Source organism: Bombilactobacillus apium (assembly GCF_013385145.1).
Taxonomy (GTDB): Bacteria; Bacillota; Bacilli; order Lactobacillales; family Lactobacillaceae; genus Bombilactobacillus; species Bombilactobacillus apium.
In genome coordinates this window covers 56024-286709 of sequence record NZ_JABZEC010000002.1, presented here as the reverse complement: position 1 = coordinate 286709, position 230686 = coordinate 56024, and the positions used below count along the sequence as shown (strand labels likewise).

Sequence of the window (230686 nt, the reverse complement as noted above, 5' to 3'; positions counted from 1 at the left end):
CAAGATGGCTTTCAACCATTTGGTAAAGGGGAATGACCGGCATTGTCTGGTTCAGCCGTTGTTGCATCTGATGGAGATGTTGCCAATAAGCAGTCTTGTCATTTGCACTAGCTGTTAAAGCTGCCTGGTATTCGTGATCGAAAGATTCATCGTGATAATGACCGTAATTTTGCGGATTGTCACTGGTTAAAATACCCATGAAACTCATTGGATCGGCGAAATCAGCCAACCACATCGTTTCTCCGAGAGCAAACTGACCTTTCTTAGTTAATTCACTACTGTTTTTTTCGGGAATGTTTTTGAGTTGGACTTGCGCTTGCGGTAAATTCTTTTGGAAAGTTCCCTGTAAGAATTCGGCGACTTTGCGGGTAATATTATCATCATTGCCGACTACTTGGAGCTGAACTTTTCCGGAAAGATGGGCTTCTTGACAGCCTTCTTGCCAAAGTTTGCGGGCCTCAGTAGGATTGTAAGACTTTTGCGGTTGATTAGCGCTAGCAAAATCTTTGCCGGTTTGGGGATCGGTTACTAAATCGTGTGCCGTATAGGTGGTGGCTGGTTTTGAACCATCGGCAAGAACTTGTTTGGTTAAAGTTTTCCGATTGACGGCTAAACTAAGAGCTTGTCGCATTTTTTGGTTGGTCAAAGGTTGACCGGAAGCCAGATTAACCCGCAAATAGTAATTACCAGCCCGGTGTTCATGCAAAAGATGGGGATCTTTTTGGAGTTCTTTAGCAGTGACTCCGGTAATCAAAGCGTCATCAAGTTTTTGTTGGGAAAAGAGTTCGTGGGCGGTATTCGGATCTTTGATGACCAGATAATTGATCTTTTGGAGTTTGATTTGATGAGCAGCATAATAGTAGGGATTTTTCTTAAGCGTCCAGCGATCACTAGTTCCATCCCACTTCGTTAAGACAAACGGCCCATTGGAATAAAGCCGTTTTGAATTAGTCCCGTAGCGGCTGCCGAATTTAGCTAAAGCCTGCTGACTTTCCGGGAAGAAGGCCGGCATCACTAGCAGTTGGGAGAAGTAAGGGAGGGGATGTTCGAGTTGGACTTGGAGGGTAAAACGATCGACCGCTTTAACGCCCAGAGTATCGGGTTTCTTTTGGCCGGCGCTAATGGCGGTCGCATTTTTGATCCCGGCAAAAATATAATTGTAGCCAGATTTAGCTTGCGGAGCGGCTGACCGGCGCCAAGCTTGAACGAAGTCGTTGGCGGTTACCGGATCCCCGTTACTCCAGCGAGCTTTTTTGCGGAGGGGAATTGTATAAGTGGTCCCGTTGTTGGTTGGTTGCGCTACTTTGGCGGCCGCAGCTGGAACTACTTGATGGTGGCGATCCATTTTGTAAAGACCTTCCATGCTGTTTTCCAAAACATTCCAGGTGGTGAAGTCGGCATGGTTGGAAGTATCCATCGATAACAATTCGGAAGTTTGCATCAAGGTGATACTTTTATGATCAGCTGTCTGCTTTTGCCCTTGGCAACCAGCTAACAAAAGGGCCCAGCTAGTACAGGCAACTAAAAAACAAGGTGTTTTCTTATTCATGGTGAGCCTCCAATTGAACATCTGCTTGAACGTCTGTCAAAAATTCGCGTAAGGTTTGAAAAAAGGCGCTTGGATTATCGACACTGTGACAGTGACCGCCATCGGGTGTTAGAACCAAGCGGGCGTGAGGAAGAGTTGCTTGCATCCGGCGGGCGGAAGCCAGGGGCATCGTGTCGTGATCGCCAAAGGTGAGTAAGGTTGGAACAGTAATTTGAGCTAAATCGCCGCGGCGATCCCAGTCTTTCAAGGTTCCGGTCATCGTAAATTCATTGTCTCCTTGAAAATGGTTGTAAACGGCACTCGCGTGAGTGGCAACCAAATGGCGTGGTCCTTGTTCAGGGTGCCGGGTGACGTAATGGCGATAAAGTTCTTGGACTAGCTGTTGATATTTGGGATCCGTGAAGCGCTGATCTTTTTCGGCGGCTTGCATGTAACTAACTTCGGCGGGAGTAAAAGTTTTTTGACGTAAGGCGTTGATGTGGGTGATATATTCGGGGATGTTATCAATCATGCTCATCAAAACTAGCCCCCGTAAGTACTGGCCGTAGCGCAGGGCGTATTCTTGGGCTAAAAGGCCACCCCAAGAATGGCCAAGTAAGTAGAAATCTTTCAGCCCCAACTGTCGGCGGACCTCTTCTAATTCGGATAAATAATAGTCAAGGGTTAGATATTGTTGATTGGCTTTTTGCCTAAAATCGGGTTGATCGGAGTAAAAGGATCCTAGTTGGTCGTACATTGAAACTTGAACACCTAGTGGCTGCAAACCAGCAGCAAAGTTTTCGAATTCTTCGTGGTTACCCCCGGGTCCACCATGGACGCAGAGTAATTTAATTGCTCCCGTACCCACCGTACGAGTAAAAAGATGAAAACCATTTTTTAAAGAAATTAGACGACTACCATTTTGCATAAAAATTGCCTCCTTCAAAATTTGAACTCCGAAAAAAAGCACCCTTGGTGAAGAAATATTCTTCACCAAGGGTGCTTATAAGAGCACGGTACCACCTTGTTTTCGACGCCAAACGTCGCTTAGCGCAAGCGGCAATCAGGATCTGATTGCGATTTGCGGCCAAGATAACGGAGGCATCCGGGGCGACCTTACTGGAAAGTTTGGGTCGCCAGCTCTAAAGTGATCGTCACTAAGCTCTAGAAATCGTCTCCTCCCACCAAACGAGACTCGCTGTGATCCTAAATTCTAGGACAAACTTTATCTTTGCTTTTAATTTTCTCATTATTCTTTAATGGATTATATCCTACTCCGCTTTCGGGGGTCTTGTCAAGCCGATTAAAAATTAAATTTCAAAAAGCATTGCTTTTTAGTCTTGGTGTGTTAGTATAGTGGTACACGAGAAAGGAGTGCAATGTATGAAATTTAAAGATAATATCCCCATTTACCTGCAAATTAAAGCACTGATTAATCGTAAGATTATTGTCTCTGACTACCCTTTAGGTTCCAAGTTACCTTCAGTCCGTGATTTATCCTTACAATTGGAAGTCAATATTAATACAATTCAAAAAGCAATCAATGAACTAGTCCAAGAAAAGGTGGTCGTCACCAAACGAGGTCGCGGTAATTTTGTGACCGAGAATCTGCAAATGGTTGATGAGCTCAAAGAAAAACTGGTTGGACAGACAATTTCTGAAATGTATGAGTCCTTGATTGCTTTGGGTTTAGACCAAGGAGAAATTTTTTATTATATTAAACTCTACGCGACAGAAAGGATGACTTCAGATGACAACAACGCTACTACAAATTGACAATTTAGATTACAAAAAAAAGAACCACACGATTCTACAAAATGTAAATTTAGAAATCGACCTCGGGCACTTTGTCGGTTTGGCTGGGTTAAACGGAGCCGGAAAAACGACCTTGATGCGCTTAATTGCCGGAACTGCTTATAGTTCTACGGGGACAATCAGTTTGGCGGGAGATAAGAATGTCGCTCAAAGAAAGAGCCATTTGAGTTTTTCGGATGAATTGCGGGGCTTTAATAAGTATACTCGGGTTCATGATATTCAAAGTTTCTATGAAACTGTTTATCCTGATTTTTCCAACGAGCGTTATCATGAATTGGCCCAATTTTTGGAGCTTCAAGATGATGATCGTTTGGGGAGTTTATCCAAGGGGATGCGGGAACGCTTGACGATCGCCTTGACCTTGGCTCGAAAAGTTCCGCTCTATCTTTTGGATGAACCTTTTAGTGGAATTGATGTTTTGAGTCGGAAAAAAATTATTAAGGGACTCTTGAGTTGGGTTGATGACGAATCAACGGTGGTCATCAGTAGTCACCATTTAGAAGAAATTAAAGACATTTTAGATCAAATTGTAATTATCAAAGACCAAACTATTTTCACACACCAAGATACGGAAACTTTGATCGCCAAAGAGCAGTGTTCCTTGGAAGATTACTTTGAGAAAATTTATACTAGGGAGGTTCAAGATGACAAACTTTAAGCAAGTTTTGAAAGTTGGCTGGCGCCAACAATGGCGGATTGTGGCCAGCTCAACCCTCTTTATCTTAGCTGTTGTGGCGCTAACTTGGATTGCAATGTTCTTCATGAGCACCAGGGACGGTTTAATGATTGCGATGGGTGGAGCCTTACTTACTGCCGGGGTCTTGTTGGTCCCGATTATTATAATTCGCTTGGGAAACAATACGCGGCGGCATCTTCATGCCAATAATTTTCGCTTATTACCAATTGAAAATTGGAAATTCTATGGTGCAGAAATTTTAAATGTTGCTTTCTCCATCTTGGTTGTCTTCTTGATTCAAATAGTTCTCCTAGGGATTGTGGGAACTTTCATGTATGCCCACTATGGGTCACCACAATTCAATTGGAGTGCCAACAACTGGAATGTCTTAGTGTTGGTTATTTTAGGCCTCATTTTTATGATTATCGCGGCTTCAATTTCTTTCATCCTCCTTTGGCATACTGCAGATATTGCTAGTGCTTTCTTAATTGATCTGATTCCCGGGGGATTGCGGAAATTAATTACTTTCGTCGTTTATGTTGCTATCTTTTGGAGTGTCAATGTGGTAGCCGATAAGATCTATTCTTTATTTGCGGACATGAATAAAGTTTTCGAATTGTCTTCAGCGACCAATCTTTGGACCTATAATATTTACCAAGTGGCTTTGTGTGCACTTCTTTTTGTCCTCAACGCTTGGTTGTTGAAATTCTTAGAAACCAATCGTTAATAATTGAAAAAATTTTAGCTAACGAGCTTGCAACAGTTAGATCAAGAAGCTAACCGGGGTGAGCTTTTTTATTTAGCAATTTTGGGGGGATGACCAATGGAATCATTATTAAAACTGGTCCAAGTTTCTAAAAGTTACACTTTGGATCGAGATCAAAATCAACTAGATACAGCACAGGCGTTGCGTTATGAATAAAATTACCAAAAGGGTCGAATTTTCGATCTTTTTTTCTGCGTCAAAGAGCGTGGGATATGCTAAAATTATTTGTTAAAATTGTAAGCTAAGTAAGTGGGAGATCAAGATGACGGACGTGGAAGATAAACGCCAAGAACAGGCACATTTGCGGCAAGTTATTGTCCAGATTAAACAAGAACAAGCAAAATTAAAGCAAAATATCCAAACGGCCCAAGCCGATATTCACGAAATTGACCGGACCTTTGGCGATGACGTCCATGTGGGGATGGGCGATGATGGAATTTCAATGGCTGGAGCCCTTTCGATCCAACAACAGCAACAAATGTTGGCGGAAAGAAATAATTCTTGGCAAAGATCACAGCAACAATTAATGGTTCTTAATAAATTAGTCGAAAAACCTTATTTTGCGCGCTTAGATTTTCAGGAATTACCTTCAGGTAAGCCAGAAACCATCTATATTGGTCTGGGATCTTTAACCGACGAAGATAATAATTTTTTGATTTACGATTGGCGGGCCCCGATTTCGGCGATTTACTATGATGGCGATTTGGGTCAAGTTACTTATCAGACGCCCGATGGCGAACAAGCAGTCAAGGTGACTTTGAAGCGGCAATTTATTATTGAAAAGGGTCAAATCCAGACTTTCTTTGATACTGAAGAGACGATCGGCGATCAGATGTTGTTGGCCGTTTTGGACAATAAAGCCAGCACCAAGATGAAAAGTATTGTCACCACGATTCAGCGGGAACAAAACCAGATTATTCGAGATACCGATTCGGATTTGTTGTTTGTCCAAGGAGCTGCTGGATCGGGAAAAACAGCCGCTATTATGCAGCGAGTGGCCTATCTCCTGTACCGTTACCGGCATAAGCTCGACTCAGGACAAGTAGTCTTGTTCTCACCCAATATGTTATTCAACGATTACGTCAGTCAAGTGCTGCCCGAAATGGGTGAACAAAATATGATTCAATTGACTTATAGTCAGTATTTGGGCCATCGTTTACCCAAAGTTCAATTACAAACACTCGCCCAACAATTTGAAGCCACCCAGACTCCAACCCAACAAGCGATAATTCATTTTGTCAGTGACTACCAATTTTTCCAATTGGAAACTCAGTATGCTCAATTGTTAGGTCAAGGTGGTGTCTATTTCCGCGATCTCCGTTTACACGACCGGGTTCTTTTGAGCCGCCAACAGATTGCCCAAATCTACTATCATTTTGGTCCGCAATATCGCTTAGTGAACCGAATTGAAGCGACCAAAGCCAAGCTCTTAAAGAAGTTGCAAGGACAATTACAGCGAGAAATGAAGCAGGAATGGGTCCAAACGGCCATCCAAAATTTGAGTAGCGAACAATTGCGGCAACTTTATGATTATCCGGATCAAGAGTTTGCGACCAGTGAAGCGGAAGAGAAATTTCTCGCCCATAAGTTGGTGGAAAAAGAACTGCAGCCCGTAGCTCGAAAAATTCAACAACTGCAATTCCTCAATCCCACGGCGACCTATCAACAATTTTTGCGCTCTGTCCCGCAGATTGTCGATTTAGCGGCTTGGAAAATTACGCCAGCCGATTGGCAAGAATATCAGCAACAATTTCAAGCTGACTTACAAAAGCGGCAACTTCGCTTGAGTGATCTAACTCCCTACCTTTATTTGTACGATTTAATCACTGGACATCACGGTGATTTAAAAATGAAATTTGTTTTTATTGATGAGATTCAAGACTATACACCTTTTCAATTGGCTTATTTGAAGTATAGTTTTCCGCGAGCCCGGTACACTTTACTAGGCGACTTAAACCAGTCAATCTTTGTCAAAGGGAAAGCCCCGGTTCTCCTCAAAGAAGTTCGAAAGTTATTTGTTCCCGAAAAGACCCGGGTTGTGCAATTGACGCATTCTTATCGGTCAACCCAACAGATTACCGAATTCACCAAACAACTCCTGCAAACAGGGGTTAAGATTCAAGCTTTCCATCGTCCTGGCGACTTACCAAATGTATTGCTAGCTAAGAAGCAAATGCAAATGTTGCAGGCCCTTCAACAACAATTGCGGCAAAATCATGACCGTCACTATGCGACCGCCATTATTACCCGCAATTTAGAACAAGCCCAAGAGCTGCAAGAACAATTGCGGTCAAGTTCAACCGCCACCACTTTGGTGCGTTCGGAAAATCAGCGCTTAGCAAGTGGTGATTTAGTTATTCCAGTTTATTTGGCCAAAGGTTTGGAATTTGATGCCGTAATTATTTGGAATGCGAGCGCAGGTGAATTCACTAGTCAAGATCGGCAAGTTTTATATACAATGGCTTCTCGGGCCATGCATCGACTGACGATTACAGCTTGCGGTCAATTAGAGCCCTTACTAGCGGCAATTCCCGAAAATTATTATCAGAAAACAGTAATTAATTAAAAAACCTATCTCTCAAAGAGATAGGTTTTTTAATCTAAGCTAGTGGGAAATTAAAAAGGGCTTGACTTTTGTGATTAAGATGTTAAAAAAGACCGAGGAAATTATGAAGATTTATGCTATAATACACCCGTATGTCTACGCTGCGGGGGAATGAGCATGAAGAAAACGGTCGGTTATGTCACAGCAATCCTGGTCTTTCTAGTCTTAATGATCGGAATGATCATTGTCGGTAAACAGCGGCAGGATGTCCAATTGACACAACAGATGGCGCATTATTCTCAACAAAGTCAATCGGTAACTAAGACTCAAGCGACTACTGAAAAACAATTACCTAATTTAGGATCGGACAATGCCAAGTGGCACCAAATTGGTGCCGGAAAGCAATTAAAAGTAGCCGTGATGGGTGATGAAATTGCCGCTGGTTATTATGCCGGAACTCCCAAGCAAGCCTTTCAGTATCAAGTTACCAATTTTCTTCATAAAAGTTTGGGCTATCAAGTCAGTCTCAAAGGGCATTGGCGCAAGGGAGCCACGATTGGTGGGGCTGCAATTGATAATTATCAGCGGCTCGTTAATTGGAATCCCGATTTGTTAATTTTGGAATATGGAACTAACGACCAAGATCCAAAAAACAGTGCTTATGCTAGCCCCAAGACTTTTTGGACTAATTTACAAGCACTCCTGACTGATTTACAGGCTAAATTACCGCAGACAAAAGTTATTTTATTAACTTCTTGGCAAGGGAAGAATAATCAAACTTATGATCCCTTGATTAAATCAGCGGGCCGCCAAGCCGGAATTGACGTTCTTGATTTGGCTCCGATTTGGCACGATCAAGTCAATCGGGCTGATTCTAGTTCGCAAACTTGGACTAAAACGGTAACCAAGAAGTGGCCCAATACTGCTGGCCAAGTCGAAATTGCTCGTAGTTTAATTCAAAAAGAGTTGGTTCCCTTCTACGTTCCGCGGCAATTACGTTAGTTCCCAGTACCTTCCAAAGGAGAAGAAAGATCATGGATAAAGATCAACCTAATAAACCACAGTTCGAAGAGCATCATCATCGACATCATTCTAAACGTCGGCATCATCGACGTTTTCATCCTTGGCGTTGGTTAGGGGTCATTGTGCTACTTTTCTTATTCGCTGGGGGGAGTTATGCCTGGTATATTTACCATAATGTTAAGACAACGGCCGATGGAACTTATATTCCCTTGAATAAATCAGAGGAAGAAAAGACCAAAGACCAAAGTAATTTGAAAAATAAAAAGCCCCTCAGTATTTTAATAATGGGGACCGATACGGGAGCCTTGGGGCGGACAGAAGCCCGGGGACGGACGGATACTTTGATTTTGATGACCGTTAATCCTCAAACCAAGAAAACGACCATGACCAGTATTCCTCGGGATACGATGGCGCAGATGATGGGTTCCAAAGGAATCAATATTCAAAAAATCAATGCTGCTTATAGTCTGGGCGGGGCTGATGAATCCGTGAAGTCCGTTTCTACCTTATTAAATGTTCCCATTCAACAATATGCGGTCATCAATATGGGTGGTCTGGAGAAGATCGTTGATGCTGTTGGGGGAGTTGATATTGATGTTCCGTTTTCCTTTAAATCAGAGCAAGATCATTATAAGCACCAATTCACCAAGGGCAAGATGCATCTCGATGGTTCCGCGGCTTTGGCTTACGTGCGGATGCGTTACGAAGATCCGCGAGGAGACTACGGTCGGGCGCAACGGCAACGGCAAGTGATTACCGCAATTTTAGAAGCAGCTCCGTCGATGAACACCCTCTCCCATTTCAAAACTTTAACCGAGCAGGTAAAAGGCAACTTTCGGACTAGTCTCAGTTTTGAAGATATGATTAAGTTGTATCAAAACTATCGTCCAGCGACGGCCAAGATTGAACAAGACTTTGTTCAAGGAGTAGGGGCTTATCTGAACGGTTCTTCTTATCAAATCGCATCTACGCCTGAATTGCAACGAGTTTCAAAAAAGATTCGCCAAAACTTAGGTTTAAAGGAAGCTCCGTTGAAAAATGAAGAGACTAAACAAAATGCCCTAAATCCAGATTTCAACTGGCAAGCAGAAAATAGTTCAGGTTACGAGGTTCAAGGAGCCGATAAGGTTAATTAGCACTAGGAATTTAAATTACTGAAAAAAGATTTTTGGGAGGAAGCAATGAACGACGAAGTAATTAATTTGGGCCAATTAATGGCTACCTTGCGTAAACATCTGTTATTAATTCTTTTGATGACCGGAATTGGGGGTGTCTTAGCGGTAGCCGTGACCTATTTTGTAATGACGCCGCAATACCAATCTAGTTCCTTAATCTTAGTCAATCAAAAACGCTCTGAAGATGGGAATGCTCAATATAATCAGATTCAATCCGACTTGCAGATGATTAATACCTACAAGGATATCATCACTAAAGATGTCGTGATGAAGCAGGTTAAGAAAAATTTAAATGCCCGTAATTTTGCGGTTAGTGGAAATACTGATAATTTAGCTAAAAAAATTAAAATTTCCAACAACCAAAATTCCCAAGTTCTTAGTGTTACCGCTAAAGCTGATGATCCTTACTTAGCCCGAGCCTTAGCTGATGAGACGGTGTCAGTCTTTCAAGAAAAAGTTACCAAGATTATGACCAATGCCAAAAATGTTTCGGTTATTTCCAAGGGATCTCTAAAAAGAAAGCCAGTTAGTCCGCGACCAACAATTAATATTGTTTTAGGATTACTGGTAGGACTGATTGTCGGTTGTCTAGTAGCTCTAATCCGCGATTTAACAGATAAAACAATCAAGAGTACTGAATTTATTGAACAAAAGTTGCGCCTACCGATGTTAGGTTCAATTTCAGAAATTGATGCTGCGGATATGAAACTAGGTTTAGCAAGATCACGGAAGATGCGTAATCATAAGTTGCCGACCCGGCGCTAGGAGGAAAGAAAATGTCATTTTGGAAACAGAAAAAAAGTAGACTCTCCAATGAAAGTGGGCGTAGTGGAGTCGCCTTAATTGCCGACTATGATCCTTCGGCCCGGGTCAGTGAAGAATATCGGACCCTAAGAACCAATATTTTGTACGCTAAGGCCGACGATCCGATTAAGACCTTAGTCTTTACTTCAGATAGCCCTAGTGAAGGAAAGTCGACAGTCAGTGCTAATACGGCGGCGACTTTTGCCCAACAAGGGATTCGTACCCTCTTGTTAGATGCTGATATGCGCCGGCCAACGATTCAAGCGACCTTTGGCTTGCAGAATAAGTTTGGTTTAGTGGATTTATTAACCGGTGAAGAAGATGAAGCAAAGTTAGTTAAAGCTTGCCAAAAGACGGCAATTGAGAATCTCTTCGTTTTACCGGCCGGACCCATTCCACCTAATCCTTCCGAACTCTTGTCCAGTAAAAGAATGCAACATATTTTAAAGTTGGTTTCCCAAGCCTTTGATTTAGTGATTTTGGATGCCCCACCAGTAATGTCGGTGACGGATGCCCAGATTATCGCTTCGCGCACCGATGCGACTATAATTGTTGCTCCTTATGGAATTGCCCAAAAGAATATGTTACTGGAAACTAGAAATTTATTGGAGAAGGTTCATGCCAATATCATTGGAGTGGTGATGAATCGGGTTCCAGAAGCGGCTCGGCGGAGTCAGTATGGTTATTACTATGGTAGCTACTATACTTCTAAATAAATTTGACTTATAACCAAAGTCAAGAATATTATTTTGTTTATAATGTCTTTAAAATTCAGCCTTTTTCTGGCTAGCAGAAAGTGTTCGCTAATCGGGAAAGAGGCATTCCTGTTTTTTAGACCAAAAAACAAAAATTACAGAGACGACTTTTTTAAAAAGGAGGGAAGGACGAGTGCCAGCAGAGCAATTTTTGGCGATCCCAGGAGCTTTAAATCTACGAGATTTAGGTGGTTATTCAACCACTACGGGACAAAGGATTAAAGCTCAAAAATTATTACGTTCGGGTTCACTCGTTGATTTGAAACAAACGGCGGCAGAACAATTGGCCGATAAATATGGAGTTCAGACGATCATCGATTTTCGAAGTGCTAGCGAAATTGAGCGTTATCCGGATACGATTCCCACAGAGGCTCGTTATTATAATTTGTCAGTACTACCGTTTAGTGACCATGCCTCTTGGCTAGAGAAAGTAAAGCGGCGTTTTCAGGCGCCAGAGGATCCAATGTTGATTATGTATCGGAGAATGTTGTTGGATAGTCATGCCAATGATACCTACCGGCGTTTTCTCGAGTTCTTATTGATGAATGAAGATCCTGAGCAAGCCCTTTTGTTCCACTGTACTGCCGGAAAAGATCGAACCGGAATTGCGGCGATGATTGTTGAAGGCTTATTGGGAGTTCCTGAAGAAACGATTTATGCTGATTACCTTTTAACCAACAAGGCAATGGAGTGGATTTCCCAGACTAGTTCGGGAAGTCAATTAGTAAATCAAATGAATGGCCAAAAGGCCGAACCAGCCTATTACCAAGCGGCACATAATGTGATCCAAAAAGAATTTGGAACTTGGGCAAATTATGCCCAAAAGCAACTAGATTTTACTAGTGGAGATCTAAGCGATTTAAAGAAAATATATTTAACTGATAAATAATAATCAGTTATTAATTAATTTTGTCATTAATGTTGAACTTGTGGGGGACCATTCAAGGCCAAAAATGAATGGGGTTTTAGTGGGGAGAGAAATTTAATGCATAATCAACAGCAAATTTCACCTTCGAAATTGTTGGCAAAAGATAAATTCCCAGGCAAAGTGGGAGAACACATCCAGATAAAGTCTAAAGAGTTGGATCGGCAATGGGGTTATCGTCTTGTGAAACGATTATCAGATATAGTTCTGAGTGGAGCAGGGCTGGTTGTTTTGTTACCTGTTTTTTTAATCTTAGCGGGAATGATTAAATTAGATGACCCACAGGGTCCTATATTCTTTAGGCAAACGCGGATTGGGAAAAAAGAAAAGCGCTTTCAAATATATAAACTTCGCTCAATGTGCGTCGATGCAGAAGCTAAGTTAGATAAATTGTTAGAACAAAACGAGGTTGAGGGGGCCATGTTTAAAATCAAGGATGACCCACGAGTGACTAAGGTGGGTCATTTTTTGCGTAGAACGAGTCTCGATGAATTACCGCAACTTTGGAATGTCCTCAAAGGAGATATGAGCTTGGTTGGACCTCGGCCGCCACTGCCACACGAAGTCGCTGATTACACCGATTATGATAAGCAGCGATTGTTGGTGATACCCGGCTGTACTGGCTTATGGCAAGTTTCCGAGCGAAATGAGGTTGGCTTTTACGAAATGGTCGAACTAGATTTAGCTTATATTCGTAATCGAAGTATTTGGAATGATTTAAAAATCATATTTAGAACATTATCAATTATGGTAAAACCAAATGGGTATTAAAAAAGAATTATGAAGTATTTGTTCAAAGTTAGTATTAATTAAGGGGGAAAATCAGTACGATGGCACATGAATATCGAATTGCGGTGGCCGGAGCGGGATATGTTGGGTTAAGTATTGCAACTCTATTATCTCAACATCATCATGTAGAGATTATTGATATTATTTCTGAAAAAGTAGAGTTAATTAATTCAGGTCACTCGCCAATTAAAGATCAAGAAATTGAAGATTATTTGGGTAATCACCAACTTGATTTACACGCAACTACAGAAGCGAAAGAGGCTTATCAACAGGCAGATTATGTTGTTATTGCCACACCGACTAATTATGATACACAAAAGAATTTTTTTGATACAGCAGCGGTTGAAAAGGTTATTGAATTAGTATTAAAAATTAATCCAGAAGCTATTATGGTGGTTAAGTCGACCATTCCAGTTGGTTATACAGATAAGATTCGCCGTTCTTTTAATACAAATAATATTATTTTTAGTCCTGAATTTTTAAGAGAAGGAAAGGCTTTATATGACAACTTGTATCCTTCGCGAATTGTGGTTGGTACGGATCTAAAAGATTGCCGATTGGTTAAAGCCGCGCAGACTTTTGCGACTTTATTACAAGAAGGAGCAATTAAAAAAGATATTGAAACCCTATTTATGGGTTTCACAGAAGCAGAAGCCGTAAAGTTGTTTGCAAATACGTATTTGGCACTGCGAGTGTCCTTCTTTAACGAACTTGATACCTATGCAGAAGTTAAAAGTTTAGATCCAAAACAAATTATTAAGGGAGTATCGCTGGATCCTAGAATCGGGGATCACTATAATAATCCTTCTTTTGGCTATGGGGGCTACTGTTTACCGAAAGATACGAAACAGTTACTTGCCAATTACCAGGATGTTCCAGAGAATTTAATTCAGGCCATTGTGGATTCAAATAGTACTAGAAAAGATTTTATTGCCAATCAAGTTCTCCAATTAGCGGGATATGCTGATTCTAAATCTGATAAAAAAGTTACTATTGGTGTTTATCGATTAACAATGAAAAGTAATTCAGATAATTTTAGACAAAGTAGTATTCAAGGAGTGATTAAGCAAATAAAAGCTAGGGGAGCAAGAGTCATCATTTACGAACCTACGTTAAATGATGGTGAAGAATTTTGTGATAGTCTGGTTGTTAATAATTTAAAATCCTTTAAGCAACAGGCTCGTTCAATTATTGCTAATCGTTATAATAGTGATTTGGATGATGTTCAAGGCAAGGTTTACACAAGAGATATTTTTAAATGTAATTAATATTGGACCTAGGAGTTGGTAATATTTTAAAGTTATGTTTAATTTCTTCATCTGGAGGTCATTTTGAACAGTTGTATCGACTAAAGGTTCTGAAAGAAAACTATTCTATATTTTTTGTAACTGAAAAAACTAAATACGTTGCAGATTCACATGCAAAATATTTGATTAAGCAAGTAAATCGTGAAGATAAATTTGTACTATTTTATTTACTGAATATTCTTTTTAAGTCAATTTATATTTTTTTTAAAGAGAAACCAGATGCTATAATATCCACAGGAGCATTGTGTACAATTCCTATGCTATTATTAGCTCGTATATTTAGAAAAAAAATTATTTATATTGAATCATTTGCAAAAATTAAATCACCCACACTTACGGGGAAGTTTGTTTATAAATTTGCTGATGTATTTATTATTCAATGGAAAGAAATGAAGAAGTTCTACCCCAATGCAGTTTATTTAGGATCAATTTATTAAGGTGGATGAAATATGATATTTGTAACGGTTGGGTCACAAAAATTTGAATTTAGCAGACTTCTTAGGTATATTAACAACTTAATTATTGCTAATATAATTAATGAACCGGTATTTGCTCAGATAGGTAATAATATTGATGATGGGTATTTATTTGAAACAAGTCAGTTTATTGATAGATCTAAATTTAGAGAAAAGATGGCACAGTCTGATATTGTAATTACACACGCTGGTACTGGAGCAATAGTAGGAGCTTTGGAAATGGATAAATGTGTAATTGCTGTTCCGAGACAAAAAGATTTTAATGAACATGTTGATAACCATCAATTTGAAATCGCAAATGCATTTCAATCTGCTGGTTATATTGAGATGGCCACTTCAGAAGTTGAATTGGCAACAGCATTAGATAAGTTAAAAAGTGGTGTATATAAAAAATTTAAGTCTAATACATCAACTTATATTTTATATTTAGAGTCATACTTAAATAAAATAGTGAAGCCAAGGTGAGATTTTGAAGCTTGAAATAAGATCATTAAAAATATTTCTTTCATTAACAGTAATTATGGATGCTTTTAATGGGTTTGCAACTAATTATCTTCCAGAAGTATTAGGACAAATAGTTCCTAGTATTCGTACATTAGCATTATTCTATTTATTAATTATGTTACTACAAGTTTCAAAGGTACGTTTCACCTTGCTCATCAGCATCTTGTCTTTTGATATAGGTAGTATATTTTTACTTCTTAATAATGAAGGCCAGCTTGATATATCTCACATTATGAATGAATTAACTTTTTTTTCTAAAATATATTTTTATGTGATTTTATTGATACTTATTAGGTCACTTCAAGGTATAAATCTTATTGACTCTAATTGGATTAATGAAATTTTACGATTTAATTTCCGGGTAATGCCATTTCTTTTCATTCTCCCAACGATTGTTGGACTATCTAGAAAAACCTATGTGAATTCATCATTAGGAAACTCGGGTTTTTTTATTGCAAATAATAGCTCCAATATTGTTTTAATTGTTGCATCAATTTATTTTTTGGTGAATATTATAAAGATATTCGATAGTACTAGAGTAGTGAATTCATGTTATCTCTTAGTAACGTGGTTGGCGTTATGGATGCAGGGCTCTAAGACGAGTGTTGCATCCATAACGTTTGAACTTGGAATTCTTATAGTATTTGTTCTTACATTTCCTGTAATCAAAAAGACGGTTAGAGCATGGCAAGTAGTAGGTTACTTAATTATAGTTTTGATTTTGTTCATTGCCATAGTAGTATCGCTATTTAATCTAGACGCAATCTATCAACATCTAAGATCCGCCTTGCAAGGACTATTAATTAGACAGCAGTATTTGTATAGAGCTTCTAATAGTATTATTGACACTTTACTGAGTGGAAGATTTAGTCGTCTGCAGCAAATGCTGTCGATTGTAAAATCTAATGGAATTCCATTTAGTGTAGTTTTTGGTGCAGGAGTATCAATGCTTCCGGTCGGATTTATTGCTGAAATGGATATGGTAGACCTGTTTATAGATGGGGGAGTATTTTTAGTTATCCTTGTATATGGAGTTACGATTGGATATATGTGGAAACGTAATTCTGGTGATAGGGCTCATATATTTTCTAAGTGGGGACTATTGGTACTTATATTATACAGTTTAGTAGCTGGACATGTTTTTAAAGAAATATTGGCATCAACATTTGTAGCATTGCTAGTATCTTTTGATCGAAAGGATAAAAAAAGTGAAGATTCTTATACTGACCCAACAGTATCCAAAAGAGGGTAATTTGTACAGAAATATGTTTGTACATACTCGTCTATTAGCTTATAAACGTCTTGATCCGGATATTAGCTTTGAAGTGTTTGTTATTTCCAATCACAAAAGTGAATATGAATTTGAGGGGATTGGGGTGCTAGAGGGGACAGCTGATAATTTAAGAGCAAGACTAGATTTGGGACAGTTTGATAAAATAGTGATTCATTTTCTTACGTATAAAATGGTACAGGTTCTTCTTGAATATAAAAATATTCCGCAAATAGTATGGGTGCACGGTTTTGAAGCCCTATCATGGAAGAGAAGATTATTTAATGCTAGGTCACCAAAGTTTTTGGGATATATATTTAAAAATAGTATTCAACTACATGCTTTTCACCATTATGTAGAAGAAAATATAAACGCACATTTTGTTTTTGTTTCTAAGTGGATGAAAAAGATTGCTAGCGATGATACTGACAGTATATTTCATTACAGTTCTATAATTCCTAATGGTATTGATAGTCATATCTTTTCTTTTCAAAAAAAAGATGAGAAACAACGCTATAAGGTTTTACTAATTAGACCGTTTACAAGTAGAAAGTACGCGACCGATATTGCTATGAAAGCCATTGAAAAATTTTCGATGGAAAAAGATTTCTTAAAGTATACATTTACTATTGCTGGAGAAGGTAAGTATCTTAAAAAAGATACTGCACATATTTCCAAGCTTTCAAATGTAACAATAATACCAAGTTTTCAGTCACAGGAACAGATAGAACAATTGCATAATAGTAATGGTGTTTTTCTTTGTCCATCACGTCAAGATGCCCAAGGAGTCTCAATGTGTGAAGCAATGATGAGTGGATTGATACCAATTACATCTAGGAGTACTGCTATTCCTGAATTCGTAGATAATCAAAAAGATGGATATTTAACAAACAGTGTGGAAGATATTGTCGATGCATTAAGAGATATTGGGAATTCTCCTATCAAATTTGGAAATATGTCGGTAAATTCACACCAGCATGTGTTGGATAAATGTGAACAAGATAATGTTATACAAAAAGAACTTTCACTTATTGTTCGAGTATAGTAGAGGTGAATTAATTGACGCATAAGGCTATACTGACACAAAAACAATCTGGTGTATTGTTATCGTATTTAAATTTAATTGCCAAGAATATTGTTACATTAGCGTATACTCCAATTTTATTGAGGCTACTTGGTCAGTCACAATATGGACTTTACCAGATGGTAAATTCTGTAATTATTAGTTTAACTTTGCTTGATTTAGGATTTGGTAGTGCTTATATAAGGTTTTATGCTAAAGCGCAAGTATCCGATGATCCTGATGCCGAAAGAAAGTTAAATGGATTATACTTATTGATTTTTTCTTTCCTTGCATTGTTATCGTTAATTATCGGATATTTACTTGTAGTTAATGAGAGTCGTTTATTTGGTACTACATTATCTGTGTCTGAATTACGTACCACTAAAATTTTAATGATTATGATGATTTTAAATGTAGCATTGACATTTATATCTTCTGTTTTTGATTCAAATATTATTGCTCATAGTCAATTTAAGTTTCAACGTTCACGACAACTATTTCAAACTATAATTACACCTATACTAACCATACCTCTGCTTCTCATAGGATTTAAAGCAATTTCGATTGTGTTAGTTCAAACCGTAGTAACTGTCTTTTTTCTTTTTTTAAATGTTAGATTTTCTATGCGCAAATTACACATGAGATTTTACTTTAAAAAATTAGATTTTTCGTTATTACGTGAAGTTTTTGTTTTTTCCTTTTTTATTTTTTTAAATCAAATTATCGATCAAGTCAATTGGAATTTGCCTAGCTTTTTATTAGGTATGCTTTCAGGAGCACGTGATGTTGCAATTTTTGCGGTTGCCAATCAAATTAAAAACATATTCATAAGTCTTTCTACAACACTTTCGGGAGTTTTTGCTCCTGAGATAAATGAAATTGTTACGACTTCTGATGATAATATAAGATTAACAAAGATTATGACTAAAGTAGGCATGATGCAATCGACTGTTCTAACATTTATATTGGGTGGGTTCATTGTACTTGGAAAGTTTTTTATTTGTGTATGGGCCGGAAAAGAATATAAAGATGCATATTGGCTTTCTATCATTTTGGTGGTACCTTTTTATGTTACTCTTGTGCAGAATACAGGTTATGAAATTATTCGAGCAAAGAATATCCATCAGTTTCGAGCCGTAGTTGAATTTATATTTTCGCTTGCTAATATAGGTATTACCGTTTTTGCCATTAAAAAGTGGGGCCTTTATGGATCTGTGGTTGGAACTGTACTCACATTTGTAGTAGTTAGTTGGTTAATAATGAACTGGTTCTACCAAGTACGTGCAAAACTCAATATGTTTTACTTTTGGAGAAAAGTTGGTGTGACCCTTATTCCTGGTGCGGTATCTACAACATACTTACTCATTATATCTAAACTTTATCCAATTAAATCAATAGTTTCATTTATCGGATTAGGGTGTATATATACGGTTATTTTTGTAATTGTTTTATGCATAATTATGCTAACAAATAATTGGTTTGATGATATAAAAAAATATACTAATAGGAGAGGTAATAATTAGATGGATGCTCCGTTTTTTACAGTTTTTATACCGACGTATAATCGTGAAAGCTTTGTTTTAAAAGCTATAAAAAGTGTTTTAAATCAGAAATTTGATGATTTTGAAATTATTATAATTGATGATGGATCAACAGATAATACTAATGGTGCCATTAATAGTTTGATAGTTAAGAGTCAGGATTCTCGTATTAGGTATTATGAAAAAGAAAATGGTGGTAAATATACTGCACTTAATTTAGGAATTTCTTTAGCTCAAGGTGACTTTTTTATTATATTAGATTCGGAAGATATACTTTGTCCAGACACTTTGTTGACCATGAATAGATTACTAAAAGATAATCCAAATATGGATGGAGTGATTGGGCAATATGTTAAGGATGATGGTACAGTAATTGGTAGTCTTTTTCCTCCTGATATGAAGACTATTGATTATATAGATTTCCATTTTGGTTCTGGATTTAGTTTTCATGGAAATCGTTATGAGGACTGTTTAGAATGTAACAGAACTTCCTCATTAAAGAATTTATTTATTCCAGAGGATTCAAATATAAAATTTGTACCCGAATCTTATATTTTTAATCAATTAGGAACGGAACATAAATTACTTGTTTCTAATTCTATTTTTAGTAAAACTGCCTATCTAGAAGATGGAATAACTGCAAATTATGGTTCTGAATTTGATTCAAAAAATTATCTTGGTTTTCTTTTAAAATATAAAAGTGATATTGATTTCATTTTTAAACATTCCCAAATTAAATTTTTGCCTAAAATTTGGACATGGCTGAATTATTGGCGTTTCCATAAATATGATAGTCTAAATAAGGTTGCGGTCACAAGGGTATCATTGTTGGGTATGATAACTCGTCCGTTACTGCCACTTGCAATGGCTGTACGAAAAATAATTAAATAGTAAGGGGGGATATGAAAGTAATGCGTAAAATTAAAGTGATGACAATTTTTGGGACTCGTCCTGAAGCTATTAAGATGGCGCCAGTAGTTTGTAAGCTAAAAGAATATAACGATGATTTTGATGAGGTAACGGTTGTTACCGCACAGCATCGTGAAATGTTAGACCAAGTTTTAAAGATTTTTAAAATTAATCCAGACTATGATTTGAATATTATGAAACAACGTCAAACGCTTGATGAACTTACCAGCAATGTCTTGCTTCATCTTGGCAATATTTTAAATAAAGAAAGTCCTGATATTGTCCTAGTACATGGTGATACAACTACAACTTTTGCTGCAAGTGTAGCTGCTTTTTATCATAAGATTACTATTGGCCACGTTGAAGCAGGTCTACGAACTTGGGATAAGTATAGCCCCTTTCCGGAAGAAATGAATCGGCAGATGACGGATACGCTATCCGATTTATACTTTGCCCCAACGGAAGAATCTGAAATGAACTTATTAAAAGAAAATCATGCTCAGAATAAAATCTTTGTAACGGGAAATACTGCAATTGATGCGTTAAAAGAAACTGTTAATGAGAATTATCATCATAAGATTATGGATTTGATAGCCCCTAATAAAAGAATGATTTTGGTAACAATGCATCGCCGTGAAAATCAAGGTAAGCCTATGTGTCAAGTCTTTCAAGTTGTTAGAGATGTTGTTGACCGGTATGATGATATCGAAGTTATTTATCCGGTTCATCTAAATCCAGCTGTTCAGAAAGTAGCTAATGAAATTTTAGGTAACCATCCTAGGATTCATCTTATTGAACCTCTAGATGTTGTTGACTTCCATAATTTAGCTGCTCGGAGTTACTTCATTATGACTGATTCTGGCGGTATCCAAGAAGAAGCACCATCTCTTGGAAAACCAGTGCTGGTTTTAAGAAATACAACTGAGCGACCTGAGGGAGTTAAGGCAGGGACGTTACGATTAATTGGTACAGAACCAAGTAGTGTTAGAAAATGGATGATTAACCTACTTACTGATTCCAATGAGTATCAACGAATGGCTGAAGCCAGAAATCCGTATGGTGATGGTGAAGCTTCTAGACGCATTCTTGATGCGATCGCATTTAAATTTGGTAAAAAAGGGGTTGCACAAAATCGTTTTGAATAATTACTCTTTTGTTGGGATGTATTTACTTTATCCATTTAGGGGATGGGGCTACTTTTCTATCTTTAATTAGATATTAATATTGATTTTGACGCTTACCCCCAGAGTTGGAAACGACTCTGGGGGTATTTCTATGACTAATCCTAAAATCTTGATGACTACAAAGATCAAAGCCATTGAAGAATATTTAACTGAAACATAATCGAAACAAGCTACTGGTCGACGTTATGGAATTGGAGATAAAACGTTTCAATTTCTAGTTGCCGTTTATGAGCATTTTGGGTGCCAAGGCCTCTTAAATCTACCGATTATCACTGGTCAGCTCCAGATTTTTTATACTGTGTAAACAACATCAACGAGCCTCAATAGTAGAAACCTGTGCCTATTTTAGTTTGCTTTCAGGGGCAACAATTATTCGCTGGAAACGGGTTTATAACCTTTATGGTCCACAGCCCTTACTAGAGGACGCACCAAGGAGTGAAAGCACGCTTTGATTTGGTTTGGACGCTTAAAGCATAGCGGATGGGGACGGTAATGTCTTCTTTGCGTGCCAAAAAACAAAAAAATTGCATTTCTAACTCATGAAATATGGGGTGAAAACACTATCCTGTTTTTTCAAAATAGTCGTCTATAAGATAGCTAAATGTCAAAAAGTGGATCATTACCGGTTCGCCGCTGAAATTTTTAAAACCCGATCAAATTAAGCTTGTAATCTAACTGTATAAAAATATAATCTAGACCTTGAAGATAATAGATAAAGACGTCAAATGCTGGGGATAAGTTATTAATCGGATAGACAAGGTTGAATTGAACGATATGTTAGTTCAATTTGATTTTGCACCATGATCAGGGCATTCAAAGATTGGGGTTGAATATTGGTATACATTATGTTGTGATTGATTTTGTGGTTCAGAAAGGTTCCGGTGGTGTATTATCGATCTTGCAGGATGTAAACCAATATGCCATGACTAATCCAGGGTATTTATTTACGTTTATTGTTGCTTCCAAAGACCTGATTGTTAAATCTTCCAATATCAGAGTTATAGTTTGAAAAGATTTACAAAGAAGCTATATTAAGAAGATCCTTTTTGACTTTATCTGGGACTCAAAATTTATTAATGCTATCCATCCAAATTTTGTAATATCATTACAAAATACTGCGGTTTTAGGATTAAAAGTCCCAGAAATGGTGTATGTTCATCATCCATTATCTTTTGAAAGAAATTATAGATTCAGCTTTTTGAAACCTACGGAACGAAAAATGGCGTTTTATCAATATCTAGTGGATAGTGTCATTGAACGTAATTTAAGATGCTTTGGTAACGAATCAATTAAGGTTCAAACACATTGGATGAAAAAAGAATTACAAAGGTATAATCACCAATCAATTTTGCCGATCGGCCTATCAAATATCAAACAAAATATTTTTTCTTTCCTAGTACAGCGCTGGTCTACAAGAATCATCAAAATCTAGTTGAAGCGTGTTCAAAATTACCTCAAAATATAAAATCAGAGTATCAATTAATATTAACCATTCTTAGTCATTCAATTTTAGTTTTTCCCTCGAAAATTGAAAGCTTAGGCTTGCCGCTGCTAGAAGCTATGATGTTAAAAAGGTCGATTGCGGCTTCAAATATTAGTCCGGTTATTGAGGTTACTGAAGATTACGATTCAATTACTTATTTTGATTCTGATAACGTAGAGGCAATTTCGCGGGCCTTATTAAGCTCTCTTGAGCTACCGTCTTCTAAAGTAGGATTTAAAGAAGATAAAGCTACTGGATGGCAAGTATTCTTTGATAATCTAGAAGCAATAAAAAAGGCAGAATAGGGATGGAGTAATCTGGATAGTATTTAATCCAAAGATTACAGAATTTAGACCTCGTTTTTTGACCAATTAGTTGTCATTGATAATTAGCAATCACAAGTTTAAGCTACTTTTTCAAGATTGATCAATCTTTGCCGCATTCAATTCTAGCGCCACGGTTAAATGGAACATTCAGTAAACTTATGATAATAAGTAGTATTTTTTATATTTAGTAAATAAAATTATCCAATAAATATATATTGCTTTAAAAGGATTATTTATCTATAAATATCTGGAAAATAATAGCTAAATTACATTCAAAGTGGTAAGTTAAAACTACTGCAAGCGCTTGTAGAATATAATCGAAAGAAGATTTTTTCTATGAAGAGATTGCACACTTTGACCCACGGTTTTGAATTGGCACAAGCTGATCAACGTTTGATTGGCGGGGCCTTAAAAAAGGCTGGCTTATCCGCCCAAAGTCCAGATTACGAAGATTTATTCCAAGAAGCCCAAATTTTATATGCGCAAACTTGGGCTCAAGTAGAAGTAGAATTAGCAACTTTCCGTCCGTATATCTTTCAGAAAATTGTTTGGCGGACTTGGGATTATTTCCGGCGCCAAACGCGCCAACAAGAGCACGAACAATTGTTAACCGCTACGCAGACTTGGGATCAGTTGACCACTGGTCAGACGCCACAGTTTGTACTGGAACAACTCCAGCAAGTTTGGCCGCAACTAGATTCTTGGGCCCAGATTGTTTTGCAAGAAAATCTCTTGCAGGGACGGGCCCTCAAGCAGATTGCCGCGGAGCATCAGGTGAGTGATCGTTACTTGCGTAAAGTTCGGCAACAATTACGGGAACGTTTACGACGAGAATTAAATGTTAAATTTTAGAAATTAAATATCGCAGACCCCTTCAGCAAGTTAACTCTTGATGAAGGAGTTTTTAAAAAGTGGCTTCCGTAAGAGCAAGTTTGAAGAATTTAAGGAACCGTCAAGACGAGCTTAAAAGGCGGTTGCCCAATTAAAAGCTTTCCATTATAATGAAATCGATGTCAAAGAAAGAGAAAAAATTCACGACCATGGCTGAATTTATGAGGGCTAGTGAGAAAAAATGACGGAAATTTCAAAGAAGAGCAGAAATAAATACATAATTACCAGACTTATCTTCCAGTAATAATATAGGAGATAAGTCGAAATTTGGCAGAGTAATTAAAATTCATGATGACGAGCTGGGACCTTTTTTGTGCCAAAATAGCGTTAATGAACTATCATTATTTTGAAGTGTGTCCAAAAAAGACGCCAACTTAGTTGTCTCTCAAGGATTAGTGATTTGACTTATAATTAATAATTTTTATGGAGAATACCTAGTTAGAGCAGATGGTGGGCAGTTGTAGTGACCCTAAAAAGTTAGACCAAATATCTAACTTTTTAGAGGCGGTACAAGTCGCCCCAATAAACTGGGTCTATTTTTTAAGAAATATCAAAACTGTCTTTAAAATTACAATGGCGCTGATAAGTGGCTCCTTCCCACTTGGTAAAGCCAGTTTGGCCCAGCATAATAACCTCCTTTGAAGGCGTCTTAGTCCTGCCTTCTGCTCACATCTTCGCCCGTTTTGATAATAATAGATAGATTTTAAAAGGCAATGGTTATTAAATAGATGAAAAAAAGATTATTGGTTTATGCTCATTATTATGTTCCTGATCTAGCCTCGACCGGCCAAATTTTAAGAGAACTGGCGGAGGGAATGGGCGCTGTTTTTGATATTACGGTAATTTGTGTCGTTCCTTCCTATTCAGGGACGGTCGCCCCTGAATATCAAAGTCAGAAATATTACCGGGAAAATATTAAAGGGGTTAAAGTTCTCCGAATTCGCGTTCCTGCTTTTAGAAAAGCCAGTAAGTCATCGCGAGTTAAAAATATTCTCACCTATTTTTGGGGAGCTCTGAAAGCGACTTTTAAAACGGGACCCCAAGACTATATCTTAACGATTTCCCAGCCCCCAATTCTCGGAGGACTCTTAGGTGTCTGGGGGAAGTGGGTTAAGCGGGCCAAATTAATTTACAATATTCAAGACTTTAACCCGGAACAAATTAGTGCAATTGCTTACAGTCAGGATAAGTTTATTTTAAAGCTGCTGCTACTACTAGATAAATTTACTTGCCGCCGCAGCGATTTGGTCGTGACTGTCGGGCGCGATTTAGTTCAAACTTTGGAGCACCGTTTTAAAAAGCAATCCCTCCCGCCAGTAGTAATGATTAATAATTGGGTTGATGAAGAGCAGATCTATCCCTTGCCTCCGACGGAACCGCATGTTTTAGCTTTTAAGAAAAAGTACCATTTAGAAAATAAGTTTATTATTATGTATTCTGGAAATCTCGGCTTATACTATGATTTGAAAAATTTAATTAAGGTAATTGAGCAATTTCCCCAAGGAACGACCGCCGCTGATGGGCGAGAAGTCGTCTTTGCTTTTGTCGGTGCCGGAACTTTACAGGCAACTCTCCAAAATTATGTTCGCCAACAAAAAATGACCAATGTTATTTTCATTCCTTATCAGCCCAAAGCAGACTTAATCTATAGTTTAAATGCTGCTGATGTTCAGTGGTGTGTGAACGCCAAGGGGATGAAAGGGGTTAGTTGCCCCAGCAAGTATTATGGTCTGGCGGCAGTTGCCAAACCAATTTTGGGCGTTTTAGAAACTGATTCAGAAATCGCTTGTCTAATTAAAGAAACCCAGGGGGGCTTGTTGGCAGAACCACAAGATTACCAAAATATCCGGAAGAATATTAACTGGTTCTTAGCTCATGCTGCTAGTCAGGAATTGTCAGACATGGGACAACGAAGTCGGTGTAATTTAGAAGCCAAATTAACGAAAAAAAGATCGATCGCGCGCTATCAAGAAGCCATTAGAAAGTTGTAGAAAATGAAGTATCATGATCAAAATTGCTGTATTGCGGCGCGAAGAGCTCCAACTTGCGCAAAATCTAAGAATAATTGCTAAAGGGGGATTAGTCGTGTCAGAAAAAAAGAAAATAACTTTTATTGCCCAATTTCCCCCACCCATTCATGGTCTATCTAAGGCCGTCACTATTTTATATAATTCCCCGCAGCTGCAGTGTTTTGCTTTAAGGGCGATTAATACGACCAATAATCAGAAAATTCTGCGGAGTTTTCTCAGGGTCCTGCGCTCGAAAGATGATCTATATTATTTAAGCTTGAGTCAAAGTGCTCTCGGTAATTTGCGCGATTTGATATTTATGCTGCTTATTCATTTTAAAAGAAAACCGCTCCTGCTTCATTTGCACGGAGGACGTTTTGGCAAGCTGGTGACGCAAGAAATGGGGGGGATCCAAAGGAGACTGAATGTCTGGTTAATTTCCCAAGCTCAGGGAGCCATTGTCCTCAGTCCCTCACTGCAAAAAAATTTTCAGGGACTCCTCCCGGCTTCCCGGATTTTTGAAGTTCCTAATTGTGTGGATCAACAACTGGTCCCTGATCAAAAGACCCTGCAAGAAAAGATCGCGGCTTACGGCCAGAAAAAAATCAAGCAAGTTCTATATTTATCGAACTTCAACCCTGAAAAAGGCTATTTAAAAGTCTTGGAGCTGGCTAGGTTAGAAAAGGAAGCTCCCGTCAAGCACCATTTGCATTTTAATTTTGCCGGAACTTTTTTCTCGAAAAAGGAACAACGTAAATTTTTTGATTATCTTCACAAGTATCAATTACAAGATTATGTTAGCTACCACGGAGTTGTTACTGGCCAAGCGAAAAAAGATTTATTATTGCAAGCTGATTTCTTCATTCTCTTAACCAAATATCCCAAAGAAGGGCAGCCGATTTCTCTGCTTGAGGCGATGGCTAATGCTTGCTACGTGATTACGACTAATCATGCGGGGATCCCGGATCTGATCTCTGAGACGGGAAAAAATGGCTTAGTAGTCGATAAGAATCAAATTGATCCCGAATTTATTTTTAATAAACTGGGCTTGTTAGTTAAGAATGCCCCCGAATGGCGGCAAGTTGTCTTGAATAATCGCCGAATTGCCGCCGCTAACTATACTGAAAGTCAGTATTTAGAAAGGATGAAGGCTTGTTTTCTTCAGAGCTTGAATTCTGAAAAGTAAGCCAGCTCTGAACTGGCTATTCGAACTCCACTTTAAAGGAAAGGAAAGTTATTTTCTTGAAGATCTTGTTTGTTACCAATCTCCCATCGCCGTATCGGGTGGAATTCTTTTCTGAATTAGCTAAAGAATGCGACTTGACGGTTCTTTATGACTATCGGTCTTCCACGGAGAGAAATCCCTTGTGGAAAGCCCAATCTCAGAATAATTTTAAAAGCGTCTTTTTAAAGGGCCTCCATTTTGGCACCCATTGGTGTTTATCTTGGGCGATTATAAAGTATTTAAAGCAAGACTTTGATCTGGTGATTATTAGTTCTTATGAAGGTTTAACCGAACAATTAGCTATTTCGTATCTCCGCCAGCACCGGATTCCCTTCGCTTTGAGTAGCGATGGCGGTTTTATTGGCGATGATTTTTGGTTAAAGAAAAAATTAAAAACCTATCTGATTGGTTCAGCCAGTTATTATTTTTCCCCAGGAAAATTTACGGATAAATATTTGGAGTATTATGGGGCTCAAGCGACGCAAATCTACCATTATCCTTTTACTTCGCTTTATCAGCGGGAGATCTTGCCGCGAACTCTCTCGGTCGCCGAAAAGCAGCAATTGCGGCGTAAGCTTAATTTACCGGGGCTGGATTACAATCTGGTGATTTCCGTGGGGGTGCCTATTCGGCGCAAGGGCTTTGATCTGCTCGTCCAAGCCATCGAGGCTTTAGATGATCCTCGAACTAAGTTGCTTTTGGTAGGAGCTTCCCGGGCTGAATACGAAAAAACTTTGGGCCGTAAGCTTTCTTCCAAGGTTTTGGTAGTTGACTTTTTGACGAAGCCGCAGCTTTGGAAGTATTATCAAGCCGTCGATGTCTTTGTTTTAGCGACTAGGTATGATATCTGGGGCTTGGTCATCAATGAAGCTTTGGCTAATGGCTTGCCGGTGATTACCACGGATCGTTGTGGAGCCGGACTGGAACTGATTGAAAACGGGGTCAATGGTTATCTCGTTAAAAGCGAATCCGTTGCTGCATTGCGGCAGGCGCTGGAGTTGACGCTCGCCCAGCAGCCGTTGCTGGCTGAAAATAGCCGCCACAAGATCCAGGAACACTCCTATGAAGGGATGGTTCAAGCTCATATTTTAGCCATTAAAAAAATTATCAATCATCAAGATTAAAAATCTAAAGGTCGGGGGCTTTAGGATGAAGATTTTGTTTGTGGATACCGGAATTAGTGGTCACCATCAACCCTATTTGAAAACTTTATTACAGGGCTGTGCTTGCCCAGCTGGGGTGGTTCTTCCGGAACGGATCCCAAGTCTAAATGCAGAACAATTTGTTATTGACGCTGATCTCAAGTCCCTGAGGGGTTATCGGCAATGGCTAAAGAAGATTGCCGCGATCCAACGAGAGAAAAACTATGATCGGATTCATTTTTTATATGGTGATATTTTTTATCGTTTTTTTGGACTAGGATTGGGGAGATTTAAACCGGACAAGGTAATTGTCACTTTTCATCATCTACGCTATGGTTTCTGGCATGAAATTAGCCTGAAAGCAATCTTTAAAAGAATCACTCTGGGTATTGTCCACGCTAATTATCTATTACAAAAATTAGCCGCGCTGCAGATTAACAATTGTCAAAAAATTGAATATCCCGTTTTTGAAAAGCAGTCTTCCAAAAGTAAAACTGAACTACTTGCCCTGCGTCAGTCCTTAAAGATTCCGCCAGATGTCCCAGTTTTACTAGCCTTGGGGGGAACTAGAAGTGATAAGGGCCTAGATATTTTGTTGACGGCCCTAACTCAGGTGAAGAAAGATTTTCACTTACTGATTGCCGGTCAAGCCGAAACTTTTGGCCGAGATTATATCGAAGCTAAGTCGGCCAGCTATCAAGACCAGGTCAGTCTGCAGCTTAATTATTTGCCGTCTTCCGAAATGACGGCTTATCTGGCCCTCTCCGATATCGTGGTCTTACCCTATCGCAAAATATTTGATGGTGCTAGTGGCCCTCTAGGTTTAGGCGTGGTGTCTGGAAAATGTATTATTGGCCCCGATCATGGTAGTTTAGGGGAAACGATAACTCAGAATGATTTGGGCCAGACCTTTGTGGCGGAAGATAGCGAAAGTTTAGCTACTGCTATTGAGCGGGCACTCTCAGAAAAATTTGTCTGCGATCGTCAATATCGCAACTATCAAGAACAATTGAATCCCAGCAATTTTGTCGCTGCCTACCAAAAGGTCTATCGGAGAATCTAATTTAAATTAAGATTTCTTTGTGTAATAATTATCTTGAAAGTTTGCTTCCTAGAAGATTCTCGCCAGCAAAAATATGATTTAAGCTCCCATTTCTTTTTATTAAAGTGAGTTAGTTCTGACTTTCTTTCTCGACAATAACTAAAAATTTCTATCAATTCTAAGAGATAATTCATTGACGCCAAGGAGAAGGTCTTACTAAGATTGATTTTAAAAGATCTAAATTTTGAAAAATAAGGTTATTGTTATTTTTCTGAAGGGTAGACGGTTAGAGAATTTATGGTAAAAAATAAATTTAATTTCGGAGTATTGCTGTTATTTAGTGCTGTAGCCATCTCCAATCTTTTAGGATTTATCTTTAACCGTGATTTGTCGATCATTGGCAATTTCTTACTGCTAATTTCACTCTTGCTTTTAGTCAATCTTAGGGGGATTTTATCAGGACGATTATACCTTCGAAAACCGACGCTGGGAACTTTTTGGTTCTATATTGCGTATATTTCGATCTTGTCTTATTTTTCGATCGGCTTTAAAAAAGAAGCCGGCGCTTTGATCTATAATTTATTTGCGCTTTTTCTAATGTTAGTTTTAATTTCGCGGAATCACTGGCCCAATAAAGATCGCTTCGTCCAGATGGGGTTCATTTATTTTGGTATATTGGTGATAATCACCGTTTTTTTCTTGAAGAATGGCTTACAAGCGCAAGCTAGCGACGTGCAGACGATCAATGGAGTTTACGATTCTGGGGGTAAATTGATTGCCGACCGTTTGACTTTGTCTGTAATTCCACTCTACTCTTTCGTCTTCAGCATTATTCATAAATCTAAGAATATCCGCCAGTTTATTTTTAAAGTGCTGTGTATCTTTGCGGCCCTTGCCTGTCTCTTAATTGTCAATCGCCGCTCACAAATTGTGGATATTATTTTAGTCTTAATTTTTAGTACCTTTTATAGTAATGTTGATGCCAGTAGATTTGGAATAAAAAAGAGTTCCGTGATGGCCTTTATCGTTTTTGTGGTCCCCATCGGGATGATCATGGCTATTTTGCTTTACTTTAGTGGGCTACTGGATGGCTTGGGACAAATTGTCGATTCCTTATTTAAAGCAGTTTCGACTTTATTTGGCAGCAATAGTTATGGTTATGATGAATCGGGCAATGTCCGTTATCTGATCAGAAAACAAATTTGGGGCGAGTATGCTACATATAGCAACTACCAGTTACTTTTTGGAAAGGGATATATGTATAAATATCTGGATTTTCCCATCCTGCAAGCCTATGTCGATGGTGGGCTTTTCGGAGGAATAGTATTTACAGTTTTTTCATTGGTTATTCCGATTAGATATATCTTAACTCGGAGTCGCTCGCGAATTGAACGAATCTTCCAGGTCTTATTAGTTATTGAAATCTTCAATCTATTTTATTGCGGAATTCCCTATGGGATTAATAGTTATTTAGTCATCATTCTCAGTATCTTCTTGTTCAAGGGGCATTTTAAACGCTATCGCCGACTTTATCATCGTCGACGTCAGCGACGGCACCAAAGTCATTCGAAATTACCTCATTATCGCTGCCAGCATCACTATCATCGGCACCACCATCACCACTGACATTCCAAGAGAAGCCCGAAAAAATAGGCTCCACGATGTCTAAAGTCAGGCCAAAAACGACAATCTTAGCCAGGCCTACCTAGATATCTCAAGCGATCGCCCGCAAAAGATCTTCGCCGAGATCTCTAAAGGGTTTTTGAAAAAATGGATTTTAAGAAGTTGATGAACTTTAAGCTGCGCTAATCAGGAGCAAATTTCTCTAGAATTTAAACTATCTTAGTTATTGGAAAAGGGCAACTTCATTGGCGGTATTGGCAGCTTTATTTTGCTTATTAGAGGTCACGATAAGAGATGAGTAGAGAACGGACAGCAGTAAAAAGCAGTTTGATCGGGATTCTATCCCAATTTCTAACTCTGATAATTAAATTTATTGTTCGAACCATAATAATCCGCTATTTAGGCAGAGAAATTTTGGGTTTAGACGCGGTGATTATTGATTTGATCAGTATGTTGTCTCTAGCAGATATGGGGATCAATACGGCGATGCTTTATCGGCTCTATCAGCCGGTAGTTAATCAGGAACAAGCTCGAATCGCCCAATTAATGGCCAGCTATCGCTTTATTTTTCGGACCATTGCTGGCGTAATTGCGGCGATTGGCCTAGTTTTAAGTTGTTTTCTACCCTTGTTTATCAAGGGGCTTTCTTATAGTTGGTTTTATATTTATGGAGCTTATTATTTGCAACTCCTGGCGATTGTCGCTTCCTACTTGTTTTCCTATCAGCGGATCCTCTTAGATGCTGATCAGAAAAGTTATCTCAATATGTTGATTGATATGTTAACCTTTCTGGGCTTTGGGATCGTAGAGATTCTTGCTTTATTGGTCTTTAAAGAGTATTTTGCTTACCTAATTTTGGCGGTAATTCAGCCTCTGGGGGCTAATTTAATCATCTCTTGGCGGATAAAGGCTCTCTATGGCCAAGAGATCACTCAAGGCAAAGTAAAAAAAGCCGATTTGCGGCAGCTCTTTTTGGATGCCAAGGAAGTTTTGGTTAATAAAATCGCCGGTTACATCTATAATTCTACCGACAGCTTGGTAATTTCGGTGGCTTTAGGAACCGCTTTTGTCGGGCTCATGTCTAACTATCGCTATCTTTCTCGCGCCATGATTAGTCTGGTGAATTCAATGATGGCCGCGATGCAGTCCTTGATTGGCAATTTTTTAAATTCCAATCATGATCAAAAAAGGACTTTTGCAGTTTTACAATATTATTCCTTCGTAAGGTTTATTGTTGGCGGTGTAGCTTTTGTGGTCATCGTCAGTTGTTCCCAAGACTTTATTTTACTTTGGACGGGAAAAAGAGAATATCTACTTTCACTTTGGGTACCTTTGTTGATGATGGTTGATTTTTATTTTGGGGTAATGTTAGGACCTTTGAGTGAATATCTTTTGGGACTAGGAATGTTTAAAAGAACTCGGCAGATATCAACCGTTGGGGCCGTGGTAAATATTCTTCTTTCGCTGGGATGTGTCTGGACGATTGGCTATCTGGGAGTCTTGATTGGAACAGTTATCAGTCAGGCCATCATGTGGTCTTTAGATGTCTACTCGGTTTTTGGAACGATTTTTAAAGCTAACTCTTCGTGGTTGAAGATCTATTTACAAGACCAGTTTAAGTATTTGGGCATTATCTTCTGCGCCACCGGCTTGGTACTTCTTAGCGCAAATTATCTTTTTAAAATTGATTATTTTTCGACCATCACGAGACTAATCAGCGAGGGTCTGTTAGCAGTTTTATTTTTTGGCCTGTTTACTTTTCTTACTTTTCGAAAAACACCGAATTATGGATATGTCCTGGCGCTGCTTAAAAAAATACTTGCGCGCTAAGTTTTCCTTATGAATTTAGCTAGACTCGGGCGGAAAAATTTCCCGATTTTTATTAGCTAAGATTTTCGGGACCCAAAGCACCAGACAAGCTGTTGGTTGATACACCCGGTCAAGATTACACACAAAAATAAAGATCTTCTAACTCAGATTTTTAATGAGCTAGGAGATCTTTTTTTATTGGAATGGCCAATTGTTAAAGTTCGCTAAGCAATTAAAACGGGGCAGGTAGCTAATTTCTGAAAGTGAAAAATTTCACCTATGACAAGAAAAGGGGGGGCGGGAAGAAACGACATTTTGTAAGTCTTTGAGACTAAATTATTGATTTTTAATCACTATGAATTAAAATGTTATCTAGAAATAATTATCTATAATAATCTTAACTTATAAATTATTAAATAGATATTTAATTTTATATGTTAATTTTAAACAATTTGATAATAAAAATTAAAGTCAGCAAGACAAGGCTTGGTAAAGTGGCTTGGCCGGACCAATAGTTGAGAAGATTAGAGTGAATTTTTTAAAGGGGAGAACAATTCAAGCTGATCTTTAACGATTATTTATGCTAGATCTAATTATTTCAAAATAAGGTAGTGGCTCATTTTTTTTATTGGGGGAGATATTTCATAATGTATAAGTCAAATAATGCCCTTATTTCTTTGATGCTGATCTTTTTATGCGGATTAATTAGCATCTATCTTCAATCTTATCCAGTAATCGCCGCCACTAATTCGCGAATCGCTAATTTAAAAAAAGATTTCGATTTTTTTTCGGAATTTAAACTGTCTCAGCCGCAAAGTTCAACCATTAAAGCTTCGCCGCCATTATTAGATGAAGGCATTACAGATCAGAAAAGGCCGACCAAGATTGTCAGCAATGTCAATCAAGATGTTATTGGATCGGGTGAAATCACGGCGGATAAGCCTAATAATTGGTGGAGTTTTGACTCCAATAGTCATACTTTAACTCTTAAAAAAAATACGAAGATCGATTTGAATTTAACGGCGGCAGATATCAATGAATACGGCAAATTTCCTGATGGAAGTCCGGGAGATATCAATAAAGAAGGGATTGTTGGTCAGTATCCGGGTACGCAGATTGGGGGTACCAATTGTTGGCCTTGGGGAAAATATGACTGGGCGACGCACAAGAAAGCGGCTGATGGCCAGCTGATTGAGGATAATTTTAGCCATAATATCCACCATATTAAGATTGAGCCAAATGTTCAGGTGACAGGAGGAACTTTAAATGGAATTTTTGCTTGGCTCCCAGAACTTGAAGATATTCAAGGCTTAGCTAACCTGAAAACCGAAACTGTGACTAACTTTGGGGGCATTTTTTGTGGCGATCAGAAATTAAAACGGATCGATTTTACGGATGGCCAAAACGACTCGTTGCCAACTTGGCAACTTACTCAGGCAACGACTATTTCTTGGATGTTTTACGGTTGTCAAAATTTAACGCAAATCGTAGGGGTGACTGCTTGGCAAACTGCGAAGATCCAAAAAGCGGCAGGCCTTTTTGGCCAGTGTGAAAAACTGAGTTTTACGGATGAGTTAAATTCTTGGCAACTAGCTAACTTACAAGATAGTTCTTGGATGTTTTACGATTGTCTGTTGATTAATGAGCTGACAGGAGTTAAGGCCTGGGATTTAAGTCAAGATGAAAATTTATATGGGATGTTTGCGCAATGTCAGTCGCTAACAAAAGTGGATACCAGCAATTGGCAGCTGCAGCGAGCGACCAATGTCAGTAAAATGTTTCAAGGTTGCAGTAAATTATTACAAGTAGTTGCCAGTGGAGCCTGGAAATTGTCAGAGGTAACGAATAACGCTAATATGTTTAATGATTGTAGTAGCTTGGAAAGTTTAGATGTTAGTAACTGGAATTTAAGTAATTTGGTGGATAGTAACCGGGCTTTTTTTGGCTGTAGTAAATTAAATGACCTGCAGGGGAGTGGCCAGCTTAAGCTTCTTAAAGTTACCAATACTAGAGAGATGTTTAGTGATTGTCGAGCTTTGCCTAAATTAGATGTCAGTAATTGGCAATTAAGTAACCTTAATGATACCAGCTTTATGTTTTTTGACTGTAAAAATTTAACTGAATTAATCGGAAATGATAAATTACGTTTAGATTCCTTGACGACCGCGGAAGCGATGTTCGTTTATTGTACGAATATTAATAATTTAAGCCTTGATAAGTGGAATTTGACAAAGTTAAAAATTGCGCGGGCGATGTTTCAAGGCTGCGAGAAGCTGACGTCTGTAGATTTGGGCAATACTAGTCTGAGTGCCGATCACACCAGCACTTCAGATATTTTTACAGATACGAAAAGATTATCACGCTTAGTTTTAGGTCCCCATACTAAATTAAATTCTGCTGCCGGCCTTGGTCCGGCGGCTAATGATTTACGGGGCTTTCCTAATGCGGACTCACTTAAAATTACCCGGAGTAAGAATTGGCAGGAAGTTGGCTCCGGCAGCGAAGATGATCCTCAAGGTCCAGTTTTAACGGCTCAGGAAATTATCGCTAAATATAATGATTCCCAGATAGCTCATACTTTTATCTGGCAGCCTTTTAACCGCCGAGGTCCGGTTTTGAAGGCTGTTCCGACCCAATTGGATTACGGAAGTTATAGTATCTATAAGGCTGGTTTGTTAAAAACTAAGGCTGAACAAACTTTTGCGATCGAGGATACCAGATTGGCGAAAGATCGAACTCCTTGGACTTTGCGAGTTTCCGCGAGCCATCTAAAAACTAGTACGGGGATGGAGCTTCCCCAAGATCTCTTACTTTATCAAGGACAAAAGTTGGGTTCTGTGCCAGCGACTATTTATGCCCGCTCTCAGCCGGCAGCAGATAAAGATGATAGTGGTCGAACTAGGATTAACTATGACTGGACTTGGAAACCGGAAGTGGGAATCAAGCTGCAACTCAGCGCTAACTCAGCACAGAGGCTTGGAAAGTATAGTTGTGTCCTTAGTTACAGTTTCTATAGTAGCCCGATAGTTGTCAGCAACGACTATGACTAGGGCTGCTGAGAAAAAGTTGCGTTTTATTAAGTTGAAAAATCTTTTTTAAGAGCTAGCAATTCAAACGAGAATTAAGTTCGAATCAGTCCCCCTGTCGACCGTTCGCGGGGGGGCTTCTTGATGGAGTAAAGAAAATAGGCGTTTGACCGTTAGATGGGGGAAAATAGTTTCCTAAATTACGAGCAATCGTTGCGTATAATTTAGAGATCAAAAGATTTCCGGTCTGAGAAAGTCACTATTCTTCCAAGATTGTTAAAATTCCAGAACTTATTTGAATTAAAGTTTAAACTTGCATTTATAATGAATTATTTTTTGTTAAAATTAAATGGTGTAGAGATGATTATTTGAAAATTAACCAAATAACCTTATCGAATTCTAATACAAAGGCTATAATATTAAGTAACAATGAATTTACAGTTTGGGGGAATTTGGGATGACAAAAAAGGCCTTAATTACGGGAATCACCGGTCAAGATGGCTCGTATTTAGCGGAATTTTTATTAGAAAAGGGTTATGAAGTTCATGGACTCCGTAGGCGTTCTTCAAGCTCCAATACGAGTCGAATTGATCACTTAATTGCCCAGCAGCAGATAATTCTCCATGATTGTGACCTGACTGATTCTTCCGCTCTTATTCGCGTCATCAGCGCCGTTCAACCTGACGAAATTTATAATTTAGCGGCTCAATCAGATGTCCAAGTATCTTTTGATGTTCCCGAATATTCTGGTGACGTCAATGCTTTAGGAGTCTTACGAATATTAGAAGCGGTTCGAATTTTGCGATTGGAGTCGCAAACCCGGATCTACCAAGCTTCAACTTCGGAACTTTACGGAAAAGTTGAAGAAGTGCCCCAAAGTGAAACAACCCCTTTTCACCCTTATAGTCCTTACGCCGTGGCCAAGCAGTATGGTTTTTGGATCACGAAAGAATATCGAGAAGCCTACCAGATGTTTGCCGTCAACGGAATTTTATTTAATCACGAATCTGAACGGCGGGGCAAAAATTTTGTGACCCGCAAGATTACTTTAGCCGCCGGACGAATTGCCGAAGGCCTTCAGGATCACTTGGAGTTGGGAAACTTAGCTTCCTTACGGGACTGGGGTTATGCCCGAGACTATGTGGAATGTATGTGGCTAATCATGCAACAAAAAAAGCCAGAAGACTTCGTAATTGCCACCGGTCAACAACATACAGTGCGTGATTTTACCGAAAAAGCTTTTGCGGCTAACGGCTTCATCTTACGTTGGAAAGGAACGGGAGTTGAAGAAAAAGGTTACGATGTCCACACAGGACGCTTGTTGGTTCAAGTTAACCCACAGTGGTTTCGACCAACTGATGTTAATAATCTCTGGGGAGATCCCACGAAAGCGCGCACGGTTTTGGGGTGGAATCCGCGAAAGACTAGCTACCGCGAATTAGTAACGCTAATGGCGGAACATGATCGAAAAATTGCGCAGCGAGAAGCGGCCTTGAAAAAGACTCAGGCTTGATTGAATTTGGGGAAAGAAAAATTATGAAGATGAAAGAAAATGCCAAGATTTATGTTGCTGGTCATCGAGGGATGGTAGGTTCGGCGATTGTCCGCGAGTTAAAGTGTCAAGGTTATCAAAATATCATTACCCGAAACCATCAGGAGTTGGATTTACAAAGGCAAGCTGATGTTGAGCACTTCTTCGCAGAAGAAAAGCCGGAGTATGTTTTTTTAGCCGCCGCCAAAGTTGGGGGAATTGTGGCTAACCAAGAAGCTTTAGCTGATTTTATGTATGACAACATGATCATGGAAATGAACGTCATTCATGAGGCTTGGAAAAATAAGGTTAAGAAACTAGAATTTCTCGGCTCTTCTTGTATCTATCCGCGACTAGCTCCCCAGCCGATTCGAGAAAGCAGTTTATTAACTAGTTCTTTGGAACAAACCAATGAAGCTTATGCTTTAGCTAAAATCTCGGGCTTAAAGTATTGTGAATATTTAAATCGTCAATATCAAACTAATTATATTTCCGTAATGCCGACTAACTTATATGGTCCTAATGATAATTATCATCCGAGGCATAGTCATGTCTTGCCGGCTTTAATTCGGCGTTTCCATGAAGCTAAGGTTCAAGGACTTAATTCGGTTACTTGCTGGGGAGATGGCAGTGCTTTACGAGAATTTCTGTATGTCGATGATTTAGCTAATTTATGTGTCTTTCTAATGAATAACTATCAAGGAAATGAAACCGTCAATGCGGGAACTGGTCAAGAATTGACAATTAAAGCTTTGACCCACAAGGTGGCGGCCATTGTTGGCTATCAAGGAGAAATTAAGTGGGACCCTTCTAAGCCCAATGGGACCCTTCGTAAATTACTCGATGTTTCTAAAGCTACGCAATTGGGCTGGACCTATCAGACAGAATTAGATGAGGGGATTCGTCTTACTTATGACGATTTTTTAAATAATCCCCGACGCGCAGAACGTTGATAACTTAAAGTGGCGCTGACAAAGGTGTCCTTAGCTTTATTAAATTCAAATAAGTAAAGTAGATAAGGATAATAATTTAAGTCAGAAGTGAGCTTTGACTTTAGCTTGTCTTGACCGTTGGTCTTAGGTCATTGCCCCTTTATTTTCCCAAGGAGATAATATGCAAATCGTATTGCTTTCTGGTGGTTCAGGAAAACGACTCTGGCCGCTATCTAATAATATCCGAGCTAAACAATTTATCAGTTTATTGAAAAATGATTTAGGACAACAAGAAACGATGGTTCAAAGAGTTTTTCGCCAAATTAAAAAGGTCGCTCCTCAGGTGCCAATCACCATTGCGACCGCTAAAAATCAAGTTCCTGTAATTGAGCACCAATTGGGCGAGAAGGTGAATTTATCGATTGAACCTTGCCGACGAGATACCTTTCCGGCAACTGTTTTAGCTGCCGCCTATTTAAGAGATGTTCAAAAGGCTGATTTAGATGAGGTAGTCGTAGTTTGTCCCGTTGATCCCTATGTTGAGGATGGTTATTTTTCTGCGTTGCAAGATTTAGCGGATGAAGCCGCCCGGGGGCAAGCCAATCTAGTTTTGATGGGGATTGAACCGACTTATCCTAGTGAAAAGTACGGCTATATTCTGCCTAAGACAATGGATAATGTGAGTTTTGTCGCTAAATTTAAAGAAAAACCTGATCTTCAGACCGCAACTGAATATTTGCAACAAGGAGCCCTGTGGAATTGTGGGGTCTTTGCCTTTAAGTTGAAGTATCTTTTGAATTGTGCTCGACAAAAATTAGGCTATGCTAGTTATCTTGAACTTTTAAAGCATTATGCTGATTTACCGAAGACTAGTTTTGACTATGCGGTGCTTGAAAGAGAAAGGCAAATTCAAGTTATCCGCTATGCAGGAGAGTGGCAAGACCTAGGAACTTGGAGTACCTTAACTCAAGCGATGGATAAAACAAGCACCGGCAATGTGCTCCTAGATGCAACTTGTGACAATGTCCATGTGGTTAATGATTTGGATGTTCCGGTTTTGGGACTAGGGCTCAAAGATCTAGTCGTGGCTGCTAGTCCTGAAGGAATCCTCGTGGCTGACAAACAACAGTCTAGTTATATCAAACCATTTGTGAATAAAATAACAAAAAAGGAGGGGTCCAAGAGATCTTGGGGAAGTTTTCGAGTCCTCGATATCAGTGAGGGGGGACTAACCACCAAAATTACCCTAAGATCTGGGCATCATCTCCATTATCATAGTCATGATTATCGCGATGAGCTTTGGACTGTTTTGGAGGGAACTGGCTGGACAGTGGTTGATGATGTGGTGCGCTCGATTCATCCAGGAGATGTTATTAAATCACCGGCCGGGAGTCGGCATACGCTAGTTGCCGCTAGCCGTCTGCAGGTAATTGAAATCCAATCGGGGGAAGATATTTTGGTAACCGATAAATACAAGTATGAGTATGACTTTGAGCAATTTAAGCAGAAAGATTAGTCGATGAATATACAAATGGAGTACCAACGCTGGTGTAAATTAGCGAATAGAGATCCGGATCTCCCGCCAGAATTACAAGCGATGGCTAACGATGAGGACTTGCTGAGCGATGCTTTTTACCGTGATTTAGCCTTTGGAACCGGAGGCTTGCGGGGAGAGATTGGCGCGGGTACCAACCGGATGAATGTTTATACGGTGGCCAAGGCTTCGCAGGGAGTCGCCAATTATCTAATTAAAAATTTTGCTCCCAATGAACGTCGAGTGGCAATTTCCCGTGATTCTCGCCATAAATCAGATCTTTTTGCCCAAGTTGTGGCCGAAGTTTTGGTGGCTAATGGGATTAAAGTTTGGCTTTATCGAGAAATTATGCCCACACCCTGTTTATCTTTTGCGGTGCGGCAGTTACACTGTGCCGCGGGCATCATGATTACTGCCTCGCACAATCCTGCGCAATATAACGGCTATAAGGTTTATGGAGTTGATGGTTGTCAGATTACAACTAAAGCGGCTGCCATAATTTTAAAAGAAATTGCCGCCTTAGATATTTTTACAGATCTACACTATTGCGATTTTACAATAGCTGTTCAAGCGGGAAAAATTACTTATATTTCAGAACAAGTAACCAGCGATTTCATCACCGCGGTCTTACAAGAATCTCCCTTGGCTCCCCAGACAAAGATTGATCGACAGCTGAAAATTGTCTATTCACCCTTGAACGGGACCGGATTGCATCCGGTGACGACAGTTTTAAAGCAAGCTGGCTTCACTAATATCTTCACGGTTCCTGAACAACGACAACCAGATGGGGATTTTCCAACTTGCCCGCTGCCCAATCCCGAAATTCCCGCGACCATGGCTTTAGGAATTGCATATGCCCGGCAAGAACAGGCGGACTTTTTCTTTGCCAATGATCCGGATTGCGATCGAGTCGGAATTGCGGTTAAAAATAAACAGGGAGACTATGTTTTATTGTCAGGTAACGAAATTGGCCTCTTGTTGTTGGACTACATTTGTTCCCAACGGGTCCTTAATAGCACGATGCCCCTACATCCAGAAGTGGTTAAAACGATTGTGACTACTGACTTAGCGGTGAAGATTGCTAAACATTATGGAGTTCAAGTCGTCAGTTTGTTAACTGGTTTTAAATTTATTGGCGAAGAAATTGGTCGTCTAGAAAAATTGGGGAGAGTTGACGATTACTTATTTGGTTTTGAAGAATCCTATGGTTATTTAAGTGGAACTTATGTTCGGGATAAAGATGGCGTCAACGCGAGCTTTTTAATCTGTGAAATGTTCGTCTACTACAAAACTCGGGGAATTAGTCTGTTAACGAAATTGGCGCAACTTTATAAACAATATGGTTACTGTCTGAATACTTTGCATTCTTTCGAATTTAAAGGGCAAACCGGACGCGCCCAAATGACAAAGATTATGGCGCGCTTGCGGCAATCAGTTACCGTTTTAGCGGGCCAGCCGGTAGTTAAGCTGTGGGATTATCAAGCTGGAATTAACGGTTTACCCCCAGCTGATGTTCTGAAATTCCAATTGCCTCAAGACAGTTCGGTAGTTGTTAGACCCTCTGGAACGGAACCAAAATTAAAGTTATATATTTCAATTCAAGCCGCCGATCAGGCTGCTGCAAAAAAAATGGAAGAAGATATTAAAGACTATTTTACTAATTTTTTTCAAAAGGAGAGCTAATTTAGCTAGGATTTTGCGGCTCTTTAAATAGCCCTGATTAATCAAGGGTTTAAGACAAATGAGAAAGGGGGCAACTATTAGTTGCTCTTTTTTGTGTTAACCAGAATCTTTAGCAAACTAAAAAAGCCCCCAGTTATGTAACGACCCCCAGAAGTTAGACCAAAATCTAATTTCTAGGAGGCAGGGCACTATCTTGGTGGCTCTTTCTTAGTTACTTAGAAATTGCGCTTTAATTTCATGTTGTTTGGGCCGTTTGGTAACTAGTTCAATGATTCTCTGGGTGGTTAACTTTTCGAGGGTTCTTTGAATCTCTCTTTTTTGTAGTGCAGATACAAGTGCTGGATTAATTGTTGGTCGGTGATTCTTAAGGAACGACTTGAGGTGAAGATTTGAGACTGGACGAAGAGAAAAATAAGATCCTTTAAATAGGAATTAAGCCATCAGTCAGAGAGCTTGGAGTAGCTTTTTTTTAATTTGTGTCGTCCTTGGCTTCGGGGCCAAATTTTTCGGAATAAACTTTGTACCGCTCTAAATAAACCTTGCCGGATTAGATCGACGGCGATCCCGCCGATGAGAATGATAAAAGAAACCGCTAGCGCTTCTAGGAAAATCTGCGGCGTATAGGGGTGGTGCTCACCAGCCTTAATAAAGTCGTTCCAAAGCCAGCTATAGGCCAAAACACTGGTGTGCAATAAGTAGACGCCAAAAGTTCCCCGAGCCAGAAAATTAAGCGGGTGATTATGGTGCGGAGGTAAACGTAAGAAAAGAAGAAAGATGGCGCTAGCCGCTATTAATTGAAAGGGGCTGACACTGGGATAATATTTTTGGGCCCAGCCAAAACCTTGAACTATTTGGGGATGAGTTAAGTGGACGAAATCAATACCTAGACTGGAAAGATACATCCCTCCCAGGCTAATAATAATCGCCAAGAATAAGCAAAAACTGGGAATTTTAGCCCAACGATCTTGGTATTTTCTGATATAGCCGCCTAATAAGTAAAGAAAAATAACTGGGGCCACCGTGTCCTGCAATAAGCCGATGGCATTACTGCCCACCGTACACTCGATTGTCGCGATTAAGGCTAAAAACAATAACAAGCCAGAGTAGCTTTTAAAGCTCAACTGTCTAATCCAAAGATTCAGGTAAGGAGCTAGGACTACGATACAAAAATAGGCGGTCGCAAACCAATAAGTACCCATGGTTAGGGGGAAGAAAGAGCGCATAATTTCGCGCGCACCGAAGTTAATTTTTAAGACGTAACTTCCAATAATAAAAGATAATAAAGAGTAAAAATAAACTTGGGTCCAGAGACGAAGAAGGGTTTTCCCATTCGGGCGTGAGCGGGTTGATTGGCTTAAAAAATAAGCACTAATTAAGACAAATAAATTGACGCCTAATTTACCGCCGAACCACAGCCACTGGATCCCTGCTATTAGTCCGAGGCTGGTCCCCTGAAAATGCCAATTAGTCATGATGGCAAAGTGTCCGAGAACAATCAAAAACATGGCGATGATTCGTAGGGCCTCCAAATTGGAATTTCGGTGACCGTACTTGGAATTTTGGTTCATGAAAGCTACCCCTCAAATTATATAAAGTGATTTTTTCTATCCCACTTAACTAGGGGATATTTATTAGTATAAACTTTTGAACTATTAATTTATAGAGAATAAATCAATGTGAGAGGGCTTAAAAAATGAAACTAGAGCATACTCCGTTAACTAATGGTAGATTTTATAATTAACCCGAATACTAATGTGATCTAAAAAATCAGAATAATTCCTTTGCGATAGTAGTTACCATAATGTAAACAATTAGTAAAACATCGCTTACGACTAACTTGGCCATTAGAACAGGTTGATCATCATCTGGGTTTGGCCATAGCTTCCATCTATAACTGGTTAGTTCAAGGTCAACTAGATTATTCAGTCCAAGAGATCCCAGACTTAGGAGAAAGATAACAGAAAAAGGGGAAATCACCATTGAAGTTTTTAGGGTCTATTCAGATTAAACCTATAATCTGTCCTAATAATAGAGTTTGGAGAACTAATAAATTAGATGATTTTGGTTTTTAAAGTGAGAATTATGTATAAGATTAATGAAGAATGTTATTTTGGAACCGATTATTGACCAATTAGAACTGTTTCATAATATTTTTAAATTAAAATTGTATATTACAAAGGCAGTTATATCTGTAATCTGATGAAATTGATAATTGTTTGGATGGGTGAACTAAAGGGGGAGAAGTATATGAAAACTAATAAAGATAATTCAGTGGTAGAAAGTTATAGTGAGATTGATAGTTTATTTGATAATGTTGAATTAATCGAAGTTGATGAAGCAATTACACTATCTGAGAGTGCAGCTTCAAGCGGTATTTCATCATGTAATAGTTGTTCTTGTTGTGCATCTACATCTTGTTGTAGTGTGCATTTCCATATTTAATTTGTAAAGTATATTGTTATGCTTATCACCCGTCCTGATGATTGATACTGGAAATCCAGTTAGAAAACTTTCATCAGGTTTTTTATAAATCGTGTGGTAATAAGTCAAACCAGATAATTGGCTTATTCATAAGAATAAATTTTTAATCAGAGTAGTATAAGGACTAATTTTAACAATACAAGGAGACGCCAATTATGAAAGTAATAGCAAAAAATATAACAAAAAAGTATGATGATTTTTTTGCTTTAAATAATATATCTTTTGAATTACCGGAAAATAAAATTATTGGATTAATCGGTCATAATGGTTCTGGTAAAACAACTATTTTAGAAATAATGGCTGGATTGAAAAAAAGCGATATGGGATCCCTTAGTTATACTCAAAATAGAAAATTCAAGGCCGATTTGGGAGTAGTATTGCAGGACAATGAATTCTATTCTGATGCTAAAGTAGGAGAGTTATTATCGCTATTTGCATCATTTTATCCACAAAATGTGGATATTTTACAACTAGAAAAAAAAACAAAGATAGATAAATTTAGAAATGAATTCTATAGAAACTTGTCTGGTGGAATGAAACAAAGAGTCAATATTGCGATTGCTCTTGTTAATAATCCATCTTTTCTAATACTTGATGAACCTACTACAGGATTGGATCCGTTAGCAAGAAGAGATTTATGGAAACTAATTAATTCAGTGACTGAAAAAACAACAACGGTGATTTCATCTCATTATATGGATGAAGTCGAAAAAAATTGTGATTATCTTATTATGCTAAAAAATGGCAGTATTGTTCTAAAAGGTTATACGAAAGACATAGTAAATTCTAATAGTATGAGTTTAGATGAATTATATATTCAAATTAATGAGAGCGAGGAAGAGAGTAAATGAATAGTTTTTTAAAACAACTGAATATTGAACTTAGGCTTTATGCAAGACAGCCATTATATTTACTATTTAGCCTAGTGATGCCAGTGGCTAGCTTTTACTTCTTTGGTAGCATGTATTCTAATATGAAGTATGGAGGAATAGACTTCTTTACTGTTTATATTCCCAGTTTCTGTATGCTTATTTTGTTTTCTTCTAGTGTTTTTAGTGTGGGAAACCAAGTTGTGGCTGATAAAGAAAAGGGAATATACAAACGTATCCGTGTTACACCGATAAGTTTGATACGCTTCATATCAGTGATCTTACTTAAAGCTTCTATAGTAGCGATTATTGGATTTTTATTAATTATTCTGGTTGCTAAGTTTGTATTTGGTGTAGCAATAGGAATCGAAAAACTACCTTTTATGGGAATATATATCCTTTTTACGGTATTTTCATTAGGGATAGGTGTCTTGTTGGCATTAATTATAAAAAAAGTAAATACCTATACAATGGTTATGATGACTTTATTTTTCCCAATGTTTTTTTTATCAGATGCTACAATACCTTTATCAACAATGCCAAAATGGATGAGATTCTTGGCAGAATTTAACCCATTATATCATGCTAATAAAATTTTGAGGTTCTTTTGGAATGAAAAGTTCCGAGAGATATATTCAAATAGTTTATGGAAGTCATTTGTCTTTTTGGGGATTATTATTCTAGTGTTATTTCTTGTACTACTGTTTAGATGGAGGAAATCATATGATAAATTTTAAAACCCATCCAATACAAGTGGTTAGAGAAAAAAACAGTACAGAATTTTTTTCCAATAAGTATGACTTTAAATTCAGTAATATGGTCGAAGCTATTAAAAGTAATTGTGTAGAGTTTAATAATTTCTGTAATGATAAGATTTCTGCACTTAAAAGACTAGATTTAAAATCACAAGATGATATTAAATATAAAAGTTATCTTCTCACGAAAATGAGAAAGCATAATATATCATTGAAATTAAGAGAGCCTAATGATTCAAACCATTTTGGATGGAAAATAAAAAAAGAATATGATTATTTTTACCATAAAAATAAAAATATATTGAAAAAATTAAATTATTGGTATAACTATATATTATTCAATAATACTAATGACCTTATTAATAGTTTTCATCATAACCGTGATATTTTTAATTCGTCTTTTCTTACGAATAAAGAAGTTACTGAAAAAATACCTGAAAAAATATATATATTCAACGAACAAAAAAATAAAACGAAAAAGAAACAATATAGTTTTTTAGTTAATATTTTAACAAGAAGTTCAGTTAAGACTTCGCCATTATTGAACTTTAATAGTGTAAAATTTTGTTCTGACAGTATTCCAGCGTTTGATTATAGATTACTAAAAAATAAGTATACGCCAAATTATGTTTTTTTTATTAAATCGTTCTTGAATAAGGCATTAGGCGGTCAAAGTATTGATAATCTATCATTTATAATTAATAAAAGAATATCAAAAGATGGAAAGTATATATTTGTTTTTTCCAATTCTAGTTCAAATTTCAAAGTTTTAAATTCTAAAGATACATTGGTGAGATTTGAATATAATGAAATTATAGATAATCTTTTGAACTCAAATGAACCTTGCTGGTCTGTTTCTAAGTTCAGTATCTTTTTTGGAATTTCTCTGTTAAAAAGTAGAAAAATAATATTAAATTTATATAAATATGGGGTGTTAATCCCCCTGACAAATATTAAGCTAAATTCTTCTTTTGGAGAAAGTCTAATTAATAGTATAAGGAATAATAAAATAGATGATAGTTTTAGAGAAAAGGTTATCGAAATAGATCACTTATTCGAAATTTTGAACACGGGTGGTTTTTCAAAAGATATAGTTGAAAAAATACAACAATTATATAAGGAAGTTGCAATTGATTCAAATACAAATGAGATCCCTAAATCACTATGTATATACGGAGATAATATAGTTAGAACAGATAACGATGTATTTAGTTTAAGTAATGACATAAAGGAGGAATTACTAGAATTACTACAGTCGTTTGCTATATTTGATGTTAATGAATTGATAAAAAATGAATTTATCCTTATGAGTAATATAAAAGATAACAAAATATATACCAGTGATAGTAAGTTTACACAGATAATTACAGAGGCTAGCTTGAAATATTCTGAGTTTTGGACGGATCCTTGGAAAAATTTCTCTTCAAAATCTAATACTAATAAAAAAATATTACATTTGAAAGAGGAGTTTAAACAGTACTTGGAACGTCATAGTATTGATAAAGATATAGATCTTGTTGAAATAATTAGACGCGTATCTTCAAAAATAGATAGGAGTAGTGTATCTTCAGCTGCATGCTTTAGTTTATTTTTTCAGAAATCTAATATTGGACAGATAGTAATTAATAAAGTGTATCCCGGTTATGGATCTTTTTATAAAAGATTTATAAGAAATACTAACATATTGGACTTATATAAATCTGAAATAAATGATTTTTATCAAAATTCAGGATTTGAATATATGGATATAAATGAATCGTTAGGTTTTAACGGAAATGTAACAGATTATGCAATGTTTCCTAATATATATATAAATGCTAATGGAAATGTAAATGAATTTATTGATTCCTATATTGGAAATAAGCATACCGTCAATGGTCTAAATAGAAATCGTATAACTAAGTCAGGTGGAGATCTATTTATAACAGCTGAAAACGAGCAATTAAAGTATAAACCTGTAATTGCTTCTAGCCTTATTAGAGCATTGTATCCCGGAAATCTCGCATTTTTATCTGCAATATTTACCAATATTAATTTTATCCCGGAAATCTCGCCACTTATTTTTAATGGTCAAAAAAAGGATGTTAAATATTGCCCTAATATCGTATTTAAAGATATTTTAATAGAAAGAAAGTCCTGGATGATAGAAAGTATACCATCTTATGTTTTTGATAATGATAATATTAAAACATATTTAAGGATGCTAGAATTATTTAAAACGGAAGGAATTCCTAAGAGATTCTTTTTTAAAGTAAGAAAAAAAGAATTTAAGGGTAAAAGGATAAAATCTATAAGTATTGAATTTGAAAAACCATTATTTTGTGATTTTGATAATATTGTCCTTTGGAAGGAGTTCTGTAGGATACTAAAGCGTCGGGAAGAAATAATTATTAGTATATGTGATCCTAAGAATCTAAATTTACCGGAGTATATGCAGGAGGTACTTATATATGATAGCTAAATACACCATAAATCTTAATGTTCAAACAGAATATAAAAATTTTTTTATAATTAACTATTTAATACCTGTATTACAGATGTATCGCAAAGAGGGCTATGAACTTTTCCTATTTAGAACTGTTGAAAATGGCCCAGTCATCAATATTTTTATCAATAACATAGAAGAAAGAAAGACTAGTGAAATTTTAAAAGAATTACGTAATAAACTAATATTATTTAAAAAAGAACATTTGGGTAAATTACATGAAAACGATATTTATATGCGAGAAATGAAAAATATCAATAAAATGAACAGACTTAAATCAAATAATAAGTTCCATAATTTTTCCGTAAATTTAGAAGAGTTAAATAGAATAAATAGACGCGGTGAGTATCGAAGTGTATCTGATCAAGAAACTATTAATAGATGGCTTTTTAAAAATGGATATTTAATTGAAAAGACTATCTGTATACTGTCTAGATACAATAGATTTGATAAAAGGGTATTCTTGACATCATTATTTATTTTTATTAGTGAACAGTTGGATCATATATCTTTACTCGGATATTTATCTTTTAAATCTCATTATTTAGGTTTTATGAGTTTTAATAAAAAAATGAAGATAATACATCAGCAATTAATAAAAGACTATCCTAAGATATCGAAAAGATTCGAATTGAATTTTGATTCTCAGGATGGATGTTATATTACGTTGGATTCCGATTTAAATAAATTGCAAAAGGAATGGCAGACAGTATTAAAAGATTTTTATAATAAAGCTTCAAAAAGTAAAACTAATAAAGCATCAATTCTTCAAGTATTAGCAATGGTCAGATTTTCAAATCTTTCTGGATTTCACTCCGATGTTTTTCAAGTTAGAAACTTGTCTTTCTATAGATCTGAGCAATTTCAGATCTATAGGAAGCTGGTTAATCTTGCATATATGATTCTTCCATCAATAGGTTTAAATACTGTTGATCGTATTCAATCCGCTTTTTTTACAGTAGAAATAATTGAGGGTGAAATGGAATGTTAGATATAAAATATAAAGGCAATCTTTTTATTGAAAATATAGACGAAAAAATGCTGATAAGAATAAAACAAAAAGAATTTTATTTTCAAAAAGATGCTTTTTCAATGAAGCTGATTAATAGTATTATAGGATTAACGGAGAAAAAAATCTCTTTGAATAAATTAATAGATAGTTTAAGTTCTGATTTTTCTATTTTAGAAATAAAAAAAACTATTTATCTGCTGAAGAAAATATCGGCTCTCGAAGAGGTCGATCCTACGTATCAAGAAAATAAGATTAATGATTATATATTCCGAAATTATACAGACTACATGGATATAATAAATTGTAATTATAAAGATATACATCCAGTAGAGTTAACTAAAATTAGTTTACTAGATGATTTACCTAGAAAATATCCAAACACTTTTTATACTACATTTTTAGAAGATAATATAGTTGCTTTTATTAGTAATGAACAAGAGTTAAATAAACTAAAAGAACATATATCTATCAAGGAAAAAAATAACTTTGTGAACGATGATATAACAAAAATATTAAAGATTTATTCTTTGATATTAGCTATCAATAGTAAGTCTAAGTACAGTAAATATATGAATTGTTTTGTGCTCACTAGTAGATTTGAAATAATAAATTTTAACTTAGGACATATAAACATGAATATTGATTTATATGATTACAGTAATATAAATGAGCTGATTAATATAATGACAACTGATCCTAATTATTTTTTAGAATATAATGTAATGAAAAATAGTAATAAATACAATATAGAATACCATTTCAAAGGATACTCAATGGTAGAAAGAAATGTTTGTGGATTTTCATATAGAGAGGCATTAAGTAAAATGTTAGTAGATATTAAAGAGCAGCTATTTACGGAGGAATAGTACTTGATAAAAGAATACCAAGATCGTTTTTTTATTTCAAATAGAAGAATCGACTTTTGTGAGGATTTTTTATTTGATAATTTATATAGAAATAAAGGAATTTACGTATCTAAAGGAATAGATATGACCAAGCATAATAAACTGGAAGACGATATATTATTATTGATGGAAGGTCAAATATCTAAAACTGATATATTCATTGAGAATATAAAGAATGATGTTGAATTTCATAGGCATAATATCCCGATGTTTTTGGAGAATAACACATTAGACAGTGATGATGAGAAAAGTATCAACACTAATTTTAGGATTAATAATAATCTTGAATTCTTTAATTTGGAGAGTCAACTATTCGATAATAAATTTGGTGTAATTTTTAATATGTACGCTGATATATTTTCGAAAGAGTACATGGTCATGGGAGCGGAAATATCCCCTTTACCTAGGATGAGGATATTGGAAGTTGGATATGGAAGATCTTTGGATGTAAAAAAATCTAAAAATGAAGCAATATTGGAGGCTCTAGAAAGATATTCGCTTTTCTCTATAGAGAATCCTGAAAAGATTGAACGTTTATCAAATACTATTGCGATTAAATACCCTAAAGAGTTTGACAAATTAATATCAAAAAATATTTTTTGTGTGGATGGGACAGATGAGCGTAATGGTAAAAAAGTTATTGTTCCAACACAAATGGTTAATTTTAAACATGTAGAAGATTTTGATTTAGTAAATGAAACTTCGAACGGAGTGGCCGTAGGTGCATCTTTATTTGAGTCGAAATTATTTGGGCTATTAGAATTCATAGAAAGAGATGCGTTTCTAGTTTTTTGGCTAAAAAGGATAATATTGAAGAGAATAAAGATCAGTTCTCTTTCTAAATACCAAATTGATATAATAAATGATTTTGAAAATACTGATAAGAAAGTATATTTGTTTGATTTGAGAATAGATATAAATATGCCTACTATTTTATGCTTGATAATATCAAAAAAGGAACTTCCTGCAACCTATGTTAGTACTGCAGCTAATATTAATTTAAATTCTGCGATAGATGGTGCCTTGAAAGAAGCAATCGTGGCCCATAATATTTATCAAAATGATTCCAACTTAGATAATCCACCCAAGGTGGTAAGTAGATTGGAAGATCATTATAAATATTATGCTACCTTAGAAAGGGTGCATACCTATGATTTTTTGATAAAAAAATCTGAAGAGGTAGATTTAAATTTACTATATAAAAATTATCATTACAACTTTGAAACTATTAATACGGATAAAAAAGCTTACGAATTTGTACTTAAAAGTATACCTAATAAATATGATGTATTTTCGGTTAATTTAAGTAGTCATTGGATGGGGAAATTGGGGTTATATTCTACAAAAACATTAATACCAGGAATGCAAACCATGTATTTTGGGGTCGATAATCAGCGTATTAATATTGAGAGAGTAGAATATTCATCACAAAATTCGATTAACAATTTGATTAGTCTTGAAGAGAAAGGAAGAATAAATGATGCGCCACACCCATTCCCGTGAATTTTTAAATAATTATTTAATAAATAGATATGAGACAATAAAAAACGAGAAAATAGGTGTTTATTCTTATGAAGTTGTGTCTAAAACAGTGATAAAACCTGTACAAACTAACTTTATTCAGAAAATAAATAAATTAATGTATTTATATAATAAAATAGAGCGTATCGAGCCAGAAAATCCCTATATAGTGCACTGGAAGTTTCCAACTGCTAGAAATTTACAAAGTAATAAGATAATACTACGAATAAGTGGTCGGCGTTCTGTAGATTATCTTGAGTATATAAGAAGAGATCAAAATTTTAGACTTATATATTCTACACAAAAAAGTGTATACGACGAAGATAAAGAAATAATGTATTCTTTGTTCCTATGTTATTGTGAAGAAATAATTGGGAAAGTGTACGGAAAGTTTGGCTTTATCTTATCTCTAATTGATTCAGGTCACGAAGTAGATCAATTAAATAGTATTATATACAGAAAGATTGAGAGTCTTAAAAAAACGAGTGTTATTTATTTACCCAATGAATCGTTTTTGCAAAACAAGAGGTTTTTTCCTCTCGTAGAACTTAAATTTAATGGCGATTTTGAAACATCAAACAAAGTAATAAAGAGTGAAGCTAATAATAATATTATTGATGATATTTATATAGAAATGAATAAAACAAAACCGGAAATTAGAAAAATTAATGGATTGCTATCTAGCAGAGTTGAGCGTAAACATTATATTAGAACCAGTGCGCAATTTTTCCAGGGACTAAGCTTCATCTCAAGAAAGCAAGTTGATATATGTTCCATAGTTTTAAAATTAAGTAGTTATTTAGACAGTAGTATGGGAATTATAGTTTTAGATCTTAGTAAGGAAAATATGTTTTTAATAAAAAAAAATAAAGATATCATTAGATGTAATGATAAATACCTTATTAATAATCCACAGAGTATATTACATGATGCTAAAGATTATTTGGATATATCGAGTAGTTCATATATATTTTTATTGGTTTCTAAAGCTGATTTTTGTATTGAATCTTCTAGAATAATATTGCAAAGGTTTATATACTCTGGAGAAATTTTTAATAAATTAGGATTGATTTTAAGCGAGAAGAATTTTGTATGTAGATGTCTAAGAAATATAGATGATAAAAAAGTCATCAAGAAAATAAACAGGGATTTTCCTGAATATAATATTATTAATTATTTAATGATTGCTGGTATTGGGGCTATGGATTCAATATTAAGGATGGATATTTAATGAATTCAATACATTTTTTTATTCACTCTATTGAAAAACAAAATATTTTTATTGAAAATTTACCACATATTTTTGCAGATAGTTCCGTGAATGATTGGTTTTTTATAAGATATTGGTATGGAGGACCACATATACGAGTAAGATTTAAAGATAATAAAGGTTCAGCAGACAGATTGCTGATTGATTTTTTTGAATTAATGATGAAAGATTCGGTTTCTGAATTAACGCCACAAATGTATTATGCTGACCATAAATTTGATGGTGAAGAGCAAGAAATAGAGGAATTACCCTGGTTTCCAAATGGAACGTATAGGTATATAAGATATGTTCCTGAAATTAATAGATATGGAGAGGGAGAATTTTTGCGTGTTTCAGAAATTATATTTAATCAGACCTCAATTATTGTATCTAAAGTTTATTCAAATAGTCATAATATGAATTATATTTCTGCATGTGGAATATTTTTGATGAATTTTTTTATTTCTAAAGTGATAGGTTCTAAATATGAATTTTTAATGGTCTATTATGATTTTTGGAAAAAATTTTTAACCTCTAAAATAGTATTAAATAGAAATAGCTTTTATAAAATATCAGAAATCATTAGTAATATGCACTTGGATAAAGAATTTTCAAAAGAAATTTATATAATAGATGAACAATTATCAATTCTTAAAAAAATATGCGGATTTAAAGAAAGAAGTTTTTATGACTATGTCATTAGTTCTCAGATTCATATGGCAAATAATAGATTTGGAATAACACCATCGGTAGAGGCTAGACTAGCTGGTTTATTATTGGAGGAAATAGATGAGTTGGAAAAAAGAAAATGATCCTTACCTAGATATTAAATCAATGCTGGATTTTCATTTCAGATCTATTCATTCTGAAACAAATATGTCTGCTAATATTATCAGACGAGGCTTAGTTAAAAATAATGAAATAAAAAGTTGTTATTTAAAGATGAATTCCATTTCTTTAAGTGAATTGGGAGACTTTGAGACAATTGATATTAGTTTTGTAGATGTATTAAAAAGAAGGAGAACTTCATGGGATTTTAATGAAGAACCCATACAGTGCTCGACATTGTCATCAATTATTCATTACTCACTAGGTATAACTGATAATTGTAAGTATGGTGATTTTATAGTTAATAAAAGGGCATATCCGTCTGCAGGGGCTGAATATTCTATCATACCATATATATATATTCAGGGAACTGGTAATGATTTGATAGACCATAAAATATTTAAAATGGAAATCCAATCTGAAAAGTTGTATTTAGTGAATAAATTAAATGATAAAGAAATAAATGGTATTTGCTCTACTTCTAAGTTCACGGATCGCAATTTTAATAAATGTAATTTTATTATTTTTTTTGCAACAAATTTCGAAGTGTTATTTTCTAAGTATGGTATGTTGTCGTATCGTCTTTCACTACTAGAAGCGGGACATATGTGTGAAAATATCCAGCTAGTTTCTACAGCATTAAATGTGTCTACGGTCCCTCTTGGTGGATTTTACGATAATTTTGTTAGAAGAATATGTAAGCTAGATGGTAGGAACTTTGTTCTGTATATATTAGGAGGAGGGTAAATTTTTTGAAAGTTATTGATTCTAAATTCCAGTTTATTAGATATAACAAAAAAATAGCGCTATATAATATAAAAAAATTTGAGATTGATAAAGTATTATCTCTTCCTGAGCAAATGACAGACTATTTTTTAATGCTTAATGACGATAATAATTGGGGGCATTATACTAAGGAAAATATAATACTAAATAAAGTAATTAACTTTATAGAAAGTAATATGGCGAACGTTATTGTATCGGTAGACGAGAGAGAGTATAGGCGTAGGATACTACAGCAAAATTTTATTAATAACTTTGTTAATAAAAATAATGATAATTACGAATTAAATAGTGATCAAATTAAAATAAATTTAAAAAGAATGTTATACTTTGAACCGATTTTGGGTATCGGTTCTGATATTAAATTCAATTTGTTTAATAATTTTCGTTCAAGAGTTGATTATAAAAATAATGATATATATAGACATGATCCAATATTTATTATTAATCTAAATATTGGTAGAGAGAGGCTTGTTAGTATGGAGAAGGTTTTTACCAGTCAGCCAAGCAAGCGCATATATTATGGAATTCAAGATGGAGATTTAATTATAGGTCCAGGATTATGTGGCGAAGATTATGGATGCCTTTTTTGTGGACATAATATATTCAATGAAAATCATTTTTTAAATGATAACTATGGGTTTATTGATAATATAATACAAGGCCTCTTACAAGAAGAGGTACTTAAATTTAATTCAAATCTATTATCTTTTATGAAGAAAGATACAACACTTACCAAAGGTAAATATTTTGATTTATCGTTGGTAGATTATTCAGCCTTTGATAAGTATCTATCTCGTAACTCCCATTGTAAGTTATGTGGTATCGATTAATTTAGTATAATACAATGTTGTAGATTGATTGTTTGAAAGACGTCCTTTTTATCGAGCTATATTGATATTTTATTTAAAAAATAATTATTTTTGTGAAAGATATGTACCGACTCCCAAAAGTTAGACCGAAAATCTAACTTCTGGGGGTCGGTATTTTTATGGCTAAATATAGTTTTGGACTTAAGTTAAAGATCGTTCACGAATATTTTGCAGGAGAAGGGGGAATTAAATCAATATCTATCGAGAGTTTGGTGCAGAAGGAATAGCTTGGCTCTCAAGAACGAAAGGATGTCCACCTACTTTGCCTAAGAAAAAAATCAAAAAGCCAAGTCAATAAACACCCGTAGAACGTGATCGGATTAAGAGGTTAGAGAAACGGGTGCAAGATCGAGAATGCCTCGTTAAAAGGATTAAGGAAGCTACAAAAAGAGGAAGATCGACAAAGACGAAGGAATCAATCGCCCGAATCATTGCCAGTCTCCGAGGATCATTCAAACTAGTTGATCTTCTGGAAACCTTGGAATTTCCTAAATCGACCTTTATGTATTGGCAGCAACGCTTTAATTACCAAAGCCCTGATCAGGAAATCGAAGCTGAAATGCTTAGGATCAGAGAACAGCATCAAAATTACGGTTGTTTGCGGATGACAAAGGAATATTGAATCAAGGAATCCATGTAAATAAGAAGAAGGTTTGACGTCAGTATTTGTCACCAAAAGATTACGACAGAACTAAAGTACTTTAAAACAGACACGTCCGGCACCATTCGGGCAAAGAAGCTCTACCTAGATCCTTTTCTAGATATGTATAGTAGCGAGATTACCGCTTATCGCATTTCTGAAAAGCCGAATGCCTTAGCGATTATGGCAGCCTTGGAAGAAGCAATCCAAGTAATAGGTGACCGCATCTATCGTCGAACGTTTCATATTGATCAAAAAATTCAATATCAAAATTCTAAATTTTGGAAATTGCTTCGAAGTAATCAAATTCTCTGGAGTATGAGTCGGAAGGTAACTTGTTTAGATATTGCAAGTGTAGAAAGCTTCTTTCACCAACTTAAAGTAAGTGTCGTCCATAATTATAAAGCCATAAGTTATGTAGAGGTAGAACAGCAAATTAAAACGTATCTTAATTATTATAGTAATTGTCGAATTAAAGAAAAAATGGATGGATTATCACCTGTAGATACTGGCAACAAGCCACCCAGAAAGGCGCTTAATATTTCTCCTAATTTTAGAAGATAGCTCAAATTTACCTTAAATAAATTTTTTTAAGCTATCAGGCTTAGGTATATTGTGCGCAAACCATATACAGTACGTATTGGCAGATAACTTAATACCGATGTAGATTAAATCCGAATATTTGATTACTGGTTTATCTTTTTTCCATTCCGGTAAATATTTACAAATGATATTTGTTAATATATCTAGCAAGTCACAATCTCCTAAGCTTTATACGGTATCACAACCAATACTGTATAGGTATTTTTTAGACGTTTTATTTCAATAATTCCGTTTAGGTCTTTAATTAGGTCTTTAGAAATTGAAAGTCCTACTCCGTAGCCCTTTAATTGTCTATATATATGTGCATAATTGAAACCATTAGTAATACGTAAAATTAATCTATCTTTTTCTATTACAATTTCATTTCTTATAAAACGATTTGTTAAATTGGACTTGGAATATTTTATGGCATTATCATAAATATTTCCAATTATTAATCCTAAGCTATCGGATTGGATCCCTATCAGATGGCTATTCACTCTAATACTCTTTGATAACTGTATCTTATATTTTCTACAGTTATCGACCAAATAGCTATTCATTGAATCTATAGCTAAATTACCTGTGAAACTACTATTTGATTGGTGTACAGTTGGTAATTCCAGTTGTTCATTTATTTTTTTTAGGGCACCGTCCATATTATTTCTTTTAATAAGTTCTTTAAGTAAAACTAGATGTTTATTATAATCATGTATTATTTTTCTATCACTTTTAAATTTATTTATTAATTCTGTATTTTTTTTTGACTTCGATAAAAGTTGCTGATTCTGTACTTTGAGAGAGTAGGTTTCGATAAACATCTTTTCAATTTTATTTGTTTGAAATAATAATAATATGTTTAAAATAATTACAAAACAGATACTACAAAATTTTATTAATAAATTATAGTGACTGTTATTTATAGTCACAGATAGTAATATACAAGAGATAAAGGAGATTGGGAGTAAAATATACCAATAATTAGAAAATAATTTGTTTTTTATTGAGATAGAATCGAAAAATGATTTTATAATAATGAGTTGTAGTATGGAATTTATAATTATGAAGAGCGGTTTATGGTTTAATTGAACATTAAAAAAGTAGTAACAAGAAAACATCGAAATAAGTTCCGTAATGGCTGCAAAGAAAAGAGAAAAGATCGTTACAATCATCCTACTAGTACCATTCATTTTAAAAAGAATGGTGATGATATATATGGAAATACATGTTAATAGTCCAATAAGAATGTTGTTATTAATTTCTGTATTTATTGTCAATATAATACTAGACAGCATACAAAAAAATAGTGGTCTAAATTTGCTGAGGTGGTTATTAAATTCATATAGTAAATTAAAAGAATAAAAAAATACACCTGTTTGAAAAATATTAGCTAATAATGTAATAAAAATATTGTTTGTACTAAAAACTTTCATTTTTAAACTCCTGATTTATTAAATCGATAAAAGCTTTTTTTACTTGCTTTTTTTGAGTTCTCCCAATAGGTAAAATATCACCATTACTTACAATGACTTTATTCGTACTTATGCTTTCTATTTTGTTAATGTTGATAATTATCGATCTATATATTTTTATAAAATTGTATTTTTCTAACTCTTCATACGATCTGTTTAGTCTCCCCGAGGTATAAAAGTGATCTGTTATTGTTTGTACCTTAATGAGTCTTTGTGGAGAATTCACAAGTTCCAAGTATATTATGTCATTAATCAGAGTTAATCTTTTGTTCCCTGTATTTTTATCAAGAATAATTATCATTTGTTTATCGTGGTTACTGATTTTTTTATTTACATCAGTTATTGTTTGTTTGATTTTTTTAAAATCTACCGGTTTTACTAAGTAATTTTGTGGATGAACTCTAAAACTATCAAACACGTATTCAGGGTAATTTGAAATGAAATAGACAATTGGTTCGATGTGTAGAATAGATTTGACTTTACTTATAACTTCAATACCATTGATATCACCAATTTCAATATCCATGTATATGATTAATAAAGATTCTTTTTCATGATTTGCAAAGTCTATAAATGATTTTGCACTTTTAAATTCTTTTATTTTAAAATCAATGTTAAATTGTACAGATGCTCTCAATAACATTTTTCTTGTGTATATAAGTGAACTAGCATCGTCATCGCAAATACATACAGTGAACATTATGACACCTCCCTCATTTTATTTTATCATATTATTTTGGATATTAATGAGTGCTTTTTACTAAATATTACTTAAAACAAATAACTTCATATAAAAAATGACGCTCGCTTTGGAACCAATCCGGGGAGTGTTTCTATGACAATGAGGAACAAAAAAGTTGTGGAAGCAATTATTCGCTGGAATTCGTAGATTTTATGTAGGCTTTATTTGGAGATATATCCTGGCGTAAATATCATTGTAGAAAAATTAAATCAGAAGAAGATTAAATATCAGAGATAAGAAAATTCATTATTGCAGATCTGCATTGATGACTTACAAAAATTACAGATTTACAGTAAAAAATTTGTACAAATCGTTGTTAAACTCAGAGTAAAATATTAATTTGTCGACTTGATTGCGGACTTACCAATTGTAATGCCATTTTTTCAATACTAATGGGGAAACCAAAGGATCCTGATCCTGTCGTTAATTTAAAGGAGATACTTATCGAAATTTTGAAGAATATCGTATTAATTGTGATACTTTTAGGATAATCGCTTATACCCTTTGGAAGAAAGTACCGGATCTATTTTCCAATGACCAATTCTTGCCGTTGATTGACTGTTATTGGACGTCCTTAAATGCCAGTGCCAGTTTGATATTGTCCATGAGTTTCCCGCTTTTTATTTTATCTTCGTCCTCTATCTGGAAGCTCTTGTATTGAATAATTTAGTCGACCTTAGTTTAACCAGTTATAGATAGAAGCTGTGGCAAAACCCAGATGATAAGCAACCTGTTCAGGTGACCAAGTTAGCAGCAAATAATGTTCTACTAATTGTTTACGTTGTGGGGTTAGAATTGATTTGTGCCCACAATGGCGCCACTTTCGGTGAGTATCAGCTTGAGCTAGTTCAGAATCATAAAGTTGAACTCGTTGTAACTCATAAAAAATGTTCGATTTGGCGAGGCCTAAATCTTGGACAATGAAGGTCTGACTTTCTCCTTGACGCAGTAAACTAGTAATTGTGTCGTGCTGAAATTGTAATGGAGCAGAAGTTTTCAAAGTAAATTCCTGCTTTCAAGGTTGTTGTGGTAACTACCATTGTAAAGGAATTACTTTGGTTTTTTTAGATTAAATTATCGTTTGGGGTAATTATAGAATCTGTCATAATAATAAAAAAATTCAATTTTTAAGAATAGAAATTATAAAAATGTAAAAAATGTGATTTATTGATGGAACATCAGTAGAAAATGATCCTGCTCATCAAGAAGCGACTTTAAAATCAGCTGACTATTTCGTTGCCCACAATTAGGGATTAGTCTACGGTGGCGGTGACTTTGGGCCGATGGATTTACAGATTGTTACTAATATGTCGGTACGCAAATGTTTGATGCTTGAAGTAGCATTAAAATCTGCCTGGGATAGAGTTACCAGAAAAGCAATAAAAAATGGAGCAGATTTCTCCACTCTGAAAAGGTCCAACTTTTGGGGGTCACTACATAAAAATTGTCTTTGAAAAACAAAAATTATAAGATTGGCTTAAGTTTAGCTATTGTTTAAATGATTTTTGACTTGTTGAAAAACAGGGTTACAGTGGAAATGATTCGAGGTTAGCAGTAATGAATTGGAAAGTATTTTATCAAATGTCCGGACTCAGCACGCCCCCTTTAGATTTAGCTTGGCTTATTTTGGCAGCTAGTTTTTCCTATTATTATTGGGGGAGATTTAATTGGTTAGCACCGACAATAGCTTTAGTCATTGTCTTTATGTTTCATTTAATCATTAATATTCAAAATGATTTATACGATTTCGAACATGCTTCTACAAAGACCGCCTATAAAGAAAAAACTAATAATATTGGCTTGTATAAGCTAGATCTGCAAGTTGTTAAAAAATGGTTGGCTTGGTTAGCGATTCTCCCGATTGCTTTGGGGCTTCTTCTAGCCTATTTCACCGGCTGGCCCACCTTAGTTATTGGAAGCTTAGCGGCGATTTTTGGTTTAGGTTATTCTGCTGGACCTCGGCCCTGGAATTCAACGCCTTTATGTGAATTCTGCGTTGCTTTCCCGATTGCTTACATGATTCCCTTAACCTATGTTTATCTGGGAAATCTAGGTCATTTGACCCTAGATTGGACCTTAGTTGGGCGCATGTTTTTAGTTGCTTTGTTGCCGCTAGTAATGATTTATATTATGCAGTTGGCCAATAATATTTGTGATCTGCAAGAAGATGTGCCCAATGGGCGTTATACCTTGGTTTATTTTTTGACCGCCGCTCGGGCCATTAAGCTGTTTTATCTTTTGTATTGGCTGTCGGCAGGGGGCTTGATTCTCGTTGTCTGTTGGGGATTAGCTCCCTGGCTGACCTTATTAACCTTACCGCTCTATCTAATCTTCAATCGTCCCTTACAGATTTTGCGCCATAATCAGCATAAGAAAGAAATCTATAACCAAGTCATTGTCAAACACTGTTCGCAAATTACGATGACCTATATTGCTTTGTATCTAGTCGGGACGATTTTCCATTTAATTTTTTAGGTGGCGCGGATAAATTGTAAACTATTTGATTAAACCACTTAATGAGTCTGAAACTAATCCAGTAAAAATAGTGCTGCTAGAATTTGCTTCTACCAACAACAGATTTTGTAGAGCTCTAGGGGGTCGAAGTCAAATCGTATTGATGACTATAAATAAATGTTAAGTATAATAAGATCATGTCTGGTGTCCGGGCTGCAGCTGAACTATCGAGGAATTATACTCCACCTTATTATATTGAAGAGCAATTTACCAAAAAAGTATCAGGACTAAATTAATTTGGCCACAATTAATAATCATGAAGTACTCATTACCGATGGTCGTGAATCTTGGGTTGTGATCAACAATGAATAATTGTTATTAAAGAGGATAAGTAATTAAGATGAACTTCAATGATTTAAAAATTTTTCAAGCAATTTATGAAATTGGCTCCTTAAATAAAGCAGCCGAACAATTGGGCTATGCTCAATCGAATATTACTACGCGTTTAAAAGTAATGGAGACGGAACTGAATACCAAACTTTTTTTACGGACGCAAAAAGGGGTTACACCCACTAAAACCGGTAATATTTTTTATTCTGCGACCCTAAATATTCAGGCCGAACTAGCAAAGGTAACGACGCAAATTGATCAACAAAAGAAGACCTTATTAGGCTCAGAGGTTTTAATCTCAGAGTTATTAAATAATAGTGGTCTGGTTAGTTATAGTCACTTTAGTAAAATTGTTGTCAAGCGGCAGGAAAACATTGTTCAAGAAGCCGCCAATAATCTGTATGATCTGGTGGTAACCTTTGCTGATTTGAATAACAATCATAATTATCATTTACAAAAGACAAGGGCGATTAAGTGTAATTACTTGGCGCGTGAGAGCCACGCTTTTGCCAATAATTTACCAGTTTTAGTTAATAGTGATCCTATCTGTGCTTTTAGAAAAAGAACGTTACAAGATTTGGCGGATAAAAGTCGGATTCTTGAGATTGATTCGTTGCAGGCAATCGAAATGATGGTTGAACAAGGAAGTGGTATCAGCCTGTTACCTTGTTCGTTTGCAGAAACGAAAAATTTGGTAAAACTGAGGACAACTGATATTTCCTTAGAATATAAGATATATCAAAGTAAGTAAAATCGTTATCAGTCTAAAAATATCAATGATTTATCTGGAGATACCAAAAAGCCACGATCCTTGATGGGGATAATGGCTTTTTTGAATACTGGTACTAAGTTTAATGGCTTTAGCCTGGAGCGTTGATCTGATCAACCAATAACATGGTTTTTGGCAAACCAAGGTAAAACATTAAATGGGTACAAAGAGCGGATAATTCCTTTTTGGTTAGCCCATTCTGATAAGCCGTAGCAAGATGATAGGGCATCTGATCACTATTACCAATGGCGGTTAAAAGTGTCAGGGTTACTAGGCTACGAGTTTTAGAACTTAAACTTTCATCTAACAAAACCTCATCAAAGATAATATCTTTGGTATATCTACATAAATTTGGATTAAACTTAAGTAGGTTTTCGCTAAATATTTCTTTGATTGGGTTATTTGCCATAATATTTTCTTCTTAGCTTTTATATTAATCCTTGCGCTAAACCATCGCCAAAAGACCAATTCTCAATGGGGACTTCATTTAATAAAATAAAATATCACTTTTAGTTATATTGTTTTTTTGAGTAATATCAGCAACAATTCTTTGATACAATTTTTTATTGGTTTTTATCCAAAGCTGAAAAAGATCACCCTGGGAAATTTTAAAACATGCTTCTAAAGCTGCATCAATCGTCGTATTTATCTGCTGGATGGTTTTTGTATCGTAATTATTATTATAGAAAACTTTAGCAGGGGCATGATTCTATCCCCCACTTTATTTTTTCTAATTATTTCTGCCAGGAATTCAAGTTCTTACCTGGTGAAATATGCAAAATCTCATATACTTTTTGGCCGCTCAAAGGTTTGTCTTCTAAAAACGTAAATGTAACTAATTGCCACTTATCTGGATTATAAATAAGCACTTTGCCTAATTCATTAGCTTTACGCTGGGCAGTTATTGGGACCTTGGTTAAAGAAAGTTGTGGTTCGATTGGTTGATATTCTTCAACTAAATATTTGCTTCTAAGAAAGTCTGGACTCAAATCAACAGTTGAGGTAATTCCGATCCCGATCTGTTGCCAACCAAAAGATTTTAAGATATTGTCAAAAAATCCAGAAAAAATAAATTTATTCATCCCTTCGGAGTCTTGCCAAACGTAAAAAGGTGCGTAGCTGTTAGATATAGCACCTTCTTTTCTTTCAGTGATCAGGTATGCCTTAAATAATAATCCTGGGAAAAGATCTGTTTTACAACCATTATTAGTGGTTCGATCTCTAATAATTTGCATATCGTAATCTGTCGGTAAAGTTACCTGATATTGCATTGCTTGCATAGTTTTTTCCGTCCTTGCTTGAATAATTGAGTATGCCAATACTATATCCAAAAATAAAAATACTGGATACTACCAGTTAGCGATATGGTTATCACAATTAGTGATAGGCAGGTGAGTCTATGTTGATCCGAGAATATAAAATATACTTTGGAAATGGAAGTTCTAGCTAACTAGAAAAAAGAAATTTGGGCTCGAGCAAAGAATTGTTTAATCTAAGTGGAATCGCCGGCATTTAAATCAGTTGCAGCAGTCTGAGCTTGTTGGCGTGGAGCCAATTTAGTTTCGATTGAAAACGCAATAACCCCGCTCTCATTGGACTATTTCAATGAGAGGGACTCAGTTCAGTAAATTGAGAATGATTTTTTGTTAGGAGATTTGCGGCTTAATTTTCGACTCTATAAAATCTGCGGTTGTTTTTGGAAGATTAATTTCATCCCGCTAGATCCATAAGTGGTCTAACTTTTTTAAACGACAACCTGTAAAATTTCTCGTCCGTGGGGACCAACTCCAGCAGCTAACAAATTCACATCTTCGTAAGCATTAGTGTTCGTTGCGATCACAAAGATTTAAAGTAAGGTAAAGTTAGCTGGCTTTTTAAAGATTTGACAATGATGGAAGAGGCCAACAATCGATTATAAAGCTTGTGCTATTAACAAATAATGAGGGCTTGTAACTAAAAATATTGGTAGTTATAACATGTCAATCTTACAACTAATTAAAATATATTATACTTGGTTTAAAAGATGATGATGAGGATGTAGGAGCTCACGAAACAAGGACAAGATATTAGTCTAAAGACCGGGACTTCGATAGAAATCAAGGAAATTATTGAAAATAAGATCCGAAATTTGACTCGTTCTGACTGAAATAAGATCAGTTTAGCCCCTGGGAAAATACTAGATACATCAGTCTTATTTTTTAACTATGGCAGATTCTATAATTAATCCAAATGATAATTTAATCTAAAAACTCAAAGTAATTCCTTTACAATGGTAGTTATCACAACAAACCCTGAAAACAGGAATTTATTACTTTAGTAAAAAATATCAAGCAGAGGGAGTATAAGGCGAAATTTAGAAAAGTTCCTGGTTTTGATCTTACTCAAGAAGAAATAATTGAGGCCTTAGAATCTTTACTATTTAGGGAATAATTAAGAGGATTGAATACTTATAAGCTTCTACAGCATAGTTTTGTTTTGCGGTTCACTGCTAAAGATTGTTTAGTCCAATTAGGCTTCGGTCTTGCTAGTCAAAGCTGGAGTTAAGTGGGCGATTATTTCCCGGGCAATTGTCAATTTCGCAGCCCGAGGGAGAACCTTCGGTGCTTGTTGGGCTTGAAAAATAGTAACGGCGTTCTCATCACTGCCAAAACCAATTTGTGAATCACTGACATCGTTGGCAATTAAATAATCAAGTTGTTTCCGGGCTAATTTCTTTTGCGCATTTTTGACCAGATTTTCGGTTTCGGCCGCAAAGCCGACGACTATTTGGCCTGAGCACTTAGTTTGAGCCATCTCGGCCACAATATCCGGATTAGTTTCTAATTCCAAAGTATAAGTTTTTTGACCGGGAGTTTTTTTGATTTTTTGGGCTTGACGGGTAGCGGGGCGAAAGTCAGCTACGGCGGCGGCGCTAATGAAAACTTGGGCAGTCGCGAACTCTGCAGTCACTGCGGTCAACATCTCTTGGGCTGAATGGACGATTTGAGTTCGAACTCCATAGATGGGAGAACTAGCAATGCTAGTAATTAAAACAACTTGGGCACCAGCTTCACTAGCGGCTTGGGCGAGAGCCAAGCCCATTTTTCCTGAAGAATAATTTCCCAGATAGCGGACCGGATCGAGGGCTTCTTGAGTTCCGCCCGCAGTGATGACCATCTTTTTCCCTTGCCAGCTCTGGGAAGCTTCTTTTCGCAAAGAGCGCAGGGCAATTTGTTTTAAAAGCGGAATAGCATCAGGTAAGCGGCCTTGAGCCCGATAACCTTCGGCTAAGAAACCTTCTTCGGGTTCGACAATTAGCCAGCCGTCCTCGGTCAGTTGTTGGAGATTACGTTGGGTAGCGGGATTATGCAACATTTGGTCATTCATCGCCGGGGCTAAAACCTTGGCAGCAGGAGTAGCGAGAGCCAGTTGAGTGACGAGATTGTCGGCTTGACCTTGGGCTAATTTGCTGACGGTGTTGGCGCTGGCAGGGATGACCATCAAGAAGTCGGCCCAGCGCGCCCAGTGAATATGCGGAATAGCGGCACTGTTGTCCTGGGAATCATCAATTAAGGGATCTTGCTGGGATAAAACAGCTAAAGTCTTGGCGGTGATAAATTCTTGGGCCGCGGGAGTAAGGGCGACTTTGACTTGGGCACCAGCTTTAACTAATTCGCGGACAATTTTAGCGGCCTTGTAGGCGGCGATACTACCGGTGACGGCGAGGAGAATCTTTTTTTGATAGTAGAAAGATTGGCTTGACATAATGGACTCCTTCAGATTTCACAATAGAAATATAACTTTTCTTATCATAGCATAAAGCCCTTGTTTCCGGGTAATTTAGTGGCGGTGACTGCTCATTTGGCTTTCTATTTTGGGTAAAGATTGTTAAAATACTTAATTGACATTTTTTATGCAGTAAATCCCTAAATTGAAGGAATTGAATATTTTGAAAAAAAGTAACTATTATTGGCTGGCTGCCGGAATTGTTTTAATCGCGGCTAATTTGCGGCTCCCGATTACCATGATTCCGCCACTTTTGCCCTGGTTTAAAACTAATTTAGGCTTTCCGACTAGTTTGTCGGGAGTTTTGACGACGATTCCGCTGTTGATTTTTGCCTTACTGTCACCTTTGGTGGCTCGTTGGGGAGTTCGCCGTGGCAATGTTCCCGTGCTTTTGGCGGCTCTAGCGGTGATGACGATCGGAGGATTCTTACGGATTATTCCTAGCTCGGCAGTTTTAATTGGGGGAACAATCCTCGTGGGAATTGGGATTGCCGGCGGCAATGTCTTGTTGCCCGCAGTGATTCAAGAATATTTCCCCCTAAAAACGGCGGTTTTGACCAGCTTATATACGACCACGATGGGAGTCGTCGCGGCTTTAGGAACTGGAGTTGCGGCACCCTTAGCCCAAGGGACGAACTTAGCTCTTTCGATGGGAACTTTAACTTGCATTACTTTATTGGCTTTTCTAGTTTGGCTAGGCGCTTTTCTAAAAACGCCGCGGAAAAGACCTCAGCCTCCGCTAAAAAGCAGTTCTAAAACAGAAAAAAGTAGTTCCTTGTGGGGCCAACCTTTAACTTGGATGATTGCCTTTTATTTTGGGAGTCAATCATTACTCTACTATTCTCTTTTGACTTGGTTACCGAGTTACTGGCTCCAAGCGGGTTTTTCCGCCGGCTTGACCGGGATTTTAGCGACCGTCTTCCAGTTATCAGGAATGCCCTTATCCTTGATTACTCCCTTAATTGCGCGGACCAAAGCCGGAATGTACGGTATTGTTTTATTTGTCGGGGCAAGTTTTGTTGTGGGCTTAGCTTGCTTAGTGAGTTTCCAACAAAACTTCGCCGTTAATTTGATTTTGGCTTTCTTAATGGGTTCCGCACCAGCAGCGGCCTTTGCCTTAGCGATTGTTTTCTTTCAACGGAAAACCGTGAATATCACCGAAACTGTGCAGATGTCTGGAATTGCTCAGTCTTGTGGCTACTTATTGGCGGCTGTTGGCCCCACTTTGACTGGTCTGGTCAAGGGTTGTACCAATTCTTGGGGACTGATTTTTGGCGCCTATGTTGTCTTGGCCTTCTTGGAAGCCCTGATTGGCTTCTTAATCATTGGCCATCGCCCCTTGAAAATAAGAGCCTAGTTCCTTACTTGAACACCGTTTTGGATGGCTTCTCGAAAAATGATTTCCGTTTTCGCAGAGCTAGTGCAGGACGGTGCTTTTTTAGTTAGGGGCTCATTGTCGGGAGCCGAGAAATTGTTTATAATTAAAAAATCTAATTATTTGAAGGATGAATTTAATTATTTAATCGAAATATTTAATAAAAAGGAATCTGATTGATGGGGAGTTACTTATCTTTTCTAGTCGTAATGTCTTTTACACCGGGTCCCAATACAATTTGCGCTTTGTCTGAAGGACAGAGGAAGGGATTTCAGCGGAGCTTAGCTTTTAATGGTGGAGTTTTCCTAGGACTATGGGGAATGTGTATCTTGGGAGCTTGTTTTGCAACTTTATTTCAGCAACAAAGAGAATTTCAAATTTTCTTGAAAATTTGTGGATCAATTTTTTTGCTTTACCTAGCGTGGCAAATGCTTTCAGCCGGACTTACGAAAACTAAGGCAGCTAGTGAGCATCCACTAGTTAAAGGGCTCTTGATGCAAGTAACCAATGTTAAAGGCTATGTCTATACGATTACTGGTTTGACCGGCTTCACCTTGCCTTCATTTTGGAATGAGATTGCCGTTCGAGCGGGGTTGATTGTTGGAATTGGAGTTCTGGGAACCCTACTGTGGACTTTACTGGGAGTAGTTTTTGTCCGCTTTTATCGGTGTCACCAAAGGCTAGTGAATGGAATTGTCAGCTTATTATTAGTTTATAGTGCAATTGAATTGTGGCTCTAAATGGACAAGGTCACGCTTGTAAAAACCGGAATACTTTGCAATTTATGGTAAGATTAGTTACAATTTGGAATAATTATTAAGAAGGAGATAGAGTTCATGAGAGAAAAAGAAAAACACGAATTGAATAAGTCCCTATCTTCTAATCAAATGCAAATGATTGCACTTGGTGGCACCATTGGTGTGGGACTCTTTATGGGTTCCGCCTCAACTATCAAGTGGACAGGCCCCTCAGTAATGCTGGCGTATGCGCTGGCTGGGTTTGTTCTTTATTTGGTAATGCGGGCCCTAGGTGAAATGCTGTATACTAATCCGATTACTGGTTCTTTTGCCGATTTTGCCTCCGAATATGTTCATCCCTTGGCCGGTTATTTGACGGCCTGGAGTAATATTTTTCAGTTTTTGTTGGTCGGGATCAGTGAAGTGATCGCCGTCGGCACTTACTTGCAATTTTGGTGGCCAGGCTTTCCAACTTGGATTGCCGGAATCGTCGTGGTCATTATGTTGTGCTTAGCGAATTTAGTATCGGTCAAAGCTTATGGTGATTTGGAGACTTGGTTTTCGATGATCAAAGTTTTGACAATTATTTTCATGATTATTGTGGGACTGTTGGTAATTGTTTTCGGTTTGGGAAATCATGGCCGTCCAGTGGGCATCAGCAATTTGTGGAGCCACGGTGGTTTCTTCACGGGTGGTTTTAATGGTTTTATGTTTGCCTTATCGATTGTTATTGGTTCCTATCAGGGAATTGAAGTTGTCGGAATTACCGCCGGCGAAGCCAAAAATCCCCAAGAAAGTATCGTTAAATCAATTCGTTCAATTGTTTGGCGAATTTTGATTTTCTATATTGGGGCTATTTTCGTAATTGTTTCTATTTATCCTTGGGATGAATTAGGAACTCTAGGTTCACCTTTCGTAGAAACTTTTGCCAAGATTGGAATTACTTTTGCGGCAGGAATTATTAACTTTGTCGTCGTGACGGCGGCTCTTTCCGGCTGTAATTCAGGAATCTTTAGCGCTAGCCGGATGTTATACACCTTGGCGCAAAATGGTGATTTACCACCAGTCTTTAAGAAATTATCCAAGCATAAGGTGCCTTACGTGCCAGTTTTGACAATGGGAATTGGGATCTTAGTTGGTTTGATTTTGAATGACCTTTTACCCCTCTTTTTCAAATCGGCGGGGGATGCCTTTGTCCTTGTCTACGGCGCCAGCGTTTTGCCAGGGATGATTCCTTGGTTTGTAATTTTGCTGAGCCACTTGAACTTTCGCAAGCGCCATCAAACTGAATTGGTAGAACATCCCTTCAAGATGCCGGGAGCACCTTGGAGTAATTATTTTGCCTTTATTATGTTGTTGATTATCTTGGGTTATATGTTCGTCAACCCCAGCACCCGGATTTCAATCTTTATCGGAGTGGGATTTGAACTAATCATGGTCATCATTTACTATCTAAGTAATCATGGTAAAAAGACAGCTTCAGTAGCTAAAAAATAAGCTAAGATGTGAAAGTTTGTGACTAAATGGGGGCTAAATAAGAAAAAATCCGAATGAAAAGTTGATATTTTCATTCGGGTTTTTCTTATTGTTGAGCTGGTTGAATCTGGGAAGTCGCAGCGGAAGAGTTCTGTAGGAGTTGGCTGATGACAGGATCCAGTAACTGGCTTAAAAGCTCATAGCCTTGGTCGTTGAAAGTTAGACCATCTTCGCGAAAGTAAAGCTTGGCTTCTTTTTTTTGCATAGCTTGCAGTAAATTGATATAAGGCAAATCATATTTTTGGGCCAGATGTTCCACTGCTAGGGCGAACTGTAATTGCCGCGGCCAAGCGCGTCGGGGCTGGAGTTGGCTATTAAAAGCGGGTGGAGAGACTAAGATGATCTGGGCTGGTTGCAGCTTTTGAACTAACCGATTAAGATTTTGGGCAAAGATGCCTACTTTGATTTGGCGCTTGCGATCTAAGTCCGTGCTCCCAAAAAATAAAATTACGATTGCAGCCTGTAAGCTGACGACATCTCTTTCGACATGGGTTAAGGCTTGAGCAGTCGATTGACCCGGTAAAGCCAGATTTCGTAGTTGTTGGTTGGGAAAAGCCTGCTGTAAGCGGGTGGTGACGGCATCAGTAACTGTTTCTTGCTGAAAACCAGCAAGCAGATCATCACCAAAAAGGGCGATTGTTGGCATGGGCAAAGCTCCATTTCTCAAATTAAAAGCAAAAGTTAAGTTAAATGTAGAAGGGTGAATGATGAAACGATTGATAAATTATCATAAATACGGGCGCCAAGAGTGGGCGCAGTTTCATGGGGAATACCGGCATAATATTGCGGCCGCTGATTTACAACAACTGAAATCTGTTGGTGATCAAATTTCTCTCGAGGATGTCCAGGAAATCTACGCTCCTCTCCGGCACTTACTGCATTTATATTTAAATAATTACCAACAATTGTCAAATGCCAAAGCTCGTTTTCTCGGCCAAAAGCCCCATCAGGTTCCTTTCATTATCGGAATCAGTGGAAGTGTGGCGGTTGGCAAGAGTACAACCGCCCGCTTACTCAAGATGATGTTACAGCGCGCCTATCCTCAGTATAAAATTGAACAGATTACCACTGATGGTTTCTTGTATCCCAACGCTGAATTAGCAGCGCGCCATTTGACAGCCGACAAGGGCTTTCCTTGGAGCTATGATAATGAAAAATTGTTGCGCTTTTTGGAAGATGTCAAAGCGGATCAAGGGCCGGTAACTTATCCGGTTTATTCTCATCAGATTAATGATGTTTTGCCCGATCAACAGGAACAAATTGAGCATCCCGATATTTTAATTATGGAGGGGATCAATGTCTTGCAATTGCCACAAAATCAACAGATCTATGTCAGTGATTACTTTGATTTCGCGATTTATGTGGACGCCGATCCCCAATTGATCGAACAGTGGTACTTGCATCGTTTCCAAGGTTTCTTGGCTTGGCAACGGGCGCATCCCGATCCAACGAATTTTTATTATCAATTTTTAGAGCAGCCAGAAGATCAAGTTTTGGTCTTTGCTCACCGGGTTTGGCAGGAGACGAACTACCGTAATTTGCTGGAATACATTGCGCCAACTATGCAGCGGGCGGACTTGATTTTGCATAAGACGACGAATCACTTTATCGATAAAGTTTATTTACGGAAATACTAGGACCCTAGTAATTTTTTAGGGATGTTCTAATTGGAGAGGGCAATGGACGGCAATAGTTACTTATATTTCTCCTATTTGATATAAAAAAGAGCCAAAGGCGAGTTTTTAATGCTCTCGTTCGGCTCTTTTTTGATTTTTGGCAGCTGCTTAATTTTTGGAACGTTCTTGAAGGGTAATATAAATTAAAGCCAAGAAGGCTAGCGCGGTGGCACTGTATAAAACGGTGTTGCTGGCAATCCAGCCAAAGTGTGCGACTAAGATGCCGATTAAAGCAGTTGCTAAAGTTTCACCGATTAAATATTGGAAGAAGCCCATGAACCCGGTCGAAGAACCCACGGCAAATTTGGGCACCGCCTCGTTGACCATTAAACCAACCAAGGTTAAAGGAGCGTAAATTAAAGTTCCCATAATGAACAAGACGACGACAATCATTGGCTTGCTGCTGCTGAAAAAGTAAATGGTTAGGCAGATGAATAAGCCCACAACGCAGCCGAGGCAAACCCAAGTTCGGTGGCCTTTTAATAAATCAGAAACGGCACCCAGGCCGATAACTCCTGGAACCGCCGCCAATTCAAAGATCCCGACTAACCACTTAGCCCAAGCACTGTCGAAGCCTTTGAATTGAGTTAAGTAACTCGGAATCCAACTCATGATGCCATAACGCACGAGATAAAGACACATAGAAGTAATTGTGATTGCCCAGACCAACTTATTAGTTAGAATATATTTTTGGAAAATTTGCCATAGATTAAGGTCGGTTAATTCCTCATCGGCAGCGGTGTGCGTCTCAGTTTCTTGCGTGTGGTCACTAATGCTGGGAAGACCGACTGAAGTTGGTCGATCATTTCCCGCGACCAGAATGAAAACTACAATTAAAAAAGAAACGACGGAAGCCGTGTAGAAAACCGCGGCAATGGAATTGCTAAAGAGCCAAGTAGCTAGTTGGACGGTAGCCACGCAAGCGAAAGCTCCCAAGTTGTGGGCGGATGACCAGATGGAGTAGACGGTCCCGCGGGTCTTTTTTCCCCACCAAAGCTGGACAATCCGTTGGCAGGCCGCAGCTCCCATTCCCTGGGCGATGGACATGATCAGCATTAAAAGCATCATGACATAGAGATTTTTGGTTGCGCCTAGGCCTAAATTCAAAACTGCTGAAATGAAAAGGCCCGTGGCTAAGTAACGGTTAGGATTACATTTATCACTTAAAGCTCCCATGAAAAGCTTGGAAATTCCGTAACCAATTCCAAAACAAGAAAGAACTAAACCAATTTGGGCGGTGGAAAAGCCGTAGGTTTTCATAATGTCATTTTGCTCGGTGGTGAAGATCAGCCGAATAACATAGTAGCCAACGTAGCCGATGCAAATAGACATTAGAACCCCAATTTGGTGGTGATGATAAGTAGAGTTAACCTTTTCTGGAGCGACCTTTTGCGAGGCTTCCGGAGCCGGTTTGAGAAATGAGAACATAAAAATCATCCTTTCAATTCCAATAAATAGGAACAATTCTTATGATAAGATTAATAAAAAATAATGCAATAGTTTTGTTTACCTGAATTGATTTTTATTTCTAAAATGTTTTGTTAGAGAAAATTTCTGGAGCACACTAATTATTGGGGGACAAGTTAGTTGAAGCTTAATTAAAGTAATTCTGGTGTTATCTATATGAAAAAGTTCGGATAAATTTGTTTAATTAAGGTCGAAGCTATACACTGCGGACTTTTTTTGTACAATGGTAATAATTGAATTAAGGAGTGTGGAGATTGAGCGGTCAAGTGAAAGCTGATAGTATCATTGTGCTAGATTACGGTAGTCAATATAACCAATTGATTACCCGGCGAATTCGGGACTTGGGGATTTACTCCGAGCTATTACCGAACACCACCACAGCGGAACAGATTAAGCAATTGGCGCCCCAAGGAATTATCCTTTCGGGAGGACCCAATAGTGTTTATGCTCCTGATGCTCCGCAAATTGATCCTGCTATTTGGGAACTCGGGATTCCAATTTTGGGAATCTGTTATGGAATGCAGCTGATGATGGCTACCTTGGGTGGTCAGGTTGAAGCTGCCGGTGCCCCAGAATATGGTCGGGCGGGAATTGAAATTGAAAAGACCAGTTCGCTTTTGTTCAAAGACTTACCTGCCAAGCAATATGTTTGGATGAGTCACGGCGATCGAGTGACCCAGATTCCAGAAAGTTTTGAAACAGTAGCAATTAGTTCCAATACCCCCTATGCAGTTGTCGAAGACGCTGCTCGGAAATTATACGGAATTCAATTCCATGCTGAGGTCCGTAATAGTGACTACGGCTTGGATATTTTGAAAAACTTTGCTTTCCAAATTTGTGGAGCGCAAGCTAACTGGAGTATGAGCGACTTCATTGACGCCCAAATTGCTCAGATTCGCGAAACTGTCGGCGACCGGAAGGTTCTCTTAGGTTTGTCTGGCGGCGTGGACTCCTCTGTGGTTGGCGTCCTCTTGCACAAGGCAATTGGCGATCAATTAACCAGTATTTTCGTTGATCACGGCTTGTTGCGCAAAGGCGAAGCTGATCAAGTGATGGCTAGTCTGGAAGGCAAGTTCGGCTTGAACATTGTCAAAGTAGACGCTCAAAAACGCTTCTTAGATAAATTAGCCGGAATTAGTGAACCGGAACAAAAGCGGAAGATTATCGGCAACGAGTTCATTCAAGTCTTTAACGACGAAGCCCAAAAGCTTGATGGAATCGACTTCTTGGCCCAAGGAACCTTGTATACCGATGTAATTGAAAGTGGCACTAGCACCGCGCAAACCATTAAGTCTCACCATAATGTGGGCGGTTTGCCGGAAGACATGCACTTCCAATTGATTGAACCTTTGCGAACGCTATTTAAGGATGAAGTGCGCGAACTCGGTGAGAAATTGGGAATGCCGCATGATCTCGTTTGGCGGCAACCTTTCCCTGGTCCTGGTTTAGGAATTCGGGTCTTAGGTGCAGTCACCGAAGATAAATTACAAATTGTGCGCGATAGTGACTATATTTTGCGTGAAGAAATTAAGAACGCTGGTCTCGAAGAGACCATCTGGCAATACTTTACCGTCTTACCGGGGATGCGTAGCGTGGGTGTGATGGGCGATGGCCGGACTTACGACTACACCGTCGGCATTCGCGCAGTCACCTCAATTGACGGGATGACGGCTGACTTTGCGGAAATTCCATGGAAAATCTTAGCTAAGATTTCCACGCGAATTACCAACGAGGTGGATCACGTCAACCGCGTTGTCTACGATATTACTTCCAAGCCACCAGCAACGATTGAGTGGGAGTAGAAGGTACATGCTAATTGAACCCGGAATGTTGATTTAACGGCGTTTTCGGGAGATACAAAGGATACGATTGGCGGGGAAATTGTTACGTTCCCCGCCAAGATCCCCGCCAAGTTTGGGCCGAATGAGGGCTGAGCTGGCGGGGATTTTTTGTATCGGTTTGTCAAACCTGAACCTATCTTCTTCAATGTTGTTAGGATCAAGAATCTAAGTGGTCTTGAAGGGATGCTTGCTAACAACTTAGTTTTGTACTATGCTCCCAATAATGCGAAATTATATATCTAATTACTAATTTTCTTCTTAAGGAGTTTGCTATGTCTGATCAAACTGAACCCATGCTTCCTGACATAATTTCCAAAGCGCTAGCATTGCCAGTCGTGCGCGTTGATCGTCGAACTTTCCTATCCAAATTATTTCCGCGTGCCACAAAAGTTGAACTGATGTCGATTCTTAGGGATGGCCCACAAACCGTCTATACACTGGAACAGTTGACTAAGACTGCCCACCGTGTCGTCATGCACGACACGAAAAGACCTCAGCAGTTTCTTTTGCTGCAGGCTTACGATCAAATATTGCCGTTGCTGCCGGAACTGGTACAGCTGACCTCGTTCAATATTACGGGTTTGCCTTACGCATGGCCCAAAAGGTTGCTTATATTTATGGTCAAGAAAATCTCTTCACTGAAGAGGGAACCTTGTCTGAAGAAGGCAAGCGTGATGTCATGATCTATCTCGGTGTGGTGCTGGGTGTGGCCCCAGCTAATTCTGCGTTGATGTTTATCTCCAAAGGACTGAGTAATACATTAAGCAAGAAGTTCATGACCACTGCGGTCACTCGCACAACGTGGTACCCGTTATTGAAAAAGATCGCCGGCTATATTGGTGTCTCCATAACGAAAAAATCAACCTCTGCTGTGATTTCAAAGTCACTCCCCGTTATTGGTGGCTTTGTCTCTGGTGGTCTGACTTTGATCACTTTTCGACCGATGGGTAATCGCTTGATTAAAACTTTTGAAACCACACTCTCAGCAACTCCTGACCAAATCAAGCAGGCGCAAGACATCATCCTTGAGGATATCAAAAATTTTTCAAACGAATAGGTGAGATTTAGTAAAACGAATTAGATTATTACGATCTAGCCCGTTTTCGCCCGTTTATATATTAAGTTCCCCGCAATAATTCCAGCCGAATGAGGGCTGAGTTGTCAGGAATTTTGAGGTATAAGTCAAATCGTATTGATACATGGAAATAAATCTTACAGAATAGTCTTCGCTTGCCATATTGGAGATCCCGGTAAAGAATTCGTTTGGTAGTTTGATCAATGAAAATATTTGGGTCTTTAATTTCGAAGAGAGTTAAGATAGACTGATTATTAAGGAACATTATTGAAACCTCGTTTTGATTTTTAGTTTGGTCACTTAAAGTATAGCGGATGGGGAGGGAATGTCCTCTTTATGCGCCAAAAAACAAAAAAACTAGTATTGATTTGATTCATCAATACTAGAGAGTTTAGACTCAAAATAAGAGCCAGTTCGGAGAAATCCGGGCTGGCTTTTTAGTTTGATAAAAGGTACATCCAGAATGAATTTCCTATGCTATAATTAGGCAACTTATAGTACAGATAATATAGTTAATTGAATTTAATTCTTGAGAGAAATTACAAAATTAAAATTTGTTAAAGCTTCGGCTGAGAATTACTGGATGATTGTTTCGAGGAAACAAATGTATGGACGAATAAACCCGTATTTGCTGTACGTTCTGCAAAAGTAGATTGCTAGGCAGAATCGAATTGAGCTATTACCAGACAAAGTAGTTCATAAGAATAGTGATTGTGTGTTTTACAGACTGATGAAAGCCAGTAAGAAAAAGACTCTGTTGAGTATGACTTAGATATATTTGAGTATGCTAATAGAATAATTGTGGAAAAATAGGCAGTATGGTGAAGGAAGGGGAACTATTTATATGCTCAAAGTCGATAAAGCTATTTTAGATACGAATAACGCAATTTGTGAGAATATTTCGCAACTGAGTTTTACTGATAGGGGGCTTTTAAGCCAAAATATCCTTAGCCAACTTCGTAATTTTGTGGAGTATATTGCGACTAAAGCATGTTTCACCGGCCAAGACGTCGACCCTGATAATTATTATTTGAAGGTGCAGTCCTTGAAAAATATGCAGCGACGAGGCAATTTGCGATTCCTTTATAAGTTCCACAAGATGCTACAGAAATCTGTATCGCACTATACTATGGATAAAGATGGCTCAGAGCGTCTCATGCTCAAATATTATGAATATCTACTAAAGATTAAGCAATATTTGAAACAAACTTTCAATTTGGATGTACTGGAAAATATTCATGAATTTCCTATGAATACAGACGCTGAACTTTCAATTTATTATGAGAAAATTGCAAGAAAAATCAAAACTCCGAGTGTGCATAGTCATCCAGTTACTTATAACGACCGATATTATGTGCAGAAAGTCAAACCTTTTTTCATTGATCAAAAAATCTATTACGAAATCACGTTTACTGCCGCTAATTCCAATGTAAGTAAGTTTGATAGGGTGATTGCGTTTACGAAGCAAGAAATTGTCGATAACTATGCTGTGAAATTCTCATTACACAGTGACACAATTCGTATCTTAGATAAGGATATGTCAATTCTTGTAATCGATGGATATGAGGTATCCATTCGACCGTGTGAGTGGGATAATTTATCTGAAATTTTTGGACCAAGAGTGAAGCATAGTACTAACTCCAAAGAATATAGAGAGTTGATGAGGTACCTTTCAAGTGTCGAGATGTCCTTAACCGAACTGGTGAGCAGTGACCAAACTTACTATAATTCTATAAAAGGGCGGATTACAGCGGGCGTTCAATCGGCTAAGATTTATGAAATACTTGATCAGTGTCGGAATATAATTATCGGTAATAAGCCAGGAGCAAATGTGCTAAGATATTTACTCCATAAAATGAATAACCGTGTTATCAAGCGGCAGTATTCGACCAAACGATGTGAATATTTGTCCAACCTGTACTTGAATTATGGCTGTATTCCATTTGATAAGATGCCTTATTGCACTTCTCTCCGACAACATAATCCGAAAATATATGATTTGTTTGAATCTATACCCGCCTCTGGTCACGATCATGAACTGTTTGCTAGATACATCAAGAACAACACTGAGATAGAGGGTCATCTATTTACACCTAAAACTGAAGTCGATAGCTTTAAAGATATTGATGATTTAATAGGAAAATATAATTCTTCTCTGTACTATAAACATTATGGACGCAGAATCGAAGAATACAAAGACTATCTTTATATCAAAACTTACGTCGAAGATAGTACAGAAATAATCAAAACATTACAAAGGTTAGCTTCGTCAGGTGTTTCTCAATATACGGCCTCTGTTGATTCATGGATATCAAGAGAAGCATATACAATTGATGACAATAGTAAGAAAGAGGCCCTCCTACAGATGTTTGCTAACTCTCAAGTTGCACTCATTTATGGCTCTGCTGGTACCGGTAAATCTACGTTAATCAGACATATATCTAATTTCTGGGCTAACAAGGCGAAGATATACCTAGCTAACACCCATCCAGCTGTAGATAATATTCGCAGGAAGGTCACTGCTGGAAATAGTGAGTACCATACGATTGCAAAGTTTCTTTCGAAGAGGAACACCTGTACGGATTGCGATATCCTCTTTATTGACGAGTGTAGTACTGTCAGCAATGAAGATATGCGAAAAGTCCTAGAGAAAGCCAACTTTAAACTTCTCGTACTAGTTGGCGATATTTATCAGATTGAGTCAGTCTATTTCGGAAACTGGTTTAGTATTGCAAAAGAATTTGTACCCAAAACGTCGATATTTGAATTGACTCATCCATATCGTACAACTGACCAGAATTTGCTGACCGTTTGGGATCGAGTCCGCAAAATTGATGATGCAATTCTAGAACCATTAGTAAAAAATGGGTATGTCTCGAGATTGGACAAATCCATCTTTGAGCATAGCGAAGACGATGGGATTATTCTGTGTCTGAATTACGATGGACTTTACGGAATCAACAATATCAACCGATTTCTGCAAAACAGTAATCCCACTAAGAGTATAGTCTGGGGAATAAATACTTATAAAGTAGGCGATCCGATTTTATTTAATGAATCGAACGTTTTTTCCCCGTTGATTCACAATAACTCAAAGGGAAGAATTGTTGGTATCCAGCCATATCAGCAACAAATCTGGTTCCAAATAGAACTCGAAGAGTCATTGAATGAGTTTGACGCCAGTGGATATGATTTTGAACTTGTTGGAGAATCCGAGTCGAGGAAGTCTATTATTTCATTTGTTGTGAATAAATATCGGAGCACCGATGAGGATGATCAAGATAACGATTCTACCATTATTCCATTTCAAATCGCATATGCAGTTTCTATTCATAAAGCACAAGGCTTGGAATACGATTCAGTGAAAATTGTAATTACAAATGAGACAGAGGAGAGAATCACACAAAATATCCTCTATACGGCCATTACCCGTGCCAAGAAAAAATTAAAGATTTACTGGAGCCCTGAAACAGAACAGTCTGTGCTCGAACGACTTGCGGTCAAAAATTTTGCAAAAGATGCGCACTTGTTGTCTCAACTTTCTTCGTTACAAATGATGAAATAAAGGAGTCTAAGTCAAATAGTATTAATGACTAGAGATGAATCTTTTGGAAATGACGTTTACCCCCAAAGTTGTTTACAACTCTGGGGGTAAACGTCATTATATGGAAAATTTCTTTAGTCTGTTAAAGCAGGAAATCTATCGTGGCCGAGAATATTATAACTTTGAAGAATTGGAGCAAGCAATTGATAGCTATATCCATTACTATAATCACGAGCGGATGAAGGGAAAAATAAACTGACAAAGTTCAGTGCAATACAGAAAAACGGCATTAAAAACTGTCTAAAGTAGAATTACCAAAAAACAACAAAAAACGGGGTGGATTTTTCCACTCCGAAAAGGTCCAACTTTTGGGAGGTATTATAATGTCTAACTATTGTGGAGTACCTCAGTTTTGACTTAGACTTAAAATCATAGGTAGAAATGCTATTTTTATCAAAGTGATTAGTTATAGGATACTTATGATCAATTTTTGAAGGTAGGGTGTTCTATACTGATGAATAGTTATAGCTTTTTATAAATTACAATATTTTCCTTTTTCATTGTTGATACGGTTTTACCCGTTTTATTAGTTGGACTATTTTTAGATGGCATTCTTTTATTTGGAATATTCCGTTCAAAACTTCCAACCTGTTTTATGCCTATGGTATCAAATAATTCGCTAATAATGATATCGGTTGGAATTTTAATTTCCTTCACGGTTCTATTGGCAGTTACCCAGAATTGATATGTGTTGGGCTTCATTACACGACTAATTTCTTTTAAGGTTATTTGTAAGTCAGAATAAAATTGTGATACTTCTTTACATCTCTTGTTATCAATAGCGTTAATTTCTTTTAATACATTATTTAGAGCACTAGATTTAAATAATGGTACACTATACGATTTAGAAGTTTTACCCCCTAATAGATTTGAATCGATTTTAGAAATATTATTGTTATCATAGTCTTTCAAATCTAGCCATTGAAGTGATAATCTGGAAAATTGTCCGTAAGCAACGGTCGTTCTTGAATCGCCATAAGGTGGAGAAGTTATTAATAAGTCCATTGAATTATTCTTTAACATATATAGATTCATTGAACTACCTAAAATGGGTACGGCTCTTGCTTTAAATTGTTTTAATTCCTTGTTATGAGAAATATTTCTATCAGAAAAATAATAGAATTTACTTATTACATCAGGATTCCACTTATCTAAAGATTTTTCAGACATCCGGTATAGTTTAAACTCGCTATTACGAGAATTAGAGCTAAATCTGACTGTTTCACTAAAAGATACCCAAAAGAAATCTCTTATTTTATCGTCGTCTATGTTATAAATGGAATTTTTAATTATTTGAAGCCTAATTATTACACTTTCTTTAAACCAAAAATCTATATTTTTGAAAGTTGGAATTGTAATACTAAGATTTCCCATGTTCATTTCTAAATACTTTTCTTCAATTTCACTTTGAAGATTTTTGTAGTACTTTTCGAGTTTTCCCTCATTTATATAAGTTGTTTTTACTTTAGTCATTAAAACAGATAGGGGATTTAGGTCTACACCAGTACTATCGATATTATGAGCTTCTGATTCAACCAGCGTTGTTCCTGACCCCATGAAGGGATCAAAGATTGTATTTATATTTTGATATTTACTAACAGTTTCAATAAACAATTTTGGTAATTGCGGAATCATAGTTGCGGGATAACTATGATATCCATGAGATAAGTTCTTAGTATTTGAATCCTTAAAATCAAAGTAGTGACTTTTTTTCAAAGATGTATTTAAAATATCTTTATAGACATTGTCTACACTAGTTATTTCATTCAAAATAGTAAAATCCTTTCATGGGCACAAGTTTATTCATAAATAAACTTGTGCCTTTTTAAATAATTATATACTTTATTTAATGTAGAAAAAGGGGGCAACGACAATTAATCAGAAAAAGGAATTATACCAATATATTGTGGATTCAATTAGTTTTTTTATACATGAAAAGGGAATGACCTATATTGATTTAGCTGCTTGCCTAGGTGTGTCAGAACAGTTTATTAAAAATGTCCATTCGTCACAAGTGAATTCTCATTATAACGTATTTCATCTTTGGAAAATATCAAATTATTTAGGTATTTCTATTAGTGATTTGTTTCCGAGTTCTTTTAAATTATATAAAAGAATATATCCGCTAAAAGATTACAATTCGTTTATAAAATTGAAAGAGGGCACGAAATGAAATCGAATATAGAGATTCTTAGAGAAAAGTTAATAGACTTATCTAATGATTCTGATTTGGAAATGCCAATGTATAGGGGATGGTACAAAGCCCATCGTAAGGGACCTACCGGGATTGGAAAAACTTTTGAAGATTTATTGGGAAAAAAGGAAGATAATCTGCAGTTACCTGATTATTTGGGGATAGAGTTAAAGGCACATGAGTCTCTAAAGAATGGATTAATAACATTATTTACAAAATCACCTAATACCCCTAAAGGTGCAAATACTATCTTAAGGAAACAATACGGATATGTTGATCCAGAGAGTAAATACGATATTCCTGTGCTACATTCTACTTTGTGCACAAACAAGAGGCAATATAACAAAAAATCTAATCATTATTTTGAAGTAGTAAATGATAGAAATATGCGTGAAATAAAAATAAATGTGTATAATAATCCAGATCAAGTGGATTCTATTTCTCCAAATATAGCATGGACCTATGAATCTATAGAGAATTCTTTAAATAAAAAACTAAAGACACTCGCAATTATATCTTCTGATAAAAAAAGAATTGATGGGAATATTTACTATAAGTATACAGGTTTAACCGTATTTAATAGTATAACCCTACAAACATTTTTAAAAATGGTAGATGATAGTAAACTATTTGTTGATTTAAGAATAGGAGTTAATCATTCGGGTAAAAATATTGGAAAGACTCATGATCATGGCACAGGTTTTAGAGCTAGATTTAAAGATTTATCCAATTATGTTGAAAAAACAGAAATTGAAATTTAGATAAATATATTGTATATACCTCCCGCGTTGTTAGAACTCTATTTATAAATTACACGATGTACGAATCGTGTAGCATTATTTTTTTCTTACAACCTTGAAAACATAACAGTTTAGATTGTACGATAACGGTGCCAAATTTCGAAATAATAGTTCTATAAAGTCTGGTGTTGATAGAAGAAATTCTATCAACACTTTTTTGTTAGATCGGTTTTCTGGGTAACTGCATTTTTTTATTATAACTAAAATAGTTAAAATAGATTGAATTAAAGATCAGGATAACCTTTAGTCATAGTTTTATATGTTTTGTTTTAAGGACTAAAAATTCAAATTTTTTGTCCCCCTCTCGGTGCCAATTAAAAATATAATCGGCTTCATTTAGACCTTAGAATAAAGTTGTTGAATGAAGTGGACTTAATTTTGAGGAGGTAATTATTTTGACAAAGTGAATTCTGTTGATTTGTGGTTCGGGGGCATCATCTGGCTTCATGGCCGCTAATATGCGCAAGTATGTCAAGAAGGCCGGCTACGATTACAAGATTCAAGCCCGGAGTGAATCTGAACTGGGAGATTACGTGGATGATATTGATGCCCTGATGGTCGGTCCGCACTTGAAGGCCGAGTTTGAGGCGCTGGCAGCTCGGGTTCCGGAAAAGGTGAAGGTGATTTTGATGCATCCTGATTACTATGCCATCTTGGATGGTAAGGGTGCGGTGGAACATCTGCGCCAAGAGTTAGAGGCTTAGAGTGGCATCTATTTGGATCGAAAAGAGGATTGAAATTTCATGAATAAGTTTATGGATTTTTTGAACAATAGCTTTGCTCCGCGAGCCCAAAAGATTGCCAATAACCAGTGGATTGTGACTTTAAAGAACTCAGTCCTAGAAGTTTTACCCTTCATTTTAGTGGGGTCAGTTGTCAGCATTTTGAGTATTCCGGGCAACTGGTGGTCTTGGTGACCAAATTTGGCGCCGATCAGTAGTTTCACTTTTGGACTCTTATCGATTTTTGTCGCTTTTCTGGTTCCTTTCAATTTTATGGAATTTAAGAAATTGAAAAAGCAGCGGATCATTGCGGGATTGACGTCGATCGCCTTATTTTTAATGTTGTTGGGACCCAAATTTGGGGTTAAAACTGGCACGGTAACTTTTAAATTCGACGAGTTTGGTGCCGGTGGGATGTTTGTAGCGATTATTGTGGCCATCTTTGTGAGTTTGGTGATGCAAGTCTTCGGGACCTTTTCCTTCTTCAGCGAAGATAGCGTGATCCCGGATTTCGTCACCGCTTGGTTTGATTCCTTACTGCCGATTGGTCTAGTGATTACCGCCGGTTGGCTAGTAGTTGATCTCCTTCATTTCGATGCTTATGCGGCAGTGGAAGCTGTCTTTCGCCCGCTAGCGTCAGGCGCGGATACTTGGTGGGGCTTCACCTTACTTTACTTTTATTTATTGCTTGTTTTATCTACTCGATGGGAATTTCCGGTTGGGTGCTGGCGCCGATTACCCAGCCTTTGATGTTGGCCGGAATTGCGGCCGCCGCGACTGAATTTGCCGCCAACAAGCCAATTAGTCTCCTGTACATGAGCGAAGTGATTTATAACTTTGCTTGGATTGGGGGAGTTGGTTGTACCTTGCCCCTAGTCTTGATGATGCTCTTTTTCGCAAAATCTCAGCGGCTCAAAGCGCTAGGCAAGGCTTGTATTGTCCCATCGCTCTTCAATATTAATGAACCAGTGGTTTTTGGGACTATTGTTTGGAATCCCTACTTAATGATTCCCCTCTGGATTAATGGAATTGTGATTCCATTGATCACTTGGTTTGGCTTCCGGCTGGTGCTGGCGGCGATTCCCCACGCTTTAATGCAAATGTGGTACATCCCGTTTCCTTTCCTGACCTGGGTTATGAGCCCTTCCTTGAGGGCAATGTTGCTGATTGTGATCATTTTCGTGGTGACTTGGCTGATCTGGTATCCGTTCTTCCGCGTTTATGATCAACAGACCACTAGGGAGGAACTGCCCATGCTTCTGAAAATTAGGAAGATCAATTTTGAATGAAAGGGAAGTGAGTTTAGATGTTCGAAAAAGATCAACAAGCAGTTAAAAATACGATGGAGATTATCATCAATGCCAGCGATGTCCGGGCCTTCATTGCCGAGAATTGGGACTAGGTTATTGTCTCGAACTATCCCGCCGCCCATCAAAAAATTACCCAATCCAATGAAAAATTGGTAATTGCTCACCGTTTGCAGACGGCTAAACTGCAAGAGGAAGCTGAAGGTCATTCCCTAGAGTATTCGGTGCTTTTTACCCATGCCCAAGATAGCTTGATGACAATTATGAGTGAGTTCAAATTGACGGAAAAATTAATTGGAGTTTTTGAAAAGCGTGATCAGTTAGCTAAAGGAGATGACTCAACAAAATGAAGAATAAGTATCCCTATTTTCCGAAAGATTTTCTCTGGGGTGGGACCCAGGCAGCTAGTCAGGATGATGGGGCCTACCAAGCTGATGGTAAGGGTTTGAACAGTTCCGATGTTCAACTTTACTTGTGCGGACTTTCCAATCAAGAAATTCAAGCTTTGGAAGAAAAAGGGATGACTCTCTCCCAAGTTAAAAAAGCAATTATCAATCAAACGGGCTACTATCCCAAACGTTTTGGAATCGACTTTTACCGTCGTTATCGGGAAGATCTGAAGTTATTAGCCGAGATGGGCTTCAAAACTTTTCGGACTTCGCTGGACTGGTCGCGAATTTTTCCCAAGGGAGACGAACCAGAGCCTAATGAAGCGGCTTTGAAACATTACGGCGCGATGCTCGACTACATGCATGAGCTGGGAATTGAGCCGATCATCACCATGAATCATTATGAAACTCCGGTTAATCTGGCGCTTAAATATGGTGGCTGGCTGAACCGAGCACTAATTCCGCTGTTTGAGTGTTTTAGCAAGGTCTTGCTGGATTGTTTCGCAGATAAAGTTAAATATTGGATTGTCGTCAACCAGATTAATATGGTTCAAATTGAGCTTTTTCTCTCGGTCGAAGTTTCTTCAGATCAGTACGAAAACGAAGAAGAAGCACTCTATCAAGCTGTTCACAATCAGATGGTTGCCGCGGCGGCAATTCAGCAATACTCCAAATCGCTCAATTTACCGGATCTGTAGATTGGGACTATGGTCGCTGATGGCACGGTTTATCCGGCCTCTTGTAAACCTGATGATGTGATTTTTGCTCTCCAGCAAAATCGGCTGCAATATTTATTTACCGACGTCCAGTTCAGAGGGGCTTATCCGGCCTCCGCACAAAATTATTTCGCGGAGCGCAAGGTACATTTACAAATTGAACCGGAAGATATGTAATTGATTGCTGCTAATCCGCTCGATTTTTTGGGAATTTCTTATTATTATTCAAAAATGGTCGATAGCGCGCAAAATTCCTATCTGCCTAATGATAATTCCCGGAATCCTTATTTGGAAGAAAGTCCTTGGGGTTGGACGATTGATCCCCAAGTTTTGTATAATACTTTGAGTCAATATTGGGACCGTTATCAAAAACCAATCATTATTGCCGAAAATGGTTTGAGGATGTACGACAAGTTAGAAAATGATCAAGTTCATGATTAATATCGCAATGCTTACTTGCGACAACATATTGCCCAAGTCGGTCGAGCGATTCATGATGGAGCCCAGGTGCTGGCTTATTGTGCTTGGGGGTCGATCGATCTGGTTAGTTGTTCTTCCCAACAAATGTCGAAACGCTATGGCTTCATCTATGTGGATTTGGACGATGAAGGTCAAGGCACGGGAAAGCGGATTTTGAAGGATAGTTACTATTGGTATCAAAAAGTGATCGCTTCTAATGGAACGTACCTTTAGCACGCTGAAGTTATTTACTGGAGATGAGTGGTTTGCGAATAGACCCCAGAAAAAATTACGGCATTATCTGCAAATTAATCCCGGCTGGCACACTTCTCGAGAGTTGACCCTTACTCTTGGTGTTTCTCACCGCAGTATCAAACGTTACGCCAAGGACTTAACGAATAAGAAAAAAGTCAATCTCTATGATTTAACTGATAAATATTTTCGGAGTAAAAATTCTCTGATCAAAATTCTCCAAAATGTTGCTAACTATGTTGATCAATTTGATTTGACCCTAACGCATCACGGAGGATTCTATGCCCTTCGAGGAAGTGAAATTGTTGATTTCCGATATTGTCTGTCAAGAATCTAACCAAGCTTTTATGGGCAGTGGGACGATTCAAAATAGTTTTTCAGAAGTCGATATCGAAGCAATTCAAAAGCTGTTCAAATTAGCGGCGGCTAAACATCAGATCTATTTAAATTCCTTTGACTTTAACAATACTTTATTGCATTTGGTGATTGGTAAAATTGTGCATCACTTGGATGACTTTATGGGTGAAAAACTAGCTAGGCCAGTCGATTTTATTATTCAGGTGAATACTGAGTCGATTTGCCGGACCATCATTGGGTTAGTATTTCACAGTTTTTAACTCCATTAGATTATCGGAAAATCCGCCAAAAAGTAGATGAAATTCGCAGCATAACGGCGGCAAAAATTCTTTGGCAAGAAATTGAAGAATTCTTTCCCGCAGAAAATTTTTTGGTTTGTGGAAAAAAACTTGCCCGGGATGAACTATTTGCCAAAGTTTGTGCACAATTGACTACCCAAGGAGTAGTTGGCCCAGATTTTGCGGATCTTTTAGTTCAGCCAGAAAAAATGTCCAGCACCGCCTCTGGCCGCATTGCTATTCCCCATTTCTTTGCGATGACTGCCTACCAAACGCAAGGTTTCGTGGTGATTAGTCCGCGGGGAATTGTCTGGAACGAGAAGAATCGTTGCGTGAATCTAGTATTTGTCCTGGCAGTTAATAAAGATAACAAACTAGCTTATCGCAATGTCTTTGACGGCTTATCTCAAGTTGCAGTTGACAATGAAAATGTCGCCAAGTTAGTTCAATCCCGAACTTATCCCGAGTTTGTGGATACCTTAGTAGCCCTCAAGTAGAGACTAGGGAATTGATAAAAAAGTTGCCTCCTAATGGTCAGATGAATAATCTAATAGTTAGGGGGCATTTTGGGTATTTGTGAATAGAGTGTAACAGGTTAGTTTTTAATATTAGATTTAAAATTACATGGAGGATATTTGACCTTAAGTTCGTTGAGTATAAAACTAGAGTTTAATATTCAGTAGTATTATTCCTAATCTATAAATGATCTTTATAAAATAATCTTAGATTTAATATCAATTTAGCTCACCGATTATCTACGACATTATATATGTGTAAGTAGCACATTTAAGGTATATATTGAAATTATTAGATAGTGTTGTTATAACAAAATTATATATAGGGTACGACTTGAGTGTGCTTCTGATGTAGATATTATTTGGTGTGTTGGTAAGCACTGGATAAAGGAGCCTTAGAAGGGTTGTGTGAACACCTCAAACCAGTGCTGAAAACACTCATACATAGCGATTGATGTCTTGGTTAATTTGTTATAAATAATTAGAGGTAGAACCATGACCTTAGAAAAGTCGACCTTTTGTATCAAGCAGCACTGATGTTTAATCCTTTACTTGATAAGCAAATTATTTTGAGATTGGGACATAAGAGAAAAATTTACGATGTTACAATAACTTTTGATCCATCTGATTTTCGTCACTTAGCGGGTTTACATAAGTTAAAAGATCGTCCTAAAGTATCAAAACAAGGTGCACGGGAAGTATTTAGGGAGATTATCAATATGAAAATTACCTTTAATGATATTTCAAAATCTGATTTTTGCCCGTTTATGGAGGAACGATTAGTAATTCTCAGCGAACTCAAGCAAATTTTTGATGGAAATGACAGTAGTTTTGCATATAAATTTTTAGGTAAATCTAGGAAGCTCAGTTATAGTAGGATTTCTTGGAAATATCTACTGGAATTCAAAGATTTATCTGGTAAAATAGGGTACCTTTTTTAGATGAGCGGCGCAACAAGTCTGGAAAGTATGTTATTGTACCAGATTTTATGCGTTCAGGTAAGAATTGTGGTAAAGGTAATACCGAAATGGCACTCTTGCAGATTATTCAAATCCAAGATGAAAAGCGGAAAGTTTCATTTCAAAGTTCATCGTACAAGCAATAATTGATTAACTAATTTCAGTCGTGAAATCTAGAAGTTATTCTTCATTTACATATAGTTATTGATACTCCCTAGGTGTTCTTAAAATCTAATAAAAGTAAGTGATTTAGATTATATTTTAAAAGGCATTTGTGAGGAGCAGATTTAATTACTACTTACATTGTAACTTTGTTACTTTGATTTTAATAAATAATAAGATATATAAAGTACTATTCCTAATAGGCTTCCAAACCATACATTCTTTTTGAAAACTTGTTGGATTACTATAGATGCTTCACGAAAGGTTTCTTTTTTTAGTGATATTCTTTTAAATATAGAAACCAACCATTCAGTAATATATAGTGATAATATTAAGCACAAGAGGACTCCTAAAGAATTTTTTTGGTCTCCACTTAAAATAGTTTGTTTAGAAAATGGATTGCTTAGGATCACTGATTCTAAAGTTAGACAAAAATAATTATAGACACCAACACGATTAAAATTGAACATAAAAAGTATCATGAATGATCCTAGTAAACCCAGGGTAGGTAAAGACCCAAACCATTTATCCAAATTATCGCTGTATATAATAAAACAGTTACATATAAATAAAAATAAGATCATCGTAGAAAAGATAAAATCCCAACATAAGTTTGTTTTTCCAAACGTAGTTTCTTTGTTCTGGCGTTGGATAATAAAATTGTAGTAATAAGAACATAGATAAAATATTATTCCGAATAAAACAAAGAGAGCCATTTGAGCAAGTATTTTATTAGGAATTTGAATACCCCACAGTAAAATTTTAGTATATACATAATTTATACAGTGGTAAATATCACTGCCTAATAAAAAGTATGTACCAAATCCTAATGTAATAATCCAATTTTGTTGATAATTAAGGTCAGCACAAAAAGCAATATAAACTAAAGTTCCAAGTAAAAATATAATTATACAAATACTAAAAACAACTATTAATCCATGAAGATAATTTTGAATCAATGGATCTTTAAGCGAAGGTGTTTCTAATAGTAGTTTTATTTTTTCTGCTAAAAGTAGCATATAAGATTTGTGAATTTGAACTGGTAAAGAAAAAAATGCAAAACAGAATATGTATATAGCTATACATCCCTCCGAAAATGAACGGTAATGTTCAGGATAACGTTCCAGTAATCTTTTACTATCGTTGAATTTATTCCACTTGTGAAATTGAAGTTTAATTCTATCAAAAATATACATTGCTAGCTCCTGTCAAAATTATTTTTGAAGTTCATCATTAATTTATAAAGTTCCAGTAGTTCTCTTTGGGAGGTAAGTAATATGGCAAAAGATATTCTTTTTGACGATTATCTCACTGAGCAACTTAAAGCCCCAGAGTTTAAAGTGGGCTTTGATGCTGAATATGCCAAAATTGAGAGTGCAGTGGCTTTGGTGAACAAATGTGAATGTTGTACATAAATCATAGCTTTTATTCGTATAGGGGATTGTTGGAGAGATCTTCCCTCGAAAACCAAAAGGGTTACCAGCTATTCGGTATAGAAAAAATTAATTTATCGTAAATAAGTTTATTGACCACTATAATATTGATACAATCAAAATAAAAGGATACAATTATAATTAGTTATTTTTAACACGGGGGGGATTAATTTGTATAATTTAAAGAAAATTGGCTGGTATCTCAGCGATGAGGGAAAGCTCTTTGTTTATAAAGGTAATCCGAGATTAGAAAGGGAGATAAATTCAGACAATAATGAAGCTATTTTTGCCTTCATCAAGGCATTTAAGCGGCCGATGTCGGAAGCTGAATTGCAGCAATCTTTGCCCCAATTGAGTAGGCAGGAATTTGCCGATATCTTTGCCTACTTCAAAGAAAATAAGTGGCTTTATAAATTGCCAGATAATTTTGACCTTTTAGACCAGAGAATCAAGAATTTTGCTGACTGCTATCCGGGGATAACTTATACGGATTATATTGAAAAAGTTGCTGATCTCGGGATTTTGATCTTAGGTTTGGGTACCGGGGGAAGTTATTTATTAGATATCCTCACTAAATTGGGATTTAGGAATTTTACGATCGTTGATGGTGATCAAGTTGAGCGAAAAAATCTCCGGGCTCAAAATTATGAGTTTAGTGATCTGGGAAAGTTTAAAGCTACTGTTCAGTCCCAAAAGTATCAAGACAAATTTCCTGGAATCCAGCTTAAAGTTGTAAATAAACAAATTAATAGTTTTGCCGATTTGGATTCAAAAGTAAACTTAAATGAAATTGATTATTTTATTAATTGTGCGGACGATTTTGACTTGCAGATGGTCTTACTAGAGAAGTTATTTGATAAATATCCCAAATTAAAAATGTTTTATGGTGGATATTCTTTTCTTATTCATTCTGACACTTTAATAACGCAAGCTAATTATCAATCATTGCTAAAGACTGCCCTTAATCAGCGAAATTCTCTTAATATTGAAAAATATATTAGTGAAAATTCCGGATCAATTTTTAACGGTTATTTGAGTGCCTTTTTTATAAGCAAAGTTATCTTTAATGATTTGATTGGCGTGGAGAATACCAGCGTTGTCGGTGACTTGTGTACGGATGAATATTTATTTAGGTGATTGTGATGTATTTGATTTTATTTTGTTATATCAGTGTTTACCTAATTTGCCTGCAATTGCTGCAAATTAACTTTAGCCCGAAAGAGTATCTTTATTTATCCTTAATTTCTGGAACTATTTTAGCTTTGATTATTTATTTAATCAATATTTTTAATTTTAATGGATCATTAGTCGGCTTATTCAGCCTAGAATTTTTTTTGATTGCCGGATATTTAAAGATTAGAAAACGCCTTTTTAAAAATATCTTTTTTTTATTATTGGGATTTTTAGTTTTGATCTTTACAGCGCAACTAATTGAAGTATTAGTTAATCAAATCTTTTCAATTTCTTACGCGATCCAAGAAAGCGATTGGCGGCTGATAACAGTTAACACCCTGTTATTGATTGTTTTAGCGCCGTTAATTACGCAAGCTTTTAATTATCTTTGCCGGAAATTTAATATTTATAGTTTATTGCATAATAGTATATTTAATTCTTTAGTGATGAGTGCGGGAGTACTTTTTTTAATAATCGTCTTTTTTAGTCAGATTTTAGTTTTTAATAATAATAATGAAGTTATTACTAGTACAAGTTTGCTTTTCTTTCTCCTTTTGATAATTGTGGGATTAATGGCTCTGCTGTGGCTACAGAGCCAAAGAAAAGAAGCGCAATTGGCTTATGAAAAGATTAATAATCAGCAGTTGATTGAATATGTTACAAGTATTGAACAAAATCAATTAGAATTAAGAAAATTTAAGCATGATTATTTAAATGTTTTAGCCGGACTGACCGGTTATCTAGAAGCAAAAGATTGGGATGGTCTTGAACATTACTTTTACAGGGTTGTCCAGAATCAAAATTTAGCACAAACGCGGACTGTTTTTAATTTGCAAATTTTAAGTAATATGAAGATTATGGAAATTAAAGGACTTTTGGCCTTGAAGCTATCAACTTTAGTCAGTAATTATCAGAATATTAATTTGGAAATTTTTGCTCCAATTAGTAAACTACCCAACTCAATGCCTATTTATGAATATAATAGATGTCTCGGAATTTTATTGGATAATGCTCTTGAGGCCATCGATTTTGCAAAAATCGCGAGCACTGATCAGCAAAAATATTTGACAATTATTTTCTATTGGAAAAATCGGCAACTGATAGCCGTAGTTAAAAATCGTTATTCTGGTTCAGTAGATCTGACCAAAATCAATACCAACGGTTTTTCCAGTAAGGGAGGCCATGAGGGCTTAGGGTTGGCCAGTCTAAATGATATCGTGAAGAAAAATAATAAATGTCTTTTAAAAACCGAGATAGATAAAGAATTTTTTACGCAAAAGTTAATATTGATGCCAGAGGATTGATGCTGATGAAGGTTTATATTTGTGAAGATGATCTTAGCCAAAAAGAAAGAATTAGGAAATGATAAAAAAATATATTTTTATCGAGAATTTGGATTTTACTCTGGCCTTATCAACAACTGATCCCCAGCAAATATTAGAAGCGGTTCGTAAAGATTCTACTAGTGGGGTTTATTTTTTAGATATCGATTTAGGAACAGAGTTGAATGGACTTCAATTAGCTCAAAAGATTAGAAATTATGATAATAAGGGCTATATAATTTTCGTAACTACTCATGATGAATTAGCTTTTGAAACTTTTAAATATCAAGTGGCAGCGTTAGATTTTATTTTAAAAGATCAGGTCAATCTCCGTTCGAGTATTATTCGAGTTTTCGAAAAAATAGAACAACAATTGACAATTAACAATTCGGATAGTGATCTATTAGCCGTAAAGCTTAGTGATCAAGTTATCTACCTAGATTTAAAATTATTGGAATATGTGGAGACTCTGGGAGATCATAAACTCTTATTACATTCTTTAGATAGTGAATCATTGATTACTGGTGATTTAAAAAAACTAGTCCAACGGCTCCCGCAAAATTTTTTTAGGGCACATAAGTCCTTTTTGGTAAATCTTGATTATGTAAAGGCAATTGATAAGAAGAAAGGGATAATTACTTTTAAGAATAAGGATCAATGTCTAATTTCGCGACGAAAGATTAAAGAATTAGATAATTATCAACAGACGAGAATTTCTTAGGGACTTAGGCACCTAATTTTATTCTTCTGAGATACTATTTTGATCAAAAATGACGTTTTCAACTCGGAAAGAGAGCTTGAGGACGTCATTTTTTAGTACAGGCAAATAAACTATAATTCTTATTTCTGCGGGACGATGTGAACTTAGGAATTATAGTTAATATCGCTGGAATTGCCGTTCCGGAATAAAAATGACCGTTTAAGAAAGTATTCTTTTTAGTCGTTATTTGGCTTTATCATAGGGTTATGAAAGGAGGAGATAATCATTAGAACTAAAAGGATTTTGTTAATAATTATTGGTATTTTGGCCATTGGGTTCGCTTTGATAGTCATTAGGCTAAATTTTAATACCCCCTACCAAAATTTCCAAAAATCAATTCCGGTTTCTCAGGCAATCAATAATCTGGACTTGAAAACTGGTGGCTCCGATATTATTTTACAGGTTGAAAATGGAAAGAGTCGTAGTTTAAGGATGTCGGGTTACGTTCCCGTTGCTACTCCCAGATCAGATGTAAATTCCAAAAGTAATTTGCGGTTAGACTTCTCCGCTAATAAAAGAAACTTCGGCGCCATTTTTGCTCGGCATCGTCCGCAAATTCGAATTATTGTATCTATCAATCAACTTAAAAATTTGGAAGCTTTCAAAGTTAAAACAGATGGTGGAAATATTACCATTAGAAATCATTTTGGAAAAACAATTGCTTACAAAACAAACTTAAATGGGGGGAGTTTTCAAAATAAATCACCAAAGAATTATACCTTGGGTAACAATCTTATCTTAGAAAGTAATGGTGGGCGCATAACCCTAAGTTAGCTAATAAGATAAAACTCAGAAAAAGGGGGGAGCTAAAGATGAAAATTAACCAACAAAAGACGGTTGAACCAGAATTAGATCCATTGTGGTGGTGCTTAATTGCTCACTAATTTACTATAAAATGATTTCTATAAATGTAGAGATTGTAGCTAGTAAGCTTAATTGACTAGATCATTGTTGGTCTAGTTTTTTTGTAAGCAAATTAGCTTTAACATCTTAAATAGACCGAATCTTTTAGATAAATCGATTACAATACAGCTATATAAAAGAAGTAAATCGAGCATAAGTGTTGCTGCTTTCAAGGAACTGTTCAGATAGCTCAAACCAACAATGAAAATATTCATCCATAGCGATTGTTGCCTTAGTTAGTTCTAGGATTTTTTCTTACTTATTGAACTCATTTTAAATAAAAACAGAATTGAGCTCCTAATTCTTGCAAGATCTAGTGAATCTGTCCTCTTTAGTCTATAAAATTCCGATACTTTCCTTGAGCCTTGCCTTTCCTGATTCTCAGTCCAAGAACCGGGGAGATTGAAAACTTTTTTGGTGTAATGAGCAAGCTATTTTTGCAGCTGGGCAAAATATTGGTGGATTCCTTGAGCGACCGCTTGAGTTTGGGCGGTGGGTATGGTGGTTAGCGGCCGGCTTAAATAAATCTTGCGGGTTAAGGGTTGGGGAGTTAGCGAGTAAAGTTTGATCCCCTGCAGATCTAAATCAGGCCAAGAAAGGCTGGGGAGATAACAATAGCCAACCCCAGCTCGGACCATTCCCAGAATGGTCGCCCGGTCACCGGTCGTGAATTCTGGTTGCAAGGCTCCTTGTTGGGTGCGCAAGGTGTGTAAAACTAAGTCCCGCAAGGGATTGGGTTCGGTCGCGATTAAGGGAAATTGGACCAATTCGGCCGCAGTTAAACTTTTTTTATCGGCCAAAGTCACGGCTAGCTTTTCCGTCGAAAAAGCAAAATAAATTTCTTCTTCCAATAAAAGTTGATTTTCCTGACCCTTACGAGCTTGGGTAGAAAATTCCCAGTCATAAGGAAGTAATTGGTTAGTTTCGGGACCATGTTGCACGAGGTGAATGGTCACTTGGGGAACAACTTGCTGCAAGTAAGTTAAGAGCCCGGGAATTAAGGTGGTCGAACTTTCCAGGCGCAAAGTAACAATTTGGGCCTGCTCTTGTTTGGTCTGTTGCAGTTCGTTAATTCCTTGTTGAAGGGTGGTCAGACTAGTCTGAACTACTTGGGCTAGTTGACTACCTGCAGCATTAATTTTCAAAGAGCGTCCGTTGCGGGTAAAAAGAGAGATTCCCAGTTCTTGTTCTAATTCGTGAATGCTGCGGCTGAGTGAGGGTTGGGTCAAATGGAGATTGCGGGCCGATTGCGAAATGTTTTGCGTGGCGGCAACGTCCAAAAAGTATTGCAATTGTAATAAGCGCATTCCATTTTGCTCCTTATACCAAAAATGTGATAGCCTATGGCATTTATTATATTTCTCTTGAGATTAGAATTGCAATACAATAAGCCCATTAAAAATTAATTTTCTAAGAAAACAATGAAGGGTGATTATCTTGCCAAACTATCAAATAATTTCAGACAATGTTGCAACTCTTGCGCAATTAATTAGCTATCCCAGTACCAGTGAATCAGCAACTGGTCGGCAACAAGCCCGGCAATTTGTCCGTGATTTGTTGGAAAAATATTGTGGAGCAACTGTAGAAGAAGTTCCCAGTGCCGGTGAATCAGCCTTGGTCGCCACAATTAGCGGTCAAACGCCAGCAACAATTTTATTTTACGGACACTACGATGTTATGACCTCGGGGGCGCGGGAGGCTTGGGACAGTGATCCCTTCACTTTGACGGCTCGGGAAGGCCGGTTGTTTGGGCGAGGAGCCGGCGATAATAAAGGTCAACTGATTGCGACGATTATTGGTTTGAACCATTTTCTAGTTGCTCATCCCAATCATCGCCAAACTTTTCAGTTTTTAATTGAAGGCGAAGAAGAACAGGGCAGTATCCACCTGGCAGAAATTGTCAAAAAGTTGCGGTCCAGTTTGTTGGCCAAAGTCCAAGAGGTGATTGTCGTCGATGGTTCGATGAGTGATTCGGGGGATCATGTCTTGCGCTTGGCCAATCGGGGATTGTTTGGCTTTAAATTGCACTTGCAAACCGCCAGTCAAGATAATCATTCGGGAAATGCCGGCAATGTGTTGGCTAATCCAGTCCTCCTGTTTCAAGAAGTGCTCAACCATTTGTATGATCAAAAAAATAAGCGCGTTTTGATTCCTCACTTTTATGACGGCGTCGAAGCGCCGACCAAACAAGATGATGCCGATATTGCCCACTTGCCTTTTAATCGAGAACGTTTGAATCAGGTCTTTGGGGGCGAAGTTCAGGCGCAAGATCAAGAAGATTACTATCACCGCTTGATGTTTCAGCCAACTTTCAACGTTTCTGGAATTCAAGCTGGCTATACGGGCCCGGGAGTAAAAACTATTATCCCGGCGTCTTTGACCGCCAACATTAATTTCCGCTTGGTGGGACACCAACAAATTGCCCCAATTGCGGCTGGTTTAGCGACCGTTTTGCAGCCTTGGCTTGATCAAGGCGTCTTGAATTACGAAATCAATGGCCAAGTGCCACCGGCAACTTCTCCGGCCAGTCCAGCGGAGCGCTTACGCTTCCAAAAAGCGGCCCAAACTGCCGGAATTTCTTTGTTGGTTGAGCCTTGTATGCCGGGAACGGTGCCTAATTACGTTTGGACTGATATTTTGGGGGTTAAAGTCTTTACTTTGCCGCTGGCTAATTTTGATCAACATAATCACAGCAATAATGAAAATATTACCGTAACCGCCTTTGAACAGGGCATTGCGCTTATTACGGCCCTGGCGGCTCAATACGAAAGTGAGGTTTCTCCGCGTGACTCCAACTGATGCTTCTCTACAAAAAAAACGAGCCCATCTAACTTTTGGGATGATTTATCTGGGTTACATTGTTTGTTTTATTGATCGTTCCGCAATCAGCATTGCCTTATCCTATATTGGGCGTGATTTGTATTTATCGACCGCGACTTTAGGGGTGGTTTCAAGTGCTTTCTTCTTCAGTTATGCCTTGATGCAAATTCCCGGTGGTTGGCTGACGGATAAATTCGGGAGTTATCGTACGATTATTGTCGCCATTCTCTTTTGGTCCTTGTTCACCCTACTGACTGGTTTTGCTTGGTCGTTAGGCGCTCTGATTGTGATTCGGATTCTTTTTGGAATCGGCGAAGGAGCCTATCCTTCAGCAAGTTTAAAGCAAATTACCGAAGTTTTTCCTTATGAGGGTCGCTCGCTAGCGACTTTGGGAATTGTTTCTTCCAATTATGTCGGCCTCTCTGATTATGGCCCCAATCATTGCTAGCTTTGGCTGGCGCATGGCTTTCCATGCTATGGGAATCTTAGAAATCATTTTCGTAGCGATTTATGCTTTCGTTCTGCGACCGACCCATAAAAAGACGATTGAAGCCAGGAAGACGGCGGTGGCTGCGGTTCCCTGGCGAAAAATCTTAACCAACGGGATGTTATGGCAATTCTTTCTAATTGTTTTTGGCCTCAGTGTGATTACCAAAGGCCTTGATTTTTGGATACTGCCTTATCTTTTACAAGCCCGGCACTTAAATCTAGCGGGAATTTCTTGGTTAGTACCCTTACCTTCGATTGCCGCGGGGCTAGGAGCAATTGCCAGTGGCTGGATTTTAACGCACTATTTTACGGGTCGTGAAAATCTGCTGCTGGCGAGTTTAGCGACGACCCTTTTCGTGTTTGGGATGTACCAGTGCCCAAGTTTAGCGGCGGTAATTACCTTTGAGATCGCAACTTACTTTTTTAAATCGGTAGTCTTCACGGGAACTTTTGCCTTCTTTGCTGAATTAGTCGGAAAAAAGGAGTATGGTTCATCTGTCAGAATCGTGAACTTTGGCGGCCAGTTAGCGGGTTTTGTAGCTCCCATTGTGATTGGCGCTTTAGTCACGGCTTTTAAAGGATCATATTCAATTGCCTTTTTATTCCTAGTGGGAGCGGCAGCCGTCGCTTTTCTCAGTTCCTTATCGTTAAATACACGAAAATTAGCAGCCCAAAAATTAGTTGTTGGGGGAGAGTGTAAATGAAAATTAAACAAACAACTTTGCGAAAAGTTGATATGCCGATGCGGACACCTTTTGAAACTAGCTTTACCCGGAGACATTATAATTACCGCGATAGTTTTCAGAGACTTTAGTAATTTAAATCAGTGTTAAGGTTAGAATATTTTATTTTCGCTTACCCGTACTTTGCAGACTGACATGACGATCCAATTAAGTTGACGAGTCGCTATTTTGCCCTGAATCCTATGATGACTTGTGTAAGTTCTTCTCTAGAGGATTTGTTCAAAGATTGTGACTCTTTTAAAACGTCGATGTTCATTGTAATAATAAGGTTCCTTAGTTTTTATCCTAATGGGAAAATCATCATCGGTCAAATTTTCCCGGATTTTGGGAATTGAAGTTGTGGGTACGATTGATGAAACTAGTGTACCGAACCAATTTCCAAAAGGGCAAACTATAGCTTCTTTGATGGGCGGAATGGGATGGGCTTATAATAAAAGTTATGCGGAATATGTTTTGTTGCCTAATCAACGAATTTATCTTATCCAGACCCAGTTGAGTTAGACTGATTTGGTCGCAGTTTCGAAAACTTTTTATACTGCTTTGGGGACTTATCACAGTTTAGCCCTAAGAGCAAGAGTGAATTTTGATTTGTTCTGTGATTAGTAGTGTGAGAATCGCAGTGTTAAAGTTAATATTAGCCATAAAAAAGAAACTCCAAATAATGGGAACAATACGTTTACCCCAAAAAGCAACTGCACTTATTGATTTGGGCTTGAAACATCTGCTAGTTACCACGCAGAATAATCTTTAGCTGGTTAATAGCGGAGAATTTGATAAAATTATTGATTTAAACGGATTTTACTCAGGATTTGTCGATCAAACCACCATTAAAGAATTATTTGATTTTATACAAAAATATCAGATTGATGTTAAGTTCAACGAAATTTTTTTCACTTTCAGAAGCCGCCTAAGCCCATTGCTATTTGGCAATTAATTCAAGTTGGGGTAAAGTTATCGTTTTAATCTAAAATACAGTTAAAGAATTTAAAGGGGAAGTATGATGATTCGTTTTGAACAGCTTACCAAACGCTACGGTAAACAATTGGCTTTGGACAAGATCAACCTGACGATTAAAAGTCATGAATTATTTGTTTTGGTTGGGCCCAGTGGAAGCGGTAAGACGACGCTTTTGAAAATGGTCAATCGCTTAAACACGCCGACTACGGGGCGAGTTTGGTTAGACGAGCAAGATGTTACCAAAATTACTGATGTCCAAACTTTGCGGCAACAGATTGGCTACGTCCTCCAGTCAGGAGCCCTATTTCCGAATATGACTGTCGGAGAAAATGCCGCCATTCAAATGGTGGCCCAAGGTCTACCAGCGCCAGAATGTCGCCAGCGGGTCGCCGCTTTATTAGAACAAGTTGGTTTGAATCCGGACCAGTTTATGGAACGCATGCCCCACGAATTATCTGGGGGCGAAGCTCAACGAGTCGGAATTGTCCGGGCTTTGGCGCCGCAACCTAAAATTATCTTAATGGATGAACCTTTTAGTGCCCTCGATCCTTTATCGCGCCAGCAATTACAAGATTTACTCCGCCAGTTACATACTAAATTTCAAACGACAATTATTTTTGTGACTCACGATATGGATGAAGCTTTGAAATTAGCTGATCGCTTGGCGGTTGTCCATGCTGGTCACTTGCAACAAGTAGGAACTCCGGCCGAGATTTTGGCCACCCCGGCTAATGATTTTGTAGCTAGCTTTTTTGCGCAGGCTCATTCTCCCCAGCACTATTTACAAGAAGTCCTGCGGGCCGGTTATGGGCAAAAAACCAATTATCCGGGCGCCAAGATCTTGCCGCCAACCGCTACTTTGAGTGACTGGTCTGCCTTGTTGGTCAAAGATCCTCAACAAGTAGTTCAAGTGGAAAATAAACAATTGACGGCCCGAGATTTATGGCGCTATCTAGCTAGTTTAGCGGAGGATCAAAATTGATGACTTCTTTAATGATCTATTTGGCAAAAAATGGCCCCGAAATTTGGCAGGCTTTGGGGCAACATTTAACTTTATCCTTGATTGCGACGGTGATTACAATCATCTTGGCAATTCCTTTAGCGATCGCCTTAATCGACCATCGGCGAGCCGGAGAATTTGTCCTGCAAGTAGCTAGTGTAATTCAGACGATTCCTAGTTTGGCGATTCTCGGACTTTTGATTCCTTTAGTTGGGATTGGACCAGTGCCCGCGGTGATTGCCTTGGTTTTGTATGCGGTGATGCCGGTCTTTTCTAATACTTATGCGGGGTTAACGAATATTGATCCTTTATTGTTAGAAGCCGCTGATGCCTTTGGGGTTTCGCGCCGTTATAAATTATTTAAAATTCAAATCCCCCTCGCCCTGCCTCTGATTTTGACGGGTTTACGGATTGCGGTGGTGATGATTGTCGGTACCGCGACTTTAGCGGCTTTAATTGGTGGCGGCGGTCTCGGAACCTATATTTTATTAGGAATTCAAACTAACAATAATAATGCTTTGCTTGTGGGAGCGGTGTTAGCAGCGGTTTTGGCCTTACTAGCTAGTGCGGCAATTCGCTGGCTAGCCCATGCTCGTTGGCGTCATCTTCTTATTGGGGGCATAATCCTCCTTTTAGCCGGTGGGGGCTTTTATGGCTGGCAAAAGTGGCAAGCTGTCCAGCAAGAAACGATTACGATTGCCGGAAAAATGGGGAGTGAACCTGAAATTCTTTTAAACTTATATAAAGAATTAATTGAAAAAGATCAACCGCGAATTAAAGTCCAGTTGAAACCGAATTTTGGTGGTACCAGCTTTCTCTTTAATGGTCTGCAAAGTAAAAAGATTGATCTTTATCCGGAATTTACCGGCACCGTCCTCCAATCCTTAGTACAAACTAAAGAAAAGATGCCCCATCAACCGCAAGTCGCTTATCACTTGGCCCAAAAGTTGTTGGCGCAACAGCAACAGTTAACTTTGTTGGCACCGATGCAGTATCAAAATGGCTATATGATGACTGTCCGCCAAGAAACTGCGCAACGCTACCACTTAAAAACTATTGCGGATTTGCAGCGAACTCCCCAGTTGCGGGCAGCCTTTGATCCCGATTTTTATCAGCAGGCCGATGGCTATCCCGGCTTACAGCGCGCTTATGGTTTGAAATTCCAAGCAGTGCGAACGATGGAACCAGCCTTACGCTATGAGGCTTTAGCCCGCGGCAAGATTGAAGTTACTGACGGTTACACAACCGATCCCCAAATTAAAAAATATAATTTAGTAGTCTTGCGCGATAATCAGCGCTTTTTCCCGCCTTACCAAGGGGCACCTCTGATGCGCCGCCAGTTTGCGCAGCAACATCCCCAAATTGTCCGTAGCCTGAATCGGCTGCAGGGTCGTGTTACGACGGCTCAGATGCAAGCGATGAATTACGCGGTAACCGTGAAACATGAAAAAGCGGCCACAGTCGCCCACCGTTTTCTGTTAGAACAAGGGCTCTTGCCGGCCCAAAAGTAACGCTAAAATTATGTACAAAAAAACTGATGATTTCTAGTCATCAGTTTTTTAGAATAAATTATTTTTCGTGCTAGAATTCGAGAGATTTGTCTCGGGAAAGCAGGGTACAGATAATTGCGGCGATTCCCGAAAATCCGAAGAGAACAAAGGCTGCTGCCCAACCAAAGTGGTCGACAATCACCCCGATTAAAAGCGTCGCCACGGCGGCACCACCGATATAACTGAAAGTTCCGGTTAGACCAGAAGCAGCACCAGCAGCGGATTTTGGTACTAATTCCATGGCGTATAAACCAATCATCATTACTGGACCGTAGATGGCACAACCTAACAAAATCAAAATAGCGTAATCAAGTAACATGTATTCTTGGCCAGCAGGAATGAACCAGTAAACGCCAATTAAGATAATCGCGATGATCAAAAAGGCAACATTAGTCAAAGGCTTGGAGTTTTTAAAAATTTTAGCGGAGATATAACCGGCTAGTAACATCCCGACGATTCCACCGATTTCAAAGAAGGAGAAACCACCCATGCCCGCTGCCGAGTTGATTCCTTTTCCACCTTCAGCGGCACTAGTAGTTAAGAATTTAGGTGCCCAAGAAACAATTCCGTAGCGCAAGATATAGACGAAAGCCCCGTATAAGGAGGCCCACATTAACTTGTGGTTGGGCAGAATATAAGTTTTGACGGTTTCGCCTATTCCTAATTGTTGAGCAGGAACATCTGTCTTGCTTTCTTTTTTCTTGCGGTTGTATTCTTCTGGCTTATAGTCTTCAATGGCTGGCAGACCAACAGATTCTGGCGTATCTTCTTGGAGAAAATAAACCAAAACGGCCAAGACGCAGACGACTAACCCAGGAAACCAATAAGCGGCTTTGGTTTGACTGAGCGGATTCGTACCCGCTATGGCTAAGCCTGCCCCGGCTAAAGCGGGAGCGAGGGCCCCGCCGACATTATGAGACAGATTCCAAAGAGTTGAATATTTAATCCGTTCTTTATCGCCGAACCAATAGACTAAAGTCCGGGCCCCAGGTGGATAGCCCATGCCTTGTAGCCAGCCGTTAATTAAGTACATAATCGTGAAAAGCCAGACACTGGTAACGATATTGGGAAGAACTCCGATCAGAATATTGACTAATCCTGATAAAAGGAGCCCAATAGGTAAGAAAATTTTAGAGTTGGATTCGTCGGAAACCAGACCCATGACGAATTTGGAAACGCCGTAAGCTACAAAAGACGCACAGGAGATGAGTCCAATTTGGGTAGCCGACATTTTCAAGATCCCAGAAAGGATCGAAGTTGTGTTCCGGACAAAGTAGTAACCCATATAGCCAATAAAAATAGAGAGTAAAACTTGCATCCGGTAGCGTGGATATTTCTTTTTAATTTCCGCTGCTGGTAAGAGCGGTTTTTTCCCCGGTGGCGCTAATAATTTCTTAAACACGAACATCACCCCTCAAAAAATTTAGCGTTTATAAAAACGCTTACTTAAAGAGTATACAGTCATCTTTTCTTTGAAAGCAAACGTTATCAATTGTTATTTTGTTTTTGAAGGAACTTAAGTTTAAAAGATTAATTTTTAGAATTGGTCTATATTTATAATAACCCTTAATTTAAGAATTTAAAAGCTTAATGATTGGTAACTGGTAATTTATTTATCTGTAATTAATTATAATTGGTTTGGGCTTGATCTAAGATATCTAAAACTTGGACACTATGGTCAAAGGCGCGGCTGGCAGCGGCTAAATCATGCTCCCGGATCAGGCGTTCGAATTCCCGAAATTCACCGATCATCTTTTGGGGAAACTTATTGAGCTGATAACTTTTGCTAGTGCCTTGGCGAATTTGCACCGTAAATTTCGGCAGGGAATTAGTCGGTCCTTCAATAATAATTGTGCCATCTTCACCTTCAAGAAGACTGCGTGTTGGAGCTCCGGCATCTTTGGCGGCAATGCAGACGCATTGAGCTTGGGGATAAGTTAATTGTAAAATTCCGGAAGTATCAATGTGGCGTTGCCGATTAGGAAAATAGCGGACATCAAGGGGCTGGCCTAAGAGACTGACGGCCAAGTGGATATTATAAACATTAAGGTCGGTTAAGGCTCCACCACCTTGCTGGGGATCAAAGGCCGGCAAGATTGTCCCGGCGCGAAAAGCATCATAACGGGAAGAATATTGGGAATAGTTAAATTCGGCGATCCGAATTGTCCCAATTTGGGTCAGGGCCTGTTGAATGCCAAAGAAATTAGCCAGATATTGATTGGTAATGGCTTCTACCAAAATCAGATCCTTTTGCAGAGCTATTTTTTCTAATGTTTCGGCTTCCGCTCGAGAAGTGACAAAGGGCTTTTCACAAATCACATTTTTCCCAGCTAATAGCGCCGCTTGGCTGATAGCAAAGTGCAAGGGATTGGGCACGGCTACATAAACAGTGTCAACCGTCGGATCATTGATGGCTTGATTGCTATCCGTGTAAGCTTGCGGAATCTGGTATTGATCTTGTAACTGATGGAGATTTTTTTCACCATGAGGGGTACTAGCGATGGCTTGAATCTGCAAATTGGGAATCTGGGAACTAATCGGAAGAAATTCTTTGACGATCTTTCCGGCGCCGATAATGGCTAATTGCATAAGCTTGGTCCTCCAAAAATTTAAATTTAACTTTACTATACTCTCTTTGGGAGCGAAAAAAATCAGAGTCGGTCCTTGGGGATCAGGAAAATATTTTAAAGCGGGATTTTAGGCCTGAATTGAAGACCGTCTAAAACGGACGGCCTGAGCCGTTGGCTGTCTTTGCTCTAGATAAGGAGGAGATTTAAGTGGAAATGAAGATCTCAATACTTCTGGATTAATAGGAGCAGCAGATATCTTTTTTATTATACGATTTATGTATAGACTAGATTTTATTATAAGTATTAGACTAGACTTTTATGCTAAAGCTAATAATCGAATAGAAGTAAATTTATCAGCTAGCAAGGACATTACAGGGAGAGACAATCATGAAAATTCCACTAGAAAAAATAATTAATGCTGGAGTGATTCACTTTGAGGGGGAGACGCAAAGGCAAGTTCAAGAACGGGTGGATCAAACTAGTCAAAATTTATTGACCTTTAATCAAGCTCCAACAATTGCGGAACAAGGTCGAGTTTTAAAGAAAATTCTTGGTTATCCCCTTCCATAAGGAACGAGATTGAATCAACCTTTTCAGACTGATTTTGGCGCCCATACTTTTCTAGGAAAAAATGTTTTTATTAATCGTGATTGTTGTTTTGTGGATCTAGGTGGAATTTTTATTGTAGATCAGGTTTTTATTGGTCCTCGGGTTCTGATGATTTCGGTTAATCATCGCGAGAATCCACAAAAACGGGCGGATTTAGTTTTGAAGGCCGTTCATATCGAAAAAGGAGCTTGGCTGGGAGCTGGAGTCATGGTAGTTCCCGGAGTTACGATTGGTGCCGGTGCGGTAGTTACTCATGATGTCCCAGCTTAAGCAGTGGTTGCTGGTGTACCCGCAAAATTTATTCGTTGGCTTAAAAAGGATTAGAAAGGGAGATCGTGGTGCGAAAGCAAAAATAGAAAAGTTGCTAATAATTTATGCGGAGTGAAATGACGGCAGCTAGGGATGTCTAAAGTCGGCGTTCTTGGTTGACCTGAAACGCGTTTCATATTTTATGCTAGGATTATCTTGAATCAATTAGGAGTCAAATTTCATGATTAAACATCTTTTTTCCGATCTCGATGGGACTTTGTTAGATCCTCAAGGACAGGTGACAGCCAAGACGGTTCAAACAATACAGAAAGTGGGCTTGCCCTTAACGCTAGTTTCGGCGCGCGCTCCTTTGGAAATGGCGGCAACAATGCAGGCGTTAGATTTAACGGAACCCCAAATTGCCTTTAATGGGGGCTTGATTTTTCAAGATGGTCCTCAAGGAAGGCATTATTTGCAGGCAGCACCCTTAGTTGAAGGAAGTGCTTCAGAAATAATACCTGCTTTGAAGCAACGTTTCCCCCAATTAAGTATCAGTTATTATGACGATCAACGTTGGTATACGGAGCGGATTGATACGGGAATTATTTTAGAGCAAAAATTAACGGGACAAGAGCCGGTGGTTCAACCCTTGACCAAAACTTTGCGGTATTCTGCGGATAAAATTTTTAAAATAATGTTGATTACTTCGGATCCGCAACTTTTACTAGCTTTGAAAGAATTTTTGCGGACTTTAAAAAATCCCGAAATTAGTTGGCAGCAGTCAGGAACCGCTTACGTAGAGATTACTAGTGCTCAAGCCCAAAAGTCACGAGGAATTAAATATTTGCTGGAACGGGAAGCTTTAAAGACCACAGAAGTGGCTGCTTTTGGCGATGGCCACAACGATTTGCCGATGTTGAATTTAGTGGGCTTGCCAATCGTAATGGCTAACGCCTTGCCCGAAGTTCAAGCGGTCGCTCGGCGGATTACCCGTTCGAATGCGGCTGATGGGGTAGCGTATGCTTTGACTCATTTTCCAGAGTTTACTTAGGAGTAAAGAGATGACGACAATTAGAGATATCGCTCGGCTAAGTGGCTATTCAATCACGACGGTTTCGCGAGTCTTGAATCAGCATGGTTATGTTTCGCAAGCTACCCGAACTCAGATTGAGCAAGTAATCCAGGAAACAAACTATGTTCCCAACGGGGTAGCACGTGATCTAAGTATGGGGAAAACTCATACGATTGGGGTTGTTTTGCCTCATGCCAGCCATCCTTATTTTACCCAGTTGATTCAGGGCATTATGCAGGCTGCTTTTCTGAGTGAGTATCGCATCACTTTACTACCGTCTGAATATAATCAAAAGTTAGAGAATAAGTATTTAGAACAATTGCGACGAAAATTATTTGATGGTCTAATTTTTACCTCGCATGGCTTGCCTTTACCACGATTAGCCGCTTATTTAGCTTATGATCCAATTGTAATCTGTGAAGATCCTGGCGAAAATAACTTGCCGGCTGTCTATTCGGAGCGGCGGAATGGCTATCTGGCGGCCTTTCACTGGTTAAAAGAGCAGAATTTAACTCGAATTGCTTTCTTATTTAGCCGTCCAGTTGCTGCTAGTGCCACGGGAAAAGCGACTATGCAGGCTTTTCAAGCAGTTTATGGGCGATTGCCAGCGGCAGAGTGGGTGATTGATGATGTGGTGACCTTTGCAGACGGCTTTGCGGCCGCCGGTCAGTTAGTAGCGGCCGATTTAGATTTACAGGCAATTTTTACCAATGGTGATGATATTGCCGCCGGGGTGCGACAATGTTACCAAGATCAGCGGTTACCAGAACCCTTATTGGTGGGGCAAGATAATCAGTTAGCAGGATTTTTATTAAAATTACCGACAATTGATCATCATTTTCAAGAAATTGGCGCTCAAGCTTTTCGTCTGGTAACGCAGACTTCGGAGGCGAGAAGTAAAATTGCTATGCCGTCTGAATTTTTGTTGGGAGACCAGCGGAGTACACCAAAATAGGGATTTTTGTTAGAATTAAAATTGGGTGATGGTCGGGAAGCCTAGAGTCTTAGCGAAAGAATGCTGGATTAGTACCATTTTGATCTGGTGGTCAAGTGATTAGGAGAATCTAGATTTTATTTTAAAAATTGCGGTATGCTTATTGAGGCAGATGAATTTCTAGATTACTTAGTTGACTGGCTAATTTTAGAATCGAACTTTTAAAGTGTCGGTAATAGGTATCGGGTATAATTAATCAAACTCATAGAAAAAGCTAGTTAGTGATTTTTAGAATGCTGCTCTATCAGTCTTTTTTTAGTGTATTCCCCGCGGATGCGGGGGTGATTCTAGATGCCACTCTAAGCCTCTAACTCTTGGCGCGTGTTCCCCGCGTGAGCGGGGGTGATTCTAATTCCGGCAACGCCACCATCTTGGATTTTACGTGTTCCCCGCGTGAGCGGGGGTGATTCATTTTGCGGTAGCATGCGGCTGGTGAGCTTTGGGTGTTCCCCGCGTGAGCGGGGGTGATTCTTTATTCTTTATCAAGTTTGCGCAATCATATTTGTGTTCCCCGCGTGAGCGGGGGTGATTCTAAATTTTTAAGTCGTGAAATTAAGTCTCAAACGTGTTCCCCGCGTGAGCGGGGGTGATTCCTCCGGAACATATTTTTGTAAGGATTTCAATGAGTGTTCCCCGCGTGAGCGGGGGTGATTCTCCTATCCCGCCCACTTATCGTCCCAATGCGATGTGTTCCCCGCGTGAGCGGGGGTGATTCCGGAGTCGATAAATCTTCGGGAGTGAGTGACGAGTGTTCCCCGCGTGAGCGGGGGTGATTCTTGGTTCAACCAAGATATTACCTCATTTAAATCGTGTTCCCCGCGTGAGCGGGGGTGATTCTTATAAGAGTATCAAGAGCTACTGTCGAGTAACGTGTTCCCCGCGTGAGCGGGGGTGATTCTGATTATCATATTTATTCGAATTATGAGCATTTAGTGTTCCCCGCGTGAGCGGGGGTGATTCTTAACATTGACTTAATTTCACGTTCTTCTTCAAGTGTTCCCCGCGTGAGCGGGGGTGATTCTACTTTGTAGCGCTTCAACAGCACTTTTTGAAGGTGTTCCCCGCGTGAGCGGGGGTGATTCCAAACGTAACGGAGACAAAAGATAAGTATTTTTGTGTTCCCCGCGTGAGCGGGGGTGATTCCGGCTGCACCGAATCGTGCAAGAACCCCTTCAAGTGTTCCCCGCGTGAGCGGGGGTGATTCCAGGAATTGACAAGGCTAAAAATGCCCCACCGAGTGTTCCCCGCGTGAGCGGGGGTGATTCTTGATTATTCATTAAATCATTCTAATGTAATTAGTGTTCCCCGCGTGAGCGGGGGTGATTCTTACGAGCAGACGATCGCCGGGCAAAACGCCATGTGTTCCCCGCGTGAGCGGGGGTGATTCCATTTTATTTTGATATTGAAACTTTATTGTATAGTGTTCCCCGCGTGAGCGGGGGTGATTCCTTAATGTGCTTATTTAATTCAGTTGTTTGGTCGTGTTCCCCGCGTGAGCGGGGGTAATTCTAAAATTTTGATAAGGTAAAATAATACTTTGAGGTGTTCCCCGCGTGAGCGGGGGTGATTCTCACTCATATCAGCGAGTAGAAGTACGTCAAGGGTGTTCCCCGCGTGAGCGGGGGTGATTCTTGCTTTTTGAAAAATCAATCATTGGCTGTGCATTTAACAGTGTTCCCCGCGTGAGCGGGGGTGATTCCCCGAAGCTAACCAGCCGCATGTTGCCGCAGAAGTGTTCCCCGCGTGAGCGGGGGTGATTCCAATAGGGACGGTTTAAAACGTTCATATAATGTGTGTTCCCCGCGTAAGCGGGGGTGATTCCGTCTTGGCTACTTTTAAGTAGCTCCACCCAGCGTGTTCCCCGCGTAAGCGGGGGTGATTCTGTTTTGTTCTGCAGTAATTGGCTCACCACAAGGTGTTCCCCGCGTAAGCGGGGGTGATTCTACGGTTGATTATTGCAAGGTGGGAGACAAGCCGTGTTCCCCGCGTAAGCGGGGGTGATTCTTAGAACCTGATGAGGATTATCTCCTCCGAAGTGTGTTCCCCGCGTAAGCGGGGGTGATTCTATTTGCCAAGAATTAAAGAAAGATTAGACGGAGTGTTCCCCGCGTAAGCGGGGGTGATTCTCAAATTGGTGGATATGATAAAGATAAAGGTCTGTGTTCCCCGCGTAAGCGGGGGTGATTCTATTGGTAGCGACAATGTCCAAGCCACCATTCGGTGTTCCCCGCGTAAGCGGGGGTGATTCCTTTCATCCAGTTTTCGATATAATCATACATCGGTGTTCCCCGCGTAAGCGGGGGTGATTCTATCAATAAATTCATCATATCCGACGTATTTTAGTGTTCCCCGCGTAAGCGGGGGTGATTCTTAGAACCTGATGAGGATTATCTCCTCCGAAGTGTGTTCCCCGCGTAAGCGGGGGTGATTCCTTATAAAGTGGTCAATATTAGAATCTGCTAAAGTGTTCCCCGCGTAAGCGGGGGTGATTCTTGTTTGCTAGCTGCTTAATCATTTTCAAGTAGGTGTTCCCCGCGTAAGCGGGGGTGATTCTAAATACCATTTCTATTTGCGCAACAACGACGAGTGTTCCCCGCGTAAGCGGGGGTGATTCTTAACTTACTTGAACATGATCAACCTACCGGATTGTGTTCCCCGCGTAAGCGGGGGTGATTCTGCAACGTGGGGTTGCTAACGCGATTAAATTAGGTGTTCCCCGCGTAAGCGGGGGTGATTCTGTTTTCGTTAGGTAGAGTTCTTTTTTGATCTAGTGTTCCCCGCGTAAGCGGGGGTGATTCTTCCCAAAGATTATTACTCTGCTCATTTTCACAGTGTTCCCCGCGTAAGCGGGGGTGATTCGGCATTCATTCCCGATTGAGCCTCAGTACCAAAGTGTTCCCCGCGTAAGCGGGGGTGATTCTCGTTCTGTCGAAAGTCAAAATACGCAAATGAAGTGTTCCCCGCGCGAGCAGGGGTGATCCTAAAGGTCATTTGCACGGTCATATTCTCGCATAAGCGACACTTAATCCATCCAAAAACTCCTTCCTAAGCAGGCAAGTCTTTCTTGTCTTCTCAAGCAGGAGTTTTTTTGTTTATATTATTCAAGTTTCGCCACTAGGTCTTCTCCACTAGATCTTCGCCGAAATTCTTAAAAGCGATAATGAATCATACCTTGATATTCCTGCATTAGATGCTGGTTTTGCGCATCACCGCCATCTAGATTAGTGGAGTAAAAGACAGGAGCATCACCATCGCTTCTTTGGACCAGTCTTTGGCAGGCTTCGACCACAATGTTGTTCAAGATTGCGGCACCAATGACGGTCGAAGTCGGACCCACTTTTTGCGGGGCTCCTTGTAGCTGACAAGCAGCGTCGCCGATGGAACCATGATTATCCAAAACCAAATCAGCAATTTCAAATAAACGTTTTCCAGAAGCATGACGACTCGCTACGGCTTGAGAATAGCTGACGTTAGTCAGGCCAATGATTTGGACACCTTTGCTTTGGGCCACGGGAACCGCCTGTACTGGGAGTTTAACGGTTGAAATAATTAAAATAACCGCGGTTAAATCCTGTTGCGCCAGATTGGCTTGCGAAATGATCTGGATTTTTAAATCTCGTGGAAGCAGGTGTTGCAGCTGGGCTTGAATTAAGGAACTGGTGCCAACGCCATGGGGACAGACAAATAGAATCTTTTTTTGCGGTTGTTGGCGCTCGAGAGCCGCTTGAAAGTGGAGCGTAACAAAGGCAATTTCGTCATCAGCAATCTTGAGGTAGTTGGCCTGACCAAATTCGCGCAAGGCGTACCAAACACAACCGCAGCTTTGGGGATAATGATTTTTGATTTCGGTCAGCAGAGGGTTAATCACCGTAGTTTTGGCCTGCAGGCGACAGACCGTCTGGTAGAGATGAAGCAATAAATCGTTAGCGAGCTGTTGATCAGGGGTCAGATCGACTTGAAGACTGCGACTAATGGTCGCAATAAGTTTTTTCACTTTAATTTGAAAAGTTGCCGGAATTTTGGCCCGCGGCATAAAAAATTCTCCACCATTGCCAATAACTAAATAAGTTAAATATTGGAGTTCAGTGGTGCTAAAGTGATAGATTTTTCTTCCTGCAAACTGAGTAATAGTTCATAAACTAGAGGATATTTGTCTCAATTTGTGAGTGAGGAAGTGGTAGGAGCACCAGTTGGTAAATCGAGGGGATAACCTTGCTGCCCGCGATCGAGCAAAATTGCAGTGGAAATAATCAAATCGTTCAAAAGATTTTCCGGAACCTCTAAGTCCCAAGTCTTAATTTTCTTGCTCAGAATTGCCCGCACTTTTTGCAATAACTTTGGATCAAGATACCAAGTTAGAAGACTTTGCAGCGGAGGATGAGCTAGGATTTTCATCACGATGCGGTTAATAATCTTTTGCGTTTCTAATTCTTCTCCGGCCAAGTAAGTACCGGAATTATCGTAAGTCAAAGAAAGTTGATCTTGGGCCAATTCGGACTTGATGAAGACGATATCATGAGCAATACTACTCCGACCGACGTAGTAGTCCGTGGCTAGGCGTTGGTAGCTCAAATGTTCACCCTGAAGCAGGCGGGCTAGAATTTGATATTTTCGGATTTGGTTGCTGGGCAGTTGTTTTGCATTCAAGTTATCACCTTCAACTTGTATTCTAAAAGCGTCTAGGAATTGCTAGAAGACCAAAGAAAAAAGAAAAAATAGGTCTGAAAGTTGAACACTTCATCCCCGTTTAATTAGCTAATGATATTCTAATTGGCCCTTTAAGTTTTAGGATAGCACCTTTTGCAAGTCGAGTTAGGGACAATTTGTCTTCCTAACAGGGGCTTAATTTCTAGAAAAGGGCCGGAATTTCGGCTTTCTTACCGCGGAAACCGATTTCTGTGGTAATTTAAAAGAGAAAGCTTACCTCGTAGTTTAGGCGCTTTCTCTGGGAGGGAAGGTGTCGGAAAATTTCTAGAGGAGTTGAAGAAATGGCAACGGAATTGCTAGCGAAATTACAACATCAACGTTTTTTAGGAAAGCACTTGTTGGGTTTAAGTACGGCCACTGGAATGAATTTGAGCGCCGCCATGACTGCGGGAATTGATCTAATTTTATTATTGAATTCAGGTAAATTTCGCCAGATGGGCCGTTCTTCTCTAGGGGGCTATTTACCTTTTACCAATGCTAATCACCAGATTGCCGCAATTGCCAAAGAAGAGCTTCTTCCCTTGACGCCCAAAGTACCCCTTATTTTGGGAATTCACTGATCCCTTCTTAAATTGGCAAGAATTGTTTCATTTCATTCAAAGTTACGGGATTTATGGGGTAGTTAATTATCCGACAATCAGTTTGATTGACGGCCAGTTTCGTGAGGCCCTAACTGCGGCTCAGATTAATTTCAGCCAAGAAATTGCTTTTCTGCGCGCGGCTCACCATCAGGGCCTATTTACGGTGGCTTTTGTCACCAATGTGACCGAAGCCTTGCAAGCCCAGGCGATTCCCGTCGATATTATTTGTATTCACTTAGGTTTAACCAGCGGTGGTCGGCACGGAGCTAGCCAGTTGCAGACTTTGCGCGAAATAGTGCAATTAATTCAAGATATCGTACAGGCTTTAAAAGAAAAGAAAGCAACTAGTTTCGTGATGATCTACGGCGGAATTTTAACTACTGCCGCTGAAGTTCAATTTGTTTATCAACAAGTGGCGGGAGTTGATGGTTTTATTGGCGGGTCAGCCCTAGAAAGAATTATTCCGGAACAGTCACTAGGAGAACAAATTCGAGTTTTTAAAAATTCGCCGCAAACGGCAACTGAATCAACAACTAAGTCTGTGAAAAATTATTATGATCCAGTTAAATTTGTGGAGTCTTTTATTCAAGAACATTATGCCGAAAGTATTCGTCTCCAAGATTTAGCGGTCCATTTACACTTATCAGCGCCTTATTTGAGTAAAATTTTTAAAGCGCAAACGGCCTTTTCCTTTACCGAATACTTAATTACTTTTCGCCTCAATCAGGCTCTAGAATTGATGACCACAACGAACCAACCTTTAAATACGATTGCTGCGGCAGTCGGCTATTCTGACTATGCGCAATTTCAAAAAATCTTTAAAAAGCGCCTGTTATTATCACCCCAAAATTATAAAAACCAGCGAATCTTATCTAAAGACTAAACTTGCTTATAATTCCACCTGTAACTGGAAACGTTTCCGAATTATGCTAACGGTGTACCCCAGTTTAGGATTGGAGGAATTAGATGGGAAAAATTGCTCTTGTCGGAACTTTTGATACCAAAGGAAAAGAGTTAACCTACGTTCAAAAAGTTTTGGAACGGTTAGGTAATCAGGTTTTGACAATCAATGTTGGAGTCTTTGCATCAGATTTTCAAACAGCAGTTTCGCCAGCTGATTTAGCGAAAATTACCGGAATTTCCTTGACTGATTTGCGAACTAATTATCATCGCGGAGAAGTCAATGCCATCTTGGGCCAGAGTTTAACCGTCTTATTACCACAACTATATCAAGCCCAAAAGTTTGCGGGAGTAATTTCTTTAGGCGGTAGTGGAGGAACGTCTTTGGTAACTCCGGCCCTTCAGGCTTTACCTTTAGGTGTGCCCAAAGTTATGGTGTCCACTGTTGCTTCGGGAGATACTCGGATTTACGTGGGAACTAGTGATATTGTGATGTTTCCCTCGATCGTCGATGTTGCCGGTTTGAATCAAATTTCGCAAACTATTTTTGATAATTCGGCCGCAGCGGTTTCGGGAATGGTTAATTCCCATTCAGAAGTTTCGACCGCTCAAAGACCCTTAATTGGAACGACAATGTTCGGGGTCACGACTCCGGCAGTTGACCAAGCGCAGCAGTTATTTGATCAAAAGGGTTATACTTCTTTGGTCTTTCATGCTACTGGTGTCGGTGGCAGAACTTTAGAAAGTTTAATCCAGCAAAATTATTTTGCTGGAGTCCTTGATCTAACCCTGACAGAATTAGCTGATGAGTTAGTTGGTGGGGTTTTGAGTGCTGGACCGCATCGTTTAGAAGCGGCGATTGCCCAAAAAATTCCTGAGGTTGTGGTTCCAGGAGCCTTGGATATGGTCAATTTTGGTCCCCGAGAAACGGTTACGGAGCGATTCCAAGGCCGCCAGTTTTTACAACATAATCCGGCAGTTACCTTAATACGGACGACGGTGGCTGAAAATCGCCAGTTGGGGCAAATTGTGGCCACGAAATTAAATGCGACCCAAGTTCCTTTGACCGTCTTGATTCCTAGTCAAGGCTTTTCAGAAATTAGTGGACCGGGACAACCTTTTGCTAACCCCCAAGCCGATCAAGCCTTTGTTACAGAATTTAAACAAAATATTCAAAACGAACTAATTAAGATTCGAGAAATAGATTGTAATATTAATGCCCCTGAATTTGCCCAAGAATGTGTAGTTGAATTATTGAAATTAATCACAGAGAAAGGAAATTAATAATCATGGATCAGAGAACACGCCAGGAGATTTTAGCTGATTTTCGGACTATTCGTCAAAATGGAGGATATTTAGTTGGTGTTGGAGCGGGCACCGGAATCACGGCCAAGAGTAGTGAGGCCGGGGGAGCCGACATGCTGATCATTTATAATTCTGGTCGCTACCGGATGGCTGGGAGAGGTTCTTTGGCTGGCTTGTTGTCTTACGGTGATGCTAATCAGATCGTGGAAGAGATGGGGCATGAAGTAATTCCCGTAGTTCAACATACGCCGGTTTTAGCGGGAGTTTGTGGAACTGATCCTTTTCGGGTCATGCCGATTTATCTGCAAGGGTTAAAGAATCAAGGTTTTAATGGTGTCCAAAATTTCCCTACGGTAGGGTTAATTGATGGTACTTTCCGGCAAAATTTGGAAGAAACCGGGATGGGGTATGATCTAGAAGTAGAAATGATCAAAGAAGCCCATCAATTGGATATGTTGACGACTCCCTATGTTTTTGACCCAGAACAAGCCCAAAAGATGGCTCAAGTCGGTGCGGATATTTTAGTCGCCCATATGGGCTTGACCACGAAAGGGGCCATTGGGGCTCAGACAGCCTTGACCTTGGATGAAAGTGTCGCTAAAGTCCAAGCGATTCTTGATGCGGGTCGGGCAGTTAATCCAGAAGTGATGGTGATTTGTCATGGGGGACCAATTGCCGAACCGCAAGATGCCCAATATGTCATTAATCATGTTCAAGGATTAGATGGTTTCTTTGGAGCTTCCAGTATTGAACGTTTGGCTACCGAAAAGAGTATTCAAGAGCAGACGGAAAAATTTAAATCTTTGAACGGTCAATTAGCACAAAACTAATCTTAAATCGGAATTTGCTCAGCAAAAAACTCGCTAGATAATTTTAACGAGTTTTTTTTATGTCTTAAATTGACCTCAATAATCATCGTTTGATTCTACAATTTCATCGTCCGGTAAAACATGTCGTTTAATTAATTGATCACGTACAATTGCATATTCTAATGAGCCTTCTTTCGCTTTTAATGCTTTTTCTAACTAGGCCATTTTTCTTGTGAAACGACGGCCACTGCTCGATTATTTGAACGTGCAATATAAATAGTTTCGTCTTCGTCATTAACTTGATCTAAATATTTATTTAGGTTAGCGCGAGAGTCACTTTGTATTAGTGTTGATGTCATTACCACCCTCTCTTGGTACTTAATATTGTACTTTAATTTGTACTTAAAGGGGCTAAAACTATGCAACAGGTGCTACATCAGTCTTGTCTTGCGCCTAGCTTAAGATCATTTGATTCATATTATAATAATTATACATATCGGGGGGTTATTAACTGAGCAGGTGTTGGACGTTCAGTTTTTTTATTATTTTTAAATAGAGGCTTATGTTGCAGACTCTTTTTTGCGTCTCTGAAATCACCCTTTTTCTTACAATTGTTGGAGTTGCTCTAAAACTGATTTAATTTTACGCCGAGTAATGAGGCAATGCTGATTCTTGGAAAAGAAGACTAAGTTTTTCCGGCGGTCAATTTGGGTAACATTAGCTAAATTGATGATATAGGAGCGGTGGCATTGAACAAAACGGTCATCTAAATCAACAATTGATTTCATCGATGCATAGAAAGAGATAACTCGATCTTTACAAATTAGCTTTAGTTTATGGGAGATACTGGTGGTTTCAAAATAAAGAATATCGTTAAAAGGAACTCGAAAATTCGAATTTTGGTTTTGGAAATTAAACATTTCAGCCTTGTTTTCTCGCTGAAGTGTTTTTTTGTATAAGCTATTGAGAGCATCAGTGAGATGATCACTAATTATTGCTGGAGACCAAGTTTTATCAATGAAATCAAAAGCAGAAACTTTATAGGCGTAAGTTCTAGCGGCGAATTCGGAATGGGTAGTAACAAAGACAATAATCCCCATTTCATCTTGGCTGCGAATTTTTTGTGCCAGTTCGAGACCACTTTTGGAATTATTCTTAATTTGAATATCTAGAAGATACAAATTATATGTAGATCCGTTGCTTATTTGGGTAAGAATTTCTTGAGGTTTGCTGGTCTGAGAAACTTTGGTCAGAGGCCATTTGTTTTCGGTGATGATTTGGTTAACGGTAGTTGCTAGTTTTTGACGTTGAAAAAGATCGTCTTCTAAAATATAAACATTCATTTAATTACCACTTCATTATCATTTTTTGAGTAAAGACTTGTCCGGCTACCTGAGTTTCCAGGGAAATATTTTTGTATTTATTTAAAATCATTTCAGCACTGGCTAAACCTAGGCCACGCTGTTTTCCCTTAGAGGAAATTGATTTTTTAAATAATTCAGGAAGTTGCTTGTAGTTTTCATGGCAGGTATTCTCGATAATGACAGTCAAGTCGTTATTCTTAATAAAGCAAAGATGAACTACTCCATCTGGGTATTTTTCGGCTTCTTCTAGGGCATTGTCGAGTAAGATGGAGAGAAGCCGGACATAGTCGAAAGTATCAATCGGTTCATTCACAATTGGTTCTGTGACTTCTAAAGTAACAGGGACCCGTTTTTGCGTAGCTTGAACTAAATAAGCGTAGAGAATACTTTTGATCAGCATATTTTTGATATTGTTTAATTTAGGGAAATTCAGTTCTGATTTGTTGGTATCTTGGACGATGTTTTGTGATTTTAAAATATGCTGATAATTTTCCCGGACGAGGTTAATGTCGTTAGTTTTGATACTTTCATTGAGACTAATCAGAATATTTTTGAAGTCATGCTGAAAGTATCGCAATTGCTCATAAGTATTTTCGATCTGGTTAACGTAATGTTCTAAATCAATTAACTGCTGATCTTTTAAACTTTGAATTTTTTTCTTATTAACCAAGTTAATTCTATCCTGGAGGTATTTAATTGTCACGATAACCAGGATTAGAAATAAAACTAGCATATAAATACGTAGAGGATTATTTTTGGAGACTAAGAAACTTTCGGCCCAGTGGGTAATAATTTGAATTGTACAAAAGAAAGTTAAGGGAAGGTTGATACTCAGGAAAAAAGTTTTATCAAAGTGTTCAGAATGTCGGGACATAAAGTCTAGGTCTGGTCCAATAAGCTTCAAAATTAAATAATTGCAGCAAAGTGGGGCTAAGACGATAGTTATTAAATTGAAAATTCCAGAGTAACAACGAAGAACTGTATCTTGGAAAAAGAAGTTAAATAAGGTTTGCGTAGAATAGGAAAAAATAGAATAAGAAAATAAGGTATAGACGCTGTAAAACCAAGAGAACCGTCGAAGCCTAAGGAAACTGTATTTCTGTCCAATAATATAGAAATAAGCTAGTAAAGGTAGGAAGAAGAAGTAGCTCATAGTCAAATAAGAAGCAATTAAAATAATTGGAAAGAGAATAATCCCTAGTTTAGAGATCCGAATTTGAGTCAAATTAAAATACAACAACAGTAAAGTTGATGCTTGTAAGAAGAGAAATAATAATTTAAAAGTTAGATCGAACATCTTTGTTTTTGGGATTGTTTAACTTTGGATTGGTAGGTTCCAAGCCCCCTAGAAACAACCCTGCATTGATATTAATAGCAGTAAATATAATTCCGATAAATAGTGTTATACGTTTATTGCCCCTTTAATTATCTTTGCATCCCCCTACAGTTATTATACATCATCTTTAAAATTTTTTATAAGTGTATTATGACTATTGCTTGATAAAATGTTATTTTAAAAAATAAAATCAATAATTATTTTAATTTTTTAAAACAGTATGATCATAACGGCGAAACTAGTTAATTTATATGAGTATTCTAATAATTTGGGATCGTAAGAAATGGTGTATTTACCATATGGTAACAAATAACGTCTATTTTAGATGATACGTAAAATCACTTACTAAGCATACTTAGAATACCAGTCATGACTGAAATCATACCATTCAGGGGTAGATGATTTAATTTAATGTAATTAGATATATATAATTTAGATATTATTATAAGCACATAAGTTAAGTGATTGAAAAAATATTAGATTATGTACTCGTTGCTCAAGTGGTGGCCAAGAAATATTCTTGTCATTTTTGGGAAGCATGACGCCAATGGTTTTGCCAAAAACTTTAGCGATGTTTAACAGTATAAATTTGACAGGCGGAATGTATTTCGATCTAGGTGATCTGGTTTTAAGAGATAAATATTCTAAGAATTCTAGTCTTAGTAAATATATATCTCCACGGATTACGTTTAATTCTGAAACTTTAGTTATAGCTGGAAAGAAAGTTCTTCTTCGCTCAATTGATGTGTTGGAAGAGCTATCTAAAAGGCAGGATAATGTTTCAAAGATACTGTATTTAAGAGAGACCGTTGATTTTAACTCAAAAATATATATTAGAGAATTTTCGGTTGATCTGAACTTTAAAAATAAATTTGAGAAGCCGATCTTCGTTGATTTAGGGTCACTAATGTCTTTAGATGTGATGATTAGCTATATTAAAAACGTAGATTGGTTTATAGTTGAAGAGGTTTATCCTAAATTAATTAAAAATAGTAATCTGATGGAATATATAGTTGAATCTTGACAAGAAGAGGTAATTGAAAATGTTGGAAGTCAAAAATGTTTATAAAAAATTTAAGGACAAGCAAGTTTTAAAGGGGGTATCGTTTAATATAAAGAAGGCTAATAATGTGGCGTTATTAGGGAATAACGGTGCTGGTAAATCGACATTAATCAAAATAATATCAGGGGAAATCACTACTGACAGTGGCAGTATTAAAACTAATTTAAAATTTGATTCTGAGATGGGAATCATGCCTCAAGATGATATTTTGATCGATGATCTTAGGGTTGAAGAAATTGTAGCTTTAAAGCTAAGTATGTGTAATTTAAAAACAGATAATTGCCAGCAGTTACTTCAGAAGGTAGAATTAGAAAATTTTAGTAGAAGTTATATTTCAACTCTTTCTGGCGGACAAAAGCGAAGACTATCTCTGTTATTAAGTATTTTGAATAATCCTGAAATTGTATTTTTGGATGAACCTACTACTGGAATGGATTTAAATGCAGTAGATAATTTTTGGGATCTGATGAAAAAGAGTGCATTTACTTCCGTTATAATTACGCATGATTTTAATCAAATTGATAATTTTTTTGATCAAGTTTGCATTTTAAATGAAGGTGTAATTGCAGCAAATATTGCTATCAGTGAAATTCACGATTCTGGACAAACGGTAGAAGAATATTACCGGCAAGTAGTTCGAGGGGGATAACAAGTTGACTAAACTAATTCAAATAAAACAGGTGTTAAGAAATAAAAGGTTTTTGATGTTTACGATGTTTATTCCAGTTACATGGTATTTTCTTCTTTATAATCTGCAACATGATTTACCTCCTGTTATGATGCTGGGAGTAGCTGTATTTATTGGAATTATAGGAAATAGTCTAGCGACTTTTAGTAAAAGAATTTCTTCTAATTCTCAATTTTATTTTTTTCAAGCCAGAATTTCAAGATATACAATAAAGAATTATTTTTTTGATCAGGGATTCGTTCAGTTAATTCTAAATTTTTTGATTTTTATGGTGGTATTACTAGCAGCGGTTATTTTTTTTCATTTAAAACTAGAATTTCATTTATTTGAGCAGTTTGGACTTCTGATGGTTATGGGACTGTATTTTAGTGCTATTGGATTTGTCATGGGAGTGCGACTAGATTCTAAGATCATTGATACGGTCAGCTTTCCAATTATTATCATTGCGGCGATGACCATTATTCCTTTTGATCAAATTGGCTCCGGAGATTTTATTCACCTAATCAGCAAGATTCAGATGATCTTTCCAGGTTATTATTACAATAACTTGATGCAAGCAATTATCGATGGGAAGGCAGTTAACTACCAAGACGTGCTACTATTTATTGCTACAATCGGATTAAATATTTTACCGTTATACTTTTTGATTCCGAAGGAGCGGAAGAGTGCATCTAATGATTAGTCTTTGTCCGAGTAGTTATTTAATCTAATTGGAAAACATTAAATCTGAAAAAAATATAAATAATAGCTCTCAATTTAATGTTTCAAATTTAATAATTAATTAAGCAAAAATAATTATTTGTATTGTACTATAAATAAGGCACCATTTTATTCGTTGGATTATCATATTTATAGAGAGGCTTGATCTTGAGAAAGTTTTGGAATAAGTTCGTAACTGAATTTAAATCTTCGAATGGTTGGAAGACCAAACTGGCAGCTATTATAATTGGTGAATCCATATTAATGTTTTATATCAATAATTTGTTTCCGAATTTAACTAGAGGTCCACAAGAGCCTTTAATTTAATACGATCGAATAAACCACAAGTTTTACTTGTGGGTGACAAAACAGCTTTAGCGTGAAAAACTTCCTTTCGATATAATAGTTTTTGGCTAGCAACCATAACTAAATTGAAAGGAAGTTTTTTGGTCTTGAAACAAGAAGCTAATAGCTTAGCACACACTAGATGGAATTGTAAGGATCATCTAGTTTTTACACTCAAGTATCGACTAGTTAAACACTAATTCTGATTTAATCATGTTTTCTTTGTTCATCTGATGAAGAGGAACTGTCCATTTAATTACCTTTCTAGGCTATTCCGAGTGGTTGACCGGAACAAGTTATCTTCAACGACCAATTATTTTGAGACCCTTAGTGGGTTTGGTCTTTGGTGACCTATCAGCTGGAATTATTATGGGAGCGACTTTAGAGTTAGCGATGGTCGGAGCAGTTTCGGTCGGAGCCTACAATCCCCCGGATTTAATTGCGGGAACGGTTTTGGGAGTGTCGCTAGCGATTCAATCTCATGCTACAGCAGCAGCGGTTTTGACTTTAGGAATTCCGGTAGCCACCATTATGTTGGCGATGAATACCGCTTTGGGTCAACCTCTAATGTTGATTTTAATCCATCGCATTGATAAAAATGCTGCGGTTGCCAATACACGCGCCTTGACTCGGAACATGCTGCTGGCCGGTGTGCAAAATTGGTGTGGAATTATCTTTACACCACTGGCTTTCTACTTTGGTTCTAATCCAATGGGTGACTGTGAAGACTCCTACCACTTATATTTCTTACTGGCTTTGCGCTTATATCAAGACTGGGGTTACTTTACCGAATATGATTGTTTTGCTGATCAAATGCGGCAGTTACATCCCAATTTACTACGCTTTTGCGAAGAATTCGAGCCGTGGGGAGACGAAATTGCCCGCCAGTATTATCAAGAATCGTTGACCATGATTGTCGGTTCCGGGATGTTATGGGGATAAATGGCCCTCTTTTCCATGTGTATTTTGGAAGAAATGCAATGGGTGCGGACTCGTCCGGTGACTTCCGCTGAATTTTTCCATGGAGCTTTAGAATTGATCGATGACACCCTTCCGGTCTTCTTGGTTAAGGGGGAAGATGAATATCGTCCTTTAGATGAGTGCGTAGAACGCTTTGCCCAAAAACATACGAATAAGTTAGAAGTTTTTGATATGAAGGATTTTGTCTTCGAAGGAATTGATGATGACCTTCGGCGGATTTGTGCCCCGATGATTGTAACTTCTATTTTGACGGATTGCTTAGCCACCTTGTATTCCTTAAATATTGGCCATGATTTGGACTCCCGGCGTTACTACCGACAATTTGCTTACTAATTAGAAGATCAATACTTGCTTGAAAAGCGCTCTCTAGTGTGGAGAGTTTTTTTTAATATAAAATTAATTTTTGTTTGTCTGTGGACTTGATTCTGGGCAAAACCAAAATAATTTGTTTGGCGGCTAATCCTGATTCTTAGATAAAATTAAGTTACCACAACTAATTAATTTAAAAGTCCAAACCATGTATATTTTCTTACGGTCATCCCTAAGAAGTCTATTTCAACTCTCCCAAAATCTTTAAAAAAATAGGAATCCAGCTAAAAGCCTGAATCCCTAAAATTATTTATAGTGGAGCTCTTTTCTGTCGGCTCAAAGTAGCCCCCCTGTATAAGACCCCTTGATAAGTCCAAACTAGTTAAGACAAATCAAGACCTAACAGCTATTCTAATTATTCGCATGCAAGGTAAAACTTGAACCTGGGCAGAGTGATTAGTCTTCTACTTTAAAATACTTACGCATGGCTTTGGCCGTGAAAGTTCTATTTTGCTTAACTAAATCCACAGGGTAACCTTGAAATTGAACTTGACCACCGTTAAGGCCGGCGGCAGGTCCCAGATCAATTAGCCAATCTGCTTGCCCCATTAAACGTAAATTGTGTTCAATCACGATTATTGTTAGGCCATGATTTTCAATTAAACTAGTTAATAAATCGATTAAACTTTGTACATTAGCTTCATGTAGGCCACTAGTAGGTTCATCCAAAATTAACGTTTTGCTAGTCCCTTGAATTAAAACCTTGGCTAACTTAAGTCTTTGTAACTCACCTCCGGAAAAAGTATCTAAACTTTGACCTAACTTAAGATAGTCTAAATTGACTTGACCCAACTTTTTTAATGCTGGCTGAAGCTTACCTCTAAAAATTTGTTCAGCCTTAGCTACTGACATATCGAGAATTTCAGCAATATTATAATCATGATATTTTAATTTTAAGGCTTTGGCAGAGTAACGCGTTCCCTGGCAAGCCTCGCAAACTTCATAAGTATCACTCATATAGGCCAGATCCAGTTTAATAATTCCCTTACCCTTACACTTTGGACAGGCCCCTTGCCCATTAAAAGAAAATAGGGATACATTTTCTCCGGTTGCTTTGGCAAAAGTCTTTCTGAGGCCATCAAATAAATCTAGATAAGTTAAAATATTGGAGCGCGGAGTACGATGAATGGCTTTTTGATCAAGAGTTACGGTTTGGGAAAATTGTTGTTTAAAGAGGTTAACTAATGTACTTTTACCTGATCCGGCAACTCCAGTGATCACCGTCAGGGCCTTTTTAGGGAAACGAACCGACACATTCTTGATACTATGCTGAGAAACGTTTACTAGTTCAAAAAAATCAAGAAAAAGTCTTTGCTTAGTAATTGGGGTAAGCGACCCCGGATTACGTAAAAATTTACCCGTAATGGTGTTTGAAGCAAGAAGTCCAGTTAGATCACCTCGGTAAGTTAGATTTCCGCCCTTGCTTCCAGCAGCTTCACCTAAGTTGAAAATCTGGTCAGCAATTTTAATCATCTCTGGGTCGTGATCAACAATCACTACAGTATTACCTTGGTCGCGCAACTTATAAAAAATTCGTTTAATTCCTCGCAAATCATGCGAATGTAGACCCGTGCTTGGTTCGTCAAAAATATACAAAACATCACTTAAGGAACTGTTAAGATAACTAGCCAGCTTTAACCGTTGGCCCTCGCCACCGGACAAAGTATTTGTATTCCGATTTAAATTTAAATAGCCTAAACCTACATTTAATAAAGTTTTGATTTTAACTAATAATTCAGTAATTATTGGTTGAACTTTTTGAAAGGTAATTTGTTCTAGCCAAGTTTTTAAATCATTTAAATCTAGATTACCGCAATCAGCAATATTAAGTTTATTAATCTTGGCGCTCAGAACTTTTTGATTCACTCTAGTTCCGTGACAATAGGGACACTCCTCAATTGTCGTGATCCGATTAATCTCAGTTTGATATTTTTGAGCTTCATTATTTAGAAAACTTTCTTCAATGCGGGGGATTAAGCCCAGATATTTTGCGGTCTGATGCCAATTCTTGCTTGGATGAGGAGGCCTTTGCTCCTTTCCATATAAAAATAAGGTGAGTTTCTCATCGGACCAGTCCTTTAATGGTAAATCAGAATTGAAAAAGCCGCTTTCTGTGTAGCGCGACAAACGCCAGCCGCCGGGTTGAAAAGTCGGAAAATTAATGGCGCCTTGGTTTAAAGACTTATTTTTAGCAAGCAATTGCGAAAGGATAATTTTTTGGGAGCGGCCGGTACCTTGACAGTAATTACACATTCCCTGTAAATTGTTGAACGAATAGGCCATGGAATAGCCAATGAAGGGTTGGGCTAGGCGCGAAAATAAGAGCCGTAAGCCGGTGTAAATTTCACTATACGTTCCAACCGTTGAGCGAATATTACCCGTGATTGGTTTTTGATCAACAACAATCGAGAAAGGTAAGTTCTTGATTCTAGTCAACTCTGGATGATCATATTTGGGCAATAATTGTTGAATATAGGTGCTATAGGTTTTGTGTACCTGTCTTTGTGATTCAGCTGCTAAAGTTGAAAATACGAGCGACGATTTTCCAGAACCAGAGACCCCGGTAAAAACTGAAATTTTATGTTTGGGAATCTTTAAATTAACGTGTTGTAAATTATGTGTATTAGCATCAACTATTTCAATATAGTCCCTTGAACTAGTCATTCTTTATTCGCTCCTCTTGCAATGAGGTATTCATTTTGTTCGCCAATCTAGCAAACTCTGCTTGTTCGTCAGTTGAAAATACTTCGGCAGCAACTTTGGCCAAATGCTGGTGGCCAACATCTATTTTAGATAATAATTCCTTCCCCGTAATCGTCAAACTCGTGATCATCTCTCGATGATCATTTTTACTTGGTACTTGTTCAATGTAATTGAGATTACGTAGGTTAACCAAGTTTTTAGATAGTTTCGACCGGGTTAGACCTAAGACGCGACTTAATTCCGAAGGTAATTTCGCACCTTGAGTCAAAGTAATTAAAATATCGTATTGGGTCCAAGTAATTTCATTAGGATTGACCAGATTTCGTTCAGCCACTAGTTCACATTGCAATTGCATTAGCGTATTGGTAAAATTTTTATCCATATTTATTTCCTCTCTAATTAAATAGTTTCCATTTGGTAATTATATCATTATTGCAATTACCTGCAATGATAATCTCTTTCAAATACACAAAAAAGAAGCAATTAAGCTTCTTATTACAAGAGCAATGGCTATTCTCAAAAATTTTTTATATGAATCACAAGATAACTGGTCACGACTATTTACAAAAGTTAAGAATAAGTAAAAATTCATCAAAGCAAAATTAATCCAACAGATTTGACTTGATAATAGCTTGATGGATTGTTTTCTCATAAAAGTTAAAAGATTCTGGGAAGAGGACGCTGCTAAAAGTAATTCTAACTCCGTCCTTTTTACTTCGGAAAATCTGATTGGTCAAGGAAATTGACGGATTTTGAAGATTAGCAAAATTTTTGTTTGACATTTTTCTCATCTGGGGCTTATAATATCTTCGACAAATTAAAAGGAGTTTAGATCAATGCGAGTTTATCAAATCTTACAATTGAATAGCAGTTGGCAAAGCTGGTAACTCGGATTGACCGCAGGGCGGATTCAATCTGGGACTTTTCAGATTGAATCCGTACCGGCTAGCCAATTAATAATTTTAAATTAATTAATGGAAGCTTGTACGGATCCCACGTACGAGCTTCTTTTTTTTTCGAGAGGGTTCGCGACGTGGCGAACTCTCTTTTTTGTAGAAAGGTGGAGCACAAATGAAACGAATGTATACGATAATTGCTTTGTTGTTGGTTTGTCTGGGCTTTGGTTATTTCCAAAAAGGTAATCAACCTCAAGCCCAAGTCACTAAACCCCGCGTGGGAGTTTTAAATTTAATGCACCATCCGTCACTGGATCAGATTTATGCCGGCTTTCGAGCCCAAATGGCGGCGGAAGGTTATCATGATGGCAAGAATGTGACGATTGAGTATCAAAATGCTCAAGGTGATCAAAGTAATTTACAGACGATGGCGCATAAATTGATCGATAGCCAGCCAGATGTCTTATACGGAATTACTACTCCGGCTTCCCAAGCTTTAGCGAGCACCACTTCTAAAGTTCCGATTCTTTTAGGGGCAGTTACCAATCCCCAAGGAGCTGGGCTCATCAAGAATAATCGGCATCCGGGTGGCAATATTACCGGAATTAGTAATCAGGCTCCGGTTAAGGAACAATTTAACTTAGTTCTGAAATTTATGCCCCATGTGAAAAAATTGGGAATTATCTATACTTCTAGTGATTTATCTGCTTCTACGGAACAAGCATTATTTGTTAAAGAAGCACGTAAGCATCACATTGAATTGAAGTCTTACGCAATTACCAATAGTAATGACTTGAATCAAGTCTCTCAACAATGTCTGTCCGAAGTTGAAGGGGTGATTGTCGCGACTGATAATACTATTGCCGGCGCCATGCAAACTTTGATCAAGAATGCCAATGCCGTCAATAAGCCCGTCTTTCCAGCGGTGGATGCGATGGTTAAACAAGGTGGCGTGGCTACTTATGGAATTAATCAGTATCGTTTAGGCCAAGAAGGAGCGAAAATGACCGTAGCTGTTTTACGAGGAGATAAGAAACCGGCCACAACTGCAATTAAGTACCTCCGTCACGGTGAACCAATTTTGAACTTGAAACAAGCACAAAAACTAGGCTTAAAAGTGCCAGCTGGCTTCCAACATGAAGCTGAAACAGAAGGGAAGGTTTACAAATGAATTTAATCGTCTCCGCTATTGGACAAGGACTCTTATGGGCTTTACTCGGATTAGGTTTATATCTAACTTTCCGAATTTTAAATTTTGCAGATATGACTGTTGAAGGAACTTTCCCGATGGGAGCAGCAACCGCAGTTGTCTTAATCACTCATGGGGTGTCGCCCTTGTTGGCTTCTCTAGCTGCTTGCGGGAGTGGAATGTTGGCTGGTTTAGTTACGGGCTTGTTGTGTACCAAAGGAAAAATTCCTAGTTTGTTAGCCGGAATTTTAACCATGACGGCGGCTTATTCAATTAACTTGCGGATCATGGGAAAATCGAATATTTCTCTTTTAGGACAGCCGACCCTCTTTAAACATCCCGTTTTTCAATTTTTAGGTCAGTACTTTGATGCTGTAACTTTGGGAATGGTCGTCATTGCTCTAGTAACAATTGCCTTAATCTTTTTCCTCAATACGGACTATGGTCAAAGTTTCATTGCTACCGGTGATAATCCGAAAATGGCTAAATCTTTGGGAATTAAAACTGATCTAATTGTGATTGTCGGTCTCGTTTTGTCCAACGGTCTGGTGGGCTTATGCGGTGCTTTAGTAGCTCAAAGTAACGGTTATGCCGATATCAATATGGGAATTGGGACCATCGTTATTGCCTTGGCTTCAATCATTATCGGCGAGGTGGCCTTTGGCGAATTGACCTTGAGTCAACGGCTAGTCGCGGTAACTTTAGGAAGTATCATTTATCGTTTAATCATTATGGCTGTCCTCCAGTTAGGCTTCAGCCCTAATGACTTGAACTTAATTTCGGCCTTTGTCTTAGCATTATGTATTATGTTGCCGCAATTAGAAAAATACGTTCATTTGCGCAAACCACTGTTGGCAGGAGGAAAGAAACATGACTGAAGCAATTTTAAAATTAGAAGAAGTTAGTACCTTGGTAAATCGGGGAACCGCCCAAGAAACGCAAATTTTGAAAAACTTAGACTTAACCATTCAGGCCGGAGACTTTATCACCGTTGTCGGAACCAACGGCGCCGGAAAATCAACCCTCTTCAATGTTTTGGCGGGAAATCTCCGGGTCGATGCTGGTCATCTTAAACATAATGGTCAAGATATTACCCGCATGAGTGAAGAACAACGGACCCATTTCTTGAGTCGAGTTTTTCAAGATCCCAAGCTGGGGACAGCGCCGCGGATGACTGTGGCCGAAAACTTACTCTTGGCCGAAAAACGGGGCCAACACCGCTTCTTGAAACCGCGCCATTTAAAATCACGCTTGGCAGAATTCGCCCAACTGACCGCGGTAATGCACAATGGCTTAGAAGAGCGCTTGTTAACTCCTACCGAAGAATTATCAGGGGGCCAACGCCAAGCCTTGAGTTTTCTCATGGCCACGCTCAAGCGACCAGATATCTTACTTTTGGATGAACATACGGCAGCTTTAGATCCCAAAACTAGTGCGCAACTGATGCAGACCACAAATGAACGGATTCAAAAAGAGCATTTAACCGCGCTGATGATTACCCATCAAATTGACGATGCCTTACAGTATGGTAATCGCCTATTGGTCTTGAAAGATGGCCAAATTATCGCTGATTTACAAGGAGAAGCTAAGCAAAAATTGCGTCGAGAAGAATTGGTTCAGTATTTTGCTTAAAGCCAAGGTTAAATAATCATGAAGTTACCGGGTCTTCCTCGAGGAAGGCTTTTTTTGTCGGCTAGTTAAACTAGTTGCTTCTCATCCGCCTCCTATTCTAAATCTGTATACTTTTCCATTAAAAATAAGTATTTTACATAAAAAAATAAGCTCCTTACAATGAACTTAAAGAGCTAAAGCAACAAATAAAATTTTTTTGTTTTCCAGGGTTTTTTGCGGATCTTTACATCAGATTTATTATGTCAAGGAAGTTTAGCAAGTGATCCACTCTTTCACTGTGAGACTGGCCGACTTTGCTAGCTTGGCATTACAAGCTGCTGTTTGTCGAAATTGAGCTCGGCGGTTGGCAGCTGTTTTGTTAGAACTTGGGAAACTAGCAAGCGAGAGCGATCTTAGCTGAATAGGCTGACTGATAGAAATAAGTTTTGGTCATCTCTTCCTTGACTTCCCGTTAGCCTGAAGGCCTATGCTCTGGATAACCAAGATTGCAGAGGCCGCAAAGTTTTTTGAAGGAGGTTTTTATAATGCAAACCGCAGTTTTAATTTTTCATCCCCATTTAGAACAATCACGGGTTAATCGGCGTTTTCAAGAGGAATTAATCCACCAAAATAATCCCCAATTAGTGATTCGGGATGAATATGCTCAATACCCTGAGGGACAGATCGATGTCGCCCAAGAACAGAAATTGTTGGCGGCTAGTGAACGAATCGTCTGGCAGTTTCCTTTTTACTGGTATAGTTCACCTAGTTTATTGAAGCAATGGGAAGATCAGGTTTTAACCCATGGCTGGGCCTACGGACACGAGGGAATCGCTTTACAAGGAAAAGAATTACTCTTGGCAATTACGGTGGGTGCTCCCGCTGCCAAATATCATTTAGGCGGTGAATTCCACTATACAATCGATGAATTGCTGGCTCCCTTTAAAGCAACGAGTGATCTGATTGGGACCCGATTTCAAACTCCGTTTGTAGTTCCGGGCGTTCTGGCCGATTTTTCTGAAGCTCGTTTGGCAGAAACGGCCCAAGCTTATGCCCGTTATCTTCAAGATGATCAATTAAATGATAGGTAAAAAATGATGCAGCTACAGTTAAATAATGGGAGCACCATTATTTAATTAGGAATCGATCTTCGATCGACGAGGGCCGAAGTAGACTGGACAAAATTGGTGACGAGGACTTTGGCGGCCGGTTATCGTTTGGTCTTGACAACGAAAGAAAGGGCCAAGACTACGGCAATTGGTCAAGCTAGCCAAGAAAGTGGCATCAATCGCGCCGATCTTTTCTTAGCAGCGCAAGTGACAATCGCTGATTTAAGTTATCGGGAAATCCAGACTACTTTTTGCCAGATTTTAGACGATTTACAGACTTTCCATCTATATTTGTGCCTAGTTCAATTGCCACGGGGTGGGGAAAGCAAAAATTGGCAGATCTTATGTGATCTTTATCAGGTCGGACAAATTCGGGCTCTAGGGGTCATTAATGTACCGACCCGACATTTTCTGGAGTTTTTGGAGTCCTTTCCTGCAGTTCCAGCGGTTAATCAAATTGATTTTCAAGGGGGAAAATTGCCCGTTTCTGCTCAGCTAGAATTGGCCGCTGCCTTAACTCTAACCAATAATAATTTTTGCTTATCAGAGTGGGAAATGGCCCAACTAAGCGCCAGTTGGCTTGATTGAGATTTAGACTGGGGGTGAAAAAGAAGCTGTGCTTTGGGGTAAGAAGGTTTGGATACTTTTCAAAAATGCTTGCGCGGCGGGCGATAACGGTTGGATTCGTGACCAAATTAAGCTGGAATGGGCTTCTAGACGAGGAGATAAGGGAATAAAAGTCAGTTCTGTATTTGTGGGATTGATAATCCCATTGAGACCGACAACCACCCCGACCCGATTTAAAGCCAGTAACGAAGCGTTGTAGATTAAATTGTAACTGGCGACCACCTTGGGTTGGGAATCATTACTCCCCAGCCAATCAGCCAAGAGATCTCGATTGCCTAGCTGTTGTGGCAAAATCACCGGCTCATTTCGGAGGTCGGGGGCCTTGATGGTAGCCTTCTTGGCTAAAGGAGAATCGCGGCGAACCAAGACTCCCCAGCTGGTGGTCCCCGGTAAGCTGAGAAAATGGTAATCAGTTTTAGCAGTTGGTTCCATCACCACACCAAAATCCAGCACCCCGTTTTGGAGCTGCTGGTGAACTTCATTGGCGTCACTACTATGTAAATTGACCCGGATTTGGGGCGCCTGTTTTTGGAGTTGCTTGGTCGCTTGGGCAATGGTCACAATCATTGGTGCTTCGGCGCAGCCAATCAGCACCTCACCTTGTAAAGTGGTACTTGGTTGAATATTATTGAGGGTTTTATCGGCTAAGGCGACGATTTGGCGGGCTTGATCGGCAAAGTAATTGCCAGCCGGGGTTAGACTTAACCGGCGATGCCCTCTTTGAAAAAGTTGAACTCCCAATTCAGCTTCCAAATCCTGAATTTGTCGGGAAATGGTTGGTTGAGAGATGTGCAGTTTTTGGGCCGCATGAGAAATATTACGTTCGTTGACTACTGCTAAAAAATACCGTAGAACTCTAATTTCCAATCTTTCGACCTCCCTTTAATTTATTACTAGTATAGCACGCAGTTGAACTTGCAAATGTGATTCTCTTGAAGAAGGATAAAAAATGACAACCGTTAAAGATGCCTATTATGAAGGTGAACGTTCTCTTTTTGCACAAGAAAAAATGAAAATTGTGAGTACGATTTTTGGCCCCGGGGAATCCCCCCTGAAAGAAAGTCGCCAAATTGAATTGGAGAACTCAATTTTTCAATGGAAATACCCGTTGTGGTATAGTCAACATATTAAAGTATCGCAAACGATTTTTGAAACAATGGCTCGTTCAGGAATTTGGTATACCCAAGATTTGCAGATGGAAGATTGTACGCTGCAAGCACCTAAATTGTTCCGGCGCTGTCAAGATGTGCGCTTAAAAAGAGTTTATTTCGCGGACGCGACCGAAACTTTTTGGACTTGTAATCATCTTCGGCTAGAAGATGTCGAAGTTAAAGGGGATTACTTTGGCAAAGATAGCCAAAATATTTATCTAGATCATGTTAGTTTAGTCGGCAATTACTGTTTTGATGGCTCCCAAAATGTCGAAGTTCATCACTCAACTTTTGTTTCTAAAGATGCCTTTTGGAATTGTCAAAATGTAACCATCTACGATTCAACGCTCAATGGAGAATATTTAGCTTGGAATACGAAGAACTTAACTTTAGTTAATTGTACAATCATCAGTGATCAAGGCTTATGTTATAGCGATCAAGTAACCTTGAAAAATTGTCGGCTCCTGAAGACGACCTTGGCCTTTGAATACTGTACGAATTTGGCTGCTGAGGTTACGACTACGATTGAGAGTGTTAAAAATCCAACGAGTGGTTTTATCGAAGCTACCGGAATCAAAACTTTGATTTTAGATGCAACGAAGGTCGATCCCCAACAAACTCGGATTACCACGAAGACGCCCATTGCTGAGAGGAGAAAGCAATAATGTATGATTTTCAAAAAGCACCCGCCCGTTGGCAAACCGATTCCGTGAAATGGGATATTAAACCGGGAGAATTACCGCTTTGGATTGCCGATATGGATTTCTTTACCGCTCCGGAAATTATTGCCGCTTTGCAGAAGAAATTGGAATTGGGTGCTTTTGGCTATGAAACTCCCCATCAAGATTACTTTCAAGCGGTTGCTGAGTGGTATACTCGAGAACATCAATCTCGTCCCCAAATCGACTGGTTTTTATTCGCGACGGGGGTAATTCCGGCTCTGTCAGCGATCGTGCGTCATCTAACGCAGGCCGGAGATCAAATCTTAGTTCAAGCCCCAGTTTATAATATTTTTTATCATTCAATTGAAAATAATGGTCGCCGGTCGGTTGTCAATGAACTGTATTATCAAGCTGGTGAGTATCAAATCGACTGGGCTGATTTGGCGACCAAGTTAGCTGACCCCTTGACAACAATGATGATTCTTTGTAATCCCCATAACCCCGTGGGAAAAGTCTGGACCTCGATTGAAATTCAAAAAATTGCACAATTGTGTCAAGATAACCAAGTTATCTTAGTGGCCGATGAAATTCATGGGGATTTGGTTTGGGCGGGGCCAGACTATACACCGACTTTTTCACTTCCCGAAAAATTGCGGCGGTCGACAATTACGCTCGTTTCTCCCAGCAAGACCTTCAACTTGGCGGCTTTACATGCAGCCACAGTGATAGTTCCCGATCCTGATTTACGCGCTCGAGTTGAGCAAGGACTTAATCTAGCCGAAGTGGCGGAACCCAATCTTTTAGCCTTACCGGGGACCATCGCCGCTTACAGTCAAGGACAAAATTGGTTGGCGGAATTAAAACAACAATTACGGGCTAATTATACTCAGGCGATTGAATTCATCAAACAAGAACTACCAACTATTAGGGTAGTTTCTAGTCGGGCAACTTATTTACTCTGGCTGGACGTGCAAGTTCTGACTTCTTCAGCGACTGACTTAGCCACCCATTTGCGTACGGAAACTGGGCTGATTTTGAACGCCGGCACGGTTTATCGAGGCAATGGCAAGCATTTTCTTCGCTTAAACTTTGCTTGTCCACCTGAGATGTTAGCTGACGGCCTCCAGCGTTTACGACAAGGTATTTCGACCTACCAAGCTAAATAAATATGCTTTAAAAATCAAAGGTAATAAATAAAGATCTCCCTGAAATTATTTTTTTTCGGGGAGATCTTTGGGTCTGAAATTATTTTTTTGATCTGGGAGCTAGTTAAAAAGTAAAATACTTTGATCACAATTCTATTTTAGTTGGGCAAAATTTTTTGACCTTCGACTTATTGGGGAGTGCTAGTTGCTGGCTGTTGCTGCCCGAGTTTATGCCGCGCCACCCAAGCAGTCAAGATCGGAGTTAAGATCACGACCGCGGTGATTTGGGCAGTTGCCGTTGTTGCCAGAGACTATCAACTGCTGCCAAAGCTGCGGGAGTAGCCATATTTGCGCCCGCACAACTGGAAATGCTACCTCGGAGCCACCAGTTAAGCAGTTGGCAATAATTGTAAAGAAACCACCGACCAGGGTAACAACAACTCCCAGTAAAATACCAGACAGGTCGCTGAAAAAAATTTGTGGGAAATCCATCGTACAACCTAGAGCGAAGCCAACGACGATGATAATTGTGTTCATCCCAGAGTTTATGATTTCCGCCGCTTTATTTTAAGCAGCAATTGTATGTATACAAGTTGATTATTTCACAAATGTTTATGAATTCATTGTAATATAGCTTTAGATAAAGAACTATTATTCTCAGAAAAGTTAAGCTTAAGCCGCCAGTTCCTTATTGAGATTGACTTCTATCTCTAATTAAAAATCAATCTATTACTAAAAGTCTAGGCTCGGAGAAGACTTGTCTTCCTCAAAAAGGCGTGCTACAATGGAACCGTTAACTTAATAGATTTCTTCGAGGCAGGATGAAATTTCCGACCGATGGTGACTGCAATAGCAGAAGTCCATAACCCGCGTTTAGCGGTGGACCCAGTGCGAGTCTGGGACCGACAGTAAAGTCTGGCTGGATGGGAGAAGAATCAATAAAATTTCAAACCGTCATCTATGCTTTTTTAGCATATCTCGGATGAGATCTTATTTGGCTTTCAATCAGTGGCCTCGCAAGTTTATTGCGGGGTCTTTTTTTGTGAGGTGAGCAAGATCAAAGATAAAGACTTTATGAATTTAGCTTGGCAACAAGCCCGGCAAGGTCAAGGACAAACTTGGACTAATCCCTTAGTGGGAGTGGTGATCGTCAAATCCGGTCAAATTCTTGCTCAAGGATATCATCATCATTTTGGAAATTCGCATGCCGAAATTGATGCCTTGAGCCAGTTAACAAATCTGGATCAGGCTCAAGGAGCGACGATGTATGTCACTTTGGAGCCTTGCAGTCATACGGGAAAAACCCCACCTTGTGCTCGGAAGTTAGTAGCTGTGGGTTTGGCACGAGTGGTAATTGGTCAATTAGATCCCAATCCCTTAGTGGCCGGGAAGGGCTTAGCCATTTTACAAGCAGCTGGAATTACCACCCGGGTCTTAGACCAAAGTGGGGGGTTAAATCGAGCTTATAACTTTTTCTATTTGCACAAGCGGCCCTTAATTACTTTGAAATATGCTGCCAGCTTGGATGGAAAAATTAATGCCGCGGGAAATGAACGTACCTATTTTACAGGACCAGAAACTCAAAATGATAGTCAAAAAGAACGAGCTCAGCAGCAGGCCATTTTAGTTGGCGAAAGAACTTTAGAGGTTGATGATCCGCAATTGACGGTCCGAAAATTGACCACGGATTTTCCCCCACGCCGACTGGTCCTAGTACGGGATGTGGATCAAATTTCTCGGCAAGCTCGATTATTTCAATCAGCGGCGCCAATTTGGTTTTTGAGTCGACGACCATCACAACGATCGTGGTCGGATAATGTGCAGATTTTTGTCGATCCACAATGGAATCCGCTCCGGATTAGTCAGTTTTTAGCAGAACAAGGAATTCAATCTCTATTTGTGGAAGGTGGCAGCCAAGTTCAAGCCCACTTTATGGCCGCGGGTTTAGTCGATCGAATCGTGCTTTATTTGGCACCGCTACTTTTAGGGGGCAGCGCTTTGCCGATTGCGCAGGGAATTGCTGCGCCGCAAGCCTTGAAATATCAGTTACAGACCCAGCAAGTCTTGGGCGATGATTTGAAATTGGAATATTGGAGGCGTTAGGAATGTTTACCGGAATTATTCAAGCTAAGGGTAAAGTAGTTACTTTGCAACGAGCAGAAGAGACCGCACGTCTAGAAATTGCGACCTCTTTGACCGCTGATAATCAGAGTCGAGTCGGGGAGAGCATCGCAGTTAACGGAGTTTGCCTAACGATTACGAACTTGCTTGCGGGCGGATTTTGGACCGAAATGATGCCGGAAACGATGCGGCGGACTAATTTTGCCAGCTTAAAGGTCGGTCAAGAAGTCGATTTGGAATTAGCTTTAGCTGCTAATGGGCGTCTTGACGGACACTTTGTCTTAGGACATGTCGATACGACAGTGCAGTTAGTGGAAAGACAAGTGGAACAAAATGCCGTTACTTTGCGCTTCCAGTTTCCCGCCCCACAAAAGCCTTATATTGTAGAAAAAGGATCTCTCGCTCTCGATGGAGTTAGTTTAACCGTCACCACCGTCGTTAAGAATACTTTTGGGGTCAGTTTAATTCCCCATACCCTCCAAGAAACAGTTTTGGGGATTTTAAAAATCGGCGATTGGGTAAATCTAGAAACCGATATTTTAGGGAAGTATCTTGTGGCTCATGAGGAGGTAGAAAAAAATGAAAAGTGAAGTAGTCACGCGAGTTGAACGCGCTGTGACGAGGCTCCAAGAAGGTGGTCTGGTAATCGTCACTGATTCTGATCAGCGTGAAGCAGAAGGCGATATGATTGGTCTAGCACAGTATGCAACTCAACAAACCGTAAATATGATGGTCACCAAGGCGCGGGGCTTATTGTGTGTTCCCATGAGTTTAGATATTGCCCAGCGTTTAGGTTTGCAGCCGATGGTCACCAACGCAACGGATGCTTATGGCACCGCCTTTACGATTAGTGCGGATGCGAAAACAACTACTACTGGAATTTCGGCCGTTGATCGGGCGGACACGATTCGGCAATTGGCCGATCCCAAATCTACGGCTAGTGATTTTTATCATCCGGGGCATATTTTTCCTTTGATTGGTCGCGAACACGGAACTTTGGCTCGAGATGGGCACACGGAAGCGGCCCTTGATTTGGCTCGTTTAGCTGGGGCGACTCCGGTAGCTTATATTTGTGAAATTTTGAAAAAAGATGGCACGATGGCCCGGAAGATGGAATTGAAATCTTTTGCGGAAGGGATGCAGTTGCCGATTTTATCAATTGCCGATCTGCAAACCTATCGCTATATGTTTGATCTGGATGTTGCCCAGTCGATAACTCAAGTTCATTTACCGACCGCGGCGGGAGATTTCGAATTAGAAGCCTTTCAAACGCCGTTTGATTCTGAACCAACTTTATTAATTTCGAAGGGGAAAATTACTCCAAGACAGCCCTTACTGCTCCGGATTCATTCGGAATGCTTGACCGGAGATGTTTTTGCTTCCAAGCGCTGTGATTGTGGACCCCAACTGCAAGCAGCTTTACGTTTAATTAATGAAAGAGGACGAGGGGCGGTCTTATACTTGCGCCAAGAAGGCCGGGGCATCGGTCTAGCCAATAAATTACGGGCTTATAAACTGCAAGAAACCGGATTGGATACGGTTGAAGCTAATCAACACTTAGGTTTTGCTCCCGACGAGCGGAATTACGGCCTAGTGGCGGCCATTTTACACCGGAAGCAAGTAAATGAAGTTAATCTCCTGACTAATAATCCGGATAAAATCCAACAATTAGAAACCTTGGGGATTAAAGTGGTCCAGCGAACACCGCTAGAAATTCCTGCTCAAGCCGAAAATGAACAGTATTTACAAACCAAGAAGCATAAATTGCATCATTTATTAAAGGAGATTAAATAATGGCGGAATATTTAGGACAAATTGATGGTCACGGTCAAAGAATTGGAATTGTCGTGGCCCAATTTAATAGTAATGTGACTCAGCGTCTTCTCGACGGAGCGTTAACTTCTTTAGCCCAATACGGCGTTGCCCAAAATGAAATTACGGTGGTTTGGGTGCCGGGAGCCTTGGAAATACCGCGCGCCGCCCAACAATTAAGCGCCAGTGGCAAAGTTGATGGAATTATCGCCCTTGGCAGTGTGATTCGAGGGGAGACCTCGCATTACGACTATGTATGTCAAGGGGTATCCCAAGGAATTGCAGAGCTTTCTCTCCATGGACCAGTTCCTGTCTTGTTTGGTGTTTTAACGACAGATAACTTTGAACAAGCCATTAATCGGGCTGGTGGTAAAGCCGGAAATAAGGGGAGTGAGTGTGTAACAGGGGTTTTGCAGATGATCCATTTAGGCCCTTGGCTACAAAAAAATTAAATTTAGTTAACTAGAAGGCCAGCGGCTCATGACGAGTTGTTGGTCTTTTTTAGGGTAAACTTATATTTTTTCAATAGAAAAAGGACGATATCTTTCTTATAATTTAATCAGTTACATATTATGAGTGGGAGTGGGAATGACAAAAGTAAAGGCAGCCATCAAGACCCATAAGTTGTTGCTAGCGTTAATAATTTTAATTTTGGTGGGGATAATTATCGGCGGTAGCTACTGGAAAAACCGCAAGGTTGATGTGCTTGCAGACGTTAAAGTAGAATTTTCGGACTATAATCACCAAGGCAGGGTTCAAGTCACGGACAAAAGTAAGCAAGAAATAATGACCAAGCTAATTACCTAGTTGGCGAAAAAGAGAAATTATCACCAACAGCCACGGATTATTTGATGCATTCAATTAGTGAAACCGGTGATACTTAAGGCACAAGACTCAATCTTTGACAGTGATGATCGCTTAAAAGTCCAAAAGATTGCTGATGAAGTTAAAAGTGTGGATTTTAAATTTCAACCAGAAGATAATTTGAAAAACGGTGAGCAGGTGAAATTAATCTTACGCGTTCCGGATAATAGTGTTCCCATTAAAACTGGTAGTCGAACTATAGAAATTAAGGTATCAGGACTTGTTGATCCGCAAAAAGGCAAGGAATTTGCGAAATTACAGCAAGGCCTTAATGATTTTGCTGACAAAAGATATCCTTCCAAGTCGCTAGATCATGATGAACTCTATTACACTAAAAAACCATTAGCAACTTATGCTTTTACTGAAGATCCTACCTTTAGTGAGAGCTCAAAGCCTATCCATGTTGGAATCGTGGATCATTATCATTACAAAGAAATTGTTGTAGGTTGTTTGTATGAAATGACTTCTCACAATCTAACCTTAGATCAAACGAAAACGAAAAATGTATTAGTCTATTACACTGATGTGGCCCTAAACAAGGATCAGATAGATCTTATGAAGTTTGCAGCTGATGATAATGGAAATAGCAAGGTTTTTGATAAGTCACAATCTTTAGCAAGTATCCACCGAGAAATATCTGCTAAGGGAGTTAAGGTGAGGGAATAAGAAGTTAGCCTAAGATATTATTTTATAAAACGTTTGCAGGCCTCCATAATCATGGTATAATGAAACCATAATCTAGATATTAACAACGAAGGGAGAATAGTTAGATGATTACCGATTATCAAACCTTAGACCGAGGAATTAGCCAACGCTTACCTAGATTGGTGATTGCTAAAGACTTAGTTGCCCAAAAGAGCCTTGATTCAGGAGTATCTTCTTGGACCAGCATTGGTTTTAAAGGAAAAGCCGAAACTATTCAAACTTTTAATTTTTGGTTGTTGGGACTCTTTTCTCCTAAATGGAAGGAAGCCTATATTTTGAAACGACTGGGCTATCGCTATCAACTCGCTCAAAAAGATCAAACAAGTATGTGGTTTGAATTACGCCCGCAAGTTTAATTTTTCCTTTTAGTCGTCTGAAAAAGGCGGCTTTTTATTTTCTCTTGCCTTCGAGTATCCTCTAAGGCTTAGAATGAACTTGAATTTGGTGGGAAATCACAGTCGAAATCGACTGCTTTGAAGATTAGTAAAGAAGGGACAAGATTGATGACCGAAACTAGATATCAAATTAGTGAATTCGGAAAATTGGTGGGTTTGACGCCTTTTACCTTACGTTATTATGAACAAGAAGATTTGTTGAAACCTCGACGTGATTCAGTGGGTCAACGTTTCTATACCCAAGCTGATCAGCAGTGGGTCGAATTTCTCTTACATTTAAAGCGGACGGGGATGACGATTCCAGAATTAAAGCAATATGTGGCTTGGCGAGCTCAAGGTCCCCAAACGATTGAACAACGCTTATCCCTTTTATGCCAAGTTCGGGTTGAAGGTCGAAAAAGTTTGGCCGAGCTCCAAGAAAGTCTGACGATTTTAAATCATAAAATCGCTTGGTATGAGGGGCAAGAAGACCGAACGATTCCAGCGACGGAAAGTTTTGCCGCTTATCTGCAACGGTTAGCACCATCGGCGCAGGAAAATTGATTTGAAGTAGCTAAAGTGGAAGTACGATTGGAGGAATTATCATGGTTCAAAAACAGACTGCTGGTCGGGATAACTTGGGACATTTAGCACCCAAGTTTGCCGAGTTAAATGATGATGTCTTATTTGGTGAAGTTTGGGCTCGTGAGGAACAATTGCCGGCACGAGATCGCAGCTTAATTACTTGTGCCGCTTTATTGGCTCAAGGAGCTTGGCCCCAATTAGAGGCGCATTTAAAAATGGCGCAACAAAACGGGGTGACCCAAACGGAAATTGTTGAAATGATTACGCACTTAGCCTTCTATTGTGGTTGGCCTAAGGCTTGGTCCGCTTTTGGAATTGTTAAAAAGCTTTTTCCAGACGCGGCTAATTCGGCAAGTTAGATTGAAGTAAGGCTGATGCTTGAAAAAAACTAGTCTGCTTAGAAGAGCTAAATAAAAGAGCTTACTAAGATCGTTGTTTGTAATGAGAGTGTGACATAAACCGGTAGACAAGGAGTACAATTAACGAAACCCCGTAGGAAAGTAAAGCATTTTTCTGCGGGGTTTCGTGTATTGGACGGACTTGTCTGGCTTATGGAACACGTTTGTTAGGATTTGCTAAACATGAGAATACTTATGTCCCGGTCTCTTTGTCGGGCGGCTATTTCCTATGGTCTGAATTCCCAAAGTATTTTGAGGGTAGAAAGCTTGATATTGTGCACACCAGCTAATTGTCGCCATTTTAATTTCAAATGCGGACTCAATAAACCATTGGATGATTCCAACTAGAGGGAGTCACTTCATTGGCGGCCGCCTTTTTTAAGCGATGGCTTTTTATAATTTAAGTTGTGCGGCAAGATCTCTTGATTTTTTATCTCCGGCTTCGAGAGTCAATTCAACCTTTAATTCTTTACTATTAGTGATGACCACCATAATGGTTGTTGATTTTCCGACGGCTTTAATCGCTGCCAAATCCATTAAAGTCAAAGGTTGACCCGCGGTTACTTGCTCACCGACTTTAACTTGGGGTGTGAAGGGCGCGCCCTCTAATTCGACAGTATCAATTCCTAAATGAATTAAAAGTTCCAAACCTTGATTTGTCCTTCAAACCAATTCCGTGGCCGGTGGGGGCTACAAGGGTGATTTCTCCCGCGATAGGAGCCACAATTAAACCATGGCGCTTGCGGGGGCAGCCTTTAAAGTTTGGACGCCTAGTTTTTGCCGAGTTTCTTTTTTCCCATGGAGGGTAATTTCCGTGCCCTTACTTTCACGTCCAGGTGCCAGAAAATCAAATTTTAGAATGACAAAACGGAAAACAAAATAATAAACTATGAAATAAAAAATACCAACAATTGGTAATAACCACCAGCAGGTTCTGGAACCTTGGAGGGCGCCGTAGATAAGATAATTGATTGAGCCATGTCCAGTTGGTGTTAGGAAACTGGCGCCTAAAGCAGAGGTCACGGCTAAAGTTAGTTCAGCTAAAACGGCATGAACTGCGTAAAGAACCGGGGCAACGAATAAGAAAGTAAATTCAATCGGTTCCGTGATTCCGATAAGGAAAGCCGTTGTTGCCGCTGCAAATAGGGCATCGATGATGGTTTTGATTTTGAGATATTCGATATCTTGGTGACGAGTGATAAAATCAACTACTAATTGTCTAGTACTACTGAGATCCTCGTAACGGACAGCAATTCGTTCAAAAAAGTCCCCATCTAATTTCCTCGGAGTTTTCATTGACAGTCGAGTTCAAAATCGAACTCTTGCCTTTATTCGAGCAGTTTAAAACTCTTTTTTGAACCATTGAAAAAATAATCCTTAAGATGAAATCTAAAAGGATTATTTGATAATTTTATTTTTTAAGAATTCAATTATTGCTAAAATCGAAGGTTCAGTTGTGCAAGTAATTTCAATTACCAGCGGCGATTAAATTTATTGACCGTGCCGCCGCCCCCGTAAAACATGGTCGACATGTTCTAGAGTTTCATTAACGATATCGAGAATATGGGGATCATCTAATTGATAATAGTTCGCTTGGCCTAAACGTTGCGAGCTAACTAGTTGGTGTTGTTTTAAAATTGCTAATTGATGGGAAACAACTGATTGTTCTAAATTTAAACTTTGGCTAATCTGTTGAACGTTTAATTTTTGTTGCTCAAGTATTTTTAACATTTGTAGGCGTTTGGGATTGCTCAATAGTTTGAAAATCCTTTGGCTTTCGAGTAAGTGCTGTGAATCGATGAGTTGTTCAGGGTGTGCTTGCGACATTTTAAAATCTACCTTTATGTTAAAGTAAGCTTAGTAAATGGCTGATGAGACCGCTATCCCAAAAGACATATAAACCAATTACAACATAGCATATTTTCATTAGTTTTTCACCATAGTGAGTCAAGATCCGCTCGATAGGCGGAATCTTACCTACTAATTTGATAATCCCCACGGCAAGAATTGTTAATCCGCCAATAAGAATTAAAGTTCGACCAAAATTACTCCAGGTTTCTCCAGCCAAAACGGGCAGAAAGATAGCCAAATTACAGCCAGAACAAACCGAGAGGTAAGTAATCAAGACCGTAAAAATTGCCGAATGATGTTGTCGCACTTGATTGTCATCATCGTCATCATGAAAGGCTAGATAAATAGGAAGAAGACCTAAGAACCCCAAAATCCATTCGGGAAGAAAGGTGGCCAGAGTACGCCCCAAGACATAGCTTAGAACTAATAATAATAGATTCCCTAGAAGGTAGCCAATTAAAACTGAGCGAAAGCGATACTTCTTTAAAAGAAAGAGGAGCATCAAGAAAAAGTCGAGATTCACACTACAAAAGGTGAGAATTAGTAAGCCATAATTCATAATAGTGCCCTCCTAAGATATGTTATATTTTACATATGTTACTTACAACATATACAATACTCTTCCTGGAAATTAATTACTAGGAAATTTTTTAATTAAAAAACCAACCTCTGAAAGGACATTGAGATTGGTTTTTGGGAGTAATTCTTGTTAGGACTCGTGCCTAGATAATTAAATTGAAGCCGATTTTTAAGCTTCAGCAACGACAACTAAGGATTTGATTGCTTGCCGTTTAACCATGGCTTGATAAGCAGCATCAATTTGGTCCAAAGTAAACTCTTGATTGAAAACCCGTCCTGGATGAATACTTCCATCTAAAACAGCTTTTAACAAGACTTCTTTGTCGTAAGTAGTCACGGAAGCCGGGCCGCCAGCGAAACGAATATTTTGGTAAAAAGCCGTGGCAGCGTCTAAAGGTTGTGTATGCGGTAGACCAACTCGACCGATGATTGCTCCCGGGCGACAAATTTGCAGGGCGGTATCAATCGCCGTCTGATTGCCGACACATTCTAAAACGGCACTCACTCCTTCTTGTTGCGTTAATTGAACCACGGTTTGCGCGACTATTTCTGGATCGGTGCTAGTTACGAAATCAGTGGCGCCAAACTCTTGGGCTAGCGCTTGATGGTCTTGATGATGGCCTAACAAAATGATCTGTTGAGCTCCTAACATTTGGGTGGCAATGACCCCACATAAGCCGACCGCTCCGTCACCAATGACGGCTACACGACTTCCGGCTTGGACTTCAGCGACTTTAGCGGCATGGTAACCAGTCGCCATGACGTCAGCTAAAGTTAACAAAGAGTTCAACATTTCCGGGCTATAATCTTGGGCTTTTCCGGGAACTTTGACTAAAGACCAGTCGCCATGTTGATAACGAATATATTCGCCTTGATCACCATCACTAAAATTGTCGGCATGATTTTGGCAACAACCGTCAAAACCGGCCCGACAAGCGGCACAATGACCACAGCCATGGGTAAAAGGAGCAATAACTAAATCTCCGGCTTGAACCGTCGTGACCGCGTCTCCGACTTCTTGGACAATTCCTAAAGCCTCGTGGCCACCATTGATTGAGGCAATAGCTTTTTCTTCGAGGCCTCGATAAGCCCAGAGGTCCGAACCGCAGACGCAAGTTCGAAGAACTTTGATCAGAACGTCATCGGGAGCCTGAATGGTTGGCAACGGAACTTCTTTAAGCTCTACTTTTCCCGGTTGGACAAAAATAGTTGTTTTCATTTGGTAATAAATCCTCCTTTAATTAGTTGAAATTAGTGAAAAAATAACAATTTATAATTCTCGTACTAAATTATACCAAGTTTCTCCGGCATGCTGTGATTGGGACTGCCCCGCAACTTGGTAGCCGTTTTTTTGATAAAAAGCAATCAATTCTTGCAGACAAGTGAGGGTAATTAGTTGCCGCCCTTGTTGTTGAGCTTGTTGGGCCAATTGTTGCAGTAATTGACTGCCCAATCCTTGTTGGCGGTAGCTAGGAGCGACGACTAAGCTGAGAACTGTTTGAAAGGGATCTTGGGGCTGATTGCTAGTGACGATCTGGAAAAGATCATCAGTAAGATAACGTTCTTGAGAAGTGGGACCGACGATATAACCGACCGGTTTAGCGACAGAATTATAAGCGACGATGAAAGTATCAGGAATTTTTTGAATTCGTTGGCGCATACTGGCGGGTGAAGCAGCTTCTGCTGGGGAGAAGCCACTATTTTCTAATTCCATAATTAAAGCAAAATCTGAAAGTTGTGCTGGGCCAAAAGTAACGGGCATTTCCTACCTCCTTTCCTAAGTTTAATTATAAACCTAATTTTTTCTGGGAGAAATTGATCTCAACCTAGGCCCCAAAAATGGAGATAAAAAGGAACCAACAAGATCGCGGGGAGGAGATTGGCGACTTTGATTTTGCTAGCTAGGAGCATATTTAAACCAATTAGGGCAATTAAGGTGTTGCCCACTAGAGAAATTCCCGTGAACATTTCTGCAGTTAAAAGTGGCTTAATCAGCGTTGCTAAAAGAGTGATTCCGCCCTCAAAGATGAGGGTTGGCAGCGCCGCAAAGGCACAGCCGATCCCGTAGACGGCCGCAAATAAGACCACCGTAATGCAATCAATGGTTGATCTAATAAATAAAATTGAAGGATCATGATTTAAGCCATCCTGGAGGGAACCGACAATCGCCATTACCCCGATACTGACGGTTAAAGTGGAGGTGATAAAGCCCAAACTAAACTGATTATTTTCAGAATTATGAAAATGGCGCGTCAAAAAATCACCTAAGTGGTTGAACCCGGCGTCGAGGTCCAGTAACTCGCCGATGGCGGTGCCTAAGGCCAGAGTAATGATAAGTAAAATACTTCCCCTGGCGGTCAAGGAATTTCCTTTGATTACCAGCATCTGGCTTAGACTGCCGGAAAGACCGATAAAAATAATTCTTAGACCTAAAGCTTGTAAAATCATTTTTTGGAGTTAGCAGTTAACCACTGACCAACATTATCTTGACCACTAATGTTCATTAGACCGCGTGGACCAGCGTAAATTTCTTGCTTCCAGTTATCGCGATAGGCTTGCCGAACTACCGCCATAATTTCTGAGATGGATAAGGCTTTTTTAACATCGTTTTCTGTGATTTGAAGCATGGTGCTTCAGCTACTCTGCCTAAGATAATCAGGACTATTTTCCAAATTGAGATTGCAATCAATTTCTAAGCAAACAGTATATTATATAAGTATGTGATTGTTTTAGCGAACGCTTTCTTAAAAATCCTAGAAGGTTAAACTTGAGGATAATAGCCTGTAAGAGGGGGAGATAATATTTTAAAATTTAGAAGAGGAAAAATAATTTATTAAATAAAAAATTAGATTATCAAGATTTTAGATACAAAGATCTTTAAACAAATCAATCTGATTATTGATCCTGATATTCCTGATAGTTATACTTGATCTGAAGGGTAAGAAATTTTAGTTATGAACTACAAATTGGGATCAGTTTTCAAATTTGGAAAATAAGTCAGGGGGGTATTTAGAAATAGGGCGCCGTTCCTCTAAAGCTAGACAAAAAATCCAACTTCTGAAGGTCGGTACATAGCAGGATAGGACTTAGTTTATTTATTTGATTTTTGTTCCATCGTTCGAAAATTCCAGTTGAAAAACTGATCTAGTTCGAAGTAGATTTCTTGCTGAACTTTAATTTAATTTTGATATATGGGGGAGTTTATGAAATTATTAGTAATTCAGGGAAGCCCTGATGCTCAATCTTTTTGTCATGCCAATGCTCAAGCTTACTATGAAAAAGCGCAGTCTCTTGGTCAAGACGTTCAGTTAGTTGACTTAGCGACGGCTCAATTTGATCCCAGTCTTCGTTTTGGTTATCGCCAGCACATGGCTGATGAAAGTTTTCCACAAGCCGTTCAGACCCAAATTGCGGCTGCGGATCATTTAAGCTTTTTCTTTCCCATCTGGTGGTCGGCTGAGCCGGCAGTTTTAAAGGGGATGTTGGAACGAGTTTTGACGCCAGGCTTTGCTTATCATTATCGAGGATTGAGTTCGGAAAAATTATTGAAGGGCAAAATCGCGGATCTTTTTGTTTCTTGTCATGCTCCAGGATTGGTTTATCGACTTTATGGTGGCCCGATTAGTCGTTGGAAGCATTATGTCTTAAACTATTGTGGAATTAAATTGGGACAAGTTAAGATCCTCGGGCAGATGGACTCCGCCAAAGATACTAAGCAACGGCGCCAAGAATTCATGCAGCAATGCCAAGCAACTTTAGACAGGAGAAACTGATGACTCACAAATATTGGAGTTCGCGGACCAGAACGCCGCATAGTTATAACTTTTTTTATCAACGGCGGCATGATCCCCGTTGGCGAGCCGATTTTCTTCGGGTACGAGCTCTTCGCCGGCGTCGTTTAGGCTTGCGTTTGGGGGGAATCGTCATTGTCTTAATTTTAGGGGGTACGGGAATCTGGGCTTATCAAAAAGTTGCCCCGAAGCCGACCCCCGCCAGGACGGTAAAAAGTTCTACTCCAGCGCCGGCCGAAAAGCCTAAGTCCAAAAAGACGCCAGCTCCAGCTCCCGATCCCACTCCCCAAGAAAAACCAGCCCAGGAAGACTCCGCTACAACATCAGCGCCCAAAGAATCCAGAGATCGTCCTTCGACTCAGAGCACAGCAGTTATTGAAAGTTTAGTGGGGATGGGCTTTCGAATCACGCCCACTTTATATGATAATCTTTCAGTAAATCAAGCCATGGATGAAAATAAGGCCCCGCAAAATTTAGTCCATGATGGCGTTACGGTGGGGTATTTTCAAGATCAAACGACGGTTTTGACCCGTTTGCCAATGGCCAATTCAGTTGATCAATCTCCCTACCAAGTTACCGAGCAGACGATTCAAGTCGATCAGATTCATCAGGTTCCTTACCGCTTTGAAAATGGACAAGTCCATTTTCAAACTTGGACCACTAAAGATGAAAAAGGCCATGTGATTACTTGGCAATGTGAGCCTTATTCGGGGGCGAAAACAGTCCTTGATAATTTACCGAAAAAATCAGCTCAGTAAGAAGTTTAGACCTCTAATTTAAGCTAAAAAATCTCACTTTTCCGACTTGGGAAAAGTGAGATTTTTGTTGACTTCTATTTAATATTTATGAATTTTTAAAGTGAAAGCTTGGCCAGAACCGACAACTGCTTGGCCCTCTTGAACGGCTCCCGTGGTAAAGTGATATTTTCCGTTAGGAATTTTGCGCTTTAATTTCTTTAAACTCTTGGCACTCGTGAGATATAAGGTAGTGGTGACTTCGGTAGTTGCTTGGGGTTGGAGATGATTTACGGAAGTTGAAGCTAAAACTCGATAGCCCAGATTTTGCGTTTTTCCTTGCGGAGTCCGGAAACTCTGGGCCAATAGTCCACCGTCTTGTAAGTGTAAGACTTTGTTAGTTGAGTTTTGGACCTGAGCTGTAACCCGAAGGTAAGCGATGGCACCATCACGGGGAACCGAGCTTCCTTGGGGAAGGGGATAGCCCGCCGGGAGATCAAATTCCTGCGGAAGATGAGCTAAACCTAAGACTTGATAACGGAGATTCTTGATGGTTAAGCCCCCAGTTTGGAGATCAGACGCAGTTCCTCGGGCTAGAAGACGATAACGATTATCTTTTTCGTCAAGATAGATCTGCCGAGGATTTTGGAATTTATCGACAGTATCGACCCCTTCCAGACCTGTATCTTGCGGAATAGTCACCATTGTTGTTTTTTGACTAGCAGCAGGATTGCGGACATCGAAGAAAAGGGGTTTTTGATAATTATTTAAGACTAAAATAACGATGGTTCGGTAGGATTTATGGGGTGCAATTTTTTTAGCGAAGTTGGCGCGCCATCTTTTTTCAACATCAAGATTGTCTGCTCGCCAAGTGGCATCTAACATCCCAAAATCAACCACTTTCTTAGATTGACGAAATTCTCCGGATTGCATTAAAAGCTTATAAGCATAAGCGGCCTTGTCGGTCCGATTGGTAATTGTATAAGAAACTGCCAAAGTTCGCCCACTGAAGCCGAGAACTCGGTGGGCTCCCGTAAACTTGATTTGGGCACTTTTGGTGGTTACTGTGGGCTGAGCAAAAGTTGCGCGATCAGCAGCCTGACTAAGTGAGGAAAACTGGCTCCAACAACATAAGGTGACCAGTAAGCTAAAGAGTGCGAGAGAAAACTTACTTTTCATTTTTATTTAATTCTCCTATTAAAAGCAGCTTTTAGGGTCGTCAGCATTTGGACTGTGAAACTGAGCAAACGTAACTTTCATTATAATACATTGGAGTTAATGGTGCAGGAGACGATGTCCCAATTTTTGGATCATAGTTCGATAAAAGTGGAATTCTGGGGTTTTGCGAGTCAACCAAAAGAAAACAAGTAGACCGAGAATCTCCGCAAAGATCTCATAAAAGATAAATTCTTTCCAAGCATGGGGTCCAATTAAAGAGGCCAGACCAAGGCCACTTAATAAAGCGAGCAAGGAAATTAAGAAGTAACGACAATAACGAATTAAGTAAGGTTTGAGGGAACGGTGGAGACCGTGACGATAGACAATCAAAGGCTCCCACCAAGTATTAATGGCAATATTGCTGATTAAATTGCCACAAACCACGCCGTAAATTCCCCAATTTAAACCCAAAACAAGAATTAAAGAAATGACCAGATTAACCCCAGCTTCAACAAGTGATTTCCAGCGGAGCGACCAGTATAGGCCCATTCCTGAAATAAAGTTTTGAATCGGGTATCGCGCTTGGTTGACGAGAAAGTTGGCCAAGATAATCATCACAACTTGGGGAGTGAGGAGGTATTTAGCCCCCGCCCAGATGTTAATGAAAAAATTAATTCCCACGGCCAAGCCGAGAACGAGGACGATATTGATAACGGAGTTTAGATAAAGCAGTTTAAATAAAATATCTTCTTTTTTGTCAGATTCGGAAGTGACATTGAGATTTCCGATACTGGCCACGACGGCTTTTAAGGCCTGAGAAAAGAGAGAATTAACGCTTTGAATTAATAACATATAGTTGGCGTATTTCGCGACATAGGCCAAACCGACTAATGCTGAAAGAATTAGATTATCGGTTCCCATCACCACAATTGAGCTGATATTCGAGGACATGGAGCCCACAACATTGCGCTTGATTTGAGAAACCGTCTCGTGAGTGGGCTTTTGAATGGAGACTTGCTCGGTCTGAAAAACTTCGGGATGCCGACGCCGAGCCATCCGGGAAAGTTGCCAGTTGGAAAGAGCGACGCAGACTAATTGGATAATTAAAAAGAAGAGATAAGATTGCCAAACAAGTATCACAATAATTTGGGTGCCAAATTGCAGGGCCCGAAAGCAGAAATCGTTGAGCGAGTTTAAATAACCTTCTTGAGTCGCCATCAAATAAGAACGTTTATAGGCCGCGAAATAAGTCGCCGTAGTTCCAATCAAATAGAGCACAAACCAGCCGCTAATTTGACCGTTAGAAAAGGCACTCCCCTTAATAAAAAAGTGGACCAAGGGCGCCAAAAGGCAACCAATTACGGTAATCAAACTACCGATAATTAAGTAGACTTTGCGATACATAACTAATAGTCCCCGTAGAGCGGGAAGGTCATTGTTGGCAATCGGCTGGTATAAAGCAACCGTAATCGCAGTACCAATTCCCAGGTCCGCAAAACTTAAAAAACTGATCACATTGGCAAAAAGACTATTGAGTCCCAAGAAACTTTGAGAAAGTTGATGGATAAAAACTGTTTGGACCGCAAATTTCAAGATCAGGGTCACTAGTTGGGTAATTAAGACTGTCCCACTATTCAAAGTGGCTAATTTAGTTCGATTCATGACTTACCGCCTTAATTTCAAGCTGAGAGATTATTTTTTAGGGATGAAATAAAGTATTTTGGGTGAAAATGGGAATTAATTCCAGCGGAATTCGCTTACTGGCAGATAGTAGATAAAAGGCTACAAAATAACCGCCAAAGTAGATACAAGCCGCTAAAGTTAGTTTAGGAACTAAAGGATCCTTGATACTGCGCAGTTCGTAAAGAACTAAAACCGCAAAGGCAAAGAGGAAAATAAAACTATTTTTAACCACCCGACCAAAGTTATAGGCTAAAGGCAGGAAAGGTAAAATGAAAATTCCCGTGGCGATAAAGGCCCCACAAATTCGCGCCACTTCCTGGCTATGGTGATCAAGTAGCAAGTGTTTTTTTTGCAGGAGCTGAGTTAGTTTGAGACAGAAGAAGAGATTGCCCACAGCATAGGCGAAATCAACGTAAGCAATTCGATTTAAAGTCCCGCGAGCCAAATAATTGGAAATCTTGCTGGCTAGACTCCCCAGAAGAGCGGATAAATCAAGACTGCCTAAGAAAGCGGCGATTTGTTGGCGCAAGAAAGGAATTAACATTAGGACGTATAAGACTACGCAAAGATAGAAAATTCTTTGCCGCCATTTTTTCTGCTGCCAGCAAAGATAAATTGCAAAGGCTGGTAAATAGAAAACTCCGGTAGACTGCATGCTGATTCCTAATAAGATAAAGAAAAAACTTCCCCATAAATGGCGCTTGGGTGCCAATAAGCCAGCTGCCACCGCCATACAAGCCAACATTAAAAAGTTACGCAACTGCATGGTCTCCTCGATGAAAGGAACCATCGGGTAGAAGAACCAAAAGAGATTTTGAGGCAGCTGAAAGCGAGTCAGCATGAAGAAGTAACTCGCAAAACCAACCCCCACCAAAACCAGGCGATAAGTCCAATAAGACATCCCAGTGGACGCTAAAATATTTTGAAAGAGAACGTAGCCTTTTTCAAAAGTTGGAGCATAGAGATAGGGATTATTGAAGTATTTCATATACACAGCAGTATCAATTGGAGTGGTCATCAGCGGGACATAGGCAAATAAAATTGCCAAGACGCCCGCCAAAACTAGCCAGATCCAGCGAGCTGTGGGCGCCTTCCAGGCGGCGATTCCGGTCGCCAGCCAAGCACAAGTGAAAGTTATTAATTCCATTAGATCAATTCCTTTAAATAATTCAACAATTTGAGACCGGCGAAAAAGTGACTGCGCCAACAAAGGTAAATTAACCGGGCATAAGTTTGGCGCAGCCAACTAAGCTGGGCGTCTGCTTGACATTGGTGAAAAAACTGTTGATAAGTTGCTTGCTTAGTTTGAGGGCAGGTCTTAATCCGGTAGTTATATTCGGCAACAGTGGCGGTGAGTTTGCGTAAAGCATAGCTAGCCACGGCTGTTTTTTGACTGCTGGTCACTCCTTGCTTTTCGGCTTGGTCCAACAGATAAATAATGCTTGTAAAAGTTGCCGCAAAAGAGTTTCCCTGCGCCGCCGTTAAGAGCGAACCGGGACGTTCCCGGACATAATAATAGAGGCATTCCGGAATTAAGACTACTTTTTGGGCTTGGGCAACTTTCAAGGGAATAATGGCACTGTCCTCAAACTTAATTGAACGGGGAGGAAAGAACCCCTTCTGCCAACAAGCCCGGGTAAATAATTTATTCCAGGCTACCGCCCCAGCAGTGGCCGGCGTCGTTCCCTGATGGACTTCGCGAATAATTTGATCGGTCGAACTTTGTACATCATAGGAGTTAAAGACGACAATATCGGCTTTTTGTTTTTGAGCTTGGCGAACACAGTGGTCTAATAAGTTTAAATCAAGATAGTCGTCGGGGTCAAAAAAATAAATATAACTTCCCCGAACGTACTGCAGACCGGTGTTGCGGGCGGCAGCCAGACCGCCATTGGTTTGACTATAAACTTCGATCCGTTCGTCTTGTGCTTGAATTTGTTGGAGTTGAGCTAAAGATTGATCGGTTGAACCGTCATCAATACAGATAATTTGGAGCTTAGAATAAGTTTGTTCTTGCACACTCTTTAAGCCTCTTTGGAAGAGGTCTTGGAGATTGAAGACCGGAACAATTACGGAGACTAAAGGATCAGCAGTTGTCATAATTAAAGACCTCCTTGGGACTTATTGCTCATAGATGGCTTTTTGCGGAAAGGTTTGAGCTAAAATTTTCAGCGACTCTTGGGCTTGGGTGATATCGGCTTGGGATGCAGTCTTATCATTCAAAGCTAACATCCGAGTTTTGCGGGGATGTTCTAAAATCTGAGCCAAGCGATCAGGTTCAGTCATGGTTAAATATTGCCCAAAGTGATAGGAACGCGGACTAACTTGACCAGAAACAATTTGATAATAGCGTACCAGCCAATGAGAAATATCGGTTCGGTCGCGAAATTTATTTTGTAAAAGCTGTTGATAGGCTTGCGGATATAATTTGAGGACTTGTTCAAAATTAGCCTTGGTGTAGGAAACACCCACATGTGGATCGTAAAAGCGGGTGAAGTAAGGTAACACGCTGAGAAAAAGCGACATCATGGTTGGTAAAAAACCATTTTTAAGACTGAGGGCTCGCGGCCAGTTGTGGCGGAGCCAAGTTCGTTTGGAAAATTGCTGATTAATCAGACTGATGTTGTTAACCGGGATATGACTGAAATCATCCCGAGGCATTAAGACGAATTGACTCAAGGTATCTTTGGGCGCTCCTTGAGCAGTAAAGAAGTCTTGCGGGTTAACCGCCTGGGTAAAGAGAAGATCATCATTTAATAAGATAAAATGTTCACTTAAACCAGGAATGTGCGCCACATTCATTTCAATAACGTTAGAATTAAAAGTCGGCAAAGCTAGGGCAGGAATAAATTCGCGATGGTCAACTAAATGGACGGTTTTCAGGTCTAACCAAGTAGGTACCTGTTGATCGGTTAAAAGCCAAATTTGATTTACCCAGGGAGCAAAACGGGCGATGGAGCGTAAGAGGAACTTGAGAGTTCCCCAATCATGGTAACGTTGTTTACTTTCAGCCGTTGAACTGTTTTTAGAGGCCGGTAGATATTGAGCTCGCCGGGCTTGCCATTTGGGATCAGCACCATCAACCCACGGGATGACAAAATCAATCGGAAATGAGATCTGGGAAGCTCGCACAGCTAAGTTCCTTCTTTCTTTCGGGTAAATTTAAAATAGTGCAGATTAAGATTTTTTTAAATCTTCTAACATCAGTTGATAGGTTTGAGCCATCTGGTGATCAACTGCTTTTTGGTCATAAGGAGCTAAGTCTTGGAGAGCCTCCAAGGGCACGCGGCGGCGTTGCGGAATTAAAGTTTGCAGCAATTTGACTAATTGGGCAACGTCATTGGGAGCAAAGGTCTGACCGATTTGATCATTGCTAATATAATCGCGAATTCCGCGAATATCGCTCCCCAAAAGGTAAAGCCCGTCGGCAACGGATTCTAATCCTCCCAAGGCCAGACCCTCTTGATGGGAGGGAAAAACATTCAGGTCGGCAGCATAGTGCAAATTTTGGAGATCATTGCGGTAACCGAGAAAGTGGACTTGCGAAGCGATACCTAATTTTTCTGCCAGGGCGGTTAATTCAGCTTCTTTGGGCCCAATCCCAGCTAGAAAGAGTTGCAGGTGGGGATTTTGAATTTGCGCCAGAGCTTGAATAATCACTCTTTGATTTTTACGGACGCTCAATTCCCCAATATTGAGCAGCATAAAATCAGCTTCGGTTAATTTCAGTTCTTGGCGCAGTTCTTGCCGCCGCTGTTGTTTAACCTTTTCAGGGACTGCTAAGGCACCTTGAAGATCAATTCCAACACCGTGGACTCGAATTAGATGATGTTGATGTAATTTGTGAGCCCGTGCTTCATCTTCGTCGTTAATGACCACCAAAATATCAGTTAAATAGGAAAGTAGATATTCTAAAGGATAAAAAACGAGCCAATATTTTTTGGGAGCACCGGTAAAAAAGTGAAAACCATGAACCATGTATAAGTTGCGGACATGTTCGCGCCAAGCGGCAATCCGAGCTAAGACACCGCCAATGGGTGATTGGGAGTGAACAAAATCAATCTTTTCTTGACGAATAATTTGCCGTAATTGTTGAATGACCCGCCAATTAGTTCGGGGAGAACCTAATCCCCGTTTAAAATCAACTTGGAAATAAGCTACATGATGATCTTCCAACCATTGTTTCATTTTAGTGACTTCTCTAGGAGTAATTGTTCCGGGTTCATCAAAATTGGTGGCTACAGAAATTTCAACCCCTTTTTTTAAAAGAATTTCAATGTTTCGAGTATTAAACTGCCAAATCATATTGGCTGCTGCAGAAACCAGCAAAGCTTTTACCATTTTAGGACTCCTAATCCTCGTCTGACGATAAAAATAGTCTTAATTTTAATTAAAAGTTTTGTCTCCAAACGGGGACAAAAATCTCTTTTAGTATACACTAACTACTTCCCTAGCACCTAACACTTCCCTAAAGGAGTCAATTGAGGACTGGACCGGGACTCAAGGGAGCTTAACAATTTACTAAATTACTTTCCGTAAAGTGGCCAAGTCTTGCGGTAGGCTGCTGGTTAAATTTAAAGTCAAATCTAATTTAAGGGGGTTGTTTCCCTCTGCCAGACCCCTTAAAATCAAATTAATTGTTAGAAAAGGGGGTGATGGTTATGCAACAACCACAAAAGTTTTCTCTATCTTTACCTAAGAAAGTTGTCTTGTCCAAAGGACAAGCTGATGGAGTTTTACTATTAGTCGCGATCATCTGGGGCAGTAGTTATAGTTTTATCAAACAAGCGACTCTGGCCCAGATGACTCCGGGAATGATCAATCTTTTTCGAGGGCTGATTTTAGCGGGACTGATTGCGCTCTTTTTCTTTCAGACGATTAAGACAATGACCCGTCAAGAATTAAAAGCTGGCTTGATTATCGGAATTAATAGTTTTATTTTAATGCAATCCCAGACTTTAGGGATCAAGTCTACCAAGCCCAGTAATGCCGCCTTTTTGACCGCTTTATATGTTGTCTTTGTCCCTTTTTTGGCGTGGATTTTTTTTCACGAGAAGCCGGCGCCGAAGGTTTACTGGGCAATTGTCCTTTGTATCTTAGGCATGATCTTTCTCACGGGAATCTTTCGGACCGGCTTTATCCTGCAGGCCGGAGACTTATGGGTCTTGTTAACTGCTCTGATGATGGGCCTAGAAATTATCTACTATCGAATCTTCAACTTTCAAATTCGAGCTTTACCGATTGCCTTTTTGACCGGAGTTGTCCAAATTATCGGAGGATTATTGTTTGTCGGACTCCTTGAAAAACCTTCCTGGAATCAAGTCGCTTGGAGCCAGGCTCTCCTACCTTTAATTATTTTAGGGATCGTAACTTCTTTTATTTCCCAGATTCTCCAAATAATTGGCCAACGTTATACAGATGTAACATCAACTGGTTTAATTCTAATGACGGAATCTTTGTTTGCGAGCTTAACTTCTTTGGTTCTAGGCTTGGAAAAATTAACCGCTGATTTAGTAATTGGGGGGAGTTTAATCTTGGCCGCCTTGCTTTTGATGCAGGTGAGTCCCCAAAGTTTAAAACGATTCTTACACCAAAAAACTTGATTGCTTGTTGAATAATGAGCTGCCGTTCAAAATTTTTTAGAAATAAGGGGAAAGTAAAATTTGGAAACAGTTGAAAGAAAGCAAAGTAAAAACTGGTTCTGGGGCGTGTTCCTAATCCTTGGAATCTGGTGGCTTTATCAAGAATCTCAAGGGATTCGGGGCTCGCAAGTAATTTCAGTGCGACCGCAAGAAGTTCAGACTTTAGAAATTGAAACTCCAGTGCGCACGAAAATTAAAAGGGGTGATCGCTTTCAAGTTAAGTATCGACTTGCGAAAAGTGCTAAGCCCAAGATTTCGATTCAGGGACAGCGGGTAAAGATTATTTGTGGTGCACAAAAGAGTCATGCTTCTTTTTCAATTGGAGATTGGGGAACCGGTCCATGGTTAGAAGTAACGCTGCCCAATAATTTGAATCCGCAAGAAGTCTTGGTTCAAAGTCAAGGTGACTTTTCAGCTCCTGGTTTAAAGACGCAAAAGTTAAAAATTAAGAATACTAGTGGGGACTTAAACTTATCCGAACTTCAAGTCCAGAAAATGGAGCTGCAAAATCGTTCGGGGGATGTAACTCTTTCCAAAATTTGGCCCCAAAGTCAGCAGATTAAAATTCAAAATCAGTCGGGAGATTTGAAAATCAACCGCTTCGAAACCAAAAAATTAGCGATAGATAACCAATCGGGAGATCTGAATTTAAAGCAACTCCAGGTCAAAACAGCAAAAATTAAAAGTCGATCCGGAGATCTCCATTTCGCCCAAATTACTGGGAATGACTTACAATTGCGCAGTCATTCGGGGGATGTGCGCATTGATCGTTCGAAATTTGACCAAGGCCAAGTCCAAACAGATTTTGGCGATATTCTGATTAAACACAGCAATCTGCAACCAGTAAAGGTTCAGACCAATTCGGGGACAATCCGTTCTTAAGCAAGTTAGTTAAAAAAGGAAAATGATAACTCTGCCAGACTGATGGGGGATGGTTGGTTTAGCTAATTAGCCTGGGGAGAGTTTTAAGAGCAGTAAAATTTAATTTAGAGATGAAGCAAAAGAATTATGTGACGATGGCTGGAGGAACTTACTTCAACTTCGCAATTTTGGGAATTGCAACGATCATTATTTCTCAGTATAGTAACTGGTTTGCTCAGGCTTAGCAAACGGATGTTAAAGGAGTTTCGCTGGTTTTATCGATGGTCGGGATTGGGCGGTTGTTGACAATTTTAATTGCGGGAGTAATTTCGGATCGGATTGGGCGCCAAAAGCCCTTTTTGATTTCCATTATTTCCGATACCCTGTTTTTACTGGGAATTAGTTTTGCACCGAATATCGTAGTTGCCAGTATCGCGGCCTTATTTTTGGCAATTACTAATTCCTTTGGTGATTCAGCAGTTTATCCGGCGATGATCGAAGCCTTTCCAAAAAAGGCGACCACAATAAATTCGCTTTTGAAAGCAGCGATGTCTGTCGCCCAATTCCTCTTTCCATTCTGGGTAGCTGCCGTGGCTAACGCGCCTTTGACAGCGGTCGTATTGGCAATTGATGGAGTTTTATTAATCATGCTTGGTTTCACAATCTGCTTTACTTTTTATGTTTTCTCGCAGTATATTCCTCAGTTTGCTCTCATCGTGGTTGGTAGTTCATAAGCTGCTGCTAAGACCTTAGTTTCTTGGTATGTGATTTCTTTGATGATTTCGGTCTTTTTAACAGCTTGGTAACAAAGATCCATTAGCTGAAAGTTATTGTGGCTTACACCGCTTTTTCCCTGCTCTTCTTAGTAATTATGTTAGCTACGCCGTCCTTATTAACAGCGCGGCTCGGTTTATCTGTTTTGACCAAGTATTTCCCAGTTGGTCGAGGAAAAATTACTAGCTACTACAGTTTGATGACGGCTTTGACTTATTTCTTGGGACCCTTGGTTTCTGTTTTGGAAAGTGGCGTTTTGTTATGGCGGCACCGGAAATTTACCGTTTAAAATTTAAATTCAAAAGACGTTCTTTTTCAAGGCGTCTTTTTTCTTTCGCCAATTTCAGCAAAGAAGCTGATTCAAAGGAGAATGGAGTCAGTAAAATAAGTGAATGAAATTTCTTCAACAACTAATTGCACGAGATATAGTGCAAAGCAAGACCGCCTGGCAAAAAAGGATTTCGTTAAAATGAAAACGTAAACAAGAGTTAAAAGCCATCGAGGAGGTTGTGGGAATGACAGAAGTTGCACTTTTACTAATGAGCCATGGTTCTTTTGCTCAAGCGGCTTTAGCCAGTGCGGAATTAATTGCCGGTCCGCAAAAAAATTGTCAAACGCTGGGAGTTAATTTAGATGATCAAGTTGATCAATTGCGCCAAGCTATGCAGGCCAAGGTGGAATCCTTGGATACCGGGGTGGGACTTTTGGTCTTAACGGATATTTTAGGTGGGACGCCGACAAATTTAGCTAGTGCTCTTTTAGAGCGCTCCGACGTTTTGATTAGTACCGGCTTAAATTTACCGGTTCTTCTGGAAGTTTTGCTACAAAGGAAGTCTTCTCTAGCCAAGCTCCGACCGGTGATTCAAGAAGCTTATCAGGCAGGACAAGTATTTCGCGATCAAGAAACTTTATTACAAATGGAGGCCGACGACGATGATAGTCTTTAGTCGAATTGATGACCGTTTAATTCACGGACAAGTAGTAACTACTTGGGTTAATGCATATAAAATTGAACAAATTATTATTCTTAATGATCGAATTGCTCAGGATCCAGTTCAACAAAATATTTTAAAAATGGCAGCACCCCAAGGAATTAAGGTCCAAGCTTTTGGGATCGAAAAATTTGGGCAAATTATTCAAAAAACGCCGATTAAAAGAAGAACAATGTTGATTTTTGCCAACAGTATTGATGCTTGGAAAACCGTCGAAGCTGGAGTAGAAATTTCTGAATTAAATGTTGGCGGGATGCGTTATCAAGAGGGCCGCACACGCTTAACGACCGCTGTGGCAGTAACTCCCACCGAACGAGAGGCTTTTGAAGAATTATTGGCGCAAGGGACCAAAGTTCAGATTCAAATGGTGCCTAATTCCCAAGCTGTAGATTTAGAGGAGGTTTTACGATGACAACTGCCTTATTGGTTGCTTGTTGGGCTGGCTTTTGTGCTTTAGATGACTTAGGTCCCCAAATGATTCGTCGTCCTTTGCTGATTGCGACGGTGGTTGGGTTGATTATGGGCAATTTACGAGCTGGTCTCTTAATCGGAGCAACTTTAGAAGTAATGTGGATGGGAGTCGGAAATGTAGGAGCTTATTCCGCGCCGGATTTAATTTCCGGAAGTGCCATCGGCACGGCTTTAGGAATTGCTTCGGGGGGCACAGCTACTGCGGTAGCTTTAGCCGTGCCAACTTCTTTACTGGCTCAACAATTATTGATTTTGTACCGTTCAGGAATTGTTTATTTAAATCCTATCATGGAAAAAACCGCGGCGACCGGTGATTTCAACAAAGTTTATCGGGTGAATTATTTTCCGATGTTTTTAGTTTTCCTAATTCGAGCTGTACCAACTTTTCTAGCGATTTATTTTGGTTCTGGAGCAATTAAAGTCGTTGTTAATGCCCTGCCCAAACAAATTATGACGGGATTAACAATTGCTGGAAGCATTATTCCGGCGGTCGGAATTGGCTTGTTAATGTTGATGATGATTAAAAAAGGTGAGTTGTGGGTCTTTTTTATCGCGGGCTTTGCTTTGGCAGTCTATCTTAAATTAGCGGTGCTGCCGGTAACTTTGATTGCCTTACCCTTCGCTTTGATTTACGACTACGCTATTCAAGATCATCGCGCAGCTTCTAAGGAAGATGCATCAGGCGATTCTGATAAAAAAGAAGACGATTCCCCAACAGAGGAGACTTATGACCTATGACTAGGAAAACGGAAAAAAAGATTACCAAGGGTGATTTAAATAAAGTTTTTTGGCGGATGCAATTTTTGAATATTACTAATAATTATCAATCGATGCAGGCGATTGGTTTTTTAATCAGCTTTGTTCCAGTCTTAAAACGACTCTACCAAGATCGTCCGCAAGAGCAGCGGGTGGCGGCAATGAAGCGGCACTTACAATTTTTTAATAGTCACGTAAATGCAGACGCTTTAATTCTGGGGATTACGGCCGCGGTTGAAGAAACAACTTCTGAAGCTGATAAAGAAACAGTTACGGCTATTAAAACTGGCTTAATGGGGCCTTTAGCCGGAATTGGTGATAGTATCTTAAAATTCACTTGGCTACCAATTTGTGGAAGTATTGGCGCTTCACTGGCTTTTTCGGGCAGTGTTTTAGGGCCGATTGTCATGTTTTTGCTGTATAACGTGGTAAATATCGCGACGAAATATTACGGAATTCAATGGGGTTATAGTGCCGGTGTAGAGATGATTACCGGCTCTGGTAGTAATATTTTGCAGCGCTTATCCAATATGGCTAATGTGGTAGGATTGATGGTAATTGGGGCGTTGGTCGCCTCGGTGGTTAAGATTAAAGTGATTGCTCAGATAACTGCTGGCAAAAATACGATTAAATTTCAAGATATGTTTGATAAGGTGATGCCCGGACTCTTTAGTATTTTAATTACCGTGGTAGTTTATTTAATTTTAAAGAAAACACAGGGGAAACATGCACCCTTACTAATCTTAGGAATCATGTTTTTATCAATCGCACTCACTTACATGGGGGTTTTAGGTTAAGATGCAAAGACCAGAATATACGGTAGTTCAAACTAAACCAGGGCAGTTTATTTTTCAACAAGAAAATAACAGTCCGTTGACAACAATTACGGTTAGTTTAACTTTTGATCCGGCCGCTAGCCGGGGAGAATATTTATTAACCACTCAAGAAAAAAACTTTCAGATTCGCTTAAAAGACTGGTCATATCGTCCCTATTTTATTTTTCAAATGGCTGGTGATCAATGGTTGGTGGCGGAACGGACTCTCCCGATTGCCGGTTTAATCAATTTTCGGGATTTAGGAGGTTATCCGACCGCTACAGGGGCCTACACCAAGTGGGGCTTAATGTACCGTGGGGATCAGTTGCATAATGCGACCGCATCAGGATTGGCCTATCTACGAAATTTAAATTTACACACAATTATTGATTATCGCAGCCAAAATGAAATTAAAAAATATCCCAATCCAGAACTGGGTGAGTCTATTCAGACGGTCAATTTGAATCCGGCGGCCGAAACGGCGGAGGTCGCCGCTCAATTTGCGGCAGCGCCAGAAAACGAAGATCAACAGCTGATTGCGAAAATTGTGTCCCAAAAACAAGCTGGAAAATTAACTGATCAGAGAGCCAACGTTTTGGCTGAATACCAAGGCTTTGTCACTAGTCCCCAGGCACAAACAGCTTATGCCCAAATGTTGAAAGTGGCCGCCCAAGCAGACCGAGGGCCCTTATTGCAGCACTGTCGGGGGGGGGAAGGATCGGACCGGTTTTGGAGCGCTTTTATTTTTAGGTAGCTTGGGAGTCGCCCCAGAAGTAATTATCCAAGATTTCATGTTAACCCAGACTAATCGCCAAAAAAGGAATCAAACGAAAATGGCTAATTATCGCCGTTTTACTCAAGACCCAGTTGTTTTGGATCATTTGTATGCCTTAATTGATACTCAACCAGAGTTCATTCAAGCTTCTTTAGCGGTTATTAATGCTAAATATCAGACAATCACTAATTATGTTCAAGAAGAGTTGGGGTTGACCACTAGAGAAATCCAAAGTTTGCGCCAACTCTATCTCACCGAAAATTGAGGCTAGCTAGTGCAGATTGAAGAAATAATGTGGATTTTACAATTGGGAAAACGCTATGAAAGTTTGTTTATCTTATTGTTACGCCAAGAAGGTTTTGTCACCAGTAGACAATTAGCCCGGTCTTTAGCCGTCAGTCCGCGAACTATTAAAAGTGATTTAACTACTTTACAGAGTTATTTGGCAAAGCAAGAAGAAATTCAGATTCAAGCTCAAAGAGCCCACGGTTATCGCTTACAAGTCCAATCTCCGCAATTATTACAACAATTGCGAGAACGCTTGCAATTGGCTTCTGGGGATATTTTAACTGCTAAGGAACAACGGGTTTTGGACTTATGTCGGATCTTATTAAGTCAAAAAAAGCCCCAAGCAACTTGGCTCTTACAACAGAGGTTATTGATTAATGCGAATAATTCTTTGAGTTTCGAGTTAGATCAGGTTCGTCAAATCTGTCGGCGTTATCGATTACAGTTGACTTGGCTAGCGCAACAGGGCTGGCAAATTCAGGGAGCTTTCAGCTGCCGGTTACTCTTATTGGTTCGAACTTATCAATACTTGGGTCTAGAAACCCATAATTCTTTTCCCGATTACGAGCGTTTATTTCAATTTCCCATCCGCCAACGGCAAAAATTACAGGAGCAATTTTGGAAAATTTTAACGAAAAGTGAGTTGGCTTTTTCGGATGTCACTAGTCAACGCTTTTTAACTTTACTAATTGTCTTGCATAATTGGCAGCAACGTTGGGGCTTACCCGAAAAATCTTGGTTACCAGCGGCAGATCTTAGCTTGACAGCAGCTCGAGAAGTTCAATTTGTCCAAGATTTAAAGGGATGTTTGCAACAAAATTTGGCTTTACAATTAACCTCGGAACTCCAAGAATTTTTGATTCAGGTAACAGTGATGAGTGTTGATTTGTATCATTATCGCGATTTATCTTGGGAAAATTATGGTCATTTGTATCCCCAAGCTCAAAATTTAGTAACTGAATTGTTGCAATTCTTTCAAGAAGAAGTTCCAGGAATTTTGAATAATGATTACACCGGTTTCAAAGATCTGTCCAAAGTCTTTCTACCGATTGCCTTGAAGATTAATTGGGAGATTGCTGATGATGTCGATCTTTCTTTGTATAATGACCCAGTGACTTTATTTTCTCCCTTAGTCCAATTATATTTACAGCAGGCTTTGGGACGCTTAGAGGAACGCTATCATTACTATTTTTCGCAACGTGAACAAAATATTATCGCTAATATTATTCAGGGAATCATCAATCGGCTTCATTTGCCCCACCGCAAGTTACGCTTAGCGGTAATTGCTTTGAATGGCAAGTTAAGTACCCAACAAATTAAATTTAATTTGTTACATTATTTTGGGCGCTATATTGAATGTGTTGATAGTCGCTCACTTTATGAATTGCGTGAACATCAAAAAAATTATGATTATTATCTCTGTGGTAGTTACGGTCGAAATATGAATATTGATTTACGGCCGATTTTCTTTGTCGATGAGACTATTAGTCAAAGTGAATACGTAGAAAGTTTGGAAGAATTTTTCTTTAAATCCTATCAGTACGATGATTTTTTACCGCCGATCACAATTCAAAAAGTTACAAAACCGTGGCAATTTACTGGCTCAACTTATGGTAAGTTGGAATTGCAATTACCGACTCAACAGAAGTTAGAACTTTACGCTAATTTACACAGTGATTACGAAAGTTTGCAAATTTTTCTCCCGCCAACCGAAACGCAGGCAGTGGTAGTTGTTATTGATACTCAAATAGCAGAACAAGGGATTAAATTTAAAATGTTGGCTAATGTTTGCTTACAAATTGTCAAATTTCCCCAAGTTTTAGGAACTTTAAAGCAACAGCCGGTTAATTCCTATGCCACTTTTTTTAAACGGTAAGACTAAAAAAATAAAATAGTAACTTCAGTAAAAAATATCTCTCAGAAAGATTTTTTCTGGGAGATATTTTAACTTTCAAGGATCCTAAGCTGGACTAGGTAATTCAATTTTGCTTTGATCCAAAATGTGACCCTGCATTTGGCGGTAAAACTCGTTTAACCAATAGCCGTTAGTTAAAGTTAATTTTATATCTAAAGCGTAAACGAAGAGGGTATAGTTGTGGGTTTGATCCGGCGGTTGCGGACCAACATAACCAATTTGTATTTGGGGATCACCCGCGACTAAAGGTCCAGCATTACTATTTTTAGCTTGAATTAGATCTAGATCACGGCTGGCGTTGGCTGGGAGTTGGGTCTGTTTAGGACTTAAATTAGCCACCGACCAGTGAATCCAGGGAAAACCACAAACAGGGGTGGAATCAAAGTCCAATAAGACCAAGGCCCAAGTCTGGGTGGCTTTCGGTAGTTCAGTTACTTCAAGGGGAAAAGATCGAACCGGATGGGCAGCAATTTGATATTCACTGGGGGCATACTTGCCATAAATAGCTGCTAATTGACCATCAACTAAGGGAACGGTTACGTGCATCAAAATCACTCCTTTAAAATTATTGTTGCTAAAGTCATTATACCGCTGCTTGGAAAAGTGATATTTGTCATCTCCAATGGATGACAAGGTCTACTAGGCCTTATTTGTGACTTATTTTATACTAAGAGCCATGGAGGAACTCAATTATGCCAGCAATTACAGCAGAACACTTAAAATTTAGCTATGGGAATCACCCGGTTTTTACAGATCTCAATTTGACCATCAATTCCAGCGAAATTATTGGCTTGTAGGGGGTCAATGGTGTCGGAAAAGCCACCTTACTGAAAATCTTATTAGGTCTACTACCTGGCCAGGGAACGGTGCAAGTCTTAGGTCAACCGCAAGTTTATCAACGTACGGGTTCGAATGGAATTTTAGGAATGCAAAAACGGATGGAAAGCCTACAGGGAAGCTTTGCGGTTACAGCCCGATCAGAAGGAACTTTGGTCACTTTAAGGCTGCCACAAAAGGAGCAGAAAAATGATTTCTTTATTCTTAGCGGAAGATCAAAGTATGTTAAATACTACTTTAACGCAATTATTAAATTTAGAAGCTGATTTACAAGTTGTGGGGACGGCCCTAAATAGAGCCATAGCTGCCTAAGAGCGACCGCAAGTGGCTATCCTAGATATCGAAATGCCAAAAAAATGGCCTCGATGTGGTCGACTTGATTAAAGAACGGGGTTGGCCCGTTAAGGTGATTATTATGACGACTTTTGCTCAAGGACAGTCCTAGTGATCAATTAATTGCCACCATTCGAGCAGTGATACAAGGTCAAACAGTTTATGCTCCAGAGTTAGTCCAGAACATGTTTTCTGCTGATCAAAATCCTTTGTCAGAAAGAGAATTAGAAGTTTTGCAAGTCGCGACTACCGGAACGACTTCCAAGGAAATTGCCAAGCAATTATTTCTTTCCGATGGGACAGTGCGTAATTACTTATTTTAGTAAACTGGGAGTTCATAATCGCTTAGAAGCTTTAAATTTGGCGCGTAAGAATAAATGGCTCGTCTAAGAAGCTAGAATTCAAAAAATAATTATAGTTAAAATAAAAACTCGTTGCTGATTGGAAAAGACTTGGCAAAGTCAAATTCCATCAAACAACGAGTTTTTCGGATAAGATTTATTTTACAGCTTGCGCCAAGGCGGATTGAACCGCAGCTTGGTCAGCTTGGATTAATTCAACACGACTGTTAATCGCTTGGAATCCCAGTTGAATTTCTTGGGTTAGAACTGGAATGGTTAATTTGGGCTCAAAGAAGGCTTGGAATTGGGCCGCTTGTTCTGGGGTGCGGCAGCTATCGGCAAAGGCGCTGACACAGCTAGAAAAAGCAATGTCTTCGCCAAAGGTATCTTGAAGCCAAGGCCAATTTTCTGCCAACCAAGCCCACATTTTGGCGGAAGCAGCCGGATTAGCTAGTAATTGGTAGCACCAAGTGAAGAGGTCTTGCGGCTTAATAACTTGCGCTTGCGTGAGACTGGTAATCAGTTGATCTAAATGCTTTTCTGTTGGAGTCGCCGCCAAGGCTCGCGCCAGATCAGCCTTATAGCTGGTGTCGGTCGTTTCTTGATAATCTGTTAATAACTGTTGGAAAACTGCTTCTTGTTCAAAGTTACGAATTTCGCTAGTTAAAATAGCCGCCCGTAAAGTTGTCGGCAGTTTTTGGGGTTGGTCTTGTTGAGCTTGAAAGAGCTGATGGGCTTTTTCTAAGGCTGCCGGATCTTTAGCCGCCAAGAGGAGACTAATTTCTCCCGGTCGCGCCAGTTCATCATTATGATCTTCTGCTACTTGAGCCTGCCAACCAAGGCGTTGAACCGGAGTTTGCGTCAACTGTTGCCAGAATTGGTGCAAGACCTTGACAGCCAGGGATTGAGGTTCAACGAATTTTTGTAAACCTTTGGCAATTCGCAAAAGTGGTTCGAGGACCAGATTGGCGGAACTAGTGGCGAATTGCTGCAGCAAAGGAATAACTTCCGCTGTCGAAATATAACGACCAGTGGCTAGTAAATTCAAGTCTTGGAGCAATTGAAGTTGTGCCAGATCATTGAGTTGCGAACTATCTTGCAATAGGTCCGCTAATAAAGTTTTATCATAGTCAATAATAAAATGAGAATTATTGCCCACATTAAGTTGGAAAGGCCGCTTATTTTGGGCCCTTAAAGTTTCATAATTGCCTAAATTTAAAGTTGAAGTCGTCATGATTTGTGGTAGATCGAGATAGTTACTTTGGAGCGGAATTTGCCACTGCCGGTCACTAGTCTGATTAGTTCCCGTAAAGAATTGTTCTTGTTCTAAGACCAAATCGCCATTTTTGATTCGAGCGTGAACGACGGGATAACCGGGCTGTTGGAGCCAAGATTGCATAATGGTTCCAATATCTTGGCCGCTGGCTTCACCCAGAGCTTGCCAGAGATCACTTCCGGTAGCGTTGTGGTATTGGTGTGCGGCAAAATAATTTTTTAAACCGGTCCGTAAATTGGCATCACCAATTAAAGAACGAACCATGACCAACATCCGGCTTCCCTTGGCGTAGACAATCGCGCTGTCAAAGAGGGAATCAATGCGATCCGGATCATCGACCGGGACATGAACCGCTTGGACGCCAGCTGTCGCATCCCGTTCCAAAGCCATCGGAACTTCGAGAGTTTGAAATAATTCCCAGATTTTTAGTTCCGGCTTAATGGCGTCAACGGCAACGTATTCCATCATATTGGCAAAACTTTCGTTCAACCAGAGATCATCCCACCATTTCATGGTTACTAAGTCGCCAAACCATTGGTGAGCTACTTCGTGGGCAATAACCGTAGCAATACTTTGTTGCCGCCGTAAAGGAATATTTTGAGGTTCAGAGAGCAGATAGATTTCGCGGTAAGTAATTAACCCCCAGTTTTCCATGGCTCCTGCCGAAAAATCAGGCAGGGCTAATTGCCAACAATGGGGCAGGGGATAAGGTGTTTGGTAGAAGTCTTCGTAAAACTCAATTGATTTTTGGGCCATTTCTAAAGCAAAATCTAACTCTTTCGCTTGATGAACCTTGGTCGCAAAAACCCCGACTTGAACGCCACTTTTGGTTTTGGTTTTTCGACTTTGGAGCTCTCCAAAGCCAAAGGCTAACAAGTAAGTTGACATCCGTAAAGTGCGTTGGAAGTAATGAACTCCGTTGACGCAACTAGTCTCGGGCATGTTGCTGAGGACCGTTTCCCCGGGATGTTCATCAAATTGTAAGGCCAAGTCAAAAGTAGCTTTAGCTTCTGGTTCATCCACACAAGGAAAAGCCTGCTGGGCTGCATTGGATTCAAATTGCGTCCCAATAATCTGCTTAGTAACTCCCTGATCTTGATAATAAGAAGGATAAATTCCTGAAAGTTTATCAGTTAAAGGAGCAGTATATTCTAGAGTAATCGTTATTGATCCAGTTTGCGGCAGGGAGATTTCTACCCAGCCGTCTTGGAGAGTAAAAGCTAGTTTTTTTTCAGCCATAGTGACTGAACTGATGATCAGTTGTTTTTGATGCAGCTTGATTAGGGTTTGCTGAGCTTGACCAGTAATTGTTGTTCGTCCGGTAATTAGTTTTTGGTCCCGATCAATCTGAAAAAATAAATCATAGTGACTTGGTTGAAAGTAGTTATAGAAACGTTCTGAATTTGCCATAAATTCTCCTTTACTTGCAAAAGTGAGTTTAGCAATATTATACTCTATTTAAAGAAACTCCACAGTGAGAAAAAGAACCTGCACTTGCAAGCCCAGCCAAATTGAGTGCTCCTTAGGAAAACTGTTTTTGAAAAATTCGTTAAGTAAAGTCTAAAAAAACTAGCTAGACTGATTCCGGCAGTTACTAGCTAGTTTTTTAAATTGTCGATTAATAAAAGATCGGAATCTATAAGTCTCCAATTAACGTTGAAAAATCTTGTAAATTTGATAAATACGAAGTTTTTCCATCTCCGTCAAATTGTGACCGAAGCGGTCCCACTCACTTTGGAAGTCACCTTCAGCTAAAGAACGCTCTCCAGGAAGTTCGTTGTAAGGAGGAAAATTCAAAAAGTCCTGAACTGAAATTCCTAAGGCCTGACATAATGCCCGTAAAGTATTGACTTTTGGCACTCCTGTTGGGCGGGACATTAAAGCCCGGATGGTCGTATATTTGACGCCTGATCGAGCCGCTAATTTATTCACAGTAAAATTGCGGTCGGCCATCAGCAACTTTAAACGATTAATTATTAATTCATGATCGTTCATTATTATTTCTCCTAACTTAGGTATCCATAACGACAGTAACTGCCAGTTAATTCGGACTAATCTAAGCAGTTAAGTAAAAAAACATCTACTTAAATTTGCCACTGGGGAGTTAAAACATAATAACTTTAAGTTCATTATAACGTCCTTTAATAAAAAGATGGTTAATTTTGCTTATATATAATGAGCAGAGCGGCCTAAGATCGAGTAGCTTGCGGAAGACGGCTGACAGCGTCTTGTAGTAGAAAGGGAGCCGCCAAAGTGGTGAGGATAATTGCGGAAATGGTTGCGGTGTAGTATTCGCCGGAAAAAAGTTTTGCCTGATAGCCAATTTGGGTAATAATCAAGGCCATTTCTCCGCGAGAGACCATTCCCGCACCGATTTCGTAAGCTTCCGCTGGTGAGAAGTGGAGTAAGTAAGCTCCCCCTCCAGCACCAATTAATTTAGTTCCAATTGCAGCTAAAGTTAGAATGCAAATAAACCACCAATCGCGAGTTAGACTATTTAAATCAAGATTTAGACCGATACTGACAAAAAAGATGGGAATCAAGAAAGATTCGCCTAAAGCTTCTAAGTCGTGTTCAATTGCGGAGTGAAATTCGGTTTGGGCACAAATTAAACCAGCGATAAAAGCGCCTAAGACATTACTCAAACCAACAAATTCGGCTAAATAAGCTAAAGTAAAACAGAGAATTACTGCTCCACCGGTTGCGGGCAGGGGAAGCTGTAAATGTTGCCAAATCCGGGTTAAGTGGGGAGCTAACCATTTTAAAAGCAGGCCCGCGAAAATTAAATAGCCGATCTGTAACAAAATAGTAACTGCCAGGGGGCGCTTGCCAGCATCTCCTAGAAGACTAACTAGGAAACTGAGAAGAATAATTGCTAAGAGGTCATCCACGACTGCTGCTCCAAGAATCGTGGTTCCACTGGGGGTTGTTAATTGTTTTAATTCTTTTAAAACCGCGACCGAAATAGAAACCGAAGTGGCTGCAAAGACTACTCCCAAGAAAAGACATTCCAGCGGCGGCATGTGAAAACAGGCTCCTAAGAGATAAACCACAACCACGGGAAAAAACATTCCTAAACTGGCCACGACAACGCTCGGACGCCAGTATTGGCGTAAGAGTTGTAAATTACTGGCAATTCCGGCCAGAAATATTAAAATAATCACTCCCAGATCAGCCAAATTATGAATTAGGTTCGACTGTTGCAGCCAACCGAAACCAGCGGGACCAAGGATAATTCCCATCAATAATTGCCCAATTACGGTGGGAATCCCTAAACGAACACTTAATTGTCCGCCAATTGTCGTTCCTAATAAAATGATTATTAAAATACCTAAAGTAACCACATTAAACTCCTATTCTTTAAATTAAAAATAAAAAAACTTCAAAAACTGTTCTTTCACACCCCTGAAAGAACCAGTCCTTGAAGCTTTTCAGCCAACCGAAACGTAACTATTAAATTAATTTTATTGTAGAAGAAATCCTTAAAGATTGCAAGTTAGTGCCCAAAGCGTTGAATATCTGTGTTTTGATTGGAATTCAACAAACGATAAATATGTTCCCCTGTCAAGCCAATTTGCGCCTGATTAGTGTTTGCTAACAAAATAATGGTGGTTTTCCCATCGTGAGTAAAAGTATTAAGTGTGTTGTAACCACCTAAAACTCCGTGGCTGGCGTAACTTCCCGGATTGACATAAAAGCCCATCCCGTATTTAGAAGTGCTCCCACTGGTAAACATCTTCTGTAGTTGCACCTGATTGATTAATTTCCCATGCATTAAAGCTTGATCATAACGGTAAAAATCGCTAGCGGTCATATAGATATCGCCGGCTCCAAAAAGCTGGGATAAGTCGGGAAGCGTAATGTGCAGGATGCTGCCATCGTTGCGAATTTTATAATCTCCCATCGGAGTTTGCGGTTTTTTGACTTCCATTAAACCAGAATTGAAAATCTGAGCCGGTTTAAAAATATGTTCCTGTAAATAGTGTGCCAAGCTTTCATGACTGATCTGTTCAACGATGTAGGCTAATAAGGTGTAATTACTGTCAAGATAGTTCCAAGTCCCCAATTTTCCGTTACAGCCACGTTGTTCAATTTCTTGGACAATCTTTTGATGATTGATGGTCCCCGTGGTTTGAGAGCGTCCCGTAATCCCACTAGTGTGATTTAATAAATTACGGAGTTTTATTTGATCACCCTTGGGAAACTTCGGGAGATATTTAGCTAATGGATCATCAATATTTAATTTATGTTGCTGATCTAATTGGAGAACAGCGGTCGCAATTAAAGATTTTTGGGATGAACCGATGAGGTAAGGTGTTTGTAATTGATTGGCATTTTTACGATCAGAATTATTCCAACCATAGGCTTGATGAAAAATGACCTTTCCGTGTTGGGCTACTAAAGCTGTTCCCGAAAAGTTCTGAGTCCGTAAGTAGCTATCTATTGTCGGTTCATTAACGGCGGCGATAGTTTTGGCAATCGCTTTGACCTTGGTTTTAGGTTTAGACTTGGTCGTTTTTTTCTTTGATGCGACTTTAGTGCTTGATGTAGCCGGTTTGGTTTCCTGTGGCAGTTCTTGAACTTTAAAGATTGCAAAAATAAGTAGGCTAAAGCCTAACAGGAGCCCCAATTGGAAGGCTAGTTTTTTCATCATGTAATTATCTCCCAAATTAGATCTAGGCAACAAGTTTGTGACCCGCAATATTATACCATAGAGTTAAGCTTTCATAGTGGCAGAGCCAGCTGCAAAGTCGGGTTGTAATATGTAAAATAACCCCCGCTGCTAATAAAACTAGCAGACGGGAAATCCTTCGATTTAAGAAAGAGCGGTTTGAAATTGGGCGGCAGTTGGGGCCTCTGGCTGGGCTAAATGTTTTAAGAAAGTCGCCATGCGGGCCTGGAATAGTTGACCGAACCAGTGGGCATTTGTCTGCAGGACAATTTCGATAGAATTAGCTTGTGCAGCTTGGAGGGCTGGAATGATGAAGTTTCGACCATAGTTCGCTTCATCTAAGCCCACAAAAACCACCTCTCGCAGGCTAACGGTGACTAAGTCAGGTTGTAAGGCAATCCCGACTGCCAAAGGGTCAGCTAAAGGACAATTTAACTCCTTTTGAGTATATGATTGAAAGTAAAATTCAGCCATTGCCGCTAGCTGCTTACCGACAGAATTAGTTTGCCAGTTGTTAATTTGTTGGGCTGTTAAGCTGGTCTGCGCGGTGGCGTCCAGAGGGACGAGAGTCAAATTAAAGTTCGCGGTTAGAATTTGTTGGGCGGCAGCTGGATCAGCCATAATATTTCCTTCCGCTAGAGATGAAGCATCTCCTGCTATAGTGAAAACTCCGGCCCGAACGATTACTCGACTTAAGCTTTCTGGCAGTTGGGGATTTTCCGCCAGTAAGCAGGCTAAAGTGGTTAAGGGACTGGTGCAGATATAGATCAGGTCTTCGGTTAAACAAGTTTGGTTAATGAAATCGTTTAGGGAAATTGGTGGCGGTGTAGGATTGAAATCCGCCGGTAAGTTGATGTCACCGAGGCCGTTTTGACCGTGATGCGAAGAAACCTGTTGATCCATCGTATAACTCATCAAGTCCAGGGGATGTTGGGCTCCATGAAAGACGGGAATATCAGTTCGCTGTAACAAATCCAATAAATGATTGGTATTGTCGTAAGCTTGTTTTTCTTGGATTTCACCGTAACTCGTCACAATTGCGGCGACCGGACTAGTGGCATCATTAGCTAAGGCATAGGCGAGAGCTAAAGCCCCATCAATCCCCGGATCCAGTTCTAAAATTATTTTGCTCAAGATTGCTACTCCTTTATTAGAATACTCCTATTATACAATGATGTTGCCGAAAGAAAGACGTTTGTCAGGAAAAAACGTGCTTCAATCGGATTTTTTTAACTTTAAAAATGAGGAATTCTTCCCTGAAATATTAGATAATTTTAAATTTAAAAATAAAATTAATTTTTGATTAAAAAAAGGGATGCATTTTTCCGAAAGAAGCAGTATACTATGAAACATCTAATAAAAAGGAGCGAGACAGATGAAAAAATTGGGCAAGTTAATCACCTCATTTTTAGCCTTTACCCTGTTATTCGGCCTGTTCATGACCCCGAGTTTGAGCCACGCCGACGATCAACCACAAGCAAATGATAATTACTTACAGAAGGTGAAAGATCGCGGCAAGATTGTCATGGGGACCAGTCCCGACTTTCCTCCTTATGAATTCACAACAAAAATTAATGGTAAATCAGAAATTGTCGGGATGGATGTCGAAATCTCGAAGAAGATTGCCCATGATTTAGGCGTTAAGTTAGTTATTAAACCAATGGATTTTGATTCTTTGTTAGTTGCCTTACAAACTGGCAAAGTTGATATGGTCTTAGCGGGGATGAATAAAACCGCTAAGCGGGAAAAGAGTGTTGATTTCAGTAATAAGTACTTTAATGGTGGCTGGAATCTCATTATTCGGCAAGAAGATCGGGATCAGATTAAAGATTATCATAATTTAGAAACCAAAGCTGTTGGGGTCCAAACAGGAACCATCCAGTATGATTTAATGAAGAAAAAGTTACCGAAAGCTAAGATGAAAGGGATGGATAAAAATCCGGATTTAATTTTAGCTTTAAAGACCCATAAGATTGACGCAATTGCCATGGGTCGGCCGTCAGCTGAAGCTTATGCCAATAACACTGCCGGGATCGTTACAATTAAATCTGGAATTACTGAAAAGATTTCTGGAAATTCCGCCGCCTTTCCTAAAGGATCTACTTCCTTAGTTAATTTTGTAAATGAAGAAATTAAAGATATTCAAAAGAAAGATTTAATTAAGAAACAATACCTACCTAAAGCCGGCAAGTATATGGCTGCTACTAGTGACAAGAGTTCCAAGAAGTCTGGCAAAAAGTCCCCTCAGAGTAGTAACTCGATGTGGGCCTACAAAGATTACTTCATAGCTGGGATTGGCTATACCTTATTAATCTCCGCAATTGCCGTAATTTTAGGATTTGCTTTAGGAGTCATCTTAGCCTTTATGCGGTTGAGTAAAAATAGTATCCTGCATTCAATAGCTACTTGTTATATTGAATTTATCCGGGGCACACCACTGATGGTTCAGTTATTATTCATCTACTTTGGTCTCGGAACAGTAGTTAATATTCCGGCTCTAGTCTCCGGGATTATCGCAGTTGGTTTGAATTCCGCGGCGTATGTAGCTGAAGTTATTCGCTCCGGGATTAGTTCCATTGCCACTGGTCAAACGGAAGCTGCGCGATCCTTAGGATTATCTAAGAAACAAACGATGCAGTATATCATCTTCCCGCAAGCCATGAAGAATATCTGGCCCGCATTAGGAAATGAATTTGTTTCCTTAATTAAGGAAAGTTCGATTGTTTCGATTATTGGTGTCAAAGATTTAATTTATCAATCACGGATTGTCCAAGCCGATACCTATCGGGGAGTAGCACCATTAGTTGTCACCATGGTCTTATACTTCATTGTGACCTTTGGCCTCTCACGGCTCATGAAATTATGGGAAGGAAAGATGAATCATGACGGAAAATAAACAAGTTGTTTTAGATGTTAAACATTTGAAAAAGACTTTTGGAGAAAATCAAGTCTTAAAAGATATCAGTGAAACTGTTTATGATGGTCAAGTGATTTGTTTACTTGGACCGTCAGGAGCCGGGAAAAGTACCTTCTTACGGTGCTTGAACCTCTTGGATGAACCAACTGCCGGTCAGGTAGTCTTTAACGGTCAAGATCTCACCGCTTTAAAGGACAAGGAATTGGATCTTTTGCGGGAAGACATGGGAATGGTTTTCCAAAACTTTAATCTTTTCCCCCATATGACAGTTTTAGAGAATCTGAAGTTGGCGCCGATGAAAGTGAAAAATATGTCGGAAGCAGAAGCTACGCAGATCGCTAAGAAATTATTGGCCCAAGTAGGCTTGAGTGATAAAGCTGATGAATTTCCCAACAGCTTGTCTGGGGGGCAAGAACAACGCGTCGCCATTGCTCGGGCCTTGGCCATGAATCCCAAAGTGATGCTCTTTGATGAACCAACTTCAGCTTTGGATCCGGAAATGGTGGGGGAAGTTTTGAAGGTTATGCAAGACTTGGCCCAAGAAGGGATGACGATGGTCGTTGTAACTCATGAAATGGGATTTGCCCATAACGTGGCTAATCAAATCTGGTTTATGGCTGATGGTTATATTCAAGAAGCCGCTAGTCCGAAAGATTTCTTTGAACATCCCCAAACGGAACGGGCCCAAGACTTTTTAGCTAAAGTATTAGAATAAGAAGGTAAAACGAAGTTATGGAAGCAATAGCAGCAGTTAAGATTTTACAAGATTTAATTGCTTTAGAAACGGTTAATGGACAAGAGAGTTTAGTCGCCGATTATTTGGCGCAACTCTTTGCTGATTACCCAGTACAAATAAAACGCATAAATTATGCTCCAGGTCGGGATAACCTAGTTGTCGAAATTGGCGATCAGGGCCCGATTTTGGGTTTTTCAGGACACGAAGATGTGGTCGCTGCGGGAAATCGGAAGATGTGGCAGACGGATCCTTTTCAAGGCGTTGTTCGGGCTGGTAAAGTCTACGGTCGCGGCGCTAGTGATATGAAGTCTGGTTTAGCAGCGATGGTTGTGGCGATGCTTGATTTATTAGAAGAAGATCAGCCACTCCCGGGAAGAATTCGTTTACTCGCTTCGGTTGGGGAAGAAACAGGAGAATATGGTGCCGCTCAATTGACTCAGACCGGTTATGCTGCCGATTTGGCCGGCCTAGTAATTGGTGAACCCACAGGGATGCGGGTCCGGGTAACGCATAAGGGAATTATTGATTACTATGTTACTTCCACCGGACGTAGTGCCCATTCTTCTTGTCCCCAGCGCGGAGAAAATGCCATTTGGCCTTTAATTCAATTTGCTCAACAAATTCAAACAATCATGGATCAGCATCAAGAACAAGATCCGACTCTCGGCGGTTTGACGCATGTGATCAGCCAAATTCAAGGTGGTGAACAGATTAATTCGATTCCGGCCCAAGCTCAAATTGGGGGCAATATTCGCACGACGCCAGTTTATCCTAACGAGATGATTATGAAAGAAATTGAAGCAGTGGTGGAAAAGTTAAATCAAGCTGGAGCTCATCTGAAATTACGCTATAGTTATCCAGAACCTCCTTTACCAGACCAAAGAAAAACGAAATTGGCTCAACTAGCCTCGAAAGTCTTGCGGGAGCAGTTCCAACAAACGGGTGAATTTTGTGCCGATACGGGAGCCACCGATGCTTCTGAATATATTAAGGCGGGGAAATTTCCAATAATTATTGTGGGACCGGGAATGGGAGAAACTAGTCATCAACCTGATGAGTGTGTTTCAATTGCTGATTATTTAGAAGCAAGTAAATTTTATCGAGCTTTGGCATGGGCTTTTTGGCAACAGTAGGGTATTCTGAGAGAAACTGGAAAAAGAGGCTAGCTTATGAGTCGTGCACGTTTAACCACTTTAACGAATATTTGCTTGTTAACTACAAAAGATCATCGAATCTTAGTCCAAGATCGGCAAAAGCCTGACTGGCCAGGAATCACTTTTCCCGGAGGTCATGTAGAAGCGGGAGAGTCACTGCAAGCCGCTATGATTCGCGAATTTTTTGAGGAAACAGGTTTAACCTTGGAAGATCCCCAATTATGTGGTGTTCTTGATTTTACGACGGAAGAAAATGAAGCTTACTTAGTTTTGTTATATCGGGCCCATTCCTTTAAAGGACAACTACAAGATTCGCGAGAGGGGCGTGTTTTCTGGATTAAAGATTCAGAGTTACCGCAGCAGAATTTATCAGCGGACTTATGGGCAATGTACCAAGTGATGCAAAGTGATTCTCTTTCGGAAGTTTACGGAACTGGCCATGATGCCAGCTGGAAAACTCAACTTTATTAATTTGAAAACAGATTTTGGCTATTTGGTTTTAAAAGTTTTAAAATAAGAAACGGAGGTGGAGAATGATGACAGTAGATTCAAAGTATGATTTTCCGCAAACAAGAGGACAATTAAACCAGTTGATTGCGGATTTGACGCAGTTACACACTAATTTGCACCAGATTCATTGGTATATGCGCGGAGAACAATTTTTCCGCTTGCATCCTTTGATGGATGATTACATGGACCAAGTTTCTGAACAAATTGATGAAATTGCTGAGCGTTTAATTGCTTTGGGCGGTTCACCTTATGCGACAACCCATGAATTTTTGGAGAATAGTGGCTTACCGGACGAAAAGATCCAATTTGGTCAGTTCACGCTCACAGAATTAATGAATCGCTTAGTCAAGCAGTATCAGTATTTGCGAGATCAATTCCAAAAGGGAATTGAAATTTGCGATCAAGATCAGGATTTACCAACCCAAGATATGCTCAATGGTTTTAAATCCGATACTGATAAAATTATCTGGATGTTGAGTGCCTATTTAGATCGAGGTCCCTACGACAAATAGATTTATCAGAAGCAAAGAGAGGCAGCTTGAACTTTAAGAGCTGGCTTTTTTTGATTTGAGGCCGGTTATTGGTCTGGTATATAATAAGAAACTAAATAACCTAAGGGGGCACTTATATGACACACCTTCATTCTTCTTGCACCACAATTCTTGTGGGCAAGAAAGCTACAATTGATGGTTCGACGATGATTGCGCGAACCGAAGATCACAGTGATTATGCTGAACCGCAACAATTTGTAGTGGTTAATCCCGCCGATCAACCGCGCCATTATCAGGCTAAATTAGCCAAGTTTGCCTTAGATTTACCGGAGAACCCGCGCCGCTATACGGCAACTCCTGATGCTGATCGAACTCATGGTGAATGGGGAGGTTCAGGAATTAATAGTGCGAACGTGGCTATGACGGCTACTGAAACGATTACTACAAATGATCGTGTTTTGGCAGCAGATCCTTTAGTTAACGATGGATTAAGTGAAGAAGATCTGTTAACAATTGTCTTACCTTACTTGGATTCTGCACGCGCAGGAGTTTTACGAGTGGGGCAATTGTTAGAACAATATGGAACTTATGAATCCAACGGAATGGCTTTTGCCGACCAAGATGAAATTTGGTATTTAGAAACCTTGGGCGGTCATCACTGGGCAGCAGTCAAGATTCCTGATGATGCTTATGTTGTCGCTCCTAATCGGCTTAATATTGCGGAATTTGACTTGGAAGCCGAAGATGTTTTGTATTCTGCCGACTTAGCCGACTTTATTCAAAAAAATCATTTGAATCCGGACGCCGCCGGTTTGAATTTACGGCATACCTTTGGTTCAGCGACAATTAAGGATACGCACTATAATAATCCGCGGGCTTGGTATGTCCAAAAATTCTTTACCCCAAGTGTTGTGCAAGATCCTTTGGATCATAATCTACCATTCATTTGTCATCCTGAAAAAAAGATTGGAATTGCTGAGTTAAAGTGGGCCTTGAGTTCTCACTATCAAAATACGCCCTATGATTGTTATGGAGATGGAACTTCGGCTGAAAAAAAATGTTTCCGGCCGATTGGAATTAATCGAAACGAAGAAACTCATATTCTCCAAATTCGTCCTGATAAACCAAGTGCAGCCACTGGTTTGCAGTGGTTGGCCTTTGGACCAAATACTTTTAACACTTTAGTCCCATTTTATACCCAAGTTTCAACAACTCCAGAATCTTTCCGGCGGGCCGATGCGAATTATGATCCGACTACTGCTTATTGGTTGAGTCGGACTTTGGGAGTTCTTGGCGATACAGATTATGGTGTTTATAGTGAGTATCATGCTCAATATGAACAAGCGACCTTAGCTCAATTACAGGCGATTGTCGCCCAAACAGACCGTAAGTTAACCCAAGTTACTGATCCAACTCCAGTTTTGGAAGCAGCAAATCAACAGTTAGCTGATTGTTATATGAAGGAAAGCCAAAAACTCTTAGGCAAAATGGTGCTTTCTGGTTCTAAACATATGAAATTGAAGTTCTCTGTTTTTGATTAAGAATTGCCAGAAATTTAAGAATAATTAAGAAGAGTTCTGAAGGAAAATCTATTTTTCATTCAGGCTTTTTTGATTTTTAGACTTTTAAATCCAAATTTTTCTTGATCCGCTCAGTGTTGGAAAGTTCTTTAAGAAGTTTGTCTTTCTAAGGTTTTACTAGGATTTAGAAAGAAAGTTACTGAGAAGAAAACGATTTTTATTAGATAAAATTAATGAAATCTCACCTTTTTCTTGGAAAAGGTGTTACAATCTTTTTTATAGTTTAAAAAGAAAGTTAGATATTATGACTGACCGGAGGATGAATATTGTGCAAACACAAAAGATTACGCCTAAAGTTTTCTTTAATAATATTTTAGCTGGAACAGCTACTGGGATTATTGTGGGCTTGATTCCCAATGCCGTGGTGGCAGCAATCTTGAAGTTGTTGGGCAATAGTCCGTTGATTAGCACAATTTCGCAAAGTCTAATTATCTTTCAATGTGCTACACCCTTATTAATCGGAGCTTTAATTGCGATTCAATTTAAATTTGCACCTTTAGATGTTGCCATTGTCGCGGGAGCTGCGTATGTCGGTTCTGGAGTAACAAAGTTAATGCCTACTTTAGTTAATCCAGCAACAAAAGCTCCGGGACTTTATGTTTCATCAGGAACCGGAGACTTAATTAACACGATGATTACCGCAGCTTTAGCGGTTGCTGTAACCCTAGTAATCGGTTCGAAGTTTGGTTCTGTTAAAATCGTGGCTGCTCCGATTATCGTTGGTGGCGGTGTCGGTTGGATTGGTCTTTTGATTTTACCGTATGTTAGTAAAATTACGACTTGGATTGGTGATGTGGTCAACTCCTTTACCAATTTACAGCCAGTAATCATGTGTATCTTAATTGCCTGCGTGTTTGCAGTTCTGATAGTTTCCCCAATTTCAACGGTTGCGATTGGAATGGCCATTCAGTTAAATGGTCTTTCAGCTGGAGCAGCAGCAATGGGTGTGGCGGCAACGACGATGGTCTTAATCATTCATTCTTGGCGGACAAATAAATCCGGGGTGACAATTGCGATTGCTTTAGGAGCCATGAAGATGATGATGCCTAATTTATTCCGGCATCCAATAATTTTACTGCCGAGTTTAGTTACTGCAGTGATTACATCGCTACCGGTTGTCTTTTTACAAATCCACGGGACACCGGCTTCAGCTGGCTTTGGTCTGGTAGGTTTAGTTGGACCTTTAGCTTCAATTGATGCGGGATCGAAGAGTATAACTTGGCTCGTAGCTTTAATTGCTTGGATAGTCTTCCCAGCTTTAGTCGCTTGGCTTTGTCGGCTGATCTTTACTAAGATTTTCCATATTTATGATGAAAAGAAAGTCTTTGCTTATTTAGGTGAATAACAGGCTTACTTGGCGATTTTAACGGAAAAATGAAAGATCTCGGCTGATTAGAGATTCCCTTAAAATTATAGTAAAATACTCTTGAAAACGTTAGGAAATTGACAGACGAAATTCAAGGGAGCAAGGATAATGATGGGGAAACACGTAAATTATTTATGGCAAGAACAATTAGCAAATCAACATCAACGTTGGGGACTTAATGCTCAAGCTCAAGAACAGCTGGGAACCGTGACCTTTGTTGATTTGCGAGATGATTTAACAACCGTTGAAGCGGGGGTGGCTTTTGCCTCGATTGAAGGTTCAAAAGCTGTCTTGGAGTTAATAGCTCCGGCAGCGGGAACAGTTGTCCAAGTGCATACGGAATTGTTTGATCAACCAGAACTAGTTAATAGTCCTGAACGGGATCAGAACTGGTTCTTAGAAATTAAATAGTTTCGTTAAAGATAAAAAAGTGTCGCCAAATTGATTTTTAATTTGGTGGCACTTGTTTATTTTAAGAGTTTATCCCAAATGACAACTTGATGGCGTTCAAGTGACTGCGGAACAGCGATGATTCTTTGATTAGCGCTCCCTCGAAATTGTAACGAAAGGTCTTTTTGGGCTTCTAAGAAACGACCATCGACCAAAATATCTAAGAGTCCTAAGAGCTCTAACTTATCATTAGATTCTTGGAGCAACTCTTCCCAAGTGTAACCGGTTCAAGACCAAATATCTTTACTGGAGCCAAATTCTTGGCGGATGCGGTGGCAAAGTTGCAGGCAGACTTGCGTATTCAAAAATGGTTCGCCACCCAAAAGGGTTAAACCTTGGACATAGCTGTGGTTGAGATCGGCAATAATTTGTTCTTCTAATTCTTGGGAATAAGGATGACCATAATGAAAATTTTGGGCAGCTTTGTTATAACATCCTGGACAATTGAAAAGGCAGCCAGATACATAGAGACTACAGCGGACACCTTCTCCATCAACCGTATTAAAGGGTTTGTAACTGGCAATGTACTTTTGGCTGCGATTGGCTGCTAACCACTGTTGAGGTTGGGGATTATTAGGTTGACGTAATTTGTTAGTCGGCATTTAAATCACCCGCTCGTAAATTTTTAACCCGAGCGGCAATTTCTTGATGGCGGCCGTGAATCATGGGTCTAATCATCGGATTACCTAAATAACCGCAGGTTCGTTTAACGACGTCACAAGTTTCAGGATTCCGGTTTTGGCATTGCGGACATTCAAAACCCTTAGCTGTTGGTTTGAAATCACCATCAAAGCCACATTCGTAACAATGATCAATTGAAGCGTTGGTTCCTAAATAACCGACATGATCGTAGGCCCAGTTCCAGACTGCTTCTAAGGCAGCAGGATTTTGTTTGAGATTAGGGTATTCACAGTAGTGAATGAAACCACCAGCGGCATATTGAGGATAATCCTCTTCAAAAGTTAATTTTTCAAAGGGAGTTGGATTTTTGCGGACGTCATAGTGAAAGCTATTGGTGTAGTATTCTTTAGCTGTGATATCAGGAATTCGACCGAAACGTTGGAGGTCAGCTTCGCAAAAAGTATCTGTTAAAGATTCCGCCGGAGTAGAGTAGACGCTGAAATGATAACCGTATTCTTTTTCCCATTGTAGGCAAGCGTCGTGCAAGTATTTGACAATTTGAACGGTGAAGTCATGAGCCTGAGGATTATTTTCCCATTGCGGACCAAAAAAGGCAGTTCCGACTTCGTATAATCCAATGTAGCCTAGAGAAACAGTGGCCCGACTATTTTTGAAGAGTTCATCAACTGAATCGGTTGTTTTTAGACGTTGACCAAAACCACCATTTTCATAAAGAATCGGGGCATTTTCTGGACGAGCCTCTTTGCAACGTTTGATTCGCGTTAGGAGGGCCTTTTTGGTCAGTTGGACCCGGTCTTCCAAAATCTCCCAAAAGACGTCGGTTTGTCCCTGCGCTTCGATCGCAATCCTAGGAAGATTAATCGTCACGACTCCGAGATTCATTCGTCCACTGTTAACTTCTCGTCCTTGATCATCGTGCCAACCTTGCAGGAAGCTCCGACAACCCATCGGACACTTAAAGCTTCCTGTGATTTCAATAATCTTATCGTAAGTACATCAGGGTATATTCTTTTAGTGGCACATTCGACCGCTAATTGTTTAAGATCGTAATTAGGATCTCCCGGTTTTAAATTAAGTCCCCGCTTTAAAGTGAAGATTAATTTTGGGAAAATAGCAGTTCGGTGTTGTTTACCTAAACCTTGGATCCGAACTTGCAGAATTGCTTTTTGAATCTCGCGTTTAATCCAAGAAGTTCCTAAGCCAAAACCAACCGTCGTAAACGGAGTTTGTCCGTTGGAAGAAAAGAGAGTATTGACTTCATATTCTAAACCCTGCATGGCATCGTAAATGTCTTTTTTAGTTTTTTCCCGGGCGAAGGCTTCTTGTTGATCAGCTTGAACCCATTTTTGAGCTTCTTGAAGATGTTTTTGATAATTTAATTGCGCGTAAGGAGCTAAGAGTTCGTCCGTTCGATTGGAAGAGCAACCGCCGTATTGACTAGAAGCAACGTTGGCAATAATTTGGGACATTTGGGCAGTCGCCGTCTGAATCGACTTAGGTGGTTCTACTTCGGCGTTCCCAATTTTAAAACCATGAGCTAACATGTTTTTAAAATCAATTAGACAGCAGTTAGTCATTGCTGTTAAAGGAGAGTAATCTAAATCATGGTAGTGCGGTCTCCGCGCAGATGAGCCTTGGCGACCGTTTGGGGCATCATGGTTAGACCCAATGATTTACCAACCATTCCCGCAGTTAAATCCCGCCGGGTGCTAAAAATCTTGCTATCTTTATTGGCATTTTCGTGAACCAGATCTTCTTGACCTTGAAAAAGGGACTGAAGTTTCTGCTGGAGATTGATCGCTGTTTGCCACTTTTGGCGATCTTCCTGCCGATAGTTCTGATACTTTTAGGCTAAAGAAGGCTGTTGGCAGCCAAGCAAAGCTTGCATAAAAAATTTGCGAATAGTTTGACTAGTTAACGGGCTCTTGGTTTGCGTAACTTGATCGATAATCTGCTGTCGCAGTTGTTTTTTAGCGTTTCATCTGGACTTAAGGCAGCGAGGACTAAATCGATTTTATAAAGATAAAAGGGAACCTGTTCACCATCGACTTTAATGACAGTTTTTGATTTTAGAGTTTGCCAAGTGGGCTCTGCGGCGGCGGTTGCGTATACCATGAATTCATCCTTCTTTGTCGAATTATTAATCTCTTGATCTTAACTTCGGAACTGAACTTTTCAAAACTCATCTTAATTAATAAGGAAACGATCTGTTTTCTTTTAGGATTCAGATCGAAGCTTATAAAAAGTAAGGGAAGAAAAGAAAAAAATTAATTACAGCTACTACATTTAATTTTTACTAGTTACAACGGTAAGCACTGTTGGAGAAAAAGTAAAGCTTAACACGCAAGATATTGTTTTTTAAAACATAAACAATACTACATCTTGTATGAAAGCCTTTGGAGAAGGGAAGGAAGAACATTTACTCTAAAATGATTTTCCGGGCGAAAAGTTATCGGTGATGTTAGCAACTTTTTTAATTAGTAATTATTTTAGTAATTAGACCCAGAAGACTTGAAATTCTAGCGTCAGTCCAGTATTATATTAGAAGTGCTGAATTTAGGACTTTATTTATTCGTTTTTTGAATTCAAGCAATTACGGCGTTGATGTAAGAGGTTGCGACACGCCCGGGCGCTTTGCCACGGCAGGGCGGTCGGTAATTTTTACAGAGCCGGTATCTTAAGAAGATGCAAGAAGGAGGGAAATCCATGGCAAATCAAAAAATTCGTATTCGTCTCAAGGCTTATGAACATCGGATTATTGATCAATCTGCTGACAAGATTGTTGAAACTGCAAAGAGAACAGGGGCTAAGATCTCAGGTCCAATTCCTTTGCCAACCGAACGTTCCTTATATACAGTGATCAGTTCACCGCATAAGTACAAAGACTCACGGGAACAATTTGAACTTTTAACCCACAAGCGGTTAATCGATATTGTTGACCCATCACCGAAGACAGTTGATTCATTAATGAAACTCGACCTGCCAAGCGGTGTTGACATCGAAATCAAACTATAATTTTAAAAATTAACTTAAATCAATTAATGGAGGTGTACTCATGACCAAAAAAGGAATTCTTGGCAAAAAAGTTGGGATGACCCAACTCTTTACTGACCAGGGTGAATTGATTCCCGTAACTGTGATTCAAGCCACACCCAACGTCGTTATGCAATTGAAAACCAAAGAAAATGACGGTTACGAAGCTGTTCAATTAGGCTTTGAAGATCGTCGTGAGATTTTAACAAACAAACCTCAACAAGGTCATGCAAAAAAAGCTGATACGAAACCTAAGCATTATGTGCGCGAATTCCGCGGCGTAAACATGGACGACTATCAAGTTGGCGCAGAAGTAAAAGTAGATACATTCACCAGTGGTGATGTTGTTGACGTTACTGGTGTAACTAAGGGACACGGTTTCCAAGGAAACATCAAGCGTTTTGGACAAGCTCGGGGACCAGAAACTCACGGTTCACGTTATCACCGAATCCCAGGTTCCATGGGTTCAATTATCAATCGAGTCTTCAAAGGTAAGATGTTACCAGGTCGCATGGGTGGTAACCAAGTTACAACTCAAAACCTCGTCATCGTCAAAGTTGATGTTGAAAACAACTTGTTAATGATCCGGGGCAATGTTCCAGGTGCTAACAAGTCATTAGTTAAAATTCAAACTACCGTTAAAGGTATTAAAGGCCAGAAGAATGTTGGAGCCATCATCGCTGATGAAGCTCCAGAAGCTGAAGCCGCAAAATAGGAAGGGAGGCAACTAGGAATGGCACAAGTAGATGTGTTCAAACAATCAGGCGCTAAAAATGGCGCAACTGATGTGAAAGACGAAATCTTCGCAATTGAACCAAACAATCATGTAATTGCTGATGCTGTGATTATGCAACAAGCATCCTTACGTCAAGGAACTCATGCAGTTAAGAACCGTTCAGCAGTTCGTGGTGGCGGACGGAAACCTTGGCGTCAAAAAGGTACCGGACGTGCTCGTCAAGGTTCCATTCGGTCCCCACAATGGCGTGGCGGTGGAATTGTCTTTGGACCAACTCCAAGATCTTACGCTTACAAGATTCCCCGTAAGGTTTACCGTTTAGCTTTGAAATCTGTATTATCCCAAAAAGTTGCTGATCAAGAATTGATCGTGGTTGACGAATTGAAATTTGACCAACCAAGTACCAAGACTTTCAAACAACTTTTAGATAATCTCAAGATCAATGGTCGGACTTTAGTTGTTGTTGAAGCTGACAATACTAACGCTATCTTATCAGCCCAAAACTTACCACAAGTTAAGATTATTACAGCTGATGATGTTAATGTTTTGGATGTTATCAACAACCAACAAACAGTCATGACTCAGGCTGCATTAAAACAAATTGAGGAGGCACTTGGATAATGGCTGCACAAGATATCATTTTACGTCCTGTAATCACCGAAGCTTCCATGGCTGACATGGATGATAAGAAGTATGTCTTTGATGTTGCTGTGTCTGCTAACAAGATTCAAGTTCGCCAAGCCATCGAAGAAATCTTCAACGTTAAAGTTGCGCGCGTTAATATTATGAACATTAAGCCGAAGAAGAAGCGTGTTGGTCGTTATGTTGGGAAGACCAATCGCCGTCGGAAGGCAATCATTCAATTAACTGCCGACTCAGACGAAATCAAAATTTTTAATAAAGAATAATTAATCATAAATATAGGAGGTAAAGCGCGTGGGTATTATTAAATATAAGCCAACCACTAATGGTCGCCGGAATATGACCGGATCCGATTTCGCGGAAATCACCAAGACAACGCCGGAAAAGACCCTACTTGAATCCCAAAGCCATACAGCTGGTCGGAATTCATATGGTCAAATTACGGTTCGTCATCGTGGTGGTGGTCATAAACAAAAGTACCGTGTAATTGACTTCAAACGAACTAAAGATAACGTACCAGCAATTGTGAAAGCAATTGAATATGATCCTAATCGTTCAGCAAACATCGCTTTGTTACACTACGAAGATGGTGTGAAAGCTTATATCTTAGCTCCAAAGGGCTTGCAAGTTGGACAACGAGTTGAATCTGGTTCTCAAGCTGATATCAAGGTAGGTAATGCATTACCTTTAGCTGATATTCCAGTCGGAACTGTGATTCACAATATTGAGTTAAAGCCAGGCAAGGGTGGCCAATTGGTCCGTTCTGCTGGAACTTCTGCTCAATTATTAGGTCGTGATGGCAAGTACTCCTTGATTCGTTTGGTTTCAGGTGAAGTACGGATGATCCTTTCCGCTTGTCGGGCAACCATCGGTGCTGTTGGTAACGAACAACATGAATTGATCAATATTGGTAAAGCTGGTCGGAAACGTTGGATGGGTATTCGGCCTACAGTTCGTGGATCAGTTATGAACCCTAACGATCACCCACATGGTGGTGGTGAAGGTAAAGCTCCTGTTGGTCGTCCATCGCCACTTTCCCCATGGGGTAAGAAGACAATGGGTAAGAAGACTCGTTCTACTCGGGCACAATCTGAGAAGTTAATTGTGCGTCACCGGAAGAATAAGAGAAAATAATTTTTCGTAAGATAACAAGAAAAAGGGAGGTTGTCTAATGAGTCGTAGTTTGAAAAAGGGACCATTTGCTGATGCTCATTTAATGAAGAAAATTGAAGCTCAACAGGACCAAGACAAGAAATCTGTCATTAAGACTTGGTCACGTCGTTCCACTATTTTTCCTAGTTTCATCGGATTCACGATTGCAGTCTATAATGGAAGAAAGCACGTTCCAGTTTATATTCAAGAAGACATGGTTGGACACAAGTTGGGCGAATTCGTTCCAACACGGACTTTCCATGGTCATAGTAAAGACGATAAGAAAACCGGAGCATAGAAAGGAGAGATTAAACGATGGCAGAACAAATTACTAGCGCCAAAGCAATTGCTAAAACCGTTCGGATTGCGCCTCGTAAGGCTCGCCTTGTGATGGAGCTTATCAAAGGTAAGAATGCTGCTGAAGCTTTAGCAATCTTGCAATTCACTCCGCGTGCGGGTTCCCCGATTATTGCGAAGGTTTTAAAGTCCGCAATTGCTAACGCTGAACACAATTACGATTTGGACGCTCAAAACTTAGTTGTTAGTGAAGCCTATGTCAACGAAGGACCAACGCTCAAGCGTTTCCGTCCTCGGGCTAAAGGTTCCGCTTCCCCAATTAATAAGCGTACAAGTCACATTACAGTTGTGGTTTCCGAAGTCGAATAAAATCCATAAGGAGGGAAAAACGTGGGTCAAAAGATTAATCCAGTCGGTTTCCGTGTTGGCGTCATCCGTGATTGGGATGCCAAATGGTATGCTGATAAAAAAGATTTTTCCAAGTATTTACTTGAAGATTTAAAGATCCGTAAATTTATTGAGACCAAATTAGCTAATGCTTCCGTTTCACGTATCGAAATTGAACGGGCTGCTAAGAAGATCAATGTTTCCATCCATACCACTAAGCCAGGAATGGTAATCGGTAAAGGTGGTTCTGAAGTTGAAAAGTTGCGTAAAGAAATTAACGCTTTAACAGGTAAGAATATTCACGTAAACATCGTGGAAATTAAGAAGCCTGATTTAGATGCTAAGTTAGTTGGCGAAAGCATTGCGCGGCAATTGGAAGCTCGGATCGCTTTCCGTCGGGCTCAACGTCAAGCAACTCAACGTTCACGTCGGGCCGGTGCTAAGGGTATTAAAACTCAAATCTCTGGTCGTTTGAACGGAGCTGACATGGCCCGGACTGAATGGCATACTGAAGGAACTGTGCCTTTGCACACCTTGAGAGCTGATATTGACTATGCTAGTGTTGAAGCGACAACTACCTATGGAAACTTAGGTGTTAAGACATGGATTTATCGTGGTGAAATTTTACCAGATAAGCCTAACCATAACCAAAGTAAGAAGAATAACGGAGCGAAAGGAGGAAACTAATCGATGTTAGTACCTAAGCGAGTTAAATATCGGCGTGAGTTTCGGGGCAAAATGCGTGGCGCTGCTAAAGGTGGCCGCCAAGTTGCTTTCGGAGAATACGGCTTACAAGCTTTAGAGTCTCATTGGATTACTAACCGCCAGATCGAGGCCGCTCGTGTCGCTATGACACGTTACATGAAGCGTGGTGGTCAAGTATGGATTAAGATTTTTCCTCATAAGTCTTATACAGCTAAAGGTGTCGGAGTCCGGATGGGTTCTGGTAAAGGTGCTCCTGATGGCTGGGTTGCAGTTGTCAAGCGGGAAAAGATTTTGTTTGAAATCGGCGGTGTTTCCGAAGAAGTTGCTCGTGAAGCTTTGAGACTTGCATCCAACAAGCTCCCAATCAAGACCAAGTTTGTAAAGCGTGAGGAAGTAGGTGGCGAATCTGATGAAAACTAGTGAAATTAGAGAATTAACCACTGCTCAAATGCATGATAAAGAAAAGCAATATAAAGAAGAATTATTCAATTTGCACTTTCAACAAGCAACCGGGCAATTAGAAAATACTGCAAGATTGAAAAAAGTTCGTAAAAACATTGCGCGCATTAAAACAGTGTTGAGTCAACAAGAATTAGAAAATAAATAGCGGAAGGAGAGAAATTAATTGAGCGAAACCAAAGCAACTCGTAACCATCGTAAAGTTTACCAAGGTCGCGTTATTTCTGATAAGATGGACAAAACCATCACCGTTTCGGTGGAAACTTATAAGACTCACCCGACTTATGGCAAACGATTCAAATATTCCAAGAAATTTTATGCTCAAGATGACAATAACGAAGCAAAAATTGGCGATATTGTGCGTATTATGGAAACTCGTCCTTTGTCCAAGCTTAAACGCTTCCGTTTAACTGAAATTGTTGAAAAAGCCGTTAAAATTTAGTCGGTAAAATTACAACTATCAATCTTGAGAGGAGGATTTCAACTTGATTCAACAAGAAACCCGTTTGCGTGTTGCTGATAACTCTGGCGCACGCGAAATATTAACCATTAAAGTTTTAGGTGGGTCCGGTCGGAAGGTTGCCAATGTTGGTGACGTGATTGTCGCAACTGTCAAACAAGCAACACCAGGTGGCGTTGTCAAAAAGGGTGACGTCGTTCGGGCCGTGATCGTCCGGACCGTTTCCGGTGCTCACCGTCCTGATGGTTCTTACATCAGCTTTGACGAAAATGCTGCGGTAATTATCAACAACGATAAGACACCTAAAGGTACTCGGATCTTTGGTCCCGTAGCCCGTGAATTACGGAATAATGATTTCATGAAGATCGTTTCATTAGCACCAGAAGTTTTGTAGACAGGAAATTCCAAAGGAGGTGCTCGACCTGTGTTTGTAAAAACCGGCGATAATGTCCAAATTATTTCAGGAAAAGACAAAGGTAAATCTGGCGTAGTTTTACAAGCTTTTCCCAAAACCAACAAGGTGACAGTTAAAGGGATTAACATGATCAAAAAGCATCAAAAGCCATCCCAAACTGATCCCAACGGTGGAATTAAAGACGTCGAAGCTCCGCTCGATGCATCAAATGTCAAAGTAGTCTCAGCTCCTGCTGAAGACGCTAAGACGGAAGATAAATAATCATTACGGAAGGAGGACTTAAACTCAAATGGAAAATGCTTTGCACAAGAAATATGTTGAAGAAATTGTTCCAAGCCTCGTAAAGAAGTTCAACTATGCATCCGTTATGCAAGCCCCAAAGATTGACAAGATTGTCTTAAACATGGGTGTTGGTGATGCAGTTGCAAACTCCAAGAACTTGGACAATGCCGTAGAAGAATTAACTTTAATTTCAGGTCAAAAGCCTTTAATTACTAAAGCTAAGAAATCAATTGCTGGCTTCCGCTTACGTGAAGGAATGGCAATTGGAGCTAAGGTAACCCTTCGAGGAGAACGGATGTATGACTTTTTAGATAAGCTCATCAACGTTTCTCTTCCTCGAGTTCGTGATTTCCACGGGGTTAATAATCGTTCATTTGATGGCCGTGGGAACTATACTCTCGGAATCAAGGAACAATTAATCTTCCCAGAAATCGATTATGATAAGGTCAGCAAGGTTCGGGGATTAGATGTTGTCATCGTAACCACCGCCGAAAGTGACGAAGAATCAAAAGAACTTTTGACTCAAATTGGAATGCCATTTGCTAAATAATATAGGAGGTCAAGCTATTGGCTAAGAAATCGCTCATTGCTAAGAATCATCGTCCAGCAAAGTTTTCATCACAAGCTTATACCCGCTGCGAAAACTGCGGTCGTCCGCGTTCGGTTTATCGCAAATTTAAGCTTTGCCGTATTTGCCTTCGTGATTTGGCACATAAGGGTCAAATTCCTGGGATCAAAAAAGCTAGTTGGTAGAAAAATAACTTAGGAGGTCAGCAAATGTCTATGACAGATCCGATTGCGGATTACTTAACCCGCATCCGTAACGCGAACATGGTACGTCACGCTTGTGTGGAAGTTCCAGCTTCCAACATGAAGAAGAGTATCTCCGAAATCCTCAAGCGCGAAGGTTTCATTCGGGATTACGAAGTAACTGAAGATCATAAGCAAGGAATGATCAAAGTTTATTTGAAATATGGAAAAGACAACGAACGGGCAATCACCGGTTTGAAGAAAATCTCAAAACCTGGTTTGCGTAGCTACGTCAAGGCTGATGCTGTTCCTAAAGTCTTAAATGGCTTAGGAATTGCGATCTTGTCAACATCTGAAGGTGTTATGACAGATAAGCAAGCTCGGCAAAAGACTGTCGGCGGCGAAGTTATTGCCTACGTTTGGTAATCTCATATAATTAAGAGGAGGTGCGCTTAGCGTGAGTCGTATCGGAAATAAAGTAATTGATTTACCGAAGGACGTAACCGTGACTGTTGATCAAACAAATCACGTCGTGACCGTTAAAGGTCCGAAAGGTGAGTTAAATCGTCGAGTTAGTCCCAAGATTACAATTACTCAAAATGATAATGAAGTAAAGTTTGAACGTAGTAACGATAATGATCGAGCAATTCATGGGACAACTCGGGCCAATGTGAACAACATGGTCGTTGGAGTGACCGCTGGTTTCCAAAAAGACCTCGAATTAGTTGGGGTTGGATACCGGGCTCAAAAGAAAGGGACAACTTTAGTTTTGAACGTTGGTTATTCTAACCCCGTTGAAATGACTGTTCCAGAAGGTTTGAATGTTGAAGTTCCTTCAAATACTCAAATCCAAATTAGCGGAATTGACAAGCAAGAAGTTGGTCAATTCGCAGCTGTTGTTCGTGATGTTCGTCCACCAGAACCTTATAAAGGTAAAGGGATTAAGTATGCTGACGAACAGATTCGTCGTAAAGAAGGTAAGACTGGTAAATAAAACCAGATAACTGATTAAATTTATGAGGTGAAAATTGTGATTACCAAACCAGATAAAAACAAGACACGTGCTCGACGTCATAAACGTGTTCGTGCAAAAATCTCTGGTACTGCACAGCGCCCACGCTTAAATGTGTTTCGTTCCAATAAAAACATCTACGCTCAATTAATTGATGACGTAGCGGGTGTAACGCTAGCAAGTGCCTCAACTCTCGATCAAGAAATTACTGCCGGTAACAAAACTGAACAAGCTGCTGCTGTGGGCAAATTAATTGCCGACCGGGCCGTAAAGTTAGATAAGACCGAAGTTGTCTTTGATCGTGGTGGTTATATCTATCATGGACGGGTGCAAGCTTTAGCTGATGCAGCCCGTGAGAATGGTTTGAAATTTTAGAAAGGAGGAATAAATTTATGGCTTTTGTTGATCCATCACATTTAGAATTAGAAGATCGTCTCGTTTCCATTAACCGGATTACTAAGGTTGTTAAAGGTGGTCGTCGGATGCGGTTCGCAGCCATTGTTATCGTGGGTGATAAGAATGGTCACGTTGGCTTAGGAACTGGTAAAGCTCAAGAAGTTCCCGAAGCAATTCGCAAGGCGGTTGACGATGCAACCAAGAGTTTAGTTGAAGTGCCAACAGTTGCAACCACCATTCCTCATGAAGTTATTGGTCGTTTCGGTGCTGGTCGGGTAATGTTGAAGCCTGCTGTTGCTGGTTCTGGAATTGCTGCAGGTGGTTCCGTCCGGGCCGTTATGGAATTAGCCGGAATTGAAGATGTAACAAGTAAGTCTTTAGGCCGTAATACGCCAATTAACTTGATTCGAGCAACTATGGATGCTTTGACAAGATTAAAGACCGCCCAAGAAGTAGCAGAATTACGTGGTATTTCTGCAGAAGAATTACAAGGTTAGGAGGGACACACAATGGCTGATCAAATTAAAATAACTTTAAAGCGTAGTGTGGCACACCGGATTCCTGAACAACGACGCGTTGTTAAAGAATTAGGCCTTGGCCGGATTAACAGTTCAGTTGTGAAACCTGACAACGCTGCGATTCGGGGTGCAGTCTTGAAGATTGCGCATTTAGTTGAAGTAGAAGCAGTTAAATAATTATCCAGAGGAGGTGCCTTTCTAATGAAGCTACATGAATTAAAAACTAGCGCTGGTTCTCGTCATGCTCGCAAGCGAGTTGGTCGGGGAACATCATCCGGATTTGGTAAGACTTCTGGTCGAGGCCAAAAGGGTCAATTAGCTCGAAGCGGTGGTAAGACGCGGATCGGTTTTGAAGGTGGACAAATGCCTTTATTCCGGCGGATGCCTAAGCGGGGCTTTAACAACATTAATCGTAAAGAATATGCAGTTGTTAATGTCCGGGACTTAAATCAATTCGATGCTGGAACAGAAGTAACAGCGCAAACTTTACAAGAAGCCGGCGTAATCAAGAAAGAACTCGCAGGAGTTAAGTTGTTAGCTAACGGTAAGTTAGAGAAGAAGTTAACAGTGAAAGTCAGCAAAGTATCAGCTGCCGCAAAAGCAGCAGTTGAAGCTGCAGGTGGATCTGTCGAGGTGATTTAATGCTAGGAACGCTCAGAAATGCTCTCAAAGTTAAAGAAATACGAAAGAAAATTTTCTTTACATTATTGGTACTGGCAGTATATCGGTTAGGAGCGCAGATCACAGTTCCAGGTATTAATGTTTCCGCATTGGAAAAAGTTAGTTCTTCGGGACTAATTCCTTTGCTGGATACCGTTAGTGGTGGAGGGCTGTCAAACTATTCCATTTTTTCGATGGGAGTTTCGCCCTACATTACCGCACAGATTGTCATTCAATTATTACAGATGGATATTGTTCCGAAGTTTGTCGAGTGGAGCAAGCAAGGTGAAGTGGGGCGGCGTAAGCTGAATCAGGTAACTCGTTACTTGACAATTATCCTTGCTTTTGTGCAATCGATCGGAATTACCGCTGGTTTTAACGTCTTAAGTGGGATGGGCTTAGTCAATAAGCCTGATGTACAAACTTTTGTAACCCTTGGGATTATTTTAACTGGGGGCTCGATGCTTTTAACTTGGATGGGTGAACAAATCACTGATAAAGGAATTGGAAATGGTGTTTCGATGATCATCTTTGCCGGAATCGTCGCCCGTTTACCTTATAGTCTTTATCAGATCGTCAAAGAAAGAATCATCAGTTCGACTAGTTCTGATTGGTGGTTTAATCTCTTGATTGTGGTTTTAATTGTAATCGCAGTGTTGTTAGTTACTCAGATAACAACCTTTGTGCAACAAGCTAACCGAAAAGTACCGATCCAATATACACGCCGGGCGACCAGTGGGGGCTCTGAAAGTTACCTACCATTAAAAGTCAATGTTGCCGGTGTGATTCCCGTAATCTTTGCCAGTTCTTTGGTGGTCACACCATCGACGATTTTGATGGCTTTTCAGGGTTCACACGGTGGCGAAAACTGGTTTGAAATTTTAAAGAATATCTTTAGTCTGCAAACAACGACTGGTTCAATTGTTTATACAGTATTGATTGTTCTCTTTACTTTCTTCTATGCTTTTGTGCAAGTTAATCCGGAAAAGTTATCTGAGAATCTTCAAAAGCAGGGAGCTTATATTCCTGGGGTTTGGCCAGGAAATGCGACTGTGAAGTATGTCTCAGGAGTTTTGTTACGGTTATCAACCGTTGGTTCAATTTTCTTAGGTTTGATTGCTTTACTACCGCAGTTAGCAACTAACATTTTTGGTTTACCGCAGTCAATTGGCTTAGGTGGAACGAGTTTGTTAATTGTTGTGGGGGTAGCGATTGAAACTAATCGCCAACTGGAAGGTCTGTTAATGAAACGTAAATATGTCGGATTTATTCGTGAATAAAAGTGGAGATGAGAAAATGAATTTAATGCTGATGGGTTTACCGGGAGCCGGTAAAGGGACGCAGGCTGAAAAAATTGTGGACACTTATTCGGTGATTCACATTTCGACTGGAGATATGTTTCGGGCCGCAATGGCTAACGAAACTCCGGTCGGAGTCAAAGCCAAATCTTTTATCGATCAAGGTGAGTTAGTTCCTGATGAAGTGACGAATGCAATTGTCAAAGAACGCTTAGGCCAAGCAGATTTGGCAAGTCAAGGTTATATGTTAGATGGCTTTCCACGCAACATTGATCAAGCTCATGCGTTGACTCAAATTAATCAGGAACTAGGTAAAACTTTGGATGCAGTTATTGATATTCAAGTCGAACCGAAAGTTTTGGTTGATCGTTTATCTGGACGTTTCATTTGTCGGACTTGTGGAGCTACTTATCACAAGTTGTATAACCCAACTAAAGTAGAAGGAACATGCGATCATTGTGGGGGTCATGACTTCTACCAACGGGAAGACGACAAGCCGGCAACGGTTAAGAATCGTTTGGATGTTAACCTAAAGATGAATGCTCCTTTAGTTGATTTTTATCAACAAGCAGGAATTTTGCATCAGGTTAATGGTGATCAAGATATTGCGGAAGTTTTTGCAGAAGTTCAAACTATTTTAGATCAAATTAAATAATTATTGGCAATTACGACAAAAAATGATATACTCTTCTGGTATATTTTGTGGTGAGTGCGGAGCTCTCACTATTTTTGTGTTTAACAAGAAACGAGGAGGAAGCTTTTTTGGCTAAAGATGATGTAATCGAAGTAGAAGGAACCGTTTCTGATACTTTGCCAAATGCAATGTTCAAAGTGCAGTTGGAAAACGGGGCAACTATTTTGGCGCATGTCTCAGGCAAAATTCGGATGCACTATATTCGGATTTTACCAGGGGATAAAGTTACTGTGGAATTGTCACCGTACGACTTAACTAAGGGACGAATCACTTACCGTTTCCGTTAAACCAGAATTGTGGGCGCACTCTTAAGGTCCGTTAGTTGAGATGGGAGGATTTATTTATGAAAGTTAGACCATCAGTTAAACCAATGTGTGAACATTGTAAAGTTATCAAGCGCAAGGGTCGCGTGATGATTATCTGTTCAGCCGATCCCAAGCATAAACAAAGACAAGGTTAATATAAAAGGAGGTTAAGTAGATGGCACGTATTGCAGGTGTGGATTTACCTCGTGATAAGCGAATTGTGATTGCCCTAACTTACATTTACGGAATTGGCAACACTACTGCGCAAAAAGTTTGTGCAGCCGCAGGTGTTTCAGAAGACATTCGGACACGTGATTTGACTCCGGACCAAGAAGAAAGCTTGCGTTCACAAGTTGATCAAGTCAAAGTCGAAGGTGATCTCCGACGGGAAGTCAACATGAATATCAAACGATTGCAAGAAATTGGTTCTTATCGAGGCATGCGTCATCGTCGTGGTTTACCGGTTCGCGGACAAAACACGAAGAATAACGCTCGGACTCGTAAGGGTAAGAAAACCAGTATTGCTGGTAAGAAGAAATAATTAAGAAGGAGGTAAAAACATGGCAAATAAAAGAACCTCACGCAAGCGTCGAGTAAAAAAGAATGTTGAATCCGGTGTGGCACATATCCATTCAACTTTTAACAACACGATTGTGATGATCACAGACACACACGGGAACGCTATTTCTTGGTCTTCAGCTGGTGCTTTGGGTTTCAAAGGTAGTCGGAAGTCAACTCCTTTTGCTGCTCAAATGGCTGGTGAAGCTGCAGCTAAGGAATCGATGGAACATGGTATGAAGAGCGTTGAAGTTGCGGTTAAAGGCCCTGGCTCCGGACGTGAAGCTGCCATCCGTTCCTTGCAGACAACAGGTTTAGAAGTTACGGCGATTAGAGATGTGACCCCCGTTCCTCATAACGGTTCTCGTCCACCCAAGCGTCGTCGCGTATAGTTTTGACCTCAAGCATAAGATTTAATTTCGTTCATAAAAATCGTTGTTGAAAGGGGCAAAACATAAATAATGATTGAATTCGAAAAACCTGTTATTACCAAGATTGAAGAAGCAGATAACTATGGCAAATATGTCATTGAGCCGTTAGAGCGCGGTTATGGAACCACACTCGGTAATTCTTTAAGGCGGGTTCTCTTGGCTTCTTTGCCAGGAACGGCGGTATCTGACATTCAAATTGATGGTGTCTTACACGAATTTTCAACCATTGATGGCGTCTTGGAAGATGTAACGGAGATTGTCTTAAATGTTAAGAAGTTATCTTTAAAGTTATATTCGGAAGATGAGAAAAAAGTTGAAATCAATGTCGACGGACCACATCAAGTGACGGCGGCTGATATTCAAACTGACGCTGATTTGGATATTTTAGACCCCGATCAATATATCTGTTCTGTTGCCGAAAATGGTCACTTCCATATGGTCATGACAATTAAATCCGGCCGCGGTTATGTTTCCGCTGATCAGAATAAGACAGATGAAACTCCAATTGGAGTATTACCTGTTGATTCGATTTTTACCCCCGTTTCTCGTGTCAACTACCAAGTTGAAAATACCCGAGTAGGGAAACGGAATGACTTTGATAAGTTAACTCTCGATGTTTGGACTAATGGTTCCATTGATCCACGGGAAGCGATTAGCTTAGCTGCTAAAGTTTTAACCGAACATTTGGCCATCTTTGTCGAGTTAACCGATGAAGCTCGCAATGCAGAAATGATGATCGAAAAAGAAGAAACTCGTAAAGAGAAGAAACTAGAAATGACCATCGAAGAATTAGACCTTTCGGTACGTTCTTATAACTGTTTGAAACGAGCCGGGATTAATACTGTACAAGAATTAACTGATAAAACTGAATCAGAAATGATGAAGGTGCGCAACCTGGGACGGAAGTCTTTGGAAGAAGTTAAAGTTAAGTTAGACAACTTAGGTTTATCCCTTCATTTAGATGATTAAGTTACAAAGGAGGCAAAAATATGAGTTATCGTAAACTTGGTCGGGCTTCAGATCAACGGAAAGCAATGTTACGTGATTTGACTACTGATTTACTGATCAATGAACACATTGTGACTACGGAAACCCGAGCTAAAGAAGTTCGTCGAACCGCAGAAAAGATGATTACCTTGGCTAAACGAGGCGATTTACATGCTCGTCGTTTGGCTGCGCGTTATATTCGTGATGAAGTTGCAAGCATTAACGAAGAAGACGATGCAGTTGTTGTTCAATCTGCTTTACAAAAATTGTTTAGCGATATCGCTCCCCGATATCAAGATCGTCAAGGTGGCTACACTCGCATCTTGAAGACAACTCCGCGCCGCGGTGATGCAGCTCCGATGGCCATTATTGAATTAGTTTAAGCGCACCATCCGATTTTTTTAAATAGCTATTTAAAATATCATTCTTTCGATTAGTAGTGAGCGTAACGATGTTGGTTTAAAAACTAAGTCTAGCTCTAATGTTTTATCGCTACTTTTCGGGAATGATTTTTTTGTACATATTAACTTGGAACGAAAGCCCCATCTGATCGTGGTTTATGATAAGATACAAGTAAAAACAAAAGCAGTTCATGGTGAATAAATGGAACCAATAATTGAATTAGATCAAATTATTTTTACTTATGAGGGGGCCAACAGGCCGACCCTGAAGGAATTATCCTTGCGGGTCCAACCCCAGCAATGGTTAGCCTTAGTAGGTGTTAATGGGAGTGGCAAGAGTACTCTAGCCCAGATTATTAACGGCCTCTTAGAGCCGCAATCAGGTCGAGTTTTGATTACGGGGAGCCAATTAACGGCTGATAACGTTTGGCAATTACGCCGACAGATGGGAATTATCTTTCAAAATCCTGACCATCAGTTTGTAGGGGCTACTGTCGCCGACGATGTGGCCTTTGGTTTAGAAAATCAAGGAATGCCCCGGGAACAAATGATCCAGCGGGTTAATTGGGCTTTGAAACGAGTTAAAATGACCGCTTTCGCAGATAAGGCGCCCCAAATTCTTTCCGGGGGACAAAAGCAACGGGTGGCAATTGCCGGTGTAATTGCCGTCCAACCCCAAATTATTATCATGGATGAATCAACCAGCATGTTAGATCCGGTAGGGCGAAAAGATATTTTACAAATTATGCGTCAGCTGCAAAGAGAATTAGGAATTACCGTAGTCTCAATTACTCATGATTTAAGCGAAATTGTGACCGCTAATCAAGTAGCAATTTTACAAGCTGGTCAAATCGTCCAACAGGGCACTGTGGCTGAGGTCTTCAGTCATTTAGATGATTTACAGGCCATGGGGCTATTACCGCCCTTTACTCAGCAGATCCAACAAAAATTACGGACAGCTGGAGTTCCTCTTCCAGCCACTTATCAAACGAAGCGGAGGTTACTGGAAGAATTATGGCAATTACATTCCAACATGTAACACATATTTATCAAGCCGATGGCCCCTTGGCCTATACCGGTTTGGATGATGTCAGTTTCACAATTGTTCCCGGCAGTTTCACCGCGATCATTGGTCAAACGGGTAGCGGAAAATCAACTTTAGTCCAGCACCTAAATGCTCTTTTAAAACCAACTCAAGGTCAAATCCAAATTGGTGAACGTTTGATTACTCCCGAAAGTAAAGATAAACATTTAAAACCTCTCCGGCGAAAAGTGGGGATGGTTTTTCAATTTCCTGAAGCTCAATTGTTTGAAGAAACAGTTCTTAAGGATATTAGCTTTGGTCCGCAAAATTTTGGGGTTAGTGTCAGTGAAGCAGAAAAAATTGCCCGGGAAATGTTAGATTTGGTTCGCTTACCAACGGAAGTAGCAGATAAGTCTCCCTTTGATCTATCGGGAGGGCAAATGCGGCGGGTAGCGATTGCTGGGGTTCTGGCTCTCCAACCAGAAGTTTTAGTTTTGGATGAACCAACCGCCGGCCTAGATCCTCAAGGTCATCTAGAATTGATGGAACTCTTTGCGGATCTCCACCGGCAGGGAAAAACAATTATTCTCATTTCCCACCAGATGGAAGATGTGGCTAATTATAGCCAACAAGTGCTGGTTTTGGAGCAAGGCAAACTGCTCCGCGACACAAACCCGGAAGAACTTTTTAGTGATAGTGACTTTATTAAAAAACATCACTTACAACAACCTGAAAGTAGCCGTTTTGCGCGTCGTTTAGCGGAACGAGGCTTTGAATTCCCCTCTCTCCCAGTAACTCCCGATCAACTGGTTCAGGCTTTATTGCCACAATTAGGGGAGGAAAAGCATGGGTAAATTATTAATTGGCCGCTATATACCGGGGGATTCTTTGATTCATCGGCTTGATCCGCGCGGAAAATTCATTGCGACTTTTTTCTTTGTCGCGATTGTCTTTTTGGCCAATAACTGGTTAACTTATCTCGTTTTGGCGGTTTTTGTAGCAATCTGTATTCTTCTATCACAGGTCTCTTTAAGTTTCTTTATTAAAGGAATTCGACCGATGATCTTTCTGATTTTGTTCACAGTTGTTTTACAAATTTTGTTCACGCCGGGAGGTCATCCTTTTTGGCACTGGGGAATCTTTTCCCTCTCGAAATTGAGTTTAATTAATGGGGCCTTTATTTTTATGCGTTTTCTCTTAATTATCTTTATTTCGACCTTATTGACTTTAACGACTATGCCGCTTCAATTAGCTGACGCCATTGAAGCCCTTTTAAAACCACTTCGTCTGGTCCATTTTCCGGTTGATGAAGTAGCCTTGATGCTCTCAATCGCCCTACAGTTTATCCCCTTATTATCAGATGAAACTACCAAGATTATGAATGCTCAACGGGCTCGGGGAGTTGATTTTGGAAGTGGCAATTTGTTGAAACAAATTAAAGCCGTGATTCCCATCCTGATTCCTTTATTTGTCAGTAGTTTTAATATTGCCTATGATCTTTCGATTGCGATGGAATCGCGTGGCTATCACGGAAGTGAGGGTCGGAGTAAATATCGAATTCTCCATTGGCAACTACAAGATAGTTTAGTCTTAGTTGTTTTTCTGGCCTTGGCTGGGGGCTTAATCTATTTACGGAGTTAGAAAATGACAGTTTATAAGTTAACCGTCCAATATGACGGAACTCGTTACCACGGTTTTCAAAAGCAACCACACTTATTGACGATTCAAGGCGTGATTGAGCAAGCTCTGGCGAAGATGACTAAAGGGCAGGCAGTTGAAGTAATTGGATCTGGCCGGACGGATGCTGGAGTCCATGCTTTAGGGCAGGTAATTTCTTTTAATTACCCGGGAAATTTACCGGCCATTAGTATGTTACGGGCTTTGAATAGTCTAATGCCCTTGGATATCTTGTTTACTGATTCCCAGATTATGCCTGTGGATTTTAACGCTCGCTTTGCGGTAGTCAGTAAAATTTATGAATATCGAGTGGCTTTAGGCAGATATACGAATCCCTTTTTGCGGAACTATACGGGGCACTTTCCTTATCCGCTGGATCTGGAAAAGATTCGCCAAGCCCTGCGAGATTTGGAGGGGACACATAATTTCACTAGTTTTGAGGCCAGTGGTGGGGTGATTAAGAATAAGGTTCGGACAATTTACCAAGCCGAGTTAGTAACCGAAAATTATCCTCAAGAATTGCGCTTTACTTTTCATGGCAATGGTTTCTTATACAATATGGTTCGAATTCTGGTTGCGACTTTATTGGAAATTGGTAGTGATCGGCGGCCAGTTCATGATTTACAGCGACTCTTTGAAGTAGAAGATCGCCAGCAAGCCCGCGTGACTGCTCCCGCCAGCGGCTTATTTTTACAAAAAGTTTTTTACGAATAAATTGACTATTGTCTCGATTGGTAGTATATTGGTAGATGGTATTGTTTACCCCACGATAGGCCCCGGAATCTTATTGAGTGTGTAAACAGACACAGATATTGGAGGAAAACAAATGCGTACAACACCATTAGCTAAACCAAGCGAAGTTGAACGTAAATGGTATCTGATTGATGCAACTGATGTCGTTTTAGGACGGTTATCTTCAGCTGTAGCTGCAATTTTACGCGGCAAGAACAAGCCAACATTTACCCCGAACGTTGATACTGGTGATAATGTAATTATTATTAATGCTGAAAAGATTAAATTGACTGGCAATAAGGCCAAGGATAAGATTTACTATCACCATAGTAATCATCCGGGTGGCATGAAAGCTACACCTGCAGGCAAGATGCGGGCCGAGAAGCCAGAACGTTTAATTGAAACTTCGATTCGCGGCATGTTGCCAAAGAATTCCCTTGGTCGTCAACAGTTCAAGAAGCTCTATGTTTATGCCGGTTCAGAACACAAACATGCAGCACAACAACCGGAAACTTTAGATATTAACAAGTTGATTTAAGGAGGAAAATAATTTGGCACAAGTATCTTATGCTGGCACTGGCCGTCGGAAAGACTCAGTTGCACGTGTACGCTTAGTTCCTGGTAAAGGAAACGTAACGATTAATAATCGGGCTGCAGAAGATTATATTCCATCAGCAAGTCTGATCAAGGACTTTAAGCAACCCTTAGATATTACTGAAACAGCAGAAAGCTATGATGTTTTGGTAAATGTCTTTGGTGGTGGCTTTTCTGGTCAAGCTGGAGCAATCCGTCACGGAATTGCCCGTGCTTTACTAGAAGTTGATCCTGATTTTCGTGGTCCTTTGAAACGAGCAGGCATGTTAACCCGTGACCCTCGGATGAAGGAACGGAAGAAGCCAGGTCTGAAGAAGGCTCGGAAAGCATCACAATTTAGTAAACGTTAATTATTACTTTTTGAAAGACACGCTGTGGAAGAGATTCCAGAGGGTGTTTTTTTGTGCTTTCAATTTTGGAAAATTTTTCTAATAGCTGATATTTCAGAGGATAAATTATATTTATTATGTAATTAGAAAACATAAAGGCGGTATTCCTTCAAAAATAAAATTCGAGGATAGGAAACTCATTATTTTACATAATTGGAGAGAGGGTCGTAAATGTTTATGAGAGAGGTAATAGGAGCAATTGAACAGAAAAATACCAATTTATCCACCGATCAGTGGGTAAATTGGTATTTATTTGAAGAAATGGTTTTCCTACTTCTTAGATTTTAAGACGGCTAGTTTATCAATCCTTTTTACTTTTCTAATGAGTGAAAGACTAGTTAAGATCAAAGAAATAAGAATTAAAACTATTGAGATGGGGATACTCATGAAGTTTATTTTTGCGGGAAAGGACATCTCGTTAGAGGCGATTGCATTGCCAAGGAGCTTGTAAACTAGGGGACTTAATATTGATCCAATAATGATTGAAAAGCCGACTAAAATGTCGTTTTCTATTAGAATAAGTTTATTTATGGCAAAATTACTTAACCCCAAGGCTTTTTCAATTGCGATATCTCTTTGCCTTTCGAAAATATTGATTGAGCTAATATTGTAAATAACGGCGAACAATAACAGTATAGACATGAGGACAATCATTGCAAGGATCGAATCAACGGATTTAGAAGCTTTTTGATAATTAGATATTTGTTTGTTCTTGATAATTACATTATTAATTTGTGGGTTAGCCAGCAGCTTCTTTTTAACGGTAGTTAGATTATTAGTTTTGATAAAAAGAGATTGAACAGGAAATTTTAAAGATTTGTTTTTATTGAGGTATTCGAAAGTCGTATATAGTCCTTGACTAGTATAACTGAGATAGATACCTTTAACTTTAGCTTTTAGATTTTTGAAGTTATTATTGGCAGTAAGAATCTTGAAGTTGAGGGTTTCTCCAGTTTTAACCTTCAGATTGTGAGCTAACTTTTGCGAAATGTAGATACCGTCTAATTTTTTAAAGGAGAGTAATTTTCCGGCAGAAGATTTCAAGGCAATCGTCTTTGTGGTGTCATTAACTAAATTGATGTTTAAATCTTGTCCACTCAGTTTGATGGGGACAATGGAGTATCTGTCCAGTTTTCTATTTTGATAAAGGTCTGAATTGAGATTACTTTGATCTTTAGTAGCAACAGTAGCACTTAAATCATATTTTCTTAAGTCGTGAAATTCAGTTCTTATAATTTAGTTTAGGGAAAATTTGAGTCCAAAGGAAGCTACTAAAGCTGTGAAGCAAAGAGAAATAACGATAATACTAAATACGAATTTTAGTTTTCCGGTGGTTATATTACGAATTAGTAATTTTGTTGTCAGCGAGATATGCTTCCAGAAGTAACTAAAATGTTCAAGAATTGTGGAAGCATCCTTATCTTTCTTTTGAGCCTGCAGCCCATTTAATAGTGGTTCATTTAAAATCTTATTTGTAGTAACAAATAAGGATAATAACTCGACTAAAAGTGTGATTGCAAAAGATAGGTTAATCATGGTTAGGGAATTTGAATGAACCATTTTAGGAAATTCGAATAAAATTCCAAGAGTTGATTTAATAAGTGGGGGAAAGATAAATCTTCCAATTAGGATCCCTAGTAAAGGACCAACAAGTGAGATAATTATTCCTGGGAGAAAAAGATAGCATAAAATATTACTTTTGGGAATCCCGAGGGCTTTTAAAATTGAAATTTCGTAACGTTGATTACTAATCTGTTTGGAAGAGCTTAGCAAGGTAATAGCGGCTGCCAAAATTATGAATACCAGGGGAAGTACAATTGCTATCCCTTTGATAGTATCTAGCTTGTTTTCTATCATCTTGTAACTTATAAGATTCTTTCGTTTTGTAATAACTAAATTATGATCAATACTTGCAATTTGCTCGATGATTCTATTTATTTTGGAGTGGGGGTGCTTTTTTATTACCAGAGTATTAATACGTAGGTCTAAACTTTTTAGATAGTTTTTGGAAATGATTGAATAGCCATATTTTTGATGATTAGGAACGGGTTCTGAGGGATCTTCAGTTAAGTATAGATAGCGGGGGCTTCGGACCGTTCCAGAAATTAGAAGATTAACGGTATTGTTATTGATTTTAAGTTTAAGATGGTCGCCAATTTTTAAATTGTTTTTATTTAAATATAAACCATCAAGAGCAATTTCGTTCTTTTGTGGATAGTGCCCTGATAACAGAGTTATTTTATTGATTTTATCATTTTTAGAATAACCATTAATGATTAACTTTGAGTTTTGCCGGTTTCCCTGAATTGTAAATTTTAGAATTAAATTGGCCAGATAACTCCAGATCTTCCAAATTATTTGTCCGATAGTAGCTACTGAACGTTTGGGATAAGTCATTATATGATGTTGACAAGCCGATAAAGCAAGATACGCCAATGGTGATTATTATTAGTAAGGAGAGGAGCTGCGAGAGATCTTCAGTAAATAGTTCACGAATAAATTTCTTAAAGATATATTTCATCAGCTCTCTCCTTACCATTCCAAATTTGATACTTTAATTTTTTTCTTGTTTATATATAACTTTTCTATTTGACCATCTTTTATCTGAATAACCTTATCGGCCATTTTGGCTAACTCGGTGTTGTGGGTAATGATAATTGTGGTCTTTTTATATAACTTATTAAAATCTGATAGTAGTTGTAAAACCTCTTTACTAGTTTTAAAGTCTAGAGCGCCCGTTGGTTCATCGCATAGTAGCAAGATAGGATTTTTAGCTAAGGCCCTTGCGATAGCGACCCGCTGTTGTTCTCCCCCAGATAGATGCGAAGGAAATTCTTGGGCTTTATTAGCTAAACCAACTTTTTTTAAAATTTCTGCGGCATTTAAAGGATTCTTGCTATAGTTACTAGAAAACTCTACATTTTCTAAAGCGGTTAAATTAGAGATTAGATTATAAGATTGAAAAACAAAACCAACATCTTCGCGACGATAAGTTGATAATTGCTTCTCCGAAAATTGCTAATGTCTTGATTATTGATTAAGATGTTTCCTGACGAGGGAGAGTCCATCCCCCCCAATCAAATTTAAAAGGGTACTTTTTCTGGCCCCACTAGCTCCTAAGATGACAACTAGTTCACCAGTATTAAGTTCGAAGTTAAGATCATTAACGGGCTTGATAATTGTATCCCCAGAACGATAAGTTTTCATGAGAGATTGTGCTCTTATTACGGTATCATTGTTCATAATGTTTTGAACCCTCCATTATTAAAAAAGATTATTGATTAAAATATCGACCATCATCTCGACCGACTGATCATATTGAGGTCCGTAATCCTGACTATTAAGAGCCGAAGAAAGGATGATTTGGATCATGATTACAATATTTTCGGATGAGTAATCTGATTTTAAATTTAACTTTTCCAAGATATTCTGGATATCGGTTATATCTTTCGTTCGAAGATTCTCTTTGGTTTCTCTAGGTAATCTTCGAATTATCTTTTCATATTCAACATTAGACAATTTTTTGATCCAAGGATATTGCTTTATCGTATTGATTAAAAATAAGACAATGGCTTTTAATTTTTTTTTATCCGATAAATCCTTTTCCTCAGCGAGATAGATTGATTCATTAACTATTTCGCTTTGAATGTGATTTAATACAGCGGCAAAAAGTTCATCCTTAGACTTAAAGAACAAATAAAAGGATCCCTTGGCAATTCCGACACTTTTTACGAGATCGTCGATATTGATGGAACTTATTTTTTGATAGTTTAGTTTTTCTATAAATAAGTCAATAAGCTTATTTTTTATTTCTTTTCTCTCTTCTTCAGTAAATCCACGGCTCATATTAATTTCTCCTAAATATTTATAATATATGATAATCATTAAAAATCATCATATTTTTTATGACTATAAATATTAAAATAGTCATACAGTCAACCGCAAGTATATTACCTGACAGTTATGATGTCAAATAATATATTATATAGCTATTTATAACCAGTATTCAAAAGAGGTGGTATATGGATGATCGATCAAGATGTATATAGATAGCAATGAGACGAATCAAAGATGCTATTGGACTATTAAAAAAATATATAATTTAAATTTATACTTAAAAATTTTTGACTATAATACCAATATTCTTTACTGTAGAAATAAAATTAAACAACACGGTTTCGAGATAATTAAATTATATATAATCTGATGACCAAGTTAGTCGCAAATGATGCTCCACTAGTTGTTTACGCTGCGGGGTTAGAATTGACTTGCGCCCACAATGGCGCCGTTTTCGGTCAGCATCAGCTTGAGCTAGTTCGGGATCGTAAGGTTGAACTCGTTGTAGCTCATAAGAAATTGTTGATTTGGCAACTCCCAAATCTTGGGCGATAGCAGCCTGACTTTTTCCTTGACGCAGTAAACTAGCAATTGCGCCGCGCTGAAATTGTGATAAAGTAGAAGTACTCAAAGTAAATTCCTGCTTTCATGGTTTGTTGTGGTAACTACCATTGTAAAGGAATTACTTTGGGTTTTTTAGATTAAATTATCGTTCGGATTAATTATAGAATCTGCCTTAGTAAAAAATAAAGAATAATCCATAAATGAGTCCGGTTAAAAGTCCGTAAGCCATAAATAAACCTGACTTAGTAATTTTATTTTTATTCATTAGTTGACCTCCTTGATTTATTTATTATTTTAACCTGTCAGAGTCACTTACTTGGGTTTTGAACGATAAGTTATCTTCCTCGCTCGATAAGTTGTAATACAGACAAAAATCAGAATTAAAAAATCGCCAGTTATGCTGGTGATTTTTTAGTCTTAGTCAATGCTATCAGTGCGCCAATGAGATTGGCACAATTATGAAATTTAGCAGCAGTGGTCTCTGGAACAGGAATTATTTTTTGCGCCAAAGAAGTAACCTGACGATAGTCTAAAAAGGATTGCCTTAAACGTCGAAGAACTAATTCCTGCGCCGAGATACCAGCCCCAATGACTATTTTTTCTAGATCCGGAAGAGTCTGAAGATGGTAGATAGCCGTCTCTCTCCAATATCAATTGTCCGATAGTTTGCGATTTTGATCTCCACTAAAATCTAAAAGGCAATGATTCGGGTTCCGTGAGCCTGTTGAAGACCCAAGTTCGTAGTGATTGCTGCCACATTTTGGCTAGTAATCCCACCACCGGGTAAGATTTCAATTCGACCGGCGGCTAAGTCCATGGTTCGACGAAGTGATTTGGTCAATTTAGTAATCGGGGTAGTGAGAGGACCACCGTGAGTTAGGATTCGCTGTACACCTTGTTCGACCAGCCAATCTATGGCTTGTGGTTGGGCACTAGGAGTGAGGGCATCATAAGCCATATGCATGACAATCTTCATTTTCGCCTTTTTAGCACGGGCGATTAGGGTGGTCATTGCTGGAAGATCTAATTGGCCTTCTCGAGTTAGGGCTCCAAAAGTCACATTTTCTACGCCAAGATCAGCAGCGGTTTGAAGATCGGCTTCCATAATTGCCAATTCATCGGCACTATAAACAAAATCTCCTCCTCGTGGTCGAATCATAACGACAACGGGGATTTTTTGCGCTTTAGTGTAAGCAAGAGTTTGCTGAATGACACCTGCAGAAGGGGTTGTTCCACCTGCTGGAAGGTTATCATTGAGCTCGATTCGGTCAGCTCCCGCCCTAATAGCTGCTTGGACATGAGTGAAATTTTCAAGGCAAACTTCTCGGATAATTTTCATAATTTTCTCCTAGTTTAATTGATAATATATTAAGTATAATTTAGATTAAGTGGCTAGCAACGTTGTCTTTGAGAAATCTTAGTTTTTGGAGAAATAAGATTTGAAACTGGGGTGGGGGCTATAATTAAATACAAAATAATGAAATCACAGGTTTAAAATTATGAATTTAGAAAAATTACAATATTTTGTTGATTTGGTGCAGTCGGGCAATTTTACCAAAACGGGGGCTAAGAACCATGTAGCCCAGACAAGTATTAGTCAACAGATTCGTTCTTTAGAAAACTATTTTGAGCTACAACTAATTGATCGAACCCTTACGCCGGTGGTCCCGACGGCCGCTGGAGTCATCTTGCGTTATACCGGCTTTTTAGCAATTTTAGTTTTAAACTTGAGGATGTTTTTGATTGGGGTAATTTTATTAATCCAAATCTTTCAGCTTTAATTGGAGCTGCTTTATTATATCCAGATTTAATTAAATTGATGGGAACTACTGGGAACGGGGCTTTAACACATTTCTTTGGCATCTTGACAGTCTTGATGAATTATAATTCCACGGTAGTACCAATCATTTTAGCCATTTAGCTTTATTTCTACCTACATAAGTGGCTCGATCAACATCTGCCGGAAAATTTGAAATTAGTGTTGTTACCACTAATTTCATTGCTCATAATGGTACCGTTCACATTAATCGTCATTGGACCCTTGGGAGTTTACAGTGGGGAAGGAATCGCAATTGGTGTCAACTGGTTAATCACGCATTCTCGGATTCTAGCCGGAGTGTTAGTCGATGGTGGCTGGAGTATTCTGGTCAGCATGGGAATCCATTGGGTAGTTAATCCCATCATGATTAATAATATCGCTAACAATGGTTTTGATTATATTTGTCCGTGGACTTTTGCCTGCAACTTTGCGGTAATTGGAACTACTTTAGGTCTTTGGCTAAAAGCCCGGGATCAGAAGTTACGAAGTTTTGCTGTTACTGGTTTTGTCACTGTTTGTTTATCCGCGATTATTGAACCGACCCTCTTTGGTCTGTTGGTTAAAAATCGTAAATTGTGGTTATCCCAAATTATTGGTGGCGCCTATTTAGGAATCACGCAAGTCACGACTAATGCCTTTGTTTTTGAAAACGTCACCACTTTTCCGGCTTTCATTGCTAAAAATAGCGATGATTTCCTCAACGCGATGATTGGTTTATTAATTTCTTTTGTAGTGAGCGCTATTTTAGCTTACTTATGTATCCGGACGACGGAAAAGCTGGCTTAAGTTATTTACATTTTTGGAAAAATCTTCATACTGATTTGTTATGTGACCATAGTAAATTTCATTAGGCTTCGATTGTTAAAGCTTTTGATTTAGCTGATTTGACTTTAATTACCGATCGCAGTGATCAACTCTTAAAGCAACAAGTTCCGATATTATTACCCTCAGTTTAGCTTTTAAGCAAGAACTGAGATTAAAAAATCACAATTGTTAAAATAGAAAATCCGGTTGGAAAAATTAATTTTTTAGCCGGATTTTTGAAGAAGCCTTGACTTTTAGCGGTCAGCTCCTTATGATAATGATAATTTAAATTAAATCTAGCTGAGAAAAGATGAGTAAACTAAGGGAGCCACTCCAGAGAACGGGATTTGCTGTGAACCCGGTGGCGCAAGTTAGTTGAAGATGGTCTTTGAGCAAATTGACCGGTGAGTCAGAAGACGAACGGGTCACGGGTGATGCCGATAAGAAGTCCGGGTATCCTAGAACGGGTACTTTCAGAGGAGAAGAGTGTGAGCTTTTCTCAAATTAGGGTGGTATCGTGTCCGAATGACATCCCTAGATTGAGTCCAGATGAGGTCTTAATCTAGGGATGTTTTTTAGTTGCGGTTTTCAGTTAGTTTTACAGAAGGGATGGATTTTTGATGATCAAGACAAATAATTTTACCAAGCGAACGGTTTCCCCATTTCGCGCTGATGTAGTTGGCAGCTTTTTACGTCCGACAGAGTTGAAACAAGCCCGGGCCGATTTTAGCCAAGGACAAATTACGGCTAGCCAATTAAAGCAAGTAGAGGATCAGGCAATTTCCGAGTTGCTTGCGAAAGAAGAAGAAGCTGGTTTACAAGCCGTAACTGATGGTGAATTTCGCCGTTCTTGGTGGCATCTAGATTTCTTCTGGGGCTTTCAAGGAATCCAAAAAAAGCAGGCTCAAACGGGCTACCTCTTCCATGATGAAACTACGCGTGCTGAAACCGTGGAATTAACCAGGCCTTTGACTGGCGAAAACCATCCTTTTGTGGAACATTTCCAATTCACGCGTGATCATGCTAGCTCTCAAGTTCAGGTTAAGCAGACTATCCCGGCACCAGCGCAATTTCTGGCTGAATTGCAACGTCCCGAAAATCGCGCTAATGTGGCCCAATATTATCCCAATGATCAAGAATTAACAGCGGCTATTGTCAAGAGTTATCAAAAAGTGATTCAAGATTTATATCAGGCCGGTTTGCAGACTTTACAATTAGATGATTGTACTTGGGGTTCCTTAGCTGACCGGGGAGCTCATCCGAAGCACCAACCTAATTACGGTTTGCAGCCGGAAGAAGTTCCCGCGGCTAAAGAAGAGTTTGTAGCTTTGAATAATGCGGTTTTAACGGGATTACCGACTGATCTAACTGTCAATACGCATATTTGCCGGGGAAATTATCATTCGACTTGGGCTAATACTGGAGGGTATGATTTCGTAGCTGATCCCTTATTTACCAAAGAAAAAGTTCAAGCTTACTATTTAGAATATGATTCTCAACGGGCTGGAGATTTTACTCCTTTAGCCCAAATTCGTCGAAATCAACTTGTTGTGTTAGGCTTAGTAACGTCAAAATCGGGAACTTTAGAAACCCCTGACCAATTAGTGGCCCGCATCGAAGAAGCTAGTCAATATGTAGATTTAGACCGTCTTTGTTTAAGTCCCCAGTGTGGTTTTGCTTCCACGGAAGAAGGCAACATTTTAACCGAAGATCAACAATGGAAAAAGATTGAATTAATTAAAAAAGTTGCTCAACAAGTTTGGGGCTAATTTTTAGGAGATGGTTTTTAGAACTTTAATTTAAAGAATAAGGAATTTCAAAGCAGTCTTAGCCTTCTCGAAGACTGCTTTTTTTGAGTTTTCTAGTAAGAAATTTCTCCTTGTGAACTTCTTCTCAACTGATGGGTGGTGGGTGTATACTAAGAATGTGAAATGATGAACCATGATTTAAGTAAGGTTGGAACAAAATGGACTGGACTACTGGAAGTTTTCAAGCTCTAGGAACGAAGATCAAGCTTTCTGTGGACTCTACAAGTAGAGCAACAGAAGCGTTGGAACGAGCGCAAACGCTAATTAATCACTTAGAAGACCAATTGACAGTCAATCGGACAGTTTCAGAAGTGATGTTGGTTAATCAACAGTCTGGAAAAAGTCCGGTGACCGTTTCTCCGGGAACTTATCAACTTATTCAAACCGCAGTCCAAGTTAGCCGTTGGCAGTTAGGTTTTAACGTTGCGATTGGTCCCTTGGTAAAATTATGGCGGATTGGTTTTCCGGGAGCTCATAAACCGACAGCAAAAGAAATTGCGGACCGTTTGTCGTTGATTGATCCAGAAGCTATTGAACTCAACCCGCGCCAAAAACAAGTCTTTTTGCGTTATCCTGGGATGGAATTAGATCTAGGCGGAATCGCCAAGGGCTATATTGCTGATCAAGTCAAAGATCTATGGCAAAGCTTAGACGTGAAAACGGGAATTATTGACTTGGGGGGAAATATTTTATTAGTCGGTTCAAGTGGTCATTCTGATGGTCTTTGGCGTGTGGGTGTCCAAAATCCCAAACAAGAGCGTCAGACACCATTGGGGGTTTTGACAATTTCTGAGCAAGCTGTTGGAACTTCGGGGATCTATGAGCGCAAGTTAATCATCGATCAGCAAAGTTATCACCACATGTTTGATTCACAGACGGGTTATCCAATTGCTAATAATTTGGCAAGTGTGACGATCGTGAGTCCAACTTCGATTGCTGGCGAAATATGGTCAACGATTGCTTTTTATCAAGGTCTCTCCCAAGGATTGCCCTTAATCGAAGCTCAGCCAGGAATTGAAGCTATTTTTGTAACTAAAGATTTACAAGTTTGGACTAGTTCCGGAGTAGCCGCGCAATTTGTTCAAGTTTCACAACCGAAATAGTTTGGAAGAAGGGAAAATTAAATGAAGAAGTTTTGTGCAATTGTAGGCTCTAATGCGCAACATTCGACCAATCGTGATTTATTAACTTATATGAGTAAGCGTTACCAAAATGCGGCAGAAATTGAATTATTAGAAATTAAAGAAGTTCCCATTTTTGTAAAAAACGCCGAAATGCAGCTACCTGAGGTTATCCAAGCGATGAAACAACGAATCGCTGTTTGTGATGGAGTTATTATTGGAACTCCAGAATACGATCACTCTATTCCCGCCGTCTTGGCAAGCACTTTAGCTTGGTTATCTTATGGGATTCATCCTCTGTTAGATAAGCCAGTAATGATTACTGGAGCTTCCTATGGCACCTTAGGCGCTTCTAGAGCCCAGGCCCAGTTGCGGCAAATCTTAGATTCTCCAGAGATTAAAGCTCGAGTAATGCCGAGTTCCGAATTTCTTCTAGGTCATTCCCTAGCAGTCTTTGATGAACAAGGAGATTTAAAAAATCCGGATCAGATTGAGCACCTAGATGAATTATTTAATGACTTTTTGACTTTTGCCGACTTAGCTAGCCAATTAAATAATGCTAAAGCAGCTAATCAAGAGGAAGTATCGCATTTTACTTGGGATAGTGGATTAATGCAGGAGGATGAAGAATGATCAAGTTAGTTGCTATTGCCGGATCAATCGGTGAAAAATCTTATAATCGCTTATTGGTAGAATTTATTGCCCGCCATTTTCAAGATCAAGTAGAAGTTGAACTTTTAGACATTAATAGCGTGCCGATGTTTAATGAAGATTTAGAAAGTGCCAGCTTTCCGATTATCCAAACTTTAAACCAGAAAATTAGGGCTGCGGCGGGAGTGATTTTGGCTACTCCGGAGCATAATCACACTGTCCCGGCAGCCATGAAAAATGTTATTGAATGGTTATCTTATCAATGTCATCCTTTTAATAATAAGCCAGTTTGGATTATTGGAGCTTCCTACTATAATCAAGGTTCTTCCCGGGCACAATTACACTTAAAACAAATTCTGGAATCACCCGGGGTCAACGCAGTTGTGATGCCCGGTCATGAATTTTTGTTGAGTGAGGCGCAAGAAGCATTTGACGAAGAGGGTAATCTCAAGGATCCCAAAACTGTTCAATTTTTGGCCTCGGTGCTGCAACACTTCACAAAATTTGTCCAAGTAATTGAAATGTTGGCAATTCCTAATCCGCAAAGCTATCAAGAGGAAGATCTGACTTCGCAAGAAAATATTGATACAACAATCACGGATGTGGATAAAGAAGATCCCGAGTGGTTGGAAAAAGCCGCTGCTAAAGTCCAAGCTGTGGAAGGTGATACCTACGTTAAATTAGATCGAGGCTTGTTAACCGTTAACCAGTTAAATTACTTCTTCAAGACAATGCCCGTCGAATTAACTTATGCCGATGATAATAATCAATTCTTGTATTATAACCATACCGATGAAGCCCCGGACATGTTGGCCTCGCGGACACCGGGCCAAGTGGGGAATCCTCTGTCAGCAGTCCATCCTCCAAAAGCGGTGGAATACGTCAAGCAAGTTATCTATAATTTGCGGAAAGGCAAGTCAGATTTAGTCTCGATGCCGGTTCCCGGAAATGGTCCCGATCGTCACATTATGCATTACTACAAGGCGATGCATGATGAAAATGGTCGTTATCGGGGAGTAAATGAATGGGTAGTTGATATTATGCCGCTGATTAAGTACTATTTGGCGGCTACTCAACAACAACTAGTACCAGATCCGCGAGCCCAAACAATCTCACCGATTACCGGACTGGATGCCGTTACTAGTGCCTCGCAAGCTGCTGCGCCTAAAGCCCAACCAGCAACTTCACCAGAAGCAGAACCAGAAGTTGATGCTACTTCCGGCGCTTCCCAACATGATTAATTATGCAAACTAAAAAGCCCCTTCCGAACAGTTCAGTTGTTGGCGCAGCCGAACTGGGAGGAGGCTTTTTTAATATATTCTATTGAAGTTTAAAAGGTTGTTTAATATCGAGGAATTTTTTAGTCTTTAAATTCCGAAAGGACATTGTAATATCATCTTTATCGTTGCCAGCCGCAAACATTAAAGCGGCATCGATCTCTTTGTCGGGAGCGACGTCTTGGTTAGCAGCATTTAACTTATCGTTAATTGCTTGATTATCTTTAGGGGTCGTTGGTTGAAGAACTTGGTCTTTTTGTTTTAATTCCAAATCTTGTTTAATTAAATCAGCTGGCTTTTGCGGTTTTTGACTTTTATTTTTAAAGTGATATAAAACCACTAAGCCGGGTTTTTGATCTTTGTCAGCAATTAATTTAACTCCATCGGCGGAGTTATCTAATTTAAGACTGAAATCATCGGTTTCGTAATTCATATTGTCGTAAGAACCGGGGTTCTTCCATTGATGATCATCTTTGGTTTGCCGATCAGCCTTCAGCTTTTGGGCTTGTCTTTGATCATCTTTCTTGGCGGTTTTTTTAGTAGTCTTGCTTGGCGTTTGGTTGGTCTTGGAGTGAGTTTTAGACTTAGTTGAGGCCGACTTCTTCTTGGGCTTGGCGGCGACACTTTGAGAAGTAGTCTGATCTTGGCTAAGAGATTGATTATAATTGTTATACCACCAGAATAAGCCCGCTAAAATAGCCAGCAGAATGATAACCGCCGTGGTAACTTTAACACTGGTTTTATGCCAACCACGTTGAGAATTATGCTGATTCTTGCTGGCCCGAGCTCCCACGGTAGGGGTACCTGTTGTTTCAGAACCGTCCGTTAGCTGAAGATCTGGTTCTTGTTTGGAAGGATAAGCTGGTTTATTTGCCAGAGTTGGTTTAGTTAAAGATTTTGGTTTCTGCGGGGGAACGGAAGCAGTCTTAGCTTCCGGAAGCGGCTTGCTTTCAGTTTTTGTTGGGGTTGTTTCGGGGGCAGCAAGCGGAGCTTCGGATTGAGCCTTGGATGCTGCTGCTGGGGTTTTAGTTTTAAATTTATATTTTTTTTCTTTTTTATTTTGAGACATTCGAACACCTCCGTTGTTATTATACAATTTTACGCGACTTAAAATTAGGATTTGAGCCAGAAAAAGTCAATAATTCTAAAAAATATTTTATCATAAAATTCGGCTAAATTTGGTTGAATTTTGAGGATAAACATGGTATAACATTCTAGTTGCTAAAAAAGCTATTATTGGAGGGTCGTCAAATGAAATTATTCAAGTCTCAAATTCAAGATTATGAAGTGGTCGGAATGTTTAATAAAATCACTGGAGAACAGGTGACGACAAGTCGGATATGTCATAATGTTTCGAAAAAAGAGGCGACCCAACGAATGAAGAGTTATGTTCAAACTACCTATGCAGATACGCTTGATCTGCATCGTCCAATTAAAATTAATGTTAAAGCTTCCCATTGAACCCAATTTTGAAACTTCCTGTAACTTTGAGGAAGTTTTTTTCCTTTAATTCGAATAGTAATTGCATGTTTTGTTAATTTAGCCTAAACTTTGTTTTAGGTAGGAAGTGGGAAAAGTGGATACAGAACATCAGCATGAATTATCACCGTTAAAATTTGCGGGAGTCACCATTCTCAATGCTTTAATCACCATCGCTGAACTAGTTGGAGGAACCCTTTCCGGTAGTTTAGGCCTGATTTCAGATGGTTTTCATAATATGGAAGATACTCTGTCGGTAGTCTTTTCTTTTGTCGCAAATTTAATCGGACATAAGGATAGTAATGAACGGCAGACTTTTGGTTATTCACGAGTCGAAATTTTAGCGGCTTTCATTAATTCGGCAATTTTAATTGCGATTACCTTAATTTTAGTTTTTGAAAGCTTGAAACGTTTCAGTCATCCCCAGCCGGTTAATGGTGGATTGATGTTTTGGGTTTCTTTAATCAGTCTAGGGGCTAATTTCATTTCGATGCTCGTCATGTTGAAAGGCTCCAAATATAATTTGAATATCAAAGCGACTTTCTTGCATATGGCCGCTGACACGCTCTCTAGTGTGGGAGTTATTATTGCGGCGGTTCTGATTCAGCTTTTCAATTGGGTCTGGGCTGATCCCATGATTACCGTGATAACGGCGATTTGGATTATGAAAGAATCCTTTGGGGTTGTTAAGCAGACGGTTTTGATTTTGATGGAAGCCAGTCCTAATTTAGATTTAGAAGCGATTAAAGAATCTCTGTTGACGATCCCCGCGGTGGTTGGAGTTCATCATGTGCATGTTTGGCGAATTAATGAAAATCTGATTGCTTTTGATGCTCATATTAATGTTCAAAAGACGGCCACCATCGAACAATTAGAAGCTTTGTATCAACAAATTGAGACCCTTTTGGCTCAAGAATATAATATCCAGCATGTGACCTTACAAGCGGAGTGTATGCGAGGCTTAGATCAAAAGTTGATTCATCCTCGATCTTAAAGTGAGTTTTGCTTTGCCAGCCTGATATCAATTGATGTCAGGTTTTTTTATTAAATTACCGAAGTTTTCTGAAAATTAGAGTCATTAATGCTAAGATAAGAATCTGAAGATTAAATGATAAACGAGGTTGTCAGAGTGTTATTTCATAGTTTAAACGGAATTTTAATTATTTTAGTGCTTATTGTTGTCGGGTATTGTCTAACTCAAGCGGGATGGTTCGATGAACGTTACAGTCGAATTACTTCCAAATTAGTGACCCAAGTGGCCCTGCCCTGTTATATGATTAATACGATTACGTCGCAGTTTTCGCGTGATGAGTTAATTCGGACTTTTCCCGATTTAAAATTTCCGATTTTATCGATGATTTTATTATTTTTGGTTTCTTACTTATGCCAATTTATTTTTCGGATTTCTCCGCAACATCGCGGCTTGTTTAAGTCAATGTTCGCGAACTCGAATACAGTTTTTGTTGGTTTACCAGTCAACATGGCCTTATTTGGCCGCGCCAGCTTGCCTTACGTTTTAATTTATTATATGGCGAACACAACTTTCTTTTGGACTCTGGGAGTTTATCTGATTCGCTCCGATAGTGATGGTGAAGAACGTTTTGGTTGGAAAGAAATGTTATCCAAAATTTTCTCACCCCCCTTACTTGGTTTTATTATTGGGGTTATCTTAGTGCTATTTAATTTCCAACTTCCCCCGTTTATTGAATCAGATTGTCGCTATATTGGGAGTCTAACCATTCCGCTATCGATGTTTTTTATCGGAATGAAGTTAGCCGAAGTGGGAATTCAGAATATTCGTTTTTCCCGCGATATGGGAGGAATCTTCTTGGGCCGCTTTTTATTGGCGCCCTTATTGATGTTCGTCTTGGTCAAAGGCGCCACGGTTCCAGATATCATGAAACAAGTTTTTGTGATTCAAGCAGCGATGCCCGTGATGACCAATGCCCCGGTTGTCGCCAAGTTGTATCACGCTGATTCCGATTACGCGGCAATTATGGTGACGGCTACCACAATTTTGAGTTTGCTAATCGTCCCGATTTTAATGGGAATTGTTACCACAATATTTTAATTTATAGGAAAAAAAGTAAATGGTAAAACTAATTTTAATCCGCCATGGTGAAAGTCAAGCTAATGCCCGCAATGAGTATACCGGTTGGTCGGACGTTCCTTTAACCAGTCGCGGAGAAGAACAAGCCCGCGGTGCTGGAAAAGTCTTGGCCCAGGCGCAAATCGAATTCTCAGCCGTGCATACCTCAGTTTTACAGCGGGCGATTTTAACAGCTTATTTAATTCAAGAAGAGTGTCAAGCCTTAGACCGGCCAATTTATAAGTCTTGGCGACTTAATGAACGCCATTATGGAGCTTTACGGGGTTTAAATAAGGATTATACTCGAAAAAAATATGGGGTCCAGCAGGTTTCTTTGTGGCGGCGAAGTTATCGTAGTCTGCCCCCGCAGTTAGAACAGGTGGATACGCATTTAAGAGTCTATCAAGCTTGGCCGAGCAGTATTTTGCCGCGGTCAGAAAGTTTAGCCATGGCTTTGCAGCGGACGGTACCTTATTTTCAAGATCAAGTGGCTCCCAAATTGCGCCAAGGGCAAAATCAATTAATTGTCGTTCATGGCAGCACTTTGCGGGCCCTAATTAAGTATTTGGAAGGAATTAGTGATTCAGATATTGATGGGGTGGAGGTTGCTAATGCGCAGCCGCTTGTTTATGATTTGACTACAGATTTAGAAATTAAAGCAAAGACTATTTTAACCGCTCAGGAAAAATAGGACTTAAAGGAGTGACATCAATGGCCTGGTTTTTAGTTGTGCTCGCGGGGATTTTTGAAATGGCTTGGTCGACAGCAATGAAATTAAGTCAAGGTTTTACCAAGCCCTTTTGGGTAGGGGCAATGATAGTTAGCTTGCTAGCTAGCTGCGGCTTTCTGGTCGTGGCTTCCAAGCATCTTCCCCTAAGTTTGGCCTATCCAGTCTGGACGGGAATTGGGGCGGTGGGCTCAATTGTCGTGGGCACGACTTGTTTTCACGAACAATTATCTCTAGGGACTTGGATCTTTGTTGTCTTTTTAGTGATTGGGATCGTAGGAATTCAGATCACTAGTAATCACTAAGGCGATTGTTGACGAGAGGCGAGTTTGCTATAATTAACCCATGAAAGTGATTTCAATCTCTAGTTAGACTTTAGTGAAGGAAAAAGTAATGATCAAAAAAAGCTGGTTCGTTAATCTTCTTGCGGCGGCAATAATTCTTTTGGGATATTGGTTTAGTCGGGATAATCGCTGGGGGTTCATTATTTTTTTAATTGCGGGCTACGGTTTGCAAAATTGGGCTTTGCGACACTCAGATACTCGCTTTTCTTGGCGTAATTTTGGGGAGCAAGTTCTGGTAGTTATCAGAGCTGCTTTAGTAGGCGAGCTAATTTTTTACTAGCTGCTAAGAATGTGTCAGAAACATGTTCTTAGCAGCTTTTTAGCGTTCTGGCATATAAGAGTTGATTCTAGGGAAAATTGAAGAGTAAGGATGGAGAAGTTTAATGACTTATAAGCTGTTAGTTTCTGATTTAGATGAAACCTTATTAAATGATCAAGGAGTAGTTCCGCAAACTAATATTGAGGCCTTGAAAAAGGCAATTGCTCTGGGAGTTAAATTTGTGCCGAATACGGGACGTCCCTATACAACTGTGCAAAATTTGTTGCAACAATTGGGCCTAGAAGAAGCGGCTGGACAATATGTGATTTCCTATAATGGAGGAATTATTACTGAGAATCAAGGAAATAGGATTCTATCGCAAACAGGTCTGGAACAAAGTTTGGCGGAAAAAATTTTTCACGCTGGTTTGATCAACGACCAAGTCGGCGTTCATATCTACACCTTGCACTATTTATACATCTATAATCTATCATCCCGGGATGCGCTGCATTTGCAGCAACGTCAGATTCCTTTTGAAAATTTAGTAACACCTTCTTTTCCCCAAATTGCCGCCAATGATTTAATTTTAAAGGTCATTTTTGAAAGTACCGATCTAGCTGTTCAACAGGCTGTAGAAGATCAAGTTCTAAAGATTGTGGGTCGCGATAATGTGACTCCTTCACGTTCTTCCAATTGTTATGTTGAATTTAATCCACCCCGAGTTGATAAGGGAAGTGCGACCTTACGTTTAGCAAGCCAATTGGGAATTGATCGGACGGAAGTGATTGGCGTGGGTGATAATAATAATGATTTAAGTTTAATTCAAGCGGCTGGCTGTGGAATTGCGGTGCAAAATGCTTTGCCCGAGGTCAAAGCTTGTGCCCAAGTTGTTTTACAAAATGACAATAACCGGGGCGCTCTGGCCGAGATCGTGGAACGTTTTATCCTTCACGATAAATAAGAGTACTGTAATTAAGAAAAGATTCATCAGAGTTTTTTTCTGGTGGATCTTTTTTGGAAATTGTGAGTCGAAGGATTGGCGAGGGATGAAGAAGTAAGTGAAATGAAATTAATTCTGGAGTTGGTAAAGCCTTAATTTAAGTTGAGAAAGTCAGAAAAAAGTTAAAATAACATCAATTTATTAGGGATTTTTAGTGAGCAGAAGATGGTATAATGAAGATTAATTAATACTTACGATTTGCTTGTTGGGGGAAGAAAGAATGGCAAGACAAGGATTAAGTTTTGAAATAGTTAAAATAATATTATCATTTTCGCTCATTTCTCTGGGGGAGTAGTATCCTTAATCTAAACCAACCAGATCAGCCCGGCCCCGAAGCAGAACCAGATAAAGCAATTCCAATTTCAAAATTGGAGTATCTATAAGGCCGGTAAAGTTCCCTTGGAAAATCCCCTTAGGAAGATACTCGAACGGATGCTGATCGACAGGCTAAACCAGTGGTTACTTTACAAGCCCAAGCAGATCCTTGGCGAAAAAAGATGATAATCAATTAGCGCCGACTAATTGGCCTATCCTAACCAAGAATAATCAAGTACTAAATACGGGGACGGCACAAACAATTTATCAAGGGCAAACTCCGGTTCTTAAATATGATCCGAAGAATTCTAATTATTCAATTAATTTATCGACTGATACCTTGCAGACGGAAATAGCCAAGGGTTTTACTAAATTAGGCGCTTATCAGACAACCTTTCATTATACTCTGCAAGAATCTGAGGCCTCACCGTCAACTGTCGCTCCAGTAATTAAAGTTGCCCACTAAAGATAATTCTTTCAGAATATTTTTACAGGACTTGTGCGTGTGGTTTGATATTTAAAAATAGATCAGCTTCTTCCTAAGTTACTAAAAATGTTCCCTAGAGGACGCTATTTTGATATCTGACAATCTTTTGGAAGAGCCCTCCAAATAAATTTCTTCCCAAAGATTCATTGAGTAAAAAAGCTAGACCGTTGATAGTCTAGCTGAGGGAGATCGATTTTTTAAAAAGAAAACAATCGCAGATTTTATAGAACCAAAATACCCTCAGAGTCGTTACCAACTCTGGGGGTAAATGTCAGATCATAATTTTATTTCTCAAAGCACCGAATTTTTTAACCATCATTATTTTAAAAGTATGCTATTTGAAATTATCATCGTCTTCGTCATCCTCATAGTTAATTTGGGGATCAACTTTAACCAAACGAAGACGATCAGAACGCCTTTGGCCTAAGATTAAGGGTACCCGTTCCATGACAACATCGCTGTAAGAAAGACCAAACCAGATGGCTGGGGTGACCGTGTACTTTTGTAGCCAGAGCCGGCCCCGAATAATATTCTTTCGTAAGTTGTCTAGTTGAGTATCAGGGGAGAGAACTTCTTGAATAATAACAAAAGCAAAGTCACCGACACTACGGTCGGGAATTGTGGTGTATTTTTGCGGCTGTCGTGGTAATTCCCCTTTGATCATCATTTCATTGACGATCTGCCGTAAGAAGAAGTTCACTTTTTGTTCCATTCGAAAACCTAAATATAACTGAACATTAACCATATAGTCAGTCCCGTAGGTATCGACACTGTAGGCGGTGGTGTAGGGATTATCGGTAACATTGACGGTTACGAACCAGTAAACCTGAGCCCGTTTAGGTCGTTTATCAAGAATTGAATATAAAATATCTTTTTTGATTTTGTAACCTTGCGGGACTTTGGTCAGATAGACTAAGTTAGTCGCATAAAGCGGCAGTTTCTCGTCATGACTAAGGTTGCGTAGTTGATTCTTGTAAGCTAGGAGCGAGACATATTCACGGTGGAAGGTATTGTCGTTTTTCAGAAGTTCACCGTAGCGCCAGATAATCATGATAAAGATTAAGACGATGGCAATTCCCAGCGTAATATAACCTCCGTGGAGGAATTTGACACTATTAGTTGTGAAGAAAATTAGCTCGATGACTAAGAAGAAACCAATAATCAGGTTAGTACAGAAGCGGTTTAAGGCTTGACTGTGTAACCAAGCATTTAATAAGAGGGTGGTCATTAACATCGTGATCGTAATTTCTAGACCATAGGCTCCGGCCATTTTTTCCGAAGTCCGGAAGAAAAGGACAATCAGGACACAAAGAATCCAGATAATATTATTGACTGTCGGAATATAAAGTTGCCCTTTAAAATTCGTCGGATAAACCATGCGTAAGCGGGGGAGTATCTTTAACTTGGTGGCTTCAGAAACTAGGGTGTAGGAGCCTGAAATTAAAGCTTGGGAAGCAATGATTGCCGCCATCGTTGCCAGAAAAGTCATCGCTAGGCGTAAACTAGCAGGAACCATCGCGAAGAAAGGATTTAAATTGAGAGCATTTTGGTAGCTGGCTTGATCTTTAATTTGGTTAATCCAGACGGCTTGCCCTAAATAGTTAATTAGTAGACAAATTTTGACATAAGGCCAACTACCATAGATATTGTTCCGACCAACGTGACCCATATCCGAGTACAAGGCTTCGGCCCCCGTTGTTGCTAGGAAGATACTGCCCAAAATAAAAAGACCGTTGCGATTTTGCGGCGTGATTAAAGCCTTAATGGCATAGTAGGGATTGAGAGCTCGTAAGAAACTCCAATCACCGGCTAAACGATAAAAACCAGCAATTGCCAAACAAGTAAACCAGACCATCATAATCGGTCCGAAGGCTTTCCCAATGGCCTCGGTGCCGAAGCGCTGGATGAAAAAGAGAACCGAGAGGATGGCGATTGTGACGATAATGACCGTCTTTTGATCTTGAATCCAGACGTTATGGAAAATGGGAACGCCCTTGAGACCCTCAATGGCGGTGGTTACGGTAACCGCGGGGGTCATCATCCCATCGGCCAAGAAGGTGGCCCCTCCGATCATTGCTGGAATGATCAGCCACTTGGCTTTTTTATGAACTAAAGTATAGAGGGCAAAGATTCCACCTTCACCGTGGTTATCAGCCCGGAGAGCAATTAGGACGTACTTAATAGTCGTAATTAAAGTCAAAGTCCAAAAGATCAGCGAAACACTCCCCAAAATAAAATCAGTGGAAATATGCTTCAAGCCCCCATTGCCGTTAATTAAGGCCGACATGGTATACATTGGTGAGGTTCCAATATCACCATAAACGACCCCTAGGGCTACTAAAATTCCCGCTAATGAAAGCTTATTGTGGAGATTTTTCCGAGGGGGTTCAATATTGTTAATTGTTTTCATAATGCTTAATCACTTGTCCTTAACTATCTAGAATATGTAAAAGAGGAAGGATGAGGTCCGCAATTGACCTGATTATAGCAGACTTAAAGCTGAGATTTAAATATTTATCTTTTAAAATTTTTTTGTTCATTAAGTAGGCCTTTGACCGAGCATTTTAGGGTTGAATTTTCTAGAAAAAAGACCTATGGTGAAGCAATAGATTGGAGGATTTTACTAGTGACTTTAGCAGCAGAATTAAGGCAACGTTTAACAAACTCAGAAGCCGAAATGATTCAAATTCGGCGGCATTTACACGCTCATCCAGAACTTTCTCATCAAGAGGTAGCCACGCATGCTTACTTGCGCCAATTTTATCAAGATTTGGACTGTCAGGTGCGCGATTTGGGGACTGGCCAGGGAGTCGTTGTCGACATTCAAGGTGGTCATCCCGGACCCAAGTTAGCCTTGCGTGCTGACTTTGATGCTTTAGCAGTTACGGAAGAAGAGAATGGCTTAGCTTTTCGTTCTCAGAATTCGGGAGTGATGCACGCTTGCGGTCATGATGCCCATACCGCCTATTTATTAGTTTTGGCGCAACAATTGATGGCCCTGCGGGCACAATTGTCCGGTTCAATTCGAATTATCCATCAACCAGCCGAGGAAAAAGCTCCCAGCGGGGCTCAAGATTTAATTGCTGCCGGGGTTTTGGACGAAGTTGATCGAGTTCTCGGAGCCCACGTGATGTCAACGATGCCTCTGGGCGCGATTGGCTACCATCTGGCAGAAAGTCAAACCGGTCGTTCGAATTTTCAAATTACTATCACTGGTAAAGGTGGTCACGGATCGATGCCGCAACTGTCCAATGATGCTATTGTGGCCGGAAGTTACTTGGTAGTCGCCTTGCAGACTATCGTCTCTCGCCGGATTGATCCTAGTGAACATGCCAGTTTAACTGTTGGATCTTTTGACGGTTGTGGGACTTCAAACGCGATTCAACAAACGGTCACTCTAAAGGGTGATTTACGGATTATGAAAGAAGAGACTCGGCAAGTTATTCATCAACAATTGCGCCAGATTTGTAGAGGAATTGAAGCGACCTTCGGCGTTCAAGTTCAATTAGATTTACAAACTGATGTTCCGGTTCTTTATAATGATCCGCAGTTTACTCAAGAAGTGGTTGCTGGGTTAAAAGCGGCCCAAATTCCAGAAATCACGCAGATTACTGATTTTGGAGCCCAAGATCCTTCGGAAGATTTCTCTTATTATGCTTTACAATGTCCCAGCACCTTCTTATATGTTGGTTGCGATGTTGCCGATGGCCAAACTCATCCCCATCACAGTCCGGACTTTAAATTAGATGAACGGTGCTTATTGATTGCAGCTAAGGCTGTTGGAACAGCGGCCTTAAATTATTTGAAGCCTGAAAAATAAATTAAAAGCGTTCGTTGAAGATTGACTTCTTGAGCGGACGCTTAAGTTTTGGGTTCAATAGTGATTATCCAGAGAAGAGAGAATTTTGTCCGAACTTTTATTTTTATTTGAAAACGATTTAAAGAAAGCGTATACTCTTACTTGTATTTAAATTGTTCTAGAAAAAGAGAGTTAAAGGTATTTTTGGTATCGATATCAAAATAATTGTTTATTGGAGGTGAGTTAGTTGGTCAATATTTCGGATGTGGCGCGCAAAGCTGGTTTATCAGTTTCGACGGTTTCGCGAGTACTTAATCATAAGCCCCATGTTTCACCACAAAAAGAGATCTTGGTTAAAGAGGCGATGGCTGACTTAGGCTATCGGCCGATGACTGCCGCTCGACAACTCCGGGGTTCTAATGCTCGAACTTTGGCAGTGACCGTTCCACGAATCACGAATCCTTTTTTTGCTAATTTGGTGGATATGATTGAACAAGTTTTAGATCAAGCTGGCTATACGACAGTTTTAATTCAGACCTTTGGTCGAGGCGATAAGGAATTAGCCGCTTTAGATTTATTACAAAGCCAAAGTGTCGAAGGGGTCATTCTTTGTTCAATTGAAAATGAGCCGGAATTAATCCAAAGTTACAATAAGTTTGGCCAACTGCTCTTAGTCAATGAGTATCGCTCCGACTTACAATTGCCAACGGTGCGAGCTGATCAATATCAAGGCTTTCGCAGGGCGACTTTGAAATTATTAGATAGGGGTTATCGGCGAATTGCTTATGTGACTGGACATCACCAAGAAGCAGTGTCAACTAAAGTGACTGCAAATTTAAATCATGATCGCTTGACCGGTTATCAGGCAGCACTTAGGGCTCGCGGGCAAGTTTGGGATCCAGATTTAATGTTTACTCAAGTTAAAACGGCGACTGAAGGAAAAAAATTGTTACAGGATATTTGGCAGCAACCGGTCAGACCAGATGCAATTATTTCTGGAAGCGATGAAGTGGCGATTGGAATTTTGGAGGCTGCTCGAGTTCAAGGAATTCGGGTTCCTCAAGAATTAGGAGTTCTAGGAGTAGATGACCAACCCCTATCTAATGACTTATTTATTCCTTTGACTACTTTGCAGCAACCGACTACTCAATTGGGATCAGCTGCTGCCCAAACAATGCTCCAGTTGTTACAGGGAGAAAAGGTTGCTCAAGAGCAGGTTTTTGATTTGCGATTAGTTCTGCGGCAATCAATTTAATTATTTTTTTACTTAATTTGGTATCGATACCAAAAAACAAGGAGGAAATTGAAATGAGTTTAGTTTTAGCAAGAATTGATCAACGTTTGATTCACGGAATTGTGGTTACCCAATGGGCTGGAGCGGTTCAAGCCAAGCGTCTGATGGTCGTTGATGATGAAATTAGTCAAGATGATGTCCAAAAAGCGGCCATGCGGATGAGTAAACCTGCTGGAACCGGAATGTCCATTATTGACGCAAAGACCGCCATCACTAATTTTCAAGCGGGAAAATATGATGGGCATAATGTCTTCTTGATCGTCAAAGAACCAAAGACTTTGCTACAACTCTTAGCTGGGGGAGTCAAGATTCCCAAAGTTAATATTGGGATTATGTTTGATGGCCTTGATAAGACAACGGTTAAACGGATGGTCTCGGTGGACAAAGAAGAGATCCAAGATTTGAAAGCGATTCAAAAGCAGGGCGTTCCGGTAACCTTTCGCTATGTTCCCAGCGATTCTGATGAACCCTTAGAGAAATATATTAAGTAGGAGACAATGATGATGAATATGATTCAAGGTCTATTAACAATTTTACTGTCTTTTTGGGTCGTTTTGGATCAGCAGGGTTTAGTAATTACCACTTGGTTCCCAATTATGATTGCTCTCTTCATGGGACTCATTATGGGCGATATGCAAACGGCGATGATTATTGGGGGAACTTTCCAATTGATGGCTTTAGGAGTGGCCAACATTGGTGGTTCGTCGGTGCCCAACTGGGGGTTAGCTGCCTTAGTAGGAATTTATATTTCTCTACGGACAACCCATAACTTAGCTGATGCCAAAGCAGTAGCTTTAGCCGTGGGGGTTCCCGTGGGGATGTTAGGTATTCAATTGGACGTCGTGGCTAAATTATTAAATACCTATGTAACTCATGCGGCCCAAAGAGCACTCAATCAGAATAAATTTCGCAAGATGAACCTAATCATGTGGCTAGGACCAGTAATCTTTGGTTTGACGACCGCTATTCCCACAGCTTTAGTCGTACTCTTTGGTAATGGTTTAGTTAAAAACCTTCTACGAGTGGTTCCGACTTGGTTTACCAACGGTTTATCAATCGCGGGCAGTATGTTACCTGTCGTGGGGATTGCCATGTTGTTACAAGTTATGCCGGCGAAAAAATATCTTTCAGCACTCTTGGTCGGTTTCGTTTTGGCCGCTTATCTACAGCTACCAATGATGGGAGTTTCCTTAATTGGCTTAGCCTTAGCCTATTATTTCTTCGTGACCCATCTAACAACGAAAACTGTAGCAGCTGAAGCAACGACAACTACGACAACAGCAGATCAAGGAGATGACTGGGATGAATAAAACTGAGTCTAAAAAACAGACGCAAGCGGATGTGTTGACCAAGAAAGATATCAATAAAGCCGCTTGGCGCTATATGTTTATGGCTTGTAATACTTTTAATTATGAAAATCAACAAGCTCCAACCGTGGCTTATAGTCTAAGTAAGGCTTTACGTAAGATTTATCCGCATGATGAAGACTATAAAAAATCTTTAAATAATCACTTTAATTATTTTAATACCACGACTTGGATGGCCAATATTTTATTGGGCGCCAGTCTAGCAATGGAAGAAAAAGATGGCATCAATTCGATTGATGCTGTTCAAAATTTCAAAACTGGGATGATGGGACCTTTAGCTGGGATTGGTGATACTTTGATCTGGGTTCTTTATCCGACCATCATGGGATCAATTGCCGCTTATATGGGTTTAAACGGCAATCCGACCGGAGCAATCATTTGGCTTTGCTTAAATATTTTCTTCTTATGGGTCCGGCTCCGACTGTTTCATTTAGGTTATGATTCCGGTCTGAAATTAGTGACCACTTTGGGCGATAAAATTTCCGTCTTTACGGAGGCCGCTTCAATTATGGGACTAACCGTGATTGGGGCCTTAATTCCATCAGTGGTAAAGATGAATGTAGCTTTAACTTTTCAGACAGGGAAAGTGAAGATGGGGATTCAAAAGGAAGTCTTAGATAAGATTATCCCTGCCTTATTGCCAGTGACTTTGACTTTTATTGTCTATAAATTGTTAGCAAGTAAGAAAATGACCGTTATTCAAGTTATTATGGCGATTATTGTCGTAGCCTTAATTTGTGCCTTCTTTGGAATTTTGAAACCTTAAATTAAGAAAGGAAATTTAAAAAAATGCGTAAAGTTCTTTTTGCGAGTCATCACCGGCTGGCCTCAGGCTTAAAAGATACTTTGGATTACATTGCTCCAAACGCAGTAAAAGTACAAGTCTTGGATGCCTATCTAACTAATGTAGCCGTGACTACTGAAATTGAGCAAGCTCTAGCCGATGTAGACTGGAAGAATGATGAAGTTTTAGTTTTTACTGATCTCTTGGGTGGTTCAGTTAATCAAAACTTTACTAAGTACTTAAGCCAACCTCATTTTCATTTGTTGGCGGGAATGAACTTGCCGCTTGCTTTGAGCTTGTTGTTAACCTTACCGAAGGGTTATTTAGAAAAGCAACAAATTAGAACGGCGGTACAAGAAGCTCGCCAGCAGTTAGTTTATGTAAATGATGTTGTCGCAAACATGGAGGCAGACGAGGATGATGAATAATGACAAGTAAAGCTTGGTGGAAAGAAAGTGTTGTTTATCAAATCTATCCTCAGAGTTTTCAAGATAGTAATGGTGATGGGATTGGTGATTTACAGGGGATTATTTCCCGTTTACCTTACCTAGAAAAATTAGGGGTTGATGTCTTGTGGTTGAATCCCATCTATCAGTCTCCCTTAGTCGATAATGGTTATGATATTGCAGATTATTATCAAATTAATCCTCAATATGGTACGTTGGTCGATTTCCAAGAATTATTGCAGCAAGCCCATGAGCACCATTTGAAAATTATCATGGATTTAGTTGTCAACCATACCAGTGATCAACATCGCTGGTTTCAAGAATCGAAAAAATCCCGGCAGAATCCGTATTCTGATTACTATATTTGGCGTGATCCACAAGCCGATGGTTCAGCTCCCAACAATTGGGGTTCAACCTTTACTGATTCGGCTTGGGAATATGTTCCGGCTCGGCAGCAGTATTATTTACATCTTTTTGCTAAGGAGCAACCCGACTTAAACTGGGAAAATCCCCAGGTTCGCCAGGAAATCTACCAAATGATGCGTTACTGGTTTGATTTAGGAATTGATGGTTTTCGGATGGATGTAATTACACTTTTGAGTAAGAAGCAGGACTTTCCCGATGCCCCTGCTGATTTACCACGACACAAGAATTATTATTATGGATCTTCCAACGGACCGCGAGAACACGAATTTTTACAGGAAATGTACCGGGAAGTTTTTGCTTACTATGATGTTTTAACAGTTGGGGAAGCGGCGAATACTAATAGTGATCAAGCCTTGCTATATACCGACCCGCAGCGTCATGAACTAAATATGTTATTTCAATTTGATCATATGCATCTTGATTACGGCAAGTATGGCAAATTTTCTGAAGTTCGTTTTAAACTTTCTGATTTGCGACAAGTGATGACCGAATGGCAACAGAAATTGGTTCAAGGCTGGAATTCTTTGTATTGGAGTAATCATGATCAACCGCGCCCCACGACGCGCTTTGGGGCAGAAGGCAAGTTTCGAGTAGTCTCGGCTAAAATGTTAGGAACTTTGTTACATTTAATGCAGGGAACGCCTTATATTTATCAAGGAGAAGAATTAGGTTTAAAAAATGTTCCCTTTGTCTCTTTAAATGCTTACCAAGATATTGAAACCAAACAAATGATTCAAGAATTGCGGGCCGTGGGAGAAAGTGAAACGAAGATTAAAAAGATCTGCTACTTGAAGTCCCGCGATAATGCGCGGACGCCTTTTCCCTGGAATAATTCAAAAAATGCGGGCTTTTCCCAAGGCACGCCGTGGATTCCGGTTTCTCCAGACTATCCGCAAATGAATGCTCAGCAGGCTTTAGCAGATCCAGATTCAGTATTTTATTATTATCAAAAATTGATTGCCTTACGGAAAAAATATTCCGTAGTTATTGATGGTCGTTATGAAAATATTAATTCTCAAGATTCAGAAGTCTATGGTTTTATGCGGACTAATTCCCAAGAACAATTAATTGTAATTTGTTCTTTCAGTCAAGATCCAGTTAATTATTCGCTTCCTGCAGAATTTACTGGTTCAAAGTTGTTATTAGCCAATTATTCGTCTATGCCCGCTAGTCTGGAAAAGCAGATTGAATTGCCCCCTTATGCGGCTTTGGTTTATTATCGGAAATTGAAAAATTAAAAGCCGGCTCGCTGAAATCAACGGACCGACTGGGGGGAGTCAACAAATTAAATAGGCACTCGCTTAATTGAGAGTGTGACATAAACCGGTAGACAAGGAGGACAACTAACGAAATTTCGCTGGAAAATAACTATTTTCTTGCGGAATTTCGGGTCTTGGACAGACTTGTCTGGTTTATAGAACGCATTTATTTGGATTTACTAAATGTGAGAACACTGTATGTTACGGTCTTTCCCGTTAAAAAAACTAATTGAAAGCGATGCTTAAACCAGTAGAAATCAGCTTCTACGTCATTGGTTTGAGGCCTCCTTCGCTTGAAGTTAGCTTAATTTAAACTTTTTTAAACTTTTAAAGCAATCGTTTACAGAACTTATTCAATCAGTTCTCTAAACGGTTTTTTTGTCTAAAAATATTGTTAATTGACGGCGTAAACTAGAGCTTCATACGGTCGTAATTTACAGCTGCTCGGTAAATTAAAATTGGTGCGGGCTAGTTCATAGTTACTCAAAATGACCTTGCTTGGTCGATCGATGAACTGTTGCGGTAAATTGACAGTGGTTGTTTGGCCGTAGAAATTAACTAAGACTAAAAGTCGTTGATCTGCTTGATCAAGCCAACGTTCGTAAGCAAAAACTTGAGGATGATCGGGCAGTAATTGCCGAAAGTGGCCGTCAGAAATTAAGGGCTGGTGTTTGCGCTAATAAATTAATTTTTGATAGTAGTTAAAAATGACTCCGGATTGCAATTCTTTTTGCACATTAATTTTTTCTTGGTCGGTTGGTCGTAACCAAGGCTGACCGCTGGAAAATCCCGCCGTGGAAGAAGCATCCCAGTGCATCGGCACGCGTGAGTTGTCGCGCGCTTTAGCCTTGACCTTTTGAAAGGCTTGGTCGTCTGTGTAGCCTTGCCGGCGCAGTTCTTGATAAGCATTTCGGCTTTCAATATCGACGTAATCGGAGATGGTCTGGTAATCAGGATCCATCATCCCAATTTCTTCGCCCATATAAATATAGGGCGTTCCTCGCAGACAGTGCATCGCCGTGGCTAGTGCCGTGGCTGATTTTTCCCGGTAGTGAACTGGATCCCCGAAACGATTCAAAGCCCAAGGTTGATCATGATTATTCCAAAAGAGAGCATTCCAACCCCCACCTTGATCCATGGCCGTTTGCCAAGAGCTGAGGGTTTCTTTTAGTTGAGCAAAATCAAAGGGTATCGTCTCCCATTTATTGCCGTTTTGGTAATCAACTTTTAAATGATGAAAGGTAAAAATCATGGAAAGTTCATGGGTCGCAGGCACCGCGTATTCCACAGCTCCCGG

At 39.3% G+C, this 230686-nt stretch carries 231 protein-coding genes, 11 pseudogenes, 1 CRISPR repeat array and 1 riboswitch (2 of these 244 cut by a window edge); of the genes and pseudogenes, 185 read left to right on the top strand and 57 right to left on the bottom strand.

From position 1 onward, the window contains the following. Both HU830_RS03380 and HU830_RS03375 read right to left on the bottom strand, forming a co-directional pair. Positions 1–1549, bottom strand: partial view of a peptide ABC transporter substrate-binding protein gene (locus tag HU830_RS03380; protein ID WP_176942373.1) — the 5' portion only. The gene continues 74 nt to the left of window position 1, outside the view; 1549 of the gene's 1623 nt are visible here — the first part of the coding sequence; its start codon is at positions 1547–1549; its stop codon lies off the left edge, out of view. Continuing rightward, a complete protein-coding gene (locus tag HU830_RS03375) occupies positions 1542–2456 on the bottom strand; it encodes a proline iminopeptidase-family hydrolase (RefSeq protein WP_176942372.1) in 915 nt (304 codons plus the stop codon). The genes HU830_RS03380 and HU830_RS03375 overlap by 8 nt, the downstream gene beginning before the upstream one ends. A 455-nt stretch (positions 2457–2911) precedes the next feature. Here HU830_RS03375 and HU830_RS03370 point away from each other — a divergent pair, with 455 nt between their 5' ends. The 31 genes from HU830_RS03370 (at position 2912) to HU830_RS03220 (ending at position 41311) form a co-directional block, all read left to right on the top strand. Continuing rightward, positions 2912–3304 carry a GntR family transcriptional regulator gene (locus tag HU830_RS03370; protein ID WP_176942371.1) on the top strand — a complete coding sequence of 131 codons (393 nt, stop codon included), beginning with the start codon at positions 2912–2914 and terminating at the stop codon, positions 3302–3304. After that, positions 3279–4001, top strand: a complete 723-nt coding sequence (locus HU830_RS03365; protein ID WP_176942370.1) for an ATP-binding cassette domain-containing protein — start codon at positions 3279–3281, stop codon at positions 3999–4001. The genes HU830_RS03370 and HU830_RS03365 overlap by 26 nt, the downstream gene beginning before the upstream one ends. Further along, the gene (locus HU830_RS03360; protein WP_176942369.1) at positions 3988–4746 is read left to right on the top strand and encodes a hypothetical protein; all 759 of its coding nucleotides are present in this window, start codon (positions 3988–3990) and stop codon (positions 4744–4746) included. The genes HU830_RS03365 and HU830_RS03360 overlap by 14 nt, the downstream gene beginning before the upstream one ends. A gap of 301 nt (positions 4747–5047) precedes the next feature. Beyond that, complete coding sequence (gene helD / locus HU830_RS03355; RefSeq protein ID WP_176942368.1) at positions 5048–7351, top strand: RNA polymerase recycling motor HelD; 2304 nt, start codon at positions 5048–5050, stop codon at positions 7349–7351. A gap of 156 nt (positions 7352–7507) precedes the next feature. Beyond that, positions 7508–8332 carry an SGNH/GDSL hydrolase family protein gene (locus HU830_RS03350; protein ID WP_176942367.1) on the top strand — a complete coding sequence of 275 codons (825 nt, stop codon included), beginning with the start codon at positions 7508–7510 and terminating at the stop codon, positions 8330–8332. 32 nt (positions 8333–8364) lie between these two features. Continuing rightward, positions 8365–9489 (top strand): LCP family glycopolymer transferase, encoded by a 1125-nt coding sequence (locus HU830_RS03345; RefSeq protein ID WP_176942366.1) that lies wholly within the window; start codon positions 8365–8367, stop codon positions 9487–9489. Positions 9490–9534: 45 nt separating this feature from the next. After that, a complete protein-coding gene (locus tag HU830_RS03340) occupies positions 9535–10293 on the top strand; it encodes a YveK family protein (RefSeq protein WP_176942365.1) in 759 nt (252 codons plus the stop codon). Between the two features lie 11 nt (positions 10294–10304). Beyond that, positions 10305–11048 (top strand): CpsD/CapB family tyrosine-protein kinase, encoded by a 744-nt coding sequence (locus tag HU830_RS03335; RefSeq protein WP_176942364.1) that lies wholly within the window; start codon positions 10305–10307, stop codon positions 11046–11048. A gap of 172 nt (positions 11049–11220) precedes the next feature. Beyond that, positions 11221–11976 (top strand): tyrosine-protein phosphatase, encoded by a 756-nt coding sequence (locus HU830_RS03330; RefSeq protein ID WP_176942363.1) that lies wholly within the window; start codon positions 11221–11223, stop codon positions 11974–11976. A gap of 96 nt (positions 11977–12072) precedes the next feature. Beyond that, positions 12073–12783: a sugar transferase gene (locus tag HU830_RS03325; RefSeq protein ID WP_176942362.1), complete on the top strand. Its 711-nt coding sequence runs from the start codon at positions 12073–12075 to the stop codon at positions 12781–12783. A gap of 59 nt (positions 12784–12842) precedes the next feature. Continuing rightward, a complete protein-coding gene (locus HU830_RS03320) occupies positions 12843–14069 on the top strand; it encodes a nucleotide sugar dehydrogenase (RefSeq protein ID WP_176942361.1) in 1227 nt (408 codons plus the stop codon). Positions 14070–14071: 2 nt separating this feature from the next. Then, the gene (gene pssD, locus HU830_RS03315; RefSeq protein ID WP_194946715.1) at positions 14072–14545 is read left to right on the top strand and encodes a PssD/Cps14F family polysaccharide biosynthesis glycosyltransferase; all 474 of its coding nucleotides are present in this window, start codon (positions 14072–14074) and stop codon (positions 14543–14545) included. 12 nt (positions 14546–14557) lie between these two features. Further along, the gene (locus tag HU830_RS03310; RefSeq protein ID WP_176942360.1) at positions 14558–15049 is read left to right on the top strand and encodes a glycosyltransferase; all 492 of its coding nucleotides are present in this window, start codon (positions 14558–14560) and stop codon (positions 15047–15049) included. 4 nt (positions 15050–15053) lie between these two features. Further along, positions 15054–16340 (top strand): O-antigen ligase family protein, encoded by a 1287-nt coding sequence (locus tag HU830_RS03305; RefSeq protein WP_176942359.1) that lies wholly within the window; start codon positions 15054–15056, stop codon positions 16338–16340. Between the two features lies 1 nt (position 16341). Then, positions 16342–17403, top strand: a complete 1062-nt coding sequence (locus HU830_RS03300) for a glycosyltransferase family 4 protein (RefSeq protein ID WP_176942358.1) — start codon at positions 16342–16344, stop codon at positions 17401–17403. A 14-nt stretch (positions 17404–17417) separates the two neighbouring features. Beyond that, positions 17418–18944, top strand: coding sequence for a lipopolysaccharide biosynthesis protein (locus HU830_RS03295; protein ID WP_176942357.1), 1527 nt, complete (start codon positions 17418–17420; stop codon positions 18942–18944). Beyond that, positions 18945–19853, top strand: a complete 909-nt coding sequence (locus HU830_RS03290) for a glycosyltransferase family 2 protein (protein WP_176942356.1) — start codon at positions 18945–18947, stop codon at positions 19851–19853. It begins immediately after the preceding gene. 20 nt (positions 19854–19873) lie between these two features. Continuing rightward, complete coding sequence (gene wecB, locus HU830_RS03285) at positions 19874–21016, top strand: non-hydrolyzing UDP-N-acetylglucosamine 2-epimerase (RefSeq protein ID WP_176942355.1); 1143 nt, start codon at positions 19874–19876, stop codon at positions 21014–21016. A 1581-nt stretch (positions 21017–22597) separates the two neighbouring features. Next, the gene (locus tag HU830_RS09170; RefSeq protein ID WP_228765758.1) at positions 22598–22843 is read left to right on the top strand and encodes a hypothetical protein; all 246 of its coding nucleotides are present in this window, start codon (positions 22598–22600) and stop codon (positions 22841–22843) included. A gap of 357 nt (positions 22844–23200) precedes the next feature. Then, a complete protein-coding gene (locus HU830_RS03275; RefSeq protein WP_176942354.1) occupies positions 23201–23716 on the top strand; it encodes a hypothetical protein in 516 nt (171 codons plus the stop codon). Between the two features lie 767 nt (positions 23717–24483). After that, on the top strand, positions 24484–25746 hold the full coding sequence (locus tag HU830_RS03270; RefSeq protein WP_176942353.1) for a glycosyltransferase family 4 protein: 1263 nt from the start codon (positions 24484–24486) through the stop codon (positions 25744–25746). Between the two features lie 94 nt (positions 25747–25840). Beyond that, positions 25841–26950, top strand: a complete 1110-nt coding sequence (locus tag HU830_RS03265; protein WP_176942352.1) for a glycosyltransferase family 4 protein — start codon at positions 25841–25843, stop codon at positions 26948–26950. Positions 26951–27006: 56 nt separating this feature from the next. Then, the gene (locus HU830_RS03260; protein ID WP_176942351.1) at positions 27007–28113 is read left to right on the top strand and encodes a glycosyltransferase family 4 protein; all 1107 of its coding nucleotides are present in this window, start codon (positions 27007–27009) and stop codon (positions 28111–28113) included. 25 nt (positions 28114–28138) lie between these two features. Continuing rightward, positions 28139–29194 carry a glycosyltransferase family 4 protein gene (locus HU830_RS03255; RefSeq protein ID WP_176942350.1) on the top strand — a complete coding sequence of 352 codons (1056 nt, stop codon included), beginning with the start codon at positions 28139–28141 and terminating at the stop codon, positions 29192–29194. A gap of 276 nt (positions 29195–29470) precedes the next feature. Next, positions 29471–30799, top strand: a complete 1329-nt coding sequence (locus HU830_RS03250; RefSeq protein ID WP_176942349.1) for a hypothetical protein — start codon at positions 29471–29473, stop codon at positions 30797–30799. A 291-nt stretch (positions 30800–31090) separates the two neighbouring features. Next, positions 31091–32626, top strand: a complete 1536-nt coding sequence (locus tag HU830_RS03245; RefSeq protein WP_176942348.1) for an oligosaccharide flippase family protein — start codon at positions 31091–31093, stop codon at positions 32624–32626. Between the two features lie 626 nt (positions 32627–33252). Then, positions 33253–35655: a BspA family leucine-rich repeat surface protein gene (locus tag HU830_RS03240; protein ID WP_176942347.1), complete on the top strand. Its 2403-nt coding sequence runs from the start codon at positions 33253–33255 to the stop codon at positions 35653–35655. 433 nt (positions 35656–36088) lie between these two features. Continuing rightward, complete coding sequence (gene gmd / locus HU830_RS03235) at positions 36089–37144, top strand: GDP-mannose 4,6-dehydratase (protein ID WP_176942346.1); 1056 nt, start codon at positions 36089–36091, stop codon at positions 37142–37144. A gap of 23 nt (positions 37145–37167) precedes the next feature. Beyond that, positions 37168–38115 (top strand): GDP-L-fucose synthase family protein, encoded by a 948-nt coding sequence (locus tag HU830_RS03230; RefSeq protein WP_456061953.1) that lies wholly within the window; start codon positions 37168–37170, stop codon positions 38113–38115. Positions 38116–38275: 160 nt separating this feature from the next. Next, positions 38276–39610, top strand: coding sequence for a sugar phosphate nucleotidyltransferase (locus HU830_RS03225; protein WP_176942345.1), 1335 nt, complete (start codon positions 38276–38278; stop codon positions 39608–39610). A 3-nt stretch (positions 39611–39613) separates the two neighbouring features. Then, complete coding sequence (locus HU830_RS03220; RefSeq protein ID WP_176942344.1) at positions 39614–41311, top strand: phospho-sugar mutase; 1698 nt, start codon at positions 39614–39616, stop codon at positions 41309–41311. Between the two features lie 440 nt (positions 41312–41751). Here HU830_RS03220 and HU830_RS03215 read toward each other — a convergent pair whose 3' ends face one another. Further along, positions 41752–42879, bottom strand: coding sequence for an acyltransferase (locus tag HU830_RS03215; RefSeq protein WP_176942343.1), 1128 nt, complete (start codon positions 42877–42879; stop codon positions 41752–41754). A 679-nt stretch (positions 42880–43558) separates the two neighbouring features. On the opposite strand from HU830_RS03215, the gene HU830_RS03210 reads away from it, so the two are divergent. The 13 genes from HU830_RS03210 (at position 43559) to HU830_RS09160 (ending at position 56275) form a co-directional block, all read left to right on the top strand. Continuing rightward, the gene (locus tag HU830_RS03210; RefSeq protein ID WP_176942342.1) at positions 43559–43753 is read left to right on the top strand and encodes a thiazolylpeptide-type bacteriocin; all 195 of its coding nucleotides are present in this window, start codon (positions 43559–43561) and stop codon (positions 43751–43753) included. Between the two features lie 194 nt (positions 43754–43947). Beyond that, the gene (locus tag HU830_RS03205) at positions 43948–44643 is read left to right on the top strand and encodes an ABC transporter ATP-binding protein (RefSeq protein ID WP_176942341.1); all 696 of its coding nucleotides are present in this window, start codon (positions 43948–43950) and stop codon (positions 44641–44643) included. Then, positions 44640–45398: an ABC transporter permease gene (locus HU830_RS03200; RefSeq protein WP_176942340.1), complete on the top strand. Its 759-nt coding sequence runs from the start codon at positions 44640–44642 to the stop codon at positions 45396–45398. Before HU830_RS03205 ends, HU830_RS03200 begins: the two co-directional genes overlap by 4 nt. After that, positions 45385–47877 (top strand): hypothetical protein, encoded by a 2493-nt coding sequence (locus tag HU830_RS03195; RefSeq protein WP_176942339.1) that lies wholly within the window; start codon positions 45385–45387, stop codon positions 47875–47877. The genes HU830_RS03200 and HU830_RS03195 overlap by 14 nt, the downstream gene beginning before the upstream one ends. After that, positions 47867–48892, top strand: coding sequence for a hypothetical protein (locus HU830_RS03190; RefSeq protein ID WP_176942338.1), 1026 nt, complete (start codon positions 47867–47869; stop codon positions 48890–48892). The genes HU830_RS03195 and HU830_RS03190 overlap by 11 nt, the downstream gene beginning before the upstream one ends. After that, positions 48886–49779, top strand: a complete 894-nt coding sequence (locus tag HU830_RS03185; protein ID WP_176942337.1) for a hypothetical protein — start codon at positions 48886–48888, stop codon at positions 49777–49779. The genes HU830_RS03190 and HU830_RS03185 overlap by 7 nt, the downstream gene beginning before the upstream one ends. A gap of 3 nt (positions 49780–49782) precedes the next feature. Beyond that, positions 49783–51321: a YcaO-like family protein gene (locus HU830_RS03180; RefSeq protein ID WP_176942336.1), complete on the top strand. Its 1539-nt coding sequence runs from the start codon at positions 49783–49785 to the stop codon at positions 51319–51321. Next, positions 51296–52570, top strand: coding sequence for a hypothetical protein (locus HU830_RS03175; protein WP_176942335.1), 1275 nt, complete (start codon positions 51296–51298; stop codon positions 52568–52570). The genes HU830_RS03180 and HU830_RS03175 overlap by 26 nt, the downstream gene beginning before the upstream one ends. Continuing rightward, positions 52570–53400: a lantibiotic dehydratase C-terminal domain-containing protein gene (locus tag HU830_RS03170; RefSeq protein WP_176942334.1), complete on the top strand. Its 831-nt coding sequence runs from the start codon at positions 52570–52572 to the stop codon at positions 53398–53400. The genes HU830_RS03175 and HU830_RS03170 overlap by 1 nt, the downstream gene beginning before the upstream one ends. Further along, positions 53378–54163: a SagB family peptide dehydrogenase gene (locus HU830_RS03165; protein ID WP_176942333.1), complete on the top strand. Its 786-nt coding sequence runs from the start codon at positions 53378–53380 to the stop codon at positions 54161–54163. Before HU830_RS03170 ends, HU830_RS03165 begins: the two co-directional genes overlap by 23 nt. A gap of 5 nt (positions 54164–54168) precedes the next feature. Further along, entirely contained in the window at positions 54169–55032 is an 864-nt protein-coding gene (locus HU830_RS03160; protein ID WP_176942332.1) for a hypothetical protein, read from the top strand. 379 nt (positions 55033–55411) lie between these two features. Beyond that, positions 55412–55693, top strand: a complete 282-nt coding sequence (locus HU830_RS09165; protein ID WP_407647472.1) for a hypothetical protein — start codon at positions 55412–55414, stop codon at positions 55691–55693. 18 nt (positions 55694–55711) lie between these two features. Continuing rightward, positions 55712–56275 (top strand): transposase, encoded by a 564-nt coding sequence (locus HU830_RS09160; protein WP_407647473.1) that lies wholly within the window; start codon positions 55712–55714, stop codon positions 56273–56275. A 200-nt stretch (positions 56276–56475) separates the two neighbouring features. Here the strand turns inward: HU830_RS09160 and HU830_RS03150 are convergent, their stop codons facing one another. The 3 genes from HU830_RS03150 to HU830_RS03140 form a co-directional block, all read right to left on the bottom strand. Beyond that, positions 56476–57726 carry an ATP-binding protein gene (locus HU830_RS03150; protein WP_176942331.1) on the bottom strand — a complete coding sequence of 417 codons (1251 nt, stop codon included), beginning with the start codon at positions 57724–57726 and terminating at the stop codon, positions 56476–56478. Further along, positions 57713–58465: a LytR/AlgR family response regulator transcription factor gene (locus HU830_RS03145; protein WP_176942330.1), complete on the bottom strand. Its 753-nt coding sequence runs from the start codon at positions 58463–58465 to the stop codon at positions 57713–57715. The genes HU830_RS03150 and HU830_RS03145 overlap by 14 nt, the downstream gene beginning before the upstream one ends. A 718-nt stretch (positions 58466–59183) precedes the next feature. Then, complete coding sequence (locus HU830_RS03140) at positions 59184–59507, bottom strand: hypothetical protein (protein WP_176942329.1); 324 nt, start codon at positions 59505–59507, stop codon at positions 59184–59186. A 557-nt stretch (positions 59508–60064) separates the two neighbouring features. Here HU830_RS03140 and HU830_RS03135 point away from each other — a divergent pair. Together HU830_RS03135 and HU830_RS03130 are read left to right on the top strand one after the other, a co-directional pair. Next, positions 60065–60982 (top strand): prenyltransferase, encoded by a 918-nt coding sequence (locus HU830_RS03135; protein ID WP_176942328.1) that lies wholly within the window; start codon positions 60065–60067, stop codon positions 60980–60982. 379 nt (positions 60983–61361) lie between these two features. Then, the gene (locus HU830_RS03130) at positions 61362–62102 is read left to right on the top strand and encodes a LysR family transcriptional regulator (protein ID WP_176942327.1); all 741 of its coding nucleotides are present in this window, start codon (positions 61362–61364) and stop codon (positions 62100–62102) included. Between the two features lie 109 nt (positions 62103–62211). Here the strand turns inward: HU830_RS03130 and HU830_RS03125 are convergent, their stop codons facing one another. The 3 genes from HU830_RS03125 to coaBC form a co-directional block, all read right to left on the bottom strand. Further along, positions 62212–62529 (bottom strand): carboxymuconolactone decarboxylase family protein, encoded by a 318-nt coding sequence (locus HU830_RS03125; protein WP_176942326.1) that lies wholly within the window; start codon positions 62527–62529, stop codon positions 62212–62214. Between the two features lie 325 nt (positions 62530–62854). After that, the gene (locus tag HU830_RS03120) at positions 62855–63400 is read right to left on the bottom strand and encodes a DUF4865 family protein (protein WP_176942325.1); all 546 of its coding nucleotides are present in this window, start codon (positions 63398–63400) and stop codon (positions 62855–62857) included. Between the two features lie 1228 nt (positions 63401–64628). Next, positions 64629–65864 (bottom strand): bifunctional phosphopantothenoylcysteine decarboxylase/phosphopantothenate--cysteine ligase CoaBC, encoded by a 1236-nt coding sequence (gene coaBC, locus HU830_RS03115; RefSeq protein WP_176942324.1) that lies wholly within the window; start codon positions 65862–65864, stop codon positions 64629–64631. 184 nt (positions 65865–66048) lie between these two features. Between coaBC and HU830_RS03110 the strand changes: the two genes are divergently transcribed. The 3 genes from HU830_RS03110 (at position 66049) to HU830_RS03100 (ending at position 69494) form a co-directional block, all read left to right on the top strand. Continuing rightward, a complete protein-coding gene (locus tag HU830_RS03110) occupies positions 66049–67242 on the top strand; it encodes an MFS transporter (RefSeq protein ID WP_176942323.1) in 1194 nt (397 codons plus the stop codon). A gap of 197 nt (positions 67243–67439) precedes the next feature. After that, positions 67440–68000 (top strand): LysE family translocator, encoded by a 561-nt coding sequence (locus HU830_RS03105; protein ID WP_176942322.1) that lies wholly within the window; start codon positions 67440–67442, stop codon positions 67998–68000. A gap of 96 nt (positions 68001–68096) precedes the next feature. Next, positions 68097–69494 carry an amino acid permease gene (locus tag HU830_RS03100; protein WP_176942321.1) on the top strand — a complete coding sequence of 466 codons (1398 nt, stop codon included), beginning with the start codon at positions 68097–68099 and terminating at the stop codon, positions 69492–69494. A gap of 85 nt (positions 69495–69579) precedes the next feature. Here HU830_RS03100 and HU830_RS03095 read toward each other — a convergent pair whose 3' ends face one another. Continuing rightward, positions 69580–70179: an SGNH/GDSL hydrolase family protein gene (locus tag HU830_RS03095; protein ID WP_176942320.1), complete on the bottom strand. Its 600-nt coding sequence runs from the start codon at positions 70177–70179 to the stop codon at positions 69580–69582. A gap of 61 nt (positions 70180–70240) precedes the next feature. On the opposite strand from HU830_RS03095, the gene coaA reads away from it, so the two are divergent. Further along, positions 70241–71170: a type I pantothenate kinase gene (coaA, locus tag HU830_RS03090; protein ID WP_176942319.1), complete on the top strand. Its 930-nt coding sequence runs from the start codon at positions 70241–70243 to the stop codon at positions 71168–71170. A 147-nt stretch (positions 71171–71317) separates the two neighbouring features. On the opposite strand, the gene HU830_RS03085 is transcribed toward coaA, so the two are convergent. After that, positions 71318–72637 carry an MFS transporter gene (locus HU830_RS03085; RefSeq protein ID WP_176942318.1) on the bottom strand — a complete coding sequence of 440 codons (1320 nt, stop codon included), beginning with the start codon at positions 72635–72637 and terminating at the stop codon, positions 71318–71320. Positions 72638–72930: 293 nt separating this feature from the next. Here HU830_RS03085 and guaA point away from each other — a divergent pair, with 293 nt between their 5' ends. The 5 genes and pseudogenes from guaA to HU830_RS03065 form a co-directional block, all read left to right on the top strand. After that, entirely contained in the window at positions 72931–74478 is a 1548-nt protein-coding gene (gene guaA / locus HU830_RS03080; protein ID WP_176942317.1) for a glutamine-hydrolyzing GMP synthase, read from the top strand. A 311-nt stretch (positions 74479–74789) separates the two neighbouring features. Continuing rightward, complete coding sequence (locus HU830_RS08820; protein WP_228765756.1) at positions 74790–75200, top strand: hypothetical protein; 411 nt, start codon at positions 74790–74792, stop codon at positions 75198–75200. Continuing rightward, a complete protein-coding gene (locus HU830_RS08815; protein WP_228765753.1) occupies positions 75170–75574 on the top strand; it encodes a hypothetical protein in 405 nt (134 codons plus the stop codon). The genes HU830_RS08820 and HU830_RS08815 overlap by 31 nt, the downstream gene beginning before the upstream one ends. Positions 75575–76436: 862 nt before the next feature. Then, positions 76437–79157 (top strand): ATP-dependent DNA helicase, encoded by a 2721-nt coding sequence (locus HU830_RS03070; protein WP_176942316.1) that lies wholly within the window; start codon positions 76437–76439, stop codon positions 79155–79157. A 100-nt stretch (positions 79158–79257) separates the two neighbouring features. Beyond that, positions 79258–79395, top strand: a pseudogene (locus tag HU830_RS03065) (IS3 family transposase); the annotation flags it as partial. Positions 79396–79658: 263 nt separating this feature from the next. Here HU830_RS03065 and HU830_RS03060 read toward each other — a convergent pair. Continuing rightward, complete coding sequence (locus tag HU830_RS03060) at positions 79659–80966, bottom strand: DNA methyltransferase (protein WP_176942314.1); 1308 nt, start codon at positions 80964–80966, stop codon at positions 79659–79661. Positions 80967–81102: 136 nt separating this feature from the next. Between HU830_RS03060 and HU830_RS09155 the strand changes: the two genes are divergently transcribed. The 12 genes and pseudogenes from HU830_RS09155 to HU830_RS03010 all read left to right on the top strand — a co-directional run bounded on the left by HU830_RS09155 (position 81103) and on the right by HU830_RS03010 (position 88126). Beyond that, positions 81103–81369, top strand: a complete 267-nt coding sequence (locus HU830_RS09155) for a helix-turn-helix domain-containing protein (RefSeq protein WP_176942313.1) — start codon at positions 81103–81105, stop codon at positions 81367–81369. After that, positions 81366–82151: an MvaI/BcnI family restriction endonuclease gene (locus HU830_RS03050; RefSeq protein WP_176942312.1), complete on the top strand. Its 786-nt coding sequence runs from the start codon at positions 81366–81368 to the stop codon at positions 82149–82151. Before HU830_RS09155 ends, HU830_RS03050 begins: the two co-directional genes overlap by 4 nt. Positions 82152–82597: 446 nt before the next feature. Continuing rightward, positions 82598–82894 (top strand): PTS sugar transporter subunit IIB, encoded by a 297-nt coding sequence (locus HU830_RS03045; RefSeq protein WP_324196288.1) that lies wholly within the window; start codon positions 82598–82600, stop codon positions 82892–82894. A gap of 39 nt (positions 82895–82933) precedes the next feature. Further along, on the top strand, positions 82934–83107 hold the full coding sequence (locus HU830_RS08810; RefSeq protein WP_228765750.1) for a hypothetical protein: 174 nt from the start codon (positions 82934–82936) through the stop codon (positions 83105–83107). Positions 83108–83113: 6 nt separating this feature from the next. Then, positions 83114–83662: a hypothetical protein gene (locus HU830_RS08805; protein WP_228765748.1), complete on the top strand. Its 549-nt coding sequence runs from the start codon at positions 83114–83116 to the stop codon at positions 83660–83662. Continuing rightward, a complete protein-coding gene (locus HU830_RS08800) occupies positions 83566–84201 on the top strand; it encodes a PTS transporter subunit EIIC (RefSeq protein ID WP_324196275.1) in 636 nt (211 codons plus the stop codon). Before HU830_RS08805 ends, HU830_RS08800 begins: the two co-directional genes overlap by 97 nt. Positions 84202–84317: 116 nt before the next feature. Further along, on the top strand, positions 84318–84569 hold the full coding sequence (locus HU830_RS08795; protein WP_324196287.1) for a PTS lactose/cellobiose transporter subunit IIA: 252 nt from the start codon (positions 84318–84320) through the stop codon (positions 84567–84569). After that, positions 84566–86017: pseudogene (locus HU830_RS03030) on the top strand (glycoside hydrolase family 1 protein). The gene HU830_RS08795 and the pseudogene HU830_RS03030 overlap by 4 nt, the downstream one beginning before the upstream one ends. Next, positions 86001–86372, top strand: coding sequence for a helix-turn-helix domain-containing protein (locus HU830_RS03025; RefSeq protein WP_176942311.1), 372 nt, complete (start codon positions 86001–86003; stop codon positions 86370–86372). Before HU830_RS03030 ends, HU830_RS03025 begins: the two are co-directional and overlap by 17 nt. Then, positions 86341–86652, top strand: a complete 312-nt coding sequence (locus HU830_RS03020; protein WP_176942310.1) for a hypothetical protein — start codon at positions 86341–86343, stop codon at positions 86650–86652. Before HU830_RS03025 ends, HU830_RS03020 begins: the two co-directional genes overlap by 32 nt. Further along, positions 86613–87167 (top strand): PTS sugar transporter subunit IIA, encoded by a 555-nt coding sequence (locus HU830_RS03015; RefSeq protein ID WP_176942309.1) that lies wholly within the window; start codon positions 86613–86615, stop codon positions 87165–87167. The genes HU830_RS03020 and HU830_RS03015 overlap by 40 nt, the downstream gene beginning before the upstream one ends. 536 nt (positions 87168–87703) lie before the next feature. Further along, on the top strand, positions 87704–88126 hold the full coding sequence (locus tag HU830_RS03010; RefSeq protein ID WP_176942308.1) for a PBECR4 domain-containing protein: 423 nt from the start codon (positions 87704–87706) through the stop codon (positions 88124–88126). Positions 88127–88458: 332 nt separating this feature from the next. On the opposite strand, the gene HU830_RS03005 is transcribed toward HU830_RS03010, so the two are convergent. Next, a complete protein-coding gene (locus tag HU830_RS03005) occupies positions 88459–89502 on the bottom strand; it encodes a hypothetical protein (RefSeq protein ID WP_176942307.1) in 1044 nt (347 codons plus the stop codon). 81 nt (positions 89503–89583) lie between these two features. On the opposite strand from HU830_RS03005, the gene HU830_RS03000 reads away from it, so the two are divergent. From HU830_RS03000 to HU830_RS02980, 5 genes are all read left to right on the top strand, one after another. Further along, positions 89584–89721 (top strand): hypothetical protein, encoded by a 138-nt coding sequence (locus tag HU830_RS03000; RefSeq protein WP_176942306.1) that lies wholly within the window; start codon positions 89584–89586, stop codon positions 89719–89721. A 189-nt stretch (positions 89722–89910) separates the two neighbouring features. Further along, a complete protein-coding gene (locus HU830_RS02995) occupies positions 89911–90876 on the top strand; it encodes a ThiF family adenylyltransferase (RefSeq protein WP_176942305.1) in 966 nt (321 codons plus the stop codon). A 5-nt stretch (positions 90877–90881) separates the two neighbouring features. Continuing rightward, positions 90882–92216 (top strand): GHKL domain-containing protein, encoded by a 1335-nt coding sequence (locus HU830_RS02990; RefSeq protein ID WP_176942304.1) that lies wholly within the window; start codon positions 90882–90884, stop codon positions 92214–92216. Positions 92217–92274: 58 nt separating this feature from the next. Continuing rightward, positions 92275–92955 carry a LytR/AlgR family response regulator transcription factor gene (locus HU830_RS02985; RefSeq protein WP_176942303.1) on the top strand — a complete coding sequence of 227 codons (681 nt, stop codon included), beginning with the start codon at positions 92275–92277 and terminating at the stop codon, positions 92953–92955. A 321-nt stretch (positions 92956–93276) separates the two neighbouring features. Further along, entirely contained in the window at positions 93277–93768 is a 492-nt protein-coding gene (locus HU830_RS02980) for a hypothetical protein (RefSeq protein WP_176942302.1), read from the top strand. A 560-nt stretch (positions 93769–94328) separates the two neighbouring features. Here the strand turns inward: HU830_RS02980 and HU830_RS02975 are convergent. Then, a complete protein-coding gene (locus HU830_RS02975; RefSeq protein ID WP_176942301.1) occupies positions 94329–95204 on the bottom strand; it encodes a LysR family transcriptional regulator in 876 nt (291 codons plus the stop codon). 130 nt (positions 95205–95334) lie between these two features. On the opposite strand from HU830_RS02975, the gene HU830_RS02970 reads away from it, so the two are divergent. From HU830_RS02970 to HU830_RS02950, 6 genes are all read left to right on the top strand, one after another. Further along, on the top strand, positions 95335–96696 hold the full coding sequence (locus HU830_RS02970) for a M20/M25/M40 family metallo-hydrolase (RefSeq protein ID WP_176942300.1): 1362 nt from the start codon (positions 95335–95337) through the stop codon (positions 96694–96696). Beyond that, entirely contained in the window at positions 96683–97165 is a 483-nt protein-coding gene (locus HU830_RS09000) for an MFS transporter (protein WP_324196273.1), read from the top strand. Before HU830_RS02970 ends, HU830_RS09000 begins: the two co-directional genes overlap by 14 nt. Beyond that, positions 97146–97910, top strand: coding sequence for an MFS transporter (locus tag HU830_RS02965; RefSeq protein WP_267463532.1), 765 nt, complete (start codon positions 97146–97148; stop codon positions 97908–97910). Before HU830_RS09000 ends, HU830_RS02965 begins: the two co-directional genes overlap by 20 nt. A 327-nt stretch (positions 97911–98237) precedes the next feature. After that, a complete protein-coding gene (locus HU830_RS02960) occupies positions 98238–98450 on the top strand; it encodes an MDR/zinc-dependent alcohol dehydrogenase-like family protein (RefSeq protein WP_176942299.1) in 213 nt (70 codons plus the stop codon). Between the two features lie 499 nt (positions 98451–98949). Next, positions 98950–99888, top strand: a complete 939-nt coding sequence (locus HU830_RS02955) for an ATP-binding cassette domain-containing protein (RefSeq protein WP_176942298.1) — start codon at positions 98950–98952, stop codon at positions 99886–99888. Next, positions 99888–101417, top strand: a complete 1530-nt coding sequence (locus HU830_RS02950; RefSeq protein ID WP_176942403.1) for an ABC transporter permease/substrate-binding protein — start codon at positions 99888–99890, stop codon at positions 101415–101417. The genes HU830_RS02955 and HU830_RS02950 overlap by 1 nt, the downstream gene beginning before the upstream one ends. A gap of 70 nt (positions 101418–101487) precedes the next feature. Here HU830_RS02950 and HU830_RS02945 read toward each other — a convergent pair whose 3' ends face one another. Beyond that, on the bottom strand, positions 101488–102858 hold the full coding sequence (locus tag HU830_RS02945; RefSeq protein WP_176942297.1) for an MFS transporter: 1371 nt from the start codon (positions 102856–102858) through the stop codon (positions 101488–101490). A 221-nt stretch (positions 102859–103079) separates the two neighbouring features. Next, entirely contained in the window at positions 103080–104045 is a 966-nt protein-coding gene (locus HU830_RS02940) for a Gfo/Idh/MocA family protein (RefSeq protein ID WP_176942296.1), read from the bottom strand. Between the two features lie 368 nt (positions 104046–104413). Between HU830_RS02940 and HU830_RS02935 the strand changes: the two genes are divergently transcribed. The 4 genes from HU830_RS02935 to HU830_RS02920 all read left to right on the top strand — a co-directional run bounded on the left by HU830_RS02935 (position 104414) and on the right by HU830_RS02920 (position 106911). Continuing rightward, the gene (locus HU830_RS02935; RefSeq protein ID WP_176942295.1) at positions 104414–104596 is read left to right on the top strand and encodes a hypothetical protein; all 183 of its coding nucleotides are present in this window, start codon (positions 104414–104416) and stop codon (positions 104594–104596) included. 9 nt (positions 104597–104605) lie between these two features. Next, positions 104606–104905: an LbetaH domain-containing protein gene (locus tag HU830_RS02930; protein WP_176942294.1), complete on the top strand. Its 300-nt coding sequence runs from the start codon at positions 104606–104608 to the stop codon at positions 104903–104905. Positions 104906–105125: 220 nt separating this feature from the next. Then, positions 105126–105935: an HAD family hydrolase gene (locus HU830_RS02925; protein WP_176942293.1), complete on the top strand. Its 810-nt coding sequence runs from the start codon at positions 105126–105128 to the stop codon at positions 105933–105935. 10 nt (positions 105936–105945) lie between these two features. Then, on the top strand, positions 105946–106911 hold the full coding sequence (locus HU830_RS02920) for a LacI family DNA-binding transcriptional regulator (RefSeq protein ID WP_176942292.1): 966 nt from the start codon (positions 105946–105948) through the stop codon (positions 106909–106911). Between the two features lie 299 nt (positions 106912–107210). Further along, positions 107211–109932: a CRISPR direct-repeat array (repeat unit 29 nt; unit sequence GTGTTCCCCGCGTAAGCGGGGGTGATTCT). A gap of 166 nt (positions 109933–110098) precedes the next feature. Here the strand turns inward: HU830_RS02920 and HU830_RS09085 are convergent. The 3 genes and pseudogenes from HU830_RS09085 to HU830_RS02910 all read right to left on the bottom strand — a co-directional run bounded on the left by HU830_RS09085 (position 110099) and on the right by HU830_RS02910 (position 111597). Next, the gene (locus tag HU830_RS09085) at positions 110099–110641 is read right to left on the bottom strand and encodes a sugar isomerase domain-containing protein (protein WP_324196286.1); all 543 of its coding nucleotides are present in this window, start codon (positions 110639–110641) and stop codon (positions 110099–110101) included. A 39-nt stretch (positions 110642–110680) separates the two neighbouring features. Next, a pseudogene (locus tag HU830_RS09080) lies at positions 110681–110983 on the bottom strand (PRD domain-containing protein); the annotation flags it as partial. A gap of 122 nt (positions 110984–111105) precedes the next feature. Beyond that, the gene (locus HU830_RS02910) at positions 111106–111597 is read right to left on the bottom strand and encodes a helix-turn-helix domain-containing protein (protein WP_176942291.1); all 492 of its coding nucleotides are present in this window, start codon (positions 111595–111597) and stop codon (positions 111106–111108) included. A gap of 341 nt (positions 111598–111938) precedes the next feature. Between HU830_RS02910 and HU830_RS08995 the strand changes: the two genes are divergently transcribed. The 4 genes from HU830_RS08995 (at position 111939) to HU830_RS02895 (ending at position 115273) form a co-directional block, all read left to right on the top strand. After that, entirely contained in the window at positions 111939–112217 is a 279-nt protein-coding gene (locus HU830_RS08995) for a phosphoenolpyruvate hydrolase family protein (RefSeq protein WP_267463530.1), read from the top strand. Between the two features lie 22 nt (positions 112218–112239). Next, complete coding sequence (locus tag HU830_RS08990; protein ID WP_267463529.1) at positions 112240–113121, top strand: phosphoenolpyruvate hydrolase family protein; 882 nt, start codon at positions 112240–112242, stop codon at positions 113119–113121. 83 nt (positions 113122–113204) lie between these two features. Continuing rightward, positions 113205–114422, top strand: coding sequence for a Tm-1-like ATP-binding domain-containing protein (locus HU830_RS02900; protein ID WP_176942290.1), 1218 nt, complete (start codon positions 113205–113207; stop codon positions 114420–114422). Between the two features lie 5 nt (positions 114423–114427). Further along, on the top strand, positions 114428–115273 hold the full coding sequence (locus HU830_RS02895; RefSeq protein WP_176942289.1) for a phosphoenolpyruvate hydrolase family protein: 846 nt from the start codon (positions 114428–114430) through the stop codon (positions 115271–115273). A gap of 75 nt (positions 115274–115348) precedes the next feature. Here HU830_RS02895 and HU830_RS02890 read toward each other — a convergent pair. From HU830_RS02890 to HU830_RS02880, 3 genes and pseudogenes are all read right to left on the bottom strand, one after another. After that, positions 115349–115611: pseudogene (locus HU830_RS02890) on the bottom strand (type II toxin-antitoxin system prevent-host-death family antitoxin). A 246-nt stretch (positions 115612–115857) separates the two neighbouring features. Continuing rightward, entirely contained in the window at positions 115858–116595 is a 738-nt protein-coding gene (locus HU830_RS02885) for a LytR/AlgR family response regulator transcription factor (RefSeq protein WP_176942288.1), read from the bottom strand. A gap of 4 nt (positions 116596–116599) precedes the next feature. After that, a complete protein-coding gene (locus HU830_RS02880) occupies positions 116600–117286 on the bottom strand; it encodes a sensor histidine kinase (RefSeq protein WP_176942287.1) in 687 nt (228 codons plus the stop codon). A gap of 1204 nt (positions 117287–118490) precedes the next feature. Here HU830_RS02880 and HU830_RS02875 point away from each other — a divergent pair. From HU830_RS02875 to HU830_RS02855, 5 genes are all read left to right on the top strand, one after another. Beyond that, positions 118491–118976 (top strand): hypothetical protein, encoded by a 486-nt coding sequence (locus HU830_RS02875; protein WP_176942286.1) that lies wholly within the window; start codon positions 118491–118493, stop codon positions 118974–118976. A gap of 19 nt (positions 118977–118995) precedes the next feature. After that, the gene (locus HU830_RS02870) at positions 118996–119664 is read left to right on the top strand and encodes an ATP-binding cassette domain-containing protein (protein ID WP_176942285.1); all 669 of its coding nucleotides are present in this window, start codon (positions 118996–118998) and stop codon (positions 119662–119664) included. 4 nt (positions 119665–119668) lie between these two features. Beyond that, positions 119669–120385 carry an ABC transporter gene (locus tag HU830_RS02865; protein WP_176942284.1) on the top strand — a complete coding sequence of 239 codons (717 nt, stop codon included), beginning with the start codon at positions 119669–119671 and terminating at the stop codon, positions 120383–120385. A 617-nt stretch (positions 120386–121002) separates the two neighbouring features. Beyond that, positions 121003–121689 (top strand): PTS sugar transporter subunit IIC, encoded by a 687-nt coding sequence (locus tag HU830_RS02860; protein ID WP_176942401.1) that lies wholly within the window; start codon positions 121003–121005, stop codon positions 121687–121689. After that, the gene (locus HU830_RS02855) at positions 121690–122061 is read left to right on the top strand and encodes a hypothetical protein (RefSeq protein ID WP_176942283.1); all 372 of its coding nucleotides are present in this window, start codon (positions 121690–121692) and stop codon (positions 122059–122061) included. A 432-nt stretch (positions 122062–122493) separates the two neighbouring features. Here HU830_RS02855 and HU830_RS02850 read toward each other — a convergent pair whose 3' ends face one another. Both HU830_RS02850 and HU830_RS02845 read right to left on the bottom strand, forming a co-directional pair. After that, a complete protein-coding gene (locus HU830_RS02850; RefSeq protein ID WP_176942282.1) occupies positions 122494–124761 on the bottom strand; it encodes an ATP-binding cassette domain-containing protein in 2268 nt (755 codons plus the stop codon). After that, complete coding sequence (locus HU830_RS02845; RefSeq protein WP_176942281.1) at positions 124754–125182, bottom strand: MarR family winged helix-turn-helix transcriptional regulator; 429 nt, start codon at positions 125180–125182, stop codon at positions 124754–124756. The genes HU830_RS02850 and HU830_RS02845 overlap by 8 nt, the downstream gene beginning before the upstream one ends. Positions 125183–125871: 689 nt before the next feature. On the opposite strand from HU830_RS02845, the gene trpX reads away from it, so the two are divergent. The 5 genes from trpX (at position 125872) to HU830_RS02820 (ending at position 130193) form a co-directional block, all read left to right on the top strand. After that, a complete protein-coding gene (gene trpX / locus HU830_RS02840; RefSeq protein WP_176942280.1) occupies positions 125872–126867 on the top strand; it encodes a tryptophan ABC transporter substrate-binding protein in 996 nt (331 codons plus the stop codon). Continuing rightward, positions 126864–127763 (top strand): ABC transporter permease, encoded by a 900-nt coding sequence (locus HU830_RS02835; RefSeq protein ID WP_176942279.1) that lies wholly within the window; start codon positions 126864–126866, stop codon positions 127761–127763. Before trpX ends, HU830_RS02835 begins: the two co-directional genes overlap by 4 nt. Then, a complete protein-coding gene (locus tag HU830_RS02830; RefSeq protein ID WP_176942278.1) occupies positions 127756–128517 on the top strand; it encodes an ABC transporter ATP-binding protein in 762 nt (253 codons plus the stop codon). The genes HU830_RS02835 and HU830_RS02830 overlap by 8 nt, the downstream gene beginning before the upstream one ends. Before the next feature lie 524 nt (positions 128518–129041). Further along, positions 129042–129587: an NAD(P)H-dependent oxidoreductase gene (locus HU830_RS02825; RefSeq protein ID WP_176942277.1), complete on the top strand. Its 546-nt coding sequence runs from the start codon at positions 129042–129044 to the stop codon at positions 129585–129587. Between the two features lie 96 nt (positions 129588–129683). Next, positions 129684–130193, top strand: a complete 510-nt coding sequence (locus HU830_RS02820) for an aldo-keto reductase family protein (RefSeq protein ID WP_176942276.1) — start codon at positions 129684–129686, stop codon at positions 130191–130193. A gap of 3 nt (positions 130194–130196) precedes the next feature. Here the strand turns inward: HU830_RS02820 and HU830_RS02815 are convergent, their stop codons facing one another. Beyond that, complete coding sequence (locus tag HU830_RS02815) at positions 130197–131099, bottom strand: LysR family transcriptional regulator (protein ID WP_176942275.1); 903 nt, start codon at positions 131097–131099, stop codon at positions 130197–130199. An 82-nt stretch (positions 131100–131181) separates the two neighbouring features. Between HU830_RS02815 and HU830_RS02810 the strand changes: the two genes are divergently transcribed. After that, positions 131182–132048 carry a DUF3737 family protein gene (locus tag HU830_RS02810; RefSeq protein WP_176942274.1) on the top strand — a complete coding sequence of 289 codons (867 nt, stop codon included), beginning with the start codon at positions 131182–131184 and terminating at the stop codon, positions 132046–132048. Continuing rightward, entirely contained in the window at positions 132045–133211 is a 1167-nt protein-coding gene (locus HU830_RS02805; protein WP_176942400.1) for a MalY/PatB family protein, read from the top strand. Before HU830_RS02810 ends, HU830_RS02805 begins: the two co-directional genes overlap by 4 nt. A gap of 207 nt (positions 133212–133418) precedes the next feature. Here HU830_RS02805 and HU830_RS02800 read toward each other — a convergent pair whose 3' ends face one another. Next, positions 133419–133727 carry a 2-keto-3-deoxygluconate permease gene (locus HU830_RS02800; protein WP_228765744.1) on the bottom strand — a complete coding sequence of 103 codons (309 nt, stop codon included), beginning with the start codon at positions 133725–133727 and terminating at the stop codon, positions 133419–133421. Between the two features lie 266 nt (positions 133728–133993). Beyond that, positions 133994–134129: riboswitch (FMN riboswitch) on the top strand. Between the two features lie 108 nt (positions 134130–134237). Between HU830_RS02800 and ribD the strand changes: the two genes are divergently transcribed. From ribD to HU830_RS02755, 9 genes are all read left to right on the top strand, one after another. Then, positions 134238–135293, top strand: a complete 1056-nt coding sequence (gene ribD, locus HU830_RS02795) for a bifunctional diaminohydroxyphosphoribosylaminopyrimidine deaminase/5-amino-6-(5-phosphoribosylamino)uracil reductase RibD (protein ID WP_324196271.1) — start codon at positions 134238–134240, stop codon at positions 135291–135293. A 2-nt stretch (positions 135294–135295) separates the two neighbouring features. Then, a complete protein-coding gene (locus tag HU830_RS02790) occupies positions 135296–135901 on the top strand; it encodes a riboflavin synthase (protein WP_176942273.1) in 606 nt (201 codons plus the stop codon). Further along, positions 135891–137105, top strand: a complete 1215-nt coding sequence (ribA, locus tag HU830_RS02785; RefSeq protein WP_176942272.1) for a GTP cyclohydrolase II — start codon at positions 135891–135893, stop codon at positions 137103–137105. Before HU830_RS02790 ends, ribA begins: the two co-directional genes overlap by 11 nt. Continuing rightward, a complete protein-coding gene (ribH, locus tag HU830_RS02780) occupies positions 137105–137575 on the top strand; it encodes a 6,7-dimethyl-8-ribityllumazine synthase (protein WP_176942271.1) in 471 nt (156 codons plus the stop codon). Before ribA ends, ribH begins: the two co-directional genes overlap by 1 nt. A 136-nt stretch (positions 137576–137711) precedes the next feature. Beyond that, positions 137712–137930 (top strand): hypothetical protein, encoded by a 219-nt coding sequence (locus tag HU830_RS02775; protein ID WP_176942270.1) that lies wholly within the window; start codon positions 137712–137714, stop codon positions 137928–137930. A 57-nt stretch (positions 137931–137987) separates the two neighbouring features. Next, a complete protein-coding gene (locus tag HU830_RS02770) occupies positions 137988–138653 on the top strand; it encodes a hypothetical protein (RefSeq protein WP_176942269.1) in 666 nt (221 codons plus the stop codon). A gap of 104 nt (positions 138654–138757) precedes the next feature. Continuing rightward, positions 138758–139048, top strand: a complete 291-nt coding sequence (locus HU830_RS02765) for a hypothetical protein (protein ID WP_176942268.1) — start codon at positions 138758–138760, stop codon at positions 139046–139048. A 147-nt stretch (positions 139049–139195) separates the two neighbouring features. After that, on the top strand, positions 139196–139630 hold the full coding sequence (locus tag HU830_RS02760; protein ID WP_176942267.1) for a MerR family transcriptional regulator: 435 nt from the start codon (positions 139196–139198) through the stop codon (positions 139628–139630). 41 nt (positions 139631–139671) lie between these two features. Next, positions 139672–140010, top strand: coding sequence for a carboxymuconolactone decarboxylase family protein (locus tag HU830_RS02755; protein WP_176942266.1), 339 nt, complete (start codon positions 139672–139674; stop codon positions 140008–140010). A 432-nt stretch (positions 140011–140442) separates the two neighbouring features. Here the strand turns inward: HU830_RS02755 and HU830_RS02750 are convergent, their stop codons facing one another. The 8 genes from HU830_RS02750 to HU830_RS02715 all read right to left on the bottom strand — a co-directional run bounded on the left by HU830_RS02750 (position 140443) and on the right by HU830_RS02715 (position 145106). After that, the gene (locus HU830_RS02750; RefSeq protein ID WP_176942265.1) at positions 140443–140697 is read right to left on the bottom strand and encodes a PTS sugar transporter subunit IIA; all 255 of its coding nucleotides are present in this window, start codon (positions 140695–140697) and stop codon (positions 140443–140445) included. A 78-nt stretch (positions 140698–140775) separates the two neighbouring features. Continuing rightward, positions 140776–141345, bottom strand: a complete 570-nt coding sequence (locus HU830_RS02745; RefSeq protein WP_176942264.1) for a PTS transporter subunit EIIC — start codon at positions 141343–141345, stop codon at positions 140776–140778. Between the two features lie 195 nt (positions 141346–141540). After that, entirely contained in the window at positions 141541–141876 is a 336-nt protein-coding gene (locus HU830_RS02740; RefSeq protein WP_176942263.1) for an ArsR/SmtB family transcription factor, read from the bottom strand. A 19-nt stretch (positions 141877–141895) separates the two neighbouring features. Continuing rightward, positions 141896–142459: a cadmium resistance transporter gene (locus HU830_RS02735; RefSeq protein WP_176942262.1), complete on the bottom strand. Its 564-nt coding sequence runs from the start codon at positions 142457–142459 to the stop codon at positions 141896–141898. Positions 142460–142648: 189 nt separating this feature from the next. Beyond that, complete coding sequence (locus HU830_RS02730) at positions 142649–143698, bottom strand: alcohol dehydrogenase catalytic domain-containing protein (protein ID WP_176942261.1); 1050 nt, start codon at positions 143696–143698, stop codon at positions 142649–142651. Between the two features lie 51 nt (positions 143699–143749). After that, positions 143750–144241 (bottom strand): GNAT family N-acetyltransferase, encoded by a 492-nt coding sequence (locus tag HU830_RS02725; RefSeq protein ID WP_176942260.1) that lies wholly within the window; start codon positions 144239–144241, stop codon positions 143750–143752. A 59-nt stretch (positions 144242–144300) separates the two neighbouring features. Continuing rightward, on the bottom strand, positions 144301–144927 hold the full coding sequence (locus HU830_RS02720) for a DUF554 domain-containing protein (protein ID WP_176942259.1): 627 nt from the start codon (positions 144925–144927) through the stop codon (positions 144301–144303). Then, entirely contained in the window at positions 144924–145106 is a 183-nt protein-coding gene (locus tag HU830_RS02715) for a hypothetical protein (RefSeq protein WP_176942258.1), read from the bottom strand. Before HU830_RS02715 ends, HU830_RS02720 begins: the two co-directional genes overlap by 4 nt. A 576-nt stretch (positions 145107–145682) precedes the next feature. Here HU830_RS02715 and HU830_RS02710 point away from each other — a divergent pair. Both HU830_RS02710 and HU830_RS02705 read left to right on the top strand, forming a co-directional pair. Further along, the gene (locus HU830_RS02710; protein WP_176942257.1) at positions 145683–146252 is read left to right on the top strand and encodes an NAD(P)H-dependent oxidoreductase; all 570 of its coding nucleotides are present in this window, start codon (positions 145683–145685) and stop codon (positions 146250–146252) included. Next, positions 146252–147028 (top strand): hypothetical protein, encoded by a 777-nt coding sequence (locus HU830_RS02705; protein ID WP_176942256.1) that lies wholly within the window; start codon positions 146252–146254, stop codon positions 147026–147028. The genes HU830_RS02710 and HU830_RS02705 overlap by 1 nt, the downstream gene beginning before the upstream one ends. Before the next feature lie 78 nt (positions 147029–147106). Here the strand turns inward: HU830_RS02705 and HU830_RS02700 are convergent, their stop codons facing one another. The 6 genes from HU830_RS02700 to HU830_RS02675 form a co-directional block, all read right to left on the bottom strand. Further along, positions 147107–148183, bottom strand: a complete 1077-nt coding sequence (locus HU830_RS02700) for a DUF4352 domain-containing protein (protein ID WP_176942255.1) — start codon at positions 148181–148183, stop codon at positions 147107–147109. A 96-nt stretch (positions 148184–148279) separates the two neighbouring features. Next, on the bottom strand, positions 148280–149824 hold the full coding sequence (locus tag HU830_RS02695) for a lipopolysaccharide biosynthesis protein (protein WP_176942254.1): 1545 nt from the start codon (positions 149822–149824) through the stop codon (positions 148280–148282). Positions 149825–149861: 37 nt separating this feature from the next. Further along, on the bottom strand, positions 149862–150992 hold the full coding sequence (locus tag HU830_RS02690) for an EpsG family protein (protein WP_176942253.1): 1131 nt from the start codon (positions 150990–150992) through the stop codon (positions 149862–149864). After that, the gene (locus HU830_RS02685) at positions 150992–151945 is read right to left on the bottom strand and encodes a glycosyltransferase family 2 protein (RefSeq protein ID WP_176942252.1); all 954 of its coding nucleotides are present in this window, start codon (positions 151943–151945) and stop codon (positions 150992–150994) included. Before HU830_RS02685 ends, HU830_RS02690 begins: the two co-directional genes overlap by 1 nt. Before the next feature lie 21 nt (positions 151946–151966). Next, the gene (locus tag HU830_RS02680) at positions 151967–152977 is read right to left on the bottom strand and encodes a stealth family protein (protein WP_176942251.1); all 1011 of its coding nucleotides are present in this window, start codon (positions 152975–152977) and stop codon (positions 151967–151969) included. 45 nt (positions 152978–153022) lie between these two features. Continuing rightward, positions 153023–154186, bottom strand: coding sequence for a glycosyltransferase (locus HU830_RS02675; protein WP_176942250.1), 1164 nt, complete (start codon positions 154184–154186; stop codon positions 153023–153025). Between the two features lie 320 nt (positions 154187–154506). Between HU830_RS02675 and HU830_RS02670 the strand changes: the two genes are divergently transcribed. The 11 genes from HU830_RS02670 to HU830_RS02625 all read left to right on the top strand — a co-directional run bounded on the left by HU830_RS02670 (position 154507) and on the right by HU830_RS02625 (position 163095). Beyond that, complete coding sequence (locus tag HU830_RS02670) at positions 154507–155448, top strand: DMT family transporter (RefSeq protein WP_176942249.1); 942 nt, start codon at positions 154507–154509, stop codon at positions 155446–155448. A gap of 60 nt (positions 155449–155508) precedes the next feature. After that, complete coding sequence (locus tag HU830_RS02665) at positions 155509–156369, top strand: DUF4097 family beta strand repeat-containing protein (protein WP_176942248.1); 861 nt, start codon at positions 155509–155511, stop codon at positions 156367–156369. A gap of 260 nt (positions 156370–156629) precedes the next feature. Further along, positions 156630–157082, top strand: coding sequence for an MFS transporter (locus HU830_RS08775; RefSeq protein ID WP_228765742.1), 453 nt, complete (start codon positions 156630–156632; stop codon positions 157080–157082). 98 nt (positions 157083–157180) lie between these two features. Next, positions 157181–157411: a hypothetical protein gene (locus HU830_RS08770; protein ID WP_228765740.1), complete on the top strand. Its 231-nt coding sequence runs from the start codon at positions 157181–157183 to the stop codon at positions 157409–157411. Positions 157412–157637: 226 nt separating this feature from the next. Further along, positions 157638–158069, top strand: coding sequence for a PTS sugar transporter subunit IIA (locus HU830_RS02655; protein ID WP_176942247.1), 432 nt, complete (start codon positions 157638–157640; stop codon positions 158067–158069). Continuing rightward, on the top strand, positions 158056–158526 hold the full coding sequence (locus HU830_RS02650; protein ID WP_176942246.1) for a PTS system mannose/fructose/N-acetylgalactosamine-transporter subunit IIB: 471 nt from the start codon (positions 158056–158058) through the stop codon (positions 158524–158526). The genes HU830_RS02655 and HU830_RS02650 overlap by 14 nt, the downstream gene beginning before the upstream one ends. Then, a complete protein-coding gene (locus HU830_RS02645) occupies positions 158523–159323 on the top strand; it encodes a PTS mannose/fructose/sorbose/N-acetylgalactosamine transporter subunit IIC (protein WP_176942245.1) in 801 nt (266 codons plus the stop codon). The genes HU830_RS02650 and HU830_RS02645 overlap by 4 nt, the downstream gene beginning before the upstream one ends. Further along, positions 159320–160138 (top strand): PTS system mannose/fructose/sorbose family transporter subunit IID, encoded by an 819-nt coding sequence (locus tag HU830_RS02640; RefSeq protein WP_176942244.1) that lies wholly within the window; start codon positions 159320–159322, stop codon positions 160136–160138. The genes HU830_RS02645 and HU830_RS02640 overlap by 4 nt, the downstream gene beginning before the upstream one ends. A 1-nt stretch (position 160139) precedes the next feature. Next, the gene (locus HU830_RS02635) at positions 160140–160910 is read left to right on the top strand and encodes a tyrosine-protein phosphatase (protein ID WP_176942243.1); all 771 of its coding nucleotides are present in this window, start codon (positions 160140–160142) and stop codon (positions 160908–160910) included. Position 160911: 1 nt separating this feature from the next. Continuing rightward, the gene (locus HU830_RS02630; protein WP_228765738.1) at positions 160912–161196 is read left to right on the top strand and encodes a tyrosine-protein phosphatase; all 285 of its coding nucleotides are present in this window, start codon (positions 160912–160914) and stop codon (positions 161194–161196) included. A 9-nt stretch (positions 161197–161205) separates the two neighbouring features. Next, on the top strand, positions 161206–163095 hold the full coding sequence (locus tag HU830_RS02625) for an HTH domain-containing protein (RefSeq protein ID WP_176942242.1): 1890 nt from the start codon (positions 161206–161208) through the stop codon (positions 163093–163095). Between the two features lie 84 nt (positions 163096–163179). Here HU830_RS02625 and HU830_RS02620 read toward each other — a convergent pair whose 3' ends face one another. Then, on the bottom strand, positions 163180–163680 hold the full coding sequence (locus tag HU830_RS02620; RefSeq protein ID WP_176942241.1) for a YbhB/YbcL family Raf kinase inhibitor-like protein: 501 nt from the start codon (positions 163678–163680) through the stop codon (positions 163180–163182). Between the two features lie 480 nt (positions 163681–164160). Here HU830_RS02620 and HU830_RS02610 point away from each other — a divergent pair. Beyond that, positions 164161–164694: pseudogene (locus HU830_RS02610) on the top strand (response regulator transcription factor). Positions 164695–164802: 108 nt separating this feature from the next. On the opposite strand, the gene HU830_RS02605 reads toward HU830_RS02610, so the two are convergent. The 5 genes from HU830_RS02605 to HU830_RS02585 form a co-directional block, all read right to left on the bottom strand. Then, entirely contained in the window at positions 164803–167331 is a 2529-nt protein-coding gene (locus HU830_RS02605) for a M1 family metallopeptidase (RefSeq protein ID WP_176942240.1), read from the bottom strand. 240 nt (positions 167332–167571) lie between these two features. Further along, positions 167572–167916 (bottom strand): helix-turn-helix domain-containing protein, encoded by a 345-nt coding sequence (locus HU830_RS02600; RefSeq protein ID WP_176942239.1) that lies wholly within the window; start codon positions 167914–167916, stop codon positions 167572–167574. 194 nt (positions 167917–168110) lie between these two features. After that, on the bottom strand, positions 168111–169265 hold the full coding sequence (locus HU830_RS02595; RefSeq protein WP_176942238.1) for a cation:proton antiporter: 1155 nt from the start codon (positions 169263–169265) through the stop codon (positions 168111–168113). A gap of 152 nt (positions 169266–169417) precedes the next feature. Next, positions 169418–170575, bottom strand: a complete 1158-nt coding sequence (locus HU830_RS02590) for a serine hydrolase domain-containing protein (RefSeq protein ID WP_176942237.1) — start codon at positions 170573–170575, stop codon at positions 169418–169420. Positions 170576–170737: 162 nt separating this feature from the next. Further along, positions 170738–171727: a nucleoside hydrolase gene (locus HU830_RS02585; RefSeq protein ID WP_176942236.1), complete on the bottom strand. Its 990-nt coding sequence runs from the start codon at positions 171725–171727 to the stop codon at positions 170738–170740. Between the two features lie 241 nt (positions 171728–171968). On the opposite strand from HU830_RS02585, the gene HU830_RS02580 reads away from it, so the two are divergent. From HU830_RS02580 to HU830_RS02545, 8 genes are all read left to right on the top strand, one after another. After that, positions 171969–173489 (top strand): ABC transporter substrate-binding protein/permease, encoded by a 1521-nt coding sequence (locus HU830_RS02580; RefSeq protein WP_176942235.1) that lies wholly within the window; start codon positions 171969–171971, stop codon positions 173487–173489. Next, a complete protein-coding gene (locus tag HU830_RS02575; protein ID WP_176942234.1) occupies positions 173476–174225 on the top strand; it encodes an amino acid ABC transporter ATP-binding protein in 750 nt (249 codons plus the stop codon). Before HU830_RS02580 ends, HU830_RS02575 begins: the two co-directional genes overlap by 14 nt. 17 nt (positions 174226–174242) lie before the next feature. Beyond that, a complete protein-coding gene (locus HU830_RS02570; protein WP_176942233.1) occupies positions 174243–175379 on the top strand; it encodes an ArgE/DapE family deacylase in 1137 nt (378 codons plus the stop codon). Between the two features lie 36 nt (positions 175380–175415). Further along, on the top strand, positions 175416–175871 hold the full coding sequence (locus tag HU830_RS02565; protein WP_176942232.1) for an 8-oxo-dGTP diphosphatase: 456 nt from the start codon (positions 175416–175418) through the stop codon (positions 175869–175871). A 62-nt stretch (positions 175872–175933) separates the two neighbouring features. Further along, positions 175934–176422 carry a Dps family protein gene (locus tag HU830_RS02560; protein ID WP_407647471.1) on the top strand — a complete coding sequence of 163 codons (489 nt, stop codon included), beginning with the start codon at positions 175934–175936 and terminating at the stop codon, positions 176420–176422. Between the two features lie 116 nt (positions 176423–176538). Then, complete coding sequence (locus HU830_RS02555) at positions 176539–177942, top strand: C69 family dipeptidase (protein ID WP_176942231.1); 1404 nt, start codon at positions 176539–176541, stop codon at positions 177940–177942. 304 nt (positions 177943–178246) lie between these two features. After that, on the top strand, positions 178247–179326 hold the full coding sequence (locus HU830_RS02550) for a PTS sugar transporter subunit IIC (RefSeq protein WP_176942397.1): 1080 nt from the start codon (positions 178247–178249) through the stop codon (positions 179324–179326). Between the two features lie 129 nt (positions 179327–179455). Continuing rightward, complete coding sequence (locus tag HU830_RS02545) at positions 179456–179758, top strand: glycine cleavage system protein H (protein WP_176942230.1); 303 nt, start codon at positions 179456–179458, stop codon at positions 179756–179758. Positions 179759–179814: 56 nt separating this feature from the next. On the opposite strand, the pseudogene nrdG reads toward HU830_RS02545, so the two are convergent. Both nrdG and nrdD read right to left on the bottom strand, forming a co-directional pair. Continuing rightward, positions 179815–180399: pseudogene (nrdG, locus tag HU830_RS02540) on the bottom strand (anaerobic ribonucleoside-triphosphate reductase activating protein). Further along, a pseudogene (nrdD, locus tag HU830_RS02535) lies at positions 180389–182554 on the bottom strand (anaerobic ribonucleoside-triphosphate reductase). The pseudogenes nrdG and nrdD overlap by 11 nt, the downstream one beginning before the upstream one ends. Positions 182555–183145: 591 nt before the next feature. Here nrdD and rpsJ point away from each other — a divergent pair. From rpsJ to rpsI, 35 genes are all read left to right on the top strand, one after another. After that, positions 183146–183454: a 30S ribosomal protein S10 gene (gene rpsJ / locus HU830_RS02525; RefSeq protein ID WP_176942228.1), complete on the top strand. Its 309-nt coding sequence runs from the start codon at positions 183146–183148 to the stop codon at positions 183452–183454. Positions 183455–183494: 40 nt separating this feature from the next. Continuing rightward, a complete protein-coding gene (gene rplC / locus HU830_RS02520; protein ID WP_176942227.1) occupies positions 183495–184187 on the top strand; it encodes a 50S ribosomal protein L3 in 693 nt (230 codons plus the stop codon). 18 nt (positions 184188–184205) lie between these two features. Then, the gene (rplD, locus tag HU830_RS02515) at positions 184206–184829 is read left to right on the top strand and encodes a 50S ribosomal protein L4 (protein WP_176942226.1); all 624 of its coding nucleotides are present in this window, start codon (positions 184206–184208) and stop codon (positions 184827–184829) included. Next, positions 184829–185116: a 50S ribosomal protein L23 gene (rplW, locus tag HU830_RS02510; RefSeq protein ID WP_176942225.1), complete on the top strand. Its 288-nt coding sequence runs from the start codon at positions 184829–184831 to the stop codon at positions 185114–185116. The genes rplD and rplW overlap by 1 nt, the downstream gene beginning before the upstream one ends. Positions 185117–185144: 28 nt before the next feature. After that, positions 185145–185984: a 50S ribosomal protein L2 gene (rplB, locus tag HU830_RS02505; protein ID WP_176942224.1), complete on the top strand. Its 840-nt coding sequence runs from the start codon at positions 185145–185147 to the stop codon at positions 185982–185984. A gap of 37 nt (positions 185985–186021) precedes the next feature. Continuing rightward, complete coding sequence (gene rpsS / locus HU830_RS02500; RefSeq protein WP_176942223.1) at positions 186022–186300, top strand: 30S ribosomal protein S19; 279 nt, start codon at positions 186022–186024, stop codon at positions 186298–186300. 17 nt (positions 186301–186317) lie between these two features. Next, the gene (rplV, locus tag HU830_RS02495) at positions 186318–186668 is read left to right on the top strand and encodes a 50S ribosomal protein L22 (RefSeq protein ID WP_176942222.1); all 351 of its coding nucleotides are present in this window, start codon (positions 186318–186320) and stop codon (positions 186666–186668) included. Between the two features lie 21 nt (positions 186669–186689). After that, complete coding sequence (gene rpsC / locus HU830_RS02490) at positions 186690–187373, top strand: 30S ribosomal protein S3 (protein WP_176942221.1); 684 nt, start codon at positions 186690–186692, stop codon at positions 187371–187373. Between the two features lie 3 nt (positions 187374–187376). Beyond that, a complete protein-coding gene (gene rplP, locus HU830_RS02485) occupies positions 187377–187811 on the top strand; it encodes a 50S ribosomal protein L16 (RefSeq protein ID WP_176942220.1) in 435 nt (144 codons plus the stop codon). After that, on the top strand, positions 187801–187998 hold the full coding sequence (gene rpmC, locus HU830_RS02480) for a 50S ribosomal protein L29 (protein WP_176942219.1): 198 nt from the start codon (positions 187801–187803) through the stop codon (positions 187996–187998). Before rplP ends, rpmC begins: the two co-directional genes overlap by 11 nt. 18 nt (positions 187999–188016) lie before the next feature. Beyond that, a complete protein-coding gene (gene rpsQ, locus HU830_RS02475) occupies positions 188017–188292 on the top strand; it encodes a 30S ribosomal protein S17 (RefSeq protein ID WP_176942218.1) in 276 nt (91 codons plus the stop codon). 43 nt (positions 188293–188335) lie between these two features. After that, on the top strand, positions 188336–188704 hold the full coding sequence (rplN, locus tag HU830_RS02470) for a 50S ribosomal protein L14 (protein WP_176942217.1): 369 nt from the start codon (positions 188336–188338) through the stop codon (positions 188702–188704). A gap of 30 nt (positions 188705–188734) precedes the next feature. Then, positions 188735–188986 carry a 50S ribosomal protein L24 gene (rplX, locus tag HU830_RS02465; protein ID WP_176942216.1) on the top strand — a complete coding sequence of 84 codons (252 nt, stop codon included), beginning with the start codon at positions 188735–188737 and terminating at the stop codon, positions 188984–188986. A 28-nt stretch (positions 188987–189014) separates the two neighbouring features. Next, entirely contained in the window at positions 189015–189557 is a 543-nt protein-coding gene (rplE, locus tag HU830_RS02460) for a 50S ribosomal protein L5 (protein WP_176942215.1), read from the top strand. A 17-nt stretch (positions 189558–189574) separates the two neighbouring features. Further along, positions 189575–189760, top strand: coding sequence for a type Z 30S ribosomal protein S14 (locus HU830_RS02455; RefSeq protein ID WP_176942214.1), 186 nt, complete (start codon positions 189575–189577; stop codon positions 189758–189760). Between the two features lie 24 nt (positions 189761–189784). After that, entirely contained in the window at positions 189785–190183 is a 399-nt protein-coding gene (rpsH, locus tag HU830_RS02450) for a 30S ribosomal protein S8 (RefSeq protein ID WP_176942213.1), read from the top strand. A gap of 31 nt (positions 190184–190214) precedes the next feature. Beyond that, positions 190215–190751, top strand: a complete 537-nt coding sequence (gene rplF / locus HU830_RS02445; protein WP_176942212.1) for a 50S ribosomal protein L6 — start codon at positions 190215–190217, stop codon at positions 190749–190751. Positions 190752–190778: 27 nt separating this feature from the next. Then, a complete protein-coding gene (rplR, locus tag HU830_RS02440; protein ID WP_324196260.1) occupies positions 190779–191144 on the top strand; it encodes a 50S ribosomal protein L18 in 366 nt (121 codons plus the stop codon). 17 nt (positions 191145–191161) lie between these two features. Next, a complete protein-coding gene (gene rpsE / locus HU830_RS02435) occupies positions 191162–191662 on the top strand; it encodes a 30S ribosomal protein S5 (protein WP_176942210.1) in 501 nt (166 codons plus the stop codon). 12 nt (positions 191663–191674) lie between these two features. Next, complete coding sequence (rpmD, locus tag HU830_RS02430) at positions 191675–191860, top strand: 50S ribosomal protein L30 (protein ID WP_176942209.1); 186 nt, start codon at positions 191675–191677, stop codon at positions 191858–191860. Between the two features lie 24 nt (positions 191861–191884). Continuing rightward, a complete protein-coding gene (rplO, locus tag HU830_RS02425) occupies positions 191885–192325 on the top strand; it encodes a 50S ribosomal protein L15 (protein WP_176942208.1) in 441 nt (146 codons plus the stop codon). After that, on the top strand, positions 192325–193623 hold the full coding sequence (gene secY / locus HU830_RS02420) for a preprotein translocase subunit SecY (protein WP_176942207.1): 1299 nt from the start codon (positions 192325–192327) through the stop codon (positions 193621–193623). Before rplO ends, secY begins: the two co-directional genes overlap by 1 nt. Before the next feature lie 16 nt (positions 193624–193639). Continuing rightward, positions 193640–194296 carry an adenylate kinase gene (locus HU830_RS02415; protein WP_176942206.1) on the top strand — a complete coding sequence of 219 codons (657 nt, stop codon included), beginning with the start codon at positions 193640–193642 and terminating at the stop codon, positions 194294–194296. Positions 194297–194403: 107 nt separating this feature from the next. After that, positions 194404–194622, top strand: coding sequence for a translation initiation factor IF-1 (gene infA, locus HU830_RS02410; protein WP_176942205.1), 219 nt, complete (start codon positions 194404–194406; stop codon positions 194620–194622). A 56-nt stretch (positions 194623–194678) separates the two neighbouring features. Then, entirely contained in the window at positions 194679–194795 is a 117-nt protein-coding gene (rpmJ, locus tag HU830_RS02405; RefSeq protein WP_045922249.1) for a 50S ribosomal protein L36, read from the top strand. 20 nt (positions 194796–194815) lie between these two features. Continuing rightward, positions 194816–195181, top strand: a complete 366-nt coding sequence (gene rpsM, locus HU830_RS02400) for a 30S ribosomal protein S13 (protein ID WP_176942204.1) — start codon at positions 194816–194818, stop codon at positions 195179–195181. 19 nt (positions 195182–195200) lie between these two features. Next, the gene (rpsK, locus tag HU830_RS02395) at positions 195201–195590 is read left to right on the top strand and encodes a 30S ribosomal protein S11 (protein WP_176942203.1); all 390 of its coding nucleotides are present in this window, start codon (positions 195201–195203) and stop codon (positions 195588–195590) included. A gap of 69 nt (positions 195591–195659) precedes the next feature. After that, positions 195660–196598: a DNA-directed RNA polymerase subunit alpha gene (locus HU830_RS02390; RefSeq protein ID WP_176942202.1), complete on the top strand. Its 939-nt coding sequence runs from the start codon at positions 195660–195662 to the stop codon at positions 196596–196598. Positions 196599–196618: 20 nt separating this feature from the next. Continuing rightward, on the top strand, positions 196619–196999 hold the full coding sequence (gene rplQ, locus HU830_RS02385) for a 50S ribosomal protein L17 (RefSeq protein ID WP_176942201.1): 381 nt from the start codon (positions 196619–196621) through the stop codon (positions 196997–196999). Between the two features lie 220 nt (positions 197000–197219). Further along, positions 197220–198056: an energy-coupling factor transporter ATPase gene (locus tag HU830_RS02380; RefSeq protein ID WP_176942200.1), complete on the top strand. Its 837-nt coding sequence runs from the start codon at positions 197220–197222 to the stop codon at positions 198054–198056. After that, a complete protein-coding gene (locus HU830_RS02375) occupies positions 198032–198895 on the top strand; it encodes an energy-coupling factor transporter ATPase (RefSeq protein WP_176942199.1) in 864 nt (287 codons plus the stop codon). The genes HU830_RS02380 and HU830_RS02375 overlap by 25 nt, the downstream gene beginning before the upstream one ends. Continuing rightward, entirely contained in the window at positions 198888–199682 is a 795-nt protein-coding gene (locus HU830_RS02370) for an energy-coupling factor transporter transmembrane component T family protein (RefSeq protein WP_176942198.1), read from the top strand. Before HU830_RS02375 ends, HU830_RS02370 begins: the two co-directional genes overlap by 8 nt. A 3-nt stretch (positions 199683–199685) precedes the next feature. After that, on the top strand, positions 199686–200432 hold the full coding sequence (truA, locus tag HU830_RS02365; protein ID WP_176942197.1) for a tRNA pseudouridine(38-40) synthase TruA: 747 nt from the start codon (positions 199686–199688) through the stop codon (positions 200430–200432). Positions 200433–200544: 112 nt separating this feature from the next. Beyond that, entirely contained in the window at positions 200545–200988 is a 444-nt protein-coding gene (rplM, locus tag HU830_RS02360; protein WP_176942196.1) for a 50S ribosomal protein L13, read from the top strand. 13 nt (positions 200989–201001) lie between these two features. Beyond that, positions 201002–201394 carry a 30S ribosomal protein S9 gene (gene rpsI / locus HU830_RS02355; RefSeq protein ID WP_176942195.1) on the top strand — a complete coding sequence of 131 codons (393 nt, stop codon included), beginning with the start codon at positions 201002–201004 and terminating at the stop codon, positions 201392–201394. Between the two features lie 309 nt (positions 201395–201703). Here rpsI and HU830_RS02350 read toward each other — a convergent pair whose 3' ends face one another. The 6 genes and pseudogenes from HU830_RS02350 to HU830_RS02325 all read right to left on the bottom strand — a co-directional run bounded on the left by HU830_RS02350 (position 201704) and on the right by HU830_RS02325 (position 207167). After that, on the bottom strand, positions 201704–202477 hold the full coding sequence (locus HU830_RS02350; protein ID WP_176942194.1) for an ABC transporter permease: 774 nt from the start codon (positions 202475–202477) through the stop codon (positions 201704–201706). A 192-nt stretch (positions 202478–202669) separates the two neighbouring features. Further along, positions 202670–203869: an ABC transporter permease gene (locus HU830_RS02345; RefSeq protein WP_176942193.1), complete on the bottom strand. Its 1200-nt coding sequence runs from the start codon at positions 203867–203869 to the stop codon at positions 202670–202672. Between the two features lie 96 nt (positions 203870–203965). After that, positions 203966–204640, bottom strand: a pseudogene (locus tag HU830_RS02340) (ABC transporter ATP-binding protein). A gap of 57 nt (positions 204641–204697) precedes the next feature. Then, positions 204698–205279, bottom strand: coding sequence for a TetR/AcrR family transcriptional regulator (locus HU830_RS02335; RefSeq protein WP_176942192.1), 582 nt, complete (start codon positions 205277–205279; stop codon positions 204698–204700). 349 nt (positions 205280–205628) lie between these two features. Next, positions 205629–205901 (bottom strand): annotated as a pseudogene (locus tag HU830_RS02330) (helix-turn-helix domain-containing protein); the annotation flags it as partial. A gap of 624 nt (positions 205902–206525) precedes the next feature. Continuing rightward, on the bottom strand, positions 206526–207167 hold the full coding sequence (locus HU830_RS02325) for a copper homeostasis protein CutC (protein WP_176942396.1): 642 nt from the start codon (positions 207165–207167) through the stop codon (positions 206526–206528). A 166-nt stretch (positions 207168–207333) separates the two neighbouring features. Between HU830_RS02325 and HU830_RS02320 the strand changes: the two genes are divergently transcribed. The 6 genes and pseudogenes from HU830_RS02320 to HU830_RS02295 all read left to right on the top strand — a co-directional run bounded on the left by HU830_RS02320 (position 207334) and on the right by HU830_RS02295 (position 213278). Continuing rightward, positions 207334–207615, top strand: coding sequence for a helix-turn-helix domain-containing protein (locus HU830_RS02320; protein WP_176942190.1), 282 nt, complete (start codon positions 207334–207336; stop codon positions 207613–207615). Continuing rightward, positions 207594–208439, top strand: a pseudogene (locus tag HU830_RS02315) (PTS transporter subunit EIIC); the annotation flags it as partial. The gene HU830_RS02320 and the pseudogene HU830_RS02315, both read left to right, overlap by 22 nt. Before the next feature lie 638 nt (positions 208440–209077). Then, positions 209078–210226, top strand: a complete 1149-nt coding sequence (locus HU830_RS02310) for a 5-methyltetrahydropteroyltriglutamate--homocysteine S-methyltransferase (RefSeq protein ID WP_176942189.1) — start codon at positions 209078–209080, stop codon at positions 210224–210226. Positions 210227–210423: 197 nt separating this feature from the next. Continuing rightward, positions 210424–211368, top strand: a complete 945-nt coding sequence (locus tag HU830_RS02305) for an FAD:protein FMN transferase (RefSeq protein ID WP_176942188.1) — start codon at positions 210424–210426, stop codon at positions 211366–211368. A 21-nt stretch (positions 211369–211389) separates the two neighbouring features. Further along, positions 211390–212019 (top strand): NADPH-dependent FMN reductase, encoded by a 630-nt coding sequence (locus tag HU830_RS02300; RefSeq protein WP_176942187.1) that lies wholly within the window; start codon positions 211390–211392, stop codon positions 212017–212019. Beyond that, a complete protein-coding gene (locus HU830_RS02295; protein ID WP_176942395.1) occupies positions 212019–213278 on the top strand; it encodes an NAD(P)H-dependent oxidoreductase in 1260 nt (419 codons plus the stop codon). The genes HU830_RS02300 and HU830_RS02295 overlap by 1 nt, the downstream gene beginning before the upstream one ends. A gap of 79 nt (positions 213279–213357) precedes the next feature. On the opposite strand, the gene HU830_RS02290 is transcribed toward HU830_RS02295, so the two are convergent. Continuing rightward, positions 213358–214383 carry a DUF5067 domain-containing protein gene (locus HU830_RS02290; protein ID WP_176942186.1) on the bottom strand — a complete coding sequence of 342 codons (1026 nt, stop codon included), beginning with the start codon at positions 214381–214383 and terminating at the stop codon, positions 213358–213360. A gap of 182 nt (positions 214384–214565) precedes the next feature. Between HU830_RS02290 and HU830_RS02285 the strand changes: the two genes are divergently transcribed. The 8 genes from HU830_RS02285 to HU830_RS02250 all read left to right on the top strand — a co-directional run bounded on the left by HU830_RS02285 (position 214566) and on the right by HU830_RS02250 (position 219993). After that, a complete protein-coding gene (locus HU830_RS02285) occupies positions 214566–214775 on the top strand; it encodes a hypothetical protein (RefSeq protein ID WP_176942185.1) in 210 nt (69 codons plus the stop codon). A 115-nt stretch (positions 214776–214890) separates the two neighbouring features. Further along, on the top strand, positions 214891–215787 hold the full coding sequence (locus tag HU830_RS02280) for a cation diffusion facilitator family transporter (RefSeq protein WP_176942184.1): 897 nt from the start codon (positions 214891–214893) through the stop codon (positions 215785–215787). 114 nt (positions 215788–215901) lie between these two features. Beyond that, the gene (locus tag HU830_RS02275) at positions 215902–216864 is read left to right on the top strand and encodes an AEC family transporter (protein ID WP_176942183.1); all 963 of its coding nucleotides are present in this window, start codon (positions 215902–215904) and stop codon (positions 216862–216864) included. Positions 216865–216883: 19 nt separating this feature from the next. Next, entirely contained in the window at positions 216884–217573 is a 690-nt protein-coding gene (locus HU830_RS02270) for a 2,3-bisphosphoglycerate-dependent phosphoglycerate mutase (protein ID WP_176942182.1), read from the top strand. 20 nt (positions 217574–217593) lie between these two features. Beyond that, positions 217594–217914, top strand: coding sequence for a DMT family transporter (locus tag HU830_RS02265; protein WP_176942181.1), 321 nt, complete (start codon positions 217594–217596; stop codon positions 217912–217914). Between the two features lie 88 nt (positions 217915–218002). After that, positions 218003–218233 carry a hypothetical protein gene (locus HU830_RS02260; RefSeq protein WP_176942180.1) on the top strand — a complete coding sequence of 77 codons (231 nt, stop codon included), beginning with the start codon at positions 218003–218005 and terminating at the stop codon, positions 218231–218233. A 103-nt stretch (positions 218234–218336) separates the two neighbouring features. After that, positions 218337–219173, top strand: a complete 837-nt coding sequence (locus HU830_RS02255) for a Cof-type HAD-IIB family hydrolase (protein ID WP_176942179.1) — start codon at positions 218337–218339, stop codon at positions 219171–219173. Between the two features lie 523 nt (positions 219174–219696). Further along, complete coding sequence (locus tag HU830_RS02250; RefSeq protein ID WP_176942178.1) at positions 219697–219993, top strand: hypothetical protein; 297 nt, start codon at positions 219697–219699, stop codon at positions 219991–219993. Between the two features lie 355 nt (positions 219994–220348). On the opposite strand, the gene HU830_RS02245 is transcribed toward HU830_RS02250, so the two are convergent. Beyond that, a complete protein-coding gene (locus tag HU830_RS02245) occupies positions 220349–222424 on the bottom strand; it encodes a KUP/HAK/KT family potassium transporter (protein WP_176942177.1) in 2076 nt (691 codons plus the stop codon). A 216-nt stretch (positions 222425–222640) separates the two neighbouring features. Here HU830_RS02245 and HU830_RS02240 point away from each other — a divergent pair, with 216 nt between their 5' ends. From HU830_RS02240 to HU830_RS02210, 7 genes are all read left to right on the top strand, one after another. Then, positions 222641–223834 (top strand): amidohydrolase, encoded by a 1194-nt coding sequence (locus HU830_RS02240; RefSeq protein WP_176942176.1) that lies wholly within the window; start codon positions 222641–222643, stop codon positions 223832–223834. 226 nt (positions 223835–224060) lie between these two features. Further along, complete coding sequence (locus tag HU830_RS02235) at positions 224061–225068, top strand: LacI family DNA-binding transcriptional regulator (protein WP_176942175.1); 1008 nt, start codon at positions 224061–224063, stop codon at positions 225066–225068. A 53-nt stretch (positions 225069–225121) separates the two neighbouring features. Next, complete coding sequence (locus HU830_RS02230; protein WP_176942174.1) at positions 225122–225598, top strand: PTS system mannose/fructose/N-acetylgalactosamine-transporter subunit IIB; 477 nt, start codon at positions 225122–225124, stop codon at positions 225596–225598. 12 nt (positions 225599–225610) lie between these two features. After that, positions 225611–226417, top strand: coding sequence for a PTS mannose/fructose/sorbose/N-acetylgalactosamine transporter subunit IIC (locus tag HU830_RS02225; protein ID WP_176942394.1), 807 nt, complete (start codon positions 225611–225613; stop codon positions 226415–226417). Further along, entirely contained in the window at positions 226401–227240 is an 840-nt protein-coding gene (locus tag HU830_RS02220; protein ID WP_176942173.1) for a PTS system mannose/fructose/sorbose family transporter subunit IID, read from the top strand. The genes HU830_RS02225 and HU830_RS02220 overlap by 17 nt, the downstream gene beginning before the upstream one ends. A 23-nt stretch (positions 227241–227263) precedes the next feature. After that, positions 227264–227686 carry a PTS sugar transporter subunit IIA gene (locus tag HU830_RS02215; protein ID WP_176942172.1) on the top strand — a complete coding sequence of 141 codons (423 nt, stop codon included), beginning with the start codon at positions 227264–227266 and terminating at the stop codon, positions 227684–227686. Beyond that, positions 227686–229368 (top strand): alpha-glucosidase, encoded by a 1683-nt coding sequence (locus tag HU830_RS02210; RefSeq protein ID WP_176942171.1) that lies wholly within the window; start codon positions 227686–227688, stop codon positions 229366–229368. The genes HU830_RS02215 and HU830_RS02210 overlap by 1 nt, the downstream gene beginning before the upstream one ends. A 415-nt stretch (positions 229369–229783) precedes the next feature. On the opposite strand, the pseudogene treC reads toward HU830_RS02210, so the two are convergent. Continuing rightward, positions 229784–230686, bottom strand: a pseudogene (gene treC / locus HU830_RS02205) (alpha,alpha-phosphotrehalase) (it continues 768 nt past the right edge of the window).

Bases quoted from the DNA above. Each gene is read 5' to 3' on its own strand.
- HU830_RS02725 (WP_176942260.1), bottom strand. From the start codon at position 144,241: ATGCCCGTTACTTTTGGCCCAGCACAACTTTCAGATTTTGCTTTAATT.
- HU830_RS03365 (WP_176942370.1), top strand. From the start codon at position 3,279: ATGACAACAACGCTACTACAAATTGACAATTTAGATTACAAAAAAAAG.
- HU830_RS02765 (WP_176942268.1), top strand. From the start codon at position 138,758: ATGATTACCGATTATCAAACCTTAGACCGAGGAATTAGCCAACGCTTA.
- HU830_RS03350 (WP_176942367.1), top strand. From the start codon at position 7,508: ATGAAGAAAACGGTCGGTTATGTCACAGCAATCCTGGTCTTTCTAGTC.
- truA (WP_176942197.1), top strand. From the start codon at position 199,686: ATGACAGTTTATAAGTTAACCGTCCAATATGACGGAACTCGTTACCAC.
- HU830_RS02570 (WP_176942233.1), top strand. From the start codon at position 174,243: ATGGAAGCAATAGCAGCAGTTAAGATTTTACAAGATTTAATTGCTTTA.
- rplP (WP_176942220.1), top strand. From the start codon at position 187,377: ATGTTAGTACCTAAGCGAGTTAAATATCGGCGTGAGTTTCGGGGCAAA.
- rpmJ (WP_045922249.1), top strand. From the start codon at position 194,679: ATGAAAGTTAGACCATCAGTTAAACCAATGTGTGAACATTGTAAAGTT.
- gmd (WP_176942346.1), top strand. From the start codon at position 36,089: ATGACAAAAAAGGCCTTAATTACGGGAATCACCGGTCAAGATGGCTCG.
- HU830_RS03070 (WP_176942316.1), top strand. From the start codon at position 76,437: ATGCTCAAAGTCGATAAAGCTATTTTAGATACGAATAACGCAATTTGT.
- HU830_RS02810 (WP_176942274.1), top strand. From the start codon at position 131,182: ATGACAACCGTTAAAGATGCCTATTATGAAGGTGAACGTTCTCTTTTT.
- HU830_RS02705 (WP_176942256.1), top strand. From the start codon at position 146,252: ATGACTCACAAATATTGGAGTTCGCGGACCAGAACGCCGCATAGTTAT.
- rpmD (WP_176942209.1), top strand. From the start codon at position 191,675: ATGGCTGATCAAATTAAAATAACTTTAAAGCGTAGTGTGGCACACCGG.
- rpmC (WP_176942219.1), top strand. From the start codon at position 187,801: ATGAAAACTAGTGAAATTAGAGAATTAACCACTGCTCAAATGCATGAT.
- rpsS (WP_176942223.1), top strand. From the start codon at position 186,022: ATGAGTCGTAGTTTGAAAAAGGGACCATTTGCTGATGCTCATTTAATG.
- HU830_RS02960 (WP_176942299.1), top strand. From the start codon at position 98,238: ATGGGAAAATCATCATCGGTCAAATTTTCCCGGATTTTGGGAATTGAA.
- HU830_RS03225 (WP_176942345.1), top strand. From the start codon at position 38,276: ATGCAAATCGTATTGCTTTCTGGTGGTTCAGGAAAACGACTCTGGCCG.
- HU830_RS03170 (WP_176942334.1), top strand. From the start codon at position 52,570: ATGAATTCAATACATTTTTTTATTCACTCTATTGAAAAACAAAATATT.
- HU830_RS03135 (WP_176942328.1), top strand. From the start codon at position 60,065: ATGAATTGGAAAGTATTTTATCAAATGTCCGGACTCAGCACGCCCCCT.
- HU830_RS03250 (WP_176942349.1), top strand. From the start codon at position 29,471: ATGGTAAAAAATAAATTTAATTTCGGAGTATTGCTGTTATTTAGTGCT.
- rplW (WP_176942225.1), top strand. From the start codon at position 184,829: ATGGCTGCACAAGATATCATTTTACGTCCTGTAATCACCGAAGCTTCC.
- HU830_RS02975 (WP_176942301.1), bottom strand. From the start codon at position 95,204: ATGCGCTTATTACAATTGCAATACTTTTTGGACGTTGCCGCCACGCAA.
- HU830_RS02955 (WP_176942298.1), top strand. From the start codon at position 98,950: ATGATTCGTTTTGAACAGCTTACCAAACGCTACGGTAAACAATTGGCT.
- HU830_RS02545 (WP_176942230.1), top strand. From the start codon at position 179,456: ATGATGGGGAAACACGTAAATTATTTATGGCAAGAACAATTAGCAAAT.
- HU830_RS03145 (WP_176942330.1), bottom strand. From the start codon at position 58,465: ATGTTCACTGTATGTATTTGCGATGACGATGCTAGTTCACTTATATAC.
- HU830_RS02215 (WP_176942172.1), top strand. From the start codon at position 227,264: ATGCGTAAAGTTCTTTTTGCGAGTCATCACCGGCTGGCCTCAGGCTTA.
- HU830_RS02985 (WP_176942303.1), top strand. From the start codon at position 92,275: ATGATAAAAAAATATATTTTTATCGAGAATTTGGATTTTACTCTGGCC.
- HU830_RS03370 (WP_176942371.1), top strand. From the start codon at position 2,912: ATGAAATTTAAAGATAATATCCCCATTTACCTGCAAATTAAAGCACTG.
- HU830_RS03210 (WP_176942342.1), top strand. From the start codon at position 43,559: ATGAAAACTAATAAAGATAATTCAGTGGTAGAAAGTTATAGTGAGATT.
- HU830_RS02715 (WP_176942258.1), bottom strand. From the start codon at position 145,106: ATGCTTCAAATCACAGAAAACGATGTTAAAAAAGCCTTATCCATCTCA.
- HU830_RS03130 (WP_176942327.1), top strand. From the start codon at position 61,362: ATGAACTTCAATGATTTAAAAATTTTTCAAGCAATTTATGAAATTGGC.
- HU830_RS02555 (WP_176942231.1), top strand. From the start codon at position 176,539: ATGACACACCTTCATTCTTCTTGCACCACAATTCTTGTGGGCAAGAAA.
- HU830_RS03005 (WP_176942307.1), bottom strand. From the start codon at position 89,502: ATGTATATTTTTGATAGAATTAAACTTCAATTTCACAAGTGGAATAAA.
- HU830_RS02920 (WP_176942292.1), top strand. From the start codon at position 105,946: ATGACGACAATTAGAGATATCGCTCGGCTAAGTGGCTATTCAATCACG.
- HU830_RS03360 (WP_176942369.1), top strand. From the start codon at position 3,988: ATGACAAACTTTAAGCAAGTTTTGAAAGTTGGCTGGCGCCAACAATGG.
- HU830_RS02620 (WP_176942241.1), bottom strand. From the start codon at position 163,680: ATGCACGTAACCGTTCCCTTAGTTGATGGTCAATTAGCAGCTATTTAT.
- HU830_RS03310 (WP_176942360.1), top strand. From the start codon at position 14,558: ATGATATTTGTAACGGTTGGGTCACAAAAATTTGAATTTAGCAGACTT.
- HU830_RS03375 (WP_176942372.1), bottom strand. From the start codon at position 2,456: ATGCAAAATGGTAGTCGTCTAATTTCTTTAAAAAATGGTTTTCATCTT.
- HU830_RS02745 (WP_176942264.1), bottom strand. From the start codon at position 141,345: ATGAAAACTCCGAGGAAATTAGATGGGGACTTTTTTGAACGAATTGCT.
- rpsK (WP_176942203.1), top strand. From the start codon at position 195,201: ATGGCAAATAAAAGAACCTCACGCAAGCGTCGAGTAAAAAAGAATGTT.
- rplE (WP_176942215.1), top strand. From the start codon at position 189,015: ATGGAAAATGCTTTGCACAAGAAATATGTTGAAGAAATTGTTCCAAGC.
- HU830_RS02885 (WP_176942288.1), bottom strand. From the start codon at position 116,595: ATGAATGTTTATATTTTAGAAGACGATCTTTTTCAACGTCAAAAACTA.
- HU830_RS02320 (WP_176942190.1), top strand. From the start codon at position 207,334: ATGAATTTAGAAAAATTACAATATTTTGTTGATTTGGTGCAGTCGGGC.
- HU830_RS02560 (WP_407647471.1), top strand. From the start codon at position 175,934: ATGATGACAGTAGATTCAAAGTATGATTTTCCGCAAACAAGAGGACAA.
- HU830_RS02800 (WP_228765744.1), bottom strand. From the start codon at position 133,727: ATGAACACAATTATCATCGTCGTTGGCTTCGCTCTAGGTTGTACGATG.
- HU830_RS03095 (WP_176942320.1), bottom strand. From the start codon at position 70,179: ATGCCAACAATCGCCCTTTTTGGTGATGATCTGCTTGCTGGTTTTCAG.
- rplV (WP_176942222.1), top strand. From the start codon at position 186,318: ATGGCAGAACAAATTACTAGCGCCAAAGCAATTGCTAAAACCGTTCGG.
- HU830_RS02300 (WP_176942187.1), top strand. From the start codon at position 211,390: ATGAAGAAGTTTTGTGCAATTGTAGGCTCTAATGCGCAACATTCGACC.
- HU830_RS02835 (WP_176942279.1), top strand. From the start codon at position 126,864: ATGAATTTAATCGTCTCCGCTATTGGACAAGGACTCTTATGGGCTTTA.
- HU830_RS03340 (WP_176942365.1), top strand. From the start codon at position 9,535: ATGAACGACGAAGTAATTAATTTGGGCCAATTAATGGCTACCTTGCGT.
- HU830_RS02850 (WP_176942282.1), bottom strand. From the start codon at position 124,761: ATGACTAGTTCAAGGGACTATATTGAAATAGTTGATGCTAATACACAT.
- HU830_RS02575 (WP_176942234.1), top strand. From the start codon at position 173,476: ATGACGGAAAATAAACAAGTTGTTTTAGATGTTAAACATTTGAAAAAG.
- HU830_RS02940 (WP_176942296.1), bottom strand. From the start codon at position 104,045: ATGCAATTAGCCATTATCGGCGCCGGAAAGATCGTCAAAGAATTTCTT.
- HU830_RS03215 (WP_176942343.1), bottom strand. From the start codon at position 42,879: ATGAACCAAAATTCCAAGTACGGTCACCGAAATTCCAATTTGGAGGCC.
- HU830_RS02565 (WP_176942232.1), top strand. From the start codon at position 175,416: ATGAGTCGTGCACGTTTAACCACTTTAACGAATATTTGCTTGTTAACT.
- trpX (WP_176942280.1), top strand. From the start codon at position 125,872: ATGAAACGAATGTATACGATAATTGCTTTGTTGTTGGTTTGTCTGGGC.
- HU830_RS02415 (WP_176942206.1), top strand. From the start codon at position 193,640: ATGAATTTAATGCTGATGGGTTTACCGGGAGCCGGTAAAGGGACGCAG.
- HU830_RS02870 (WP_176942285.1), top strand. From the start codon at position 118,996: ATGTTGGAAGTCAAAAATGTTTATAAAAAATTTAAGGACAAGCAAGTT.
- HU830_RS02265 (WP_176942181.1), top strand. From the start codon at position 217,594: ATGGCCTGGTTTTTAGTTGTGCTCGCGGGGATTTTTGAAATGGCTTGG.
- HU830_RS03335 (WP_176942364.1), top strand. From the start codon at position 10,305: ATGTCATTTTGGAAACAGAAAAAAAGTAGACTCTCCAATGAAAGTGGG.
- HU830_RS02220 (WP_176942173.1), top strand. From the start codon at position 226,401: ATGACTGGGATGAATAAAACTGAGTCTAAAAAACAGACGCAAGCGGAT.
- rplQ (WP_176942201.1), top strand. From the start codon at position 196,619: ATGAGTTATCGTAAACTTGGTCGGGCTTCAGATCAACGGAAAGCAATG.
- HU830_RS02310 (WP_176942189.1), top strand. From the start codon at position 209,078: ATGATCAAGACAAATAATTTTACCAAGCGAACGGTTTCCCCATTTCGC.
- HU830_RS02735 (WP_176942262.1), bottom strand. From the start codon at position 142,459: ATGAATTATGGCTTACTAATTCTCACCTTTTGTAGTGTGAATCTCGAC.
- HU830_RS03345 (WP_176942366.1), top strand. From the start codon at position 8,365: ATGGATAAAGATCAACCTAATAAACCACAGTTCGAAGAGCATCATCAT.
- HU830_RS02830 (WP_176942278.1), top strand. From the start codon at position 127,756: ATGACTGAAGCAATTTTAAAATTAGAAGAAGTTAGTACCTTGGTAAAT.
- HU830_RS02965 (WP_267463532.1), top strand. From the start codon at position 97,146: ATGGCCCCAATCATTGCTAGCTTTGGCTGGCGCATGGCTTTCCATGCT.
- HU830_RS02275 (WP_176942183.1), top strand. From the start codon at position 215,902: ATGATAAACGAGGTTGTCAGAGTGTTATTTCATAGTTTAAACGGAATT.
- HU830_RS03290 (WP_176942356.1), top strand. From the start codon at position 18,945: ATGGATGCTCCGTTTTTTACAGTTTTTATACCGACGTATAATCGTGAA.
- secY (WP_176942207.1), top strand. From the start codon at position 192,325: ATGCTAGGAACGCTCAGAAATGCTCTCAAAGTTAAAGAAATACGAAAG.
- rplM (WP_176942196.1), top strand. From the start codon at position 200,545: ATGCGTACAACACCATTAGCTAAACCAAGCGAAGTTGAACGTAAATGG.
- HU830_RS02990 (WP_176942304.1), top strand. From the start codon at position 90,882: ATGTATTTGATTTTATTTTGTTATATCAGTGTTTACCTAATTTGCCTG.
- HU830_RS03165 (WP_176942333.1), top strand. From the start codon at position 53,378: ATGAGTTGGAAAAAAGAAAATGATCCTTACCTAGATATTAAATCAATG.
- HU830_RS03325 (WP_176942362.1), top strand. From the start codon at position 12,073: ATGCATAATCAACAGCAAATTTCACCTTCGAAATTGTTGGCAAAAGAT.
- HU830_RS02775 (WP_176942270.1), top strand. From the start codon at position 137,712: ATGACAAAAGTAAAGGCAGCCATCAAGACCCATAAGTTGTTGCTAGCG.
- HU830_RS02730 (WP_176942261.1), bottom strand. From the start codon at position 143,698: ATGAAAACAACTATTTTTGTCCAACCGGGAAAAGTAGAGCTTAAAGAA.
- HU830_RS02285 (WP_176942185.1), top strand. From the start codon at position 214,566: ATGAAATTATTCAAGTCTCAAATTCAAGATTATGAAGTGGTCGGAATG.
- HU830_RS02255 (WP_176942179.1), top strand. From the start codon at position 218,337: ATGACTTATAAGCTGTTAGTTTCTGATTTAGATGAAACCTTATTAAAT.
- HU830_RS03205 (WP_176942341.1), top strand. From the start codon at position 43,948: ATGAAAGTAATAGCAAAAAATATAACAAAAAAGTATGATGATTTTTTT.
- rpsM (WP_176942204.1), top strand. From the start codon at position 194,816: ATGGCACGTATTGCAGGTGTGGATTTACCTCGTGATAAGCGAATTGTG.
- HU830_RS02225 (WP_176942394.1), top strand. From the start codon at position 225,611: ATGAATATGATTCAAGGTCTATTAACAATTTTACTGTCTTTTTGGGTC.
- HU830_RS02755 (WP_176942266.1), top strand. From the start codon at position 139,672: ATGGTTCAAAAACAGACTGCTGGTCGGGATAACTTGGGACATTTAGCA.
- HU830_RS02580 (WP_176942235.1), top strand. From the start codon at position 171,969: ATGAAAAAATTGGGCAAGTTAATCACCTCATTTTTAGCCTTTACCCTG.
- HU830_RS02390 (WP_176942202.1), top strand. From the start codon at position 195,660: ATGATTGAATTCGAAAAACCTGTTATTACCAAGATTGAAGAAGCAGAT.
- ribH (WP_176942271.1), top strand. From the start codon at position 137,105: ATGGCGGAATATTTAGGACAAATTGATGGTCACGGTCAAAGAATTGGA.
- HU830_RS02670 (WP_176942249.1), top strand. From the start codon at position 154,507: ATGCAACAACCACAAAAGTTTTCTCTATCTTTACCTAAGAAAGTTGTC.
- rpsE (WP_176942210.1), top strand. From the start codon at position 191,162: ATGGCTTTTGTTGATCCATCACATTTAGAATTAGAAGATCGTCTCGTT.
- HU830_RS02700 (WP_176942255.1), bottom strand. From the start codon at position 148,183: ATGAAAAGTAAGTTTTCTCTCGCACTCTTTAGCTTACTGGTCACCTTA.
- wecB (WP_176942355.1), top strand. From the start codon at position 19,874: ATGCGTAAAATTAAAGTGATGACAATTTTTGGGACTCGTCCTGAAGCT.
- HU830_RS03220 (WP_176942344.1), top strand. From the start codon at position 39,614: ATGAATATACAAATGGAGTACCAACGCTGGTGTAAATTAGCGAATAGA.
- HU830_RS02925 (WP_176942293.1), top strand. From the start codon at position 105,126: ATGATTAAACATCTTTTTTCCGATCTCGATGGGACTTTGTTAGATCCT.
- HU830_RS02335 (WP_176942192.1), bottom strand. From the start codon at position 205,279: ATGAGCCGTGGATTTACTGAAGAAGAGAGAAAAGAAATAAAAAATAAG.
- HU830_RS02380 (WP_176942200.1), top strand. From the start codon at position 197,220: ATGGAACCAATAATTGAATTAGATCAAATTATTTTTACTTATGAGGGG.
- coaBC (WP_176942324.1), bottom strand. From the start codon at position 65,864: ATGTCAAGCCAATCTTTCTACTATCAAAAAAAGATTCTCCTCGCCGTC.
- coaA (WP_176942319.1), top strand. From the start codon at position 70,241: ATGAAACGATTGATAAATTATCATAAATACGGGCGCCAAGAGTGGGCG.
- HU830_RS02900 (WP_176942290.1), top strand. From the start codon at position 113,205: ATGGGAAAAATTGCTCTTGTCGGAACTTTTGATACCAAAGGAAAAGAG.
- HU830_RS02855 (WP_176942283.1), top strand. From the start codon at position 121,690: ATGGCCCTCTTTTCCATGTGTATTTTGGAAGAAATGCAATGGGTGCGG.
- HU830_RS03000 (WP_176942306.1), top strand. From the start codon at position 89,584: ATGGCAAAAGATATTCTTTTTGACGATTATCTCACTGAGCAACTTAAA.
- HU830_RS03200 (WP_176942340.1), top strand. From the start codon at position 44,640: ATGAATAGTTTTTTAAAACAACTGAATATTGAACTTAGGCTTTATGCA.
- HU830_RS02895 (WP_176942289.1), top strand. From the start codon at position 114,428: ATGGATCAGAGAACACGCCAGGAGATTTTAGCTGATTTTCGGACTATT.
- HU830_RS03190 (WP_176942338.1), top strand. From the start codon at position 47,867: ATGATAGCTAAATACACCATAAATCTTAATGTTCAAACAGAATATAAA.
- HU830_RS03270 (WP_176942353.1), top strand. From the start codon at position 24,484: ATGAAAAAAAGATTATTGGTTTATGCTCATTATTATGTTCCTGATCTA.
- HU830_RS02935 (WP_176942295.1), top strand. From the start codon at position 104,414: ATGAAAATTCCACTAGAAAAAATAATTAATGCTGGAGTGATTCACTTT.
- HU830_RS02245 (WP_176942177.1), bottom strand. From the start codon at position 222,424: ATGAAAACAATTAACAATATTGAACCCCCTCGGAAAAATCTCCACAAT.
- HU830_RS02210 (WP_176942171.1), top strand. From the start codon at position 227,686: ATGACAAGTAAAGCTTGGTGGAAAGAAAGTGTTGTTTATCAAATCTAT.
- HU830_RS02590 (WP_176942237.1), bottom strand. From the start codon at position 170,575: ATGATGAAAAAACTAGCCTTCCAATTGGGGCTCCTGTTAGGCTTTAGC.
- HU830_RS03105 (WP_176942322.1), top strand. From the start codon at position 67,440: ATGGGGAGTTACTTATCTTTTCTAGTCGTAATGTCTTTTACACCGGGT.
- HU830_RS02695 (WP_176942254.1), bottom strand. From the start codon at position 149,824: ATGAATCGAACTAAATTAGCCACTTTGAATAGTGGGACAGTCTTAATT.
- HU830_RS02950 (WP_176942403.1), top strand. From the start codon at position 99,888: ATGACTTCTTTAATGATCTATTTGGCAAAAAATGGCCCCGAAATTTGG.
- HU830_RS02305 (WP_176942188.1), top strand. From the start codon at position 210,424: ATGGACTGGACTACTGGAAGTTTTCAAGCTCTAGGAACGAAGATCAAG.
- HU830_RS02760 (WP_176942267.1), top strand. From the start codon at position 139,196: ATGACCGAAACTAGATATCAAATTAGTGAATTCGGAAAATTGGTGGGT.
- HU830_RS03195 (WP_176942339.1), top strand. From the start codon at position 45,385: ATGATAAATTTTAAAACCCATCCAATACAAGTGGTTAGAGAAAAAAAC.
- HU830_RS03150 (WP_176942331.1), bottom strand. From the start codon at position 57,726: ATGAAAGTTTTTAGTACAAACAATATTTTTATTACATTATTAGCTAAT.
- rpsH (WP_176942213.1), top strand. From the start codon at position 189,785: ATGTCTATGACAGATCCGATTGCGGATTACTTAACCCGCATCCGTAAC.
- HU830_RS02710 (WP_176942257.1), top strand. From the start codon at position 145,683: ATGAAATTATTAGTAATTCAGGGAAGCCCTGATGCTCAATCTTTTTGT.
- HU830_RS03240 (WP_176942347.1), top strand. From the start codon at position 33,253: ATGTATAAGTCAAATAATGCCCTTATTTCTTTGATGCTGATCTTTTTA.
- HU830_RS02370 (WP_176942198.1), top strand. From the start codon at position 198,888: ATGGGTAAATTATTAATTGGCCGCTATATACCGGGGGATTCTTTGATT.
- HU830_RS02690 (WP_176942253.1), bottom strand. From the start codon at position 150,992: ATGGAATTAATAACTTTCACTTGTGCTTGGCTGGCGACCGGAATCGCC.
- HU830_RS02375 (WP_176942199.1), top strand. From the start codon at position 198,032: ATGGCAATTACATTCCAACATGTAACACATATTTATCAAGCCGATGGC.
- HU830_RS03245 (WP_176942348.1), top strand. From the start codon at position 31,091: ATGAGTAGAGAACGGACAGCAGTAAAAAGCAGTTTGATCGGGATTCTA.
- rpsJ (WP_176942228.1), top strand. From the start codon at position 183,146: ATGGCAAATCAAAAAATTCGTATTCGTCTCAAGGCTTATGAACATCGG.
- HU830_RS03275 (WP_176942354.1), top strand. From the start codon at position 23,201: ATGAAGAGATTGCACACTTTGACCCACGGTTTTGAATTGGCACAAGCT.
- rplC (WP_176942227.1), top strand. From the start codon at position 183,495: ATGACCAAAAAAGGAATTCTTGGCAAAAAAGTTGGGATGACCCAACTC.
- HU830_RS02675 (WP_176942250.1), bottom strand. From the start codon at position 154,186: ATGGTAAAAGCTTTGCTGGTTTCTGCAGCAGCCAATATGATTTGGCAG.
- HU830_RS02270 (WP_176942182.1), top strand. From the start codon at position 216,884: ATGGTAAAACTAATTTTAATCCGCCATGGTGAAAGTCAAGCTAATGCC.
- HU830_RS03125 (WP_176942326.1), bottom strand. From the start codon at position 62,529: ATGGCAAATAACCCAATCAAAGAAATATTTAGCGAAAACCTACTTAAG.
- HU830_RS02635 (WP_176942243.1), top strand. From the start codon at position 160,140: ATGCAAAGACCAGAATATACGGTAGTTCAAACTAAACCAGGGCAGTTT.
- HU830_RS02600 (WP_176942239.1), bottom strand. From the start codon at position 167,916: ATGAACGATCATGAATTAATAATTAATCGTTTAAAGTTGCTGATGGCC.
- HU830_RS03320 (WP_176942361.1), top strand. From the start codon at position 12,843: ATGGCACATGAATATCGAATTGCGGTGGCCGGAGCGGGATATGTTGGG.
- HU830_RS02790 (WP_176942273.1), top strand. From the start codon at position 135,296: ATGTTTACCGGAATTATTCAAGCTAAGGGTAAAGTAGTTACTTTGCAA.
- HU830_RS02605 (WP_176942240.1), bottom strand. From the start codon at position 167,331: ATGGCAAATTCAGAACGTTTCTATAACTACTTTCAACCAAGTCACTAT.
- HU830_RS02720 (WP_176942259.1), bottom strand. From the start codon at position 144,927: ATGATTTTACAAGCTTTAGGTCTAAGAATTATTTTTATCGGTCTTTCC.
- HU830_RS03050 (WP_176942312.1), top strand. From the start codon at position 81,366: ATGAAATCGAATATAGAGATTCTTAGAGAAAAGTTAATAGACTTATCT.
- HU830_RS02825 (WP_176942277.1), top strand. From the start codon at position 129,042: ATGCAAACCGCAGTTTTAATTTTTCATCCCCATTTAGAACAATCACGG.
- HU830_RS03230 (WP_456061953.1), top strand. From the start codon at position 37,168: ATGAAGATGAAAGAAAATGCCAAGATTTATGTTGCTGGTCATCGAGGG.
- HU830_RS03175 (WP_176942335.1), top strand. From the start codon at position 51,296: ATGATGCGCCACACCCATTCCCGTGAATTTTTAAATAATTATTTAATA.
- HU830_RS03120 (WP_176942325.1), bottom strand. From the start codon at position 63,400: ATGCAAGCAATGCAATATCAGGTAACTTTACCGACAGATTACGATATG.
- HU830_RS02645 (WP_176942245.1), top strand. From the start codon at position 158,523: ATGACAACTGCCTTATTGGTTGCTTGTTGGGCTGGCTTTTGTGCTTTA.
- HU830_RS02290 (WP_176942186.1), bottom strand. From the start codon at position 214,383: ATGTCTCAAAATAAAAAAGAAAAAAAATATAAATTTAAAACTAAAACC.
- HU830_RS02740 (WP_176942263.1), bottom strand. From the start codon at position 141,876: ATGTCGCAAGCACACCCTGAACAACTCATCGATTCACAGCACTTACTC.
- rplD (WP_176942226.1), top strand. From the start codon at position 184,206: ATGGCACAAGTAGATGTGTTCAAACAATCAGGCGCTAAAAATGGCGCA.
- HU830_RS03025 (WP_176942311.1), top strand. From the start codon at position 86,001: ATGGAACGTACCTTTAGCACGCTGAAGTTATTTACTGGAGATGAGTGG.
- HU830_RS03255 (WP_176942350.1), top strand. From the start codon at position 28,139: ATGAAGATTTTGTTTGTGGATACCGGAATTAGTGGTCACCATCAACCC.
- HU830_RS03100 (WP_176942321.1), top strand. From the start codon at position 68,097: ATGAGAGAAAAAGAAAAACACGAATTGAATAAGTCCCTATCTTCTAAT.
- HU830_RS08775 (WP_228765742.1), top strand. From the start codon at position 156,630: ATGGTCGGGATTGGGCGGTTGTTGACAATTTTAATTGCGGGAGTAATT.
- HU830_RS02655 (WP_176942247.1), top strand. From the start codon at position 157,638: ATGACAGAAGTTGCACTTTTACTAATGAGCCATGGTTCTTTTGCTCAA.
- HU830_RS08820 (WP_228765756.1), top strand. From the start codon at position 74,790: ATGTCTGATCAAACTGAACCCATGCTTCCTGACATAATTTCCAAAGCG.
- HU830_RS02260 (WP_176942180.1), top strand. From the start codon at position 218,003: ATGATCAAAAAAAGCTGGTTCGTTAATCTTCTTGCGGCGGCAATAATT.
- HU830_RS02685 (WP_176942252.1), bottom strand. From the start codon at position 151,945: ATGACAACTGCTGATCCTTTAGTCTCCGTAATTGTTCCGGTCTTCAAT.
- HU830_RS02640 (WP_176942244.1), top strand. From the start codon at position 159,320: ATGACTAGGAAAACGGAAAAAAAGATTACCAAGGGTGATTTAAATAAA.
- HU830_RS02875 (WP_176942286.1), top strand. From the start codon at position 118,491: ATGACGCCAATGGTTTTGCCAAAAACTTTAGCGATGTTTAACAGTATA.
- HU830_RS03185 (WP_176942337.1), top strand. From the start codon at position 48,886: ATGTTAGATATAAAATATAAAGGCAATCTTTTTATTGAAAATATAGAC.
- HU830_RS08995 (WP_267463530.1), top strand. From the start codon at position 111,939: ATGGCAACGGAATTGCTAGCGAAATTACAACATCAACGTTTTTTAGGA.
- rplO (WP_176942208.1), top strand. From the start codon at position 191,885: ATGAAGCTACATGAATTAAAAACTAGCGCTGGTTCTCGTCATGCTCGC.
- HU830_RS02845 (WP_176942281.1), bottom strand. From the start codon at position 125,182: ATGGATAAAAATTTTACCAATACGCTAATGCAATTGCAATGTGAACTA.
- HU830_RS08810 (WP_228765750.1), top strand. From the start codon at position 82,934: ATGAATAAGTTTATGGATTTTTTGAACAATAGCTTTGCTCCGCGAGCC.
- helD (WP_176942368.1), top strand. From the start codon at position 5,048: ATGACGGACGTGGAAGATAAACGCCAAGAACAGGCACATTTGCGGCAA.
- HU830_RS02650 (WP_176942246.1), top strand. From the start codon at position 158,056: ATGATAGTCTTTAGTCGAATTGATGACCGTTTAATTCACGGACAAGTA.
- HU830_RS02230 (WP_176942174.1), top strand. From the start codon at position 225,122: ATGAGTTTAGTTTTAGCAAGAATTGATCAACGTTTGATTCACGGAATT.
- HU830_RS03085 (WP_176942318.1), bottom strand. From the start codon at position 72,637: ATGTTCTCATTTCTCAAACCGGCTCCGGAAGCCTCGCAAAAGGTCGCT.
- ribA (WP_176942272.1), top strand. From the start codon at position 135,891: ATGAAAAGTGAAGTAGTCACGCGAGTTGAACGCGCTGTGACGAGGCTC.